187 protein-coding genes, 13 tRNA genes and 9 pseudogenes (1 of these 209 running past the window's edge) are annotated in these 230,686 nt (G+C 59.6%); 133 read left to right on the top strand and 76 right to left on the bottom strand.

Features of this window, described 5'->3' with window-relative positions; genetic code table 11:
* Nucleotides 1–694 precede the first annotated feature (694 nt).
* From ihfB to QCL51_RS18485, 22 genes and pseudogenes are all read left to right on the top strand, one after another.
* Nucleotides 695–991 carry an integration host factor subunit beta gene (ihfB, locus tag QCL51_RS18590; protein WP_003252675.1) on the top strand — a complete coding sequence of 99 codons (297 nt, stop codon included), beginning with the start codon at nucleotides 695–697 and terminating at the stop codon, nucleotides 989–991.
* Between the two features lie 19 nt (nucleotides 992–1,010).
* Nucleotides 1,011–1,274, top strand: coding sequence for a lipopolysaccharide assembly protein LapA domain-containing protein (locus tag QCL51_RS18585; protein WP_028697046.1), 264 nt, complete (start codon nucleotides 1,011–1,013; stop codon nucleotides 1,272–1,274).
* Nucleotides 1,275–1,376: 102 nt separating this feature from the next.
* On the top strand, nucleotides 1,377–2,804 hold the full coding sequence (locus tag QCL51_RS18580; protein WP_338443976.1) for an MBL fold metallo-hydrolase: 1,428 nt from the start codon (nucleotides 1,377–1,379) through the stop codon (nucleotides 2,802–2,804).
* 223 nt (nucleotides 2,805–3,027) lie between these two features.
* On the top strand, nucleotides 3,028–4,074 hold the full coding sequence (locus QCL51_RS18575; RefSeq protein WP_274119197.1) for a Wzz/FepE/Etk N-terminal domain-containing protein: 1,047 nt from the start codon (nucleotides 3,028–3,030) through the stop codon (nucleotides 4,072–4,074).
* A gap of 127 nt (nucleotides 4,075–4,201) precedes the next feature.
* Nucleotides 4,202–4,732: pseudogene (gene rfbC, locus QCL51_RS18570) on the top strand (dTDP-4-dehydrorhamnose 3,5-epimerase); the annotation flags it as partial.
* 66 nt (nucleotides 4,733–4,798) lie between these two features.
* A complete protein-coding gene (locus tag QCL51_RS18565; protein WP_274119206.1) occupies nucleotides 4,799–5,173 on the top strand; it encodes an FdtA/QdtA family cupin domain-containing protein in 375 nt (124 codons plus the stop codon).
* 174 nt (nucleotides 5,174–5,347) lie between these two features.
* A complete protein-coding gene (locus tag QCL51_RS18560; RefSeq protein WP_274119196.1) occupies nucleotides 5,348–6,454 on the top strand; it encodes a DegT/DnrJ/EryC1/StrS family aminotransferase in 1,107 nt (368 codons plus the stop codon).
* 9 nt (nucleotides 6,455–6,463) lie between these two features.
* The gene (locus QCL51_RS18555) at nucleotides 6,464–7,735 is read left to right on the top strand and encodes an O-antigen translocase (RefSeq protein ID WP_274119195.1); all 1,272 of its coding nucleotides are present in this window, start codon (nucleotides 6,464–6,466) and stop codon (nucleotides 7,733–7,735) included.
* 3 nt (nucleotides 7,736–7,738) lie between these two features.
* On the top strand, nucleotides 7,739–9,178 hold the full coding sequence (locus QCL51_RS18550; RefSeq protein ID WP_274119194.1) for a hypothetical protein: 1,440 nt from the start codon (nucleotides 7,739–7,741) through the stop codon (nucleotides 9,176–9,178).
* Nucleotides 9,175–10,440, top strand: a complete 1,266-nt coding sequence (locus QCL51_RS18545; RefSeq protein WP_274119192.1) for a hypothetical protein — start codon at nucleotides 9,175–9,177, stop codon at nucleotides 10,438–10,440. Before QCL51_RS18550 ends, QCL51_RS18545 begins: the two co-directional genes overlap by 4 nt.
* Nucleotides 10,400–11,248 (top strand): hypothetical protein, encoded by an 849-nt coding sequence (locus QCL51_RS18540; RefSeq protein WP_274119191.1) that lies wholly within the window; start codon nucleotides 10,400–10,402, stop codon nucleotides 11,246–11,248. The genes QCL51_RS18545 and QCL51_RS18540 overlap by 41 nt, the downstream gene beginning before the upstream one ends.
* On the top strand, nucleotides 11,245–11,952 hold the full coding sequence (locus QCL51_RS18535) for an acyltransferase (protein ID WP_274119190.1): 708 nt from the start codon (nucleotides 11,245–11,247) through the stop codon (nucleotides 11,950–11,952). Before QCL51_RS18540 ends, QCL51_RS18535 begins: the two co-directional genes overlap by 4 nt.
* On the top strand, nucleotides 11,949–13,040 hold the full coding sequence (locus tag QCL51_RS18530) for a glycosyltransferase family 4 protein (RefSeq protein ID WP_274119189.1): 1,092 nt from the start codon (nucleotides 11,949–11,951) through the stop codon (nucleotides 13,038–13,040). Before QCL51_RS18535 ends, QCL51_RS18530 begins: the two co-directional genes overlap by 4 nt.
* Entirely contained in the window at nucleotides 13,030–14,130 is a 1,101-nt protein-coding gene (locus tag QCL51_RS18525; RefSeq protein ID WP_338443968.1) for a DUF1972 domain-containing protein, read from the top strand. The genes QCL51_RS18530 and QCL51_RS18525 overlap by 11 nt, the downstream gene beginning before the upstream one ends.
* Entirely contained in the window at nucleotides 14,130–15,101 is a 972-nt protein-coding gene (locus tag QCL51_RS18520) for an SDR family oxidoreductase (protein ID WP_274119186.1), read from the top strand. The genes QCL51_RS18525 and QCL51_RS18520 overlap by 1 nt, the downstream gene beginning before the upstream one ends.
* Nucleotides 15,098–16,111: a glycosyltransferase family 4 protein gene (locus QCL51_RS18515; RefSeq protein WP_274119185.1), complete on the top strand. Its 1,014-nt coding sequence runs from the start codon at nucleotides 15,098–15,100 to the stop codon at nucleotides 16,109–16,111. Before QCL51_RS18520 ends, QCL51_RS18515 begins: the two co-directional genes overlap by 4 nt.
* Before the next feature lie 58 nt (nucleotides 16,112–16,169).
* On the top strand, nucleotides 16,170–18,167 hold the full coding sequence (locus QCL51_RS18510) for a nucleoside-diphosphate sugar epimerase/dehydratase (RefSeq protein WP_274119184.1): 1,998 nt from the start codon (nucleotides 16,170–16,172) through the stop codon (nucleotides 18,165–18,167).
* 102 nt (nucleotides 18,168–18,269) lie between these two features.
* Nucleotides 18,270–19,340, top strand: coding sequence for a dTDP-glucose 4,6-dehydratase (gene rfbB, locus QCL51_RS18505; RefSeq protein ID WP_274119183.1), 1,071 nt, complete (start codon nucleotides 18,270–18,272; stop codon nucleotides 19,338–19,340).
* On the top strand, nucleotides 19,337–20,233 hold the full coding sequence (gene rfbD, locus QCL51_RS18500) for a dTDP-4-dehydrorhamnose reductase (protein ID WP_274119181.1): 897 nt from the start codon (nucleotides 19,337–19,339) through the stop codon (nucleotides 20,231–20,233). The genes rfbB and rfbD overlap by 4 nt, the downstream gene beginning before the upstream one ends.
* A 5-nt stretch (nucleotides 20,234–20,238) precedes the next feature.
* The gene (gene rfbA / locus QCL51_RS18495; RefSeq protein ID WP_274119205.1) at nucleotides 20,239–21,108 is read left to right on the top strand and encodes a glucose-1-phosphate thymidylyltransferase RfbA; all 870 of its coding nucleotides are present in this window, start codon (nucleotides 20,239–20,241) and stop codon (nucleotides 21,106–21,108) included.
* A gap of 125 nt (nucleotides 21,109–21,233) precedes the next feature.
* Nucleotides 21,234–21,755 carry a GNAT family N-acetyltransferase gene (locus QCL51_RS18490; protein ID WP_274119180.1) on the top strand — a complete coding sequence of 174 codons (522 nt, stop codon included), beginning with the start codon at nucleotides 21,234–21,236 and terminating at the stop codon, nucleotides 21,753–21,755.
* Between the two features lie 181 nt (nucleotides 21,756–21,936).
* A pseudogene (locus tag QCL51_RS18485) lies at nucleotides 21,937–22,095 on the top strand (transposase domain-containing protein); the annotation flags it as partial.
* Between the two features lie 135 nt (nucleotides 22,096–22,230).
* On the opposite strand, the gene QCL51_RS18480 reads toward QCL51_RS18485, so the two are convergent.
* The 9 genes from QCL51_RS18480 to wecB all read right to left on the bottom strand — a co-directional run bounded on the left by QCL51_RS18480 (nucleotide 22,231) and on the right by wecB (nucleotide 38,137).
* The gene (locus tag QCL51_RS18480) at nucleotides 22,231–23,436 is read right to left on the bottom strand and encodes an acyltransferase (RefSeq protein ID WP_325948652.1); all 1,206 of its coding nucleotides are present in this window, start codon (nucleotides 23,434–23,436) and stop codon (nucleotides 22,231–22,233) included.
* Between the two features lie 89 nt (nucleotides 23,437–23,525).
* On the bottom strand, nucleotides 23,526–24,806 hold the full coding sequence (locus QCL51_RS18475; RefSeq protein WP_338443964.1) for a glycosyltransferase family 4 protein: 1,281 nt from the start codon (nucleotides 24,804–24,806) through the stop codon (nucleotides 23,526–23,528).
* Nucleotides 24,803–26,041 carry a glycosyltransferase family 4 protein gene (locus tag QCL51_RS18470; RefSeq protein WP_338443962.1) on the bottom strand — a complete coding sequence of 413 codons (1,239 nt, stop codon included), beginning with the start codon at nucleotides 26,039–26,041 and terminating at the stop codon, nucleotides 24,803–24,805. Before QCL51_RS18470 ends, QCL51_RS18475 begins: the two co-directional genes overlap by 4 nt.
* Nucleotides 26,038–27,777, bottom strand: a complete 1,740-nt coding sequence (locus QCL51_RS18465) for a hypothetical protein (protein ID WP_325948648.1) — start codon at nucleotides 27,775–27,777, stop codon at nucleotides 26,038–26,040. The genes QCL51_RS18470 and QCL51_RS18465 overlap by 4 nt, the downstream gene beginning before the upstream one ends.
* A 43-nt stretch (nucleotides 27,778–27,820) precedes the next feature.
* Nucleotides 27,821–28,264 carry a hypothetical protein gene (locus QCL51_RS18460; protein ID WP_338443960.1) on the bottom strand — a complete coding sequence of 148 codons (444 nt, stop codon included), beginning with the start codon at nucleotides 28,262–28,264 and terminating at the stop codon, nucleotides 27,821–27,823.
* A 20-nt stretch (nucleotides 28,265–28,284) separates the two neighbouring features.
* Nucleotides 28,285–29,982 (bottom strand): DUF6270 domain-containing protein, encoded by a 1,698-nt coding sequence (locus QCL51_RS18455; protein WP_325948645.1) that lies wholly within the window; start codon nucleotides 29,980–29,982, stop codon nucleotides 28,285–28,287.
* Nucleotides 29,983–29,989: 7 nt separating this feature from the next.
* Nucleotides 29,990–35,722 carry a methyltransferase domain-containing protein gene (locus tag QCL51_RS18450; RefSeq protein WP_338443959.1) on the bottom strand — a complete coding sequence of 1,911 codons (5,733 nt, stop codon included), beginning with the start codon at nucleotides 35,720–35,722 and terminating at the stop codon, nucleotides 29,990–29,992.
* Nucleotides 35,723–35,735: 13 nt separating this feature from the next.
* Nucleotides 35,736–36,998, bottom strand: a complete 1,263-nt coding sequence (wecC, locus tag QCL51_RS18445; protein WP_338443957.1) for a UDP-N-acetyl-D-mannosamine dehydrogenase — start codon at nucleotides 36,996–36,998, stop codon at nucleotides 35,736–35,738.
* Nucleotides 36,995–38,137 (bottom strand): UDP-N-acetylglucosamine 2-epimerase (non-hydrolyzing), encoded by a 1,143-nt coding sequence (gene wecB, locus QCL51_RS18440; RefSeq protein ID WP_338443956.1) that lies wholly within the window; start codon nucleotides 38,135–38,137, stop codon nucleotides 36,995–36,997. Before wecB ends, wecC begins: the two co-directional genes overlap by 4 nt.
* Nucleotides 38,138–38,822: 685 nt before the next feature.
* On the opposite strand from wecB, the gene QCL51_RS18435 reads away from it, so the two are divergent.
* The gene (locus QCL51_RS18435; protein ID WP_028697093.1) at nucleotides 38,823–39,158 is read left to right on the top strand and encodes a helix-hairpin-helix domain-containing protein; all 336 of its coding nucleotides are present in this window, start codon (nucleotides 38,823–38,825) and stop codon (nucleotides 39,156–39,158) included.
* A 469-nt stretch (nucleotides 39,159–39,627) separates the two neighbouring features.
* Here QCL51_RS18435 and QCL51_RS18430 read toward each other — a convergent pair whose 3' ends face one another.
* Entirely contained in the window at nucleotides 39,628–39,795 is a 168-nt protein-coding gene (locus QCL51_RS18430) for a DUF2897 family protein (RefSeq protein ID WP_003252762.1), read from the bottom strand.
* 181 nt (nucleotides 39,796–39,976) lie between these two features.
* Here QCL51_RS18430 and pyrF point away from each other — a divergent pair, with 181 nt between their 5' ends.
* A complete protein-coding gene (pyrF, locus tag QCL51_RS18425) occupies nucleotides 39,977–40,678 on the top strand; it encodes an orotidine-5'-phosphate decarboxylase (protein WP_021783074.1) in 702 nt (233 codons plus the stop codon).
* Nucleotides 40,679–40,732: 54 nt separating this feature from the next.
* On the opposite strand, the gene QCL51_RS18420 is transcribed toward pyrF, so the two are convergent.
* Both QCL51_RS18420 and QCL51_RS18415 read right to left on the bottom strand, forming a co-directional pair.
* Nucleotides 40,733–41,563, bottom strand: a complete 831-nt coding sequence (locus QCL51_RS18420; protein WP_338443953.1) for an undecaprenyl-diphosphate phosphatase — start codon at nucleotides 41,561–41,563, stop codon at nucleotides 40,733–40,735.
* A gap of 1,135 nt (nucleotides 41,564–42,698) precedes the next feature.
* The gene (locus tag QCL51_RS18415) at nucleotides 42,699–43,700 is read right to left on the bottom strand and encodes an NADP-dependent oxidoreductase (protein ID WP_338443951.1); all 1,002 of its coding nucleotides are present in this window, start codon (nucleotides 43,698–43,700) and stop codon (nucleotides 42,699–42,701) included.
* Nucleotides 43,701–43,876: 176 nt separating this feature from the next.
* Between QCL51_RS18415 and QCL51_RS18410 the strand changes: the two genes are divergently transcribed.
* A complete protein-coding gene (locus QCL51_RS18410) occupies nucleotides 43,877–44,638 on the top strand; it encodes an SDR family oxidoreductase (RefSeq protein WP_021783077.1) in 762 nt (253 codons plus the stop codon).
* A gap of 241 nt (nucleotides 44,639–44,879) precedes the next feature.
* Entirely contained in the window at nucleotides 44,880–46,820 is a 1,941-nt protein-coding gene (locus tag QCL51_RS18405; RefSeq protein ID WP_338443950.1) for a methyl-accepting chemotaxis protein, read from the top strand.
* Between the two features lie 579 nt (nucleotides 46,821–47,399).
* Here the strand turns inward: QCL51_RS18405 and QCL51_RS18400 are convergent.
* Nucleotides 47,400–48,590: a benzoate/H(+) symporter BenE family transporter gene (locus tag QCL51_RS18400; protein WP_021783079.1), complete on the bottom strand. Its 1,191-nt coding sequence runs from the start codon at nucleotides 48,588–48,590 to the stop codon at nucleotides 47,400–47,402.
* Between the two features lie 144 nt (nucleotides 48,591–48,734).
* On the opposite strand from QCL51_RS18400, the gene QCL51_RS18395 reads away from it, so the two are divergent.
* Nucleotides 48,735–49,337 (top strand): glutathione S-transferase family protein, encoded by a 603-nt coding sequence (locus QCL51_RS18395; protein WP_021783080.1) that lies wholly within the window; start codon nucleotides 48,735–48,737, stop codon nucleotides 49,335–49,337.
* A gap of 130 nt (nucleotides 49,338–49,467) precedes the next feature.
* Here the strand turns inward: QCL51_RS18395 and QCL51_RS18390 are convergent, their stop codons facing one another.
* The 5 genes from QCL51_RS18390 to QCL51_RS18370 all read right to left on the bottom strand — a co-directional run bounded on the left by QCL51_RS18390 (nucleotide 49,468) and on the right by QCL51_RS18370 (nucleotide 52,246).
* Nucleotides 49,468–49,839: a glutaredoxin gene (locus tag QCL51_RS18390; RefSeq protein ID WP_252461582.1), complete on the bottom strand. Its 372-nt coding sequence runs from the start codon at nucleotides 49,837–49,839 to the stop codon at nucleotides 49,468–49,470.
* Between the two features lie 59 nt (nucleotides 49,840–49,898).
* On the bottom strand, nucleotides 49,899–50,444 hold the full coding sequence (gene folE, locus QCL51_RS18385) for a GTP cyclohydrolase I FolE (RefSeq protein ID WP_003252789.1): 546 nt from the start codon (nucleotides 50,442–50,444) through the stop codon (nucleotides 49,899–49,901).
* A gap of 70 nt (nucleotides 50,445–50,514) precedes the next feature.
* Nucleotides 50,515–51,075 carry a Smr/MutS family protein gene (locus QCL51_RS18380; RefSeq protein WP_021783082.1) on the bottom strand — a complete coding sequence of 187 codons (561 nt, stop codon included), beginning with the start codon at nucleotides 51,073–51,075 and terminating at the stop codon, nucleotides 50,515–50,517.
* A gap of 174 nt (nucleotides 51,076–51,249) precedes the next feature.
* Entirely contained in the window at nucleotides 51,250–51,570 is a 321-nt protein-coding gene (locus tag QCL51_RS18375; RefSeq protein ID WP_021783083.1) for a hypothetical protein, read from the bottom strand.
* Between the two features lie 85 nt (nucleotides 51,571–51,655).
* On the bottom strand, nucleotides 51,656–52,246 hold the full coding sequence (locus QCL51_RS18370; RefSeq protein WP_021783084.1) for a cysteine hydrolase family protein: 591 nt from the start codon (nucleotides 52,244–52,246) through the stop codon (nucleotides 51,656–51,658).
* Nucleotides 52,247–52,427: 181 nt separating this feature from the next.
* Here QCL51_RS18370 and prmB point away from each other — a divergent pair, with 181 nt between their 5' ends.
* Nucleotides 52,428–53,336 (top strand): 50S ribosomal protein L3 N(5)-glutamine methyltransferase, encoded by a 909-nt coding sequence (gene prmB, locus QCL51_RS18365; RefSeq protein WP_021783085.1) that lies wholly within the window; start codon nucleotides 52,428–52,430, stop codon nucleotides 53,334–53,336.
* A 234-nt stretch (nucleotides 53,337–53,570) separates the two neighbouring features.
* Here prmB and QCL51_RS18360 read toward each other — a convergent pair whose 3' ends face one another.
* Nucleotides 53,571–54,353 (bottom strand): hypothetical protein, encoded by a 783-nt coding sequence (locus QCL51_RS18360; RefSeq protein WP_021783086.1) that lies wholly within the window; start codon nucleotides 54,351–54,353, stop codon nucleotides 53,571–53,573.
* Between the two features lie 65 nt (nucleotides 54,354–54,418).
* Entirely contained in the window at nucleotides 54,419–55,381 is a 963-nt protein-coding gene (locus QCL51_RS18355; protein WP_053870500.1) for an alpha/beta fold hydrolase, read from the bottom strand.
* Between the two features lie 235 nt (nucleotides 55,382–55,616).
* On the opposite strand from QCL51_RS18355, the gene aroC reads away from it, so the two are divergent.
* The 3 genes from aroC (at nucleotide 55,617) to QCL51_RS18340 (ending at nucleotide 58,468) form a co-directional block, all read left to right on the top strand.
* Complete coding sequence (aroC, locus tag QCL51_RS18350) at nucleotides 55,617–56,708, top strand: chorismate synthase (RefSeq protein WP_021783088.1); 1,092 nt, start codon at nucleotides 55,617–55,619, stop codon at nucleotides 56,706–56,708.
* Between the two features lie 69 nt (nucleotides 56,709–56,777).
* Nucleotides 56,778–57,932, top strand: coding sequence for an MFS transporter (locus QCL51_RS18345; RefSeq protein WP_021783089.1), 1,155 nt, complete (start codon nucleotides 56,778–56,780; stop codon nucleotides 57,930–57,932).
* Nucleotides 57,932–58,468: an oxidase gene (locus tag QCL51_RS18340; protein ID WP_084852266.1), complete on the top strand. Its 537-nt coding sequence runs from the start codon at nucleotides 57,932–57,934 to the stop codon at nucleotides 58,466–58,468. Before QCL51_RS18345 ends, QCL51_RS18340 begins: the two co-directional genes overlap by 1 nt.
* Before the next feature lie 123 nt (nucleotides 58,469–58,591).
* On the opposite strand, the gene QCL51_RS18335 is transcribed toward QCL51_RS18340, so the two are convergent.
* Nucleotides 58,592–58,864, bottom strand: a complete 273-nt coding sequence (locus QCL51_RS18335; RefSeq protein ID WP_021783091.1) for a DUF3509 domain-containing protein — start codon at nucleotides 58,862–58,864, stop codon at nucleotides 58,592–58,594.
* A gap of 266 nt (nucleotides 58,865–59,130) precedes the next feature.
* Here QCL51_RS18335 and QCL51_RS18330 point away from each other — a divergent pair, with 266 nt between their 5' ends.
* Together QCL51_RS18330 and QCL51_RS18325 are read left to right on the top strand one after the other, a co-directional pair.
* Nucleotides 59,131–59,655, top strand: a complete 525-nt coding sequence (locus tag QCL51_RS18330; RefSeq protein WP_021783092.1) for an ankyrin repeat domain-containing protein — start codon at nucleotides 59,131–59,133, stop codon at nucleotides 59,653–59,655.
* Nucleotides 59,656–59,715: 60 nt separating this feature from the next.
* The gene (locus QCL51_RS18325) at nucleotides 59,716–60,246 is read left to right on the top strand and encodes a hypothetical protein (RefSeq protein WP_021783093.1); all 531 of its coding nucleotides are present in this window, start codon (nucleotides 59,716–59,718) and stop codon (nucleotides 60,244–60,246) included.
* Between the two features lie 123 nt (nucleotides 60,247–60,369).
* Here QCL51_RS18325 and QCL51_RS18320 read toward each other — a convergent pair whose 3' ends face one another.
* Nucleotides 60,370–61,308, bottom strand: a complete 939-nt coding sequence (locus QCL51_RS18320) for a ZIP family metal transporter (protein WP_021783094.1) — start codon at nucleotides 61,306–61,308, stop codon at nucleotides 60,370–60,372.
* A gap of 125 nt (nucleotides 61,309–61,433) precedes the next feature.
* On the opposite strand from QCL51_RS18320, the gene QCL51_RS18315 reads away from it, so the two are divergent.
* From QCL51_RS18315 to QCL51_RS18300, 4 genes are all read left to right on the top strand, one after another.
* Nucleotides 61,434–61,625 carry a PLD nuclease N-terminal domain-containing protein gene (locus QCL51_RS18315; protein WP_003252818.1) on the top strand — a complete coding sequence of 64 codons (192 nt, stop codon included), beginning with the start codon at nucleotides 61,434–61,436 and terminating at the stop codon, nucleotides 61,623–61,625.
* Between the two features lie 139 nt (nucleotides 61,626–61,764).
* Nucleotides 61,765–63,822: an LTA synthase family protein gene (locus QCL51_RS18310; protein ID WP_028698248.1), complete on the top strand. Its 2,058-nt coding sequence runs from the start codon at nucleotides 61,765–61,767 to the stop codon at nucleotides 63,820–63,822.
* A gap of 206 nt (nucleotides 63,823–64,028) precedes the next feature.
* Nucleotides 64,029–64,265, top strand: a complete 237-nt coding sequence (locus QCL51_RS18305; protein WP_021783096.1) for a hypothetical protein — start codon at nucleotides 64,029–64,031, stop codon at nucleotides 64,263–64,265.
* 177 nt (nucleotides 64,266–64,442) lie between these two features.
* Nucleotides 64,443–64,775, top strand: a complete 333-nt coding sequence (locus tag QCL51_RS18300; RefSeq protein ID WP_003252824.1) for a ribonuclease E inhibitor RraB — start codon at nucleotides 64,443–64,445, stop codon at nucleotides 64,773–64,775.
* Nucleotides 64,776–64,820: 45 nt separating this feature from the next.
* On the opposite strand, the gene QCL51_RS18295 is transcribed toward QCL51_RS18300, so the two are convergent.
* Nucleotides 64,821–65,621, bottom strand: a complete 801-nt coding sequence (locus QCL51_RS18295) for a cytochrome c (RefSeq protein WP_028698249.1) — start codon at nucleotides 65,619–65,621, stop codon at nucleotides 64,821–64,823.
* Between the two features lie 527 nt (nucleotides 65,622–66,148).
* Here QCL51_RS18295 and QCL51_RS18290 point away from each other — a divergent pair.
* Nucleotides 66,149–66,883: an amidotransferase gene (locus QCL51_RS18290; protein ID WP_010952873.1), complete on the top strand. Its 735-nt coding sequence runs from the start codon at nucleotides 66,149–66,151 to the stop codon at nucleotides 66,881–66,883.
* Between the two features lie 101 nt (nucleotides 66,884–66,984).
* Here the strand turns inward: QCL51_RS18290 and QCL51_RS18285 are convergent, their stop codons facing one another.
* From QCL51_RS18285 to QCL51_RS18275, 3 genes are all read right to left on the bottom strand, one after another.
* Nucleotides 66,985–67,956 (bottom strand): magnesium and cobalt transport protein CorA, encoded by a 972-nt coding sequence (locus tag QCL51_RS18285; protein WP_021783098.1) that lies wholly within the window; start codon nucleotides 67,954–67,956, stop codon nucleotides 66,985–66,987.
* Between the two features lie 67 nt (nucleotides 67,957–68,023).
* Nucleotides 68,024–68,737 carry a 1-acylglycerol-3-phosphate O-acyltransferase gene (locus QCL51_RS18280; RefSeq protein WP_021783099.1) on the bottom strand — a complete coding sequence of 238 codons (714 nt, stop codon included), beginning with the start codon at nucleotides 68,735–68,737 and terminating at the stop codon, nucleotides 68,024–68,026.
* A gap of 199 nt (nucleotides 68,738–68,936) precedes the next feature.
* Nucleotides 68,937–69,626 carry a crotonase/enoyl-CoA hydratase family protein gene (locus tag QCL51_RS18275; protein WP_028698250.1) on the bottom strand — a complete coding sequence of 230 codons (690 nt, stop codon included), beginning with the start codon at nucleotides 69,624–69,626 and terminating at the stop codon, nucleotides 68,937–68,939.
* A gap of 198 nt (nucleotides 69,627–69,824) precedes the next feature.
* Between QCL51_RS18275 and QCL51_RS18270 the strand changes: the two genes are divergently transcribed.
* Nucleotides 69,825–69,914, top strand: a tRNA-Ser gene (locus tag QCL51_RS18270).
* 139 nt (nucleotides 69,915–70,053) lie between these two features.
* On the opposite strand, the gene QCL51_RS18265 is transcribed toward QCL51_RS18270, so the two are convergent.
* From QCL51_RS18265 to QCL51_RS18255, 3 genes are all read right to left on the bottom strand, one after another.
* A complete protein-coding gene (locus tag QCL51_RS18265; protein WP_331245286.1) occupies nucleotides 70,054–72,186 on the bottom strand; it encodes a TonB-dependent siderophore receptor in 2,133 nt (710 codons plus the stop codon).
* A 200-nt stretch (nucleotides 72,187–72,386) separates the two neighbouring features.
* On the bottom strand, nucleotides 72,387–72,767 hold the full coding sequence (locus QCL51_RS18260) for a hypothetical protein (protein WP_012053335.1): 381 nt from the start codon (nucleotides 72,765–72,767) through the stop codon (nucleotides 72,387–72,389).
* A gap of 214 nt (nucleotides 72,768–72,981) precedes the next feature.
* The gene (locus QCL51_RS18255; protein ID WP_338443937.1) at nucleotides 72,982–74,169 is read right to left on the bottom strand and encodes an MFS transporter; all 1,188 of its coding nucleotides are present in this window, start codon (nucleotides 74,167–74,169) and stop codon (nucleotides 72,982–72,984) included.
* A gap of 106 nt (nucleotides 74,170–74,275) precedes the next feature.
* Here QCL51_RS18255 and QCL51_RS18250 point away from each other — a divergent pair, with 106 nt between their 5' ends.
* Nucleotides 74,276–75,160: a LysR family transcriptional regulator gene (locus QCL51_RS18250; protein ID WP_021783103.1), complete on the top strand. Its 885-nt coding sequence runs from the start codon at nucleotides 74,276–74,278 to the stop codon at nucleotides 75,158–75,160.
* A 39-nt stretch (nucleotides 75,161–75,199) separates the two neighbouring features.
* Here the strand turns inward: QCL51_RS18250 and QCL51_RS18245 are convergent, their stop codons facing one another.
* Nucleotides 75,200–75,949 carry a 3-oxoacyl-ACP reductase family protein gene (locus QCL51_RS18245; RefSeq protein ID WP_028698253.1) on the bottom strand — a complete coding sequence of 250 codons (750 nt, stop codon included), beginning with the start codon at nucleotides 75,947–75,949 and terminating at the stop codon, nucleotides 75,200–75,202.
* 119 nt (nucleotides 75,950–76,068) lie between these two features.
* Between QCL51_RS18245 and QCL51_RS18240 the strand changes: the two genes are divergently transcribed.
* Entirely contained in the window at nucleotides 76,069–77,007 is a 939-nt protein-coding gene (locus tag QCL51_RS18240; RefSeq protein WP_021783105.1) for a LysR family transcriptional regulator, read from the top strand.
* Nucleotides 77,008–77,121: 114 nt separating this feature from the next.
* On the opposite strand, the gene QCL51_RS18235 is transcribed toward QCL51_RS18240, so the two are convergent.
* Together QCL51_RS18235 and QCL51_RS18230 are read right to left on the bottom strand one after the other, a co-directional pair.
* Nucleotides 77,122–77,592, bottom strand: a complete 471-nt coding sequence (locus QCL51_RS18235) for a GreA/GreB family elongation factor (RefSeq protein WP_021783106.1) — start codon at nucleotides 77,590–77,592, stop codon at nucleotides 77,122–77,124.
* Between the two features lie 2 nt (nucleotides 77,593–77,594).
* Nucleotides 77,595–77,993: a hypothetical protein gene (locus tag QCL51_RS18230; protein WP_021783107.1), complete on the bottom strand. Its 399-nt coding sequence runs from the start codon at nucleotides 77,991–77,993 to the stop codon at nucleotides 77,595–77,597.
* 129 nt (nucleotides 77,994–78,122) lie between these two features.
* Here QCL51_RS18230 and earP point away from each other — a divergent pair, with 129 nt between their 5' ends.
* Complete coding sequence (earP, locus tag QCL51_RS18225; RefSeq protein ID WP_021783108.1) at nucleotides 78,123–79,256, top strand: elongation factor P maturation arginine rhamnosyltransferase EarP; 1,134 nt, start codon at nucleotides 78,123–78,125, stop codon at nucleotides 79,254–79,256.
* Nucleotides 79,257–79,304: 48 nt separating this feature from the next.
* Nucleotides 79,305–79,874 (top strand): elongation factor P, encoded by a 570-nt coding sequence (gene efp, locus QCL51_RS18220; protein ID WP_003252871.1) that lies wholly within the window; start codon nucleotides 79,305–79,307, stop codon nucleotides 79,872–79,874.
* A 224-nt stretch (nucleotides 79,875–80,098) separates the two neighbouring features.
* Here the strand turns inward: efp and QCL51_RS18215 are convergent, their stop codons facing one another.
* The 3 genes from QCL51_RS18215 to QCL51_RS18205 form a co-directional block, all read right to left on the bottom strand.
* Nucleotides 80,099–80,527, bottom strand: coding sequence for an organic hydroperoxide resistance protein (locus QCL51_RS18215; protein ID WP_021783109.1), 429 nt, complete (start codon nucleotides 80,525–80,527; stop codon nucleotides 80,099–80,101).
* A 140-nt stretch (nucleotides 80,528–80,667) separates the two neighbouring features.
* A complete protein-coding gene (locus QCL51_RS18210; protein ID WP_010952890.1) occupies nucleotides 80,668–81,123 on the bottom strand; it encodes a MarR family transcriptional regulator in 456 nt (151 codons plus the stop codon).
* Nucleotides 81,124–81,181: 58 nt separating this feature from the next.
* Entirely contained in the window at nucleotides 81,182–82,135 is a 954-nt protein-coding gene (locus tag QCL51_RS18205; RefSeq protein ID WP_338443933.1) for a LysR family transcriptional regulator, read from the bottom strand.
* Between the two features lie 113 nt (nucleotides 82,136–82,248).
* Between QCL51_RS18205 and QCL51_RS18200 the strand changes: the two genes are divergently transcribed.
* Nucleotides 82,249–82,998 carry a sulfite exporter TauE/SafE family protein gene (locus QCL51_RS18200; protein WP_033730015.1) on the top strand — a complete coding sequence of 250 codons (750 nt, stop codon included), beginning with the start codon at nucleotides 82,249–82,251 and terminating at the stop codon, nucleotides 82,996–82,998.
* A gap of 28 nt (nucleotides 82,999–83,026) precedes the next feature.
* On the opposite strand, the gene QCL51_RS18195 is transcribed toward QCL51_RS18200, so the two are convergent.
* Nucleotides 83,027–83,878, bottom strand: a complete 852-nt coding sequence (locus tag QCL51_RS18195) for a LysR substrate-binding domain-containing protein (protein WP_031322250.1) — start codon at nucleotides 83,876–83,878, stop codon at nucleotides 83,027–83,029.
* Between the two features lie 96 nt (nucleotides 83,879–83,974).
* On the opposite strand from QCL51_RS18195, the gene QCL51_RS18190 reads away from it, so the two are divergent.
* Nucleotides 83,975–84,193 carry a DUF1127 domain-containing protein gene (locus tag QCL51_RS18190; protein ID WP_021783113.1) on the top strand — a complete coding sequence of 73 codons (219 nt, stop codon included), beginning with the start codon at nucleotides 83,975–83,977 and terminating at the stop codon, nucleotides 84,191–84,193.
* A gap of 304 nt (nucleotides 84,194–84,497) precedes the next feature.
* On the opposite strand, the gene QCL51_RS18185 is transcribed toward QCL51_RS18190, so the two are convergent.
* Nucleotides 84,498–85,844, bottom strand: coding sequence for a 3-deoxy-7-phosphoheptulonate synthase class II (locus QCL51_RS18185; RefSeq protein ID WP_021783114.1), 1,347 nt, complete (start codon nucleotides 85,842–85,844; stop codon nucleotides 84,498–84,500).
* A 116-nt stretch (nucleotides 85,845–85,960) separates the two neighbouring features.
* Here QCL51_RS18185 and QCL51_RS18180 point away from each other — a divergent pair, with 116 nt between their 5' ends.
* Both QCL51_RS18180 and QCL51_RS18175 read left to right on the top strand, forming a co-directional pair.
* Nucleotides 85,961–86,716, top strand: a complete 756-nt coding sequence (locus tag QCL51_RS18180; RefSeq protein ID WP_021783115.1) for a spermidine synthase — start codon at nucleotides 85,961–85,963, stop codon at nucleotides 86,714–86,716.
* 317 nt (nucleotides 86,717–87,033) lie between these two features.
* A pseudogene (locus QCL51_RS18175) lies at nucleotides 87,034–88,747 on the top strand (DEAD/DEAH box helicase).
* A gap of 144 nt (nucleotides 88,748–88,891) precedes the next feature.
* On the opposite strand, the gene QCL51_RS18170 reads toward QCL51_RS18175, so the two are convergent.
* Nucleotides 88,892–89,659, bottom strand: coding sequence for a class III extradiol ring-cleavage dioxygenase (locus QCL51_RS18170; protein WP_021783116.1), 768 nt, complete (start codon nucleotides 89,657–89,659; stop codon nucleotides 88,892–88,894).
* A gap of 101 nt (nucleotides 89,660–89,760) precedes the next feature.
* Here QCL51_RS18170 and QCL51_RS18165 point away from each other — a divergent pair, with 101 nt between their 5' ends.
* Nucleotides 89,761–90,411: a thiopurine S-methyltransferase gene (locus QCL51_RS18165; protein WP_021783117.1), complete on the top strand. Its 651-nt coding sequence runs from the start codon at nucleotides 89,761–89,763 to the stop codon at nucleotides 90,409–90,411.
* Between the two features lie 177 nt (nucleotides 90,412–90,588).
* Here QCL51_RS18165 and htpX read toward each other — a convergent pair whose 3' ends face one another.
* Both htpX and QCL51_RS18155 read right to left on the bottom strand, forming a co-directional pair.
* Nucleotides 90,589–91,476, bottom strand: coding sequence for a protease HtpX (gene htpX / locus QCL51_RS18160; RefSeq protein ID WP_010952899.1), 888 nt, complete (start codon nucleotides 91,474–91,476; stop codon nucleotides 90,589–90,591).
* A gap of 543 nt (nucleotides 91,477–92,019) precedes the next feature.
* Nucleotides 92,020–93,231, bottom strand: a complete 1,212-nt coding sequence (locus QCL51_RS18155) for a pyridoxal phosphate-dependent aminotransferase (protein ID WP_003247100.1) — start codon at nucleotides 93,229–93,231, stop codon at nucleotides 92,020–92,022.
* Nucleotides 93,232–93,398: 167 nt separating this feature from the next.
* On the opposite strand from QCL51_RS18155, the gene msrB reads away from it, so the two are divergent.
* On the top strand, nucleotides 93,399–93,794 hold the full coding sequence (gene msrB / locus QCL51_RS18150) for a peptide-methionine (R)-S-oxide reductase MsrB (RefSeq protein ID WP_016715103.1): 396 nt from the start codon (nucleotides 93,399–93,401) through the stop codon (nucleotides 93,792–93,794).
* 13 nt (nucleotides 93,795–93,807) lie between these two features.
* Complete coding sequence (locus tag QCL51_RS18145; RefSeq protein ID WP_021784792.1) at nucleotides 93,808–94,296, top strand: glutathione peroxidase; 489 nt, start codon at nucleotides 93,808–93,810, stop codon at nucleotides 94,294–94,296.
* Here the strand turns inward: QCL51_RS18145 and QCL51_RS18140 are convergent.
* On the bottom strand, nucleotides 94,286–96,643 hold the full coding sequence (locus QCL51_RS18140) for an ATP-binding protein (protein ID WP_028696976.1): 2,358 nt from the start codon (nucleotides 96,641–96,643) through the stop codon (nucleotides 94,286–94,288). The two genes, QCL51_RS18145 and QCL51_RS18140, sit on opposite strands and share 11 nt — an antisense overlap.
* Nucleotides 96,644–96,847: 204 nt before the next feature.
* Between QCL51_RS18140 and QCL51_RS18135 the strand changes: the two genes are divergently transcribed.
* Nucleotides 96,848–97,735 (top strand): ATP-binding protein, encoded by an 888-nt coding sequence (locus QCL51_RS18135; protein ID WP_084851602.1) that lies wholly within the window; start codon nucleotides 96,848–96,850, stop codon nucleotides 97,733–97,735.
* Nucleotides 97,736–98,218, top strand: coding sequence for a GAF domain-containing protein (locus QCL51_RS18130; RefSeq protein WP_003247105.1), 483 nt, complete (start codon nucleotides 97,736–97,738; stop codon nucleotides 98,216–98,218). It abuts the gene before it with no gap.
* Nucleotides 98,219–98,293: 75 nt separating this feature from the next.
* Here the strand turns inward: QCL51_RS18130 and QCL51_RS18125 are convergent, their stop codons facing one another.
* A complete protein-coding gene (locus QCL51_RS18125; RefSeq protein WP_021784794.1) occupies nucleotides 98,294–99,061 on the bottom strand; it encodes a hypothetical protein in 768 nt (255 codons plus the stop codon).
* Nucleotides 99,062–99,393: 332 nt separating this feature from the next.
* Between QCL51_RS18125 and QCL51_RS18120 the strand changes: the two genes are divergently transcribed.
* The 5 genes from QCL51_RS18120 to QCL51_RS18100 all read left to right on the top strand — a co-directional run bounded on the left by QCL51_RS18120 (nucleotide 99,394) and on the right by QCL51_RS18100 (nucleotide 99,955).
* A tRNA-Glu gene (locus tag QCL51_RS18120) sits at nucleotides 99,394–99,469 on the top strand.
* 2 nt (nucleotides 99,470–99,471) lie between these two features.
* A tRNA-Gly gene (locus QCL51_RS18115) sits at nucleotides 99,472–99,547 on the top strand.
* Nucleotides 99,548–99,639: 92 nt separating this feature from the next.
* Nucleotides 99,640–99,715, top strand: a tRNA-Glu gene (locus QCL51_RS18110).
* 3 nt (nucleotides 99,716–99,718) lie between these two features.
* Nucleotides 99,719–99,794 (top strand) — tRNA-Gly (locus QCL51_RS18105).
* A gap of 85 nt (nucleotides 99,795–99,879) precedes the next feature.
* Nucleotides 99,880–99,955, top strand: a tRNA-Gly gene (locus QCL51_RS18100).
* Nucleotides 99,956–100,056: 101 nt separating this feature from the next.
* Here the strand turns inward: QCL51_RS18100 and QCL51_RS18095 are convergent.
* From QCL51_RS18095 to QCL51_RS18080, 4 genes are all read right to left on the bottom strand, one after another.
* Nucleotides 100,057–101,145, bottom strand: a complete 1,089-nt coding sequence (locus QCL51_RS18095) for a fimbrial protein (protein WP_028696975.1) — start codon at nucleotides 101,143–101,145, stop codon at nucleotides 100,057–100,059.
* Nucleotides 101,145–103,718 (bottom strand): fimbria/pilus outer membrane usher protein, encoded by a 2,574-nt coding sequence (locus tag QCL51_RS18090; protein WP_021784796.1) that lies wholly within the window; start codon nucleotides 103,716–103,718, stop codon nucleotides 101,145–101,147. Before QCL51_RS18090 ends, QCL51_RS18095 begins: the two co-directional genes overlap by 1 nt.
* Nucleotides 103,719–103,976: 258 nt before the next feature.
* Nucleotides 103,977–109,151 (bottom strand): RHS repeat-associated core domain-containing protein, encoded by a 5,175-nt coding sequence (locus QCL51_RS18085; protein WP_274102759.1) that lies wholly within the window; start codon nucleotides 109,149–109,151, stop codon nucleotides 103,977–103,979.
* 4 nt (nucleotides 109,152–109,155) lie between these two features.
* On the bottom strand, nucleotides 109,156–109,563 hold the full coding sequence (locus QCL51_RS18080) for a hypothetical protein (protein WP_028696973.1): 408 nt from the start codon (nucleotides 109,561–109,563) through the stop codon (nucleotides 109,156–109,158).
* A 357-nt stretch (nucleotides 109,564–109,920) separates the two neighbouring features.
* On the opposite strand from QCL51_RS18080, the gene QCL51_RS18075 reads away from it, so the two are divergent.
* From QCL51_RS18075 to QCL51_RS18045, 7 genes are all read left to right on the top strand, one after another.
* On the top strand, nucleotides 109,921–111,729 hold the full coding sequence (locus QCL51_RS18075; RefSeq protein WP_028696972.1) for a hypothetical protein: 1,809 nt from the start codon (nucleotides 109,921–109,923) through the stop codon (nucleotides 111,727–111,729).
* A gap of 275 nt (nucleotides 111,730–112,004) precedes the next feature.
* A complete protein-coding gene (locus QCL51_RS18070; RefSeq protein ID WP_223271148.1) occupies nucleotides 112,005–114,347 on the top strand; it encodes a hypothetical protein in 2,343 nt (780 codons plus the stop codon).
* 2 nt (nucleotides 114,348–114,349) lie between these two features.
* Nucleotides 114,350–117,181, top strand: coding sequence for a hypothetical protein (locus tag QCL51_RS18065; RefSeq protein WP_028696970.1), 2,832 nt, complete (start codon nucleotides 114,350–114,352; stop codon nucleotides 117,179–117,181).
* Between the two features lie 54 nt (nucleotides 117,182–117,235).
* Complete coding sequence (locus QCL51_RS18060; RefSeq protein ID WP_338443921.1) at nucleotides 117,236–121,081, top strand: sugar-binding protein; 3,846 nt, start codon at nucleotides 117,236–117,238, stop codon at nucleotides 121,079–121,081.
* Nucleotides 121,082–121,382: 301 nt separating this feature from the next.
* Nucleotides 121,383–123,392 (top strand): hypothetical protein, encoded by a 2,010-nt coding sequence (locus QCL51_RS18055; protein ID WP_338443919.1) that lies wholly within the window; start codon nucleotides 121,383–121,385, stop codon nucleotides 123,390–123,392.
* A 160-nt stretch (nucleotides 123,393–123,552) separates the two neighbouring features.
* Nucleotides 123,553–125,748, top strand: a complete 2,196-nt coding sequence (locus QCL51_RS18050; protein ID WP_028696967.1) for an autotransporter outer membrane beta-barrel domain-containing protein — start codon at nucleotides 123,553–123,555, stop codon at nucleotides 125,746–125,748.
* Between the two features lie 71 nt (nucleotides 125,749–125,819).
* Nucleotides 125,820–127,277 (top strand): hypothetical protein, encoded by a 1,458-nt coding sequence (locus tag QCL51_RS18045; protein WP_223271151.1) that lies wholly within the window; start codon nucleotides 125,820–125,822, stop codon nucleotides 127,275–127,277.
* 14 nt (nucleotides 127,278–127,291) lie between these two features.
* On the opposite strand, the gene QCL51_RS18040 is transcribed toward QCL51_RS18045, so the two are convergent.
* The 4 genes from QCL51_RS18040 to QCL51_RS18025 all read right to left on the bottom strand — a co-directional run bounded on the left by QCL51_RS18040 (nucleotide 127,292) and on the right by QCL51_RS18025 (nucleotide 131,721).
* Nucleotides 127,292–128,029 (bottom strand): molecular chaperone, encoded by a 738-nt coding sequence (locus QCL51_RS18040; protein ID WP_021784799.1) that lies wholly within the window; start codon nucleotides 128,027–128,029, stop codon nucleotides 127,292–127,294.
* A 55-nt stretch (nucleotides 128,030–128,084) separates the two neighbouring features.
* A complete protein-coding gene (locus QCL51_RS18035) occupies nucleotides 128,085–128,627 on the bottom strand; it encodes a fimbrial protein (protein WP_021784800.1) in 543 nt (180 codons plus the stop codon).
* A gap of 162 nt (nucleotides 128,628–128,789) precedes the next feature.
* On the bottom strand, nucleotides 128,790–129,194 hold the full coding sequence (locus QCL51_RS18030; RefSeq protein WP_021784801.1) for a PA2817 family protein: 405 nt from the start codon (nucleotides 129,192–129,194) through the stop codon (nucleotides 128,790–128,792).
* Between the two features lie 79 nt (nucleotides 129,195–129,273).
* Entirely contained in the window at nucleotides 129,274–131,721 is a 2,448-nt protein-coding gene (locus QCL51_RS18025) for an acyl-CoA dehydrogenase (RefSeq protein ID WP_021784802.1), read from the bottom strand.
* Nucleotides 131,722–132,100: 379 nt separating this feature from the next.
* On the opposite strand from QCL51_RS18025, the gene QCL51_RS18020 reads away from it, so the two are divergent.
* The 3 genes from QCL51_RS18020 (at nucleotide 132,101) to QCL51_RS18010 (ending at nucleotide 134,566) form a co-directional block, all read left to right on the top strand.
* The gene (locus QCL51_RS18020) at nucleotides 132,101–132,724 is read left to right on the top strand and encodes a glutathione S-transferase (RefSeq protein ID WP_021784803.1); all 624 of its coding nucleotides are present in this window, start codon (nucleotides 132,101–132,103) and stop codon (nucleotides 132,722–132,724) included.
* Nucleotides 132,725–132,857: 133 nt separating this feature from the next.
* Nucleotides 132,858–133,790 (top strand): ABC transporter ATP-binding protein, encoded by a 933-nt coding sequence (locus tag QCL51_RS18015; protein ID WP_019752231.1) that lies wholly within the window; start codon nucleotides 132,858–132,860, stop codon nucleotides 133,788–133,790.
* Nucleotides 133,787–134,566, top strand: a complete 780-nt coding sequence (locus QCL51_RS18010) for an ABC transporter permease (RefSeq protein WP_003247128.1) — start codon at nucleotides 133,787–133,789, stop codon at nucleotides 134,564–134,566. Before QCL51_RS18015 ends, QCL51_RS18010 begins: the two co-directional genes overlap by 4 nt.
* Before the next feature lie 9 nt (nucleotides 134,567–134,575).
* On the opposite strand, the pseudogene QCL51_RS18005 reads toward QCL51_RS18010, so the two are convergent.
* Nucleotides 134,576–135,082 (bottom strand): annotated as a pseudogene (locus tag QCL51_RS18005) (DUF2062 domain-containing protein); the annotation flags it as partial.
* A gap of 142 nt (nucleotides 135,083–135,224) precedes the next feature.
* Here QCL51_RS18005 and QCL51_RS18000 point away from each other — a divergent pair.
* The 8 genes from QCL51_RS18000 (at nucleotide 135,225) to murB (ending at nucleotide 144,099) form a co-directional block, all read left to right on the top strand.
* The gene (locus tag QCL51_RS18000; protein WP_021784804.1) at nucleotides 135,225–137,438 is read left to right on the top strand and encodes a DNA internalization-related competence protein ComEC/Rec2; all 2,214 of its coding nucleotides are present in this window, start codon (nucleotides 135,225–135,227) and stop codon (nucleotides 137,436–137,438) included.
* Nucleotides 137,439–139,560: 2,122 nt separating this feature from the next.
* Nucleotides 139,561–140,196: a MotA/TolQ/ExbB proton channel family protein gene (locus QCL51_RS17995; RefSeq protein ID WP_031322710.1), complete on the top strand. Its 636-nt coding sequence runs from the start codon at nucleotides 139,561–139,563 to the stop codon at nucleotides 140,194–140,196.
* Entirely contained in the window at nucleotides 140,193–140,627 is a 435-nt protein-coding gene (locus tag QCL51_RS17990; RefSeq protein WP_021784971.1) for a biopolymer transporter ExbD, read from the top strand. The genes QCL51_RS17995 and QCL51_RS17990 overlap by 4 nt, the downstream gene beginning before the upstream one ends.
* Nucleotides 140,627–141,628, top strand: coding sequence for a tetraacyldisaccharide 4'-kinase (lpxK, locus tag QCL51_RS17985; RefSeq protein ID WP_021784972.1), 1,002 nt, complete (start codon nucleotides 140,627–140,629; stop codon nucleotides 141,626–141,628). The genes QCL51_RS17990 and lpxK overlap by 1 nt, the downstream gene beginning before the upstream one ends.
* A 44-nt stretch (nucleotides 141,629–141,672) precedes the next feature.
* Nucleotides 141,673–141,858: a Trm112 family protein gene (locus QCL51_RS17980; protein WP_003247142.1), complete on the top strand. Its 186-nt coding sequence runs from the start codon at nucleotides 141,673–141,675 to the stop codon at nucleotides 141,856–141,858.
* Nucleotides 141,855–142,619: a 3-deoxy-manno-octulosonate cytidylyltransferase gene (gene kdsB / locus QCL51_RS17975; protein ID WP_021784973.1), complete on the top strand. Its 765-nt coding sequence runs from the start codon at nucleotides 141,855–141,857 to the stop codon at nucleotides 142,617–142,619. Before QCL51_RS17980 ends, kdsB begins: the two co-directional genes overlap by 4 nt.
* Nucleotides 142,619–143,083 carry a low molecular weight protein-tyrosine-phosphatase gene (locus QCL51_RS17970; protein WP_019752229.1) on the top strand — a complete coding sequence of 155 codons (465 nt, stop codon included), beginning with the start codon at nucleotides 142,619–142,621 and terminating at the stop codon, nucleotides 143,081–143,083. Before kdsB ends, QCL51_RS17970 begins: the two co-directional genes overlap by 1 nt.
* Nucleotides 143,080–144,099, top strand: a complete 1,020-nt coding sequence (murB, locus tag QCL51_RS17965) for a UDP-N-acetylmuramate dehydrogenase (protein ID WP_021784974.1) — start codon at nucleotides 143,080–143,082, stop codon at nucleotides 144,097–144,099. Before QCL51_RS17970 ends, murB begins: the two co-directional genes overlap by 4 nt.
* 117 nt (nucleotides 144,100–144,216) lie before the next feature.
* On the opposite strand, the gene rne is transcribed toward murB, so the two are convergent.
* Entirely contained in the window at nucleotides 144,217–147,489 is a 3,273-nt protein-coding gene (gene rne, locus QCL51_RS17960) for a ribonuclease E (RefSeq protein WP_338443903.1), read from the bottom strand.
* A gap of 797 nt (nucleotides 147,490–148,286) precedes the next feature.
* Here rne and rluC point away from each other — a divergent pair.
* Genes rluC through QCL51_RS17945 form a run of 3 tightly spaced genes read left to right on the top strand, consistent with a single transcriptional unit; the run spans nucleotide 148,287 to nucleotide 150,917 of the window.
* Complete coding sequence (rluC, locus tag QCL51_RS17955) at nucleotides 148,287–149,243, top strand: 23S rRNA pseudouridine(955/2504/2580) synthase RluC (RefSeq protein ID WP_031322712.1); 957 nt, start codon at nucleotides 148,287–148,289, stop codon at nucleotides 149,241–149,243.
* Between the two features lie 3 nt (nucleotides 149,244–149,246).
* Nucleotides 149,247–149,921, top strand: coding sequence for an HAD family hydrolase (locus QCL51_RS17950; RefSeq protein WP_021784977.1), 675 nt, complete (start codon nucleotides 149,247–149,249; stop codon nucleotides 149,919–149,921).
* 6 nt (nucleotides 149,922–149,927) lie between these two features.
* Nucleotides 149,928–150,917: a S49 family peptidase gene (locus QCL51_RS17945; protein ID WP_021784978.1), complete on the top strand. Its 990-nt coding sequence runs from the start codon at nucleotides 149,928–149,930 to the stop codon at nucleotides 150,915–150,917.
* 711 nt (nucleotides 150,918–151,628) lie between these two features.
* Here the strand turns inward: QCL51_RS17945 and QCL51_RS17940 are convergent.
* Complete coding sequence (locus QCL51_RS17940; protein ID WP_021784979.1) at nucleotides 151,629–152,207, bottom strand: nucleoside triphosphate pyrophosphatase; 579 nt, start codon at nucleotides 152,205–152,207, stop codon at nucleotides 151,629–151,631.
* A gap of 96 nt (nucleotides 152,208–152,303) precedes the next feature.
* Here QCL51_RS17940 and QCL51_RS17935 point away from each other — a divergent pair, with 96 nt between their 5' ends.
* The 11 genes and pseudogenes from QCL51_RS17935 (at nucleotide 152,304) to QCL51_RS17885 (ending at nucleotide 161,103) form a co-directional block, all read left to right on the top strand.
* Nucleotides 152,304–152,831, top strand: a complete 528-nt coding sequence (locus tag QCL51_RS17935) for a YceD family protein (protein ID WP_010952934.1) — start codon at nucleotides 152,304–152,306, stop codon at nucleotides 152,829–152,831.
* A 13-nt stretch (nucleotides 152,832–152,844) separates the two neighbouring features.
* Nucleotides 152,845–153,027 carry a 50S ribosomal protein L32 gene (gene rpmF, locus QCL51_RS17930; RefSeq protein WP_003247154.1) on the top strand — a complete coding sequence of 61 codons (183 nt, stop codon included), beginning with the start codon at nucleotides 152,845–152,847 and terminating at the stop codon, nucleotides 153,025–153,027.
* 3 nt (nucleotides 153,028–153,030) lie between these two features.
* Nucleotides 153,031–154,041, top strand: a complete 1,011-nt coding sequence (gene plsX / locus QCL51_RS17925; protein ID WP_021784981.1) for a phosphate acyltransferase PlsX — start codon at nucleotides 153,031–153,033, stop codon at nucleotides 154,039–154,041.
* Nucleotides 154,042–154,168: 127 nt separating this feature from the next.
* The gene (gene fabD, locus QCL51_RS17920) at nucleotides 154,169–155,107 is read left to right on the top strand and encodes an ACP S-malonyltransferase (protein ID WP_021784982.1); all 939 of its coding nucleotides are present in this window, start codon (nucleotides 154,169–154,171) and stop codon (nucleotides 155,105–155,107) included.
* Nucleotides 155,108–155,122: 15 nt separating this feature from the next.
* Nucleotides 155,123–155,863 (top strand): 3-oxoacyl-ACP reductase FabG, encoded by a 741-nt coding sequence (gene fabG, locus QCL51_RS17915; protein WP_003247160.1) that lies wholly within the window; start codon nucleotides 155,123–155,125, stop codon nucleotides 155,861–155,863.
* Between the two features lie 203 nt (nucleotides 155,864–156,066).
* On the top strand, nucleotides 156,067–156,303 hold the full coding sequence (acpP, locus tag QCL51_RS17910) for an acyl carrier protein (RefSeq protein WP_021784983.1): 237 nt from the start codon (nucleotides 156,067–156,069) through the stop codon (nucleotides 156,301–156,303).
* A 186-nt stretch (nucleotides 156,304–156,489) separates the two neighbouring features.
* Entirely contained in the window at nucleotides 156,490–157,734 is a 1,245-nt protein-coding gene (gene fabF, locus QCL51_RS17905; protein WP_101195964.1) for a beta-ketoacyl-ACP synthase II, read from the top strand.
* Nucleotides 157,734–158,549, top strand: a complete 816-nt coding sequence (pabC, locus tag QCL51_RS17900; RefSeq protein ID WP_021784985.1) for an aminodeoxychorismate lyase — start codon at nucleotides 157,734–157,736, stop codon at nucleotides 158,547–158,549. Before fabF ends, pabC begins: the two co-directional genes overlap by 1 nt.
* 4 nt (nucleotides 158,550–158,553) lie before the next feature.
* Entirely contained in the window at nucleotides 158,554–159,774 is a 1,221-nt protein-coding gene (gene mltG / locus QCL51_RS17895) for an endolytic transglycosylase MltG (RefSeq protein ID WP_274118690.1), read from the top strand.
* Nucleotides 159,775–159,783: 9 nt separating this feature from the next.
* Nucleotides 159,784–160,083, top strand: a pseudogene (gene tmk / locus QCL51_RS17890) (dTMP kinase); the annotation flags it as partial.
* Nucleotides 160,084–160,671: 588 nt separating this feature from the next.
* Nucleotides 160,672–161,103 carry a hypothetical protein gene (locus QCL51_RS17885; RefSeq protein WP_338443900.1) on the top strand — a complete coding sequence of 144 codons (432 nt, stop codon included), beginning with the start codon at nucleotides 160,672–160,674 and terminating at the stop codon, nucleotides 161,101–161,103.
* 7 nt (nucleotides 161,104–161,110) lie between these two features.
* On the opposite strand, the gene QCL51_RS17880 is transcribed toward QCL51_RS17885, so the two are convergent.
* Nucleotides 161,111–161,269 (bottom strand): hypothetical protein, encoded by a 159-nt coding sequence (locus QCL51_RS17880; RefSeq protein ID WP_338443898.1) that lies wholly within the window; start codon nucleotides 161,267–161,269, stop codon nucleotides 161,111–161,113.
* 893 nt (nucleotides 161,270–162,162) lie between these two features.
* Here QCL51_RS17880 and QCL51_RS17875 point away from each other — a divergent pair.
* The 4 genes from QCL51_RS17875 (at nucleotide 162,163) to QCL51_RS17860 (ending at nucleotide 165,792) form a co-directional block, all read left to right on the top strand.
* Nucleotides 162,163–162,375, top strand: coding sequence for a hypothetical protein (locus QCL51_RS17875; RefSeq protein WP_209871603.1), 213 nt, complete (start codon nucleotides 162,163–162,165; stop codon nucleotides 162,373–162,375).
* Complete coding sequence (locus QCL51_RS17870; RefSeq protein ID WP_338443896.1) at nucleotides 162,368–162,889, top strand: hypothetical protein; 522 nt, start codon at nucleotides 162,368–162,370, stop codon at nucleotides 162,887–162,889. Before QCL51_RS17875 ends, QCL51_RS17870 begins: the two co-directional genes overlap by 8 nt.
* Nucleotides 162,890–163,435: 546 nt before the next feature.
* Nucleotides 163,436–164,428 (top strand): hypothetical protein, encoded by a 993-nt coding sequence (locus tag QCL51_RS17865; protein ID WP_338443895.1) that lies wholly within the window; start codon nucleotides 163,436–163,438, stop codon nucleotides 164,426–164,428.
* A gap of 11 nt (nucleotides 164,429–164,439) precedes the next feature.
* Nucleotides 164,440–165,792, top strand: a complete 1,353-nt coding sequence (locus QCL51_RS17860; protein WP_338443893.1) for a hypothetical protein — start codon at nucleotides 164,440–164,442, stop codon at nucleotides 165,790–165,792.
* Nucleotides 165,793–165,914: 122 nt separating this feature from the next.
* Here QCL51_RS17860 and QCL51_RS17855 read toward each other — a convergent pair whose 3' ends face one another.
* The gene (locus QCL51_RS17855; protein WP_338443892.1) at nucleotides 165,915–166,547 is read right to left on the bottom strand and encodes a hypothetical protein; all 633 of its coding nucleotides are present in this window, start codon (nucleotides 166,545–166,547) and stop codon (nucleotides 165,915–165,917) included.
* The gene (locus QCL51_RS17850) at nucleotides 166,537–167,457 is read right to left on the bottom strand and encodes a hypothetical protein (protein ID WP_338443891.1); all 921 of its coding nucleotides are present in this window, start codon (nucleotides 167,455–167,457) and stop codon (nucleotides 166,537–166,539) included. The genes QCL51_RS17855 and QCL51_RS17850 overlap by 11 nt, the downstream gene beginning before the upstream one ends.
* Before the next feature lie 72 nt (nucleotides 167,458–167,529).
* Between QCL51_RS17850 and QCL51_RS17845 the strand changes: the two genes are divergently transcribed.
* The 4 genes from QCL51_RS17845 (at nucleotide 167,530) to QCL51_RS17830 (ending at nucleotide 170,942) form a co-directional block, all read left to right on the top strand.
* Nucleotides 167,530–167,865 carry a hypothetical protein gene (locus QCL51_RS17845; protein WP_338443890.1) on the top strand — a complete coding sequence of 112 codons (336 nt, stop codon included), beginning with the start codon at nucleotides 167,530–167,532 and terminating at the stop codon, nucleotides 167,863–167,865.
* 105 nt (nucleotides 167,866–167,970) lie between these two features.
* The gene (locus QCL51_RS17840) at nucleotides 167,971–168,588 is read left to right on the top strand and encodes a hypothetical protein (protein WP_338443889.1); all 618 of its coding nucleotides are present in this window, start codon (nucleotides 167,971–167,973) and stop codon (nucleotides 168,586–168,588) included.
* Entirely contained in the window at nucleotides 168,581–169,681 is a 1,101-nt protein-coding gene (locus tag QCL51_RS17835; protein WP_338443888.1) for an XRE family transcriptional regulator, read from the top strand. The genes QCL51_RS17840 and QCL51_RS17835 overlap by 8 nt, the downstream gene beginning before the upstream one ends.
* A gap of 118 nt (nucleotides 169,682–169,799) precedes the next feature.
* Nucleotides 169,800–170,942, top strand: a complete 1,143-nt coding sequence (locus QCL51_RS17830; RefSeq protein WP_338443887.1) for a hypothetical protein — start codon at nucleotides 169,800–169,802, stop codon at nucleotides 170,940–170,942.
* Between the two features lie 228 nt (nucleotides 170,943–171,170).
* Here QCL51_RS17830 and QCL51_RS17825 read toward each other — a convergent pair whose 3' ends face one another.
* Nucleotides 171,171–171,620 (bottom strand): hypothetical protein, encoded by a 450-nt coding sequence (locus tag QCL51_RS17825; protein WP_338443885.1) that lies wholly within the window; start codon nucleotides 171,618–171,620, stop codon nucleotides 171,171–171,173.
* Nucleotides 171,621–171,923: 303 nt separating this feature from the next.
* Between QCL51_RS17825 and QCL51_RS17820 the strand changes: the two genes are divergently transcribed.
* From QCL51_RS17820 to QCL51_RS17810, 3 genes are all read left to right on the top strand, one after another.
* Complete coding sequence (locus tag QCL51_RS17820) at nucleotides 171,924–172,259, top strand: hypothetical protein (protein WP_338443883.1); 336 nt, start codon at nucleotides 171,924–171,926, stop codon at nucleotides 172,257–172,259.
* 431 nt (nucleotides 172,260–172,690) lie between these two features.
* A complete protein-coding gene (locus QCL51_RS17815; RefSeq protein WP_338443881.1) occupies nucleotides 172,691–173,128 on the top strand; it encodes a hypothetical protein in 438 nt (145 codons plus the stop codon).
* A gap of 14 nt (nucleotides 173,129–173,142) precedes the next feature.
* Nucleotides 173,143–173,871, top strand: coding sequence for a metallophosphoesterase family protein (locus QCL51_RS17810; RefSeq protein WP_338443880.1), 729 nt, complete (start codon nucleotides 173,143–173,145; stop codon nucleotides 173,869–173,871).
* Between the two features lie 291 nt (nucleotides 173,872–174,162).
* Here QCL51_RS17810 and QCL51_RS17805 read toward each other — a convergent pair whose 3' ends face one another.
* A complete protein-coding gene (locus QCL51_RS17805) occupies nucleotides 174,163–174,486 on the bottom strand; it encodes a helix-turn-helix domain-containing protein (RefSeq protein ID WP_338443878.1) in 324 nt (107 codons plus the stop codon).
* Nucleotides 174,487–175,171: 685 nt separating this feature from the next.
* On the opposite strand from QCL51_RS17805, the gene QCL51_RS17800 reads away from it, so the two are divergent.
* The 4 genes from QCL51_RS17800 to QCL51_RS17785 all read left to right on the top strand — a co-directional run bounded on the left by QCL51_RS17800 (nucleotide 175,172) and on the right by QCL51_RS17785 (nucleotide 179,374).
* Nucleotides 175,172–175,453, top strand: a complete 282-nt coding sequence (locus tag QCL51_RS17800) for a hypothetical protein (protein WP_338443876.1) — start codon at nucleotides 175,172–175,174, stop codon at nucleotides 175,451–175,453.
* Nucleotides 175,454–175,467: 14 nt separating this feature from the next.
* On the top strand, nucleotides 175,468–176,799 hold the full coding sequence (locus QCL51_RS17795; RefSeq protein WP_338443874.1) for a hypothetical protein: 1,332 nt from the start codon (nucleotides 175,468–175,470) through the stop codon (nucleotides 176,797–176,799).
* Between the two features lie 40 nt (nucleotides 176,800–176,839).
* On the top strand, nucleotides 176,840–177,469 hold the full coding sequence (locus QCL51_RS17790; RefSeq protein ID WP_338443872.1) for a hypothetical protein: 630 nt from the start codon (nucleotides 176,840–176,842) through the stop codon (nucleotides 177,467–177,469).
* Nucleotides 177,470–178,114: 645 nt separating this feature from the next.
* Complete coding sequence (locus QCL51_RS17785) at nucleotides 178,115–179,374, top strand: RES family NAD+ phosphorylase (protein ID WP_338443870.1); 1,260 nt, start codon at nucleotides 178,115–178,117, stop codon at nucleotides 179,372–179,374.
* A 69-nt stretch (nucleotides 179,375–179,443) separates the two neighbouring features.
* On the opposite strand, the gene QCL51_RS17780 is transcribed toward QCL51_RS17785, so the two are convergent.
* Nucleotides 179,444–183,043, bottom strand: a complete 3,600-nt coding sequence (locus tag QCL51_RS17780; protein ID WP_338443867.1) for a P-loop NTPase fold protein — start codon at nucleotides 183,041–183,043, stop codon at nucleotides 179,444–179,446.
* Between the two features lie 58 nt (nucleotides 183,044–183,101).
* Between QCL51_RS17780 and QCL51_RS17775 the strand changes: the two genes are divergently transcribed.
* The gene (locus QCL51_RS17775) at nucleotides 183,102–184,298 is read left to right on the top strand and encodes an IS256 family transposase (protein WP_004575957.1); all 1,197 of its coding nucleotides are present in this window, start codon (nucleotides 183,102–183,104) and stop codon (nucleotides 184,296–184,298) included.
* 32 nt (nucleotides 184,299–184,330) lie between these two features.
* On the opposite strand, the gene QCL51_RS17770 is transcribed toward QCL51_RS17775, so the two are convergent.
* The 6 genes from QCL51_RS17770 to QCL51_RS17745 form a co-directional block, all read right to left on the bottom strand.
* Nucleotides 184,331–184,909, bottom strand: a complete 579-nt coding sequence (locus QCL51_RS17770; RefSeq protein WP_338443865.1) for a P-loop NTPase fold protein — start codon at nucleotides 184,907–184,909, stop codon at nucleotides 184,331–184,333.
* 841 nt (nucleotides 184,910–185,750) lie between these two features.
* Nucleotides 185,751–187,088 (bottom strand): site-specific integrase, encoded by a 1,338-nt coding sequence (locus tag QCL51_RS17765; protein ID WP_338443864.1) that lies wholly within the window; start codon nucleotides 187,086–187,088, stop codon nucleotides 185,751–185,753.
* Nucleotides 187,089–187,115: 27 nt separating this feature from the next.
* Nucleotides 187,116–188,171 carry a hypothetical protein gene (locus tag QCL51_RS17760; RefSeq protein WP_338443863.1) on the bottom strand — a complete coding sequence of 352 codons (1,056 nt, stop codon included), beginning with the start codon at nucleotides 188,169–188,171 and terminating at the stop codon, nucleotides 187,116–187,118.
* Nucleotides 188,164–190,377 carry a tyrosine-type recombinase/integrase gene (locus QCL51_RS17755; RefSeq protein WP_338443861.1) on the bottom strand — a complete coding sequence of 738 codons (2,214 nt, stop codon included), beginning with the start codon at nucleotides 190,375–190,377 and terminating at the stop codon, nucleotides 188,164–188,166. The genes QCL51_RS17760 and QCL51_RS17755 overlap by 8 nt, the downstream gene beginning before the upstream one ends.
* Nucleotides 190,370–192,643, bottom strand: a complete 2,274-nt coding sequence (locus QCL51_RS17750; protein ID WP_338443857.1) for a hypothetical protein — start codon at nucleotides 192,641–192,643, stop codon at nucleotides 190,370–190,372. The genes QCL51_RS17755 and QCL51_RS17750 overlap by 8 nt, the downstream gene beginning before the upstream one ends.
* Before the next feature lie 18 nt (nucleotides 192,644–192,661).
* A complete protein-coding gene (locus QCL51_RS17745) occupies nucleotides 192,662–193,507 on the bottom strand; it encodes a deoxynucleotide monophosphate kinase (RefSeq protein ID WP_338443855.1) in 846 nt (281 codons plus the stop codon).
* Nucleotides 193,508–193,623: 116 nt separating this feature from the next.
* Here QCL51_RS17745 and QCL51_RS17740 point away from each other — a divergent pair.
* The 7 genes and pseudogenes from QCL51_RS17740 to QCL51_RS17710 all read left to right on the top strand — a co-directional run.
* Nucleotides 193,624–193,962, top strand: a pseudogene (locus QCL51_RS17740) (dTMP kinase); the annotation flags it as partial.
* Entirely contained in the window at nucleotides 193,955–194,941 is a 987-nt protein-coding gene (locus QCL51_RS17735; protein ID WP_021784988.1) for a DNA polymerase III subunit delta', read from the top strand. The pseudogene QCL51_RS17740 and the gene QCL51_RS17735, both read left to right, overlap by 8 nt.
* Before the next feature lie 30 nt (nucleotides 194,942–194,971).
* Nucleotides 194,972–195,754 carry a TatD family hydrolase gene (locus QCL51_RS17730; protein WP_021784989.1) on the top strand — a complete coding sequence of 261 codons (783 nt, stop codon included), beginning with the start codon at nucleotides 194,972–194,974 and terminating at the stop codon, nucleotides 195,752–195,754.
* A gap of 673 nt (nucleotides 195,755–196,427) precedes the next feature.
* Entirely contained in the window at nucleotides 196,428–197,063 is a 636-nt protein-coding gene (locus QCL51_RS17725; RefSeq protein ID WP_021784990.1) for a TetR/AcrR family transcriptional regulator, read from the top strand.
* Nucleotides 197,064–197,320: 257 nt separating this feature from the next.
* Nucleotides 197,321–198,289 (top strand): radical SAM protein, encoded by a 969-nt coding sequence (locus QCL51_RS17720; RefSeq protein WP_021784991.1) that lies wholly within the window; start codon nucleotides 197,321–197,323, stop codon nucleotides 198,287–198,289.
* 66 nt (nucleotides 198,290–198,355) lie between these two features.
* Complete coding sequence (locus tag QCL51_RS17715; protein WP_021784992.1) at nucleotides 198,356–198,961, top strand: DUF4823 domain-containing protein; 606 nt, start codon at nucleotides 198,356–198,358, stop codon at nucleotides 198,959–198,961.
* Between the two features lie 10 nt (nucleotides 198,962–198,971).
* Complete coding sequence (locus QCL51_RS17710) at nucleotides 198,972–199,532, top strand: DUF1285 domain-containing protein (RefSeq protein WP_103443900.1); 561 nt, start codon at nucleotides 198,972–198,974, stop codon at nucleotides 199,530–199,532.
* Between the two features lie 350 nt (nucleotides 199,533–199,882).
* Here the strand turns inward: QCL51_RS17710 and QCL51_RS17705 are convergent.
* Nucleotides 199,883–199,958, bottom strand: a tRNA-Asn gene (locus tag QCL51_RS17705).
* 62 nt (nucleotides 199,959–200,020) lie between these two features.
* Nucleotides 200,021–201,217 carry an amino acid aminotransferase gene (locus QCL51_RS17700; protein WP_021784994.1) on the bottom strand — a complete coding sequence of 399 codons (1,197 nt, stop codon included), beginning with the start codon at nucleotides 201,215–201,217 and terminating at the stop codon, nucleotides 200,021–200,023.
* A 284-nt stretch (nucleotides 201,218–201,501) separates the two neighbouring features.
* On the opposite strand from QCL51_RS17700, the gene uvrB reads away from it, so the two are divergent.
* Nucleotides 201,502–203,517, top strand: a complete 2,016-nt coding sequence (gene uvrB, locus QCL51_RS17695; protein ID WP_103462824.1) for an excinuclease ABC subunit UvrB — start codon at nucleotides 201,502–201,504, stop codon at nucleotides 203,515–203,517.
* Between the two features lie 128 nt (nucleotides 203,518–203,645).
* Here the strand turns inward: uvrB and QCL51_RS17690 are convergent, their stop codons facing one another.
* Nucleotides 203,646–205,136: an MDR family MFS transporter gene (locus QCL51_RS17690; protein ID WP_172402858.1), complete on the bottom strand. Its 1,491-nt coding sequence runs from the start codon at nucleotides 205,134–205,136 to the stop codon at nucleotides 203,646–203,648.
* 49 nt (nucleotides 205,137–205,185) lie between these two features.
* Nucleotides 205,186–206,241, bottom strand: coding sequence for an HlyD family secretion protein (locus QCL51_RS17685; protein WP_021784996.1), 1,056 nt, complete (start codon nucleotides 206,239–206,241; stop codon nucleotides 205,186–205,188).
* Between the two features lie 143 nt (nucleotides 206,242–206,384).
* Between QCL51_RS17685 and gltX the strand changes: the two genes are divergently transcribed.
* The 8 genes and pseudogenes from gltX to QCL51_RS17645 all read left to right on the top strand — a co-directional run.
* Nucleotides 206,385–207,866: a glutamate--tRNA ligase gene (gltX, locus tag QCL51_RS17680; protein ID WP_010952995.1), complete on the top strand. Its 1,482-nt coding sequence runs from the start codon at nucleotides 206,385–206,387 to the stop codon at nucleotides 207,864–207,866.
* Between the two features lie 280 nt (nucleotides 207,867–208,146).
* Nucleotides 208,147–208,222, top strand: a tRNA-Ala gene (locus tag QCL51_RS17675).
* Nucleotides 208,223–208,294: 72 nt separating this feature from the next.
* Nucleotides 208,295–208,370, top strand: a tRNA-Glu gene (locus QCL51_RS17670).
* A gap of 51 nt (nucleotides 208,371–208,421) precedes the next feature.
* Nucleotides 208,422–208,497, top strand: a tRNA-Ala gene (locus QCL51_RS17665).
* A 42-nt stretch (nucleotides 208,498–208,539) separates the two neighbouring features.
* A tRNA-Glu gene (locus tag QCL51_RS17660) sits at nucleotides 208,540–208,615 on the top strand.
* A 61-nt stretch (nucleotides 208,616–208,676) separates the two neighbouring features.
* Nucleotides 208,677–208,752: transfer RNA gene (locus QCL51_RS17655), tRNA-Ala, on the top strand.
* 42 nt (nucleotides 208,753–208,794) lie between these two features.
* Nucleotides 208,795–208,870 (top strand) — tRNA-Glu (locus tag QCL51_RS17650).
* A 92-nt stretch (nucleotides 208,871–208,962) separates the two neighbouring features.
* A pseudogene (locus tag QCL51_RS17645) lies at nucleotides 208,963–209,175 on the top strand (transposase domain-containing protein); the annotation flags it as partial.
* A gap of 23 nt (nucleotides 209,176–209,198) precedes the next feature.
* On the opposite strand, the gene QCL51_RS17640 reads toward QCL51_RS17645, so the two are convergent.
* From QCL51_RS17640 to QCL51_RS17620, 5 genes and pseudogenes are all read right to left on the bottom strand, one after another.
* On the bottom strand, nucleotides 209,199–209,807 hold the full coding sequence (locus QCL51_RS17640) for a GAD-like domain-containing protein (RefSeq protein ID WP_021784999.1): 609 nt from the start codon (nucleotides 209,805–209,807) through the stop codon (nucleotides 209,199–209,201).
* 11 nt (nucleotides 209,808–209,818) lie between these two features.
* A pseudogene (locus tag QCL51_RS17635) lies at nucleotides 209,819–210,463 on the bottom strand (polymorphic toxin type 15 domain-containing protein); the annotation flags it as partial.
* A gap of 21 nt (nucleotides 210,464–210,484) precedes the next feature.
* Nucleotides 210,485–212,041, bottom strand: coding sequence for an IS66 family transposase (locus tag QCL51_RS17630; protein ID WP_338443851.1), 1,557 nt, complete (start codon nucleotides 212,039–212,041; stop codon nucleotides 210,485–210,487).
* A gap of 18 nt (nucleotides 212,042–212,059) precedes the next feature.
* Nucleotides 212,060–212,419: an IS66 family insertion sequence element accessory protein TnpB gene (tnpB, locus tag QCL51_RS17625; protein ID WP_019437365.1), complete on the bottom strand. Its 360-nt coding sequence runs from the start codon at nucleotides 212,417–212,419 to the stop codon at nucleotides 212,060–212,062.
* Nucleotides 212,420–212,503: 84 nt separating this feature from the next.
* Nucleotides 212,504–213,232, bottom strand: a pseudogene (locus tag QCL51_RS17620) (DUF6861 domain-containing protein); the annotation flags it as partial.
* Between the two features lie 288 nt (nucleotides 213,233–213,520).
* Here QCL51_RS17620 and QCL51_RS17615 point away from each other — a divergent pair.
* From QCL51_RS17615 to QCL51_RS17595, 5 genes are all read left to right on the top strand, one after another.
* Nucleotides 213,521–214,060 (top strand): TetR/AcrR family transcriptional regulator, encoded by a 540-nt coding sequence (locus QCL51_RS17615; protein WP_021784933.1) that lies wholly within the window; start codon nucleotides 213,521–213,523, stop codon nucleotides 214,058–214,060.
* A gap of 15 nt (nucleotides 214,061–214,075) precedes the next feature.
* A complete protein-coding gene (locus QCL51_RS17610; RefSeq protein ID WP_135192514.1) occupies nucleotides 214,076–214,954 on the top strand; it encodes an alpha/beta fold hydrolase in 879 nt (292 codons plus the stop codon).
* Nucleotides 214,955–215,056: 102 nt separating this feature from the next.
* Nucleotides 215,057–215,491 (top strand): thioesterase family protein, encoded by a 435-nt coding sequence (locus QCL51_RS17605; RefSeq protein WP_003247186.1) that lies wholly within the window; start codon nucleotides 215,057–215,059, stop codon nucleotides 215,489–215,491.
* Between the two features lie 51 nt (nucleotides 215,492–215,542).
* The gene (locus tag QCL51_RS17600; RefSeq protein ID WP_021784931.1) at nucleotides 215,543–216,514 is read left to right on the top strand and encodes a tRNA-dihydrouridine synthase; all 972 of its coding nucleotides are present in this window, start codon (nucleotides 215,543–215,545) and stop codon (nucleotides 216,512–216,514) included.
* Nucleotides 216,515–217,003: 489 nt separating this feature from the next.
* A complete protein-coding gene (locus tag QCL51_RS17595) occupies nucleotides 217,004–217,447 on the top strand; it encodes an Hsp20 family protein (RefSeq protein WP_019437397.1) in 444 nt (147 codons plus the stop codon).
* Nucleotides 217,448–217,536: 89 nt separating this feature from the next.
* Here the strand turns inward: QCL51_RS17595 and QCL51_RS17590 are convergent, their stop codons facing one another.
* Nucleotides 217,537–220,833, bottom strand: coding sequence for a bifunctional diguanylate cyclase/phosphodiesterase (locus tag QCL51_RS17590; RefSeq protein ID WP_021784930.1), 3,297 nt, complete (start codon nucleotides 220,831–220,833; stop codon nucleotides 217,537–217,539).
* 61 nt (nucleotides 220,834–220,894) lie between these two features.
* Complete coding sequence (locus QCL51_RS17585; RefSeq protein ID WP_021784929.1) at nucleotides 220,895–221,773, bottom strand: LysR family transcriptional regulator; 879 nt, start codon at nucleotides 221,771–221,773, stop codon at nucleotides 220,895–220,897.
* A 131-nt stretch (nucleotides 221,774–221,904) separates the two neighbouring features.
* Here QCL51_RS17585 and leuC point away from each other — a divergent pair, with 131 nt between their 5' ends.
* From leuC to QCL51_RS17550, 7 genes are all read left to right on the top strand, one after another.
* Nucleotides 221,905–223,338, top strand: a complete 1,434-nt coding sequence (gene leuC, locus QCL51_RS17580; protein ID WP_003247191.1) for a 3-isopropylmalate dehydratase large subunit — start codon at nucleotides 221,905–221,907, stop codon at nucleotides 223,336–223,338.
* Nucleotides 223,335–223,979 (top strand): 3-isopropylmalate dehydratase small subunit, encoded by a 645-nt coding sequence (gene leuD, locus QCL51_RS17575; protein WP_003247192.1) that lies wholly within the window; start codon nucleotides 223,335–223,337, stop codon nucleotides 223,977–223,979. Before leuC ends, leuD begins: the two co-directional genes overlap by 4 nt.
* A gap of 147 nt (nucleotides 223,980–224,126) precedes the next feature.
* On the top strand, nucleotides 224,127–224,891 hold the full coding sequence (locus tag QCL51_RS17570) for a class I SAM-dependent methyltransferase (RefSeq protein ID WP_021784928.1): 765 nt from the start codon (nucleotides 224,127–224,129) through the stop codon (nucleotides 224,889–224,891).
* A gap of 54 nt (nucleotides 224,892–224,945) precedes the next feature.
* Nucleotides 224,946–226,028, top strand: coding sequence for a 3-isopropylmalate dehydrogenase (leuB, locus tag QCL51_RS17565; RefSeq protein WP_003247194.1), 1,083 nt, complete (start codon nucleotides 224,946–224,948; stop codon nucleotides 226,026–226,028).
* A 63-nt stretch (nucleotides 226,029–226,091) separates the two neighbouring features.
* Entirely contained in the window at nucleotides 226,092–227,204 is a 1,113-nt protein-coding gene (gene asd / locus QCL51_RS17560) for an aspartate-semialdehyde dehydrogenase (protein WP_021784927.1), read from the top strand.
* 580 nt (nucleotides 227,205–227,784) lie between these two features.
* Nucleotides 227,785–228,789, top strand: a complete 1,005-nt coding sequence (locus QCL51_RS17555) for an aspartate-semialdehyde dehydrogenase (RefSeq protein ID WP_021784485.1) — start codon at nucleotides 227,785–227,787, stop codon at nucleotides 228,787–228,789.
* A gap of 71 nt (nucleotides 228,790–228,860) precedes the next feature.
* Nucleotides 228,861–230,686 carry the 5' portion of a FimV/HubP family polar landmark protein gene (locus tag QCL51_RS17550; protein WP_338443844.1) on the top strand. 895 nt of this gene lie beyond the right edge of the window, so only the first 1,826 of its 2,721 coding nucleotides appear in the window; the start codon lies at nucleotides 228,861–228,863; its stop codon lies off the right edge, out of view.

Here is a 230,686-nt window from a genome sequence, read left to right as displayed (position 1 = left end):
TTTATGGTGTTGCGCAATGGCCGGAGGTGTTTGCCGTGGGTTTTATGGTGTTGCAGATACCGAGCGCCGCCCGCGCGGCGCATCGCGAGCTGCGCTCGCTCCTACGTTTGTTTCTGGCCAGTAACGCCTGTGACAGGCGCGCGCGACCGCCTTGTTTGCACGACGCGATATCGAGCCATGCGCCAAGGCGTTCGCGCACAAATCTCACAGGAATGATTGGCCCGAAACAAACGTAGGAGCGAGCGCAGCTCGCGATGCGCCGCGCGGGCGGCGCTCGATCTCCCAGGCGACGCCCCTCTACCGCCGTACAGGCGGCGCTCGATCTCCCAGGCGACGCCCATCTACCGCCATACAGGCGGCGCTCGATCTCCCAGGCGACGCCCCTCTACCGCCATACAGGCGGCGCTCGATCTCCCAGGCGACGCCCATCTACCGTCATACAGGCGGCGCTCGATCTCCCAGGCGACGCCCCTCTACCGCCATACAGGCGACGCCCCCTACCGCCATCCCCTCAGGCCCTCCGTGGTTGCCGCCCCGCCACCAATCATGCCAACCCCCGCCAGCTAGACCATTCCTGTAAAACTTCAATCTTGAATTTTTTTATTAAGTCAAGAACCACCCTGTTCAAATCCCTCCCAGCGTGCTACAAACTGGTTAAGCAATGATCTAGCTGCTTGATAACGAAGGGAAAAATATGACGAAGTCGGAGCTGATCGAACGTATTGTCACCCATCAGGGGCTGCTCTCGTCCAAGGACGTGGAGCTGGCCATCAAGACCATGCTTGAACAGATGTCACAATGCCTGGCTACCGGCGATCGCATCGAGATCCGCGGTTTTGGCAGCTTCTCGCTGCACTATCGCGCTCCACGCGTAGGCCGTAACCCCAAGACCGGCCAGTCGGTCAGCCTCGAAGGCAAGTTCGTGCCGCACTTCAAACCCGGCAAGGAACTGCGCGACCGCGTCAATGAAGAAGACGAGGCCGAAGCCTGATCAATCAAGGAGCAATCTGATGCGTAACCTCAAGCGCGCCCTGGTGGCGGTATTCGTGCTGCTGTTGGCGGCTGTGGTGCTGTTCTTCGTGCTGGAGAACCAGCAAGCCGTGTCGCTGGTCCTGTTTGGCTGGGTCGCGCCAGAGGTGCCAGTAGCCGTGCTGGTGCTGGCCGCCTTGGTCATCGGCTTGGCCGTCGGGCCATTGCTGGGTGCCTACGGCGTGCAGCGCAGCAAGCGCAAGATCAGGGCTTCAGCCCGTGAGGCTGCACTGAGCGGTAACTAAGGTAATTTCCTACGCCCATTTGGGAAAGTCTCACCTATGCCTGCAATGGCCGTCATGGAGTAATAACGCACTTCATTTTCGGCCCAGGCGAGTGTGCGCAGCATGGAATATCCCGTCCTTTCCCATCACGGTGGCACTCGCGGCGTCACCGGCTCCTGCCATCAACTGCACCTCGATCCGTCCACCAGCCTGCTGATCGACTGCGGCCTGGAGCAGGGCATCGATGCCGCGCCGGGTGCAGCATCGGCGCCGCTCGGCTTCGACGTGCAGGGCATTCAGGCCCTGGTTATCACTCATGTGCATCTCGACCACGTCGGCCGCATCCCGGCACTGCTGGCTGCCGGCTATCGTGGCCCTATCCTGTGCAGCGAGCCGTCTGCCCGGCTACTGCCATTGGTGCTGGAAGACGCCTACAAGTTGACTGTCAGCAGCGAGCCCGCCCATGTGGCGAGGTATCTGGAGTTCATCCGCGACCTGATCGTGCCCTTGCCTTTCGAGCAGTGGCATACCCTGGTCGAGCCCCCCGGTCTCAATTGCCGCATTCGCCTGCAGCGGGCCGGGCATCTGCTGGGTTCGGCCTATGTCGAATGCGATGTGGTGCGCGCACAAGCCGGCCTCCGCTACGTGTTCTCCGGTGACCTGGGCGCTTGTGGCAACCCCTTGCTACGCCCCGTGCAGCCCCCGGAACGGGCCGATGTACTGGTACTGGAAAGCACCTATGGCGACCGCCTGCACCCGCCTGCGGGCGACCGTCAGCAGCGGCTGGAAGCAGCTATCGACCGCGCACTGGCCGACCAGGGCACGCTGCTGATTCCGGCCTTCAGCCTCGGTCGCACCCAGGAATTACTGTACGAGCTCGAAGGCATTCTTCACCGCAAGGCCTTGCTGAACAAAGCCGGCCCGGCCCCCGATGGCGACCCGCTCGACTGGTCGCAACTGCCCATCATCCTCGATTCGCCCCTGGCCCAGCGCATTACCGGTGTATACCGGGAGCTGCACGACTACTGGAATGCCGAAGCACGGGCGCGCCTTGCCGAAGGGCGCGACCCGCTCGGTTTCAGCCAGCTTATAAGTGTGGACACCCACGCCCGCCACCAGCAGGTGGTCAATTACCTGAAGAGCACCGGGCGGCCGGCAATTGTCATTGCCGGCAATGGCATGTGCTCGGGTGGGCGCATCGTCAATTATCTCAAGGCCATGCTGGCGGATCCGCGGCACGAGGTGATGTTTGTCGGTTACCAGGCCAAGGGGACCCCGGGCGCGGTGATACAGGCGAGTGAAGGGGCGGAAGGGTTTGTGCAGATTGATCTGGATGGGCAAGTGTACGAAGTGCGGGCAAAGGTCATGACGTTGCCTGGCTATTCCGCACATGCCGACCAACAGGGCTTGCTGCGCTTTGCTTTGGGCGGCCATCCGGCTGGCAAGGTGGTGCTGGTGCACGGCGAAATGGCTGCCAAGCAAGTGCTTAAAGGGGCTTTGCGTCAGCATGCTGAAATGCTAGGGAGAGATCTGCAAGTCTCTATTGCTTGAACCCTTGGTCTGATGGCGGCGGTTTCGGCGACGTAAGGCGGGAACTAATCGAGGTGTGGTTCATCTACTGCGGCTAACCCCAGGTTCTGGACAGGTTAAATGTTGGCATAATGCCGCTACACTGGGGAGGGCGTGCGCCTTAACCGGTCCCATGCAGTAGCTCGCATAGTTTTGGTATGCCAGAAACCGTGTACACGATCAGACCCAAGGAAAAAGATAAGAAATGCGCAATGATCTTGAGCGCCGCAGTAGCAATAGTGAGGAAGTTGACCTGCTTGAGTTTCTGGAGGGGGTGTGGCAGCAAAAGCTTCTCATCTTGCTGGTAACGCTCGCAGTCACCACACTAGCACTGGCTTATGTGCTTCTAACCAAGCCGGTTTATGAGGCCAAGGTTTTTCTGGCAGCGCCTTCTGCCAGTGATATTGCTGACCTTAACTACGGCCGTACCAGTCAGAGCGGGCTTGAACCTTTCACTTCGCGCAAGGTATTTGATATCTTTATCGAGCATTTGAATGGCGAGACGCTACGTCGTCAGTTCTTCAAGGAAGTGTACTTGCCTTCGGCTTCTGCAGGGCAAGGGGCGCAAGGCGCGCTGTATGCAGCGTTCAATGGCTCATTCGACGTGGTACACCTGGCAGGTGAACCGGCGCGGGCGTATGTTGCATTCCGTGGGCGTGACCCTGCAGTTGCGTCCGAGTGGGCTGCCGCGTATGTCGACAAAGCTAGTGCAGCGGCCAAGGCTGAGCTGTTGCACGATGCGACCAAAGAAGCCGAAGTTCGCGCTAGCGCGCTGGAGTTAGAACTGGAAAGTTTGCGTGCAAACGGCTATCAGCAAAGAGAAGACAAGATCATTCGTTTGCAAGAGGCGCTACGTATTGCGACTGCCATTGGTCTGGAAAACCCGCCACTTGTTAACGGTGAGGTTTCCAAAGCATTGTCGTCGAAAATGGATGGTGAGCTGACTTACATGCGGGGTAGCAAGGCGCTGGCCGCAGAGATTAGCAACTTGCAACAGCGTAAAAGTGAAGACCCGTTTATCGCTGACCTGAGGAAAGTACAAACCAAACAGCAGTTTTATCAAGGTCTGGTAGCGGTAAGGCGCGATATTAATGTCTATCAGCTGGATGGCACGATAGAGCTACCGGACGTGCCGGTTAAACCCAAACGCAACTTGATCATCGCCTTGGGTGTGGTTATGGGGCTTGGCCTTGGCTGCCTGATTGCCACCCTGCGATATGCCTTGCAAAATTTGCAGCGACGTCGGGCCTGAGCGCAAACGAACAGCAACGTGTACGCCACATTTAGCGCGAGACATTTGCCGTGCAAACGGTGAAACTGCAGTAATTAAGGGGGCCACCGCGACTGGCCCGACAAAAATTCATGGCAAAGGTTTACCGATGAAGCTTGTTCAAACGAACATTCCCGATGTAGTCATAGTGGAACCCGCCGTGTACGAGGATGATCGCGGGTGGTTCACGGAAACCTTCAATGAAACCCGCTTTCATGGCGCATTGCTCGAACTAGGCCTGAGCAAGCCCCGTGCGTTTGTTCAGGACAACCATTCGATGTCCCATCGTGGAGTGCTGCGCGGGCTGCATTTCCAGCGTGCACCGCATGCGCAGGGCAAGCTGGTTCGGGTGGTGCGTGGCGCAGCCTACGACGTGGCCGTCGATATTCGCCCGGGCTCCCCGACCTTCGGCCAGTGGGTAGGGGTAGAACTTACCGAGCGCAATAACCGTATGCTATGGATTCCGGAAGGTTTCGCACACGGGTTCATCGCCCTTGAGGACGAAACCCATTTCCTCTACAAAACCACGGATGTGTACAACAAGGCTGCGGAAGGTAGCATTCATTGGGATGACCCGGACCTGGCCATTGACTGGCCGATGCGGGACAACCTAATTGTCAGCGAAAAGGACGACCAGGCGCCATCGTTCCGCCACCACCTCAGCACTGTCGAGGAAGACGCCCTGGCTCAAGTCGAGCTGTTCAAGGTGCTAGGTGATCACCGTGGCCAGCTGGTGGCACTGCAAGCCCTTGACAACGTGCCGTTCGCCATCCAGCGGGTGTACTACCTGACGGAGACATTGCCAGGGGTTTCCCGCGGCTTCCATGCCCACAAGGCACTCAATCAGCTGGCCGTCTGTGTGTCCGGACGCTGTCGGATGCTTATGGATGATGGCACCACTCGCATTGATCATTGGCTCGACGCCTTCAACAAGGGCATCCTGATTCCACCTATGGTCTGGCATGAAATGCACGACTTCAGCCCGGACTGCGTCCTGTTAGTCCTGGCGGACGCTCATTATGATGAGGCTGATTACATTCGTGACTACAACACCTTCACGGAATTGAAGGGCAATGCCTAGTTTGGGCTGACTGGCCGAATGTGAGAAGTGCGGCCAACGGTGAAAGCACCCAGACGTTGCAGTTCTTGGTGATCATGAGCGCTATCGCGTGAGCGGGGACATTAGCAAGCAAGGACGTCCCGCCATCTCGCTTTGTTGTAGTGAATTCGGACAAATTTCAGGTGATATAACGCAATGGTTAAGTTTCTCGATCTGCAGGGCATAAATGCGCGATACCGTCAGGCATTGATCGATGCCTGCACCGAGGTCATCGACTCCGGCTGGTACATCATGGGCGAGAAGCTCAAACAATTTGAGGCACAGTTCGCCAGCTACTGTGGGGTAAAACACTGCATTGGCGTCGCCAATGGCCTGGATGCGTTGATCCTCACCCTTCGCTCCTGGAAGCAACTGGGCCGTATTACCGACGGCGACGAGGTACTGGTACCGGCCAACACCTACATCGCTACCATTCTCGCGATTACCGAGAACAACCTGGTGCCGGTGTTGGTGGAGCCCGATGAAGGCAGCTTCAACCTGGGGGCGCACAACCTGGAGCAAGCACTGACCCCGCGCACCCGCGTGATCATGCCGGTGCACCTATACGGCAGGCTAGCCGACATGCCGGCAATCAACGCATTCGCTCAAGCCCATGGTCTGCTGGTGCTGGAAGACTCCGCCCAATCTCACGGTGCCCAGCTTGAAGGGCGCCGGGCCGGTGCCTGGGGCGATGCCTCGGGCTTCAGTTTCTACCCGGGTAAGAACCTGGGCGCGCTGGGCGACGCCGGTGCTGTCACCACCAACGACGATGCTCTGGCCGACACGCTGAAATCGCTGCGCAACTACGGCTCGCACGTGAAATACATGAACATGTACCAAGGGGTGAACAGCCGCTTGGACGAGCTGCAGGCCGCGCTGCTGAGTGTGAAGCTGCCGCACCTGGACAGCGAAACCCGCCTGCGCCAGCAGGTTGCGCAGCAGTACCTGGCTGGTATCGACAACTCGACCATTCAGTTGCCCGAGCCTGGCGCTGCCGGCCAGCATGCCTGGCACCTGTTCGTGGTGCGCTGCGAGTGCCGTGAACAGTTGCAGCAGCATCTGGCGCAACAGGGTGTGCAGACCCTTGTGCACTACCCGATTCCGCCGCACCGCCAGCAGGCCTATCCGCAATTGGCCGACCTGTCACTGCCGTTGACCGAGCGGTTGCATGAACAGGTGCTGAGCCTACCCATGGACCCGACCCTGACTAAGGAGTCCATCCAGCACGTCATTGACGCCTGCAACAGTTTTTCGCGTCCTTGAGTGCCAGGTATGACCCTGATCAGAACTAGCCTGCTAAATGCCATAGCGGTTGCAGTGAAAATGGCCACCTTGCTTGGCCTGAACAAGGTGCTGGCCCTGTACGTAGGGCCGACCGGTTACGCGGCCATTGGCCAGTTGCAGAATGCCGTGACCATGTTTACCACGCTGGCCAGCGGAGCAGTCAGCACTGGCGTGACCAAGTACACAGCCGAGTTCGCTGAACAGCCCGACGAGCAACGCAAGGTATGGAGAACCGCCGGCACACTGTCGGTAGTGATTTCGCTGCTGCTGGCAGTGTTGATCATCGTGCTGCGCGGACCCTTGGCCAACTGGTTCTTCAATGATGAATCCCTGGCCACGGTACTCCTGTGGTTCGCCGCCACTCTGGTGTTCTTTGCCTTCAATTCGTTGTTGCTGGGGGTGCTGAACGGCAAGAAGGATGTGCCGCGCTACGTGCTGGCCAACATCCTCGGCAGCCTGATCTCGCTGGTGGTCACTTGCGCCTTGACCATTCAGCTGGGGTTGTACGGCGCGCTGGTGGCGCTGGCGGTGTACCAGTCGTTGAGCTTCGTTGCGACTTTGCTGATCTGTATGCGTACGCCCTGGTTCCGCCTTGGCGACTTTTTTGGCGGTATGGACCGCCAGGCCCTGGGTCGGCTGTCGAAATTCGCGCTAATGGCCGTCGTTACGGCTTGTTCGCTGCCGGTTTGCCATGTGTTCCTGCGCGACTACTTGGGCAATACCTTTGGCTGGGAACAAGCCGGTTACTGGGAGGCCATGTGGCGCCTAAGCTCGGCGTACCTGATGTTGATCACCACCACCCTGGCGGTGTACTACCTGCCACGGTTGTCAGAATTGAAGGACGCGGGCGAATTGCGTCGGGAGATGCTGCAGGGCTACAAGTTAATACTGCCGTTGACCATCTTGGCCGGGGTGGTGATCTACCTACTCCGCGACTTTATCATTCAGGTGCTTTTCTCTGAATCGTTCCTGCCGATGCGGGAACTGTTCGCCTGGCAGATGGTGGGCGATAGCCTGAAAATTGCCAGTTGGCTGATGGCCTACCTGATGCTAGGCAAGGCCATGACGCGGCTGTATCTGGTGACGGAAATCCTCTCCACCCTGTCGCTTTACGGGTTGACGGTGTACCTCACGCAGCTCTGGGGTTATGACAAGGTCACACTTGCCTACGCCGTCAATTACCTTTTGTACGCGATTGTCATGTATTTCGCGATTTTCCGGCGCTTGCCGATGATTGTCGCTGATTCGGCACGGAACTGAGCAATGAAGGAAGTGGTAGAGCAGCTGCAGGCCAGGATACTAAAGGCTGCACCAGGGCCGGCATTGGTCCAGGCGCAAGTCTATGGTGCGCTGCTCTGGGCCGTGGACCTGGACATTTACGAGGCATCCAGCCTTGAGCGCTATCTGGTCGCTCAGTGTACTGGGCAGGTCACGGTGCCGGCCGCCAATGCTGAATCCCGAGGTTGCCTGCACGTGGTCAGCGAACCTTACATGCAAGGTGGCCACACCCGGCTGATGGAGCGCTTGGCAAAAATGCACGAGGACCCGGTGGACCTGCTGGTGGCGCGCGGTGCCGAGCCCGCGGTACTCGAACGTCTAGCCGGCTATTTCGCCCATGTTGAAGTAGCACATGGTGATGACCCGTGCACCCGCATACAGTCAATCGTTGACACCCTTGCACAATACGACAAGTTGGTATTGCACATTCACCCCGATGACATCATCACTACTGTTGCCTGCGGCATACTCAAGCAGCAGCGTGGCGCAGCATTAAAGGTGTATTTCGTCAACCACGCCGACCATGTATTCAGCTTTGGTGCTTCGGTTGCCGATGTGTATTTTGAGATTAGCGCCTACGGGCACTATCTGGACAGGAAAAAAAACCTCGCATGTCAGAAGAGCTTTTTAGCGATCCCGATCGACACCAGCGGCGCCAAAGTGCCAGGTGCGTTGCTCGCGCGCGACCGGATCAAGGTGTTCAGCGCAGCTTCGGCAGCTAAATTCAAACCCCATCGGGGCTTAGACATGCGCCCATCAATCACGGCCATTCTGAAACGTTTCCGAAATGCCGAGTGCTGGATCATCGGTGCCAATCCGCTAACCAACACATGGTGGTGGACGGTGAAGCTGCGTTACCCCACGCGTTTTTTCATCCGGCGCCATCTGCCGTACAAGGATTACCTGGAGCTTGCGGGGAAGGCCGACTTCTACTTGGACAGCTACCCGATGCCCGGTGGCACGGCTTTCGCGGAGCAACTGCTCAATGGCCGGCGTTGCGTGGGGCTGGTGGCGCCTTTTCAGGGATATTCGCCCGCAGAAGGCCTGAAAGTGGCCAGCATCGACCAGTTACTGGCCAGCATCGAGCAGCCGCAACCCAGTGCCCCGGTTGTAGAAGCGGTGCAGCGGGTAAACTCGCTGGAAGCGGTAAAGGCACGCTACCTGGCTTGCATTGATCGTGGCGAGTACAGCGAGAACGAACTGGCGGCCATGCTGCCATGGACGGGCAACCTGGACTTCATGAAACCGACAGGTAAGGTCACTAGCATGATCCCTGCGGATGTCTTCGACGCCCTGTGCCGCATTGACACGAACCTGGCGCTGCGAGCTCTGCTTTCCTACGCTTGGGTACCGCGAATCAAGATCATCACAAAGGTCACGTTGCTGCGGCTGGCCAGGCTTGCTAGAGCACGAGGGAGAGTGTGATCAAAATCTTTATCGGCGTGTTGTTCGGCCTGCTTTTCCTCAGCGACTACATCGTACTGACGCTCAGGTTGGGCGGTGCCTTTGCCGGCTGGCGCGAAATGATCAGCCTGCTGGTGATCATGTGGTTGGTGCTGCGGGCCTTGGCCAGCGTCACCGCGCGTGGCATGGTCAACCTCGAAGTAGGACGTTCGTTATTGATCGTGCTGTTCTTCGCCTTCCTTTACCTGCTGTTCGGGGACCTCAGCTCCTCGTCTGTGCGCATGTTCCGCGCGCTGGCGGTGCCGGTGTTTGTCGGCATGGCGGTAGCCATCTGGGCGCAGACAGTGTCGACCGAGAAAAAGCTGCGCCATGTGTACTGGTCGGTGCTGGCTATGAGCATGCTTACCGGCGTGTATGCCATGTACCAGTACCTGACCATCGCCTCGGCCGAGCAGTTCTGGTACTGGCCATTGCTGAGCGCCAAAGGCTACGAGCTGCAGCCCTACAACTCGATGCGCGACGGGCTGCCGCGGATTTCGGGTTTTTTCACCGGCACCCTGGAGTTTTCTGCAGTCATCCTCAACAGCGCCGCCATGACCCTGGCGGTGCTACTCAGCGGGCGTAACTGGTCGCTGACCCGGCGCCTGCTACTGGGCGCTGCATTCGTGCTGTTGTGCGGGCTGATCGCGATCGGATCGGTGCGTACTGCCATGATCGGCCTGGTGTGCATCTGCTCGATGCTGGTGGTGGCGCGGGTGCTGCGTACAGCCTGGCTGATTTCGCTGCTGGGCTACCTGCAGTTCGCAGTCCTGACCGTAGCAATTTTCGCCTACCTGTCGATGGGCTACACCCAGGACTTGTCGGCGCTGGACCGTGAGCGGCAGTGGCTGCATATGTACCAGGTGCTCAGTGCACACCCCATGGGTTATGGGTTTGGCTCGGTTGGGCCGGGGCAACCGTACTGGTTCGACTCGTTCTGGCTGAACCTGCTTGCCACTTGTGGCTGGGTCGGCGCGCTGATTATGGCGGGGTTGATTCTCTGGTATTACAAACTGGTGACAATCATAGTCCGGGGCAGGGCGCATGCCAGCTCGTGGAGAAACGGCTTGGGCAATTTCGTGATTGCCAGTTACCCGTTCTTCCTCAGCTCGTTCTTTTTCCAGTCGTATACGAACAGCGTTGTCCTTTACATTTTTGCGATCGTGGTAATGGTGATCATTTGTGAAAACAGAAGAACAAAAGTTGAGCTTGGCAGTTCTGATCGTTCTGTATCGGAAAACTAGCCAGGACTCGATCGCCCTGCAGTCGCTGCTCGCGCAAAAGGCATTGCTGCATGACGAGGGTATCGACCTGCAATTGTATGTCTGGAACAACTCACCTGGCGTTGCGCAGCCTCCCCCCGGTGTGCGTTGGCATGAAGCGCACAATCAACGCCTGTCGGTCATCTACAACCAGATAGCGACTGAGGCATTCGCCGCCGGGGGCGAGCTGTTGATGATTTCGGACGACGACACCAACTACTCGAACATTCGCCTGTCCAGTTGCCTGTCGCAGATTAGCCAGGTGCGCAGTGCGCCGGGGGGCGATCAGGTGGGTGTGTTCATGCCGCGGCTGGTCAGCCATGGGCAACTGGTAAGCCCAGGCCAGCGCCGGTTGTTCATGGGGCGCCTGACCCCCGATGTGGCCCCGGGGTTGGTGGACTCGAAAAACCTGCTAGGCATCAACAGCGGGCTGATCTTCACGCGCGAATGCTTCCAGCGCATGAAACCATTCTATGATGAGCGGCTGCGCTTCTATGCCACCGATACTGACTTTTTCATCCGCTATGAAGGCTACTTCCCTAAGGCCTGCGTGCTGGATGTTGAGATTGCACATGACCTCTCCGAGCATAGCGCCGATACCCCTGAGCGCGCCTTGTTCCGCTTTGAAGAAATGATCCACGGCCTGCGCATCAGTTTCGAGTCCCATAGCGTGTTGCAACGTGGTCTGCTCGACGTGTACCTGGTTTACGCCGCGCTACGCAAAGCCGTTTCTTACCGCAGCACGGCCTTCGTCAGGGCATTGTTTACCCAGGTGAGGGCTGCCAAATGATGCATGCGTTGCTCGAAAAATTGGTGTTGCTGGTTAAAAAACGGCCAATGGCCATCGATCGGCGGATCTCGTCGGGCTACCTGCTGGGGTTGATCGTGAGCAAGCTGCTGATGGCTTTCCGTGGCGTGATTCGCCTGCGGCGGCTGCGGCTGGCATTCATCGGCGCGGGCGTGACGTTGAAGGAAGTGGGCAAGATCGATTATGGCCCGGGGCTCGTGATTGATCAGGGCTGCTTCGTCGATGCCTTGTCCAATGACGGCATCCGTTTCGGCACAGCAGTCTCGTTGAATAAGCGCATCATCATCGAGTGCACCGGTAGCCTTGCTAACATTGGCAAGGGCTTGGTGATTGGTGACAACGTCGGCTTGGGCGCCGGCTGCTTCTTGGGCTGTGCCGGCGGGATCGAGATTGGTAGCGACACCATCATCGGCAACTTCGTGAGCTTCCACTCGGAGAACCACAACTTCGAGGACCCGCTGCAACCCATCCGCCTGCAGGGCGTTACCCGCCAGGGCATAAAGGTTGGCCGCAACTGCTGGATCGGTGCCAAGGTGACCGTGCTTGACGGTGCGGTAATCGAAGATGGCTGCATCTTCGCCGCAGGGGCGGTGGTCGCGGCCGGTGTGTACCGCAAGAACTCGATTTATGGCGGTGTGCCGGCCAAGTTCATCAAGGCGCGCGTGGCGGAAGAAGGGGCGGTATGAAAACGTTGCACTTTGTTCATCTGTTGAATGATTACAGCGGTAGCCCCCGGGTACTGAACCAGACCATCACCGCGCTGCAGCAAAGCGGTGCAGATTGCACCCTGCATGTGGGCAGCAGCGGCCATGGTGTACTCGATGAGCTGCAGGTACGGACCTGCAGGTTTGCCTACAAGCGCTTCGACAACCGTTGGCTGACCTTGCTGGCCTACGCCGGTTCGCAGGTGGTGCTGTTCTTCAGCCTGCTGTGCCAGGTTCGACGGGGGCAGGTTGTGCTGATCAACACCATGCTGCCGTTTGGTGCCGCCATGGCTGCCCGCTTGCGCGGAGCGAAGGTGGTTTATCACGTGCATGAAACCTCGATTCGGCCTGCAGCGCTTAAGGCGTTTCTGCGCCGGGTGATTGCCGGCTGTGCTAGCAAGGTAGTCTACGTTTCCGGGTACCTGCAGAAGCAGGAGGGCGTGGCCGGGGTGCCAGGGGTGACCGTTTACAACGGCCTGGCCGAAGGTTTTCAGCGGCAGGCGATGGCCGCGCCGTACCAGCACACCCGCGCTGGGCGCTTCAATGTGCTGATGTTGGCCTCGTTGAAAGGCTACAAAGGGGTGGACGAGTTTATTGCCCTGGCCAGCGCGCTGGCTGGCGATCCGCAGTTGAACTTCACTCTTGTGCTCAACGCCAGCCCCAAGGAAGTGGACGACTATTTTGCCGGCAAGGCACTGCCGAAAAACCTCGTGCTCAGTCCGGCCAGTTCAGATGTGACGAAGTTTTACCACAAGGCCAGCCTGGTGCTGAATCTTTCACATGTAGACGGCTGGGTCGAAACCTTTGGTCTGACCATTCTCGAGGCGATGGCTTTCGGCATCCCGACGATCGTGCCGCCGGTGGGTGGCCCGGTCGAACTGGTGAGCGACGGAGTAGAGGGCTACCAGATCGATTCGAGAAACCACCAACAGCTGGTGCGCACGGTTGCGCGCCTGTCGCAGGACCCACAGGCGTGTCAGGCACTGTCTGAACGCGCACGCATGAAAGCGAGTGAGTTTTCCACCGCCAATTTCCAGAAGAATATCGTGATGGTGTTTGATGACCTATAAGATTGCAGTGATTGGTACGGTAGGATTGCCCGCCCAATACGGTGGTTGGGAAACATTGACCGAACAATTGGTCCGCAACCTGCCGGGTGACTGCGAGCTCACCGTGTATTGCAGCGCACCGCATTACCCCGAGCGCCCAGCGTTCTTCGAGCGTGCTCGCCTGGTTTACCTGAACCTCAAAGCCAATGGCGTGCAGAGCATTCCGTATGACGTGCTGAGCATGCTGCACGCTTACCGCAAGCACGACCTGATGCTGATCCTGGGCGTTTCAGGCTGCATCGCCCTGCCATTCATGCGTTTGCTGACTCGAAAACCGATCGTGGTCAACATCGATGGCTACGAATGGAAGCGCGCCAAGTGGTCCAACTTCGCCCGCTGGTTTCTGAAATTGTCCGAGTCCGTGGCGGTGCGTTTTGCACACGCGGTCATTACCGACAACAAGGTGCTGCAGGAGTATGTAACCGCTGAATACAAAAAGCCCAGTGAGCTGATTGCCTACGGCGGCGACCAGGCGCAGGCCGGCGAGCCAAGCGAGCAAGTCCGCCAAGCCTATTCGTTTCTCAACGCGCCGTATGCCTTCACCGTATGCCGCATTGAGCCGGAGAACAACATACATGTCATTCTCGAGGCCTTTGCCGGTTCGGACATGCTATTGGCAATCATCGGCAACTGGAACCACAGCGAATACGGTGTGCAACTGCGCAAGCAATATGACGGGGTGGCCAACATCCACCTGCTAGATCCGATCTACGACGTCGAGCAACTGAGCCCGCTACGCAGCAATGCCACGGTGTACCTGCATGGCCACAGCGCCGGCGGTACCAACCCGTCGCTGGTCGAAGCCATGTGGCTGGGTTTGCCGGTGGTGGCCTTCGATGTGTCGTTCAACCGCGCCACTACCGAGGATCAGGCCTTGTACTTTGCCGACAGCGCCTCGCTGCGCAACCATGTACAAGCACTGATGGGCAATGCTGATGCACGTTCCCAACTCTCGACGCGCCTGCATGAAATAGCCAACCGTCGTTACCGCTGGCCGGTGGTGGCCGAACAGTACCGCAGCGTATTCACCCGACTGCTGGGGAGGCGTTGATGATCGGGCAAGGCATCCTGGCCACAGGTGGCACAGGCTTCGTCGGCAAGGTGCTGCTGCAGCGGCTTGCCAGCGATGCACGCTGGGCACCGCGGGCGCTGGTGCGCAAGCTGCCTGGCAAGCGCCTGGTCGGTGTCGACTACAGGCCCTTCAGCGAACTGACGGCGGTGGATGTGGCATCCGGCCACTTTACGCAAGTGGACACTGTGATCCACTTGGCCTCTCGCGTTCATGTGATGCAGGAAACTGCAGTAGACCCATTGGCCGAGTTCCGACGGGTGAACGTGGTAGGCACCCTGAGCCTGGCCCGGGCCGCCGCCCAGGCTGGCGTGCGCCGTTTCATTTTTGTAAGTTCGGTAAAGGTCAACGGCGAAACTACTGATGGCCGTCAGCCCTTCAACGCCGATGAGGCGCCTGCGCCATCAGACCCGTACGGCATTTCCAAGCGTGAAGCCGAAGACGGCCTGCGCCAACTGGCGGCTGAAACTGGGCTGGAAGTTGTGATCGTGCGCCCGGTGCTGGTGTATGGCCCGGGTGTGAAAGCCAACTTCCGCAGCATGATGAGCTGGCTGGATAAAGGGGTGCCGCTGCCATTCGGGGCCATTTACAACAAGCGCAGCCTGGTGGCGCTGGACAATCTGGTGGACTTGCTGCTGACCTGCATCGACCACCCGGCTGCCGCCAACCAGACCTTCATGGCCAGCGATGGCCATGACCTGTCCACCACGCAGCTGTTGCAACGCCTGGGCAATGCATTGGGCAAACCGGCTAGGTTACTGCCGGTTCCCGCCGCGTGGTTGAAAGCTGCAGCCATGCTGGCCGGCAGGGGCGGCCAGGCGCAGCGCTTGTGTGGCTCACTGCAGGTTGACATTGGCAAGAACCGTGAACTGTTGGGATGGCAGCCGCCACTGGATGTGGACCAGGCTTTGCGGGCCACGGCAATCAACTTTCTGAAAGAGCAAGACAAATGACGGCATGGTGGCTTATCCCCTTGGTCGCGGTGGCATCCCTGCTGCTGACTGCAGCGCTGCGGCGCTACGCCCTGAACAAGCAGATCATCGATGTGCCCAATGCGCGCAGTTCGCATACCATGCCCACCCCACGGGGTGGCGGTGTGGCCATTGTGCTGAGCTTCCTAGTCTGCCTGCCACTGTTGGGCGTGACCGGTGGAGTGCCGTTGACGGAAGTGGTCGCCATCGGCGGAGCAGGGGCGTTAATTGCGATCATCGGCTTCATGGATGACCATGGCCACATTGCCGCCCGTTGGCGCCTGCTTGGCCATTTCGCCGCAGCTGCGTGGATGCTCTATTGGCTGGGTGGCCTGGCACCGTTACAGGTGTTCGGTTTCACCTTCGACCTGCAGTGGTTTGGCTTCATCCTAGCGGTGTTCTATAGCGTATGGATGCTCAACCTGTATAACTTCATGGACGGTATCGACGGCATCGCCAGTGTCGAAGCGGTTACTGCTTGCCTGGGTATGGTGCTGCTGTCGGCCTTGGCCGGTGAGCCACAACTCATGGCACTGCCGCTGTTGCTCGCGGCGGCAACGCTGGGCTTTTTGTTCTGGAATTTCCCGCCAGCGAAGATCTTCATGGGCGACGCCGGAAGCGGCTTTCTTGGCATCGTGCTGGCGGGCCTGTCGCTGCAGGCCGCCTGGGCTTCGCCGCAGTTGTTCTGGTGCTGGCTGATCCTGCTGGGCGTGTTCGTGGTGGATGCCACCTTCACCCTGATCCGTCGCCTGTTGCGTGGTGACAAGGTGTACGAAGCCCACCGCAGCCATGCTTACCAGTTTGCCTCGCGCCACTACGGTAAGCATATGCCGGTAACGCTGGTGGTAGCAGCGATCAACCTGTTCTGGCTGCTGCCGGTAGCCCTGTGTGTGATGTTGCTGGGCCTGGACGGCGTGTTGGGCTTGATCATTGCTTACCTGCCCTTGGCATATCTGGCCGTGCGCTGGCGCGCCGGTGAACTTGAACACTAGCTAAAGTGATAGGAACAAGGCTGTAGACATGTCACTTTGCAGAGCCCTCAGAGGTTTTATGGATATGCTGCGCTCAAGACTGCTTGGACTACCTCGACGCCACAAAAGGCTGATTCAGGTAGCGACTGATGTGATTCTGGTCTGGTTCGCGCTGTGGTTGGCGTTTGTCGTGCGTTTAGGCATCGATGACCTAGCCAACCCTGTCCTCGACCATACCTGGTTGTTCATCATAGCGCCGATCATCTCGATCCCATTGTTTATCAGGTTTGGCCTGTACCGGGCGGTGATGCGCTATTTCGGTAACGACGCGCTGATCGCCATCATCAAGGCCGTAACCCTCTCGGCGTTGATCCTGGGCTTCATCATTTACTGGGCCAGTAACCACCAGAACGTGGTGCCGCGCTCGATCACCTTCAACTACTGGTGGTTGAGCCTGATCATGGTCGGCGGCCTGCGCCTGGCCATGCGTCAGTACTTCCTCGGTGACTGGTTCGCCACCGCCGTGCAACATGTGCCCTTCGCCAACCGCGACGACGGTTTGCCACGGGTGGCCATCTACGGTGCCGGGTCGGCCGGCAACCAGCTTGTCGCGGCGCTGCGCATGGGCAAGGCCATGCGCCCGGTGGCGTTCATCGATGACGACGCCAGCATCACCGACAGGGTAATTGCTGGCCTGCAGGTGTACCAGCCAGAACAGCTGCAACGCATGATCGATGACACCAATGCCGCCGAAATCCTACTGGCGCTACCCTCGGTCAGCCGCAGCCGGCGCCGCGAGATCCTCAACCTGCTGGAGGGCTACCCGCTGCATGTACGCAGTGTGCCCGGCTTCATGGACCTGGCCAGCGGTCGTGTGAAAGTGGACGATATCCAGGAAGTGGACATTGCCGACCTGCTGGGCCGAGATGCGGTGCCGGCGCAAGGTGACCTGCTGCAGCACTGTATCATCGACCAGACGGTCATGGTGACTGGGGCTGGAGGCTCGATCGGCTCGGAACTGTGCCGGCAGATTCTGGGCCAGACGCCGCGCACTTTGCTGTTGTTCGAGCACAGCGAATTCAACCTGTACACCATTGCTGGCGAGTTGGAGCAGCGCATCTTGCGCGAAGGCCTGGCGGTGCAGTTGATCCCCATCCTCGGCTCGGTCCGCGACCAGGCCAAGATGCTCGACGTGATGCGCGCATGGCAGGTAGACACGGTCTATCATGCCGCCGCCTACAAGCACGTGCCCATCGTCGAGCACAACATTGCTGAAGGCCTGTCGAACAACGTGTTCGGCACCCTATATACCGCCCAGGCCGCACTGCAGGCCGGGGTGTCCAACTTTGTGCTGATTTCCACCGACAAGGCCGTTCGCCCGACCAATGTGATGGGAAGTACCAAGCGCCTTGCTGAAATGGTGCTGCAGGCCCTTAGCCGCGAGATGGCGCCCGTGTTGATGGGCGACACCGGCAACGTGTCTCAGGTGAACAAGACCCGTTTCACCATGGTGCGCTTCGGCAACGTGCTGGGTTCGTCGGGCTCGGTTATCCCACTTTTCCACAAGCAAATCCAGGCGGGTGGGCCGCTGACCGTCACCCATCCGAAAATCACCCGTTACTTCATGACCATTCCCGAGGCTGCGCAGTTGGTGATACAGGCCGGCTCCATGGGGCAGGGCGGTGACGTGTTCGTGCTGGACATGGGCGAGCCGGTGAAGATCGTGGAACTGGCGGAAAAGATGATCCACCTGTCCGGTTTCAGCATCCGCTCCGAGCGCAACCCGCTGGGTGACATTGCCATCAATTTCACTGGCCTGCGCCCGGGCGAGAAGTTGTATGAAGAGCTGCTGATCGGCGACAACGTAATTGCAACGCGACACCCCATGATCATGAGTGCCAATGAAGACTACCTGGCCTGGGACGTGTTGAAGCAGCGCCTGGATGCATTGCGTGCGGCCACCGCAGAGGATGACTTTGCCACTGTGCGCCAGTTGCTACGGGACACCGTGAGCGGTTATGTGCCAGGCGGGGAGATTGTCGACTGGCTGTACCAGCGCCGACGGCTGGAGCCCTGAGTGCTGTATTTTCAAACAGAACAGGCGTTGCCGGCGAAGGCGCGCCAATATGAATTTCAAACGCTACGAAGTTTGAACGCGGGAATTGGGAAGAACTGAACGATGACTATTCTGGTAACTGGTGGTGCGGGCTTCATTGGCGCGAACTTCGTGCTGGACTGGCTGGCTGGCTCGGATGAGCCCGTGGTCAACCTCGATAAACTCACCTACGCAGGCAACCTGCAAACGTTGAGTAGCCTGCAGGGCGACAAGCGCCACATCTTCGCGCATGGCGACATCGGTGATTCCGAACTGGTCACCCGCCTGCTCAAGGAGCACCAGCCGCGCGCGATCGTGAACTTTGCCGCCGAGTCCCATGTCGACCGCTCGATTCACGGTCCGGAAGACTTCATCGAAACCAATATCGTCGGTACCTTCCGCCTGCTGGAAGCCGTACGCGCCTACTGGGGCGGCCTAGCCGAGCCGGCACGGCAGGCGTTCCGCTTCCTGCACGTGTCCACTGACGAAGTGTACGGTTCGCTTGCAGCTGATGAGCCTGCCTTTACCGAAACCCATCAGTACCAACCCAACAGCCCGTACTCCGCCAGCAAGGCCGCCAGCGACCACTTGGTCCGCTCGTACCACCATACCTACGGCTTGCCAGTGCTGACCACCAACTGCTCGAACAACTACGGCCCGTTCCACTTCCCGGAAAAGCTCATCCCGCTGATGATCGTCAACGCCCTGGCCGGCAAACCGCTGCCGGTGTACGGCGACGGACAGCAGATTCGCGACTGGCTGTACGTCAAGGACCACTGCAGCGCCATCCGCCGCGTGCTGGAAGCCGGTACCCTGGGTGAGGTGTACAACGTGGGAGGCTGGAACGAAAAGCCCAACCTAGAAATCGTCAACCGCGTGTGCGCGCTGCTGGACGAGCTGCGCCCGCGCCACGACGGCAAGCACTACGCCGAGCAGATCACCTACGTGACCGACCGCCCTGGCCATGACCGCCGCTACGCCATCGACGCCCGCAAGCTGGAGCGCGAGCTGGGCTGGAAGCCAGCCGAAACCTTCGAGACCGGCATTCGTAAGACCGTCGCCTGGTACCTCGACAATCAGGAGTGGGTGCAGAACGTGCAGTCCGGCAGCTACCGCGACTGGGTAGAGAAGAACTACGCAGGGCGCTCGGCATGAAAATTCTGCTACTGGGCAAGGATGGCCAGGTAGGCTGGGAGCTGCAGCGCAGCCTGGCCCCGCTGGGCCAGCTGCTGGCGCTGAACTCACGTAGTCAGGAACATTGCGGCGATCTGGCCAGCCTGGCAGGCCTGGCCGAAACTGTACGCGCCTACGCCCCCGACGTGATCGTCAATGCCGCTGCTTATACCGCCGTGGACAAGGCCGAAAGCGACCGCGATCAAGCATTCAGGGTTAACGCCGAAGCCGTCGGCGTGCTCGCCCGCGCCGCCGCCGACTGCGGCGCGCTGCTGGTGCATTACTCCACCGATTACGTATTCCCGGGGCAGGGCAGCCAGCCTTGGCGCGAAGACGACACTGTCGGGCCGCTGAACACCTATGGCGAAAGCAAGCTGGCTGGCGAACAAGCCATCCAGGCCGCCGACTGCCAGCACCTGATCTTCCGCACCTGCTGGGTGTATGCCGCACGCGGCAACAACTTTGCCAAGACCATGCTGCGCCTTGCAGGCGAGCGCGAAAGCCTGGGCGTGATCGACGACCAGCACGGCGCCCCGACTGGCGCGGAGTTGATCGCCGACATCACCGCCCACGCCATTACCGCCACCCGCGCCAATCCGGCTTTGGCCGGCCTTTACCACCTGGCGGCTGGCGGCGAAACCACCTGGTGCGGCTACGCCCGGTTCGTGCTCGAGCAGGCAGCGGCGCAGGGAGTAGTGTTGAAAGCCCACGCCGAACAGGTCAACCCGTTGACCACCGATGCCTACCCGACCCCGGCCAAGCGACCGGCCAACTCACGTCTTGATACCAACAAACTGCAGAAGGCTTTTGCCCTGACCTTGCCAGACTGGCGCCAGGGAGTGGCCCGCATGCTCACGGAAATACACGAGAAATGACCACTATGAACCGTAAAGGCATCATTCTGGCGGGCGGGTCGGGTACCCGCCTGCACCCCGCGACCCTGGCGATTTCCAAGCAGCTGCTGCCGGTCTACGACAAACCGATGATCTACTACCCGCTGACCACGCTGATGCTGGCGGGCATCCAGGACATCCTGATCATCTCCACCCCGCAGGATACCCCACGCTTCGAGCAACTGCTGGGCGACGGCCACCAGTGGGGGATCAATATAACCTACGCTGTTCAAGCTTCGCCGGATGGTCTGGCCCAAGCCTTCATAATTGGCGAGTCGTTCATAGCAGGCCACCCTAGTGCGCTGGTGCTGGGTGACAATATTTATTACGGTCACAATTTCCATGAGTTGCTGGCCAGTGCAATGGTAAGGCCGGATGGTGCCAGCGTGTTCGCCTACCATGTGCATGACCCTGAGCGTTACGGCGTTGTTGAGTTCGACCACACCGGCACCGCCGTTAGCCTGGAAGAAAAGCCCAAGGTGCCGAAGTCTAACTACGCGGTTACCGGTCTGTATTTCTACGACAAACAGGTTGTTGACATTGCAAAAGGTATCAAGCCTTCGGCACGTGGTGAGCTAGAAATTACCGACGTCAACCGCACCTATCTCTCTCAAGGCAACTTGTCGGTAGAAATTATGGGGCGTGGTTACGCCTGGCTGGATACTGGCACTCATGAGTCGCTATTGGAAGCGAGCCAGTTCATCGCAACCATCGAACATCGTCAGGGCCTCAAGGTCGCTTGTCCTGAGGAGCTTGCCTATCGCATGAAATGGATTGGTGCAGAGCAGCTTGAAGCGTTGGCCAAGCCACTTACCAAGAATGCCTACGGCCAGTACTTGATGGGCTTGCTCAAGTAGAAAGCCGGTTGCGGTGGCAGCTAACTGCTGCCGCTATGCCCTTGTGTATCTTGGCTTTGCTGAAGAGTTATGTCGGTAGATTGTTGGGGCCGGCAACGAAATCAACACCCATGATGGGGACCGTGATGAAGCTAACCAGTAAAACTATTTGCCTGCGTTTGATCGAGGAAGAGGATGCCGCCTTTGTCGTCCAGCTGCGTACTGATGGAAAGTACAACAAATACCTTTCCACGGTCGGCGACGACGTAGAAGCGCAGCGCCAGTGGATTAAACGTTACAAAGAAGATGAGAAGGCGGGTGACCAGTTTTACTTCATCATTGAGCAGCAGAACGGGACACGGTGCGGCACTGTGCGGATTTACGACCTGCGACCCACATCGTTCTCATGGGGTAGCTGGATATTGAATGAGGATAAAACCAAATATGCCGCTATCGAGAGCGCACTGCTGGTGTATGAGTTCGGCTTTGGTCATTTGGGTTTTGGTCAAGCGCATTTTGAAGTGATGAAAGGCAATGACAAGGTAGTTTCCTTTCACAAAAAGATGGGGGCAGTCGAGGTAGGCGAGGATGAGGTCCACACGTATTTTGAAATTAGCAAGGCCGCTGTAGAGCAAGCGAGGCAGCGGTTGGCCAGGATTGTTGGATGACGGTTGCAGCGCCTTTCACTACGCAATTAAAGGTGCCCTTGATGCCCACGGAGCGCTTCAAGTCAGGTTTGATCGATTGGCGTTTGAAAGCGAGCCAGGTCCGGGTTTCTGCGTAAGCGCCTCGGCTGTCGATTGTATCGAACGTGTCCCGGGAAGTGGTGTAACTGAACCAGCCGAGGGCGCCCTGCGGATGAAAGGTTTGGTCGAAACCGCCAAAGCCAACGGTCAAGAGCCCTATGCGTGACTGCGCCACGCTCTGGAATACCTACCGTATGCGTCCTCGGTGGAAGAGTACGAAGCGCTGCTACCGTGGAATTGCATGCCTCAAATACATAGCTAAGTACTTTGCCCATCTTTGGCTAGGTAGGGTTCATGGAGTGCTTACAGTTTATTGAAGGTTGACGGTGTGAGCTATCTAAACGGCTCAAAAATAGACGATGAAGACCGAGCATAAAGCTCGTCTTCACCATAGGCTTTATGCTTGAGCTGGTTGCTGCTGTACTGTTTCAGTTTTCATTGTATTAGTATTTGAGCCCAGCAAGAGCGAGGAGAATTTATTTGCTAGCGTGATGGCTGGTAAGTCCACCTTCTGGTGGAAGAAGTGAGCGGCAACCAGAGTAAGAAATATGGTTGTGCTCAATGCCATGAGCATGGAAGAAAAGTTCATCCCGAGATGTTTAGTAAAAAATTGAGCAACGACAACAAGAATGAACGTATGCAGCAGGTATAGTGAGAAAGAAACCTTGCCTAGCCACTTCATCGGCGCGCTATCCAAAACAGCAAATGTTCGTTGAGCGTTCAGTACACTGAGGAGAATGATGAGGCCACCAAACGCCGGCATGATTAATAGCCACGACGGTTGATAGCCTGTCAGAGCAGACAATGAGCCGCTCAGGTTACTGAGCATTGTGTACGAAGCACTGGCAGAGTGGAAGCCGGCCAAATACAGCCCAATGAGCAGGCCAATCAAGCAGACCCCAGACTTCAAGGTGCTGGTTCTCTCCTCGTTGAATCGGAACGTAATCAGCATGGAGCCTAGAAAGAACAGCGATGTGTACATAGCTGTTTTGTTTGTTGAAGCTGATAGCACCAGAAATGCAGCAACGCAGAAAACGCGGTAGACGTATGGACTACCACCAAAAAGCGCGAAGGCGGCGAATATCGCAAACGACCCTACCAGTTCTATCTGGATCGTCCAAAGTACATAATTGTAGCGGCTATTGCCCAGCGCAAGAGCCCCGTACAAAGCGTCCCGCATAGCACCATCCCATGTTGCGTTGAAAAGATACGGGGTTGAGAGCACCGGAACGGGGCTAACATCCGGTGCATCATAGACGCCAAACTTCATCAGCGCACACCCAATGAGCACTGAGGTGGCTACAGGTACACCTAATCGGATGTAGCGTTTAACTGCTGCCTTGCGAATTGCGTCAAGCACTCCGGTATGTCTTGAGATGCTATAGGTGAGTACCAGACCGCTCAAGATGAAAAACATTGATACCGAGAAGCCGCCACGGTAAAAGAAGGAGAACGGGCTGTCGAACCACTCGATTCCATCCAATGGACGGCCTTTGGTGCGTCCTCCTAGATGCATCGCTGGATAGTACCAGAACAGCGCATGGGAGAAAATCACGATCACTGCAGCAATACCGCGAATCCCATCCAGCTTGGACAGACTCATTTTATGAAGTCCGCTTGTCATTTTCTTAGATCATTCCTGTAGTTGTGCTCGGGTGGCGACCGGCATAAAGGTCCAGAGGGTTCGCTTACTTATGATGTGTTTACGGGCTTATCGGTATCAGTGATGAGTGGATCATGCTCAGATGGAGTACTCAGGCTGGCGCGTGGCGAGCGCCCAATGTAGTTCGGAGAGATCTGCAGCACGTCCAGCGCCATTTTTCTTTTTATTAATCGGCGTGAGTATTGCTGCACAAACTCCAGGCGCGATGTTTTCTGGATCTCAAGGTGCTGCAAAGCGAGAATTGCTGCTTCAATATCGCAAGGCGGGAACAATGCAGAGTTTTTTATCCGCTTCTTCGCAAATCGGCAAGCATATCCTGATAGTCCACCCCATATGGGTTTGTCAGTGGCCGCGTACTCAAAAAGTTTCGACGGGAGTACGCGCCGGAAAGCTTTCAGGTTATTCAGATGTAAAAATAAAACATCAGCATGCTGATAAACTTGCAACAGCTGATCGCGTTTCATTGGCGGCGATATACGCACGTTCTCGACCTCTACGCGTGCCAGTTCCTTTTTCAAGGTGTCTAACGCACCTCCAGCGCCTATCAGATGGAAGTCGACTTTGTCCGCGAGACGCTTGGCCAGTTCGGGAATGATTTGGTGCAGCCCTTGGCCCGTTCCAATATTGCCGGCGTATACAACCTGCAAGCGGTCGGAGCGGATCGAAGGATTCGACGGCTGAAGCGACAGCCTAGGTTCGATGAAGAGGTCATCTACACCATTGGTATAAAGCGTGAACGTTCGACCGGGATAACGTGTATTAAAGTAAGGCAAGAAGCCCGGTGAAATCAAGTTTACTTTCGTGGCTTGCTTGACGGTCCATCGTTCCATTGTCGAAAAGATCGAAGCTGCCAATTGGCCAAGGCGCGATGGTAGTAGCTCACGTACGGTATCGACCAATATATCGCGAATATCGAGATAAAGTGCGGAGCCATTACGCTTGGCTATCAGGGCACCAAGAGATGCTGTCATCAGTCTAGATGAGGTCGCAAAGACCAAGTCGTACTTTCTCTTGCGGGTGATCTTCAGTGCATTAAAGGCAAAGCTGGCGAATGCTTGCGCTTGATCCCTGATGCCACTGCGATGTGCAGGTACGTCAATACGCCTGATTGTCAGAAGTGGCAATCTTTCAATGCTCACGGCACTGGCGGTGAAGGAGTGATATCGATTCGGCTGGGTGGTAACAACCTCGATTTCTATCTGGTCGCCAAGTTCGGCACGTAGTGCATCCACAAGCGCCTCGGCCCGGAACGAGCCAGCAGAAAGGTCCGGTGGGTAGTAGAAACTCAGCAGCAGAATCCGCGTGGTCATATTCTCGCCTGCGGAGTTGGACAAAGAACCCTTTGATACAACTCAATCAGGCGCGACTCCTGTTCCTCCCAGTTTAAGCTTGAAGCAGCCGAGCGTGAGTTTTGTGCATACGTTTTACGCAAGGTTACATCATTAACTAATACGCTCAGTGCCTGTGCAAGGTTCGTTGGATCATTGGCTGGAACGAGTATCCCAACATCATGCTTTCGCACGATTCGGCGGATTTCTGGGAGGTCGGTCGCCACAACGGGCAACCCTGCAATCAGGTACTCAAACAACTTGTTCGAGTCTGTTGTATAGTGGTTGAGGCAGGTATTCTCGATAGGTTGGACACCGATGTCAGCAGATGCCGTATAGCTTGGTAATTCTGCCAGTGGGACAGTAGGTATTATGCGCACTCGGTCTTGCAGTTCAAGTTCTTCAATAAGCCGACTCAGGAGGTACGCCAGACGCCCCCCGCCGATGAGCACGAAGTAGGCTTCTGGCACGCTGGCTGCGGTACGAATTAGCTTCTCGAGACCACGGCCTTGCTGCAAGCCACCCTGATAAACAATGATCGGCCATTGCTCAGTAAGGCCAAGCTCTTCGCGGATCCGATTTGTCGAGCCGCAGTGTGTCAGCCTTGGCCGGTTTTGCAGCACGGTCGGGCGTACGATTTGATAGGCCCGAGCAAAATACTTAGCACGAGCATCTGTGGTTGTGATTGTGCCATCTGCCGTGGGCATAAGCCGCTTTTCGACCATGCCCACCAACCGGCGAAAGCCGTCATAACCTTCACGGCTGGTACTTATCTCATGTGCATCGTACACCAGGCGAGCGCGACTCAAACGGGCGGCCAGCCATGCAGTTGGCAGGGTGTTTACGTCGTGTGAATGCACCACATGAGCGCCATAACGAACCATGTGGACGAGCAGTGCAGCATGAGTCCACGCTCGGACAACGAGACGTAAAAGCTGATGCTTGAAACCTAGGTTGCCGCTAGGACCCTGGCTCTTATCGGCTTGGAGGGGCGAAGCAGATGGCGCTTTACGGTTGCGTAATTTCCATAGCGGACTGCGCGCCACACGGACGACTTCGATTCCGTCGTTCAAGCGATCTCGTTGTCGAGTGACGCCGGGCGTGTGCAAGGCAAAGACACAAACTTGATAACCTGCGTTTCTTAATGTCTGGGCTTCCTTGAGCACTCGCGCGTCGTTGAGAAATTCGTTCCAGACGATCATTGCGATTTTTTTCATTGGATGGATTCCTGCCTGAGTTCTACGGGGGAGGGGGATTCAGTGGCAGCAAGAATGTCATCCAGCAACCTCAATGCCGCTGGATAATCTTTCCTAAGCAGGAACCTTTCTAAGCTATACATGAATGCAGACAGTATTACATCGTTGGTGGTCGTGTTCGCCAAGCTTGGGCGCTCGCAGCGTGCTGTTTCAATCGCCTTGCGAAGGCGGTCTTTTTCCACAACCGGCCAGTTGCTGCCAACTGCCTCAATGCGCCAACTGCTCCAGTGGCTAAGTTGGTACTGCTGTGAGGCCGAAACCAGAAGTGCTTCTGAAGTTATGTCCAGCGATATGATCTGCCGCGGTAACCCGCTGAGTTTATTTATAATACACTCCCAAGAGCCGAGTAGACGCTCTACCTTTTCTGCCTCCTCCGGTGTCGAGCATACGAAACGCAGCGTTTCCAGCATGCTTCGTTCCAGACGTTGCTCGAGATATGGGCGGGTGCGGCTAAATCGTAAAATCAATTCGCTCGCCGGCTCGCAGCGCATGAGCTGTTCGTTGATGGCTACGACGCCATCGCCTATCTGTCGGCGGACCAGCTTTTTATGGCCATTCAGTCGGAACAGGTGGCAGTCGACGCCTTGAAGAAGGTAATGGCCCAGCCATTCAAGCGATGGGAGATTCGGTTGGCTTCCCAACAGCAGACGCTCCTGCTCAGCCAAATTGGCAATGTTATTGCCGAACAACTTTGCCAGGTATTCTTCAGGCTCGATATTGCTTTGCACGGTGATGTGAAATGCATAGACATCAACAGCATCTATCTGATGCCAGCTGATTTGGAGGCCATTGCGCGTATCAACACCCGCTTGGTGCAGGAGCTTTTCTACCCAGTCCTCGCGACTGGTTGGGCTAAGTAGGCGTTCGAGTTGATGGTTGTTCTGGCGTTGCTCAAGCAAGGGCTGGGATTGGAAAAACATGGCATTGATCTGACGGTGCTGCATACGCAGACTGACGATGTCTTGCACCATGCTGGTCATGCGTTGTAAGGCTTGACGCATGACCAGGACTGCGATGACAGCATGAAAAATACGTTGGTGCGGGAAGTACAGAAAGTCCGCGACCAAGCAGAAAAAACTGAGAAGAAAGCCAGTAGCGGACAGCGCATTGAGGATATTGCCGTGATTTTGCTGGAATTGCACTTGAATAGCAGGGCTGAGGTTATACGTAGTCACGCACAGGAGCGATGCCAGAGTCATATATGTTAGTACGATGACAAGCAGCTTCGGATAAATCATCAGGAGAACGAGAGCGCTTAGGGTGAAAAATAGCGCGGCAGCCATGGCTCGAGTGAATTTCGAGTATGCATAGGCTGCAATCTTTTCCTGGTTCTCAAATATGTTGAGTTTGGCGCTGCGCATTAACAGTGTTCTGGCACCTTGGCGGCAGCAATAGGCGATTAATAATTCGCTGAGCAGATAGAATATATAGCATACCGCTGCGGCTATACTAAGTGACACAATGAGATGGCTTTTCTTTACAGCCTGTAGGGCTGTGGGGAAGTAGTTCGGTATTTTTTCTGAGCCTAGTAGAATAATAACCTTAAGAGGCAGGAAAAAGGCGAGCAGCAGAAAAATCTGGCTCGCCAAGGTTGTGATTTGCACGGTGATAGTTGTAAGTGGCACAACTCGTAAGAGCTTCATGCCTAACGACAGGCACCAGCCCAGCGTCGATTTTATATGATGCTGAAGCTTCATCGGCGGATGATTCTTTCAATAAAGTTAATCGACGCTGTCTGGATCATTTTTCTTGCCAATAAATGGTTGCGATTGTTGCTGGCTTTTTGCCGCTGTTGACAGTAGTGTAGATGCCGCCAATTACAGGTAGGTCCTTTTTGTAGTACTGGACTTTGAATTGGCTGCTATCGTTGCTGATGACCTTGCGGGTGAAGCCAGCATTTTGCAACTGCATGTACACATCGTTCTCGGCCAGCTTGTCGGCAGCCGTGTAATTGTACTCGTGCATGTTCAGTTTTCCCGCGCTGTTAGGCTTGGCGTAGGATTTCATGTGTGCCGCATTAAGCTGCAGGACAGTGCCATCAGCAAGGTTTAGTTCAGCTTTTGCTTGTGGTTGTGCTACTTCTGCTGCCTGATTGTCCGCGTTGGTAGAGTCAGCGGATTGCTGATCGCAACCGGAAAGTGCAAGGGCAAGGAGGGAGAGCAGAGCGGCAGTTTTGAATTTCATCTTTCTATTATTCCTTTGGATCAACTCATGATTCTTGCAAGTAGTTGCTTAGCAACAGTCTTGTAATAGGTGCTGTCATAGTGGTAGGGGCAGAAAGCCCACTTATGATCGCCACCGGCAACCAGTCCCGCCTCGAGCCCCCCAATCTGTTCAACCGCGGTTGCCGAGTCTTCGAGGGTTGCGAGCATTGGGTCGATGACCGCGTTGTTAAGCTCGATCAGCTTTTCGAATTCACCACCTTTGAAGCTTTCAAGGCCGGAGTCCTTCTTATACTGATGTGCCCAGACCGCTCGGTGGACGAAGATATTCGGGCAAATATTAGCTACCCTTTCAAGGAATGCGGGCAGCGCCCACTCACGCAGTTGTTTTATCTCCGGGCTCCACGGCCGCTTGATCTCATGAGGAATGCTCTTCCGTTCCAGTGCTTTTAGCAATGGTCCGCTGGCAGACATCAGAGAACTCTGGTGTTGGACAATCCCAATTCGTTCATCAATGAAATCGATGATTACGATATCCGGACGGGACTGTTCGAGTAGTTGCCAGTGCAGCTTGTGCTGATCCCAATGGGAGCGCTTACCCTCAAAAGAACTGGCATCTATCCCCAATTTTGGGTCGAAGCAGGGCGGTGCCATCCAGGAGACAACTGACGAGCGGGCCATGTAAAAGCAAATTTCGAACGCCTCAAGTGCACTCTTCTGGAACTCAAACAGATCACGGGTGACGCATGAACCAAGAATAGCAACTCGAATTTTTTTCTTGAGTGGGCCAGCCGGGTTTGGACGAACAGCGGTTCGTTCGAGCTTTGCTTTGCGCGCCATCAGGGCGTCGAGGTTTTCACTGGGCACTTCCGTGCCCTTATTAAGTTCAACTTTGATCTGATTGCGCACGTTGCCCAGCTTTTCAAGGTACTTGTGCGGCATGCCGATAGGCGATTGTTTTAGGAGGGCGGACAGGAAATCTAGGCGTTGTTGGCTCAAACCGAAAGCACGCAGTTGAGACTCCTTCAATCCTTTGATTTTGCTCGTATCGCCGAGAATCCTCGCGCGCGCCCCAAAGAAATACGAGTCGCTCAGAGGATGCTTTGTGTAGGTATACAGCGGATGCTTGGATTTCAGCAATATATGCTTGGCGTTGATTTCCTGCTTTTTCAAGGTCTCTACGACCAGATGGTGTGCGTATTGAGTGATGCTCCGGCTCTTCGTGCCGCGAGTTTTATCAACGAGCGTTAATGCCAAGGCCAGGGTGTCATAGGTGACAGCTCGGTAGCAGTCATCGGATGGTAAGAACTCTAAGCCATTGTGCAGCGAGATCAACAGCATCTCTTCGTCATGTTCATTAGAGTGCGCGTGTTGCTGAATTGTATCGATTACATCTTCGTGAATGCAGTCGTCATCATCGATTCTCGATGTGAGCACAATGTCTTCGCGCGCCTGCGCCAGAAGCCTGGTCACCTCTCTGTTGGTCAGCGAATAATCGCTGACCTTCAACGTCTTGGCATTCAGGCCTGAGGAACTGATCGCTGCTTCCAGTCGTGCCTGGTGCAATACAGGAAGAGCTTCATCAATGAAGATCGTCCACTCAAAGTCTCGGTTGCTTTGATTGGATAGAGACGGGAACACCGTATTGGTGAAGATCTCCAGTCGATATGACAACCAAAGCTCATCCTTGATTCCGATGCCAAAGTTGGTGAAAACGTAATGCTTCAAAGACTTGCTCATATCTACTTCAAACGTCTCGGAATGTGTTCAGTTCAAGGGCAGCCATCTTCTTCCAGTCACTTTGCCCACGTACACGCTGTGCAGCCTGATGGGACAATGCGGAGAACAGCGCTTGGTCCATGTAGATTCGCTCAAGAGCCTCGGCCAGTTGTACGGCGCTTTCCGGTTCGACGACAAAGCCGCTTTCCTGGTCCACGAATTCCGGAATTGCTGCCACGCCGGTTGTGACAGGTACAAGCCCTGATGCCATGGCTTCGTCTCGCGATACACCTTGGGTATCCATACGGCTTGGGCACAGGAACACGCCGTGCTCCTTGTGCAGTGCGGCGATTTCCCCATGGTTCAGGAACCCGCGCTCAATGCGCACGTTTGAGTACGTACGCAGTGGTGCAAGCGTTTCATCAAAAAGTGGTCCGTCGCCGACAAGGTGGAAGCTCATGTCCTTGAACCACGGCTTTTCTGCCAGTAGTTCGATGGCCTTGACCGTTAGATCGTTGGCGTATGTCCGCGAGGTGTATGGGCGGATAGATAACACCTTCTTCCGCTGTTCTACTGATTTTTGAATGAAACTGAAGTTATCTGTATTAATTGGATTATGAATGATTTCATAGTGGCGGTCAGGTAGGCGGAAGCCAAGGTCCTCCATGACTTCCTCTGCAAAGTATCTGGAAACGAAAACCAGCTTCAGGTTCTTGTGCATCGGCTGCAAAATAGCGCGCCAGAAACTCATGCGCTTGTCACTGGCAAGCTTGCCTAGGCGCAATTCCTCCTCCGTACTGAAGTTGTATTCACGACGCCACCATGGCTGTATCTCAGCGCCATGGACCCACACCGTGATCTGAGTGGTGTTCAGATACGGGCGCAGCACGTTCCACATGTTCTCGTCCAAGAAATGAACAAGAATCGATTTATAACGGTTCCTCTCAAGCATCTTCGCCAAGGTAGAGCGGCAACCTGTGACCACGTCGATATTCTCGAACTCGTGGTAGCTGACGGTTTCATTGTCGCGCAGGCGGAAAACATCTACTTCCACGCCTTGCTGCTTATAGGCAGATACTCGGCTATGCACAAACTTGTTGCGATAGAGGTCTGCGTATGCAGGGTAGTGGTTGGTGAGCAGCAGATGCTCGCCACGCCCCATCATTTCCGATGGCTGCAAGTTGCGATGGCCAAGTACCAAGGCTTTCAGCTCTGTGCTACCGGCTGCATACGCACGCAGACCGAAGCGAATGTAAGCTGTTTCTGGTGGTACATCGGCGGTCTGGTTGCGGTTGGCATATTGCATGATGTGGCTGATTCGTTGCTTTTCGGCATCGAGGAACAGCACGACCAGTTGCAGGTTCAGGCCTGGGGTGCAATCAAGGAACAGTTTGAGTTTACCATTTTCGCACCCGAGTTCTTCCAGGCTGGATTCCTGTTTCGCGTAGATATACTCATGCTTGCCGTCTGCAAGTTTGGAGTGAACGCGCCAGTTGTCGCCATCCACCGAGAGATCGAGGAACTTGTTGCGAGCGACCCCGAACATGTCAGCTAAGCCCCGGCCAGTTATCTCAGGCGCATCATGGCTAACTTCCAGTGGCGCAACAGACTGTGCGCGAGTTTGCAACTGGTCGATAGTCATACCCAAGTTCAGTTCAATATCATTGACCCTGGTACTGATGATTGCTTGCTGTGCGGCGCCGCTGTCGCAATAGTTGAATGGGTCCACAGCCACACCTTGAGGGTGTTTGTACTGCAGGGATGGCAGGTTCTTCAGCCAGCTCAGCAGTGGCTGGGCGGCAACGATTTCAGTTGCCACCAGCGCTCGGCGAGCACTGAGTTGATGAGCGGGACGGTAAGCCTGTTCAGTCGACAGTAGATCAAGGTTCTGGCCTTTCCACGCAAAGTGCGCTGCCTTGCCCACAACCTGTGCATTGCTGTAGCGAGTTGCCAGTGCCAGATCGAGCAGATAGTTCGGGCCATAGTAGTCGCCAGGCACAAAGGCGGCGACCCAAGGCGTATTGCCAACCAGTTCACCAAGCGAGGTTTTTTTCAACTGGGTCGGCTTCATCACCAGGATGCGTGGGTCGTCGCTGACGATACTACTTTGGTAGGCATCGCTGACGATGACCATGCGCACTTGGGTATAGGTCTGGCGGTCCAGATGGCCACGCAGCATGTCGAACTGCTGGCGGTCCTGTGCTTCGGCAATAACTACGATTTCCGGCAGGCGCTGGGCCTTGACGGTGCCGGTCACCTTGCTCACTACGTATTCCAGGCGCTGGGTATAGGTGTGTTCCTGCATTACTTTGCGCAGCGCAGCCAGACGCAGCTTGTCGCTGTTCAGTGGGTCTTCGGCCAGCAGTTGCAGGCGACGCAGCATCTCTTCGCCGTTGTCGGTGGTTACCACCAGATCGCCGAACAGCAGACGTACGCCGCGGGAGAAGTTGCTCACCGTCAGGGTGTTGCAGCCGAGCAGTTCGAACACGCGACGGGCGAACATTGATTGCGATTGTTTGATCGAGTTCAGATTGATCGCGTAGCGGTAGCCTTTGTATGCCGTGTCGATTTTCTCGAAGGGCAGGGTGCCAACAATGTACGGCTGGTATTCCTCGGGGAACTGATAGTTGACGTCGTTCTTGCCGAAATTGCGGTCGAAGATTTCCAGCGGGCGGAACTTTGGCAGCTCACAGACGAAGTTACCCAGGTCGCGGGTACGCTCCGGGTAACGGGCGTAATAGGCGCCGGCGAAGCAGAAGGCGTCTTTGCGCTCGTACAGTTCGATCGGATTATGCAGCGCAGGCTGGCAGGCGAACGGCAGCAGGTAGACGCGGTCGTGACCGAGCGCACCCTTGTAGCGGTGGATGCAGTCGATATCGGTGGTGAACACGTGGTCGAACTGTTTGGCAGTGGTCAGGAAGGTCTCGAAGTGAACCGGGTCTTCCTTGTTCCAGAATACGGTCGGCACTTTGTTCTGGCGGCACCAGGCAAGAATGTCCTGCAGCTCTTGGCCGTTGTGGCCAACCTTGCTGCCCCACAGGTCATCCTTGCCCCGCCAGGCAGATTCGATGAACAGCAGTTCCGGACCAAAGCCTTCGATCTCGGCTTTCCAGTTGGAAGGCGTCAGCGGCATCAAGTCGCATTCGTAACGATAAGAGCCGAAGGTGAACTCGTCCATTACGCACGCCACTTTCAGGCGGGTGACTAGCTGGTCGGCCTGGCGCAGCAGGGTGTCGCGGGTCGCCTCGCTGGATGGCAGGGCAGCAGGCAGTTTGAGGTAGTTCTCGTCATGCACCACAGGTGCCGGTGGTAGCAGCGCTTTTAACGGTTCGTTTGAAATGAGCTTTTGCTCATTCTGGTGACGTTGTTGGCTAGCCTTGCGGTATAGGCGAAGCAGGCGTACAGGCAGCTTGACCAGGCCGCCCAGTGAACTTGCGCTGTTCTTGATCTGGTAGCCCAATTGGTAAGTCATGCTTGCGCGGGTCTTGATCAAGCGTTGTTCAGCTAGGTGCCGTTGAGTATTGGCGCGTTCCAGATTTGCGTTCAGCTCGTCGATCTTGCGCTGCTGCGCCGCGCTGCGCTCAAGCAATTGATTCAGATTGGCCTTAAGATGAGGAATCTGCTCGCCTGTCACTGCGCGGTACTTCATGTTGGCCGCACCCAGACCCGCCTTGGATGAGTTGAGCTCGTCTTCCAGTTGCAGGCGCAATGCTTGCCATTGCTCATTGGTGGCAGCCAGGCTCGCTTCGGCAGCCTGGCGGCTGGCAGTTTCAAGTGCCAGTTGTTCTTCCAGGGCATTCTTGGCTTGGTTGAGAGACGCGATGGCTTCTGCTTGACCGATGCTTGTCTCTTCTGCCTGGGCATTGGCCGCAGTCAGTGCCTGAAGCTGTGCTTCAAGAACGCCGCGATGTTCAACCAGCGAATTGATCGTATTGACCTGTGCGGCGTGTTCGCGTTCGCTGCGTGCGTGGGCTTCACCGATTGCTTGTAACTGGTTTTCCAGCTCGGATTGGCGGTTCTTCAGCACGGCGATGGTGTCAGTTTGTGCTTTCAGGTTCTGCAGGCTCTGAGTCTGCAGTTCGTTCATGGCATGCCGATGGTCTTTCAACTCACCCTCAAGTTCAGCCTGCCGTGATTTCAACAGCGCGATGATTTCAGCCTGAGCGGCGTTCGCCCGCTGGCTTTGAGCCTGCAATTCCTTCATATACTCTAATTCGCTTTCCATTTCGGCTTCGAGTTCAGCCTGGCGCGTGCGCAGCGCCGCATTGATATTGGTCTGGTCGTCAATCTTTTGCTGGCTCTGGGCCAGCAAATTGCTTGAGTGCTGCGCCTGGCTTTCCAGCTGAGCTTCAAGTTCTACCTGACGTCCGCGGAGGGCAGTGATATTTTCAACATGTGTGTCGTTGGTTTTCTGTGCTAGCACGTGGGCGTTGGAAAGCTTCTGCATCTCGCTCTCCAGCGCATGATGCTGAGCTTGCAGTGCGGCAAAACTCGCTGCTTCTTTGGCAGCCTGTCCTTCTGCGGCTGCAAGCTGTTTTGTGATCGCACGCAATTGTTCTTCAGTGGAGTGATATTGCTGTTGCAGCGCCTGCAGCTCGTCGCTACGTGTGCTCAATGTGGAGCTCAGTTGGTCGATTCGGTTCGCCTGCGCCTCACAGTTTTGTTGGGCGTGTTGCAATTCATTTTGGGTCGTTGACAACTGCGTTTCGAGTTCCAGTTGAAGCTGTTTAACCTGAAGTGCAAGGGCATCAGCCTTCTGTGCTTCAGGTTTCAGTAACGCAATCTGTTCAGTTGCTGCACGGTACTTCTTGTTGGCCTCATCCAGTCGCTGGCGGATTTCCTCAAGTTCCTGAATACGCTGTGTCTTGGCTTCAAGAACCTCTCTATTGGACTTCTGCAGGTTCGCAATATCCACATCGCGTGTTTGCAACTGCTTGGAAAGTGCCTCAGCCTTCTGAGCCTCGGGCTTGAGTTTGGCGATTTGCTCGGTGGCGGTACGATACTTCTTGTTCGCTTCGTCCAAGCGCTTGCTGATAGCGCCAAGGTTTCCACGCAAAGTTCGCTCGATCGACTCAAACGCCTTTTCCAGCTCACGGACACGCTCAACGGTGAGCGAGTCGAGAGTGCCCGGGTTATGCGCCTCACTCTTGATGGCAACAATACCCAGCCACTTGCCAAGCATCTTCACTTCGATGATATGCAAATGCTCGGCCAGCAGCCGGAATGGTTCCATCAGGTAGAACGTGTGCTTGTGGTCAATGAAGTCGTTGACCCCGAACGGTACGGTGATCACCAGGCGCCCGCCCGGCTTGAGCAGGTCGTAGGCCTTTTCGACAAAGAGCTCCGGGCGTACCAGGTGTTCGAGTACTTCGCTGATGACAACGGTGTCGGGTTCAACCTCAAGCGTGTCCAGCGCGAGGAAGTCTGAATTGATGTACGTAACGTTTTGCTGGATGTGGGCAGGTTCGGCAGCTAGGTAGCCCTTAGCTTCTTCGATGGCCTGCGGGCTGGTGTCCACACCCGTAACCTGGCAGCCCTCACGTGCCAGCAGCAGGGGCACGATACCCTGCGAGCAGCCGACATCCAGGATTCGGCGCCCTTTGACCTGGGCGCAAATCCAGTGGATGCGGGACTGCGTTTCCCGCATGAACTGATCCCCGAGCTTGCCGTAATAGGCTTCCATCACGCGGTCATGAATATCGGCCAAAGGTGAAGGTAGCTCTGTGTTCACGGTAGGTTTCTCAAGCGTGGGGTTGTTCATGCGGTTGGGTCCATCAGGCCTGGGTGACGCCAGCGGCGTCGATCACAAAGGCCGCGTCGCGTACGTTGAAAGTGCCGCGGAATTCGCGGTGCTTCACCAGCAGCACGTGGATGTCGGCGCTGTCCTGGGCGTAGTCGAAGTCCACGTGTTCGTGGCGCGCCAGGCGCTGTGGCAGGGCTTCGATGTTCGGCTCGACCAATTGCAGGGAGGCTTCCAGCTCGTTGCCCAGGCGCTCGGCAATGCTGAGGGCCGGGCTTTCGCGCAGGTCGTCGATGTCGGCCTTGAAGGCCAGGCCGTAGCAGGCGATTTTCACTTGCTGGGCCGACTTGCCCGGGTTCTTTATCAGGAAGTTGGCCAGGGCCATCTTTACCTTGTCGATCACCCACTCAGGCTTGCTGTCGTTGACCACACGGGCGGTACGGATCAGGCGCGCCAGCTCTGGGGTCTGGCTGACGATGAACCATGGGTCCACGGCGATGCAGTGGCCACCTACGCCTGGGCCAGGCTGCAGGATGTTCACGCGTGGGTGGTGGTTGGCCAGGCGAATCAGCTCCCACACGTCAATGTTCAGCTTGTCGCAGATGATCGACAGTTCGTTGGCGAAGGCAATGTTAACGTCGCGGAAGCTGTTTTCGGTCAGCTTGCACATTTCGGCAGTGCGGGCGTTGGTGATGATGCACTCGCCTTCGACGAAGGTGCGGTAGAGGCGCACGGCCGCTTCGGAGCACTTCTTGGTCATGCCGCCGATGATGCGGTCGTTTTCCACTAGCTCGCGCAGCACGTGGCCTGGCAGTACGCGTTCAGGGCAGTGGGCGATGCGTACGTCGGAGTCTTCACCGTGAGCTTGCGGGAAGCTCAGGTCTGGGCGGGCTTGTGCCAGCCAGAAAGCCATTTGCTCGGTGGCACCGACAGGGGAGGTGGATTCCAGGATGACCAAGTCACCCTTTTTCAGCACGGGTGCAATGGCCTTGCTGGCGGACTCGATGTAGCTCAGGTCCGGCTGATGGTCGTCCATGAACGGGGTCGGCACGGCGATCAGGAAGGCGTCGGCGGCTTCGGGTACGGTGGAGGCGCGCAGGAAACCTTCGGTTACGGCAGCGTGCACCACCATGTCCAGCTCAGGCTCGACGATGTGGATTTCGCCACGGTTGATGGTGTCGACCGCGTGCTGGTTAACATCGATGCCGATCACGTGCTTCTTGCGGGCGGCGAATACGGCAGCAGTTGGCAGGCCGATATAGCCCAGGCCTACGACGGAAATCTTGTTGAAGCTCATGCTGCGTCCTTGGAGTTAGAGAGTGCGGAGAGTGCGTCGAGGATTCGCGCGCACGCTTTTCCATCGCCGTAGGGGTTGTGGGCAAAGCTCATCTCGCGGTAGGTGACGTCGTCGGTGAGCAGCTTTGCCAGGTTTTTGGTGATCGAATCCACGTCGGTGCCGACCAGTTTGACGGTGCCGGCGGCCACGGCTTCCGGGCGCTCGGTGGTATCACGCATGACCAGTACCGGCTTGCCGAGGGCCGGGGCTTCTTCCTGGATGCCCCCGGAGTCGGTGAGGATCAGGTACGAGCGGGTCATCAGGTAGACGAACGGCAAGTAGTCCAGCGGCTCGATCAGGTGAATGTTGTTCACTTCGGCCAGCAAGCGGTTTACCGGTTCGCGCACGTTCGGGTTCAAGTGCACCGGGTAGACGATGTCCACGTCGGGGAACTGACGGGCGGTTTGCGCCAGCGCTTGGCAGATGCGTTCGAAGCCGCCACCGAAGTTCTCGCGGCGGTGGCCAGTCACCAGCAGCATGCGGCGCTCAGGGCTCAGGAAGTTGAACTGGGCTTCAAACTGGTTTTTCAATGCTGGGCTTTCCAGCTTGCGAACAACTTCCAGCAGCGCATCGATCACCGTGTTGCCGGTGGTGTAGATGGTCGCGGCATCTGTGCCTTCACGCAGCAGGTTGTCCTGCGAGGTGGAGGTTGGCGCGAAGTGCAGGGCGGCCAGGGCGCCGGTCAGGCGGCGGTTGCCTTCTTCCGGCCACGGCGAATACAGGTTGCCGGTGCGCAGGCCAGCTTCCACGTGAGCGATCGGAATCTGCTGATAGTAGGCGGCCAGGCTAGTTGCCAGGGTTGTTGCGGTGTCACCGTGCACCAGCACCACGTCGGGTTTGAACTCGGCCAGCACAGGCTTCAGATCCTGCAAGATGGCAGTGGTGACGTCGGTCAGGTCCTGCCCCGGTTTCATGATATTCAGGTCGTAATCGGGCTTGATCTCGAACAGCTCCAGTACCTGGTCAAGCATCTGGCGGTGCTGGCCAGTTACGCAGACGCGCGACTCGAAACGGTCGTCCTGGGCAAGGTTGAGGGCCAGCGGTGCCATTTTGATGGCTTCTGGGCGGGTGCCAAATACGATGAGGGTCTTGAGGGGCACGGCGACGGTCTTCTGTGTATGGAGTGAAGGCTGTGGTAACGGGTGCTGAACGCGGGGGGTCGAGGGTGTTGCTCAAGTGGCCGGGGGGGCCTGACTGGCGCAGCGCGAGTGGAATCGGGCGGTACCAGTGGGGGGAGGTGAAAAAAAATTCATTCGGCTCGGATCCTTCAAGCGAAGTGGTTGTCCTATCGCCGCGAATTTATCATTTTGTCATCAATATGGCATCCCATCTGGCACGTATTTTTCCCAGAAACCTACAAGTCCGCCACCTATAATCGGAAGGTTGGATTCGATAAAGCATATATATATCGGATAAAACGATCGTTTGATTTCTGGCAGGCATCATGCCAAGGATGTCAATGTGTCTATCGTGCGCGACGAACGGGCAGGTGCCTTGTGCGCCAGGGGGTGTGGGAAAAACAACAGCTTTCGGTCGGAATGAAATTCAGGTTAAACGGAATTTTACCTGGCAGCGATTTACTATCACTTTTTTTTCATGAAGTTAACTCGAATTATGGCTGAACGCCATCATTTTTAGGTGGTCGAAGTTGGTTTTTTTAAGTTGGATCTGGTTACGTTTAAACCGGGCAAGTGGCTGTGTGGATAACCGCAGAACCGCTAGGGTTGATTACGCAGCCAAAGGAAAACGGCTGCTGGAAAATGACCAACACTAGGAGTGTTCACCATGCGTAACAACGTTCTGTCGTACTTGCTGCTGCCGCTGTTCGCCAGCCTGTCCTTTTCCCTCAGCGCTGCTCCGGCCAGCGCCCCGGCGATGCCCGAGCCAGTGCCGGTGGTGAGCCAGCAGCAGGCCCAGCAGCCGCAGCGGCTGGACCTAAACAAGGCTGATGCGGTCACCTTGCAGAAGGAGCTGAACGGGATAGGCAAGGCCAAGGCTGAAGCCATCGTGGCCTATCGGGAGGCCAATGGGCCGTTTGCTTCGGTGGATGAACTGCTGGAGATCAAGGGCATTGGCAATGCGTTGCTGGAGCGTAACCGGGACAAGGTGATGGTGGAGTAAGTGGGGGAGTAGGGCGAGCCTGTGGTTTGGGGTTGCCCTTCGGAACCGGGGCTGCAAAGCAGCCCTGTTTTTTGTCTGAAATGAGGCGGTTCAACACGAAAGGGGGCATGGGTGACCGGCGATGGGTTCGCCGGGAGATGGAGTTAAGGCTATCAGGTGTCCGTCTTGAGGTTTGAGGTGATGCGTATATCGAGCGCCGCCCGCGCGGCGCATCGCGAGCTGCGCTCGCTCCTACGTTTGTTTCGGGCCAATCATTCCTGTGCCATTTGCGCGCGAACGCCTCGGCACATGGCGCAATATCACGTCGTACAAACAAGGCGGTCGCGCGCGCCTGTCACAGGCGTTACTGGCCTGAAACAAACGTAGGAGCGAGCGCAGCTCGCGATGCGCCGCGCGGGCGGCGCTCGATCTCACCGGCACCACATAACCCACGCCAAGCAAAATGAGGCATTCAACCCCTTCTTAACCCCTAACGGTCCTGTGCATCCTTGGCATCCGCTTCGGCATTGCGCTCATGCACCTTGCGCAGTTGCTCTTCGGTCAGTGGCAGTTTTTTTGCCGTGTCGCGCAGCATCATCAAACCTCCGACGATGGAGCCGAGGGCTATGATGAGGATCAGCCAGGCATACCAGGGCATTGTCGTTCTCCTTTACAGAGTGATGTGCAGCGCTTGTACGATTTTTGAGCAATTGCACTTTCCAATAGTTCAATTATAGGAGCCAGCCCATGCTGGACCAATTCCGTGACCTGCTGGCCCCAAAGCCTGCGTCACTTCGTTTACAATGCGCGCCGTTTTCGACTTGCAAAGAGACCCTGCCATGTCCGCCTGCCAGACGCCCCTGATCGTCGCCCTGGATTTCCCTACCCGTGAGGCCGCTCTGAAGCTGGCTGACCAGCTTGACCCTGCGCTGTGCCGGGTAAAGGTTGGCAAGGAGCTGTTCACCAGCAGCGCTTCGGGTATTGTCGAAACCCTGTGCGACAAGGGTTTCGAAGTGTTCCTGGACCTCAAGTTCCACGACATCCCCAACACCACCGCCATGGCAGTGAAGGCTGCAGCCGAGATGGGTGTGTGGATGGTCAACGTGCATTGCTCCGGCGGCCTGCGCATGATGGCGGCCTGCCGTGAAGAGTTGGCCAAGCGCAGCGGCCCGCAGCCATTGCTGATTGGCGTGACTGTGCTGACCAGCATGGAGCGTGAAGACCTGGCTGGTATCGGCCTGGATGTCGACCCGCAAGAGCAGGTGCTGCGCCTGGCCGCGCTGGCCGAGAAGGCTGGCATGGACGGTTTGGTGTGTTCGGCGCTGGAGGCCCCGGCACTGAAGGCGGCGCACCCGTCGTTGCAACTGGTGACCCCGGGCATTCGCCCTGCGGGCAGCGCGCAGGATGACCAGCGCCGTATCCTCACCCCGCGCCAGGCACTGGATGCCGGTTCGGACTACCTGGTAATCGGCCGCCCGATCAGCCAGGCTGCCAACCCGGCGCAAGCGCTGGCTGCGGTAGTCGCTGAAATTCGCGGCTGATCCTGACCAATGAAAAGGGCTGCTTATGCAGCCCTTTTTCATTTTTGTGTCCCGTTAGCCCTGAGCTGTCGACCAGTCGATCCAGCCGAACTGCCAGGTAGCCAGAATCAATAAACCGAAGGCGATGCGATACCAGGCGAACGTCGCGTAGCTGTGGTTGGCGATGAACTTGAGCAGCGCACGCACGGCGATCATGGCGAAGATGAACGAGGTCACGAAGCCGATAGCGAACACCGGCAGGTCGCCGGGTTGGAACAGGTCACGGTATTTGTAACCCGAATACACGGCTGCGCCGACCATGGTCGGCATCGCCAGGAAGAACGAGAACTCGGTGGCCGCTTTGCGCGACAGGCCGAACAGCAGGCCGCCGATGATGGTGGACCCGGAACGCGATGTGCCTGGGATCATCGCCAGGCACTGGATGAAGCCGATCCTGAGGGCGTGGCTCCAGCGCATTTCGTCCACGTGGTCCACCTCTACGCGGTGCTCGCGACGCTCGGCCCAGAGCATGATCACCCCGCCCACAACCAACGCCGCTGCCACAGTAATCGGGTTGAACAGGTAATGGTGGATCAGGTCGGCGAACAGCACGCCCAGCACTACTGCCGGCAGGAACGCCAGCAGCAGATTGCCGGTGAAACGCCGTGCCGTGGGCTGGCTGGTCAGGCCGAACACCACTTCCAGGATCTTGCCGCGAAATTCCCACACTACCGCCAGGATCGCCGCCAGCTGGATGATGATGTTGAACGCTATCGCGCGTTCACCGCCAAAATCGATCAGATCGGCAACGATGATCTGGTGCCCGGTACTGGAAACTGGCAGAAACTCCGTGAGCCCTTCAACCACTCCCAGGATGATTGCCTGGAAGGCAGTCCATAAGTCCATTAATCCCCCGTTAGGGGCCGTGCGGCTTGCAAGGCCCATGCTCTTGATTTTTCTATGATTGTCGGTTCAGACAGCGAAGATTTTGGTGCGGGCCGGATGCTACCAGAGCAACGGTTCGATGTGTGCGCCGGGACATCGGATCAAGGCTACCAGGTGCCGCCTTGGGTTTTGAGGTGGTGCGTAAATTGAGCGCCGCCTGTATGGCGGTAGAGGTGCGTCGCCTGGGAGATCGAGCGCCGCCCGCGCGGCGCATCGCGAGCTGCGCTCGCTCCTACGTTTGTTTCGGGCCAGTTATTCCTGGGGGATTTGCGCGCGAACGCTTTGGCGCTTGGCGCGATATTGCGTCGTACAAACAAAACGGTCGCGCGCGTCTGCCACAGGCGTTATTGGCCAGAAACAAACGTAGGAGCGAGCGTAGCTCGCGATGCGCCGCGCGGGCGGCGCTCGATTTCTGCAACACCATAAAACCCAAGGCAAACACACCCGGCCATTGCGCAACGTCATGCCAGGCGGTGTGACCTTGAGGGTATGGCGGTAGAGGTGCGTCGCCTGTGAGACCGAGCGCCGCCGGTATGGCGGTAGAGGTGCGTCGCCTGTGAGACCGAGCGCCGCCGGTATGGCGGTAGAGGTGCGTCGCCTGTGAGACCGAGCGCCGCCTGTATGGCGGTAGAGGTGCGTCGCCTGTGAGATCGAGCGCCGCCTGTATGGCGGTAGAGGTGCGTCGCCTATGAGATCGAGCGCCGCCCGCGCGGCGCATCGCGAGCTGCGCTCGCTCCTACGTTTGTTTCGGGCCAATCATTCCTGTGGGATTTGCGCGCGAACGCTTTGGCGCTTGGCGCGATATTGCGTCGTACAAACAAAACGGTCGCGCGCGCCTGTCACAGGCGTTACTGGCCAGAAACAAACGTAGGAGCGAGCGTAGCTCGCGATGCGCCGCGCGGGCGGCGCTCGATCTCCCAGGCGACGCACCTCTACCGCCATACAGACGGCGCTCGATCTCCCAGGCGACGCACCTCTACCGCCATACAGACGGCGCTCGATCTCCCAGGCGACGCACCTCTACCGCCATACAGGCGGCGCTCGATCTCCCAGGCGCTAAACCTCACAAGGCATGCACCCTAAACCCACCCCCCAATCAAACCTTCAACACCAACTTCCCAAAATTCTCCCCGCTAAACAGCTTCAGCAAGGTCTCAGGGAACGTCTCCAGCCCCTCCACCACATCTTCCTTGCTCTTCACCTGACCACTGGCCAGCCAGCCGGCAATCTCCAGCGCAGCCTTGCCATAGTCCTTGGTGTAATCCATCACCACAAAACCTTCCATGCGCGCGCGGTTCACCAGCAGCGACAGGTAGTTGGCCGGGCCTTTCACCGCTTCCTTGTTGTTGTACTGACTGATCGCGCCGCAAATCACAATGCGTGCCTTGAAGTTGATGCGCGTCAGCACGGCATCAAGGATGTCGCCGCCCACGTTGTCAAAGTACACGTCCACACCCTTGGGGCATTCGCGCTTCAGGCCGGCCAGCAAGTCTTCGGCCTTGTAGTCGATCACGCCGTCAAAGCCCAGCTCATCCTTCAGGTACTGGCACTTCTCGGCACCGCCGGCAATGCCGACCACGCGGCAACCTTTGATCTTGGCAATCTGCCCGACAATGCTGCCCACCGCACCGGCCGCGCCGGAAATGACCACGGTGTCGCCAGCTTTGGGTTGGCCGACCTCCAGCAGGGCGAAGTAGGCGGTCATGCCGGTCATGCCCAAGGCTGACAGGTAACGAGGCAGGGGGGCCAGATTGGGGTCTATCTTGTGCAGGCCCTGGGGCTCGCCGGTGAAGTAGTCCTGCACGCCGAGGGCGCCGCTTACGTAATCGCCCGGCTGGTAGCCGGGGTGATTGGAGGCAACCACCTCACCGACGCCCAGCGCACGCATTACCTGGCCCAAGGCCACGGGCGGGATGTAGGACTTGCCTTCGTTCATCCAGCCGCGCATGGCCGGGTCCAGCGACAGGTACAGGTTGCGCACCAGTACCTGGCCTTCGCCGGGTTGTTCGGCCGGTACGGTCTCGAAGCTGAAGTCGTCACGGCGCACGGCGCCGACCGGGCGTTTGGCAAGCAGGAAGCGGCGGTTGGTCTGGGTCATGGCGGGTCCTTGTGGGCTGTGGAGGAAGTAAGGCGTTCAATCTACCTTGTTGATGAAGGCGGTTCCTTAAAATCACTGACAAGCATGGTAGCCCAACCGTTGGTGTGATGATGCTGCCCGGCCGAGCGGTGGCTGACTATGCTCTGAACCCCACCAATCCCTCACAGGAGCACGCGATGAGCATGACCTTTTCTGGCCAGGTAGCCCTGGTTACCGGCGCGGGTGCCGGTATCGGCCGGGCAACCGCCCTGGCGTTCGCCCACGAGGGCATGAAAGTGGTGGTGGCCGACCTCGACCCGGTTGGCGGCGAGGCCACCGTGGCGCTGATCCAGGCGGCGGGCGGCGAAGCGCTGTTCATTGCCTGCGACGTTACCCGCGACGCCGAGGTGCGCCAGTTGCATGAGCGCCTGATTGCCGCGTACGGCCGGCTGGACTACGCCTTCAACAACGCCGGGATCGAGATCGAGCACCACCGCCTGGCCGAAGGCAGCGAAGCTGAGTTCGATGCCATCATGGGTGTGAACGTGAAGGGCGTGTGGTTGTGCATGAAGTATCAGTTGCCCTTGTTGCTGGCCCAGGGCGGTGGGGCCATCGTCAATACCGCGTCGGTGGCGGGGCTTGGGGCGGCGCCGAAGATGAGCATCTACAGCGCCAGCAAGCATGCGGTAATCGGCCTGACCAAGTCGGCGGCCATCGAGTACGCCAAGAAGGGCATCCGCGTGAACGCCGTGTGCCCGGCCGTGATCGACACCGACATGTTCCGCCGCGCCTACGAGGCCGACCCACGCAAGGCCGAGTTCGCTGCAGCCATGCACCCGGTGGGCCGCATTGGCAAGGTCGAGGAAATTGCCAGTGCCGTGCTGTACCTGTGCAGCGACGGTGCGGCGTTTACCACCGGGCATTGCCTGACGGTGGATGGTGGGGCGACGGCAATCTGAGGCGAAACACGCCGCCGGCTTCGCGGGTATACCCACCCCGGACGCAGGCGGCACTGTCGCCTATGGGCAGGATTCCCCCGCTCAGGCCTTCCTCCGATACGCAGGGCGACCTCGGCCAGCCTGATAGCGACACGTTCATAGCTATTTGACACTATTCTGGCGCCACCCTCTTGTTCATTGGCAGGCAACGTTGCCACCCTTAGCCTTCGGGATAACCTCACTGGCTGAAAGGGGATCGGCGATGGGCGCGAGCAAGCACGGTGTGCTGGCCAACCTGGGCATGGCCCGCAAACTTGGCCTGGGCTTTGCCCTGGTGCTGCTGCTGACGCTGGCGGTGGCGGCCATCGGCATCGTGGCGCTGCAAAGCGTTGGTCAGCGCTTCGACAGCTTGCGTCAGCTGGCCCAGTTCAATACCGACTTGCTGCGCTTGCGCGAGCATGAGCAGGCGTTTGCCCTGCGGTCCGACATGAAGGAGGCCGACGCTTTGCGTGTCGGCCTGCAGGGTTTGGTCGAACGCGCCCAAGGCCTGCCGGCGCTGGCGGCGGCGCAAACCGATCTCGCCGCCTATGGCCAGGCATTCGAAGCCTTTGTCGAGGCCGTGCAGGCCAAGGAGCTGGCGCTGGACATGGCCAGTTGGTCGGTGTCCAACGTGTCCAATAACCTTGATGTGCTGCAGGCCGGCCTGGCCGATGACGGCGCGTACACTCTCAAGCAGTCCCAGGGCCAGCAGGGTGGCGAGTTTCTTGAGCAAGCCGCGCAGGTGGCCCAGGTGTCGCGGCTGATGCTGCAGGCCATGGACGAAGCGCGGGTGCGTCTGGATAAAAGCCGCAAGGGCGAGGAGGATGTGAGCCAGGAGCGTATTGCCCAGACAGTGGAGGCCGCCGGCCTGGTCAGCCAGTTGCAAGGCGCGGTTGGCGATGCCGGTTACCAGAGCGTGCTGGGCGAAGTGGCTGGGCACATTGGCAGTTTCTCGGAAAAACTCAACGAATACACCGACCAGCTGGTCCGCGAGCAGGGGCTCAAGGCGCAGTTGCAGGCCAGCGCCGAGCGGGTTACCGGGCGTGTCGACCAAGCCTATCTTGGGCAGGAGCAGGCCCTGCAAGGGGGGCTGCAGCGTAATACCCTCGCCATCGGCCTGGCCACGGCGCTGGCGCTGCTTGTAGGCGTGTTGGCGGCCTGGCTGATTACCCGGGCTGTGGTCGGCCCGTTGAAGCATGTGATTGCCCGCGCCCAGCGCATTGCGGCGGGTGAGCTGGGCTTCGACGCCCAGGCGCCGCGCCGGGATGAGGTGGGGCAACTGATGCAGGCCATGCAGCAGATGGCGGCGGGGCTCTCGGGCATTGTCAGCGGCTTGCAGCAAGGCATCGAACAATTGGCCGGCAGTGCCCAGGCGTTGTCGACGGTGACCGAGCAGACCAACCGCGAGGTGGGCAGCCAGAAAGAGGAAACCGAACAGGTGGCTACCGCCATGCAGCAGATGACGGCCACCGTGCACGATGTGGCGCGCAATGCCGAAGAGGCGGCGCAGGCGGCCCAGGCAGCGGACGAGAAGGTCGACTCCGGTCAGCAGGTGGTGCGCCAGAGCATGCAGCGCATCGAGCAACTGGCGTCGGCGGCAGAAGCCGCCAGCGCCGGCATCGACAGCCTCAGTGCCGAAATCCACACCATTGGCGACGTGCTGGAAGTGATCAAGAGCGTGGCCGAGCAAACCAACCTGCTGGCGCTCAATGCCGCCATTGAGGCTGCCCGCGCCGGCGAGCAGGGGCGTGGCTTTGCCGTGGTGGCCGATGAAGTGCGTGCGCTGGCGCGGCGTACCCGGCAATCCACCGAGCAGATCGAGACCTTGGTGGCCAGCCTGCGCGGCAATGCCCAGCAGTCAGTGGCGCAGATCCGTGGGAGTACCGAGCTGGTGCGGCTGGCCGTGGCCGATGCACTGCAGACCGAAAGTGCGCTGGGCAGCATTGCCGCAGCGGTGTCATTGATTCAGCAGATGAACCAGCAGATTGCCGCAGCCGCCGAGCAGCAGAGTTCGGTGGCGGAAGAGATCAGCCGCAGTGTCACGCAGATTCGCGGCAGTGCGGACCAAGCGGCGTTGGCGATGCAGGACAATGCCCGGTCCAGTGTCGAGTTGGCGCAGTTGGGTACTGACCTGAAGGGGATGGTGGGGCATTTCAGGATTTAGGTGGCCTGGCGGGGGATGGTTGTTGGGTTTGAGGCCTGGCGGGGGATGGTTGTTGGGTTTGAGGCCTGGCGGGGGATGGTTGTTGGGTTTGAGGCCTGGCGGGGGATGGTTGTTGGGTTTGAGGCCTGGCGGGGGATGGTTGTTGGGATTGAGGCCTGGCGGGGGATGGTTGTTGGGTTTGAGGCCTGGCGGGGGATGGTTGTTGGATTCGAGGCCTGGCGGGGGATGGTTGTTGGGTTTGAGATCGAGCGCCGCCCGCGCGGCGCATCGCGAGCTGCGCTCGCTCCTACGTTTGTTTCGGGCCAGTCATTCCTGTGGGATTTGCGCGCGTACGCCTTGGCGCATGGCTCGATATCGCGTCGTACGAGCAAGGCGGTCGCGCGCGCCTGCAACAGGTGTTACTGGCCAAAAACAAACGTAGGAGCGAGCGCAGCTCGCGATGCGCCGCGCGGGCGGCGCTCGATCTCACCATCAACACCGCTCTACCGCCATACCCTACCTCTACCATCAACACCACTCTACCGCCATACCCTACCTCTACCATCAACACCACTCTACCGTCATACCCTACCTCTACCGTCATACCCTACGCGGCCCAAGAATCATCAAGGCCAACACCCCCGCCACAATCCCCCAGAACGCCGAACCAATCGAGAACAAGGTCAGCCCCGAAGCAGTCACCATGAAGGTGATCACCGCTGCCTCCCGCTCGCGCGCTTCGCTCATGGCCACGGTCAAACCGTTCATGATCGAACCAAACAGCGCCAGTGCCGCAATCGACAGCACCAGCTCTTTCGGCAATGCCGCGAACAGTGCCGCCAAGGTGGCTCCGAACACCCCGGCAATGCCGTAGAAAATCCCGCACCACACTGCTGCGGTGTAACGTTTGTTCGGGTCTTCATGGGCATGCGGTCCGGTGCAGATCGCCGCGCTGATCGCAGCCAGGTTGACCCCATGCGAGCCGAACGGCGCCAGCACCAGCGAGGCAAAGCCGGTGGCCGAGATCAGCGGCGAGGCCGGCACCTGGTAGCCGTCGGCACGCAGGACGGCCACGCCGGGCATGTTCTGTGAGGTCATGGCCACCACGAACAGCGGAATGCCGATGCTGATGGTTGCTGCCAGCGAGAAGCTTGGCGTGGTCCACACCGGCTTGGCCACTTCCAGGTGGAAGCCGCTGAAGTCCAGCAGGCCCAGTGCACCAGACAACGCAGTGCCCACCAGCAGTGCCGCCAGCACGCAATAACGCGGCGACAGGCGCTTGACCAGCAGGTAGCTGAAGAACATGCCCAGCACCAGCAGCGTGCGATGCTGCGCGGCCACGAAGATTTCGCTGCCAATCTTGAACAGGATGCCCGCCAGCAAGGCCGAGGCCAGCGAGGCCGGGATGCGTTTGACCAGGCGCTCGAAGCTGCCGGTCAGGCCGCACACCAGCACCAGCAAGGCGCAGGTAATGTAGGCACCAATGGCCTCGCCATAGCTGACCCCGCCCAGGCTGGTGATCAGCAGCGCCGCGCCAGGGGTGGACCAGGCGATGGTGATCGGTGTGCGGTAGCGTAGCGACAGGCCGATGCTGCACACCGCCATGCCAATCGACAGCGCCCAGATCCATGACGAAATCTGCGCGGTGGTCAGCCCGGCCGCCTGACCGGCCTGAAACATCAGCACCAGTGAACTGGTATAACCGGTAAGCATGGCAATGAAGCCGGCGACCACCGCCGACGGGGAGGTGTCTGCCAGGGGCCGCAGGCGTGCGGAAGTGGCATCGGTCATGAACAAAATCCTTGTAAAGGTGTAAGCAGTTTTTTCAGACTACAGCGAGCAAGGTTGATCCTTGCCATACAGCGGCCATTGCTTTTAGCCGTACAGTCGCCAAATATTGGGCGCAATTGCGAAACTGCTTTGTAGGGAGGGTCGATGTACAAGGTCTATGGCGACTACCAGTCGGGTAACTGTTACAAGGTCAAGCTGATGTTGAGCCTGCTGGGCCGGCCATATGAATGGCACCCGGTGGACATTCTCAAGGGCGAGACCGAAACGCCCGAGTTTCTGGCGATGAACCCCAACGGCAAGGTACCGGTGCTGGAACTGGAAGACGGTAGCTACCTGTGGGAGTCCAACGCCATTCTCAACTACCTGGCCGATGGCAGCGAGTTCCTGCCCAGCGAGCCGCGTCTGCGTACCCAGGTGCTGCAGTGGCAGTTTTTCGAACAGTACAGCCATGAGCCGTACATTGCCGTGGCGCGGTTCATCCAGTTCTACCTGGGGCTGCCGGACGAGCGCCTGGACGAGTACCGCAAGTTGCACAAGGGCGGCTACAAGGCGCTGAGGGTGATGGAGCGACAGTTGCAGATGACGCCTTACCTGGTGGGTGAGCAGTACTCGATTGCCGATGTGGCGTTGTATGCCTACACCCATGTGGCGCAGCAGGGCGGGTTCGACCTGGCAGAGTACCCGGCGGTAAGGGCCTGGCTGGAGCGGGTCAGCAGTCACCCTCGGCATGTGCCGATGGTGGGGTGATCTTCATCCTGTAACGGCCCCTTCGCGGGCAAGCCCGCTCCCACAGGGATCGCGTATCGCAGGGACCGCGCGCACCGTTGTAGGAGCGGGTTTACCCGCGAAAGGGCCAGAACAGGATGCCTACAAACCGTCAGGCCGACGCAAACCGCTCATCCAGGTAAGCAATGATTGCCTTGGACTCATACATCCAGGTCACCTTACCGGCTTCTTCAATGCGCAGGCATGGCACTTTCACCCGGCCGCCACCTTCTTGCAGGGCCTGGCGGTGCAGCGGGTCGTTCTTGGCATCGCGCAGCGCCACCGGCACGTTCAAGCGGTGCAGGGTGCGGCGGGTTTTGACGCAGAATGGGCAGGCGTGGAACTGGTACAGCGCCAGCCCCTTGGCTGCTTGCTCGATGCGGGCCTGGGCGGCGGCGTCGCGCTTGCGCTTGGCCGGGCGGCTGATCCAGTCACCGAACACGATGAGCTGGCCGAGGCCAACCCGCAGGGCTTTGACGATCATGGACAACTCCTGAAATGCAAAAGCCGACCCTGAGGGGTCGGCTTGGGGCCAGCAACCAATCACTTGATCAGGCTGAGAAACTCGCTACGGGTGGCGGCGTTATCGCGGAACTCACCCAGCATCACCGAGGTGATCATGGTGGAATTCTGCTTCTCGACACCGCGCATCATCATGCACATGTGCTTGGCTTCGACCACCACGGCCACGCCTGCGGCACCGGTTACCTGCTGCACGGCTTCGGCGATCTGGCGGCTGAGGTTTTCCTGGATCTGCAGGCGGCGGGCGTACATGTCGACGATACGTGCCACCTTCGACAGGCCCAGTACCTTGCCCTTTGGCAGGTAGGCAACGTGTGCCTTGCCAATGAACGGCAGCATGTGGTGTTCGCACATCGAATACAGTTCGATGTCCCGGACCAGCACCATTTCGCTGTTGTCAGAGCTGAACAAAGCGTTATTGGTGACTTCTTCCAGTGTTTGCTCATAACCGCGGCAAAGGTACTTCATCGCCTTTGCAGCCCGCTTGGGCGTGTCGAGCAGGCCCTCACGGGAGACGTCCTCGCCAATCTGGCTGAGGATCTCGGTGTAGTTCTGTTCCAGGGACATGGATCTACCTGTGGGAAAAAATCGCAAAAACGAAGGGTACGGCGGTGAGGGCGGCGCTGCAAGCGCGGCGTTACTCGTCGCGCCCTTCGAGCATGGTTCGCTTCAGCATCACATACACAGCGCCAGTGCCGCCGTGGCGGGCACTGCACGAGGCAAAACCGAGCACTTGCGGGTGCTGGCGCAGCCAGGTGTTGACGTGGCTCTTGATCATCGGGCGCTTGCCGTCCAGGCGCGCGGCCTTGCCGTGGGTCACCCGCACGCAGCGCACCTCCAGTTTGGTGGCTTCGGCGATGAAGTCCCACAAGGTTTCGCGGGCCTTTTCCACCGTCATGCCGTGCAGGTCGAGGCTGCCCTCGAATGGAATCTGCCCCAGCTTCAGCTTGCGCAGCTGGCCTTCCTGCACGCCATCGCGGCGCCACATCAGCTCGTCTTCGGCGCCGACGTCGATGACGAACTGGTCGGACATGCCATCGATGACCAAAGCCTTGTCACTGCGCACGGTCGCTGCCTGGCGCAGGCCGGCCAGCTTCTGGCGGTCGGCCTTGGGCTTGCCGACGTCGGCACGGTCGTGGCTGATCGGCCTTACGCCGCGCACTTCGGCCTTGAACAGGGAAAAATCGTCGTCTTGCATGATGCCTCCACGTAGGCGACGTAGTTTACGCGACTGTGGGGCCGTGTGCAGCCTGTGCGGGCCTCTTCGCGGGTGAACCCGCTCCTGCATGGATATCACATAGCCTGAAGGCGGCCGGGCACCTGTAGGAGCGGGTTTACCCGCGATGAGGCCCGCACAGGTTACGCAAAACCATCAATCGTGCTTCTTCATCAGGTGCGGCGACAGGTTCAGCTCCCGCCCGCGGCGCAAGCGGATACGGCTGCGCCGCCAGAAACGCACGCCCAGCCACAGCAGCAGCAAGCCAGCCACGGTGAGGATGCTGGACAACGGCTTGTTGGTGTTGAGTTCCTGCAGGGCAGGGTAGTTGCCCAGCAGGCCGGCGGCGCCGGCCATGGCCAGCAACACGCCCAGCGTCGCCAGCAGGGCCGACAGGCCGGCCGCCAGGCGGGCGCCCCAGTTACGCGGTTCGCGCGGGCGCAGGCGCTTGGCGTCGAAACTGCCTTTAAGCTTCATTCCGCTCTCCTCGGTGGATATCCGGAATTCGACCTGCTGCTGCCCATCGGGTTCCGCCCGGCTGCCGGGCGGTCCTGCAAGCCGCTCAGATGAGGCTGGCGGTGGGTGCCACGCAAGCGAAGTTGTCAGCCATCACGGCCATTTCGCACTGGTGAATCTGTGCGGCCGGAATGACGCCGTCCTTGAATGCCAGGTCGCGGGTTGCCGACGCGTCTTCTACCAGGGTGCACCGATAACCATAGTCCTTGGCGCGGCGAACGGTGGTGCTGACGCTGGAGTGGCTCATGAAACCACAGACGATCAGGTCAAGGTGGCCCAGCTCCTGCAATGTTTCATGCAGCTTGGTGTTCTTGAACGCGTTGGGCATGCGCTTTTCGATGACGATTTCACCTTCCAGCGGCTCCAGCCCCGGAATGAACTCGCCAGCCGGCCCCTGGGGGTCGAAGCGGCCCCCGACAGTGCCCAGGTGGCGAACATGGATGATCGGACGGCCGCTTTTACGTGCGGCGTCGAGCAACCTGGCGATGTTGGCCACGGCCTCGTCCATGCCCGACAGCTTCAGGGGACCACTGAGGTACTCCTTTTGTGCATCGATGATGATCAGGCTGGCGTGGCTCAGCTTGGCCGGCGGATAGTCGCGGCCAGTGAGGCGAAACATCGTGGTTGGAACGGACATCAAGGGCTCCTTGGATAGGGCTTTTGTATACCTATTCTCCCCTGCCTTGGCGCCAATGGGAATGGTTGACAACGCAAGCGGCATGGTTACTGGCCTGTGGCTAGCCTTTGGGCAAGGCAAAGGAACAAATGTGCGGGTGGGGCTGTTAGACTTTTGTCCGGTCTGAAAATAGGAGTACCCCGTGATCACATCCCGTCTGCGCACGCTGCGCGACTACATCCGCTGGGCGGTCAGCCGCTTCCACGAGCATGACCTGTTCTTCGGTCACGGTGCCGACAACGCCTGGGACGAGGCCCGCATGCTGGTGCTCGGTGCCGTGCACTTGCCATGGGAGGTGGCCGACAGCTACCTGGACTGCATGCTCGAGGACGACGAGCGGGTACGCCTGCAGCACCTGCTCAAACGCCGTATCGAAGAGCGTGTGCCGGCCGCCTACCTGCTGGGCGAGGCCTGGTTCTGCGGCATGTCGTTCATCGTCGACGAACGGGTGTTGGTGCCGCGTTCGCCCATTGGCGAGCTGATCGAAAAACGTTTCGAGCCGTGGCTGGCCAGCGACCCGGCGCGCATTCTGGACCTGTGCACGGGGTCGGGCTGCATCGGCATCGTCGCCGCCGACGTGTTCCCCGAGGCCGAGGTGGTGTTGGCCGACCTGTCGTTCCAGGCCCTTGAAGTGGCCAACCAGAACATCGAGCGCCATGGCCTGGACGGTCGTGTGTACACCGTGCAGGGCGACGGCTTTGGCGGTTTGCCGGGGCAACGTTTCGACCTGATCCTGTCCAACCCGCCGTATGTCGATGCCGAAGACTTCGACGACATGCCGGCCGAGTACCACCATGAGCCCGAACTGGGCCTGGCCTGCGGCAGCGACGGCCTGGACCTGGTACGGCGGATGCTGGCCGAAGCGGCTGACCACCTGACCGAGAAGGGGTTGCTGATTGTCGAAGTGGGCAACAGCCAGGTGCATGTCGAGGCGTTGTACCCCGAGGTGGACTTTGCCTGGCTGGAATTCGAGCGTGGCGGGCACGGGGTGTTCATGCTCACGGCCGAGCAGTGCCGCCAGCATCAGGAATTGTTCAAGGCCCGCGTTTAGGCTATTTGCGGCTGCTGTGCAGCCCATCGCGACACAAGCGTGATCCCGTGTGGGAGCGGGTTTACCCGCTAAGAAGACACCGCGGTGGATGGCACGGGCTTTGCCCGTGCTCGCGGGCAAGCCCGCTTCCACAGGGATCGCGCCAGCTTTGGAAATTGAGCAATACCTCGTGGGAGCGGCCTTGTGTCGCGATGGGCCGCCAAGCGGCCCCAAACTCCACCGGCTGATGCGGTCTTAGCGGGTTGCAATCCAGATCAACAGCCCTGCCTGGAACACGGCAAACGCCACCAGGCAGGTAATGGTGAAACGCAATCCGCCGTCTTCGCGCTGGTATTTGGCCACGCGCTCATCGCGCTCGCGCAGTTGCCCTTCCTTTTCCTGCAGTTGCTGGTCCGCCTGCTGCAGCAGGTTGGCGGCATCCAGAATCTCTACCCGCTGCAGGCGCTCGCTGTTCCAGACAGCCTTGAGCTGGGCCACCGTCATGTCCGCGGTACGGCCTTTCAGATGCTGGTTTTCCTCGTACTCCACCTCGATACCGACCCCGCGCAAGCAGTGGTCACGGCGCAGGCGTGAGTCCTCGTTCAGGGCGTCCTTGCTAGGCAGCGCCATACCTTCCACCCGGTAGTGCGACCACTTGCGCTGCAACCACTGGGCGGCCTGGGCCAGCATGAAACGGCCGATACCGCGGTTCACGGGCTCCACTTGCAAGCCATGTTCATTGCCAATACGCACCAGACGCTCGGCATGGTCGACGCGGATGTCCAGGCGGTTCTGCTCTTTGTGCACCTTCTGGCCGGGCAACTGGATTTCCATGCGCAGCAGGCTGTGTGCCTTGTCATGGCGCTCGGCATAGCCGAACTGCACAAAACGCAGCGGCCGCGCGCCGGTGCTGCGGTCGGTCGGCAGTGCTGCCAGGCGTAGCAGCTGGAAATGTTCGGCGGTCAGCTCGGCCCAAGGCAGGGCGGGGATTTCCTGGGGTTCTTCGGCCGGCTCGACGGCGGTGGGGGCGGTGGTCATCAGGGCTTGTCCTCAGCTATGCCTGCTGTATCGGCAGGCATGCCCGAGACCTGAGCCTGTTTGACTTACGCCGCAGGCAAATGCTGGATGAATGTCACAATTCGCTCACCCAGTTCGCGCGCCAGCGGTAGCTCGGGGTTGAGGTAGCTGTCGCGCTGCTGGCTCATGCCCTTGGGGCTGATGCGCAGCATGTGGTTCATGCCATCGATCAGGACCAGTTGCGCATCTGGCTTGGCCGCTTTCAGCCGCTGGGCGTCGGCCACGTCCACCTGCACGTCATTGCGCCCCTGCACGATCAGTGCCGGCATGGGCAGGCGGGCAAAGGCGGCTGCCGGGTTTTGCTGGAACAGCGAAATCAGGTATGGCTGCACGCTGGGGCGAAACACCTGGCGCAGCGGCGCTGGCACATCCAGGCTGGTCTGCCCGGCCTGCAGGCGGTCGAGCAGGGCACTGCCACCGGCCAGTTGCGCCGGCGGCAGGCGCTTGGCCAGTTGTTCGCGCAGTACCTCGGCCAGCGGCCGGCCGCTGCCGGCCAGGGTGATGACTGCGCTGGCCCCTGCCTGCTCGGCGGCCAGGCTGGCAATCAGCGCGCCTTCGCTGTGGCCAATCAGGATCAGCGGGCCGAAGCGCGGGTCGGCTTTGAGCTTGCGGCTCCAGGCGACCACATCGGCCACATAGCGCTCCACGCTGAGGTCACGCTCGTCAGGCGTGGCCGGCTGGCTGGCGGCCACGCCGCGTTTGTCGTAACGCACGCTGGCAATGTGCTCGTTGGCCAGCAACAGGGCCAGGCGTTTGAGGTTGTCGACCTTGCCGGAGGCCGGGTTGTTGCCGTCGCGGTCGGTGGGGCCGGAGCCGGCGATGATCAGCACCACTGGCGGCGGGGTGGCCTGTTGCGGCAGCAGCAGGCTGCCATGCAGCACGCCCTGGCCGGTGTCCAGGTCGATCGGGCGTTGCAGCACAGTGGGGGCGGCGGCCTGGGCCAGGCCGGTGCACAGCAGGAAGAGCAAGGCGACGAGGCGCGACATCATGCGGTACTACTTGGGGAGATATGGGTTTGACCCAATGTTTGCAGGAAGGTTCTGGGGGGCGAATTGCTGGTTCGGCCCTTTCGCGGGCACGCCCGCTCCCACAGGTATTTCACAGCATTTGGATCTGTGGTGATCCTGTGGGAGCCGGCGTGCCCGCGAAGAGGCCCGCACAGGCGATCAAACCATCTGTATACTGCTGCTTTCGTCCATTTCAGGCAGAACTCGCGGAGCGTCCATGTCCGGCAATACCTACGGCAAGCTGTTCACTGTCACCACCGCTGGCGAGAGCCATGGCCCGGCGTTGGTCGCCATTGTCGATGGATGCCCACCGGGCCTGGAAATCTCCCTCGCCGACCTGCAGCACGACCTTGACCGGCGCAAGCCCGGCACCAGCCGGCACACCACCCAGCGCCAGGAAGCCGACGAGGTAGAAATCCTTTCCGGCGTGTTCGAAGGCCGCACCACCGGCTGCTCGATCGGCCTGCTGATCCGCAACACCGACCAGAAGTCCAAGGACTACTCGGCCATCAAGGACCTGTTCCGCCCGGCCCACGCCGACTACACCTACCACCACAAGTACGGTATCCGCGACTACCGCGGCGGCGGTCGCAGCTCGGCCCGTGAAACTGCCATGCGCGTGGCCGCCGGTGCTATCGCCAAGAAGTTCCTGGCCACCCAGGGCATCACCGTGCGTGGCTACATGAGCCAGTTGGGCCCGATCGAGATCCCGTTCAAGTCTTGGGAGTCGGTGGAGCAGAACGCCTTCTTCAGCCCCGACCCGGACAAAGTACCTGAGCTGGAGGCCTACATGGACCAGCTGCGCCGCGACCAGGACTCGGTGGGCGCCAAGATCACCGTGGTTGCGGAAGGCGTGATGCCCGGCCTGGGCGAGCCGATCTTCGACCGCCTGGATGCAGAGCTGGCTCATGCGCTGATGAGCATCAACGCGGTCAAGGGCGTGGAGATCGGCGCCGGCTTCGCCAGTGTGGCCCAGCGCGGCACCGAGCACCGGGACGAACTGACCCCGGACGGCTTCCTCAGCAACAATGCAGGCGGCATTCTGGGTGGTATTTCCTCGGGCCAGCCGATCGTTGCCCACCTGGCACTGAAGCCTACTTCCAGCATCACCACCCCGGGCCGCTCGATTGATGTCGATGGCAACCCGGTGGACGTCATCACCAAAGGCCGCCACGACCCGTGCGTGGGCATCCGCGCCACACCGATTGCCGAGGCGATGATGGCCATCGCGTTGATGGACCACCTGCTGCGCCACCGCGCGCAGAATGCCGAGGTGAAGGTCGCTACCCCGGTGCTGGGCCAGCTCTGATTTGCTTGCGCCGGCCACTTCGCGGCTAAACCCGCGAAGCGGCCGGCACAGGTCCCACAAGGCCATCCCATGCAACCCATTCCCTACTGGCGCCTGTCCAGCTTCTACCTGTTCTACTTCGCCCTGCTGGGCTCCACCGCACCTTTCCTGGCGCTGTACTTCGACCACCTGGGCTTCTCCCCGGCGCGCATCGGCGAGCTGGTGGCCATTCCCATGCTGATGCGCTGCGTGGCCCCCAACCTGTGGGGCTGGCTGGGTGACCGCACGGGCCAGCGCCTGTTGATCGTACGCCTTGGCGCCCTATGCACCCTGGCCACCTTCGCCCTGATCTTCTTCGGCAAAAGCTACGCCTGGCTGGCGCTGGTGATGGCCCTGCACGCGTTCTTCTGGCATGCGGTGCTGCCGCAGTTCGAGGTCATTACCCTGGCCCACCTGCACGGGCAGACGTCGCGCTACAGCCAGGTACGTCTGTGGGGTTCGATCGGTTTCATCCTCACCGTGGTCGGCCTGGGCCGCTTGTTCGAGTGGTTGAGCCTGGACATCTACCCGGTGGCACTGGTCACGATCATGGCCGGCATCGTCGCCGCCAGCCTGTGGGTGCCCAATGCGCAGCCGGTGGAACAGGGCGGGCGCAGCGGCGCGGGGGGCTTCCTGCAGCAGTTGCGCGCCCCGGGGGTGATCGCGTTCTATGTGTGCGTGGCACTGATGCAGCTCAGCCACGGGCCGTACTACACCTTCCTTACCTTGCACCTGGAGCACTTGGGCTACACGCGCGGTGCCATCGGCCTGCTCTGGGCGCTTGGGGTGGTGGCCGAGGTGCTGATGTTCATGGTCATGAGCCGCCTGTTCGCCCGTTTCAGCGTGCAGCGTGTACTGTTGGCCAGCTTCCTGCTGGCAACATTGCGCTGGCTGCTGCTGGGCAACCTGGCCCAGGAGCCGACAGTACTGATCTTCGCCCAGCTGCTGCATGCGGCCACCTTCGGCTGCTTCCATGCCGCCAGCATCGCATTCGTCCAGGCCAGCTTCGGCGCCCGCCAGCAGGGCCAGGGCCAGGCGCTTTACGCAGCGCTGTCGGGTACCGGCGGTGCGCTGGGGGCGCTGTACTCAGGCTACAGCTGGAAGCTGCTGGGCCCCACCTTCACCTTTGGTATGGCCAGTGCCGCAGCCCTGGCCGCAGCCGTTATCATTGCCCTTTGTTCGCAACCGACCAGGACCCGCCCCTGATGAGCATTCTCAGCGTTTTTCACCCCGCCAGCCCGGAACTGCCGAACAAGGTGCTGACTCACCACGACGATATCGCTGCCACCTTGGCTGAACAGGGCGTGCGCTTTGTCCACGCCGAACCTGGCCTGCGGGTGCGCCCGGGCACGGCCCAGGACGAGGTGCTGGATGCTTGCCGCGTGTATCTGGATGAGTTGATGACGGCGCATGGCAGCAAGGCCTTCGCGTTGCTCAACCGCGACGGTGAAGACCCGGCACAGGTCGATGTGCGTGATGAACATGTGCATGAGGCCGACGAGCTGTTCGCCGTGGTCAGCGGGCGGGCGCAGGTTGGCCTGCGGTTGGGCGACTGGGTGTATTCGGTGCTGTGCGAGAAAGGTGACCAGCTGCTGGTGCCGGCCGGGACGCGGCGCTGGGTTGAGCTGGGGGATGCACCGTTTTGCCTGGCGTTTCGCTTGTACGGCAGCGAGCAGGGCATGCAGGCGCGGTTTACCGGGGATGTAACGGCGCGGGCGTTTCTGGGGATCGACGAGTTGTAATGGCATTGCCGGCCTCTTCGCGGGTGAACCCGCTCCTACAGCGGTCGCGCCGCCCTTAGGCATCGCGCAGTCAATGTAGGAGCGGGTTTACCCGCGAAGAGGCCAGGTCAGGCGACACAAATCTCAACGATAGGTCGGCAAGGCAAACCGCTGCTGGCTCTGCAGCATCGAGATGACCGGCAACTCACTGGCCTCTTCAGCCAGGTCACGACGGATGGCACTGATCGCCCAGGACAGCTGTTCGGCACTGTGCAATTGCCCATAGGTCAGCACCCGGCGGGTAACCTTGCCATCCGCTGCGCGCAGGGTAAGCAGTACACCGCCATCGGGCCGGGCTTGGGTATTTACCTGATAGGCCGAAAATACCGAGGCGAACTTTTGCTGGATGAGGTCCATATCAACTCCTGGCTGGTGTGTGGCAGACATGAGTTGATGGTTGCAGTGACCGTGCCAGAATCCTGTTTGGCGAAAAATCCAGTAAATACAGGCTGTTACGGAGAATTTGCAGAAGCGGTATCGTGCAAGCTGCATGGTCGTGCATTTTGCACAGTGCATTTTGCACGGGTCAGCCAGTGCCTATCGGCCCGATAGAATCTGAACCTTTGACCGCCCTGGCATGCCTGACGAACACTTGGTCCATCAATTATGCCAGGAGGTTCCCTATGCCCAGCCAGACCGCACCCGCTACCATGACCGATGACGAAACCGCCGCGTTCGCCGAGCAGGTGTTCGAGCGTGCCCGCCAGGGCGATGCCGACATGCTCGGGCGCCTGCTTGCCAGCGGCCTGCCGGCCAACCTGCGTAACCACAAGGGCGATACCTTGCTGATGCTGGCCAGCTACCACGGCCACCACGAGGCGGTGCGCGTGCTGCTGGCGCAAGGTGCCGACCCGCTGATTGCCAACGACAATGGCCAGTTGCCGATTGCCGGTGCCGCATTCAAAGGGGACCTGGCGATGATTCGCCTGTTGGTGGAGCATGGCGTGCCGGTGGATGCCGCCGCGCAGGACGGTCGCACCGCGCTGATGTTGGCGGCCATGTTCAATCGCAGCGAAATCCTCGACTACCTGCTGGCACAAGGGGCCAACCCGGCGCACCAGGATGCCCGCGGCATCACCGCCCTGATGGCGGCGCAAACCATGGGTGCAGCAGACACCGCCGCGCGCCTGCAAACGCTGGCCGGCTAACCGCCAGGGGGCATTTGCGGCTATCCTTGGCGACTTTTCACCCGTCGCAGGCCCCCATTCATGAAAACTCAGTTGCTCGAATTCATCAGCCTCATTGGCGCCGGCTGCATGCGTGAGGCAGACATCGAGCGTATTGCCGACGAGGCCGCCCAGGCCTACGCCGACCCTGTCGCCTTCCTGGCCGCCAACCCCGACATCAACTACGACGACACTTTCCCGATTCCCTTGGGCGAATGGGTGGTGCTCGGCAGCCTGCCGGATACCGTGGTGTTCCAGGCCGACAGCTACCAAGACCTGTTCCAGCAGATCAGCGACTCGTTCGACAACAGCGTGCCGTTTACCCTCAAGCCCAAGCAGTTGGTCCGTACCGAACCACTGACTGCGCTCAACCGCATTCAGGTGCAGATGGGCGCGCTGAACAAGGAGGCGGGTGGTTATGTGCTGCTCAACTTCAGCCAGTTGCTGGATGACGAACTGCAGATGGTCATGGTGGGGCAGCAGGACCTGGCGCGGGTGATGGAGCTGGGCGCAGAGCTGGGCATCAAGGTTGAGCCGGCGCTGGAGGCTTTGAAAGTCGCCGTCCACATCTGATACCAGTAATTGCTTGTTCGCGGGCATGCCCGCTCCCACAGGTACTCCACCGCATCAGGCCCTGTGATAACCCTGTGGGAGCGGGCGAGCCCGCGAAGAGGCCGGCTCACGAAACATCAATCTTCAGCCCAGCGCAGTGTCGAGAAACATCATCACCGCAAACCCGCCCATCAACCCCAGGGTCGCCGCTGTCTGGTGCCCATTGCGGTGGGTTTCGGGGATCACCTCGTGGCTGACCACAAAGATCATCGCCCCTGCCGCCAGCCCCATGCTGATCGGGTAGGCGAGGGCAAAGCCGGTAGAAATCCCCAGCCCGATCACCGCCCCTAGCGGCTCCATCAGGCCCGACCCAATCGCCACCAACGCCGCCTTCAGGTTCGAAAGCCCCGTGGCGCGCAAGGCCAGCGCCACGGCCAGCCCTTCGGGGATGTCCTGAATGGCGATGGCACTGGTCAGCGGCAGGCCGATGTTCATGTCGCCATTGGCAAAGCTCACGCCAATCGCCATGCCTTCAGGCAGGTTGTGCAGGGTTATCGCCAGCACGAACAACCACACCCGGCTGATGCGCTCGGCTTCGGGCCCGCACGGGCCGGTGCTTTCGTGTTCATGCGGGGTGAAGCGGTCCAGGCCCAGCATCAGCAGCACACCCAGGCCCATGCCCAGCACCACGGTAAACGCGGCGGCCGGGCCGTTGCCCGTGATCTCGCGGGCAGCCTCCAGGCCCGGCAGAATCAGCGAAAACGAGCTGGCGGCCAGCATCATGCCGGCCGCAAAGCCCAGCATCACGTCCTGGGTGCGCGCGTTGACATCGCGCAGCACCACTGCCAGCACCGCGCCCAGCGCAGTGGCGCCAAAGCCGGACAATCCGCCCAGCATGGCAAGGTGCAGGTTGTCGGCATGGTCGCCGTTCACCGCGTTCCAGAAACTGGCGGCCAGCAGCACGCACACCGCCAGCAGGCTCAGCCCCAGGCCGGCGCTGAGCCAGGGGGTATCGGTGACCTGCTGGCGCCAGGCCTGCAGCAGTGAGGATGGGGCGGCGCTTTGGCTGTGGGCAGGGGGCATGCGAACCTCGAATCAATGAATGCAGTCAGTCTAACGAGGGACCCGCGACTTCCGCCAAGGATTCCCTTCTATTGGCGCGATAGCTGACTATGCTGTGCAGCAAAGCCTCTGACAGGAATTCAGACATGGGATCTACCTTCAACAGCCTGGTCGGGCTGATCATTCTGGCACTGGATATCTGGGCCATTCTCAACGTGATCAAGAGTGGCAGCGAGGTGGGCATCAAGGTGTTGTGGATCTTGTTGATCGCACTGCTGCCGGTGGTGGGGCTGGTGATCTGGGCGATTGCCGGGCCGCGGGGGAATGTGCGGCTCTAGGCGCGTTACTGACATAGCCAGAAATAGGGCCGTGACAAAATTTTCACATGGGTTTAAACAGAATCCGCACCCGCATAATGCTGCGTTGGTCTAGCGCCATCGCCTCTTCGCAAACCGCAATCCTAGGACCTTCCCATTCATGGCTAACACGGACGCCTTGAAGCAACAGGGCGCGCGAACGTCGTTTTCGCCGACCCTGAAATCCCACCTGGCCTACACGCTGCTCAGCGGCCTGGTGATCATGCTGATGCTCAGCCTCGTGCGCCTGGCGCTGCTGGCCTACAACAACGACATGGTCGGCGATACCCCTTATGCGACTGTCGCCGAAGGCTTCCTCAACGGCTTGCGCTTCGACCTGCGGGTGGTGGTGTACATCAGCATCCCACTGCTGCTGGCCATGCTCAGCCCTTGGGCCATGGCCCGGCGTGGTGTGTTCCGTTTCTGGCTGACCCTCGCTTCGAGCGTGGTGATGTTCCTCGGCCTGATGGAAATGGACTTTTACCGCGAGTTCCACCAGCGCCTCAATGGCCTGGTGTTCCAGTACATCCAGGAAGACCCTAAAACCGTCATGAGCATGCTCTGGTACGGTTTCCCGGTGGTGCGCTACCTGCTGGCCTGGGCCCTCGGTACCTGGCTGCTGAGCCTGCTGTTCAAAGGTATCGATCGCGCTACCCGAGCCGAAGGCCTGTACCGCGTTGCCCCGTGGTACAAGCGCCTGGCGGTATTCATGGTGATCTTGCTGGTGGCCGTGGTCGCTGCCCGTGGCACCCTGCGCCAGGGCCCGCCGATGCGCTGGGGTGATGCCTTTACCACTGACTCCAACTTCGTCAACCAGCTGGGCCTGAACGGTACCCTGACCCTGATCGACGCCGCCAAGAGCCGCTTCAGCGAGGACCGTGCCAACATCTGGAAGCCGGTGCTGGAGCAGGACGTGGCCACGCAAAGTGTGCGTGAGCAACTGCTGACGGCCAACGACACACTGGTCGACGCCGACGAAGCCGCTATCCGTCGCGACTTTGTGCCGCCGGCTGACCGGACCCTGCCGATCAAGAACGTGGTGGTGATCCTGATGGAAAGCTTCGCCGGCCACTCGGTAGGTGCGCTGGGCAGCCCCAACAACATCACCCCGTACTTCGACAAGCTGGCCAAAGAAGGCCTGCTGTTCGACCGCTTCTTCTCCAACGGCACCCATACCCACCAGGGCATGTTCGCCACCATGGCCTGCTTCCCCAACCTGCCAGGTTTCGAATACCTGATGCAGACCCCGGAAGGCGGCCATAAGCTGTCGGGCCTGCCAGCCCTGCTCGGCGCCCGTGACTACGACGACGTGTATGTCTACAACGGCGACTTTGCCTGGGATAACCAGTCCGGGTTCTTTGGCAACCAGGGGATGACCACCTTCATCGGCCGTAATGACTTCGTCAACCCGGTGTTCTCCGACCCGACCTGGGGTGTGTCCGACCAGGACATGTTCGACCGCGGCAACGAAGAGCTGGCCAAGCATGATGGCAAGAAGCCGATCTACGCGCTGCTGCAGACGCTGTCCAACCACACGCCATATGCGCTGCCGAAGGACTTGCCGGTAGAGAAGGTTACCGGCCAGGGCCGTCTGGACGAGCACCTGACCGCCATGCGTTATTCGGACTGGGCGCTGGGCCAGTTCTTCGAGAAGGCGCGTAAAGAGCCTTACTTCAAGGACACCCTGTTCGTCATCGTCGGTGACCATGGCTTTGGCAACCACCAGCAGGTTACCGAGCTGGACCTGGGCCGTTTCAACGTGCCGTTGCTGCTGATTGCCCCGGGCATTCAGGAGAAGTTCGGGGCGGTGAACCACACCGTGGGTACCCAGGTTGACATCGTGCCGACCATCATGGGGCGCCTGGGCGGCAAGACGCGCCATCAGTGCTGGGGGCGCGACCTGCTCAACCTGCCTGAGGGTGACCAGGGCGTGGGCATGATCAAGCCGTCGGGCAGCGAGCAGATCGTCGGGCTGGTGCAGGGTGACCGTATCCTGATCGAGTCCAAGGACATGAGCCCGCGGATGTACCGCTACCAGCTGGGCAGCGAGTTCAAGGCCGAGCTGATCGAAAGCCCGGACCAGCCGGAAATGCTCAAGAGGCTGGAAGCGTATATCCAGACTGCGACCAAGAGCCTGCTGGATAATACCGCTGGCGCAGTGCACAGCACGCAGAAGTAAACCGGGGCCGCGTTGCGGCCCATTCGCAGGCTTGCCCGCTCTCACAGGCATTGCTCAGGGTTCGAACCTTGTGCTGGCCCTGTGGGAGTGGGCAAGCCCGTGAAGGGGCCCCGCACAACTTTCCCGGACTGAACATTCTCCCCGCCCCAAGGTCAGTTATTCAGGCATCACACACCTGGTGTTCGTTGACTGAGAGGGTCCGTTCAATGAAAGAGTGGGAAGTCATCTTTGCCGACCAGAAGGGCGAACCGTCCGCATTGCTGTTGCATGCCGAGCATTGCCCCAGCGAGGAAGACGCTGCGCGGGCCATTCGCTCACACTTGTTTCCGGTGATGGACGAGCTGGACCTCAACGACTTCCAGGACCGTATCATCTCCCCGACTGCTCGCTGGCTCAAAGAGCACAGTGGTGTGACCATCACCAGCATTCACGAAGCACCCTGAACCACACGTTTGCGTGCTGCCTTGGCAGGCGCTACGCTGGTGGAGGGCCTGCCTGTTCTGCGGGTTGGCGCCGCCTCAATAATTCGCGTCTTGCATCAGCTCGAACTGCCCGGCCAATGCCGGCAGGTGCGTAGTGCACGGAAAGTCTATCCATTGCTTTATTCAGGAGGACGATTCATGAGCAGCCAGAACGACGATATCAGCAGCAACGTCCTGCGCCAGATGAAAGCAGGCGGTTTCGACTTCACCCAGATCCACCCCATCGAGTTCTATGCCGTATTCCCGGACGAAGCAGGGGCCCGTCGTGCCGCCGGGCAGTTTCGCGGGGAATCGCTCAATGCCCAGGTGAAGGAGCTGGGCGACGGTGCCTGGCACCTGGAACTGAGCAAGGTCATGTACGCCACCCATGGGGGGATTGGCGACTTTGAAGAGGCCTTCGAGCAGTTGGTGACACCGTATGGGGGTGAGGTGGAAGGGTGGGGCGTCAAGCACGAACGGCTCACGGCCTGACAGTTTTGTGTAGGCCCCTTCGCGGGTTTACCCGCGAAGAGGCCGTCAAGGCTTACGCGTTGCCATGTGCCCCAAATAGGCCAGCAGCGCATCCAGTTCCTGCTCATTCAACACACTTTCGGCAAACCCCGGCATCTTCGCCTGCGGCCACTGCCGCAGGCTCTGCGGGTCCCGTATCAACTTGCGCAAATAAACCGGCTGAAAATACTCGGTCGGGTTATGCGGCACATTCAAGTCCGGCCCCACCTGCCCATCTCCCGCACCGTTCAACCGGTGGCACACCAGGCAGTTCTGCTGGAACAGGGCAAAGCCCTGGCGCACCGGGCTGTCGGCCGGCAGCTTCGGGTCGGGCAGCAGTGCGGGAAACCGCTGGTGCACCGGGGCCAGCTTGCGAAGGGTGGCGATCTGGAAGGGCCACTGTTCAGGGCGGATGCCGCTGGCCTGCGGTGCAGTCCACACCAGGTAGAACGGCCCGGCACTTGGCTTGCCTTTAGCCAGTGGCGGCCACGGTTTGCCTGGGTCTTCCACGGCCAACCAGGCCCTTGCCGGCCCTGGCTGCAGCAATGCCGCGGCGGGCATTTCGGCGGCAAAGCCATCCAGCGCCACGGCCTGCAGGTGATCGCTCGCGCTCACACCTTCCAGCAGCGTGGCCAGCGGCACCGCCCGATAGCGCATGGGGCGTTTGTAGGAAACGTCCTGTTCGATGCTGATATCCTGGGCCTCAGGATGGCCAAGCAGTTCGGCGCTGCTCCACTGGCGCGGTGTAGCCCCCAGTTCAAGGTGCAGTTGCGCCGCCGACAATGGCAGGCTCAGGAGCAACGCTAGGAAGGCAAGGCAGTGGCGCATAGGCAATCTCCGACCATCAAGGCCAGCAGGTTACCTGTGCGTTGCCCCTTGGCGCCACTGCCGCCGTCAGCCAAACAAACGTGTAAGGTTCGGCAAGATCAATAGCAATGTAGTGGCGAATAGAATGAGCCCAGCTTGGCGAATTTTCGATTGTCTGAACATGGCGGACCGCCTTCTTGTTGTTATTCCTGAATACCCGTTGGCTTCCTTGTCGCGTTTCGGGTCGATCACAGTGGCGTTGCGTGGCGCCTGACTGCTTGCCTCTTGAAAGTGGATATACATCCAACAGTAGGGTGTGCGTTATCCATGCTTGAGAACCCTTTGTTCTAAATGCTTGGTAAAAAAATTTCTTTTGGCTATGAGGCCAAGTGCCAGCCAGCTGGCATGCTCTATCTAGACACTGGCGCAAGTGCCAGGCACGCACCGACGAAATGTGACCGTTCGTCAGCGCAGCCTACTTGCTTGTACGTGCCTTTCGCGGCAGTCTCTACAGCAGATTCCCACCCATGTCGTTCAGGACTACCCCTATGTCGTTACGCATCTGCATCCTTGAAACCGATGTCCTGCGACCGGAGTTGACGGCGCAATATCAGGGCTACGGCAGGATGTTCGAGCAGCTCTTCTCGCGTCAGCCGATTGCCGCCGAATTTTGTGTGTACAACGTGATGCACGGCGACTATCCCGCCGACAGTGAAAAGTTCGATGCCTACCTTGTGACGGGCAGCAAGGCCGATTCGTTCGGTACCGATCCGTGGATCCAGACCCTCAAGGCCTACCTGCTCAAGTTGTACGAGCGTGGTGAGAAGCTGCTGGGCGTGTGTTTTGGCCACCAGTTGCTGGCCTTGACCCTGGGTGGCAAGGCCGAGCGGGCCGAGCAAGGCTGGGGCGTGGGTATCCATCGCTACTCGTTGGCGGCGCATGCGCCGTGGATGGACCCGGAGGTGTCGGAGCTGACCTTGCTGATCAGTCACCAGGACCAGGTGACCGAGCTGCCGGAAGGCGCTACGGTGATCGCCTCCAGCGATTTCTGCCCGAATGCGGCGTACCACATTCGCGACCAGGTGCTGTGCTTCCAGGGCCACCCGGAGTTCGTGCACGACTACTCCCGCGCACTGCTCGATGCGCGCCAGGAATACCTGGGTGACGAGGTGTACCACAAGGCCGTCGCCAGCCTGGCCACCGAGCACCAGGGCGATCTGGTAGGGGAGTGGATGTTGCGCTTTATCCAGCAGCCGTCAAAGGCCGGCGACAGCGCCGCATAATCGGTTGCAACCCTTCGCGGGCACCCCCGCTCCCACAGGTTGCGCACAATGCTGAAAATTGTGAGCAACCTGTGGGAGCGGGCGCGCCCGCGAAGAGGCCATCAAAGCCAACCCGATTTCTTGAAGCTGGCATACAACCCGGCACACCCCGTCGCAATCACCCCCAGTACCGCGAAGTAACCGTAGTGCCAGCTCAGCTCTGGCATGTTCTGGAAGTTCATGCCGTACACCCCGGCAATCGCCGTAGGGAACGCCAGAATCGCCGCCCAGGCCGCGAATTTGCGCTGCACGATGCTTTGCCGTGACGACTCCAGCAGCATGCCGATCTCGATGGTCTGGCTGGCAATGTCGCGGATGCCGGCCAGGTCTTCCATCTGCCGTGTCACGTGAATCTGCACATCACGAAAGTACGGGCGCATGTTCTTGTCGATGAACGGGAAGTTCAGGCGCTGCAGTTCTTCGCTCACTTCAACCATGGGCGCCACGTAGCGGCGCAGGCGCAGGATGTCGCGGCGCAGGCTGTGCAGGCGGCGGATGTCGTCTTCCTGCAGCGAGCCGCCCAGTACGCTTTCCTCCAGCTCTTCGATCTCGCCATGTATGGCCTCGCTGACCGGCTGGTAGTTCTCGGTGACGAAGTCGAGCAGGGCGTACAGCACGAAGTCTTCGCCATGTTCCAGCAGCAGGGGCCGAGCCTCGCAGCGCTGGCGGACCATGGCGTAGGATTTGGAGTGGCCGTTGCGGCAGGTGATGATGTAGCCGTTGCCCGCGAAGATATGGGTTTCGATGAATTCCAGCTTGCCTTCGTGGCGCACTGGCGAGTAGGTGACGATGAACAACGCGTCACCGAAGGTTTCCAGCTTGGGCCGGCTGTGTTTTTCCAGGGCATCTTCGATGGCCAGTTCGTGCAGGTTGAACTGGGACTGCAGGTTGGCCAGTTCCTCGGCATTGGGCTCTTCCAGGCCGATCCACACGAAATGCCCCGGCTTGCGCGCCCACTCGCTGCCTTCGTCGATGCTGATGTTGGTGACCTTTCTGCCGGCGCTGTACACCGCCGATGCCACGACTCGACCCATGGTTGTCCGCTTATTCGGTTGAACACGGATACAGCTTGGGCTGTACCCGGCGCCAGAGCAACCCGGATCAGGCCAGTTCTTTTTCCATGCGGTCAATGCACTGCTGCATTTGCCCCCGGCACTGCTCGATCAGCGCTGGCAGATCCTGCGGCGTCATGCCCGTCGTGGCAATGGGCGGCAGCGAGCGCACTATCACCGTGCGCTGACGCCAGCTGTTCAGGCTCAGGCGCCTGGCATAGCGGCTGACGCAGACCGGCACGATCGGCACACCGGCTTCGATCGCCATATGAAATGCGCCTTTCTTGAACGCCAGCAAATGCTCGCCGGCATTGCGGGTGCCTTCGGGGAAAATCCAGATCGAGGTGTCGTCCTGCAGAACCCGGGTGGTCTTCTGTATGGCCTTGCGCGCCTGATAGGCATTCTTGCGGTCGACCAGCACGTTGCCCCCCAGCCAGAACAATTGGCCGAACAGCGGGATCCAGCCCAGGCTCTTCTTGCCGATGGCGACGGTGCGTTGTGGCACCACTTGGCCCAGCACGAACAGGTCGAAGTTGGACTGGTGGTTGGCCACGATCACACAGCCGGGCGGGTGGTCCCACAATGGGCCGACTTCGGCCTTGACCTTGATGCGCATCAGCCAGGTGGCCGGCAAGCTGTAGAGCCGGGCGAAAACGCGGCTGTTGTCAGGGTTGAAGGGGCGGCACAGGCCAATGATCAGGCCCACGACGCCAACGGCAAGAAAATGCAGCCCCAGCAGGAACATACGCAATGAATAAAGCATGGTACGACTCACACCAGACAGTCGCCGGGCAGTGTACGGGTGTGCACTGGTTGGGGCAAACCTTGGTGCAGGCCTGTTCCGGCCCTTTCGCGGGCAAGCCCGCTCCTGCACAGGTTGCGTATGCCCGTTGAATTGCGGATTTCCCCGCGTAGAGGGCGGATGTGCAGGCGCGGGCTTGCCCGCGAAAGGGGCCGTGCCGCTAGCCCATATGCTGCTGGTCCAGCTCGATCGCCTTGTCCAGCGCCTCCAGCAGCCCTTTGCGCACTTTCAGCTTGGTGTTCTTGTGCGCCAGCATGTTCAGCTTCTTCAGCTCCCGCGCCGCAGTCATTGCCGCTTCCTGCAACTGCTCGGCCGGCACCACCTTGTCGAGGAAGCCGGCATCCACTGCACCCTGCGGGTCAAACACTTCGGCGTTGATCACCGAGCGGTGGAAGGCCGAGCGTCGCAGGCGGTCGCGGGCCAGTTCAATACCGGCGTGGTGCATGGTCATGCCGATTTGCACTTCGTTCAGGCATACCTTGTACGGCCCTTCGACGCCAATGCGGTAGTCGGCCGACAGCAGCAGGAAAGCGCCCTTGGCCACGGCATTGCCGGGGCAGGCGACCACCACCGGGAACGGGTGCGACAGCAGCCGGCGGGCGAGGGTGGAACCGGCGGTGACTAGGCTGATGGCCTCTTTGGGGCCGCTGGTCATCACCTTGAGGTCGTAACCGCCCGACAGAATGCCCGGCTGCCCGGTGATGATCACTACTGCACGCTCCTCGGTAGCGCGGTCCAGCGCTGCATTGAAGGCAGTGATGACGTCCGGCGAGATGGCATTGACCTTGCCGTTGTTCAGGGTAAGGGTGGCGATGCCGTCTTCGGCGTGGTAGGTAATCAGCTCGCTCATGGCAGAGTCCTTTTGTTGGCGTGGCGACGACGTTACCCAGCGCCAGGGGCGAGGTAAAGCAGCAAGGCTGACTGGTCGGTCAGCGCTCACGGCAGCCCAAGTGCAAATACATGAAAAAATTGAAAAAAATGCTTGCCAAAGGGAAAGTCTTTCACTAAATTAGCGCACCTCGACGGGCCGCAAGGCTTGAAGAGAAACGGTGAAGTGTCCGAGTGGTCGAAGGAGCACGCCTGGAAAGTGTGTATACGAGAAATCGTATCAAGGGTTCAAATCCCTTCTTCACCGCCACATTCTACGAAAAGCCTCCGCGCTGAAAAGCACGGGGGCTTTTTGTTTTGAAGGCCATTGGGGCTGCTGCGCAGCCCATCGCGACACAAGGCCGCTCCCACAGGCGTACCCGATTTCCTGTGGGGGCGGCCCCGGTAATCTAGAAGCTGATCGAAGCCGAAAGCCGAGCGGTACGCGGTGCCCCCTGGAACAGGTAGTTGTCCCCCAGGTAATCGCCCACATCGCGCCAGTAACGCTTGTCGAACACATTATCCACCGTCAGCCGCAGCACCGTGTCATACCCGCCGACCCGCGTACGGTAACGGCTACCCAGATCGAACACGGTGTACCCGCCAACCTCCACATTGCCCGCCTGGCTCGCATACTTGCTGGCGCTGTAGCGCGCCCCACCCAGCAGCGCCAGGCCCGTTACTGGCAGGTTGTATTCGGCATGCAACGCCGCGCGGAACCGGGGAACGTTGATTGCCTGGTGGCCTTCATAGTCATCGGTACCGCTGTTCTGCACCCGCGCCCGGATGGCTGCCGCACTGGCCTGTACCTGCAGCTTCGGGGTCACCCAGCCGCTGGCGCCCAGTTCCAGGCCGGTATTTTTCTGCTGGCCTTGCTGCACGTAGGTGAAGTTACCGGTGCCGTCCGGGCGTGCGTACTGGTAAGCCTGGCGGATCTGGAACAATGCGGCACTCAGGCTCAGGCCTTGCCAGTCCTGCTTGAGGCCCAGTTCCAGCTGGCGGGAGGTGGTGGGCGCAAGGATTTCAGCCGCATTGCTGGCGAACCAGGGGGCCGTACCTCCGGCGGACAGGCCCTTGGCGTAGCTGGCGTATACCGTGGTGTTCGGCTGCGGCTTGTAGATAAGCGCAGCGTTGGGCAGCAGCTCGTATTGGCGGGTATGGCGCCCGGCTACGCCGTTCTCGTCCCAGGTCTTTTCATCCAGGCGTACTTCACGGGCGCCCAGCACGGCCTGCCATTGCTCGTTGAAGCTGATGCGGTCGCTGATGAAAAAGCCGTACTGGCGGCTGTCCAGTCGACGTTCGCTGGCGCCTACGGGTTTGTCGGACGGGGCGAATGCAGGGGAGCCGGTGTTGATGTTGCCGGTACCAAGCCACTCGTTGTAGTACGGGCGCTGATCCAGCGTACGCCGTTGCGCACTGGTACCCACGATCAGCTCATGCCCCACGCCCAGGGCATCGAAGTGCCCGTTGAGCGTGGCCTGTGCCTCGTCGGTACGACGGGTATCGTCGGGGCTGCGAAAGTCATAGATGTCGTAGTCACCATTGCTGCCGAAAAACGCCCCCTCGCTCGAACCCCAGGCAAACGCACTGTAGTCGTCGATCACCACTTTGCTGCGGGAGGCGCTCAAGGTGCCGGTCCAGGTATCGTTGAAGCGGTATTCGAAGCGCCCGCCCAGGTTCAGCGAGTCGTTCTGCACGGGCTTTGCCCAATGCTGGTAGGCCAGGCGGTCTTTCGGGTCGATGCCGTGGGGCACTTCAGTGCCTCCGAGCAGTTGGTAACCCGGCACCGACGCCTGTTCGCGGTGCTGGTATTCGGCATCCAGCTGCAGGGTGGCATCCGGGTTGATCTGCCAGTCGAACGCCAGCGAGGCGAAGTCGCGCTTGCCGTCAGCGTGGTCGACGTAGGCGCGGATGTCTTCATGGGCCAGGTTGGCGCGCAGGCCGAACTGCTTTTCGCTGCCGAACCAGCCGCCAAGGTCGGTGGCCAGATAGCGTTCGCCCTGTTCGTTGGTCGAAACCGTGACGCTGCGTATGTCTTCGGCGCGCTTGGTCACATAGTTGATCAAGCCGCCCGGCTCCGACATACCGCTCTGCAGCCCGGACAGGCCCTTGAGCAATTCCACCTGCTGCTTGTTCTCCAGGGCTACGTTCTGCTCTCCGGCAATGGTCTGGCCATTGATGCGATAGCTACTGGCGGCGTTCAGCTCGAAGCCGCGCACATTGAAGTTTTCGTAGTAGCCGATGGGCGCATAGCTTTCGCCGACTGACGCATCGCTTTGCAACACTTCGCTAAGCGTGCGGACCTGGCGGTCTTCCAGTAGCTGCTGGCTGAACACGCTGACAGAGGCGGGGGTGTCGAGCAGCGGCGCGGGCTGGAAACCGCCCACAGCCGCCTGGCGTGCCTGGTAGCCATCACTGGCGAAGGTGTCGGAGACCTGCAAGGGGGCAAGCACCACGCTGTCTTCGGCAAGCACAGGCGGGCACTGCAGGGCCAGGCCCAGGCTGAGCAGGCTCAGGGGCAGGCGGGGGTGATGCGGGGGCATGCGGTGGGGCTCCTGGATGCGCGATACCTGTACTGGCCCTTTCGCGGGTAAACCCGCTCCTACACCAGGTGGTGATACACCGGTTGGTGATATCCCTGTAGGAGCGGGTTTACCCGCGAAGAGGCCGGTAGAGGCCATGAAAAAGGCGGCATCTTACCAGCCGCCTTCTCCATAAAACGATCCAGACCCGGCGTATTCAGTCAGCCTGTCCTGATCGGCCGCTTGTGCTGCCGCCAGTTATCGTCGATCTTCGACCAGGTCTTGCCATCGGTAATGGCCATCAGCTTGCGTCCATCCTTGAATGTGGCCAGGAAGGTGGCTTCTTCTTCCTTGCCGCCCAGCCACAGCCCGGCCAGCAGCCCCACTGGCCCTGCCACCAGGGCGCCGGCCACGCCCCAGCCCAAGGCGCTGCCCAGGCTGCGGTTGGTTTCCAGGCTGGCCAGCCGCAAGTCGCTGATGCGTGCCAGGGAAATCCGTTCACCGGGTGAGGGGCTGCGCGCGGTCTTGAGTGTGAGCGATCCATTGCGATACTCGCCTTCACCTTGCAAGAAGTCGCCGGATTGCACCGTGAGTCTTGTCATAAAGTCATCCTGTCAGGGAAAGGGCATTTTCCAGCGCTTACTGAGCGCTGCCCCGGCAAGCAAGTCAACGGCATTGCGACGGAGGGTAGTGCGGTACTTTGTCGCCGTGGCCAATGGCCTCTTCGCGGGCACGCCCGCAGGTGTATCACTGCCCTGAGGTTTGTGAGGCACCTGTGGGAGCGGGCGTGCCCGCGAAGAATCCAGTGGTCATTTATCAGGCCACCTGCAAGGTGTTCTTGCGCTTACGCTCGGCCAGGCCCCACACCAGCAATCCCAGCCCGCCAATCACCAGCCCAGCCACCACAATCCCCATCCAGCCCTGGCGCTGGAACAGCTGTGTGCCCAGCAACGACCCAAGCGCCCCGCCAATGAAATAGCAGGTGATATAACCAGCATTCAGCCGCGTACGTGCCTCCGGCCGCAGGGCGATCACCGCGTTCTGGTTGCTCACATGCACCAGCTGTACCGCCAGGTCGAGCATCAGCACGCCCAGCAGCAAGGCGAGCAGCGACTGTTCGGCAAACCCCAGCGGCACCCACGACAGCAGCAACACCACCAGGCCCACGGTGGTGCCCAGCGACCCCTTGCCACGGTCCGCCAGGCGTCCGGCCCAGTTGGCCGACAACGCACCCGCCGCACCGGCCAGGCCGAACAGGCCGATCACCGCATCCGAATAGTGATAGGGGCCTTTCGCCAGCAGAAACGCCAGGGGTGTCCAGAACAGGGCGAACAGGCTGAATGCCAACAGACCGAGCAGCGAGCGCAGGCGCAGCACGGGTTCTTCGATGAACAGGCGGAACACGGAGCCGATCAGTGCAGGGTATTTCAGCCCGGCGTGGCTGTGGTGCTGCGGCAGGCTGAGGTATAGCGCCAGCGCGGTAAGTGCCATCAGCACGGCGGCCAGCACGTAGATACTGCGCCAGCCACCCAGCTCGGCCATGAAGCCGGCAGCAGTACGCGCCAGCAGGATGCCCAGCAGCAGGCCGCTCATCAGCGTGCCGATCGCGCGCCCGCGCTGATGCGGCTCGCTCAGGGTCGCTGCCATCGGCACGAGGATCTGTGCCACCACCGAGAACAGCCCGGTCAGCGCCGTGCCGAGCAGCAGCCAGGGCAGGCTGGGTGCACAGGCGCTGATGACCAGGCCCAGGGTGGAGGCAACGGTCATCACGGTAATCAGCCGGCGCTGCTCGAACAGGTCGCCCAGCGGTGCCAGCAGCAACAGGCCGGCGCCATAGCTGAGCTGCGCGGCAATCACGATGCTGCCGGCACTGGCGGTGCTCAAGCCAAATTGCTGGGCGATGCTGTGCAACAGCGGTTGGGCGTAGTAGTTGCTGGCCACGGCCAGGCCTGTGGCGGTAGCCATCAGCAGGATCAGGGCGCGGCTGAGATTGGGGGTGTGCATGCAATTCTCGTGGGGGCAGTCGTGTGTGGTGATGATTATCAGCAAGTGTCTGGCATGACACCAATGTATAGTTTTCAACCTATTCATCTTGAAAGCAGATAGATCGATGAACCTCAAGCAGCTCGAATATGCCCTTGCCGTGGCCGACACCGGCAGTTTTACCCGTGCGGCGGAGCGCTGCCATGTGGTGCAGTCGGCCCTTAGCCATCAGGTGGCGCGGCTGGAGGCGCAGCTGGGGGTGAGCCTGTTCGAGCGTAGTTCGCGACGGGTGCGCCTGACACCTGCGGGGGAAGCTTTTGTGCTCAGTGCACGGCCAGCGGTGGAGGCGGCCCGGCGCATTGCCGATGACGTTGCGGCGGCCTGCGGCCAAGTGCGCGGGCGGCTGGCGATTGGTGAAATCAGTTCGCTCACCGCGCTGGACCTGGTCGACCTGTTGGCGGTATTCCACGGTCGTTATCCGGATGTGGATGTGCGCTGGCTCACGGCCAAGAGCGAATTGCTGATCGCTGACGTACTCGAGCGGCGCCTGGACGTGGGCTTTATCGGGCTGTGGCAGGGCGAGGTGGTGCAGGGGGTGCAGCATCGGTTGCTGGCGAGGGAAGAACTGGTGGCTGTGTTGCCGTTGGCGCACCGCCTGGCGGGCAGGGCACAGCTGGCGCTGGCTGACCTGGCAGGCGAAGTGTTGGTGGATTTCCCCGAAGGCACCGGGGCGCGACGACAGACCGACGAGGCGTTTCAGGCGGTGGGGTTGCAGCGTCGGGTGCAGTTCGAGATAGGGCATGTTCGTCTGGTGGAGAAATTCGTGCAGCGGGGCATGGCCGTTGGCCTGGTGCCTGAGCGGGTAGCTCAGGGCATCGAAGGGGTGGCAGTGGCGCGGTTGGTGGATGCGCCGGTGCGGCACTTGTATGCGGTGTGGTCGTCCAGCCCCACACCGGCTGCCCGGGCTTTTCTGGACGTGATGGAACAGTGCCTGGGGGCAAAGAAAGGCTAAGCCTGTGCCGGCGCTGTCGCGGCACAGGCAACCTTTCAATCAGGCTGCAAACCCACCGTCCACCGTCAGGCTGGCCCCGGTGATATACCCGGCTTCAGGCCCTGCCAGGTAAGCCACGAAGCTGGCAATCTCCTCCGGTTCGCCATACCGCCCAATGGCCATTAGCGGAATCAGGCTCTCGGCGAACTCGCCACTGGCCGGGTTCATGTCGGTATCCACCGGCCCGGGCTGCACGTTGTTCACGGTAATGCCCTGCGGCCCAAGGTCGCGTGCCATGCCGCGGGTCAGGCCAACCAGTGCCGACTTGCTCATGGCGTACGGTGCACCGCCGGCAAACGGCATGCGCTCGGCGTTGGTGCTGCCAATGTTGATGATACGACCCCCCTGGCCCATGTAGCGTGCCGCGGCCTGGCTGGCGACGAATACGCTGCGTACGTTTACGGCCAGCATGTGATCGAAGTCGGCCAGGTCGAACTCGGTCACCGGGGCCACTGCCAACACACCGGCGTTGTTGACCAGGATATCCAGCTGGCCGAAGGCCTTCACGGTGTCATCCACCGCCAGTTGCACAGCTGCCGCATCAGCGCTGTCAGCCCGCAGGGCCAAGGCTTTGCCGCCGTTCTCGGTAATTTCCCGAGCCAGTTCTTCAGCCGGGCCGGCAGAGCTGACATAGGTGAAGGCCACTTGCGCGCCTTCGCGGGCCAGGCGCCGCACGATGGCTGCGCCAATGCCTCGGGAGCCGCCCTGAACCAGGGCTACCTTGCCTTCGAGTGTAAGTTGCTTGGACATGCTGTTCTCCTGCTGGAAGCCAGGCCGAAATGCCTTGGATGGGGCACAGTATCGGCGCTCGATTACCTACTGATAAGATGGCAATCACTATCAGCAGAGTAAACCTTTGGTTGTTAATCATGGCCATGGAATCGTTCAGCGCGTTGGAATGCTTTATCCGCAGTGCCGAGGTTGGCAGTTTTGCCGAAGCCGCCAGGCGCCTGAGCCTTACCCCGGCTGCTGTGGGCAAGCACGTTGCGCAGCTGGAAGCGCGCCTGGGTGTGCGGTTGTTCCAGCGTAGTACCCGCAAGCTGACCTTGACCGAAGCGGGGCAGCGTTTTCTCGGCGAGGTCAGTGACAGCTTTCGCACCATTCAGTACGCCGTGGCCAACCTGGCCAGTGCCGAAGGCCAGCCAGCCGGGTCGTTACGGGTGAGCATGGGCACGGTGTTCGGGCGTTTGTATGTGCTGCCGTTGCTGGGGGAGTTCTTGCGCCGCTACCCGGCGATTACCCCGGATTGGCATTTCGACAACCGCCAGGTCGACCTGATCGGCCAGGGCTTCGATGCTGCGATTGGCGGTGGCTTCGAACTGCCGCCGGGGGTGGTGGCGCGCAAGCTGACCCCGGCGCACCGGGTGTTGGTGGCGGCGCCGGCCTATCTGCAGCAGCACGCGCCGATAGAAGACCCGCAGGTGCTGCAACGCCATGAAGGTATCCTGGTCCGGTCACCGCAGACCGGTCGGGTGCGCTCGTGGCCGCTGACCAGCCGTTGGCAGGTGCAGCAGCCACTGCAATTGCGCCAGGCGATGACCATGAGCGATTCGGACGCGGCATGCGCGGTGGCCGAGCAGGGGCTGGGCATTGCCCTGGTGAGCCTGCCGTTTGCCGTGCCCTACCTGCTGGCCGGGCGGCTGCTGCGGGTGTTGCCGGACTGGTATGTGGACGATGGGCATATCAGCCTGTATTTCGCCGAGCACAAGCTGTTGCCGGGCAAGACCCGGGCGTTCGTCGATTTTGTGGTGGAGCAGTTTGCCGAGCAGGGGCTGGCGGGGCGGTTCGATGCCTTGCAGGCCCTTTAGAGAATTATTGCCTGTGCCGGCCCTTTCGCAGGCCCGCCCGCTCCCACAGGGATATCACAGCCCTGAAGACAGTGGGCCCCTTGTGGGAGCGGGCGGGCCCGCGAAGAGGCCGGTTCAGACAACATCGACAATGAACGATACCTGCGCCCCCAGGCTCACCTCGTCATCCACCCGCTTGCCCAGCAACAGCTGCCCCAGCGGCGAACGCGGAGTAATCACCGTCACCAGCCCGTCCCCCTCGCCAATCTTCAGCCCCGCTGCCTCAGGCCCCAGAAACAGCCGACGGTGCCCGCCCTCTTCATCTTCCAGGGTCACCAGGTTGCTTACCTGCACACCGCGCGCCGTGTCGTAGTCACGCAGCAGCAACTGCTGGTAGATCACCAGCGCCTGGCGGATCTCGGCACTGCGGCGGGCCTGGCCGGTGGCCAGGTACGAGGCCTCCAGGCCCAGCGTGTCATACTTGTTCTCGGCAATGTTCTCTTCGGCGGTGGCGGCCTCGTAGGCGGTTTGCGCCGCGCGGGTCAGCACGTCCAGGTCATGCTCGAGGGTGGCGACAATCAGCGCCAGCAGGTGGGGCTTGTCCATGGTCAGTAACAGAACTCCAGCACGTTGGCCTGGCTTTTTTCGGTGGGCGCGGTACGGTTTTGCTGTAGCCAGAACTGGCACTTGGGGCTGTTGAGGTTGCGCGGATTGCCCTGTGCGGCATCGGCGGCCTGTTGCAGCTCCTGTTTGTGCAGGATGTCCTTGTAGCGTTCGAACATCTCGGCCTGGCCATCCTGGGCAGTGGTCGGCGCGGGTGTTGCAGCGGGTCGGTAGGCGTGGGGGGCCACAACCTGGGCCAGAGGTTGCACCTGCTGTGGCCACAACTGCTGGGCCAGCCACAGGCTCACGGCAATGGCCATGGCGCCCAGCCATAGGCCCAAGGCTACGCACATGATCAACGGCAACGGCTTGAGGGTGATCTTCAGTTCACGGTGGCGCGGCATGTCAGCCTCCTGGCAGCGTGGTAGGGGGGCATTGTCGCATGCGCTTGGGCATTTTTCTGCGCAGGTGCTTTTGTCAGCGCCAATTTATGCGCAGAATTCGCGGTTTTTGCACCAGCACGGGAGGGGCGCATGAAAGCCACCTGGGACATCTTCTGCAGCGTCGTCGACAACTACGGCGATATCGGCGTGACCTGGCGCCTGGCCCGGCAGTTGGTGGCCGAGCACGGCCTGGCGGTGCGCCTGTGGGTGGATGACCTCAACGCTTTCACGCCTATGTGCCCTGGCGCCGATGCCACGGCGGCGCAACAGTGGCAGCACGGTGTGGATGTGCGTCACTGGCCGGCAGCGTGGTTGCCGGTGGCCCCCGCCGATGTGGTGATCGGCGCGTTCGCCTGCCAGTTGCCGGCGGCGTATGTCGAGGCCATGCGTGCCCGTCCGCAGCCGCCGCTCTGGCTCAACCTCGAGTACCTGAGTGCCGAGGACTGGGTAGAGGGTTGCCATGGGTTGCCTTCGCCGCAGCCCAACGGTTTGCGCAAGGTTTTTTTCTTCCCGGGCTTTACCGACAAAACGGGCGGTTTGCTGCGCGAGGGTTCGCTGCTGGCCCGGCGTGATGCGTTCCAGCAGTCGGCGGATGCGCGCCGTGCCTTCTTGCTGGGGCTTGGTGTAGACCCTGTGCCGGGTGCGCTGCTGATCTCGCTGTTCGCCTATGAAAACCCACAGCTGGGCAACTGGCTTGATGCCTTGGCCACGGCTGACCAGGCCTGCCACCTGTTGGTCCCGCAGGGGCGCATCGTCGCGGGGCTCAGCCAGTGGCTGGGCGAGGGGCCGCTGCACGTGGGTGATGTGCGCACGCGTGGGGCGCTGACCGTTCAGGTGCTGCCATTCGTCAGCCAGGACGACTTCGACCGGCTGTTATGGAGCTGCGATTTCAATGCCGTGCGTGGCGAAGACTCGTTCGTGCGTGCGCAGTGGGCGGGGCAGCCGATGCTGTGGCACATCTATGTGCAGGACGAGAATGCCCATTGGGAAAAACTCGAAGCGTTCCTCGCGCATTATCGCTGCGGCCTGTCAGACGAAGCCGATGCAGCCCTGCTGGGCCTGTGGCGTGCCTGGAACATGGATTTCGACATGGGCCAGGCCTGGCGGGCGGCCCGCCAGCATTGGCCGGAACTGCAGCAGCATGCCCGCCGTTGGGGGGCGCGACAGGCCGCTCAGCCGGACCTTGCCGAAGCGCTAGTACACTTTTACCGAAATTCGCTATGATACGCGGCCTCGATTTTTATAAATCCATCCAGATTCGGATACTTCGTAATGAAAACTGGTAAAGAACTGAAACCCGGTACCGTACTGCGGATCGACAACGACCCGTGGCTGGTTCAAAAAGCTGAGTTCACCAAGTCGGGCCGTAACAGCGCGATCATGAAGACCAAGCTGAAGAACCTGCTGACCGGCTACAAGACCGAAACCGTATACGGTGCGGACGACAAGCTGGACGACGTGATCCTGGATCGCAAAGAAGCGACCCTGTCGTTCATCAATGGTGACGAGTACACCTTCATGGACACCACCGACTACACCATGTACGAGCTGAACGCCGAAGACATCGAAGCCGTTCTGCCGTACATCGAAGAAGGCATGGAAGACGTCTGCGAAGCCGTGTTCTTCGAAGGCCGTCTGGTGTCGGTTGAACTGCCGACCACCATCAGCCGTAAAGTTGTCTACACCGAGAACGCTGCTCGCGGTGACACCTCCGGCAAAGTCATGAAGCCTGCCAAGCTGGCGAACGGTACCGAGATCTCGGTTGCCGACTTCATCCAGATCGACGAGTGGATCGACATCGACACTCGCGACAACAGCTTCAAAGGCCGTTCCAAGAAGTAATGCTTCTTGCGAGACGCAAAAAACCCGGCGCAAGCCGGGTTTTTTTATGCCTGTGTGCTCGTGCTTTTGTGGGGGCAACTGTCGTGCTCAATTTCTAAAAGCTGGCGCAGATCCGTGTGGGAGCGGGCTTGCCCGCGAACACGGGCGAAGCCTGTGCCATCCACCGCGGTGTTTTCTTCACGGGTAAACCCGCTCCTACAGGGCATTGCGCAAGCCTTTGCGCCTTAGACGGTTACGTGCAGGCGCACATCCACATTACCGCGGGTGGCATTGGAGTACGGGCACACCTGATGCGCCTTTTCCACCAGCCCTTCGGCATCGGCCTGGGCCAGGCCCGGCAGGTTGATGTGCAGGTCGATGTCCAGGCCGAAACCGCCCGGGATCTGGCCGATGCCCACCTTGGCGGTGATCGAGGTATCTGCCGGCAGGGCTTTCTTCTCTTGCCCGGCCACGAATTTCAAGGCGCCGATGAAGCAGGCCGAGTAACCGGCGGCGAACATCTGCTCGGGGTTGGTGCCGTCACCGCCCGCGCCGCCCAGTTCCTTGGGGGTGCTCAGGCTGACGACGAGCTTGCCGTCGCTGGAGCGGGATTTGCCGTCGCGCCCACCGGTGGAGGTAGCTTCTGCGATGTACAGCGGAGTGACCTTTTGCATCTTGAGCCTCGCTAATGTGCTGTGCACTCCCGTTTGCAGGAGGGCGGGGGTTGGTGTGGGATTTAAATTAGCGCGCAATTAGTTAGCGCGCAAGATAAATCATCGCCGTTCATCGGAACGGCCATTTCACAGCATAGCGCTCAGAGGTTTTTCTGCAGGTTTTCGCGCAGGTTCAGCAGGTCGGCTTGCAGTTGCTGCAGCTGCTCCAGGCTGCGCCCGCTGGCCTTGAGAATGCACGGCGGCACCTCTTTGGCCTGCTGTTGCAGGGCGCGGCCCTTGTCGGTCAGTTGCACCATCACTACCCGTTCATCTTCGCGGCTGCGGTTGCGCTGCAACAGGCCTTCGCTTTCCAGGCGTTTGAGCAGCGGGGTCAGCGAGCCTGGGTCGGTCAGCAGGTGCTGGCTGATTTCGCCCACGGTCAGTCCGTCACGCTCCCAGAGCACCAGCATGGCAAGGTATTGCGGGTAGGTCAGGCCCAGCGCCTGCAGCAGCGGCTTGTAGACCTTGGTCATCAGCAACGAGGTGGAGTGCAGGGCAAAACAGACCTGGTTGTCCAGCAGCAGCTCGTCACAGGAGGCTTGGGTGTCGGCGTTCATGCAGGTCCTTGAAAGTGATCAATGGAAAATTCTGGCACGCTGATCATCAGTGCGCGAGTTAATCGCGCAGTTCACTGCGCAAGGCCAGGTCCCAGGGTGGTATCGGGCTGAATCGGCTCTTGAGGAATTCGAGCAGCAAACGGCTGCGAGAGTTCGTTTCATGTGCCAGGCGTAGCGCGTAAATGCCGCTGGTCTCGGCTTCAGGCAAGCCGCCGTCGCAGAACAACGGGATAAGCTCGCCGCGCAGCAGGTATTCACTGATCAGCCAGGTGGGAAGGTGGGCTATCCCCAGGCCGGCGAGGGCGCCGAACAGCAGGGTTTCGGCATTGTTGGCGGCCATGCGCATGCGCGCGGGGCGGTACAGGCGGGTGTGCCCGGCCACACTGAAGCGCCAGGCGAACGGCGGCGCCAGGCCATCCCAGTCCAGCCCGTCATGCCCGGGCAGTTCGCTGGGGCAGGTGGGGATGCCGCGGCTGGCCAGGTAGGTGGGGCTGGCGCAGGCGATGCGCACCATGTAGGCGAGCGGCGTGGCGACCAGACGGGTGTCGGCCAAAGGGCCGGCGCGCAACACCAGGTCGACCTCGCCCAGGTGGCTGCCATGCAGGTCGACGAAGCTGTCGATCAACCGCAGTTGCACGTCCAGGCCCGGGTAGGCCACCAGGAAGTCGGCAATGGCCGGGGCCAGGTGGCGGCGGCCAAACGCGGCAGGTGCGTCGATGCGGATCAGGCCTTCCGGGGCATTGCTCAGTGACACCGCTTCAGCCCGGGCCAGGCGCAACTCCTCGATGATGCGCTTGGCCCGCTCGGCAAAGGCGTTGCCTGCAGGTGTGGCCCGCACCGCGTGGGTGCTGCGGGTGAACAGGCGGCTGCCGACGGCGCTTTCCAGGTTGTCGATGCGCCGTGCTACCGCAGACGGGGTCAGCGGGTGGCGACGGGCGGCGGCAGAAAAGCTGCCGGTTTCCAGCACATCAAGGAACAGGCTCAATTGGTCGGTCAGGGTATCGGGGCTCATGGCTGCCTTGCTTTTGCGAAAAACGCACAGCCATTGTGCGCTGCTGTGCGTTTCCCCGCCAGCGCACACTCGTTAGCATGCTCGCATTATTGGTACAGGCGGACGAGGCACTGATGATCGAGTGGTTGTTGTATATCGTGCTGGGCGCTGCCCTGGGCACCATGGGGGGCTTGTTTGGCATTGGTGGCGGGCTGATCGCGATTCCGGCGTTGGGTGTGCTGTTTGGCCTGGACCAGCAGTTGGCGCAGGGGACCGCGTTGGTGATGGTGGTGCCGAACGTGCTGCTGGCGTTGTGGCGTTATCACCAGCGCAACCGTATTGCGTTGCGCCATGCGTTGCCGCTGTCGGTATGCAGCTTCTTGTTCGCCTGGCTGGGGTCGATCTGGGCGGTGGGGCTTGATGCGCACTCCATGCGCCTGGGTTTTGTCGGCTTTTTGGTAGCCTTGGCAGTGTGGAACGTGGTGCGGATGTTCATGAAGGTGTCGTCGCCGAGTGCCGAGCTGCGTCATGCCTGGCCGTGGCTGGGTGTGCTGGGCAGCTTTGCCGGCACCATGGGCGGCTTGTTCGGCGTGGGTGGGGCCGTGGTGGCCACGCCGATCCTGACCAGTGTGTTTGGCGCTACTCAGGTGGTGGCGCAGGGGTTGTCACTGGCGCTGGCGGCGCCGAGTACCTTGGTCACGCTGGTGACCTATGGCGTGCACCATAGCGTTGACTGGGGGGTTGGGATTCCCTTGGCGGTGGGTGGCTTGCTGAGCATCAGCTGGGGCGTGAAGCTGGCCCACGCGTTGCCGGAGAAGGTACTGCGGGCGATGTTCTGTGTGTTCCTGGTGGTCTGTGCGGTGATGCTGGGGTTTGAGCTTTGAGATTGTGGGGCCGTTTTTCGGCCCCCGATCACTTGAAACCCTCAACGATGTAGTCGGCCATGCAGTCGGTGATTGGCGAGGGGGATTGCGTACTGCGCACCAGCATCACATTGGCCATCGGCAACTGCGGTAGCCCTTCGCTTTCACCCAGTATGCGGATGTTGCCCCCGATCAGGCTCTGCAGCTGCGCGGTCACTGCCAGCCCGGCGGTGACGATGGCAAAGATCGCTGCCAGGCTCGGGCTGGTGTAGGCAATACGGTAATCGATGCCCTGTGCCTCCAGCGCATTGCAGGTCCAGGCGCGACAGAAGCAGTCGGTGTTGAACAGCGCCACCGGCATCGGCCGCTGTTCGTGCGGGCAAAAGCCTTCTGCCGCGGCCCACACCAGGCGTTCCTGGCGCAGCAACTGGCCAATCTCGTTGCCGGGCTCGCGGGTGACGATGGTCAGGTCCAGATCCTGGCGCAGCATCAAGTGCTTGGACGAATCGCAATGCACTTCCACCTGCACCAGCGGGTAGGCCTGGGCAAAGCTCGACAGGATGGTCGGCAGGAAGCGCATGGCGTAGTCGTCCGGTGTGCCGATGCGCACCAGGCCAACCATGTGCGGCATGCGCAGGGTGTTGAACACTTCGCCATGCAACTTGAGAATGCGTCGGGCATACCCCAGCAGGACCTGACCTTCGGCGGTCAGCCGCACCTGACGGCCATCACGTTCGAAGAGCTGGCGCTGCAGAACGTCTTCTTCCAGGCGTTTCATCTGCATACTGACTGCTGACTGGGTGCGGTTGACCACTTCGCCTGCTCGGGTAAAGCCGCCTTGCTCGGCAATGGCTACGAAGGTGCGCAGGACGTCCGCGTCGAGGCTTTGGTACTGGGACATTGCATCAATCTCCGAGATGCATCGCATCAGAAACATTCGTTGGATTGATCTTATGCCTGGCGTGAGACTGAGGCCATCAACACGGAGGGCTTCACGATGAAAGGTCATGTCAGCAGCATCCAGCAACCAGCCTTTTCCCTGAGCTACCTGTGGCACGCGGCTCTGCAGCGCCCGGCGCGTTGGCTGGAGCTGTACCGTCAGCGTCAGGAGTTGGCCAGTCTCAGTGATGCAACCTTGCACGATCTGGGGTTGAGTCGGGCGGATATCCATCAAGAGGCCGAGCGGCATTTCTGGGATGATCCACTGAGGAAGTGAGTTGGGTCCAAGCGCCTGGCTTCAGCTTTTCAGCGTCCGGGAGATCGAGCGCCGCCCGCGCGGCGCATCGCGAGCAAAGCTCGCTCCTACATCTGTTTCGGGCCAATTTTTCCTGTGGCATTTGTGCGCGAACGCCTTGGGCGCATGGCGCGACATCACGTCGAACTAACAAGGCGGTCGCGCGCGCCTGTCACAGGCGTAACTGGCCCGAAACAAATGTAGGAGCGAGCTTTGCTCGCGATGCGCCGCGCGGGCGGCGCTCGATCTCCCAGGCGCTACAAAACTCAAGGCATGCGCCCCAGCCTCACCGCCGCACCTGCTTGAGGGTTTCGGCAATCAGGAACGCCAACTCCAGCGACTGATCGGCATTCATCCGCGGATCACAATGGGTGTGATACCGGTCCGACAACGCATCCTCGGTGATCGGCCGGGCACCGCCAATGCATTCGGTGACGTTCTGCCCGGTCATCTCGATATGGATACCGCCAGCATGGCTGCCCTCGGCCTGATGTACCTGGAAGAACTGCTTAACCTCATCCAGAATCTGCGCAAAATCGCGGGTCTTGTAACCGCTGCTGGCCTTGATGGTGTTGCCGTGCATCGGGTCGGAGCTCCACAACACCTTGCGCCCCTCGCGCTCGACAGTGCGGATCAGCCCCGGCAAGTGGTCGCCAACCTTGCTCGCGCCCATGCGCACGATCAAGTTCAGACGCCCCGGGTCGTTGGACGGATTGAGCGTGTCGATCAGGCGGATCAGCTCTTCGGGGTTCATGCTCGGGCCAACCTTGACCCCGATGGGGTTGTGCACGCCACGCAGGAACTCGACATGGGCGCCATCGAGCTGGCGGGTGCGGTCGCCGATCCACAGCATGTGCGCCGAGCAGTCGTAGTAGTCGCCGGTCAGGCTGTCCTGGCGCACGAAGGCTTCTTCATAGTTCAACAGCAGCGCCTCGTGGGCCGTGAAGAAGCTGGTTTCGCGCAGTTGCGGCGCACTGTCCAGGCCACAGGCACGCATGAACGCCAGGGTTTCATCGATGCGATTGGCCAACTGGTGGTACTTGTCGGCCAGCGCCGAGTTGGCGATGAAGTCCAGGTTCCACTTGTGCACCTGGTGCAGGTCGGCAAACCCGCCCTGGGCGAACGCGCGCAGCAGGTTGAGGCTGGCGGTGGCCTGGTGGTAGGCCTGCAGCAGGCGCTCCGGGTCCGGAATACGGCTTTTGGCGTCGAAACTGATGCCGTTGACGATGTCGCCGCGGTAGGCGGGGAGGGTGACGTCGCCGATGGTTTCATCGCCAGATGAGCGCGGTTTGGCGAACTGCCCGGCCATACGCCCCACTTTCACCACCGGGCAGCCGGCGGCAAAGGTCATGACAATCGCCATTTGCAGCAACACCTTGAAGGTGTCGCGGATTTTTGCAGCCGAGAACTCGGCGAAGCTCTCGGCACAATCGCCGCCCTGAAGCAGGAAGGCACGGCCTTCAGTGACTTCGGCAAACTGCCGACGCAGCTCGCGCGCCTCACCCGCGAACACCAGCGGCGGGTAGCTGGCCAGGGTCTGTTCAACCTTCAGCAGGTGCGCGGCATCGGGGTAGGTCGGTTGCTGCTGGATCGGCAGGGCGCGCCAGCTGTCGGGGCTCCACGGTTGGTTCATCTTGGGCTCGGTCTTGTCGGTTGTAGGCTATGGGCCATGGTAACAGTTGGCGCTGCGCTTGTTGCATCCAGGGTGTTGGCGGACAATGCGCGTTTTTGCGCAGGCGGGTGGTGGACATGACGGCGGAACGGCAAGAGCGGCTGCTGGCACGGGTGGAAGATGCGTTTGGCGTCATCAGCGTGTACGAAGTAGACGACTACCGCTTTCTGGAATTCGGCGATGCGATCGAGCAAAGCTGCGTGTTCACCGCCGACCCCAGCTGGCTGGAGTACGACTACACCCGCGCCATGCTGGTGGGGGCGCTGTGCCACGAACTGCCTGAGAGTGCACTGTTTCTGGGCCTGGGCGCCGGCACGCTGACCCAGGCCTGCATGAAGTTCCTGCCGCTGGAAGACATCGAGGCCATCGAGCTGCGCCCGGATGTGCCGCGCCTGGCCATGGATTACCTGGGCCTGGACGACGACCCGCGGCTGTATGTGCGCATCGGCGATGCCCTGGAGCTGCTGCCCACGGCAGAGAAGGCCGACCTGCTGTTCGTTGACTTGTACACCGATCATGGCCCTGGGGTCGGGCACCTGGCGTGGAACTTTCTGGAGAACTGCCAGCAACACCTGAACCCAGGCGGCTGGTTGGTGATCAACCAGTGGGCCACCGATGATGGCAGGCCGCTGGGCGCGGCGTTGTTGCGCGGGTTGTACCATCGGCATTACTGGGAGCTGCCTGTGAAGGAGGGCAATGTGATTCTGCTGGTGCCGGCAGACCTTGAGCAGTCGCTGGACCTGGACGGTTTGAGAGCCCGGGCCGAGGCGCTGGCGCCGCGTTTGGGGTACAGCCTCGATGGGCTGATCCGCGAGATTCGGCCGGCTACCTGAATGGCTGACGCGCGCCGACACCGAGCAAGTAAGGCTTCAGGGGATTATCGATTCAGCCTGTCGTGCGCGATGGCCCGATACTGGCCCTGCCTCCATGAAAATTTTCCTCACGTACGCGACTATTTCAGGTATAGTACGCGCCGGTCTTTTAGCGGACCTCAAAATCAGGTGGTGCAAATCCTCCGAGTCCAGCTTCGGCTGCGCGTCCGCTAGGCGGACCTTCCCAAGTTTTCTTTTTCAATCGTTTTCGCAAATCCCCGCCGCCAAAGCTGCCTGGGTGACCTTACGGTCTTTCAAGGCATGTGCAGCTTTGGAGCATGGGTCTTTGCGGATGCACCTAGAGGCAGACCCATGACCCAGGAAACCGGCGGCTTCGCCGCTCTCGATCTTAATCCGAACATTGTTGCTGCCGTTGTGGCTACCGGCTACGAAGAGCCGTCCGCCATTCAGCAACAATCGATCCCGATCATCCTCGCCGGTCACGACATGATCGGCCAGGCGCAGACTGGCACCGGCAAAACCGCTGCCTTCGCCCTGCCGATCCTGAACAAGATCGATGTGAGCAAGCGCGAACCGCAAGCCCTGATCCTGGCGCCAACCCGTGAGTTGGCGCTGCAAGTTGCTACCGCTTTCGAAACCTACGCCAAGCAGATGCCGGGCGTGAACGTTGTCGCCGTCTACGGTGGTGCCCCGATGGGCCCACAGCTGCGTGCGATCCGCAACGGCGCGCAAATCGTCGTGGCCACCCCGGGCCGTCTGTGCGACCACCTGCGTCGTGACGAAAAAGTCTTGTCGACCGTACAGTACCTGGTACTGGACGAAGCCGACGAGATGCTGAAGCTGGGCTTCATGGACGACCTCGAAGTGATCTTCGACGCAATCCCGGCTACCCGTCAGACCGTACTGTTCTCCGCAACCCTGCCGTCGTCGATCCGTTCGATCGCCGAGCGCCACCTGCGCGAACCCAAGCACGTCAAGATCCAGACCAAGACCCAGACCGTTACCGCGATCGAGCAGGCCCACCTGATGGTCCACGCGGACCAGAAGATCCCGGCTGTGCTGCGTCTGCTGGAAGTGGAAGAGTTCGACGCGCTGATCGCCTTCGTGCGTACCAAGCAAGCCACCCTGGACCTGGCCGCCGCGCTGGAAGCCAAGGGCTACAAGGCTGCTGCGCTGAACGGCGACATCGCCCAGAACCAGCGTGAGCGCGTGATCGACTCGCTCAAGGATGGCCGCCTGGACATCGTCGTCGCCACCGACGTCGCTGCCCGTGGCCTGGACGTACCGCGCATCACTCACGTATTCAACGTTGACATGCCGTACGACCCGGAGTCCTACGTACACCGAATCGGCCGTACTGGCCGTGCCGGTCGCGATGGCCGTGCACTGTTGCTGGTTACCCCGCGTGAGCGCCGCATGCTGCAGGTGATCGAGCGTGTTACCGGGCAGAAGGTTGCCGAAGCGCGCCTGCCGAATGCCCAGGCCGTGCTGGATGCCCGCATCAAGAAGCTGACCTCGAGCCTGGCGCCGCTGGTAGCCGAAGCAGAAGCCACCCACGGCGAACTGTTCGACCGCCTGACCACCGACCTGGGTTGCAGCGCGCGTGCCCTGGCTTCGGCCCTGCTGCGCAAGGCCACCAATGGCCAGGCGCTGGACCTGGCGGCGGTAGAGCGCGAGCAGCCGCTGGTGCCGAGCTTCGCCCCGCGTGGTGAGCGTACCGAGCGCGGTGAGCGTGGCGAGCGCCCTGACCGTGGTGATCGTGAGCGCCGTGCGCCGCTGCCGTTGGCCGAAGGCCGCGTGCGTTGCCGTACCGCCCTGGGTGCCCGTGATGGCATCGCTGCCAAGAACCTGCTGGGGGCGATCCTCAACGAAGGTGGCCTGGCGCGTGACGCTATCGGCCGCATCCAGGTGCGCGACAGCTTCAGCCTGGTCGAGCTGCCGGAAGACGGCCTCGAGAAGCTGCTGTCCAAGCTCAAGGACACCCGCGTGGCTGGCAAGCAGTTGAAGCTGCGTCGCTACCGCGAGGATTGATCCTGGCGTAACGAAAAAATCCCCGGCTTAGGTCGGGGATTTTTTTTGCCTTTACCGGCCCTTTCGCGGGCAAGCCCGCTCCCACAGGTACCCCACAGATTTCAGTACCTGTACCTGGAGCGGGTTTGCCCGCGAAGAGGCCGTTCAGTCGAACCGATAGATGTCCATCCCCAGCGCGCCCAGGGTAAACCCCTGATGCACCACGCCGAACTTGCTCCCGGCTCCGAGGGCAAAGAACAGCGGTAGCAAATGCTCATCACTGGGATGGTTGCGCACCGCAAACGGCGCCTGCTGCCGGTAATCCAGCAACGCCGCCTGGTCATCCTCCTGCAGCCGGTCTACCACCCAATCCCTGAACGCCAGGGCCCATGGCTCAATCACATCCGGCCCTGCATGCCAGTCCAGCTCACCCAGGTTGTGGGTAATGCTGCCCGAACCCATCAGCAGTACATCCTCGGCACGCAACCCTGCCAGTGCCTGGCCCACCTTCAGCTGCAGTGCAGGCCCCATGTGGCTGGGCAGTGAAACCTGCACCACGGGAATGCTGGCATCCGGGTACATCAGCGACAGCGGCACCCAGGCGCCATGGTCGAATGGGCGTTGCATGTCCAGGTGCGCGGGTAACCCCGCAGCCTTTAACCGCTCACTGACCTGCCCGGCAAGCCCGGGCTCGCCCGGCGCCGGGTACTGCACCGCATACAGGGCCGGTGGGAAGCCGTAGAAGTCATGCCAGGTTTCCGGCTGTGCGTTGCCGGTGACCAGCAGCTCGCGGCTTTCCCAGTGCGCCGACACCACCACGATCGCTTTCGGCCGGGGCAGGGCGTTGGCCAACCCGGACAGCGCCGGCCCGCTGGCGCCGGGTTGCAGGGCAAGCATGGGGGAACCATGGGAAATGAACAGGCTGGGCAGCATGGCGGGGTCCTGAAGGTTAAGATGCAACCATCTTCGATTAACTACAGATCGAAATCCAAACCAAGTTTTACCGACAAATCATCTAAAAATCGGGAGTGATCATGGAACCAGCGTTCTGGCAGCAGCGGTGGGCTGACAATCAGATCGGCTTTCACCAGACGCAGGTGAACCCCTATCTGCAGACGTACTGGCCCCAGTTGCAGTTGGCACCGGGCAGCCGCGTGCTGGTGCCCCTGTGCGGCAAGAGTCTGGACCTGGCCTGGCTGGCCGGGCAGGGCCATTGCGTATTGGGTGTGGAGCTGTCGCGGCGGGCGGTGGAGGATTTTTTCCGTGAGCACGGTCTTGAGGCCGAGGTGCGGCAGCAGGGTGCATTCGAAGTTTGGCGCAGTGGAGATGTGCAGCTGTGGTGTGGCGACTTCTTTGCCTTGCGGGCAGAGGATGTGGCTGACTGCGTGGGGCTGTATGACCGGGCGGCAGTGATTGCGCTGCCGGTGCAGATGCGTGCGCGGTATATGCAGCTGTTGTCGGGTTTGCTGCCGGCGAATTGCCGTGGGTTGGTGGTGACGTTGGAGTATGACCAGTCGTTGTTGGCCGGGCCGCCGTTTTCGGTAGGGGATGGAGAGCTGAGGCAGGGGTTTGCGGGGTGGCAGGTGGAGCAGTTGGAGGCTGTGGAGGTGATTGAGGAGAGCCCGAAGTTTGTGCAGGCCGGGGCGTCGAGTTTGTTGGAGCGGGTGTACCGGCTCAGCCGGTAAGCAGGTAGGGCAGGCTGCCCCGGCCCATGTGGGAGCGGGCGCGCCCGCGAACCAGGCGACGCGGTAGATGGCACCGGCTTTGCCGGTGTTCGCGGACGCGCCCGCTCCCACAGAAGCTGCGTAAGGCCGGGAATAAAAAAGGGCGACCGAAGTCGCCCTTTGTTTTTATCAGGTGGATCAGCCGCGCTGACGCAGGGCCTCGATGCGGTCTTCCAGCGGTGGGTGGCTCATCAGCAACCCGGCCAGCCCGTGCTTGAGGCCGCCATTGATGCCGAAGGCCTTCATGGTGTCGGGCATGTGCACCGGCAGGCCTTGTTCCACGCGCAGGCGCTGCAGGGCGCCGATCATTGCCGCGGTACCGGCCAGTTGCGCACCGGCTTCGTCGGCGCGGAATTCGCGGCGGCGCGAGAACCACATCACGATCATGCTGGCCAGGATGCCAAGGATCAGCTCGGCAACGATGGTCGCCACATAGTAGGCAATGCCTTGGCCCTCTTCGTTCTTGAAGATGACCTTGTCGACAAAGTTGCCGATGATGCGTGCAAAGAACATCACGAAGGTGTTCACCACGCCCTGTACCAGCGCCAGGGTGACCATGTCGCCGTTGGCAACGTGGCCGATTTCGTGGGCCAGTACCGCACGCACTTCATCGGGCGAGAAGCGCTCCAGCAGGCCCTGGGACACTGCGACCAGCGCGTCGTTGCGGTTCCAGCCGGTGGCGAAGGCGTTGGCCTCGTAAGCCGGGAAGATACCCACCTCAGGCATTTTGATGCCCGCTTCGCGGGACAGCTCCTCGACCGTTTGCAGCAGCCACTGTTCGTGGCGGGTGCGCGGCTGGCTGATGATCTGGGTGCCGGTGGTCATCTTCGCCATCCACTTGGAGATGAACAGCGAGACGAGGGAGCCGGCAAAGCCGAACACGGCGCAGAACACCAGCAGGCTGCTGAGGTTAAGGTCGACCCCGTTGGCGGCCATGAACCCGTTGAAACCGAACAGGCTCAGGGTAATGCTTGCAACCAGCACCACCGCGAGGTTGGTGGCTACAAACAACAGAATGCGCATCATGGTTGTTACGTTCTCCTGACGGATGAGTTGTCGCTTACTGCGGGGTATATAAGGGGCCTGCCGCGCCGATTCAATCGGGGGACTATTTCAAACTGTGTACGGCGGAGTATGGCAGAGGATGGCTCGGGGGCTGTGGGATAGAGCGTTGCAGGATGTAAGAAACCTTCGGCTTGGGGGCTGCGTCAAGGGCGCTGGGTGTTTGCCGCAAGTGGGGTGGCGCCTGTGAGATCGAGCGCCGCCCGCGCGGCGCATCGCGAGCTGCGCTCGCTCCTACGTTTGTTTCGGGCCAATCATTCCTGTGGGATTTGCGCGCGAACGCCTTGGTGCATGACGCGATATCGTGTGGTACGGGCCCGGCGGTCGCGCGCGCCTGTCGCAGGCGTAACTGGCCCGAAACAAATGTAGGAGCGAGCTTGCTCGCGATGCGCCGCGCGGGCGGCGCTCGATCTACGCCCCACCATCAATCTTTCGTCGAACCCCTCGTCGCCCCCTCCCGGCGCCCCCCCTCCCGGCGCCCCCCCCTCCCGGCGCCCCCATCGAACCCTACTGCGAATACCCCTTCAGGAAATTGCCGATCCGGCCAATTGCCGCTTCCAGGTCATCCACCCGCGGCAAGGTCACCACGCGGAAGTGGTCCGGCCACGGCCAGTTGAACGCCGTCCCCTGTACGATCAGCAGTTTCTCCGACAGCAGCAGGTCAAGGGCGAACTTCTCGTCGTTGAGAATCGGGCAAACCTTCGGGTCGATCCGCGGGAACGCATACAGCGCCCCCATCGGCTTCACGCAGCTGACCCCGGGGATATCGTTGAGCAGTTCGTAGGTGCGGTTGCGCTGCTCCAGCAGGCGCCCCGGTGGCAGCACCAGGTCGTTGATGCTCTGGTATCCGCCCAGCGCGGTCTGGATGGCATGCTGGGCCGGCACGTTGGCGCACAGGCGCATGTTGGCCAGCATGTCGATGCCTTCGATGTAGCTGTGTGCGTGGTGCTTGGGCCCGGAGATGATCAGCCAGCCAGAGCGGAAGCCCGCCACCCGGTACGACTTGGACAAGCCGTTGAAGGTCAGGCACAGCAGGTCCGGGGCCAGCGAGGCGGTGCTGATGTGCACAGCTTCATCGTACAGGATCTTGTCGTAGATCTCGTCTGAGAACACCACCAGGTTGTGCTGGCGGGCCAGCTCCAGCATGCCCAGCAGCAGCTCTTTGGAATAGACGGCGCCGGTCGGGTTGTTCGGGTTGATGATCACCAGCGCCTTGGTGTTCGGGGTGATCTTCGCCTTGATGTCCTCAAGGTCGGGGAACCAGTCGGCCTGCTCGTCGCACAGGTAGTGCACCGGCTTGCCGCCGGCCAGGCTCACGGCGGCTGTCCACAGCGGGTAGTCGGGGGCCGGGATCAGAACTTCGTCGCCGTTGTTGAGCAGTGCCTGCATCGACATGACGATCAGCTCGGACACACCATTACCCAGGTAGATGTCCTCGATGGTGACGCCTTCGATTTCTTTCTGCTGGCAGTACTGCATCACCGCCTTGCGCGCGCTGAACAGGCCTTTGGAGTCGCTGTAGCCCTGTGCGGTGGGCAGGTTGCGGATCACATCCTGAAGGATTTCATCAGGCGCCTCGAAGCCAAACGGCGCCGGGTTGCCGATGTTCAGCTTGAGGATGCGGTGGCCTTCCTCCTCCAGGCGTTTGGCGTGCTTGAGCACTGGGCCGCGAATGTCGTAGCAGACATTGGCGAGCTTGTTCGATTTGCTGAACTGCATGATGGGATCCCGATTGAGAAAACGCGCTACGCCCCGCCGAAAGGTTTGAAAGGGCAGGAAGCGGGTGCCAGACTGAACGCCTGGCACACGAAGCCAACTAATATACGTGCCACCCGCGCCCCGGAAAAGACGGTGTGGGGTGAAATTCAGCCTGCCGAGGTTTCTACATGAAAAAGATCGAAAAAACCCTGGACGAATGGCGGTCGATGCTCGACCCCGAGCAGTACCAGGTATGCCGCCTCAAGGGCACCGAACGGCCATTTAGCGGCAAGTACAACAGCGAGCGCCGCGACGGTATCTATCACTGCATCTGCTGCGGCCTGGCGCTGTTCGATGCGCAGACCAAGTTCGACTCTGGCTGCGGTTGGCCAAGCTTCTACGCCCCGATCGAGGACAGCGCGATGATCGAGATCCGCGACACGTCCCACGGCATGATCCGCACCGAGGTCACCTGCGCCCGTTGCGACGCGCACCTGGGGCATGTGTTCCCTGACGGCCCGCCACCGACCGGCCTGCGCTACTGCATCAACTCGGTGTGCATCGACCTGCGCCCGCGCGACTGACCGGAGCCCGACAATGGCTGCATCGATACTGGACATCCCCTGCGTGACCCTGGGCGGCGAGCACAAAAAGCTCGGCGACTTCCCGGGCAAAGTACTGTTGGTGGTCAATACCGCCAGCCAGTGCGGTTTTACCCCGCAGTACAAGGGCCTGGAACAACTGTGGCAGGCCTACCGTGACCGTGGCCTGGTGGTACTGGGCTTTCCGTGCAACCAGTTCGGCAAGCAGGAACCTGGCGATGCGCGGGAAATTGCGCAGTTCTGCGAGCGTAATTTCGGCGTGACTTTCCCGCTGTTTCGCAAGGTCGAGGTCAACGGCCCGGGCGCTCACCCTCTGTTCGTTGAGCTCAAGCGGCGCGGCCCGGGCATTCTGGGTAGCCAGAAGATCAAGTGGAACTTCACCAAGTTTCTGGTCGACCCGGCCAGTGGCCAGGTCAAGCGCTATGCCCCCACCACCAAGCCACAGGCCCTGGAGGGAGACATCGAGCGTTTGCTCAGCCGCTGAAGGGCACCCAATGGTCGACCAAGGCCAGTAGCTCTTCGCGGCGGAATGGCTTGGCCAGGTAGTCGTTCATGCCCGCCGCCCGGCAGCGTTCGCGTTCTTCGGGCATGGCGTTGGCGGTGAGGGCGACGATGGGCAACTCGGGCCAGCGGCCGCTTTGGCGGATACGCCGGCTGGCCTCGTAGCCGTCCATCACCGGCATGTTGCAGTCCATCAGCACCAGGTCGAATTCCTCGCGCGCCAGCAGCTCAAGGGCCTCCGCGCCCTGGGTGGCCAGTTGCACCTGGCAGCCGAGCTTGGCCAGCATGCCCTTGGCCACCAGCTGGTTCACCGGGTTGTCCTCTACCAGCAGAATCCTCGCACGGCCTTGCTCCTGGGTAATGGCCGGGATGGCCAGCGGGTGTTCGGGCTCATGGCCTTGCAAGGTGCGGCGCAGGGTCTGGTACAAGGCGTTGCGTGCCAATGGCCGGGCTAGCTGGTGCAGCGGGGCCAAAGCCAAGGACTGCTCGTTGGGCAGGAAGTTGCCGTAGGCAGTCACCAGCAGAATCGGGGTTTTCAATGCCGGGCGCAGCTCGAACAGGTGCTCGACGTCGTCGGTGATCAACAGGTCGATCGCTTCGGCATCCAGCGTGGCGCATCTGTCATGGCGCTGGTAGGTCAGGCCCCAGGCGGGCAGCAAGTGCTGCAACAGTTCACTGAGCCCGCTGCCGGCTGCACTCAATGCTGCCACGCGGCCATGCAAGGGCGCTGGCGGGATGGCTTCGGTGTGCACGGTCAGCGGCAATTCGGCGGTAAAACAACTGCCAAAGCCCGGCTCGGAGCGAATGTGCAGGTGACCCTGCATGGCCTTGCACAGGTTGCGCGTCAGCGCCAGGCCCAGGCCGGTGCCGCCGTACTGGCGGGTGATGCCGGCACCGGCCTGGGTGAAAGGCTGGAAGATGCGCGCCTGGGCGTCTTCGGGGATGCCGATGCCGGTATCCCGTACCTCCAGACGCACACCGCCGACAATGGCCGCCAAGCGCACATCGACGCGGCCGAAGCGGGTGAACTTCAGCGCGTTGGACAGCAGGTTGCTGACGATCTGCCGCACACGCGTGGGGTCGCCAAGCACGCTGCTGGGGAAGTCGCTGGCGATCAGGCAGGTCAGCTCCACGCTTTGCGCGGTGTTCTGCGACAGCAGGTTGGCGGTGTCTTCCACCATTGAGCCCATGTCGAACGCAATGCGTTCCAGTTCCAGTTGGCCGGCATCGAACTTGGACAAGTCGAGAATATCGTTCAGCAGCTCTACCAGCACCTTGCCCGAGTCATGGGCGATAGCCAGTTGCTGGCGTTGCTCGCTGGGCAGCGGGTTGTCCAGTGCCAGGGCGATCATGCCGAGCATGCCGTTGAGCGGGGTGCGGATTTCGTGGCTCATGTTGGCCAGGAAGGCGGCGCGTGCCTGGGCCATGTCCAGCGCTCGGCTGCGGGCTTGTTCCAGCTCCTGGTTGGACAGGCTCAGGCTGCTGTTGCTGGCCTTGAGCTCGTTGGTGCGTGCCGACACAATGTCTTCCAGCTCGTTCAGGTACTGGGTCAGACGGTTTTCCGCGGTGCGCCGCTGTTCAATCTCGGTGGCCATGCTGACGAACTGCTGGTTGGCGACCTTCACCAGCACGCCGATTTCGTCATGCTCGTGTCCGTGGGGGCATTCCAGGCGCGTTTGCCGGGGGTTGCGCGGGTCGCGGCCGCTGAGTGCGCCGATCACCGTCACCAGCGGCTTGGTCAGCATCATGTAGAACAGCGCCAGCAAGATGCCGGTGAGCACCAGGCTGCGGGCGAAACCATTGAGCAGGGTAATGCCGGCACGGTCGAGAAAGCGGCTGCCGAAGGCGAAGGTGTCGATGTCCAGATACAGGGTGCCCAGGTATTGCTCTGGCATGTGGGTCAGGTACAGGCGCTCCTTGAACTGCCGCTGCTCGCCGAACAGGAAGTCGCTGAGTGGCCGGTAGCGGTCTTGCAGCTTGGGCCGCTCGACATCGGCCAGTACCGTTTCGTTGTTGTCGATCAGCCGTGCGCGGATGACGGCCGGCGACTGCAGCAGGCCGCGTGTCAGCTCCAGCGCCAGTTCCGAGTCGATGTTGTAAGCGATGCGCGAGGCCGGGTTGTGGCTGATTTGCAGCAGCGCGTTCACTTCACGGTTGATGGACGCGTCTTCGCTGGCATAATCGATGCCGATCTGGATGAGACTGAGCAATGTTCCCAGGATGAAGCCGACCAGGACTGTCAACCGGGCTTGCTTGTATGACAGGCGATTGGTGAACTTGATATCCATGAGTCCCGAGCCGGTTTCCCGTTCCTTGCGCTGCGCAAGCATAGCCGAATAGCCCCGGCTGCTGGTGGGTCTGTCTGTTCATTTCAGTTGATCGCCAGGCGGGGGCCGCTTGGCGCCCCTTCGCGGGCTTGTCCGCTCCCACAGGTACAGCTTAGCCCCAGGCTGAAGGCAAGCCCTGTGGGAGCGGGCAAGCCCGCGAAGGGGCGCGCAGCGGCCCCCACAAAACTGAGATTGTTAGGAGTCGTCATGGACGCTCGCTTGATCGCTTTTCTGGACCGCGCCGAATCGGTACTGGCGCGCCTTGAACCCCTGTTGCCGGCACAACGCCCGCACATCGACTGGGGCACCACACTGGCCGCGCGCTGGCAGCGTGATGGCCGCAGCGGCTACCTGCTGCCGCTGGACGTCAGCCTGGACATTCGCCTGACCGACCTGATCGGCGTCGACAAACAGTGCGACCAGCTGGGCCGCAACACCCACCAGTTCATCAACGGCCTGCCGGCCAACCACGCGCTGCTGTGGGGCTCGCGCGGTACCGGCAAGTCGTCGCTGGTACGTGCCTTGCTGGCTGAGCACGCCAGCGCCGGCCTGCGCCTGATCGAAATCGAACGTGACCACCTGGCCGACCTGCCACGGGTGGTCGAGCAACTGCAGAAGCTGCCGCAACGCTTCATCCTGTTCTGCGACGACCTGTCGTTCGAAGCCGGGGAGGGCGACTACCGGGTGCTCAAGAGCGTGCTCGACGGCTCGCTGGAGCAAGCCCCGGACAATGTGCTGCTGTACGCCACCTCCAACCGCCGCCACCTGGTGCCCGAGAAGGAAAGCGACAACGAGAACTGGAAGCGTGTCGACGGCGAACTGCACCCCAGTGAAGCAGTGGAGGACAAGATTGCCCTGTCTGACCGTTTTGGCCTGTGGCTGTCGTTCTACCCGTTCACCCAGGACCATTTCCTGAATGTTGTGGAGCACTGGATTGGCCAGTTGGCACAACCTGCGGGCCTTGTGTGGCAGCGCACCGAAGAACTCGACATCCTCGCCGTGCGCTGGGCCACCGGCCGCGGCAACCGTAATGGCCGTTGTGCCTATCAGTTCGCCCGCTACTGGGTCGGGCTGCAATTGCTGGAGCAAAAATAAATGATCGACCTCAATGCCAGTGGCGCCGGCCTCGACGGCTACAACCTGCTGGCGGCGCAAGTGCAGGCGCTGTTCGCCGACGAGCGTGACTTCATCGCCAACGCCGCGCAGTTTTCGGCGTTTCTGTATAACCAGGTGGACGACCTGAACTGGGCGGGGTTCTACCTCAACCGCAACGAAGAGCTGGTGCTGGGCCCGTTCCAGGGCCAGGTGGCGTGTGTGCGCATTCCGTTCAGTAAAGGTGTGTGCGGGGCCGCGGCGGCAACGCGGCAAACCCAGCGGGTCGAGGATGTACATGCATTCCCGGGCCACATTGCCTGTGACAGTGCCTCCAACAGCGAGCTGGTGATCCCGTTGGTGAAGGACGGCAGGTTGATTGGCGTGCTGGACCTGGACAGCCCGACGGTCGGGCGGTTCAGCGAGGCGGACCAGGTGGGGCTGGAGCGGTTGGCGGCGATCTTTCTGGCGTTGACTGACTGCTGATCGATGTTGCCTGTGCCGGCCTCTTCGCTTGTAGGAGCGGGTTTACCCGCGAAGAGGTCGGTACAGGTTAACCAATCAGTCGTAGATCACCTTCTTCTTCCAGGTCTCTTCCTCATCGGTCTTGAGCCCATCAGTCAATTCGTTGTGCTCGTCCTCCGCCGGTGCCATGCGGTCCATTACCTGGGCATTGGCCCGGGCCAACAGTTTCTCAAGATACGTCAGCTGCTCTTCATACACCTTCGGCTCCGGCTGCTTGCGCAAATACTGCACGCCGCGCTCGAAGGCCAGGCGCGCCTGGCCGGGCTGGCCTTTCTGCAAAGCCTGCTGGCCCAGGTTGTTGAAGAACTCGATATGCAACAACACCAGAATATGGCGGATCTCCTTGACCCAGTGCTTGGCCTCGGTCGTTGGCAAGAAGCCTTCCTGGGCTGCGCGGGTCACCTGATTGTGCAGCGCCTCCAGCAAGAAGCGTACGTCCTTGGCCTTGATCTCGGTGTGGATCGGGTTAGGAGGGTTGCAGACCGGGAGCTTGTCGCCCAGGGCAATCAGCCCTTCCAGTTCGGCGATGCGCGCCTTGAATTCGGCATTGTGCTTGTCCACCGCCAGCAGGCGCTGGTTGAGGTTCAGCTCCAGGCGGGTCAGCAGCAATTTGAGAGCCGGGGTCATGAACTGGCCGGGGAACGTCTCGGTGATTTCGCCACAGCGACGCAGGCGGTCGGCGAGCTCGATCTTCGTCCGGGCGCGCTCAAGCTTGCCATTCTCGACCACATTGTTGAGGTAGCCGATCACGATCAGCAACGCGATGCCCGCCACGATGAGCAGGGTGATCAGAAGTGGTGTCACCGTTAATGCCTCATGAATAGGTTTGCATATTGAGTGTAGGAGCGAGCTTGCTCGCGAGAGGCCCTGACAGCCATTCTCTTTTTCTATCGGCAAACTGTGCCATGACTGGATGCTGGCACATTAATGCTGACTTGACGCCAGAAAATCAACGCCAAACCCCGGCAGGCTTGCCAAAACAGCGCTGGGTGTACCCGGAAGTCATTGATTTAAATAAATTTCTACAAAGGGGTTGACGCCTTCCCGAACCATCCATAGAATGCGCGCCACTTGCAGCGTAAAGCACACAGCGAAACGCAGCAGGGAGTGAAAGCAGGCAGTAATGCCAGCAGCGTGTCCCCTTCGTCTAGTGGCCTAGGACACCGCCCTTTCACGGCGGTAACAGGGGTTCGAGTCCCCTAGGGGACGCCAATGCGGGAATAGCTCAGTTGGTAGAGCACGACCTTGCCAAGGTCGGGGTCGCGAGTTCGAGTCTCGTTTCCCGCTCCAGTTTCTCCGGCACTGCTTAACGGCGGGGCAGGAAAAGAAAATCCAGGCTGAATCGTGAGGTTCATGTTCTGGTGCACTGAAAAGTGTTGTGTGTCCCCTTCGTCTAGTGGCCTAGGACACCGCCCTTTCACGGCGGTAACAGGGGTTCGAGTCCCCTAGGGGACGCCAAATGCGGGAATAGCTCAGTTGGTAGAGCACGACCTTGCCAAGGTCGGGGTCGCGAGTTCGAGTCTCGTTTCCCGCTCCAGTTTAAATACTGTGGCGTCTATGCGGTGCAGTGGTGGTGAAGGTCGTCAAGGCGCTTCACGCCAAAAGCGGTAAAGTTTCACAATGCGGGAATAGCTCAGTTGGTAGAGCACGACCTTGCCAAGGTCGGGGTCGCGAGTTCGAGTCTCGTTTCCCGCTCCAAACGTAAGATAAAAAAGGGACCTCAGGTCCCTTTTTTTTCGTCTCGATTTCACCCCGATACAACCCTGTGCTAAAGCCCCTTGTTCAGGGGCTTGCACTGTTCAACGGTAGTGAACGGTGAAGTTCAGCGCGCCAGCGGCCACGCCAGGTGTCACCCGGGCCTCGGTCTGCACGTAGCGGGCATTGAAATGCAGCACGGTTTGGCCAATATCCAGTTCCTTGATCAACTGCTCGGACTGCAGGGGCATCGGTGTAGTGTTGTCGCTGTGCAGTATCTGGATGCCGACGCCGTCGGCGCTGCCTGATCCCGGGAGTATGCTGAACACGCCTTCGGTGGGGTCGATGGGGACTGAGCCTTGGCTGGTATCCAGCATCAGATGGATATCCGCACGCTTGGTACCCGGGGCACTGCTGTCCACGCAGTTGTTGAGGGTGATCTGGAATGGAACGGAATTTAGGGGCGTGCCGACCCCCTTGAAGTCATCGATGCTGTATTCCCCCATGTTCACAAGGCCGGGATTCACCTGGTTTCCTGCCAGGGAGCACTGCGCGCGGGTGATGGTGGCCTGGACCTTGTAATCCATGACTTTGCCTAAGTCATGGATGAAACCATGAAACACCTCCACGTCGACCTCTTGCGGCCCAGGGTCGATATCGCCAATCTTGATGAAGCTGGCCTTGCCGCGGATTGCGTCCAGTGGCAGGCTAAACGAGGTCGGCTTGGTCATGGTCCCTGTGTAGGGGATGCCAGTGCCTGCGTCGGGCGTGAAGGTGTTGTCGGCACTGCCATTGAAGGGGAAGCCAAGATCGATGGCAACGCCCACGCCCTTGATGTTGGTCTGCATCACCATGCCATCCACGTTCTTGTTGCCCATGAGGGGCAGGCTGCCGACGAACGGTGGTGCGCTGTTGGGCAGCCTGGCAGTGACTGGGGTGGCAGCGTTATAGAAGCAGGTCAAGGTCGCCCCTTGGTCATTTTTAGCGTATAGACTGGCCTCGCCGATGAGCGTCCCGACGGGTGCATCGCGCGGGATCGAAAAACTGACCTTCTGGTTTTTGAAGGTCATGTAGGTTGCGCTGCCGGCGCCCCAGCTGCAGTTGGCCTGCGCGCTGGTCGCCGCCAGCCAGGGCATGAGGTTGCAGAGGGTTAAGGCAAGCAGGCGCAGGCGGCGGGTGTGGGGCGGGGTCATTAGGCGTGTTCCTGTGAGTCGTCGGCAGATGCCGGTTTGGTGTCGTCAACCGATACGGGCAGGCATTGCAGCGTTTGCATGCGGAAGCCATCGAGCAGTGGCAGGTTCTGCGGGTTCACCGCAACCTGGCAGTGTTGATTACCGTCGTCCTGCCAGCGTACCGTCAGGTGTTGCGGACCTTGCTGGGTGCTTGCCAGCAGGGTTTGCCCAGCCTGGCCGACCACGGCCAGTGACTTGCCTTGCTCATCGCTGACGTCGGCGCCGAACGGCAGTGGGCGGCCGTCGGGGTGTTGCAGCGTGAGCACCATGCGCACCACCCGGCGTGCGTCGAAGCGGGCCTTGACCACTGCACCTCGGCGTGGAACCACTTGCTGGCTGCCATTTTCGATGACCACTTCGGGGGGCAGTTGGTCGGTGTCGAGTACCAGTGAATTGACCCGATAGGGGCGCAGGTATGGGACCAGCAGGTATCCATCGGCATCTGTCCGTGTCGAAGTGGCATTCTGCATGCCGAGATCGGCGACGTCGGGTACGTGTACAAGCGCCGTGGTCTCCCCCATGTAGCTGCCGAAGGTGATGCCGTCGGCATGGGCCAGCATCGAGCCACTGGCGTTCAGCGACAGGGTGCGATAGTTGCTGCCCTCGCTGTAACCTACGCCATAACTGGCCTTGCTGCCCTGGTAGGCAAGCGATAGGTTGCCGCTCTTGCGGTTGTTCTGGTCGTTGGCCAGCGCCGCATAGTAACTGAGGCGGTCATCCAGCAAACCGCCTTGCAGGCTGGCGCGCTCGCTATACTGGCCGTTGACGCGTTGCAGGTCGAAACGGGTGGTCTGCCGGCGGCCGAAGTCCAGTGGCAGGCTCAGGCTCAGCCCGAACATCCTGCTGTCGGTATTGCGTTCGCTCAGTGATTGCGAAGCGAAGAGATTGACCCCGAGGTCACCCAGGCGTGTGTTGTACTGCAGCTGGAACTGACGACGCTGGTAGTCGCTGCGCCAGTAGTCTTCTTGCGACAGGGTCAGGCTCAGCGAGCTGCTTTGGCCCATGGTCTGGTATGCCGAGGCTTCCAGGCGGCTGCGCCGGCTACCGGCAAACCGCGAAGCGCTATTGCGTTGCAGGACGGCTTCGTCAAAGTCGCGGTAGCCCTCGGTGGAGTAGCGGTAGCCGGCAAAGCGCAGGCTGGTGCGGGTCTGGAAACTTTTGCCATAGCGCAGGGCAACGCTGTGCCCCTGCACTTGCCCCAGCGAACCACCCAGGTCGGTGCTCGCCTGGGTGACGTCCAGCGACAACGCACCCAGGTCAGCGAAGTCGCGGGCCGCCCCCAGTGCGTAGGCGCGATAGTAGTCACTGGCCAGCAGGCCGCCATAAAGCGTGCTGTTCCAGGTGCCGCCGCGGGCCAGGGTGGTTTGCCAGAACCCTGGCTTGTCGAGGTGTTCGGCACCGTTGTAGCGGCCAGCGGTGCCCGTATAGCGCCACACCCCTTCGCGTAGCAGGCTCCCCAGCGATGAATAGGGCTGGATGAAGCGGCTGACCTGCCCATCGCTTTCGGTCACCACCACCTCCAGCTCACCGTGACCGGCACCGACGCTGAGGTCGTCGATGGCATACGGTCCCGGGGCTACATAGCTGGAATAGATCGGGAAGCCGTTGCGCAGCACTTCGATCTTCGCCCGAGTTTGTGCAACACCGCGGATGACCGGAGCATATTGCTGCAGGGTATCGGAGAGCATCTCCTGGTCGGAGGCCAGGCGCACGCCAGAAAAAGCAAAGCTGCGAAACACATCGCTGCCGGTAAAGGTTTCGCCCAGGGTGAGGTTCGCGCGCAGGCCGGGCAGGTCACGCTGGGCGTAGGTGTCGCTGCGGCTCCATTGCCGTGTACCGTCATCGCCCTGGCGCAGTGCCTGTTGGCTGCGCAGGCGCCAGGCACCCAGGTTGATCCCACTGTTCAGGTAGAGGTCTTGGCTGCTTGTGTTGCGCCCTTCGCGCAGGCTGCTGTGCTGGGCCGATACCTGATAGTTGACGAACGCTGCATTGATGCCCGCGTCCCAGCGCTCTTGCGGCACGTTGCCCGAGCGGTCCTGGCGCAGGGCAACCTGTGGGATCGACAACGACAGGCGCAGCTGCGCCGGGTCGAAGTCGACACTGGCCTGCGGGATCAGGGTTGCCAGGTCGACACAGCTATCATCCTCGGGCAGGGCTGTCTCAAGCGCTTGCTCGCGCAGGTCCAGGGCACGCAACACGTCGCCGGTCAGGCAGGGTTGCAGGCCACTACCATTGGCAGCGGCATGGAACTCCAGCTCCCGCTCTTCGATGGGGGCAAGGTTTACCAGCAGGGCAACGCGATAGCGCCCTGCTGGTAGCGGGGTATGTGCAGCCAGGCTCTGCAGCGCCACTGCCCCGGCATCCGTCGCCTGGCCGGGGGGCTGGCGCATGAAGCCTGCCTGGAACGTGACAGGTGAGGTTTCGGCAAGCGTGGAGGTGGCGGGTGCCAAGGTCACAAAGGCACCCAGCAGTGGCGAAAGCGGGGCAAGGCGTAGGCGTGATGGCAGGTGCCTGCGCCGATCGAGTCGAGGCATTGGGGGGTCCTGAGCTGCGCTACCGGTCAGTGCCAAGGCAGTACCGGTGGGGTGGCTGTGTTGTGAAGCGAGCAGCGGCGCAGGGGTGCTTCAAAAGACGGTGTACGCCGAGTTCGAGGGCGCTAGGTTAGGCGGGGCGGGGGTGAGGTAATGTAGGAAGAGTCTTCAGTGTCTGGCGGAGTAATCAGCGTGAGCGAGGGGTACTGCATTGTGGGAAGGTTCCCGCTGCGTTGCGCAGCGGGAACCTGGTTGGGGTCACTAGTAGCTGTTTACTTTCACTACATACCCTAGCCCCAAACCGTTGCTCTTCTTCAATACGAGTTCGTCGCCAACACCCAATATCGTGAAGTCTGGGTATGCGATAGGGGGCGGAGATGTCGCCCCATTACCGTTTTGAAGCACTTGAGACTCCTGAGAGAGGTTTTCTGAGGACGCGTAGGTCGAGGGAGGGCTCGAGGTGGGGTTATTACGGGGGAGCGTAGGTGAATTCGGAGGAGTTTCCGAAGGGTTAACCACCGACCTGTTAGAATTTGTTCTGGTTAAGATCCTTGGGCTGTTACTTCCTCTGGTAGCCATTGTCGAGGCTCGGGAGAGCGAACCCCCACCGGCAGAAGATGGGTTTGCCACTGGTGAGAGCTTGCCCCCATGTTTGATGATACCTGCGTTCATCTCGCCAATGTTTTTGAGCGCTGCGCTTATTCCACTCGTTCTGGCGGCAGCCGCTTTGGCCGCGTGGAGCGCCGCTCTGCTAGCCTTGATCCCGACCCCCGAAGCGAAACCGCCCGCAAAGGAGAGTCCAAAGAGTATGTATTGCAGGTTCTGGTCCTCTTCATTGTTGACGGCGATATAGATCTGTCCAAAGAACGCGATGCCGTTGGCGGTGACACCCGCGACCCCCAAGGCGAATTTAGGGGCTAAACTAAGACTCAATGGCGCTGACCACGGCATTAAGTATACTGAAGCGGCGAATATCACCCCGGCTATGGCCACGCCTATCCAAGCGCCCCAAGGCGCTTTGGGCTTCTCGGGCGGGTCGATATACGATGGTGGTACACGGTCAGGAGGGATGCCTTGGACACGGTGCCCGGTAGGGTCGCGCCAGTTCACCGGGTTGCCTAGGGCGTACAGGTAGGGATTGATGCCTGCTTCCTCCTGGCTTAGCGAGTCTGGGCTGTGGAAGCGCATCAGTCCTGGGTTGTACGCACGATAGCCGCTGCCGAGCAGATACCAGCCAAGCGCTTCTTCGCGGGCTTCGCCGTTGAACGCCAGCAGGGTGCGCATGCCGTTGTCGGCAGGGCGCTCGCCATAGACGCTGTAGTTGGCGTGGCGGGTACCCTGGGCATCGGTTTCGCTGACCACGCTACCGGCGATATCGCTGTGCAGCAGCCGTGTGGCCTCGGGGGCGGCCGGGTATTGCTGAACGCCCAGGGGCTGGATGCCGCTGTACAGGTATTGAGTCAGGACATCGTTTTCCAGCGTGCTGTCCAGCTGATGGCCCAGGAAACGGCGATGTACCTGGCGGCCGTCGGCATGCCGCGATGCCAGCAATTGATCATGCCCGTCGTACTGGTACTCCACCAGCGTGGTTTTGCCGTCGACATCGATGACCCGTTGCAAACGGCCAAGGGTGTCGTACTCAAGCTTGCGGCCAAGTTCGTCATTGAGCATGTTGCCTTGCTCGTCATAGGTGAACGTCTGCTCTTCGTCGAATGTCTGCTCCTCTTCGAATGCCTGCCATTCATCGTCGAAGGCCTGTTGGGCGGTGTAGCCCTCGAGCAGGCGATAGGCAACCTTTTCCAATTGGAAACTGCCATCCTCTTTGTAGGTAAAGTCGGCTCTCTCGCTGTTGCCATCGGCAAACTCGGTGGCGCGACGGGTTAGCCGGTCCAAATCGTCGAGGCGGAACAGCTGGACACTGATCTGGCGCCCTTTGGTGTCGCTGGGCAGGTCCTCGCCAGTGCAGGTGTACTGGACCAAGCGATCGAGTTCATCGTACTCGAAGGTTTCCTTGCGCACCTCCTTTGCGTCCCGAACCAGCGTACGGCTATAGAGCAAGTCATTGTCGTACCATTCCAGGCTCAACACTTGTTCTGCAGCGCCATTTACGGTCAGCGTGCGTGTTTTCTCACGGCCCAGGGCATCGTATGTCTGGGTGCACAGCACGCAGCGATCGGCATTCCCGCCGTCACGGGTTTCGGTGCTGCACAGCAAACCCTGGCTGTTGTACTTGAGAACACTGTGCAGCGCCCCTTGGCTGATGCTGTTTACGCGGCCCTCGGCGTCATAACCGTATTCGCACTCGTGGCCATCGGAGTGCTTGCGAGTGCGTATCCTGCCTTGAAGGGAGTGTTTGTAGTCACTGTGGTGTTGCTCTTTGCCCCCGACCATCCAGGTGTCTTTAGCCAGGTAGCCCTCCTGGGTGTATTCATACCCGTGTCGGCCATTGCCGTTGTCGGCGCTCGATATCTGCGCGGTGGTCTTGTCGTAGCCGAAGATGGCCTGCGTAGTGGAATGCCGTTGCCCTGGCACTTCGATACTGGCATCCAGCATGGTGGGTTGTTCAGTCAGCTGCGGCAGGTAATTGTATTGGATGACGCGCTTGCGGTTCTTGTCTTGTGCGTAAGCCGTACGCTTGTCGATCAGCAAGGTCTGCGTCACGTAGTCGTAGTCCTCGATCCGTGGGCCGATCTTCACCTGTTTCAGCCTGCCCAGGCCATCGTAGCTGCGGCTGAATACCGTTTCGGCGGTGTCGCTGCCCGCTTTTTGCACTTCCAGCCTGGTGGTGAGTTCCTCCACGCTGTACCCGACGAAGCTACGCAGCAGCGCGCTACCGTTCGGGCGCACGGTTTTGTACATGCGTCCCCAGACGTCATAGCTGAATTTGCGGATGCGGGGTACTGCCTTGCTGCCCGGTGTGGTGGAGCTGAAAGTGTCCTGGGTGCAGCGGCCAAACCCATCGTAGACGTAGTCCGTGCGGCCGACTTGCACCGGTGGTTGACCTGGCTCTTCGATCTGGCGGTACTCGTAGGATGGTTTGTTGAAGGCATTCAGCTGGCTGACCCGCACATTCTGCCTGACGCCCGGTTGGTCCCGGGTTTCAATCCACTCGGTGACCAGATCGCCGCCTACGCCGAACGGTGTGGAGTCCGTGAACTCCGTGACGCCATCCGAGCGGAATACCTGGCTGCGTGCACCCCAGCCGTCGTAGCCATAGTCATAGGTCGTGGTGACGTCGGGCTGTTGCGGGGCCTGCGCACCTGCATCGACAGGTGGGTAGTCGTAGAGCGTCTCGCGGATGAGGCGGCCTGCCGAGTCATAGCGTGACGTCGATAGCGTGCGCGTCAGGCGCGTTGCTGGGTCGCCAGCAACGATGACCTCGCGCTCTTCCCTGATCGGCCGGTTCAGGCCGTCGTAGACCACCCGTGTGATCACCCCTTTGGCGTCAGTGACTTGGTCATAGGAGCGTTTTCGTCCCTCATCGATGAAGAATCGGTAGGCGTAGCTACGGGTGGCCTGGTAAACGCTGTCGGGCGCCGTAGTGTGCTCTATCAGGCGGTTCAGCATGTCGTAGCGGAAGCGGCTCACCACGCCATTGAGATCTTCATCTTCGACCAACTGGCCACTAATGATCGACTGCGCGGCGCGGGTCGTCGTTTCGAGCGTGCCGCCGGGTGCTTTGTAGGTTTCTTTGGTCTGCAGCCAGGTAGGATTACCGTCGAGATCATTGGTGATCTCATAGCGCCAGGCGGTACTGGCCGAGAAACCGTTCATGCTGAACTCATGCTTGTCGGTGCGGCCATGCAAGAGTGGATTTTCAGGCATGTTCAGGTAGTAGCGGTGATTACTGTGCAGCAGGTGTTCTGTTTCTGCTTTCTGCCCGCCAGCGCGTGCCTCGATCTTGACCTCGAAGGTGTCCTCGTTCTCCAGTGCCAGCCAGTGGTTGGGCAGTTGCTGGGATGTGGCCTGGGCCAGAGCGGGTAGTTTGACGTACCGATAGCGGTTGCGCTTGATCGGAGCAGCATCCAGTGAGCTGTCGGCCACGGGCGCCGGGTAGACCGTTTCACATTTCAGGTTGCGCACAAAGCCTTCTGGGTCTTCCGGGCAGCCTTCGCATCCATTGGAGTAGTACTCGCGTACCGTGCGTATGCCGTTGGCCTGGATCTCCTCGGTCAGGTTGCCAAAGGTGTCGTACAGGGTCACCAGGGTTTCATCGCGGCGCTTGTTGGAGTTGCCGTCCAGCGTCCAGGACTTGGTCACTTGGTGGGGCAACTGGAAATGGTTGGGCTGAGCCTTGAAGTTCAGATTGTCTACTTCGTGGTACTTGGTCGTGACGGTTTCGATGCAACCCTGTTGTTGGGTGACCTGTTCGGTCAGGAGATGAAAGCGGTTGAAGGTGCGTGTGACCGTTCGCAGCACTTGGTCGCCCAGGTAGTGGTGTGATGTGGACTGGTAGCGGAAGGTGGGATCAGAGGAGTCGTAGAGAATGTCTAGACCCGTGTCGGACCAGCTGACACCGGCACCATTGCCCAGGAAGTTGTTGTTGCTGAACTCGTAGGTGTTTTTCAGGTAAGTGGTATCGTCCAGTGGGTCGGGCTGAAGGATGTGTTCGGTGGCGTAGGGCAGGTATTTGTCTTTCACACCTGGAAACGCATGGCCGTCCACCTTGTACTTAACCGTTTCGATGCCACCGACGGGGCTTTCCAGGCGGGTCAGGTAGTACAGGCTATCGTTATCATAGGGGACGTAGTCAAACTGCCAGGCTGCTTTGTCCGGGCCCGGCAGGGACACACTTGTCAGGTGACCACCTTGCAGCCCCAAGGTAAACCGGGCATGAGCCTCGGTGCCCGGGTTTATATCTATAAGTACCTCGGCGTTGCCGGTGTAATCAATGCGCAGTAACACGCGCTTGCTGTCATCGCTGATCGATGTCAGGTGCGGCGTGGTCTTGTCTGGTGCGTAGTGCAGGTTGATGCCATGCCCTGACGGCGCCAGTACCCGTACCGGCACTGCCCAATCATAGTTGGCGTCGCGTGGTTCGAGGATTTCGGTCAGGCCCGACTTGTGCGCAATGCGAAAGCGTTTCTGTTCGCCCTCGCTGATATCGCTGAAGTGAAAACTTTCCAGCTTACGCTCCGCGATGACGGCAGCCTCCCCAGGACCATTGTTGTCGACCTTGAATCTTTCACCGCTGTGCAGGTTGAGCATGCCGCTGGAGACGGTAAAGCGTGTCAGTTTCAGGCTCCAGCCAGTACCGAACCCCGTCTTCTCGTTGTTCATCGGGTTGAAATTAAGCTGCAACGGCAGGTCGGGACCGCACAGGTTATTGGCGTTAAGTGTTGGCAGGTCGATGCTTAACGCATATTGGCCGGTGCGCGGGTCGACACTGCCTTGAACGAAACTTGAAAAGTTGAAGGCGTTGGAATGCACGGACATGACATTATTCTCGCGAAGTGGATGGGAGGCCAGGTTTTTTCGAAAGGGTGACCTCAATTTTTTTTAGTGTGTCGTTGCTCGCTGTACCGGTTTTTCCCATGACAACCACGCCCATCCCTTCCTTGATGAAGGCGTTGTTATCGTAAGTTCTCGCGTAATAGTAAATATCGTTCGGCTCCAGGCCGGCCGGGTGGTGAGTGGTCTTGAGTTTTAGTGACCAGTCATTGCCAGTCAATGTAATGACCGAGGCGGAAGGTATATCGGCGAATTGGATTTTGCGTGGCTTGGAAAGCGTTATGTTGAGTGTGAATGTTTCGCCATACTTTTCTGGGATGATTAATTCGTTAAAGGCTTGGTCCGGGTCGGTAACCATTATAACGCCCGACTGGAGGGGGGCACTTTCAGTGTTCATGCTGGTCGTCTCATGTCAGCGTGTGGATCGGGTGTGCCGCAGCTGGAGTGCCCGCGACATCCATGAGCGAAAGTGATGCGCATAGGCCTCACGTATTCGCATACAGGCTAGGGGGGCTTTCTCTGGCGCGCACCTAGCAGTTTTACCAGTTGTTCGACCGATCCGAGCAGGGCTATAACTTTGCTGAAATATGTTGCTGGCAGACGAGGCCCAAGTGTTCCAGGGCGTAGCGTTCAGCTGGCACTCCTACAGTCGCCCATGCGATGGCGTCGACGTATTCGTCCTGTTCAAATTGGCAGGTTGATCAGCGATTGCGACGTTTCAGCGTAAAGGGTAATTAACCTGAGGTCGCTTGACATGAGTGGGCTGAAAGCTGCACCCGAGAAGCCGCATATCCCTGATTTGAATGAACGTGATGAGATAGATCTGGATAAATTGGGTGCCGATGCATTGGTCGTGCGTATTAAGTACACGGGTATGGATGACGCAGATACTGTAAGCCCACGCTGGATAGGGGCTAACCCGGGCGGTGATGCCTTCGATGATACAGGCGCGGGGTACCCGGTCGACCCGATAGATGGGGTCGAGGTAAAGATCGATAACGCAACTATCCGAGGCGCCGCTGGCGGATGGGCATTTCTGTCCTACACCGTATTCCCATCCGGCGGCAACCCGCTGGAGTCACTTCGGCAGTTTTGCTATGTGGGGGTGCGCCCGCAAGAGGGAGGCGAGACGCTAGCGGTGCTACAGGCGCTGCCCTCGCACGGCTTGGTCATTCAGCCCCGCAAGCTCCCCGTCGGTGGTGTGGTGACCGTGCTTGTCGCTCCCTACCAGGCCATGCAGCCGGGAGACAAAGTCCATCTCAAGGTGGTCGGCTACGACGAAGATGGGGATAAAGATGATGATTGGTCCAGGACGCTGGTAGTCGATGAAGACCATTTCGGCAAGAAAGCCCTCTCGGCCACCGTTCCCAAAAACTTTTTCAGCTTACTGGAAAAGGGCCATGCAGAGGGCTCTTACAGCATTGAATTGGTGAACGGCAGCAAGCTCGATTCGCCTGTCCAACGCTGGGAAATCGACTCGGGCGCGACTTTGCCCCAGCCCCTCGAAAAACCTGCCATCGATGGGCATGCGGAGGGCGAACCGCTGGAGCCGGCGAAGCTCCGCTCGGGCGTGACGATCCGGGTTCCGGTGTACCCTTCGATGGCGCCGTCTGACCGCGTTGTCATGCATTGGCGCAGCCCGGTGGGGGACCTGATCCAGTCGGTGCGTGTCGATCCCAGCACCATGGAGGCGGCCTCGATCCCTTTTCAGGTTTCTGGCGAAACCTTGGCGTCCAATGGGGGCACGACGGTGTGGTTGAGCTACCAATATGGCCGACCGGGCGAGAGCCTGAGTTCGAGCGAGTTGCAGGTAGAGATACTGCCAATGCGAGAGGCGCTGGTGGCGCCTGATATCAGGGGTGCCAACCCGGATGCAACGCCAGATTGGGGAACGATGGAGGCGCTGTCTGGTATTGACGGCGTATATGTTGTAGTGCCCACCGGCGTTGTCGCGCCTGGAGAACGCGTGCAGGTGCATTGGATGGGGCATTCCGAATGGGGCCAATACGTGGCCAAGGAGCCGGCGAGCACAGCCGACCCGCTGCGTTTTCTCATCCCGGCGCAGTATGTTGTGGCGAATATGGCGCGGGGTAACAAGGACGAATCCAGGCGTTTCAAGGTGTTTTACCGGGTGATCAACGAAGCCGATGAAGCTGATTATTTCGACTCGGTGGCCTACCACCTGCGAGTAGCGCCACTGCCACATGAACAGTTGCCGCAGATTATCTGCAAGGGTGTCGTTGGTAAAGAGCTGCCGCTCTCGAAAGTGCCTGAAGACGGTGCCGAGCTAGAGCTGGGAACTTGGCACTTCATTGCTGAAAAGCAACTACTGACCTTGTCGATCGTCGGCGTGACGGCAGAGGGCGAGCAGGAATACGTGTTTCACGATGCTATCGAAGTCTCCTCAGGGGAAGTCGAGGCCGGGGTGAAGGCGAAGTTACCCAAGGACATATTGAAGCGGCTCATCGTGGATCAGGGATTCACGTTGTATCCACGGCTCAGCTATGACGGTGGAATTTACTATACGCCCTTTCGTGTTAATAGCTTGACGTTAGTCGACTAGTTCCAGGTTGTCGCGCATCAAGTGCTGGCGTTTTGTTTCCAGCGATGACGGGCGCTGAGTGATTTTAAGTGAAGTGCTGTCAGCAGGTTGTTTTGTTGTAACGCTGTGCGGGCACACTGCTGTGCAGTCTGTGATGCACCTTTCTTGTTTCTAGAGTTCAGAGGGTTAAATAAATGCCTAGGCCTACACTTGCTCAATATTTGAAATTCCTTGGAGAAAAGCCCCAGACGAAAGATTGGGGGGCTATACTGGTTTATGATCGTTTTAAGACCAACATGCTGTTGACCCAGGAGCACATTGAACGTTTCGACGGTAGCCATTGGCTAAAACCTATCAACCTGCGTGATCTAACTGAGACGGGTAGTTATATTGATCTGGCGGAGCTTACCTTCAGCAAACCCAGCTTGACCTTCGTCAACTCGAGCATTAGTAGCTCTGATGCGCGGTTGAGCATGCGTATGGTTGGCGGCACCATCAAGCATCTGCGCGAAAAGTCAGGCAGTGATACCTTGGAAGTGGTAAGCATCGCTCGGGTCGACCCACTGACCGCCCCGTCCGTGCGTATGAACATCTCTCTCAAAGAGAGCAACGGGGGCAACATTAATGACAAGGGCCGGGTAACACTGAACCTGGCCGAGGGTACAGCCTATACGTTCGAAGTTTCTGCATGGAAGGACTTGAACGATAAGGTGGGTAGCGCTATTCGGAAAGAGTTTCAAGGGAGGGAGGTGGAAGAGCAAGTATGGGAACTGAACACGCTCGCGCCAGTGGAAGGTGAATTGAAGCCGACTTCTTTCTCGGTTCGAACGCACTCACTGGCCAAGGCCGGCCAGGCGCTCGCGAGTACTGATCCGGCCGAACTTGAAGAGGGCGCGGTACTGGTTGGCGTGGCCTTCCATGGTGAGGCGGTCGGTGATTGGCCTGCGGGCGATGAAGGTTTTCCGTATTTACTGCCATTGCCAGCGCCGGGCAGTGAACACGACTCTTACACGTTAAACTTGATCATAAGTAATGACAGCTGGGTCAAGCATGTGCTCTCCAAGCTGTGGAGAAGTGTGCCCGAGATCACGGACCCGGAACCGGTGTTCGTACAAGAGGGTGCTTTCTGTGTAGGAATTGACTTTAGTTCCACGGTCAATTTCAGTTACCCAGGTGATCGCGAGGATTTTGACGAAGATAGCTGGGTGCGCTGGCAGCGTTATGACGCATTTGCTTTGACAGAGAATGACAAAAGTTTAAGGTTTCGCTTGGTCGCAAACAACAAAATTATTTTTCAGTGGGCTCCGGTTGCAGACGTTACATTCGAGGCTTATTTCCTTTGGACCGAGGTTTGGTGGACCGCTGAGCGGCGTGCGCGGTACAAGCTTTTGTGCACGAAAGAGTTTGATATTGACCTTGCAAATGATGGTAGAGTGATTTTCAAAGCCGGTTCTGAGACGTCGAAGGTCGTTGATATCGAGAATCTGGATGGTTATAACTGGGGGATCGGTCCATTTGAAAAATATATCATACAGGACACCGCCCCAGTCGTGTTGGAAAGCGTAGTTGCGAGTTTCAAGACGATCTGGACGGCTGTGAATAACGCATCGGTTTCGCTGGACGTTTTGCGTTTGAATGGGTTGTTGTTCCGTAGCAATCAGGTCGCTGAACCCCAGCTTGTGCGAACCCCGGGCGACCTGTCGTTGCTGGGTACCCTGGCACCGAAGTTCACCGCCTTTGCCATTGAACCTCTAGAGGCATCGATTGGGGCCGGTACAAGTCAGGACTTCGCCCTGACGACACCACCCAACGGCCCAGTTACCTGGACTGTCAAGCCCGTGCCAGGCTCAGAGGGTGAAATAGGCTCTATCAAGGATGGCACCTATACCGCGCCGACGCGGGACAAGATCACAGGTGCCTCGAAGCAGGTCATCGTCGAGGCCCAATCAGGCGACAGTATCAGTCGGGCATTGGTGACAGTCGTCGCTAGAAAAGTCTCGGCCTATCCGCTTCTACAGGTCGCCCATTATTCGCCGGAGCCTCCGACGAAACCCCGCACTTACCTGCTGATAGGTGGCAGCTTGGATGAACAGTTGCAGTGGAGCATGGGGGGCGGTGCCAAAGGCGCCTTGCGTGAGCCAAACGCCGACGACGATAACCTTGAGATTCCCCCGGGTGCGAACGCGCGCATTTATGAGGCACCGACCCATCAACCGGGTGCTGCGAACACGATTGGGCGCGTGTTGCAACTGGACACTGTGCGGGTATCCGCTGGGGGGGAGACGGACGTCTTCGATATCCTCATAGCGTGGTTCCCTGTCACTGGCGTGCTCAAGGCTACGCAGCCGGAAGAAGGAAAGCTGGCGCTGGAGCTTTGGACTCCAGGGGGAATGATGGACCCTGAGCTAATCCCGCCTGATGCGGTCGATTGGTACACGGTAAGGGGGGCGGGCAATATTGATGAAAAAACGGGTGTTTATACAATCAACGAAAAGGACAGCGATTACGTCATTCTTGCAGCGATTGAAAAGACTAGGCCCAATACCTGGGATTACGTCGTGCTTCCATTACCCTACGACCCGGATTACATCGAGAAGCTGAAGCAAGTCAAGCAAAACACCGGTGCGAAGGGGGCTTGATCATGGCTAGCAATTCAAAGGATGACCTGCTCGCAGAACTGAGCAAGGGTGACGCCATGCACGGCTGGGGTGCGATGCTCTCGATCGGCCGCGACCGTTTCAACCAACTGTTGCAGGATCGCTTTGTCGAGGCATTCGCGACCCAGGACTTTATCGTGCCGTTCAGCGGCGAATATTACGCGGATAACAACACCGAGAAGGTTGTTTTCGCGAACATCATGTTCGGCCCGCCCCAGGTGTCGTTCAGAGCGGCCAGTGGTCGGTCGGCACGGGTCAAGCTGAGCATGGAACTGATCGCCGGCAGGTGTAGCATGATTGCCGAGTACCCAGGCGAGCCTGGCTTCTTGAGGCGCAGCCATGTGCTGCAGCCGGGCATGGGCTTTCGATTCGAAGTGACCGTCGATTTGCAGGTAGTGCGGTCACGTAATGCCGACAAGGGCCAATTGGTCATCGATTGGAGTACGGTCTCCGACCCGGTCTGTAACCTGGCGCCAACCCCAAACGCCGAAAGCACCATGGGCGCATATTTGCTGCGGCAGCTGGGGCCGCAGTTGCGCAACTGGGCATTGCCGGTGGTAACGATCGAATTCCACTTTGGCTATAACGCAATGTCCGTGGTGGATTTCACTGTCGTGGCGCAAAAGGCCCCTGAAGGGGGGGGCAGCGGCTCATCGCCTGCGGACGATGGGGCCGTGGTGTTGCTCATGCAGTTAAGGGGTGCGCTGAAGTGGGGCTATGCGCCTGCCGGGTGGCTCTACCTACTGCCGGCGAGCGGTGCCGGCAAGGACAACTACGGTGCTTCGCTGCTGGTAAGCAAGGCTTGGGCCCCCCTGATGGCCAAGTTCGCCACCGACGTGTTGTCGCAGGTGGTCTTGCCGCAGAAACATGAGATTGCGATGTCCGAAGAGTACAAGAAGCATGACACCATCCTGTTTGGCGATATTACGCCTAGCAAGGACGCGCGTATTCTGCAGCCGGCGCTAAGTAGTCTAGGGGCTTCCAGGGACAAGCAATTCACCCTGACGGGCACGGCGCCCAGTGAATGGTCGGTGCGTAATCTCACTTATCCGCGTGCGTGCGGTGACATGGTGGCCGGGCGTTATACCGCTTCGGCCATCGACAAATTTGCCAGTGACTCGCAAGTTGTCGTAGTGACGGCCAAGCTGACCAACTCGCCCGACAGTGAAGTACGTACGGCATTAGTGGTCGAGTCCAGCGAGGCCTTGGCGATTTCACCCAAGGTAGTGCTCTGGAACAAAGGCGATCCTGCGCTCACGCTGACGGCGTCACATGGCGAGGGCATATCCTGGGCGCTCGAGGATGGCACCACTGACGGCTTTGAAGCGATTCCGGGAGACCCCCGCAGTGTCAGGTATACGCCGAGCGCCAAAGACGAAAAGGAGCCAGTGGAGCTGTTGCGTATAAAGGTGTCGCGCGGCGCCGACAGCGGCTATGCAACGGTGGTGATGATCAAATACTCCATGATGCTCCAGCTCGAGCCGTTCCATGTCACCCAAATGCCACCCAGCGGGACCCAGGACTTCGCTCTTCTCGATTATAAGGCGGACTCATGGTTGCTCTTCGGTAAAGGTACGCTTAAGGACGGTGTCTACACCGCGCCGGGGGCTGAGCCAGGCGGGCCGGGTGAAGTCAGCGTCGTTGTCGGCGTTGCCTACGGGCTTGGGGGGCTTGCCGTGATCGAGCACGGGCGTAACAGTGTGCAACAAATGGCCACACAGCAGGAGCGTTGGAAAGCGCTCAACAGATTTGAAGTTTTGCGTAATAACAGCAATCGTAACAAGGTCTGGGCCAATGGTTTGCAGCAGGTTGGCATCGACGTCGTTATCGAAACCAAAAGTTTCGAGGGGGCTGACGGGACTGTATGGGACCCGGTGAGCGATCAGGAATTATCGACGCTGGAGCTGCTATACGAGGACGGCAGCCCAGTCTACGTCTTGCCGGCTGGTGCTGATGGGTTGGACCCTGATGAGCTGCCTGAGGAGGCAGCTGACCAGAAATGGGCAGTTACCAAGCGTCGCAATGTTCGCTACGACTACTTTCCAGTTAGCGCGGTTCAGGCTGAGCAAGACTCATTGCTAGCGCCTATCGACGCACGGCGTACCGTGACCTTCTTTGTGAACGCCCTGGAGGCTGAGGTCAGGAAGTTCAAGGCCAAATTCCAGGATCATAACAACGGCTGGCATTACTCTGACCTCGTGGAGGAGGGCCCGGGGGTGCTCGAGCTGCAAGGGGTGCAAGTTTCCCCGCCCAATATTGATGATTACAAATTTGAGCCAAAGCGGGTGTATACCCACGATGGTAGTAATCACTCAAACGGCGACTTCTTCAACTATTGGCATTACACCACCGATTACTGGGTACTCAGAGCTCCCGGGCTCGAGTTTGTCAGGGCCCGTCTGGCGCATGCTTCGATGATGAAGTGGGAAAGCGAACTGATCGACGAAACCTACTGCAGCTACACAGGGTTTGCGTTCATTCCCCGTCGTGATACGGATTCCGTATCGCCACTGAGCGGCATCACGTATGGGGCTGAACTCGAGTTGCTGGTGCATGAGGAAAAGGTGAAGTTTGAGGGCCTGGATTATGAGTTCAAAGGCCATGAATCCGTCAGTGCTGGCACCCTGCTGTTGAGCCTGGACCGGGTACCGAACTTGAAATACTGGGTTGACACCGAACATACCGAGTATCGCAAGGTATTGGACAGACCACTGGTCGTAACGCTCACCGACAACTACGGCAATGCCCACCGCTTGAGAATTACCTTCAAGGGCGGTGTGGACAGCCGCAATCAGTTTGTCCTTGAGGGGCAGTAAAGCCAAGTCGCCCGTTCGCGGGCGACGCACCCCATTATCGAGTGAGTATTTACCATGACGACCCAATCCATCGTCCATTCCAATGCTTTCAACTTCCTCAGCTTCGTGCAGGGTGGCGTTGACCCGCGAACCGGGCAATACACACTGGCGATCCAGTTACCCGAACTGCCCGCCAACGACCTTAACGGCCCCAGCCTGCCGCTGCGGCTGTCCTACAACCCGATGAGCAAAGGGGATCCGGGGTTCGGAGGCGGTTGGAGCTTGAACCTGAGCCAATTCACGAACCGTGGGATGCTCAACCTGCATTCCGGTGAAAGCTTCAAAGTGGACGACAACGGTCCGGGTGAGCAGGCCGTGGTGCTAGAGCGCAAAATCGACAGCTTTCATTTTGAAAATGTCAGCGAAGGCGAGCAAAAGCGCTATCGCGTGGCGCACAAGACCGGTTTGATCGAGCTGCTTGAGCCACAGGCTCCCGATTACACCGTGTCCTTGCCCGTGCGGGTGCTGGCAGAGACAGGTCACGGCATCACCCTGGGCTACACGCCTGTGGACGGTGCGCCCTGCCTGGAATGGATCGTTGACGACACCAACAGGACCTTGCTGAAAATCGACTATTCCACCAGCGATGTGCTGATCGACTTGAACCCCGGGACCAAAGCCTTCGCACGTTACACCTTGGTACGCGACGGCGATGAACTGAAACAAGTCGTGTTACCCACCCCGGACAAGGCACGCTGGGAATTCGACTATCATCCGTTGCAAACTGAGTCGTGGGGCATTTTGCGTTTGTTGACCCATGTGCGGACCCCGCTCGGTGGCAGCGAAGCCATCGAATACAAGTACGATGGTCATGACTTGCCTGGCGGGAGGACGCTACCGTACGTAACGCGCCATGTCGTGAGCCCAGGCTTTGAACAGGACGATGTCGAAACACGCTATGCCTTCAGCAGCAACAATTATCTAGGTAATGGCGCCGGCGTCAGTTGGGAGGACAATGGCTTCGACAACTTGTACAAGTTCACCGGGAACGATTTTCTCTATACCTCGACGACAAGCCACTATATGAACAAGGTTGCGGTGCGCGTGGTCGAGCGCAGTTTCAACCGCTTCCATTTAATAACCAAACAGGTCACTACCCAGGAAGCCTGTGTCAATACCGTTACCACCACCTATCATGAGCTCGATAATTTAGAGTTCTCGGCACAACCGAATAATTTCCAGTTACCCAAGACCGTGACAACCGCCTGGCGGCTGGCAGGAAACTCAAACGCTTACCGGGAGCAGACAGTCACCACTGGCTATGACCCATACGGCAACCTGATACTGGAGCAGCAACCCAATGGTGTGACAACGCACAGCACCTATTACCCAGCGGCCGCCGAGGAAGGCTACCCCGGTGATCCAGAAGGCTTTGTCCGGTGGCTGAGATCGCGCACGGTGGAGCCCGCCGCCGAAGGCGATGCCGGAGCAGAAACACTGCGTAGCGACTATACCTACGTCAAATTGTCCGCCCTCGACGCTGATGCCAGGGGCAAGTTGCTTCAGCATACTGAAGCACTGGTGCGAGTGCAGGGCGCCAAGCTGTTGCGCCATACCCAGACTGAATATGCAGACAGCGTCGGCGGTACGTGGCATCGTGGCCTGGTGCGGGGGCGCCAGATCAAGGCATTGCGTCATGGCCAGTCCAGCCTCGCGACCCCACGCGACGATAAGTTGCAACATGGCCGGCCTGTCAGTGAAACGCTGAAGCTGAACGGCAAGGTTACCCATACAACCTATAACTACACCCGGGTTGAGGTGGACCAGCATCCCGCTGTGCAAACCGTGGCGACTCTGAGCGGCTTCGACCATGGGCATTATCTGCCAGGTACGGGCAAGCGTCACGCTCAAAAAGTCACCACTCTGCAGCATTCGGTGTTGATCGGTGAACCGCTGCTCCATTATGACGACAACTATGAGAGCAACGATGTACAGATCGCTTATACCTATGACGAGCTGCGACGCGTAACAAGCGAAACCGTTGCGCCGGATACCGAGTACACGGCGAAACGCGAGTACAGCTACCACCTGTCGTCCAATGGCAGCCAGGCTCTGCAGGTCATGGTAGACGTCAAGGGTGTTACCACCTGGAGCTATGTCGATGGCCTGAACCGTGAAGTTCGGCGGATGCGCCAAGACCCCGACTATGCGCTTACGCCAGCAGCCCAGGAAGCGCAGCGGCAGACCTATAGTGCAACGTACGATGCCCTGGGCAACCTGATTGAAGAGGTTGAACATGAGTGGCTGGCGCTGGAAGACCTGCAGCTGATCACCCGTTATGAGTACGACGCCTGGGGGCAGCGTTGCTGTGAGGTTGGGCCGGATGGTGTGCGCAACCATGAACAAACCGACCCGATCGGCACGCAAGACTCAGCAGGGCCGATCATCACGCAGTGGCGTGAATCGGGGGATGGTAAGGTGCGCACTGGCAAGACCGTGACATGGCAGAATCTGTTCGACAAACCAGTGCGTGTCGAGCGCTTGCGCCTTGATGGCAAACGGGAAAGCCTGCACCAGTATTTTTATGACGGCCTGGGCCGGACCTCTCGGGAAATCGATGGCCGCCAAGCGCAAACTGCTTTTGCCTACGATGAGTTCGATCGATTGCTCGTGCATACCTTGGCCGATAACTCGCAGGTGGTGCGTGAGTATGCGCCGCATAGCCACGAAGACCTGCCGGTGCTGATCAAAGTGTTGGAAACCGTTAGTGGGGTAGTGGAGGAGCATGTATTGGGCGAACAGGCCTTTGACGGCCTGAACCGTATGGTGGCGTCTGTCACCGGTGGTCGTCGGCGCTTGATGGAATATGCCCCGGGCATGCGCCAGCCGGAGTCAGTGATTTCCCCCCGTGGCGAGCATATTGTTTACAAGTATGTGCCACAGGTAGGTGAAGAGCCTTGGCAAAGGACCCTGGTTAACACCGAGGTGAATGCGGAATACGACTACGACACAAAAAATGCTCGGCTGCTCGGTTGCAAGGAAAATGGTGATGAGCTTTCGCGAGACTATTACAGTACCGGTCACCTGCGTTCGGAAACGCGTAGCCAGGGGGGGGGGGAACCGCTTCGCATGCAGTACGTCCACAGCCTTGGCGGTCGCCTGTTGAGTTACACGGATGTATTAGGAGGTGTTCAATCACACCGTTACAACGCATTGGGCCAGCTCGAGGAAACCAGCCTGGGTACACTGGTCAGCCGCTTCTACTATGACGCACTGGGCCGTATCGAGTCCTACATGACGGAAACGAAGGAACCCGACGGTACTGTGCGTAGCCTGACAACTACCTTGGGCTACGATGAGTTCGAGCGCGAGACATCCCGCATTTTTGATTTTGGCGACACGCAGCAGACGTTGACCCAAACCTACGATGCAGTGGATGCAATCGTGACTAAAACGCTTAGTGAGGGCGAGGGCACGCCGGTGCTGCGCGAAGAAAGCTACGTCTATGACGAGCGAGGCCGGTTGACCGACTACGAGTGTCAGGGTGAAGACGCCTATGTACCCGTAGACCCATATGGCAACAAGATCCAGCTGCAGCGCTTCGATATGGACGCACTGGATAACATCACCCGAGTGCGCACCCTGTTCGAGGAAGGCATGATCGATGCCCGTTATCATTTCGACAACCCTTGGGACCCCGCGCAACTGACGGGCATCACCATCAATGGGCTTGAAGATGAGCCGCGAATCATTGAGTTGGAATACGATGCCGATGGCAACCTGATACTGGATGAGGAGGGGCGTCAACTTGAATATGATGGGTTAGGGCGTTTGCAGCGTGTCAAGCTGGCGTCCGGTTCGGGTGGGGCTACCTATGGTTACGATGCGCTGGATCGGTTGGCGATGCAGGATGTACTGTGACCCTTTATCGAGGGGCTACCTGGCTTTGCAGGGGTAATGTCAAGTGGGCCCACCCCGTGGGTGAAAGGTCTTGCGCCTGCGCATAATGCTGCTTGCTTAAGCAGTTGAACCCAATCTGGGCTTTATGGAAAATCCGATACCAGCCCTCTGGTATCGGATTTTCACGTTTGAAAAAAGCATCTTTATAGAGGCGTCAACTGACATTTTTGTCAGTTGCCGATGGGGGATTTACGCTTTTTAATGGGTTCACCTGAGTTTGGTTGGTTTGTCGTTTTTCAACTTCTATCCAGCGGGTGAGGCTATGAACAAGCAAGTAAGCAAGTGGGCGGCGGCAGAACAAGCCCGTCAAAGCGTTCGCGGGGCCAGGGCCCGGGCAGTCGAGGTCGCGCCGCTCGATCCGCCAACTATCAAGGAATCGCTGTTGGCGGACCCAGCAGATAATACTGTGAAGAACAGCGTCTTGCTGAATCCAGCTGAAAACCTGATTATCGATCTGCAAGCTTGGGATACGTTTGCGCCGCCGGATTCTGGCCTGTTTGACACATTATATGTTTATCATACTGCGGCTACGGGTGGGCCAGAGGAAATGTTCAACCGGGAATTCAATGCCGATGATAAGCCTGGTTTTCCTTTTGCATTCACAGTTCCCAAAGCGAAGATAGAGTTGTGGGGGGAGGGTGAACACAAATTCAGTTGTGAAGTTCAGCCGTACAATGGTGGAGACAGGATAAAATCTGATGGTGAACTCAGCCTGATATTTGACCGTGTGCCTCCCTATGGCCAGGCACTGCCAGCACCCTTTACGCCAATTGCGGATGTGACGGATGCCAATATCGATAGCGTGGATTTGGCCTTCCCAGAATATGACGATTATAAGGCAGGCGATACCGTACATGTGTATTGGCTGAAAAGCGTGCCTGACGATCCATCCGAATTTAAACCTGTTGTGAGTGTGCCTGTGCAAGCGCCACCACAAGCGTTGCGAGTGCCTAAGAAGGCCATCGAAGACATGGGTGACGGCGGCGTCTATGCACTCTACCTGTTGGTGGACAAGGCAGGGAACATCAGCAAGCTCTCGCAGTATCTCCCGGTAGGGGTGGCTATCGGGCCCTTGCCCACCGGGTTGCAGGACCCTGTAGTGCCGTTAGCGCCTTCTGGTGATGGTTTGATTGACCAAGAGGATGTTTTCACCGGTGTTAGCGTGCAGATCCCTGAATTTTCAAACTTCAAGCCCACGGATGAGCTTGAAGTGACATGGGGGACGCTCAAGCTCGGCTGGCAACCGATCGGCAACGCTCCCCGCTTCCCCTTGGTCGTCAACCTGACGTCGCTGCAAGTGTGGGAGCAGTATGGTAGTTCAAGCAGCGGCGATGTGCAGACGCCCGTCAGCTATGAGCTGCGACGAGGGGCGGTCTCGGCAGGTAGCAAATCCATTGATGTGAACGTCAACCTCGAACGCATTGGGCCGGTTGACCCAAATCCGGACCCAGAATGGCCAGGGCCCGTCAACCCGAAGCTGGGGCCGGTCACGGTAACTGGTGCAATCTCAGGTAAAGCCAACGAACTGACCCCGGCCGATGAAACGCATCCTGCATCGTTGACGTTTTTGCTTGATGCTGCATTCAAAGAGGGTGACAACATTACCTTCTATTGGGGGGCGCAGCATATTGCTGATGCGGATTATCCTGTAGAAAGTGGAGACCCCGGCTCGAATATTACGTGTGAAATTCCCTGGGAATATATCGAGGCAGGCAAGAACGGAACCGTACCGGTTCATTATGAGATCACGCGCACTGGCATTCCTAATAAAACGGCTTCACCCTCTACGGATGTGTTAGTCAATGCCATCGTTTTGCGCCCCGAAGCACCTGCTTTCTTAGGCGGAAATACCGAAGCGCCAGTAGGCTGGCTGGGGTGTAAGTCGTTGTTCGATCCAAACGACCCCACTGACACCGTCCCATCTATTCGGGTTCAAGTGCCTGATCTTGCTCAGTATGGCTTGACAGAGAGTGATACGGTGACAATGCACTGGACGGCGGTGCATGGGTACTCTGGCGACACAAAAATCCCGGGTATCGACAAGACAGAAGATATAGCCCTGACTGGCGGTAAGTTGAATGGATTCGTATGGCGGATCGAGCCATATGATAAGCACATTTTACCCATTCCTAACTACAGCACAACCATCAGGGAAGGGCGTGGTCGTGTAACGTATAGCTTCACCTTGGAGGGTAAGCCGTACACCTCACTTACCTTGGAACAAATTGTCTCCATGCACCAGCTTGGGGCTGCCTGCCCACTTAGGCAATGAGCAGTGAAAGGGCGGCGATAGAGCGCGCCATCGCCGTCCTTTCTGAAGTTGACGAAAGGGTTGTAGGGTTTTCCTACAGAATTTTCGGACTGTGTTTAGTAACTTTTCTGCCATAGCCGTTTGGCAGAAACATTAACTGACACAACTGAGGTCATTGCTGATGGGGATTGTGCAAAAACAACGCGGGGGGCCGTTGGTGCCGGCCAAGGTGGTCATGTCTGCGCTTATGATGCTAAGCCCAATTGCCCAAGCGTTGACGACCGTGGATGGCGACCTGACCATCGATGCGAATACACCACTCGATAACTATCAACTAAACCCAGGGGCCAGGCTTGACGCCAACGGTGCATCCACCCAGCACATCGATATTTTTGGCGGTGCGCACCTGGAGATGAGCGGCAGCACGGTGGATGCGCAACTGGACGATGGCATCGCCCTGCGGGGCGGTTCGAGCGCAAACGTAACTGCCAATTCGCGGGTGGTCAGCGCCCGCTACGGCCTGCGCTTGCAGCGCGACAACAGCCTGGGTGGCTCAACGGCCACCGTCAGTGACAGTTATGTCGAAGGCGCCAGGGGGGGGGCGCTGATATCGGCCGAGTCGACCCTTGTACTGCACAACAGCACACTGGTCGGTACCGGTACGGCCGCAGCTGCGGACATGTTTGACAACGCAACGCTCAGCGCGGAAGGCAGCCGTTTGCAGGGTGCACGGAATGGCTTGCGGATATTGTCTGCGCAGGCACAGCCTGGCACTGCGACGGTGAGCCTGGTGGGGTCGCACGTAGAGGGGCAGGACGGCTCTGCGATTGTGGTCGGCAACCCCGCGCTTGGCCCGGCTGAGGCCGATATCCTCGTAGCCGGAGGAAGCACCTTGCAAGGCAGCAACGGCGCGCTGCTGGAAGTTACGGGCAGTTCCACGGCACGCATGACGGTGGACAACAGCCAACTGGTGGGTGACGTGCGTGTCGAAGAGGGCTCCAGTGCCTCGCTGACGCTGGACAACCACGCCAGCCTGACAGGCCGACTGGAGAACGTCGCAGGCCTGACCCTGAGCAACCAGGCGCGCTGGAACATGGTCGAGGACAGCAAGGTCGGCAGCTTGGCCCTTGAGGGTGGCAGTGTCAGGTTTGGTGAGCCGGGCCAGTATCAGCGCTTGAGCGTGGGGACGCTGGCTGGCAGTGGCAACTTCATCATGGACGCCGACTTCAGTACCGGCGATAGCGATTACCTTGAAATCACCGGTACCGCCACCGGCAGCCATACCTTGCTGGTTGGCAGCAGTGGTGCCGACCCTGTGTCTGAGAACCAACTGCACCTGGTGCATGCCGCTGCAGGCGATGCGCAGTTTTCCTTGCTCAACGGCCCAGTCGACGTGGGCACGTTCTCCTACGAACTGGTGCAGCGTGGCAACGACTGGTTCCTCGACGGTGCGAGCAAGGTCATCAGCCCCGGTACCGCTTCGGTGCTGGCCCTGTTCAACACCGCGCCGACCGTATGGTATGGCGAGCTCACCACCTTGCGGAGCCGCATGGGCGAACTGCGCCTGGACCAAGGCAAGGCGGGTGGCTGGGTCAGGGCATATGGCAACAAGTACAACGTTTCCGATGCAGCGGGCAGTGCATACCAGCAGGTACAGCAGGGCTTCTCGTTAGGTGCTGATATGCCGCTGCCGCTTGGGGATGGCCAGTGGCTTCTGGGTGTGATGGCAGGGCACAGCAATTCGGACTTGAACCTGACGCGTGGCGCGTCTGCCGACGTCAAGAGTTATTACCTGGGGCTGTATGCCACCTGGCTCGATGCCCAGAGCGGTTACTATCTGGATGGGGTGGTCAAGCTCAACCGCTTTGACAACTCGTCGGATATCACATTGAGCGATGGCAAGCGCAGCAAAGGTGATTACGACAACTTCGGTGTGGGTGCATCCCTGGAGTTCGGTCGCCATCTGGAGCTGGGCAATGACTACTTCATCGAGCCCTATACGCAATGGTCAATGGTCACCATCCAAGGCAAGCACTATGACCTGGATAACGGAATGCAGGCGCGCGGCGACGTCACCCGCTCGCTGCTCGGCAAGGCCGGGGCCACCGTTGGGCGTACCTTCGACCTAGGTGCCGGGCGCAAGGTGCAACCCTACCTGCGCGCTGCCTACGCACATGAGTTCGTCGACGACAACCAGGTCAACGTCAACGACAACCGGTTTGACAATGATCTGTCGGGCTCGCGCGGCGAGCTGGGGCTGGGGGTTGCCGTTAGCATGACCGATCGCCTGCAACTGCACGCCGACTTCGATTACGCCAACGGTGAAAAGATCGAGCAGCCCTGGGGTGCCAACGTCGGGCTTCACTACAGCTGGTAGGGCTATTGCAACCGGGGAGGTATCGAACCTCCCCTTTTTGTGCCCGCCTGCACTGGATGGAGATGCAGAGTATGCAACGGTCTACACAGGGTACTTACGTTCCGGTTCCGGTCCCGCTCGATCCGCCGACGGCGCCGGATGCGCTACCCGACATTCCCGGCGGGCAGCACAATTTGCTGCCGGTTGCGGTGTTGGGTCGCCCACTGCGCATCGACATCCCGATGTGGGAATACTCGCGTCCAACTCCCGAACGCCCGGAATGGATCATCCTGTACTGGAACGGTTCAGAGGTCGAGAAAAAGACCTGGTACGACGACATACCGCCAGATGAGCTCTATGTGGATGTCCCGGTGCAGTTCCTCGAGCACGGGGTGGCGGCCGTCACCTATTTGGCCCACGGCTTCAATGGGGAGGAGGTCGGATCCATGCCTCTGTCTCTGACCATCGACGAGGTGGCGCCAGTGCTGGGTGACAACCAAGGGAGCCTGGTGTTCGATGAGGAAGTGCTCAGGGACGGCGTGACCGCGCGCTACCTCGAGAACAACGTCCTGCAGGCGCTGGTGCCGAGATATCAAACCCCCGCAGTGGCTGACACGCTGATCGTTTACTGGGATCGTGAGCCGTTTGCCAATGAAGAGGTCGATCGGTATGAACTGATGGACCCTAGCCGGCCGATAAGCATCGTATTTTCCAAGGAAATGATACTGGCGCGCGGTGATGGCAAGCGCTATGTCCATTACAAGGTCTGTGACCGTGCCGGTAACCTGAGCGCTGGTTCACAGCCAGTCACGCTGGAGGTGGCTGCCACGCCGATACCGCGAAGTTTGCCGCCGGTGTTGATCGACCAGGCAGAGGGCTGGGGGGCACAACAGACGCTGACGCTCAATGACTTTTACCCGCCGTTACTGGTTGAGGTCCCGGCGAGTGCGGTTATCTACCCGGATGAAACCCTCACGGTGGTGTGGGGAGCGCCGGGCACAGCGGGGTACTTTACGACCAGCACGCCGTACAACGGGCAAGAGCGTTTCTTCGAAATACCCACCCAGTACGTTTTGGCGCAAAGCACGCATACCGTTACGGTGCTATACCGCGTGAGTGACAACGCCAATGCGCTTGATTCCGACGCACTTGCTCTGGACGTGAAAGCGCGCTCGGAGCGGTTGCCCCAACCCGAGTTGGATGGGGCCAATGCCGATGGGTTCAGCCTGGGCAAGGCGCCAGCCAATGTGCCGATCCGGCTGGGCACTTGGCCTTTGATTGCCGAGGGGCAGCAGGTCAGCATTCAGCTGACCGGGGTCTTGCCTGGTGGCAGCGACGCGCCAGCGTATGACGTGCTGTTTGCGCATGCGTTATCTGCTACCGAGGCCGACGAGGGAATTGGCATGCGCGATGATGTGACGGTACCTAAAACCCACCTGGCCACCCTATGGATCGGTCATAATTTTACTATCACGGCGTCCGTAAGCTTCGATGAGGGCGCGACTTGGGTAGCGTTTCGTCCCGTGCTCAACCTGCCACTGCGCGATTGATGGAAAGTGTTGGATCACGGCCTTGCAACCGGGCTGGAGACCTCTGCAGTTATGCCACTGTAGTCACTGATCGTGGTGAACTTCACCTGTAGCCCATCGGTGACTGTCATGGTGTTCAGCGCATAGGCCTGCGTGCCCAGGGGCAAGGCCATGGCCTTGGCGTTGATGGTTTCACTCGCGCCATTGCCACTTACCACCAGGCGGCTGAAGGTGAAGTGATAAGGCGACGGGTTATCGACGACCAGATGCGGTTTTCCATCTATTTGTTGCACCGACCAGGCCAGGTCTTTCAACCGGTCTTGCGGGCGGCCTTTGAGCTCACTGGGACGATAGAACAGCTTGATGCGCGTGCGCAGGGCGATGTTGAGGATGTTCTCTCCGTCATTGGTCGCTGCCTGCGGTATTTCCTGCAGGTTGAAATAGAACACGGACTCACGATCACGGGGGAGATCGTTAGGCAGGGCATTGATTTGCACCGTCTGTTCGCCACCGGGGTCGAGGCGGAACAGGTTAGGGGCAGCGATCAGGGGGACGGCAGTGGTTGCGTCGTCGGCTTGGGTGTTTACCCAGGCCTGCGCCGCGTACGGCCTGTTGGAGGGGTTGGCGACGATGACCGAGGAGCTGCGTTTGGCGCTGTCGTGCACCACTCGCGTGTGGCTGATGGTGAGTGCCGCTTGTGCGCCGGGGAGAATGGCTGTGAGCAGCGCCAGGCAGCTGCATGAGGTGATCAGAAGTCGAGAAAGGGGTGACATGGTGTTTGACCGGGCAGGAATGGTGGACTCCAGGTGCGGGCACCTGGAGTAGGTATCAAGGCATGTCTACCGTGAAGGCGACTTCAGCTTGTGCTACGCCGTCGGTGATAACTGCTGCATCCGCGTAAGACTCGTACGAGGCGTAGAACACCATCTCCGTTGGGCGATCTACGTATAGATCGTATTCGATGGAATCACTGTCGGGTGCAATTTTGGCTTTCAGCCTGTCTTTGATCGCGACGCCCACGCCCGTGGCACCGTTGACGCCATAAAGGTCGGTGCCGACTATGCCGTGCAAGGGGGTATATTTCACGGTTGCGGTCTCGGATGGTGGAATTATGCAGGCCGAAGTCGGTGTTATCTTCAGCGCGAATGCCTTGTCAGGCGTGGAGGTGCCAGGGGTGTGGAAGTAGCCTTTCGTGAAGTTACCCAGCGATACCTCGGGGATAACGCTGGCGCCTGGGGCGACGACTTCAATCGGGCAGGTACCGCCGCCGTAGATGGTACCGTAGAAGCTGATCTGGCCTGTTTCATCGTCGAGAGCGAATGCGCTGCTGCTGGCCATCGCCATGGCGAGCATGAGCAAAGTTTTTTTCATTGGCAGTTCCTTGATGTTGTCGTGTTGACTAGGGGACGCTCCCTTGCGTCGGCTTCGAGCCGAAGGGGGAGCGGCCAACAGCATAGGGGGGGAGGCCAATGGTTGAATGTAGGATTAAGTGGCAGCTGGGTACGGATTTTTAGGGCGGCAGCGCACGTGTGTTCAGGACTTTTTTACGGCTTCCAGCAGAGCCTGCTTTTGTGCATGCCAGTCAAACCGCAGGCCGTCCCGTTCCGCTTCATAGCGCAGATCTTCCAGGTTCTGGTAGAGCTGCAGCTCTTCGTCCGGCATGAAGTGCAGGCAGTCGCCACCGAAGAACCACAGCAGGTCGCGCGGCACCAGGTGGGCGATTTGCGGATAGCGCTGAATCACCTGGCATATCAGGTCTTGGCCCAGATATTGGCTTTCCAGCGGGTTTTGCGGCAACAGGGTCAGCAGCTCGTCGAAGCGGTCGAGGAACAGGGTGTGGCTTTCCTCCGGTACCTGCTCGGCTTCACCCAGGGCCACCAATATGGTGCGCAGGTGGTTCAGCAGTTGCAGGTGGTATTCCACGTGGGGGGTGGCCATTGGGGTGGTCCTCGGAATGGTTGAAACGGGGCGCGGAGTATACGCCGGTTGGGGAAGGGGCCGCAAAACGGCCCCTGTCTCAGCGTACCTTGCCTTGCTCCGGCAGCAGCTGTGCCTTGTCGAAGGCATCCACGTCGATCACGGCACGGCGCGCTTGTTCGGCCGCGTGCAGGCGTTGCGCCTGATCAGGCTGAAGTACACCACTGTCGACTGCCGCATCGATCACCGACTGCCCGGGCGCCGGTCGTACCTTGCCTTCCTTGATTGCCTGATGCAGCGCGTTGTGCAGCGGCGTCGACGCCTCCAGCAGGTCGCAGGCTCGTTGCAGGGCTGCCACCGGGTCGCCGTTGGCTTGCGGCCTGAAGCAACCGGCAAGCAGCTCTTCCAGCGCAGGGTCGCCTTTGCTGCGCCCTATCAGCGCTGCCACCTCGGCGTCCAGTTCATCGCTCGGCCCGGTGTGACGGCGGCCAAAGGGGAACACCAGCACCCGTAGCGCGCAGCCGACGAAGCGGTTGGGGAAGTTGTCGAGCAACCGGTCCAGGGCGTGCTCCGCCTGGCCCAGGCTTTCTTCCATGGCCCAGCGCAGCAGGGGCTGCATGTGCTCGGGCGAACCGAGATCGTGGTAGCGCTTGAGTGCGGCACTGGACAGGTACAGGTAGCTGAGTACATCGCCCAGCCGCGCACTCAGGCGCTCCCGGCGCTTGAGCGCCCCGCCCAGCAGCATCATCGACAGGTCGGCCAGCAGGGCAAAGGCGGCGGCCTGGCGGTTGAGGGCTCGGAAATACCCCTGACTCAGCGTGTCCCCCGGTACTTTCTCGAAAACCCCCAACCCCAGGTTGAACACCAGAGTGCTGGCCGCGTTGCCGGCGGCGAACAGGATGTGTTTCATCAGCAGGTCATCGAATTCCTGAAGTGCCTGATCGTGGTCTTCACGCCCGGCCAACGCCATCTCCTTGAGCACGAACGGGTGGCAGCGAATGGCGCCCTGGCCGAAGATCATCAGGTTGCGCGAAAGGATGTTGGCGCCTTCAACCGTGATGAAGATCGGCGCCCCTTGCCAGTTGCGGCCCAGGTAGTTGTTCGGGCCCATGATGATGCCCTTGCCACCGTGCACGTCCATGGCGTGCTGGATGCATTCGCGGCCACGCTCGGTGAGGTGGTACTTGAGGATCGCCGACAGCACCGAGGGTTTCTCGCCAAGATCCACGGCCTTCGCGGTCAGCAGGCGGGCACTGTCCATCAGCCAGGCGTTGCCGCCAATGCGTGCCAGCGATTCCTGGATACCTTCGAAGGCCGCCAGTGGCACGTTGAATTGCTCGCGGATATTGGCGTACTGGCCGGTCACCAGGCTGGTGTACTTGGCAGCCCCTGTACCCACGGCAGGCAGTGAGATGGAACGACCTACCGACAGGCAGTTCATCAGCATCATCCAGCCTTTGCCAAGCATCGCTTGGCCGCCAATGAGGAAGTCCAGCGGGACGAACACGTCCTTGCCGCTGTTGGGGCCATTCATGAACGCGGCGCCCAGTGGCAGGTGGCGTTTACCGATTTCCACCCCGGGGGTATCGGTGGGGATCAGTGCCAGGCTGATGCCCAGTTCTTCCTCATCGCCCAGCAGGTGGTCCGGGTCGTAGGCCTTGAATGCCAGGCCCAGCAGGGTGGCGACCGGGCCGAGGGTGATGTAGCGCTTTTCCCAGTTCAGGCGCAGGCCGATCACTTCTTCGCCTTGCCACTGGCCTTTGCAGATGATGCCGGTGTCGGGCATGGCGCCAGCGTCGGAGCCGGCCAGTGGCCCGGTGAGGGCGAAGCAGGGGATTTCCTCGCCTCGGGCCAGGCGGGGCAGGTAGTGGTTGCGTTGTTCGTCGGTGCCGTAGTGCAGCAGCAGTTCGGCAGGGCCGAGGGAGTTGGGCACCATCACCGTGGAGGCCAGATCACCGCTGCGGGTGGCCAGTTTCATCGCCACCTGGGAGTGGGCGTAGGCGGAGAAGCCCTTGCCGCCGTATTCCTTGGGGATGATCAGGGCGAAAAAGCCATGCTGCTTGATATGTGCCCAGGCTTCGGGCGGCAAGTCCAGGTCCTGGCCGATCTGCCAGTCGCTGACCATGGCGCACAGTGCTTCGGTCGGGCCATCGATGAAGGCCTGTTCTTCATCGGTCAGTTTCGGTGCCGGGTAGGCCAGCAAGGTGCGCCAGTCGGGGCGGCCACTGAACAGTTCGCCGTCCCACCACACGGTGCCGGCGTCGATGGCCTCGCGCTCAGTCTGCGACATGGGCGGCAGGGTGCGCTGGAACCAGCGAAATACCGGGGCGGTAAACACCTTGCGCCGCCACTGCGGGAGTGCAACCAGGGCGATCTTCAGGGCAAGCACCACCCAGATCAGGGCCAGCAGCCAGCCGGGGGCACTGCTGAAAATGCCCATCAACAGCACATAGGCCGCCAGGATGCCGAGAATCTGCAAAGGCGCCAGGCGCCGGTGCGTGAGGTACGCCGCGCCGATTACCAGCACCACCAACCACAACAGCAACATAATCGGTCCTCCTTGGAACCTAGGGCTTGAGCCGTCCCAGACAGCTTAGACGCAATGCTGTGAACGGCATGTTCAGAACAGTGACAGGGTGTGGCGGTGGGAGTTTCAGTTCATTTGTTCGCCTGTACCGGCCTGTTCGCGGGTGAACCCGCTCCTACAGCGGAACGTGGCGATGCCAGCGATTGAAGAATGCGGTGGCGGCCGCGACGGTGAATGACCGGCAGGCTCGGCCTATGTGCGGGTAAAACCCACGCAGGAATACCAGTGATATGAAGACGGTGGTGATCCTGTGGGAGCGGGCTTGCCCGCGAAGAGGCCAGTACAGGCGACGAAGGTCTGGAGTAGACTGTGCCACCTCCGCATTCAAAAGGATGTTGCCATGCTGAAGATCTGGGGCCGCAAGAATTCGAGCAATGTGCGCAAGGCACTGTGGATCGCCCACGAACTGGGCCTGGACTTCGAGTCCATCGACGCCGGTGGCGCCTTCGGCGTGGTCAACGAGCCGCACTACCGTGCCCGAAACCCCAACGGTCTGGTGCCGATGCTCGAAGACGGCGACCTGACCTTGTGGGAGTCCAACACCATCGTCCGCTACCTGTGCGCGGAGTACGGCACTGAGCAGGGCTGGTATCAGGCAGACCCACGCCAACGCGCCCTGGCCGACAAATGGATGGACTGGACCACATCGTCCTTCGCTACCCCATTCCGGCCCCTGTTCTGGGGCCTGCTGCGCACGCCGGAAGACCAGCGCGACTGGGTGGCGATCAACGCCGCGCACAAGCAGTGCGCGCAATTACTGGCCATTGCCGACGAAACCCTGGCCAATCAGCCGTACCTGTCCGGTGACCAGATCGGCATGGGCGACATCCCACTGGGTAGCTTCATCTATGCCTGGTTCGAAATGCCCATCGAGCGCCCCGACATGTACCACCTTCAGACCTGGTATGAGCGCCTGAAGCAACGCCCGGCCTACCAGGCCGCAGTGATGACTGCGCTCACTTGAACCCGCTTCGATAGTCATTATCAATAGATGTGACTGTACTTGTGCAGCCTGGCCTTGCACCATGGCTGCACGCACTGCGCCAGTGACTTTACCTGGCGTGTCCTGCACCTTTTTCTTCGGTAAGTGACCCGCTATGAGTTCTGCCCTGTCCATCCGACAGCTGACCAAGACCTACGGCAATGGCTTTCAGGCCCTCAAAGGCATCGACCTCGATGTTGCCGAAGGCGACTTCTTCGCCTTGCTCGGCCCCAACGGTGCCGGCAAATCCACCACCATTGGCATTCTCTCGACCCTGGTGAACAAGACCAGCGGCACAGTGAGCGTGTTCGGTCACGACCTGGACCGCGAGCCCTCCGCGCTCAAGCGTTGCCTGGGCGTGGTGCCGCAAGAGTTCAACTTCAACCAGTTCGAGAAGACCTTCGACATCGTCGTGACCCAGGCCGGGTATTACGGCATCCCGCCCAAGCTGGCCAAGGAGCGTGCCGAGCAGTACCTGACCCAGCTGGGCCTGTGGGACAAACGTGATGTGCAGTCGCGTTCGTTGTCTGGCGGCATGAAGCGGCGCCTGATGATTGCCCGCGCATTGATCCACGAACCGCGTCTGCTGATCCTGGACGAACCCACCGCCGGGGTGGATATCGAGCTGCGCCGCTCGATGTGGAGCTTCCTCACCGAGCTGAACCAGAAGGGCATCACCATCATCCTCACCACGCACTACCTGGAAGAGGCTGAACAGCTGTGCCGTAACATCGGCATCATCGACCATGGCACCATCGTCGAGAACACCAGCATGCGCCAGTTGCTGGGCAAGCTGCATGTCGAAACCTTCGTGCTCGACCTCAAGCAGGACCTGGCCGCGGCGCCGGTACTGCAGGGCTACCCGTGCCGGCTGCTGACCCCGCATACCCTGGAAGTGCAGGTGGACAAGGACATCGGCATCACCGCGCTGTTCGGCCAGCTGGCGCTGCAGAACATCGAGGTGCAGAGCCTGCGCAACAAGACCAACCGACTTGAGGAGCTGTTCGTGTCCCTGGTGGAAAAAAACCTGTCGAAGGTGGCCGTATGAGTGTGGAACTGCGCACCAACTGGGTCGCCCTGAACACCATCGTCTACCGCGAAGTGCGGCGCTTCCTGCGCATCTGGCCGCAAACGTTGCTGCCGCCAGCGATCACCATGGTGCTGTACTTCGTCATCTTCGGTAACCTGATTGGCCGGCAGATCGGCGATATGGGTGGCTTCACCTACATGCAGTACATCGTGCCGGGGCTGATCATGATGTCGGTGATCACCAACTCCTATGGCAACGTGGTGTCGAGCTTTTTCGGCAGCAAGTTCCAGCGCTCGATCGAAGAACTGATGGTGTCGCCGGTGTCGCCGCACACCATTCTCGTCGGCTATGTGCTGGGTGGGGTGCTGCGTGGTTTGGCGGTGGGTGTGATCGTGACCATTTTGTCGATGTTCTTCACCGACCTGCAGGTGCACCACCTGGGCGTGACCGTGGTGGTTGTGCTGCTGACGGCCACCATCTTTTCGCTGCTTGGCTTCGTCAACGCCGTGTTTGCGCGTAACTTCGACGATATTTCGATCATCCCGACCTTCGTGCTGACGCCGTTGACCTACCTGGGCGGAGTGTTCTACTCGATCAACCTGCTGCCGCCGTTCTGGCAGACCGTGTCGTTGGCCAACCCGGTGCTGCACATGGTCAACTCGTTCCGCTACGGCATTCTAGGGGTGTCGGATATCAGCATTGGCACGGCGATCACCTTCATGCTGGTGGCCACTGCGGTGCTCTACGTTGTTTGCGTTCGCTTGCTGGTCAGCGGCCGTGGCATGCGGGCCTGAAGCCTTGCACCGGCATTGGCGACGACGCCACTGCCGGCCCACCCACCAGCGCCAGTAGAACATGGTGGTGAAGTAGGCGAGGATGCCCAGCACCACGCCGCACACCACCGAGCCGAGCAGGAAGGGTTGCCACAGCGTCGACAGCTGGTCGGTGATCCACTGGAAGGTCAGCTCGTCGGGCAGGGTGCGCGGCGGTACCTGCATCAGCCAGGCACCGGTCATGTAGGTGACGAAGAACACCGGCGGCATGGTCAACGGGTTGGTCAGCCACACCAGGCTGACGGCGACCGGCAGGTTGCCGCGCACCGGGATCGCCAGGGCCGCCGCCAGCAGCATCTGCATCGGTATGGGAATAAGCGCCGCGAACAGGCCCACACCCATGGCTCTGGCCACCGAATGGCGGTTCAGGTGCCAGAGGTTGGGGTCGTGCAGCAATTTGCCGAAAAAGCGTAAGGACTTGTGTTCCCGAATGCTGGTCGGGTCCGGCATGTAGCGTTTGAAAAGTCGGCGCGGCATGTAGGCTCCCGGAGCGTTGACCCTGGCAGTATGCCCTTAATCCTGCTCCGCCTCGTTTAGAGTTTGTGACAATTGTTGAGCAAGCGATGCCGGCAATTGAGCTATGCCTCAGGAGGTGACTCGCCTTCTGGAGCTCTACCTCATGCGCACAGGGATGTTTGCGCTCGCGCTCGGGCTGTTGTGCCTGGGCTTTCTGCCCGCATTGCCATCGGTCGGATGGTTGATAACCCTGGCGGCCTGCGCTGTCGGCAGCCTGTTTACCCGCGTCTGGCCGTTGGGTTGGTTTCTGCTGGGCCTGTGTTGGGCGTGCGGGTCTGCTCAGCAGGCCCTTGATGATCGTCTGGCTGCCGGCCTGGAGGGGCGCACCTTGTGGCTGGAGGGGCGGGTGGCGGGTTTGCCGGCCCGCACTGCACAAGGCGTGCGTTTCGAGCTGGAAGCGCCACGCTCGCGGCGGGCCGAACTGCCTCAGCGTTTGCAACTGAGCTGGTTCGATGGGCCGCCGCTGCGGGCGGGCGAGCAGTGGCGGCTGGCGGTGACCTTGCAGCGCCCGGCCGGGCTGCTGAACCCGCACGGGCCTGACCGGGAAGCGCAGTTGCTGGCGCGACGGGTGGGGGCTACGGGTACGGTCAAGGCCGGGCAGTTGCTGGCGCCAGTCGCCGGTGGTTGGCGCGATGCGCTGCGTCAACGCTTGCTGATGGTCGAAGCCAATGGCCGGCAGGCCGCGCTGGTGGCACTGGTGCTTGGCGATGGTGCGGGCCTGGCCCGGGAGGACTGGCAGACGTTGCAGGCCACCGGCACGGTGCACCTGCTGGTGATTTCCGGCCAGCACATCGGCCTGGTCGCCGGTTTGCTCTATGGCCTGGTCGCCGGGCTGGCGCGTTGGGGGCTATGGCCGGCAAGGCTACCGTGGTTACCCTGGGCCTGTGGCCTGGCCATGGCCGCAGCGCTGGCCTACGGCTGGCTGGCGGGTGGTGGGGTGCCAGTGCAGCGGGCCTGTCTGATGCTGGCCGTGGTGCTGCTCTGGCGTCTGCGCTTTCGCCACCTTGGCGCTTTTTTTCCGTTGCTGCTTGCACTGGTCGCTGTGCTGGTCTTCGAGCCACTGGCGGCGTTGCTGCCTGGGTTCTGGCTGTCGTTCGCCGCCGTGGCCACGCTCATCTACTGCTTCAGTGCCCGGTTGGGGGGTTGGCGGCCCTGGCAGGCCTGGACGCGTGCGCAATGGGTGATCGCCATTGGTTTGCTGCCGGTGTTGCTGGCCACGGGGTTGCCGGTGAGCCTGAGTGCGCCGCTGGCCAATCTTGTCGCGGTGCCATGGGTCAGCCTGGCGGTGTTGCCGTTGGCGTTGCTGGGTACAGTGCTGCTGCCGCTGGGTGGGGTAGGGGACGCGCTGCTGTGGATGGCGGGTGGCCTGCTGGAATGGCTGTTCCGGTTGCTGGCGTTGGTGGCGCAGCAGCATCCGGCGTGGGTGCCCCCGGTGCTGCCAGGGTGGGCCTGGCTACTGGTGGTGCTGGGTGCGCTGCTGGTGCTGCTGCCCCGTGGCGTGCCTTTGCGTGGGTTGGGTGGGGTCATGTTGCTGGCACTGTGGGTGCCCAGGGAGCCAGTGCCGTTCGGCCAGGTCGAGGTCTGGCAATTGGATGTCGGTCAGGGGCTGGCGGTGCTGCTGCAGACTAGGCATCACACCCTGCTCTACGATGCCGGTCCGGCCCGGGGAGAGAGCGACCTGGGGGAGCGGGTGGTGCTGCCGACTCTGCGCAAGCTGGGGGTGGGTAGCCTCGACCTGATGGTGATCAGTCATGCACATGCTGACCATGCTGGCGGTGCTGCGGCAATACAACGTGGTCTGCCGGTCAGGCGGGCAATTGGTGGGGAAGCGCTGGATGACGTGCAATTGCAGCCTTGCGTCAGTGGCGAGCAATGGGACTGGGATGGCGTGCGTTTTTCGCTGTGGCGCTGGGCGGACGGGCAGAGCAGCAATGACCGTTCTTGTGTGTTGTTGATAGAGGCGCAGGGCGAGCGTCTGCTGCTGGCGGGGGATATGGAAGCTGCGGCCGAACGGGCCTGGTTGGCAGAGACTGAAGCGCCGCGTATCGACTGGCTGCAGGCGCCGCATCATGGCAGCCGCAGCTCGTCCACCGAGGCGTTCATTCGGGCAACCGCAGCGCGGGGGGTATTGATTTCGCGAGGGCGCAACAACAGCTTCGGGCACCCGCATGTGCAGGTGATGGAGCGTTATCAGCGGCATGGGTTGGCGGTGCATGACACGGCGGTGGAGGGCGCGTTGCGGTTGGTGTTGGGGCGGCAGGGAGAAGTTGAGTTCGTTCGGGGGCAGCGGCGGTTTTGGCGGGCTCAACTGGATTAGGGGGTTAGGTGTTAGGTGTACGTCGTTACAGGTTTAGCGGCCATGAGATCGAGCGCCGCCCGCGCGGCGCATCGCGAGCTGCGCTCGCTCCTACGTTTGTTTCGGGCCAGTAACGCCTGCGGCAGACGCGCGCGACCGTTTTGTTTGTACGACGCAATATCGCGCCAAGCGCCAAGGCGTTCGCGCGCAAATCCCACAGGAATGATTGGCCCGAAACAAACGTAGGAGCGAGCGCAGCTCGCGATGCGCCGCGCGGGCGGCGCTCGGTCTCCCAGGCGACGCACCTCTACCGCCATACCCTCAAGGCCACACCGCCTGGCATGACGTTGCGCAATGGCCGGGTGTGTTTGCCGTGGGTTTTAGGGGTGGCAGAAATCGAGCGCCGCCCGCGCGGCGCATCGCGAGCTTTGCTCGCTCCTACGTTTGTTTCTGGCCAGTGACGCCTGTGGCAGGCGCGCGCGACCGCCTTGTTTGTACGGCGCGATATCGAGCCATGCGCCAAGGCGTACGCGCGCAAATCCCACAGGAATGATTGGCCCGAAACAAACGTAGGAGCGAGCGCAGCTCGCGATGCGCCGCGCGGGCGGCGCTCGGTCTCCCAGGCGACGCACCTCTACCGCCATACCCTCAAGGCCACACCGCCTGGCATGACGTTGCGCAATGGCCGGGTGTGTTTGCCGTCGGTTTTAGGGGGTGGCAGAAATCGAGCGCCGCCCGCGCGGCGCATCGCGAGCTGCGCTCGCTCCTACGTTTGTTTCGGGCCAGTAACGCCTGCGGCAGACGCGCGCGACCGTTTTGTTTGTTCGGCGCAATATCGCGCCAAGCGCCAAGGCGTTCGCGCGCAAATCCCACAGGAATGATTGGCCCGAAACAAACGTAGGAGCGAGCGCAGCTCGCGATGCGCCGCGCGGGCGGCGCTCGGTCTCCCAGGCGACGCACCTCTACCGCCATACCCTCAAGGCCACACCGCCTGGCATGACGTTGCGCAATGGCCGGGTGTGTTTGCCGTCGGTTTTAGGGGGTGGCAGAAATCGAGCGCCGCCCGCGCGGCGCATCGCGAGCTTTGCTCGCTCCTACGTTTGTTTCGGGCCAGTGACGCCTGTGGCAGGCGCGCGCGACCGCCTTGTTTGTACGGCGCGATATCGAGCCATGCGCCAAGGCGTTCGCGCGCAAATCCCACAGGAATGATTGGCCCGAAACAAACGTAGGAGCGAGCGCAGCTCGCGATGCGCCGCGCGGGCGGCGCTCGGTCTCCCAGGCGACGCCCCTCTACCGCCATACCCTCAAGGCCACACCGCCTGGCATGACGTTGCGCAATGGCCGGGTGTGTTTGCCGTCGGTTTTAGGGGGTGGCAGAAATCGAGCGCCGCCCGCGCGGCGCATCGCGAGCTGCGCTCGCTCCTACGTTTGTTTCGGGCCAGTAACGCCTGCGGCAGACGCGCGCGACCGTTTTGTTTGTACGACGCAATATCGCGCCAAGCGCCAAGGCGTTCGCGCGCAAATCCCACAGGAATGATTGGCCCGAAACAAACGTAGGAGCGAGCGCAGCTCGCGATGCGCCGCGCGGGCGGCGCTCGGTCTCCCAGGCGACGCACCTCTACCGCCATACCCTCAAGGCCACACCGCCTGGCATGACGTTGCGCAATGGCCGGGTGTGTTTGCCGTCGGTTTTAGGGGGTGGCAGAAATCGAGCGCCGCCCGCGCGGCGCATCGCGAGCTGCGCTCGCTCCTACGTTTGTTTCTGGCCAGTGACGCCTGTGACAGGCGCGCGCGACCGCCTTGTTTGTACGACGCAATATCGTGCCAAGCGCCAAGGCGTTCGCGCGCAAATCCCACAGGAATGATTGGCCCGAAACAAACGTAGGAGCGAGCGCAGCTCGCGATGCGCCGCGCGGGCGGCGCTCGGTCTCCCAGGCGACGCACCTCTACTGCCATACAGGCGGCGCTCGATCTCCCAGGCGACGCACCTCTACCGCCATACAGGCGGCGCTCGATCTCACGGCCGCTGAACCTGTAACGGCAAGCACCCGTCAGCCCCACCCCCAATTCCCTGACCTCCGGCAGATGAGCCCCCGGCGCGCCTATGATAGAGTGGCGGCCTTTTTCCGAAGGGGCGTTTATTGTGTGGGAATTGGTCAAGTCCGGTGGTTGGATGATGCTGCCGATCATTCTAAGCTCCATCGCTGCCATGGCTATCGTCGTCGAACGGCTGTGGACCTTGCGCGCCAGTCGCGTCACCCCGCCGCACCTGCTGGGCCAGGTGTGGATTTGGATCAAGGACAAGCAACTGACCAGTGACAAGCTCAAGGCCCTGCGTGCCGATTCGCCACTGGGGGAAATCCTCGCGGCGGGCCTGGCCAATTCGCGTCACGGTCGGGAAATCATGAAAGAGTGCATCGAGGAGGCCGCCTCGCGCGTCATCCACGAACTGGAACGCTACATCAGTACCCTCGGCACCATCGCCGCCATGGCGCCTCTGCTGGGCCTGCTGGGCACCGTGCTGGGTATGATCGACATTTTCAGCGCCTTCATGGGCTCGCAGATGACCGCCAACGCCGCCGTACTGGCCAGTGGTATCTCCAAGGCCCTGGTCACCACTGCGGCTGGCCTGATGGTCGGTATCCCGGCGGTGTTCTTCCACCGCTTCCTGCTGCGTCGCATTGATGAACTGGTGATCGGCATGGAGCAGGAGGCGATCAAGCTGGTGGAAGTGATCCAGGGCGACCGTGAAGTGGAAGTGGCCGGAGGCAAGGGGTGAAGTTCCGGCGCAATCGCCAGCGGGAGAACGTCGACATCAACCTGGCGTCGCTGATCGACGTGGTGTTCGTCCTGCTGCTGTTCTTCGTGGTCACCACCACTTTCACGCGCGAGACCCAACTGCGCGTCGAGCTGCCCGAGGCCACCAGCGCCGAGCGGGCGCCGGCTGACCAGGGCAAGCTGGTGGAAATCACCATCAGCGCCGAAGGCGTGTACTCGGTGAACAACCACCTGCTACCCAAAAGCGACCTGGCCACCCTGAGCGAGGCCATAGAGCGCGAGTCGGGCGGCGACAACACGCTGCCGCTGGCCATCAGCGCCGACGGCAAGACCCCGCACCAGGCGGTGGTCACCGCAATGGATGCTGCCGGCAAGCTCGGTTTCAGCCAGTTGCGCATGACCACCGTCGAGGCGGCCCAGGGCACGCCTTGATGGCTTTCACCGACCGCTTGCTCGCCGCCTGGTACGCCGGGCATCCGTCGCTGGCGCTGCTGCGACCGCTGGAGGCCTTGTATCGCCGCGTGGTCACGCGCAAGCGCGCGCGTTTTCTAAGGGGTGACAGTGCCAGCTACCGGGCACCGGTACCGGTCATTGTGGTGGGCAATATCACCGTCGGTGGCACCGGCAAGACGCCAATGATCCTCTGGCTGATCGAGCACTGTCGCCAGCAAGGGCTGAAGGTGGGCGTGGTCAGCCGTGGCTATGGTGCCAAGCCTCCACGGCTGCCGTGGCGGGTGCAGGCCGATCAGCCGGCCGGTCAGGCGGGCGACGAGCCGCTGCTGATCGTGCAACGCACCGGCGTGCCACTGATGATCGACCCCGATCGTGCCCAGGCCGTGCAGGCATTGCTGGCCAGCGAACCCCTCGACTTGATCCTGTGCGACGACGGTATGCAGCATTACCGCCTGGCCCGTGACCTGGAACTGGTGCTGATCGACGCTGCCCGCGGCCTGGGCAATGGCCGCTGCCTGCCGGCGGGGCCGTTGCGTGAGCCGGCCGAGCGCTTGCGTGAGGCTGACGCGGTGCTGTTCAACGGCGCCAGCGAAGACCGCACCGATGGTTTCGGTTTCCGCCTGCAGCCGTCCGCCCTGGTCAACCTGCGCAGTGGCGAGCGCCGTCCGCTCGACTATTTCCCCGCCGGCCAGCGCTTGCATGCGGTAGCCGGTATCGGCAACCCGCAACGTTTCTTCAACACCCTGCTGGGGCTAAACTGGCAGCCGGTGCCGCATCCCTTTGCCGACCATGCGCAGTTCAGTGCCCGGAGCCTGGCTTTCAGCCCGCCACTGCCGCTGGTCATGACCGAGAAGGATGCGGTGAAATGCCGGGCCTTTGCCGCGGACGACTGGTGGTACCTGGCCGTCGAAGCGCAGCCTACGCCGGCTTTCAGCGCCTGGTTCGACAACCAGCTGCAACGCTTGTTGCGCCAACCCTGAGCCCGTTTTCAATTTCCGGCCACCTGGCCTAAAGGAAGCCTCCAATGGACACCAAACTGCTCGATATCCTCGCCTGCCCGATTACCAAGGGCCCGCTCAAGCTGAGCGCCGACAAGACCGAGCTGATCAGCAAAGGCGCTGGCCTGGCCTACCCGATTCGCGACGGTATCCCGGTCATGCTGGAAAGCGAGGCGCGCACCCTGACCGACGACGAGCGCCTTGACAAATGAGCCTGGATTTTACGGTAGTGATTCCCGCCCGGCTGCGCTCCACGCGCCTGCCAGGCAAACCGCTGCTGCTGATTGCTGGCAAGCCGATGGTGCAGCATGTGTGGGAGCAAGCCCGCAAGAGCGGTGCCAGCCGTGTAGTCATCGCCACCGACGACACCAGCATCCTCGAAGCCTGCCAGGCCTTCGGCGCCGAAGTGCTGATGACCCGTGCCGATCATGAGTCCGGCACCGACCGGCTGGCCGAAGTGGCTGCCCACCTTGGCTTGCCGGCTGATGCCATCGTGGTCAACGTGCAGGGTGATGAGCCGCTGATCCCGCCGGTGATCATCGACCAGGTGGCGGCCAACCTGGCTGCACATCCGGAAGCCGGCATCGCCACCCTGGCCGAGCCTATCCATGAGCCGGAAACCGTGTTCAACCCTAACGCGGTCAAGGTGGTGAGTGACAAGAACGGCCTGGCTCTGACGTTCAGCCGGGCGCCGCTGCCCTGGGCCCGCGATACCTTTGCCAAGGGCCGCGACGTGCTGCCGCATGGTGTGCCATATCGCCGCCATATTGGCATGTATGCCTACCGTGTCGGCTTCCTGCAGCACTTCGTCAGCTGGGGCCCATGCTGGCTTGAGCAGGCCGAAGCGCTGGAGCAGCTGCGTGCCCTGTGGCACGGCGTGCGCATTCACATCGAGGACGCCATCGAGGCGCCTGCCGTGGGTGTAGATACCCCTGAGGATCTGGAGCGCGTACGGCGCTTGCTGGAGGCCTGATGCGCGTCCTGTTTGTTTGCCTGGGCAACATCTGCCGCTCGCCCACTGCCGAAGGCGTGCTTCGCCATCAGTTGCACGCCGCGGGGCTCGCCGACAAGGTGCAGGTAGCTTCTGCGGGTACCGGTGACTGGCATGTCGGCAAAGCGCCAGACAGCCGCACCTGCAAGGCGGCTCTGGCACGCGGTTACGATTTGTCTCAACAACGCGCCCAGCAGGTCAAGGCATCGCACTTCGCCGAGTACGACCTGGTGTTGGCCATGGATGAGCACAACCTGCGCGATCTGCGCGCCCTGCGTCCGTCCACGGCGGTGGGCGAACTCGACCTGTTCTTGCGCCGTTACGGAGCAGCACTGGATGAGGTGCCAGACCCGTACTACGGTGGCGCCGACGGCTTCGAGCAGGTGCTGGATCTGGTGGAAGCGGCTTGCCAGTCGCTGGTGCTGGAAATCAAGGGGCGTCTATGACAGTGCAGTGGCAGGAGCAGGTATCGCTCAAGCCTTACAATACCTTCGGCATTGACGTGAAGGCGCGCTATTTCAGCCAGGTGCAGGACGACCAGCAGGTGCGTCAGGCACTGAGCCAGGCACACCAGAAGGGCCTGCCGGTATTTGTGATCGGTGGTGGCAGCAACCTGCTGCTGACCCGCGATATCGATGCTTTGGTGCTGCACATGGCCAGCCGCGGTCGGCGTGTGCTCAGTGACGATGGCGAGCGTATCGTGGTCGAGGCCGAGGCCGGTGAGCCATGGCACGCGTTTGTGCAGTGGACGCTGGCGCAGGGCTATTGCGGGCTGGAGAACCTCAGCCTGATCCCTGGCACCGTGGGTGCCGCGCCGATGCAGAACGTGGGCGCTTACGGGGTGGAAATCAAGGACGTATTCAACGGGCTGACAGCCCTGGATCGTGAGACTGGCGAGCTGCATGACTTCAGTTTGGCGGAATGTGCTTTCGGCTATCGCGACAGCCTTTTCAAGCGCAACCCCGGCCGCTGGTTGATCTTGCGTGTGCGCTTTGCCTTGACCCGCACCCTGCACGCTCAACTGGACTACGGTCCGGTGCGCCAACGCCTGTCTGAGCAGGGTGAGAGCGAGCTGACCGCGCAAGCGATCAGTGATGCAATCTGCAGCATTCGCCGCGAGAAGCTGCCAGACCCGGCAGAGCTTGGCAATGCCGGGAGCTTCTTCAAGAACCCGGTGGTGACGGCTGATCTGGTCGAGCGTATTCGTGCGCAGTATCCGGGGGTTGTGGCATATCCCCAGGCTGATGGTCAGGTGAAGCTGGCGGCGGGCTGGTTGATCGAGCAGGCGGGCTGGAAGGGCCATCGTGAGGGTGATGCTGGCGTGCATCGCTTGCAGTCGCTGGTGCTGGTCAACTATGGGCAGGCGAGCGGGGCGCAGATGCATGCGCTGGCGCGGCAGATCCAGGCGGATATCCTCGAGCGGTTTGGGGTTGAGCTGGAGATGGAGCCTAATCTTTACTGATTGGCTGCCTGTGAACCTCCCGTAGGAGCGGGTTTACCCGCGAAGAGGCCGGGACAGCAAGCCAAAAAAAGCCCCGCCAGTGCGAACTGGCGGGGCTTTTTCATTCAGCTTTGGCTATCAGCCGTGATGAGGTTTGTGCTCATCGGCGGATTCCAAGGCTGGTTCCTGGGAGGCTGCAGCAGCTTCCTGTGCGGCTTTGGCAGCAGCCTCGGCCTCACGCTTGCGGCGACGCACTTCACGTGGGTCGTTCGGTGCGCGGCCGTTGGCCAGCATGACAGTGGCAGGTTCGGCCGCTGCAGGTGCAGGTTCGGCCGCCACTTCTGGCTGGGCTTCGACAACCGGGGCAGGCTGCACGGCAACCGGGGTGACTTCGACCATGGCCGGGGCCTGTTCGCTCTCGCCGCCTTCCACCGCTGGGGCTTCTACTGGGGTTTGAGTGGCCACGGGTTCTGCAACCACGGCCGGCTCAACAGCAGGAGTATTTTCAGCAACAGGCTGCGGGGCAGTTTCGACCACAGGCTCGGCAGTTGCCTCGGCTACGGTCACTGGCTCGGTGACCGGCTGCTCTACCGCTGGGGCCACGGCTGCTTCTTCAGCTTTGGCGACTGCTTCGACGGGCTCAGCCGGCTGGGCGGCTTCGCTGCTGTCGGTTTCTGCAACAGCAGCGACTTCGGCGGTGGCACGTTCTGCCTGCTGGTTGGCCTGGGCTTCTGCGTCGGAGCTGATGTTGCTGCTGGCAACAGCGGCAGTCACGGCAAGGCCGGCGGCCAGTTCGGCACTCAGCTCGGTGGCCTGGTGCTGTTGTGGCTGCTCTTCGCTGCCTTCTTCTTCACTGCCGTCGATCAGCTCGCCATTGGCGTTGCGCTGACGCTCACGACGGTTGCTGCGACGACGCTGGCCACGGGAGCGGCGGCGCGGGCGCTCGCCATCGGTGCCTTCCTGCTCGTCTTGCAGCAGCTCTTCGCTTGGCAGTTGCTCTTCGGCCAGTTCGGCAGCCTGTTCGGTTGCTTCTTCGGCAGCGCGTGGTTGGCGCTCTTCGCGTGGTGGGCGCGGGGCACGTTCTTCGCGAGGGGCGCGCTCTTCACGTGGAGCACGTTCTTCACGAGGTGCGCGTTCTTCACGTGGAGCACGTTCTTCACGAGGTGCGCGCTCTTCGCGTGGAGCACGTTCTTCACGAGGGGCGCGCTCTTCGCGTGGAGCACGTTCTTCACGAGGGGCGCGCTCTTCGCGTGGAGCACGTTCTTCGCGAGGGGCACGCTCTTCACGAGGTGCGCGCTCTTCGCGTGGAGCACGCTCTTCACGCGGCTGGCGCTCTTCACGTTCGGCTGGCGGGGTAGCGTCCAGCGGCTCGCGCAGTTCGCGAACGCGCTCTTCGCCGCGGTTGCTACGGCGGTCTTCGCGTGGCTGGCGTGGAGCACGTTCTTCACGCGGTGCACGTTCTTCGCGTGGGGCGCGCTCCTCACGCGGTGCACGCTCTTCACGTGGGGCGCGTTCCTCGCGCGGTGCACGCTCGGCACGCTCTTCACGCGGCTTGCGTTCTTCGTCGCGGCGGCCGTTGCGGTTGCGGCTTTGCTGGCGGCCGTTGCGGCGCTCTTCGTTGCGCGGGCTGCGTTCGGCAGCCGGTTTTTCGGCGGCGGGAACCACTGGCGCGGCGGCAGGCTCGTCCTTGCCGGCGAACAGGCTGACCAGCGACTTCACCAGGCCCTTGAACAGGCTTGGCTCCGGAGCGCTCGGGGCAGGGGCGACCGGGGCGGCAGGCTGGGACTCTTCAGCGGTGGCCGGTACCGGTGCGTTGGCGCGGGCCGGGGCCGTCTTCACTGCGGCTTCCTGGCGTACCAGGGTGCGAGTGGCGGTCGGCTGCGGCGCTTCTTCGGCTTCGGCGGCGGCGATTTCGTAGCTGGACTGGTTGTTCAGCACTTCAGGGTTGTCGTCGCGCAGGCGCTGGACTTCGAAGTGCGGGGTCTCCAGGTGGTCGTTCGGCAGGATGATGATGCGCGCACGGGTGCGCAGCTCTATCTTGGTGATCGAATTGCGCTTTTCGTTCAGCAGGAAGGCGGCCACCGGGATCGGCACTTGGGCACGTACTTCGGCGGTGCGGTCCTTCAGGGCTTCTTCTTCGATCAGGCGCAGGATGGCCAGCGACAGCGACTCGACATCACGGATGATGCCGGTGCCGGAGCAGCGTGGGCAGACGATGCCGCTGCTTTCGCCCAGCGATGGGCGCAGACGCTGGCGGGACATTTCCAGCAGGCCGAAGCGTGAGATGCGGCCTACCTGCACGCGGGCGCGGTCGGCTTCCAGGCATTCGCGAACGCGCTCTTCAACGGCGCGCTGGTTCTTCGCCGGGGTCATGTCGATGAAGTCGATGACGATCAGGCCGCCGATGTCACGCAGGCGCAGCTGGCGGGCGATTTCCTCGGCCGCTTCCAGGTTGGTCTGCAGGGCGGTTTCTTCGATGTCGCTGCCTTTGGTGGCGCGCGCCGAGTTGATGTCGATGGACACCAGGGCTTCGGTCGGGTCGATCACGATCGAGCCACCGGACGGCAGGTCAACCACGCGCTGGAAGGCCGTCTCGATCTGGCTTTCGATCTGGAAGCGGTTGAACAGCGGCACGCTGTCTTCGTACAGCTTGACCTTGCTGGCGTACTGCGGCATCACCTGGCGGATGAAGGTCAGCGCTTCTTCCTGGGCTTCGATGCTGTCGATCAGCACTTCGCCGATGTCCTGGCGCAGGTAGTCGCGAATGGCGCGGATGATGACGTTGCTTTCCTGATAGATCAGGAATGGCGCGGCGCGGTCTAGCGACGCTTCCTTGATGGCGGTCCACAGTTGCAGCAGGTAGTCCAGGTCCCACTGCATTTCTTCGCTGCTGCGGCCAAGGCCGGCAGTGCGCACGATCAGGCCCATGTCGCCCGGCACGGTCAGGCCGTTCAGCGCTTCGCGCAGTTCGTTGCGCTCTTCGCCTTCGATGCGGCGGGAGATGCCACCGGCACGTGGGTTGTTGGGCATCAGCACCAGGTAGCGGCCGGCCAGGCTGATGAAGGTAGTGAGGGCGGCGCCTTTGTTGCCGCGCTCTTCCTTCTCGACCTGGACAATGACTTCCTGGCCTTCGCTGAGCACTTCCTTGATGTTGACCCGGCCTTCTGGGGCCTTCTTGAAGTACTCGCGGGAGATTTCTTTCAGCGGCAGGAAGCCGTGACGTTCGGAACCGAAGTCGACGAAGGCGGCTTCGAGGCTGGGTTCGATGCGGGTGATCTTGCCTTTGTAGATGTTGGCCTTTTTCTGCTCGCGCGCGCCGGACTCGATGTCCAGATCGTAGAGACGTTGGCCGTCCACCAGGGCTACACGCAACTCTTCGGGTTGAGTCGCGTTAATCAGCATTCTTTTCATGTTGTACCGTCGGTTTCCGGGCTGCCGGAAACGGCGTTCGGCACACACGACGTCTCATGGTCGGTGCCAAGGTGCGCAAAGGGTGGCCGGGCCACCCCCGTGTCGAGCGACGTTCGGCACCAGCCGGTTGCCCAGCCTGCCGTTGTCGCGACGACGCGTCCTGTTTGCTGCGGTGCCAACAAGGCCCCGGTGGCTTCGAATAGGTATCCGAATCAACCAAGCGGGCCTTGTGCACTCAGTCAGGAGGAGGAATCAACCGTCAGCCGTGGACGCCCGGTGGGCATCTGTTCAGGACCTTATCCGCTCACCAGCCGTCAGTGGGCTGGTGGCCGGACGCGGTGCTACACGGTCCGAGGGCTGTGCATCTCCACCCTGCACGTATCCCTGATAATTCGGGTGCTGCCGCGCGCTGAATCCGCAACGGGTTGCATTTTTCGCCAGCGCTGGTTCTGCGCTGGCGCCATTCATGTCCAAGGCAGGTATTTCCGAAGCATTCGCCGGGCGTTGCGTGGAAGCGACTCGCGGGCAGAGGTGCAGCGAAAAGAATCGGGTAAGCAGGTGAAACACCGCACTTGTCGTTTTTTTTCGGTCTTCTCTACACGGCGCTGGTGGCGATTCCAGGCATTTCGGTAAACTGGCGAAAACCCCGTAGGACGGCCTCGCGTCCTGGAGAATTGCGAAGGTCAGGGACCGGCAAAGAGCCTGGTGCCGCTGGCCTGCCGCTTTTGGCGGCGTTCGCGACTATAGCAGCAATGATTAAGTGCTTCAATTCCATAAAAAATTGTTATGATCCCGCAATGACGACCAATACCCCTCCGACTTCCGGCGTTCAGCTGATCGAAGTCGCGCCGGAGCTTGCCGGCCAACGCATCGATAATTTCCTCATCACGGCCCTCAAGGGCGTGCCCAAGACACTGGTCTACCGCATCCTGCGCAAGGGTGAGGTGAGGGTCAACAAGGGCCGCGTCAAGCCGGAGTACAAAATCCAGGCCGGCGACATCGTACGGGTGCCGCCCGTTCGCCTGCCGGAGCGAGACGAGCCGGCACCGGTGGCCCAAGGCCTGCTGCAGCGCCTGGAAGCCGCCATTGTCTACGAAGACAAGGCGCTTATCGTGATGAACAAGCCGGCCGGCATCGCCGTGCATGGCGGCAGTGGCCTGAGCTTCGGGGTGATCGAGGCGCTGCGCCAGTTGCGCCCCGACGCCAAGGAGCTGGAGCTGGTGCACCGCCTGGATCGCGACACGTCTGGCCTGTTGATGATTGCCAAGAAGCGCAGCATGCTGCGCCACCTGCATGCCGCCCTGCGCGGCGATGGTGTCGACAAGCGCTACATGGCGCTGGTGCGCGGCCACTGGCCAACCTCGAAAAAGCAGGTCAACGCGCCGTTGCTCAAGAGCAACCTGCGTTCTGGCGAGCGCATGGTCGAAGTGAACGAGGAAGGCAAGGAGGCGCTCACCCTGTTTCGCGTGCTGCGCCGCTTTGGTGACTTTGCCACCATTGTCGAGGCGCGCCCGATCACCGGTCGTACCCATCAGATCCGCGTGCATACCCTGCATGCCGGGCACATGATCGCTGGCGACAGCAAATACGGCGACGAAGATTTCAGTCGCGAAATTCGTGAGCTGGGTGGCAAGCGCCTGTTCCTGCATGCCTATGCGTTGACCGTGCCGCTACCAGACGGTGGCGAGTTGAAGCTTGAGGCGCCTGTGGATGAGGTTTGGGCGAAAACCATTGAACGGCTGAGTGCGTCCTGATCCATGAAAAAGGGCTATGAGCTACTGATCTTCGACTGGGATGGCACTCTGGCCGATTCCATTGGGCGTATCGTCCAGGCCATGAATGTTGCCGCCGAGCGTGCCGGCGAGGCGCAGAGCAGCGACGCTGCGGTCAAGGGTATCATCGGTCTGGCCTTGGACGAGGCGATCCATACCTTGTACCCGCACCTGTCGCCCGCAGGGGTTGCCAGCTTCCGCCAGCACTATGCCGATGTCTACGTTGCGCTGGATCAGCAGCCTTCGCCGCTGTTCGATGGCGTGGTCGAGTCGCTGGATGCCTTTCGTGCCGAGGGTTACCGCCTGGCGGTGGCCACCGGTAAGGCCCGTCGCGGGCTGGATCGGGTGCTCAAGGCCAATGGTTGGGAGCAGTTCTTCGATATCACCCGCGCCGCTGACGAGACCCGGGGCAAGCCGCACCCGCTGATGCTTGAGGAAATCCTCGGCCATTGTGGTGTCGAACCGGCGCGTGCGCTGATGGTCGGAGATTCGGCATTCGACCTGCAAATGGCCAGCAATGCCGGCATGCATTCGGTGGCGGTTGGCTATGGTGCCATGTCGCTGCAGGCGCTGGCCGAGTTTGGTCCGCAGGTATGCATCGATCACTTTTCCCAGTTGCGCGAGTGGCTGGGTGGTTCCGCAATTCCACTTCCAAGGTAGGTAAGCATGGCAGACGAATGGAAAGCCCCCGAGGCCGAGCGCGAGGAGCGCGAAGAGCGCAACAGCTGGAAGCTGCTGGAAAAGACCTTGCTGGCCAGCGTGCAGGAGCAGCGACGGTCACGGCGCTGGGGGATCTTCTTCAAACTGCTGACCTTCGTCTACTTGTTCGGCATTCTGGCGTTGTTCTCGCCGCTGATGGACATGGACAAGGCTGCTTCGCGCAGTGCCAGCCATACCGCGCTGGTCGAGGTGCGCGGGGTGATTGCCGATCAGGAGGCTGCCAGCGCCGACAACATCGTCAAGAGCTTGCGAGAGGCGTTCAGGGACGACAAGACCAAGGCTGTGGTGATGCGCATCAACAGCCCGGGTGGCAGCCCGGTGCAAGCGGGTTACGTGTATGACGAAATCCGTCGCCTGCGTGCTGAGTATCCCGCCATCAAGCTGTATGCGGTCATCACTGATCTTGGTGCTTCCGGTGCCTATTACATCGCCAGTGCGGCGGACGAGATCTATGCCGACAAGGCCAGCCTGGTGGGTTCCATTGGCGTGACGGCGGCCGGTTATGGCTTTGTCGGCACCATGGAGAAGCTGGGGGTCGAGCGGCGTGCCTACACTTCGGGTGAGCACAAGGCGTTCCTTGATCCTTTTTCGCCGGAAAAACCAGAAGAGACCCGGTTCTGGCAGGGTGTGCTGGATACCACGCACCAGCAGTTCATCGCCATGGTCAAGCAGGGGCGGGGTGAGCGCCTGAAGGATAAGGAGCACCCGGAGTTGTTCAGTGGCCTGATCTGGTCGGGTGAGCAGGCCAAGGCGTTGGGGCTTGTGGATGGCCTGGGCAGTGCCAGCTATGTGGCGCGTGAGATCGTGGGTGAGAAAGAGTTGGTGGACTTCACCGTTCAGGAGTCGCCGTTCGATCGCTTCTCCAAGCGCGTGGGGGCCAGCGTGGCTGAGCACCTGGCGATGTGGATGGGGTTCCAGGGGCCGCAGTTGCGCTGAGGGCTCGTCGCGCGGTGTTTGTCGCGCGATTCGCGGGGTTTGTGAGGTCGAGCGCCGCCCGCGCGGCGCATCGCGAGCTGCGCTCGCTCCTGCGTTTGTTTCAGGCCAATCATTCCTGTGCCATTTGCACGCGAACGCCTTGGCGCATGACGCAATATCACCTCGCGCAAACAAGGCGGTCGCGCGCGCCTGTAACAGGCGTTACTGGCCCGAAACAAACGTAGGAGCGAGCGTAGCTCGCGATGCGCCGCGCGGGCGGCGCTCGACCTCGCTGACAACAAAAAAACTCAAGCCAGGCTAAGGTATCTCCACCCCTTCCATTCCTGTGTCATTTGCGCGCGAACGCCTTGGCGCATGACGCAATATCGCGTCGCACAAACAAGGCGGTCGCGCGCGCCTGTAACAGGCGTTACTGGCCTGAAACAAACGTAGGAGCGAGCGCAGCTCGCGATGCGCCGCGCGGGCGGCGCTCGATCGCGCTGACAACAAAAAACTCAAGCCAGGCTAAGGTATCTCCACCCCTTCCATTCCTGTGCCATTTGCACGCGAACGCCTTGGCGCATGACGCAATATCGCGTCGCACAAACAAGGCGGTCGCGCGCGCCTTTAACAGGCGTTACTGGCCTGAAACAAACGTAGGGGCGAGCGTAGCTCGCGATGCGCCGCGCGGGCGGCGCTCGACCTCGCTGACAACAAAAAACTCAAGCCAGGCTAAGGTATCTCCACCCCTTCCTTCATCAGCATATCCACCAGCCGAATCAACGGCAGCCCGATCAGGCTGGTCGCATCGCACCCGTGCGTGCCCTGGAACAAGCTAACCCCCAGCCCCTCCGCCTTGAAGCTGCCAGCGCAATCCAGCGGTTGTTCCGCTGCCACATAACGCTCGACCCGCTCCCTGCTCAACTCGCGCAGCGTCACCGTAAACGGCACGCAATCCACCTGGCAGTGCCCGGTTGAGCTGTTGAGCAGCGCCAGCCCGGTCAGAAAGCTCACCTGTTGCCCGCTGCACTCCAGCAGTTGCTCGCAGGCGCGCTCGAACGTGTGCGGCTTGCCCAGCACCTGCTCACCCAATACTGCAACCTGGTCCGAGCCGATAATCAGGTGCCCAGGGTAGCTGCCTGCCAGTGCCTCGGCCTTTTGCCTGGCCAGCCGGCGTACCAGCTCCACGGGCGGCTCGCCATCCAGGCGTTGCTCGTCTATATCAGGGCTTGCCCAGGTGAAGGGCAGGTGCAGGCGTGCGAGCAGTTCGCGGCGATAGGCAGAGCTGGAAGCCAGTAACAAAGGAAGCATGGTAGACTCCGGGTTCGGTTGAACCAATTCTATCACGCACGATGCCGCCTAATTTCCTTTGACAGGGGCGGGGGGCATCCCTAGAATGCTGCGCCTATGTTGAATGACCCGATTCCACCTCACGTTGACCCGCGCAAATTAGCCGATCGTGGCGTAACCCTTAACGGTTCGCTGCAACTCGCTGATTTGGAAAGACTCTGCGACCCGCTTTCCGACAATGTCGGTACGGTGCAGGCGAAGTTCGATTTTGAACGAGATGAGCAGCACGTGGTGGTTATCCACAGCGAGCTGGACGTCGAAGTCAAGATGGTTTGCCAGCGTTGTCTTGAGCTGGTCACCCTGCCGATCCACAGCGAATGTACTTACGCAGTGGTGAAGGAGGGTGCGAATACCCAGTCGTTGCCGAAAGGCTATGACGTGCTGGAACTGGGCGAAGATCCTTTGGATCTGCAGGCATTGGTCGAGGAGGAGCTTTTGCTCGCCTTGCCAATCGTGCCTGCTCATCATCCGGAAGAATGCCAGCAGCCGGCGGGCGCAGACGAGCCCGAATCGAGCAAGGACGAGGTATCGCGGTCCAACCCGTTCAGTGTTTTGGCGCAGTTAAAGCGTGACCCAAACGTTTAGGAGTTAATCAATTATGGCTGTTCAGCAGAACAAAAAATCCCGCTCTGCCCGTGACATGCGCCGTTCGCACGACGCCCTGTCGGAAAACGCGCTGTCGGTAGAGAAAACCACCGGTGAAGTTCACCTGCGTCACCACGTTTCGCCAGAAGGCGTATACCGTGGTCGCAAAGTGGTCGACAAGGGCGCTGACGAGTAATCCTTGTCCGCTCAGGTCATCGCGATCGACGCAATGGGCGGGGACTTCGGTCCCCGCAGCATTGTCCAGGCTAGCATTGCCTGCCTTTCGGCTACCCCCTCGCTGCACCTGACCCTCGTCGGTCAACCCTCCCTCCTTGAAGATCTCGTCAGTGGCCTGCCAGCTGCGGATCGCGCGCGCCTGCAGATTGTCGCCGCCAGTGAGGTGGTCGGCATGGACGAGCGGCCATCCCAGGCGTTGCGCGGCAAGCCGGATTCGTCGATGCGCATCGCCCTCGAACTGGTACGCGACGGAAAAGCCCAGGCCTGCGTCAGTGCCGGCAATACCGGGGCGCTGATGGCGTTGTCGCGCTTTGTGCTCAAGACTCTGCCGGGTATCGACCGGCCGGCCATGGTGGCGGCGATCCCGACCCAGACGGGTTACTGCCAACTGCTCGATCTGGGCGCCAATGTCGACTGCAGTGCCGAAAACCTCTACCAGTTCGCTGTAATGGGCTCTGTGGCTGCCCAGGCTCTGGGTGTGCACCGGCCAAGGGTCGCGCTGTTGAATATCGGTACCGAGGACATCAAGGGTAACCAGCAGGTCAAGCTGGCTGCCACGCTGTTGCAGAATGCCCGCGGCCTCAACTATGTCGGTTTCGTCGAAGGGGATGGCCTGTACCGGGGTGAGGCAGACGTGGTGGTGTGCGACGGTTTTGTCGGCAACATACTGCTCAAGTCCAGCGAAGGCCTGGCGACGATGATCGGTGCGCGCATCGAAAAACTGTTCAAGGGCGGTGCTTTTGCCCGCGTTGCCGGAGCCGTTGCCATGCCGCTGCTCAAGCGTCTGCAAGCTGACCTGGCGCCGGCGCGGCACAATGGGGCGAGCTTCCTGGGGCTGCAGGGTATCGTTATCAAGAGCCATGGTTCGGCGGGCGTGCAGGGGTTTCAGAGTGCCATCCAGCGGGCGCTGATCGAAATTCAGGAAAACCTGCCGCAGCGGCTGCATGGCCGCCTTGAAGACCTGTTGCCTTAGGCATTTCGCCGATGAAGTGCTTAAATGTGACCGCTTGGTCTGTGTTTCCATCCAAGTTTTCAGATTCCGCGCCTGGCCTCGGGCCTGGCGCACACTATCCGACGACAAGATCATAAGGGCTTGTTCAATGTCTGCATCCCTCGCATTCGTCTTTCCCGGTCAAGGTTCCCAATCGCTGGGCATGCTCGCCGAGCTCGGCGCCGAGAAGCCAGTGATCATCGAAACCTTCAAGGAAGCGTCCGAAGCGCTCGGCTACGACCTGTGGAAGCTGGTCCAGGACGGCCCGGAAGAGCAACTTAACCAGACCGACAAGACCCAGCCGGCGATCCTCACCGCGTCCATCGCGTTGTGGCGCCTGTGGCTGGAAGAGGGCGGTGCCAAGCCTGCCTTCGTTTCCGGTCACAGCCTGGGCGAATACAGCGCTCTGGTCGCCGCCGGCAGCATCAGCCTGAAAGACGCCGTTCGCCTGGTCGAGCGCCGCGGTCAGCTGATGCAGGAAGCCGTACCGGCCGGTCACGGCGCCATGGCTGCCATTCTCGGCCTGGACGATGCTGTGGTCGTGGAAATCTGCGCCGAAGCCGCTGAGGATGAAGTGGTCAGTGCCGTGAACTTCAACTCGCCTGGTCAGGTGGTCATCGCCGGCAACAAGGCTGCGGTAGATCGCGCCATGGAACTGTGCAAGGCCAAAGGTGCCAAGCGCGCCCTGCCGCTGGCGGTCAGCGTCCCGTCGCACTGTGCCCTGATGAAGCCGGCCGCCGAGCGCTTTGCCGATTCGGTCAATGCCATTGACTGGAAGGCCCCGCAGATTCCGGTGGTGCAGAACGTCACTGCCGCCGTCGCCGCCGACCTCGATGCCCTCAAGCACGACCTGCTGGCACAGCTGTACCAGCCGGTACGCTGGGTCGAGTGTGTGCAGACCCTGGCCGCCAACGGTGCGGTCAACCTGGTCGAGTGTGGCCCGGGCAAGGTACTGGCTGGCCTTAACAAGCGTTGCGCCGACGGCGTGACCACCTACAACCTCAACACCCCTGACGCCGTTGCTGCCACCCGTGCGGCACTGGCCTGATTTGGAGAAGCTTGCATGAGCCTGCAAGGTAAAGTTGCACTGGTTACCGGCGCCAGCCGTGGCATTGGCCAGGCCATCGCCCTAGAGCTGGGCCGCCAGGGCGCGACCGTGATCGGTACCGCCACTTCGGCGTCCGGCGCCGAGCGTATCGCTGCCACCCTGAAAGAGCACGGCATCACCGGCACCGGCATGGAGCTGAACGTGACCAGCGCCGAATCGGTTGAAGCCGTACTGGCCGCCATTGGCGAGCAGTTCGGCGCGCCGGCCATCCTGGTCAACAACGCCGGTATCACCCGCGACAACCTCATGCTGCGCATGAAAGACGACGAGTGGTTCGATGTCATCGACACCAACCTGAACAGCCTCTACCGTCTGTCCAAGGGCGTGCTGCGTGGCATGACCAAGGCACGTTGGGGTCGTATCATCAGCATCGGCTCGGTCGTCGGTGCGATGGGTAACGCTGGGCAGGCCAACTACGCGGCTGCCAAGGCCGGCCTGGAAGGATTCAGTCGCGCCTTGGCGCGTGAAGTGGGTTCGCGTGGCATCACCGTCAACTCGGTGACCCCGGGCTTCATCGATACCGACATGACCCGCGAGCTGCCGGAAGCTCAGCGCGAAGCCCTGCAGACCCAGATTCCGCTGGGCCGCTTGGGCCAGGCTGACGAAATTGCCAAGGTGGTTTCGTTCCTGGCGTCCGACGGCGCAGCCTACGTGACTGGCGCTACCGTGCCGGTCAACGGCGGGATGTACATGTAATACTGCAACTCAATGTGACGGGTTTCGTAAAAAAAGAGTCATACTGCGAGCCTAAAATCCGTTATAAAGCTGCAACCAGATTCCAGGCAGCGGGTGGGGTGACTAGCCTGAAGGTGCGTTTCGCTTGAAAAGCGAACGTCTTTCTATAAAATTAGCCACCGGCCAGCTGCCTGACATATATCCATTAGGAGTGAAAACTAGGTATGAGCACCATCGAAGAACGCGTCAAGAAAATCGTCGCCGAGCAACTGGGCGTCAAGGAAGAAGAAGTGACTAACTCCAAGTCCTTCGTCGATGACCTGGGTGCCGATTCGCTTGACACCGTTGAACTGGTGATGGCTCTGGAAGAGGAATTCGAGACCGAAATCCCTGACGAAGAAGCCGAGAAGATCACTACCGTTCAAGCTGCTATCGACTACGTCCTGGCCCACCAGGCCTAAGACGCTACAGTCGACGCTACTTGTCGGGGAAAACCGCACTGCCTTCGCCGGCGTGCGGTTTTTTCTTTGCGAGCGCCTCGCGTTTTCAGGCTGCTTCGTTCACCGCGCACCAAGAGTCTGTTGCCATTGCATTCCAGTGCTTGAATGCAATGGCAAGAGACTCTGTTATTAGAAAAGGAGAGTACTGTGTCGCGTAGACGCGTCGTGGTCACCGGTATGGGTATGCTGTCGCCACTGGGTACCGATGTACCGAGCACCTGGCAGGGCATTCTGGCTGGCCGCAGTGGCATTGGTCCGATCGAACACACGGACCTGTCTGCCTACTCCACCCGTTTTGGCGGCTCGGTGAAAGGCTTCGAGGTTGAGCAGTACCTGTCGGCCAAAGAGGCCCGCAAACTCGATCTGTTCATCCAGTACGGCCTGGCGGCCGGTTTCCAGGCGGTGCGTAGTGCCGGCCTGGAGGTTACCGACGCCAACCGCGAGCGTATTGGCGTGGCCATGGGCTCGGGTATCGGTGGCCTGACCAACATCGAGGAAACCAGCCGCACCCTGCACGATTCGGGGCCGCGCCGCATTTCGCCGTTCTTCGTGCCGGGTTCGATCATCAACATGATCTCCGGTTTCCTGTCGATCCACCTGGGCCTGCAGGGGCCGAACTACGCTATCGCCACTGCTTGCACCACCGGCACCCATTGCATTGGCATGGCCGCACGCAATATCGCCTACGGTGAAGCTGACGTGATGATCGCCGGTGGCGCCGAGATGGCCGCTTGTGGTCTGGGCATGGGCGGTTTTGGTGCTTCGCGCGCGCTGTCTACTCGCAATGACGAGCCAAGCCGGGCCAGCCGCCCGTGGGACAAGGGCCGTGACGGCTTTGTGTTGTCCGACGGTGCTGGTGCCCTGGTGCTCGAGGAGCTGGAGCACGCCCAGGCCCGCGGTGCGACTATCTATGCCGAGCTGGTTGGCTTTGGCATGAGCGGTGACGCCTACCACATGACTTCGCCGCCTGACTCTGGCGAAGGCGCTGCCCGCTGCATGACCAACGCCTTGCGCGATGCCGGTATCCAGCCGGAAGAAGTCAGCTACATCAACGCCCACGGCACTTCTACCCCGGCGGGCGATGTGGCGGAAGTGGCGGCGATCAAGCGCGTGTTCGGAGAGCATGCCTACAAGCTGGCGGTCAGCTCGACCAAGTCGATGACGGGTCACTTGCTGGGCGCCGCGGGCGCGGTGGAGGCGATCTTCAGCGTGCTGGCAATCAATAGCCAGATGGCTCCGCCGACCATCAACCTGGACGAGCCGGACGAGGGTTGTGACCTGGACTTCGTTCCCCATCAGGCGCGCAGCATGCCGATCGACGTGGTGCTGTCCAACTCGTTCGGCTTTGGCGGCACCAACGGCTCGCTGGTATTCCGCCGGTTTGCCGGCTGATGCACAGCTGGATCGACGGCCAGCCTGCGACTGCACTCAACCTGCAGAACCGCGGCCTGGCCTACGGCGATGGCCTGTTCGAAACCATCGCTGTGCGAGGCGCCCGGCCCAGCTTGCTGGACGGCCACCTCGCACGCCTGGCGCTGGGCTGCCAGCGCCTGGCAATCAACGCCGACCTGGCGCTGGTGCGCGACGAGTTGCTGCGCTACGCCAGCCAGTTGGGCGAGGGTGTCGCCAAACTCATCCTTACTCGTGGCGACAGTCAGCGAGGCTATGCACCGGCGGTCGATGCTGCGCCGCGGCGTATCCTGCAAGGCAGCCCATTACCCCGCTATCCTGCCGAGCATGCCGAGCATGGCGTGCGGTTGTTCCCTTGCCAGACCCGGCTTGGGGAACAACCACTGCTGGCCGGCCTCAAACACCTCAACCGCCTGGAGCAGGTGCTGGCCCGTGCCGAATGGCAGGACAACGACCATGCCGAAGGCCTGATGCGTGACGCGCAGGGCAGGGTGATCGAAGGGGTATACAGCAATCTGTTTCTGGTGCGTGATGGTGTGCTGCTTACCGCCGACCTTAGCCGTTGTGGGGTGGCGGGCGTGATGCGTGCCGCACTGCTGGAACAGGCCCCACTGCTGGGTATTGCGGTACAAGTCTGCGACCTGTCGTTCGACGCGATGGAGCAAGCTGATGAAGTATTTGTTTGCAATAGCGTTTACGGCATTTGGCCTGTGCGTGGCGTAGCCGCGCTAAACTGGTCGCCGGGCCCGCTCACTCGTAAACTGCAGGCCGTTGCCCGTACGTTACTGGAAACCTGAATTCGTGAGACGTAAATTCCTGCTGTTGCTGGAAATGGGCTTGATCCTTGCCGGCCTGGCGTTTGGCTGGTCGGCCTGGAAGGTCAACTCGGTCCTGGAGCAGCCCTTGCACGTCACGCAGGAACGCCTGCTGGATGTGCCCAATGGCACTAACCCAAACCGCATGTTCTACAGCATGCAACGAGAAGGGTTGCTCGACGACGCCGTCTGGTTGCGTTTGTACTGGCGCTTCAACATGGCCGGCACCCCCCTGCACACCGGCGAGTATCGTCTTACCCCAGGCATGACCGTCGAGCAGTTGTTCGACGCCTGGCGCCGTGCCGACGTGGTGCAGTACAACCTCACCCTGGTCGAAGGCTGGACCTTCCGCCAGGTGCGCGCGGCCGTGGCCAAGCATGAAAAGATCAAGCATACACTCGATGGCTTGTCGGATGCCGAGGTCATGGACAAGCTCGGCCATACCGGCGTATTCCCCGAAGGCCGCTTCTTCCCCGACACTTACCGCTTCGTGCGGGGTATGACCGATGTCGAGTTGCTGCAGCAGGCCTACATGCGCCTGGACGAAGTGCTGGCCAAGGAGTGGGCTGAGCGTTCCACCGACCTGCCGTATCGTGACCCCTACCAGGCGCTGATCATGGCCTCCCTGGTAGAAAAGGAAACCGGCATTCCGCAGGAGCGCGGGCAGATCGCCGGTGTGTTCGTGCGGCGCATGCGTCTGGGTATGATGCTGCAGACCGACCCGACGGTTATCTATGGCATGGGTGAACGCTACAACGGCAAGATCACCCGCGCTGACCTGCGCGAGCCTACGCCCTACAACACCTATACCATGACCGGCCTGCCGCCGACACCGATCGCGATGGTCGGCCGCGAAGCGATTCATGCGGCGCTCAACCCGTCCAATGGCACCAGCCTTTACTTCGTCGCTCGTGGCGATGGCAGCCATGTGTTTTCCGACGACCTCGACGGCCACAACTCGGCGGTGCGCGAGTTCCAGCTCAAGCGCCGGTCGGACTACCGCTCCAGCCCCGCGCCGCAGCGAGAGGCAAAGCCAGCTGACGATGATGCTGAACAGGCGTCGGGCGCCGATGACGCGCAGCGCCCTGAGCCCCCGGCTGGGGACGAGCCTGCTGCGCAGCCAGCCCCCGATGAAGCGCCCGCGCAGGATGCCCCTGCCGGCGGTGCGCAAGCGGCCGAGCGGCCGACGCCTGACGAACAACATTAAGGACTGCCTGTGAGCGGCTTGTTTATTACTTTGGAAGGCCCCGAAGGTGCGGGCAAGAGCACCAACCGCGACTATCTGGCCGCGCGCCTGCGCGAGCACGGCCTGGACGTGGTGCTGACCCGTGAGCCAGGCGGCACGCCGCTGGCGGAAAGGGTGCGTGAACTGTTACTGGCCCCGAGCGACGAAGCCATGGCGGCCGACACCGAGCTGCTGCTGGTGTTCGCCGCTCGCGCCCAGCACCTGGCGCAGGTGATCCGCCCGGCGCTGGCCCGTGGGGCTGTGGTGCTGTGTGACCGTTTCACGGACGCTTTAGTTTCGGTTGGTAGTCAAGGTAAACACTAAAAATGCTCACCCCACCCACCTGCCAAAACCGTTCTTGCTGCCTAGAACCCAAGTAAATAAAGGGATCTGGAAAGAAGTGTCTTGTTCCGTGTCTCTAGTTTAACACCTGAAAAATCCAAAAAGTAAACCCCCTGGCGAAAAAAAAGCGCTTGAAGGGCAAACGTAAACCCTAAAAGCCCGTTTCACCCTCAAAACCCTTCTCTGCAGCTCATCCTCAAATACCGCGAATTCGCCTAAGCCCAGTAAACACGGGCCTTCTGTGGGTTTACGTTGTCCTAATCAGACCCTTCCCGAGCGCCTTCACAAAACGCCACCTCCTTGGCAAAAACCGCACCCCACACGACCAAACAGAACACCAAAACCGGATTCAAACAGATCATCCAATGGAGCAGCTTCACAGCAGCTTGAACGAGCTTGGTTGGACGCCGGCTGCTCTGATGATCGAATGAGAGCCCTGGGAGGCTACCGAAAGCCCAGAACCATCCTGAGGGGTATCTATCGCGCCCTGGAGGGGAGGTGAGGCCATCCGGTGAACTTCTCGCCTTGGTGAGGTAGATGATGTACTTCCAGCGCCGCCTGCTGCGCACGTACAGTGACACCGCCTGGTCGACGCTCGCTGACGGTTCATACACCGCACAGGTGGATGACTTCAGATTGACGTTGACGCCGAAATCTCGTGGACGCTGGGTAGTGGTCGTCAAGCATGCGGATGAATACAGCCCGCCTTTCCCGCGTTGGCAAGCCTCGGTTGAGGCGGCCAAGTGGATGGCCTATCTCACACTTGATGATGCTCAAGATTGGGTGCATGAATACGCACGCACCGCTGAAAACTCACCCTTGAATGCAAAAGAAACACCAGGAAAAGCAGGGAAAGCCTATGGAAAAGCACACCTTCATCGACCGGTATTTTCACAGTCAACGCGAATTGATGGATATCCGTTATTCCGAAGAGCGCGACATAAACACGCTATTTACTTATCTCAATAACCTGCATTCAACAGCGGATAAACTGCATGAGTTGTTTGACTGTAATATCAAGAATATCCCTGAATTCAAGCTCCTCAGAATCATCAGAAACTATTTTCACCACGTTGGCGATGTCGATGAGATCCGGCTGCACGTCAAGGTTCAAGAAAATGTATTTGTTAGCCATAGTCAACATCTTTTGATACCGCTGGAAGTGTTCGCGAAGAGTGTTAAGTCCTTTGTGGATAATAACGTCCAAAATTAAATTTGTATCAGGCGAGATGGCGGCTATAACTGAAGTGTTTGATTATACGGCTACATTAATGAGCGGGCTTCTGTTTTATTGCAAGAAGCCCAGTCTGAATCTGGATGGCAAAAACTACGAGTTAGGTTTTGATATGTACAAATTTGTTTTTAATATAACCAATGTTATCGCGGACAAGTGCAGGGAAATTCCCGAGTTGGAGAGTAAGAAGGTCATCGAGGATCTGGACTTGTCCTACAGTGCGGAGATGAATATTCCCAAGCACGATGTTTACTGCAGTCCGTTCAGCGTCCCAATCACCACCACTGAAGGGTTCATCTACGCAGAGGTTGTCACATCATCCCAGCCGCCAGCTGTCTTCCCATAGCACCAGTACGCTCCCGAGCAAGCCCGCATGACAGCATGACAGCCTCTGTCGGAAATGCGATTTTAAACCGGAGGATGGCCGTTAGCCATTACTCGGCCAGGTCACTCAATACGAGGCTTTAGCATTACAAATGCATGCACCGCTGGTCACCCTAAGCAGGCGCTAAGACCGGGAGCTCAGCCTGGGAAGGCACATGGCCATTACCGTGGCTTGGTGAACCTTCCGCCCATCCGGCAGTCGAAAAGAGTAGCTGTAACAGGGATTTAGGGTTTTTTCCCAGTAGGGGTATGGCAATATGCCAGTATCCATTGTAAGATTTAGATGGACTTCGTGCGCCTGTAGGAAGGTGTACGGTGCGGCGGGTGAGGACACCTACCGCTCAACTTCAGCTCTCAATGGATACGCGGCAGCTATGATTGGTAGGACAACGGACTGGAGGTACGCACACATGACTATCGACACGATTCTCAAAACCTTAGGGCTTCGCCACAAGTCGCTTGCGGAAAGAATCAACGACAAGGTCATGTCAGGCTACATTCCCAGCGACATGGCCAAGGCAATTGTCGGCAAGCTCTCCTCCAAAAAGATCAACGATTTCATGATCGAAGCGCGCGACAAGTACAATCGAGAGAATGAGAACAAGGTCTTCAAGGATGAGTAACAAGTACAACCAGATGCATGAGAAGCTGGTTAAGCACAAGAAAGACTTTGTTGGCATGATCGCCTACTCGATCTACAAGACGGAGAAGCGCGAGGCTGTGAAGCGGGGCATGGACATCGGTGCTTTTACCAGCATCAAGATCCAGCCGCACGAGATCAAGAAGTACCGTGACGAAGCCGACGGCCTTGCTACCCTGTTCCTCCAGACTGCTGCAGATGAGAAGCTGAAGGGGGTTCAGTCCCGCTTGGCCGACCAGATCAATAACCTGACCTTGGACTCGCTTCCCAAGAATGGCGTGTTCAAAAACCTTTGGAAGTGGCATGCCTCTGGCTCTGCGGGCATTGTCGGAAACTTCTGGACTGCGGTTTTTGTGGCGGTTTTTGTGTGGGCCTTCTCTGACCCATCGATATGGAGCGAGGCGAAGGACAGTGCGCTGAAGACAATTGCTTCGCGCGTCAACGGCCAGCCCCAAGCGACTTCAGCGCCAGAGACAGCTGCGCTTCCAGCTCAGTAACTGCTCCCAGATCATTTCATGTGCCGACACCCTCAGTGGCGTGGTCGGCGCATGCTCATCTTGATCTGTAATCACTAAAGGTTTCTCCAGGGTACGCCTCTCAAAGCCCAGCCTCCCAAGGCAAGCAACTCAATAGCAAACCACTCAAAAACACCCATCCCACATATACGCACATCCAGTCGAATACTGACTATCTCCGCCGACCTAGCGTGCGATCTCGAACAACGCGCGCTCAGATGGCGCAATCGTGAAAAATCCCACACTTTCCCCACCTGCCAGAGCAAAAACTCCTACACTCCCACAGCCTGGGAAAGCGAAAAGTCTTACACTTCACAGGCTAGGACGATGCATGGAGCGCACCGGAAATCATGAAAAGTCGCACACTAAGGTGAAAACTAAGGGCTCAAGGCTGCATGTAGCTATGAGGCTTGGTGGCACAATGATATTCTGGAGAGCATATCAGTCCCGCACTGTGTCGTAGGTGTGAGGGCCGCTCAGAATGAGTACTGAGCGTTACTAGGGATTTGGATCAGGAACGATTCTTCAATGCGTCAAGCCGATCACGTTGCACATCTTCCAGCAGAAAATGCGAAAGGAGAGAAGCTCCTATTGGGTGTCCATTTCGTGGATATGACACCGGAGCTCATCAACACCTGGAGGAAAACCGTTCAACCGCTGATCAACAAGCATTATTCCAAAGCCCCTAAGCCTACCAAGGGGGCTGCAGCCGCCCTGCAATCACAGAAGCAGGAGCCCAATTTTGCGGTGATTACTGATAAGGCCGAGCACAGCGTCGGACAGAGTCCTGTGCATGAGGAGATCCAGGAGGCAGTCGAGCAGATCGAAGCTATAGCCTCGGCGGGCTTGATCGAAAAGCTAGACTGCGCAGTTGGTACTGGGGTTGTGTCGGCCTCAACGTCACTAGCAGCAGAGCTTCATGCCGTCGGCAGCGCTAAACCGAAAGTTCGTACTCGTGCCGATGTTAAGTGGTCGTGGAGACAGAACTATTTCCTCCACTCCGCTTATAGCAAGTGGCGCCGGAAGTATTTCAAGGGTGGTGAATCGAAAGCAGTGTGCATGGTGGTTCACAAGGGTGGGCGTGTTATTCCTATAGGCATGCTGACAATGGTGCCTGACTTCACTTGCAAAATCTTAGATCGTACCAAGGAGCGAGCGTTCACTTGGTACCTTTCAGATGCTCCAAGAGAATTCTATAGCAAGGCGCTGGGATTGAAGAGAATCGAGCATATTGCTCACGCCCTTGTCGATTATACGGTTCAGGCTGGTATCGAAGTGAACCAAGAGACTAATCTGGTACTTCGCTCTGACCCAGATGGGGGCGACCGTCTGAGGGATTTCTATACCAGAATTGGCTTGTCACCGCTGCCTGATGACCATCCAGCCATATCGACTGCGCGGTTCTGGAATAAAGACGGCTATTTCAAGCTCATGTCTGAGAAATCAACGGAATTCTGTAGCGCCATGGATGTCTATCGAGCTTCACGCACCCGCAACCTTTCTCCAGTCGCAAACGCTTAAGGAGGTTCGTAATGAATTATTTTTCAGATGAAGACCTTGCGAGAGCATTGCGGGAGTCTCGTGGATTGCCACCTGAGCCAGATGAAACTCGCTCCATTCAAGCGAAAAAAGAGGACGATGAGCAACTCAGAGAAGAGTTGGCATCGTTGGCAGATAATCCTCTGGGTAAGTTTGGTAGAGCACTCTATCGTTTGATGGTGAAGAGGTGGCCCAAGGCTGAAGAAAGTTATGACTGGGTTTATGCGCCTGGGGAGCTTGATCTTATTCCAGCGCACGAGTCCATCGACTCAGCCTCGAACAAGGTTAAGCTAGCTCATGTGACATTAACGACTGTTGCTCCTGTGGCAGTATTGTCTGAACCTCGGGTCGCTAGCGCTGAAGCTGCAAATACAAACGCTGAGCTTGAGTCTGTAGCTAAAGAGCGTGAACACGTTCAATACTCTATTCATACTCAAGCAGACGTTCAGCTCAAGGAAGTTTCCCATCACATTTGGTTAGAGACTGTGAGGGGAAGTTACGTTAATGTGCCGAGATCACAGAAAGCTGCGTCAGGCTCGGATATAGTAGATCTCAACGATGTTGATGTGAAACTGTCACCGTCAGCTCAACAGTTTTTGAGCGGCATTGAATATTTCGGAAGTGAGACTCTGAAAGGAACCGCATGTGCCGTACAGTTGAGTGGGCCACTCACTTCACTGTCAAAGCTCTACAATCGAAAGAATACGTTGCCCCTCATTTCTCATGGTGAGACTGTCAAAGCTTCGCGGCGACCATTCATTAGAGTTGATATGCAGGCGTTTGATAAGTTTATCGAGTGTAAGACTTACTATCGAAATCTGTTCATAGATGAGGCGCACCGCACCAGTGAGGCGGCTGCTGATATAAAGTCAGCTTTGCAAAGCATTGATCATGCTCTGACGAAATACAAAAACAAAAAACATATGGCCTATACGGCAAGTCCGCGAAGTGCTTGGTTTGCTGCGGTGGATTATGTATGTAATATTTTTAGGCCTAAGCCTGAAAATGAGCTTTCCGACACCCATGGTCTACATAAAGAAGGAGTGGAAAGAGTTGAATGGAAGCTAGACAGAGATTCTTCCTCCGAACTTGCCTTGAGAGGCTCTGCGGGCCACTTGCGGGACTACTGGTTTAAACTTCACAATCATCAATTGTCGCTCAGGTGGCAGAACAAAGAAGAGCAAACGCCGCCGCAGACCATTTTTCAAGTAGGAAGCAGCGAGCCTGTGGCAGCTGGTGAAATGATGGTTACAGCATTAGAGAATGCTCATGTTGACTATGATCGGGCCGTGGAACTAATGGGTTCACTAAAAGAGTTTGTTGAGCGACAAACTCAAGTGCATTGATGAACTAAAAGGGGGGCTCTATCGGCCCCCCCTTTTTTTTCACAATTGCTACCAACCTTGGTTTCCGAAGCGTTTGGGCGGCCTCACCAAAGGCAGCTATACGACACAGTACGGTAGCTGCTTTACAAATATCGCAAGAACACATGCCCCTCATGTTCACTGCGCTCAAAGCTCAACTCGTCCGGATATCCATCCAAACCCACTACCTTGATCGAACCAGGCGCGGAGGAGTGCATGCAGACCAAAGTGCAAGTGGTGAGCCCTGGGGAAGGCACCGCTTCGTGATAGGTATGACGCTCGATCCGGTAGCTGTCGCCGGCCAGCATCAATGATTGCTCCTCAAGTGTTAGGTCGACCCGGACAGCGGTCTTGCGAAGCACGTTCCTGGTGTGTTGCTGATACCTGTCACCTTGGTAATGCGCTTCGTATAGCGGCGCGCCGCCGCTTTCGACTTCGTTCACGGTGTATTGCAGGTTGGACAGCGTGCCAATCAGGATGCGGCTGTCGACATGCTTGTCGTGGGTATGCACTCGGGCGGGCATGCCATACCCGTCACCTCGATCGCTCGGCCACAAATGCAGCCGCCATTCCTCACCATTTTCCCGCTTCAACAGCAGCACATAAAAGCCGTGTGGGTGCATCAGGCAGGTCGGGTTGCAAGCTGCAATCCACTGCTTCAGTGCCCGGAGCAGGTCACCGCGATCGCATGAGGTGAAACGTTCCCGGCAGAGCAGCTCTGAAAGATCAGCGGGCATACGGGGCAGGGGATTTCATGGCTTTCACGGCCTCCGCTCGGAGTTCGGATGACACCTGATCACCGAACATTGCCGTCAAGATTTCCGAGGGGGCAGCATCACCTGTTATAGGGACTGGAATTGGCTCTGCCTCGTTTTTGACCCAGTTGAACTCGGTCAATACCCCTGAAAAATCGCGATGCTTATGGTGGTAGCAGTAGGCGTAATCTTTGGGGTCTTCGCGAGTCACCATGAGCTCGTGGGCATTGCCTTCGATGCGGAACACGGACAGGCGGGAACTCAAACGCAAATCCAGCTCTATGAATGGCCGGTTGAGATTCACGGCCTGGGCGAGGGTGGCGATGGTTGCGAGAATTTCCTGCTCAACGTATTCCCTGTTCCAGACTTTGCCATCAAATGATCCCGACTTGCGAAACTCTGCATATCGCTGGCACACCTCAATATTCCTGAAATCCAGCAGAACGACCTCCAGGCGGATCGGCTGCCGGCTCTCGCGGGCATGGTTGACGAGGGTAGGTAGTGCCTTCGCGCGAAATTGACGACCTGTGCGGACATAGATCCGGTAGTCGTGCGCGCCACTGGCCAGACGATGCAGATTCTCGGTGACATCCTGCGGCAGGATCAGCGTTTCCAACCTAGCCACCCTGGGATCAGTGAAGTAGGAAAGGCAGAAGGTCGAGATGATCGCAAACGTGCCGCTGGCCACGATCGAGATGAAGAAATTGTTGAAGGCTTCCCACATCGGCTGATCATGCTTGAAGTACGCGATCAACATGATGATGGCACACGAAACCCCGATTGCGAGGAAGCTCGCGCCGAGGAATTGGCGACGCTGGTAGCGGGAGCTGAAAATGCCAGAGAGCGACACGGTCTGTTTGAGTCCGAGGAGATTTGCCGGGATTCTGCGCACCAATTGAACTCTGTGCAAGTCCGAGCAACCTACAGCTCAAAGCCCCGGTGGATCAGAATAGTGGAAACGGACATGTCCCCCCACACACCCGATGGTCGCTACTTTGTGGTTAAAGGCAGGCTGTGGCGCTGCAGCAATCCTGGGCTCGACCCGGATGTCAGGCAGCGGCTGGTTTCGGAGCTGATGAGCGCCCGGCGCGAGGTGAAACAGGCCAAGGCAGGGCAAGAAGTCTTGCGGCTCAAAAAGGCAAGGGCACGGGTTGATGCTGCCAAGGTGGCATTGGGTGAGCGGGGCCCGGTGTGGTGGATCGACGGCAGTCCTGATTACAACCGGCGGTTGGTTAAGAACACGCCTTATGCGCAATGGTACCGATTCTTGCCAGGCTGCGACGGCTCCGTGCAGCTGTAGCGTACCAGAATGTCCGCGCACCGGTTCGGTTGACATATCTGCAGATTTGCATAGAATTCGGGTTGACACTTTTTAATATTTGCAGACTTTTGGAGAGGCAGCCTGATGCATGTGACACAACATCCCAGTCATTTCGAGCCTAGGCTGCTGCCTGAGTATGTGGATCGGTTCTGCCAGGAGGTTACTGACGTAGCCTATAGCGCGTTGGAGGACTCCAGTAGCGCCTACGACACCAACTACACGCGCGGCACCCTGCTGTTTGGTCGACAGCAAGGCCTGTGCAAGGTGTTGGCGGCTGATAAGTCGATGCCTTGGCTGCAGCTGCGCAACGCCACCCTGGATTTTACGGTGGCCATTAACAATGTGCTGCTGCAGATCGTGACCGATAACCCGAATGAAATGAAGAAGGCTTATCGCATCAAGCCGAATCCGCTGGAGCAGCATCAGCTTTCGCTTTTTGAGAGGTCGCCTGAGATCTGCACCTGGCGAGTCTATGTTTCCAGCAACAATGATCTGGAGTTTCCCAAGGTCGAGGTTGCGATCGTAGGCTTCGATGCCAACCTCAACGTGATTTGCTTGTGGAAGCACGAGGAGCGGTCTCTGCTTTCCGTGAGAGCGACTGTGCAGCATGATGCTGTGGACGTACCGGAAGCTGAAGTGCAGCGTAAGCGTAAAGATGTTGATAGCAATGCCACAGACAATGATGAACCCGTAGATGGATGACAGAACACAACAGCTCGCTTTTGGGGCTGAATTTTCACCTGACAAGCTGAGGTTGGCTCGGTGTGCAGCCGGCTTGTCGCTTGCAGAGCTGGGCGATTTGCTGGGCGTAAGTCGGCAGTACGCGCACAAGCTCGAAATCAATGCGGTGCCAAACCCGTCGCAGATTCAATTGCTCACCAAGGCCTTAGGAGTGACGGAAGAGTTCTTGTCGAGCCCGCGTCGTGGCTCGGTGGAACTTGAACAGTGTCATTTCCGTAGCCTGCGATCGTCGACCCAGACTATCAAGAAGAGCATCGCGTCTCAGGTCGAGCTTTTTGAGTTGCTCGTCAACGAGTTGGAACACGAGGTGGATTTCCCACCGGTGGGGTTCGATCCCTTTGAAGTCCCGCTTGTCAGTGACGATGTAATCGAAAAGGCGGCAGAGGGCTTTCGGAGGGATCTGTCGATCGGCATCGGCCCCATTGCCAATGTCACCCGTCTGGCTGAGAAGGCCGGTGTGCTGGTGGTAAACCTGGCGGATGCGGATGACCGTATCGATGCATTTTCATTATTCAACAAGCGTCCTCTGATCGTTCGCAACACGGCCAAGGTCAATCCTTGCCGGCACCGGTTCGATATTGCCCATGAGCTTGGCCACCTGGTCATGCATCAGGGGATCGAGACGGGCTGTAGGACAACTGAGGCACAGGCTAACCAGTTTGCCAGTGCGCTATTGATGCCCAGGGCGAGCTTTGGTGGTGAATTTCCTACGATGCGTGGGCAATACCTGAACTGGACAGCATTGGGCGAGCTGAAGCTTCGTTGGAAGGTCAGTTTCAAGGCCATCATCTATCGCGCTCAGACGCTGAATCTGATCACGCAGGATCAGGCTCGCTCGGGCTTCACCTACCTGAGCCGCAACGGTTTCACGAAACGGGAAGAGCTGGACGAGCTTCTTGCGCAGGAGACCCCAACCCTTGTCCAGCGGGCTGTGGATCTTCTCGATCACGCCAGTTGGCGGAAGATTCTGAAGGCTTCGGGGCTGTCCGATGAGTTAGTCAGGGAACGGTTCATGTTGAAGGTTCCCACCTCGCCGCTGGCCCTGGTGAAATAGTCAGCTCAGGCATTGAGGGCGTACGTCAGATCATCCCGCTGACGTGCGCCAAAAGGCTTGAGTCCGAGGAGATTCTCCTTTAGAAGCGAGTGGGTACTGCTTCTTAAAGGAACCCCCTATGCCGTTGACCGCATACTCTGCTTCGCGTGAGATGGAGCTGGACGTCGATCAACTCCTGACACACCTGGCCCATCAGTCGCAGCATCCCCAGCTTCCGTCAAACGTTGCCATTCCTGATGCATGGAAGCTTGCGATCGCTCAGGACATCTCCTGTCCCTCGTGCTTCTGCCAAGGCGCTGAAGTGGTGAGGGGCACTGCAGCTGGAGCGAAGAACAAGCGACAAGCGTTCTTCCGCTTTACCACAGGCGGTGGTAATCCTGGCCATCATCCGTTCTGTGATTTCTCCGGCAACGTGCCGGCAGGCCATGTGCCCGAAAACCTGGTGCAGTTCTCCAATCCGAAAGATGGCCTTTCCAAGGCGGTGCGCGTCCTTGTTTGCAAGGGCATCAGCCTAGGCATTTTTCATCAAAGAGACATCCGCGCGATGCGGGAGTGGTTCTTTCACAAGAAGGTCGGGTCGCAGTTTGTCGTCAGCCTTGACCCACGGATCGTTAGGTGGATTGCCGTCCTTCAGAGGCAGCGACTGTGGATTCACGATGGGGGGGATGAGGCGCTGGATTTCACACCCGAGCTCATGGCTCTTCCAGTTTTCGATGCCAAGCATGCTGCTCGCGTGATCTTGACCAACCAGCACCGAGCGTTGCTCGACCTTCTCTTTGAGAATCGAATCCACGTTTTCCAAGACGTTGAACGGATCACGAAGTCAGTTGAGCAGTCTCAATCGCAGTCGGTGTTTGACCCCTCAATCCTGCAAACAGAATTTCGCAAAACTCTGCAGCTCGCGCGTTTCATCGGGACGAGCTACTTACCCATCTCCACACATGTGAAATCGCACAGCTGGGTGCATACCCCCAAAGGTGGCCGTTTCATGCTGGCATTTACGTCGCTGCTGCTCTTCGTTTCGGGTTGGGACATGAAGCGGGCATGGGAAGCGTTCGTGCGCATCGCGAAAGACGAGTCTGCCGTGGATGAAACCTTGGGTAACGCCATTGGACTGAATCCCTTTCATGACTTTGAAGTTTGGCCGGTCATCAAATTCCTTCAGGAACTGCCCAGCGACTTGTTGCCGACTGAAAAAGAAATGCTTGAGCAGCCGGCCACGCTCGATGGCTTGGTAGCGAAGCTGCGTCAAGGCGGGTAACCGGTCGATCATTTGGATGATACGGAAGGGGTAGCGGCGTTGTGGATCGCGTTGCGCTCGATGGACATCGCAGTCGATGTCCAGGTGGGCACCACGAACGCGATCACCAAGTTAGAGCCCTGAAGCTGATTCGGCCCAGGGGGGCAGGGCGGCAGGGTCTAATGGTTCGTTTGTACCCCGCTTTCGATCTGCTGATTGACCATGCGAACGAATGATCAGGCCGCTTGGCTATGGCTGCCCTTTCCAGTGCCGCTTCACGGTCGAAACGCTTATCTCCAGTCGCCTGCTTACCTCGGTCGGCGCAAGGCCTTGCGCTTTCAGCTCCAGTACTGACCTGCGCAATTGTGCAGCCCGCTGCGCGTTGGGATGCGGTATCAGGACACTCTCGTGAACGCGCGCATCGAGCAAATCCAAGGCTTGGATTTCCTTTTGAAGCGCTTCAAGAAGCTCGCGGGGCGTCTGGTGGTTTTCAGCAGCACATGTCAGAGCGAGCAGGGCTGCAGTGGAGACCTCAAGCTGATCTGCCACCAGCTGGGTGGTGTCCAATGTAGGGGAGGAATTACCCGACTCCAGGCTACTCACCTGTGATTGGCTCAAGTTGCTGAAGCCGAGCTGGGGCAGCGCGCGTAGCGATCTCAAGCGTTTTAATACCGTGGCAAAAGCCTGGCGCAGAGCCATCGACATCGTTCCTGATGCAAAGATGATGGTATGCCGGATTTGCGCAAGCTCACTCAAATCGATATATTGTTAATTATGAGCCTTATGGGATGTTTGACGGATGGATACATCCGTCAGCCCGAGCATACAGGTGCGCCCGACACCGCTCGCGATCAATTTAGATCTAAATCGAAAGCAGCGATCAATTCAGGCGCGAGATTCACGTGTGGCCCGACCTTGGCGCGTGGAGCGGTGCGGCGTGCTGCCGAATTCAAGTGTCAAGCGGAGGGGATCGATCTATGACGGTAGGGAAAGGAAGCAGTCGTGTCTGAATCAGATGACCAAGTGCTCTCGGCATCTAGCTTCCCAAGCGAAGTAGTCGAAGCTATGAAACTGGATTTCGGCTGCATGATCACAGGGTATCTCTGTGATGTGGTGTTCGACATCGATTGGATTTGCTTGAGGGGAAAAATCTACGCGGATGCAAAGTGCCGTTTTGACTATGGACAACTGGTGCGTACGTCAATGATCAGGGCAGCTGAAGAGCACAGCTGCGGCTCCTTTCTCCTGGTTCGCACCTATAGCGGAAGCCGCTATGTGATTTGTTCATGGCACAGCGATGAGGAGGTGCAGGCTTGCGCGACTCATCTGCATGAGTAGGTGGCGTTGGCTGCTTCCTTGGCGTGCTCGGCCACTCAGTTTTGAAGAGCAGGAGGTTACCGAGTCCCTGCGCAGACTCAAATCCCTGAGTTGTGTAGAGGGCCGCGTTTCTGTCTCGGTTGATGAGGTGTTGGCTCGGCCCGGATACATCGAAGCCAGGCGAGCAGCTGCCGAATGCCTGAGGACTGGCCATGGTGCAGCTGTTGATTGGGCTTCGTTCGACGAGATCGGCACTGTCGCGTTTTTAGCGCTTGCAGGACAAAGCTTGCAGGCATCCAGGCGCCAGGGGATCAGTTTGGTTGATGCAATCGAACGCCTCAAAACGCTAAAGCTTGGGGGCAGGGGTAGCTAAGTCAGTTCTCCTGCTCAGATTTCATTTTTTCATCTGTGGCTCTCATCGCTGCGGGTGGCCGCCACAAAGGTGTACCGCAATGCAATCTGCGTTTGATCAGCAATTGCTCTCTGACGTGCTGTATGGGGACGCAGTGCCAGTCGATGGTCTGATCGCTGACGATGAAGCCATCCTCGATGTCGTTCAGCGGATGAGCAACCCCTGTAAACCTGTGCGGCAATGGTTGGTTTTGGACGTTCTCTTACCGGCTGAACAAAGAGCTGTATTGGTGCAAGAGGGACTGCGCCCGAGAGTTGTTTTTGCATGCAATACGGTAGCGGCAGCGAAGGATTCATGCATGTCGCAGGTGATGCTCTCTGGGTACCAGCGGGCGTTTCAGAATTACCTGTTCCAAGCTGCTGACGATGAGCTCTATTTACTGGTTGGTCGGGGTGGCAGGAAGTGGATCTCGGTTGATGCGCTTGGCGCTGTGCAACGTTTCGTCGCGTCGGAGTCGATGGTCAAACAGTCCACCTAGAGCGTGAGAGAGCGATGAGGATTTTGATCTACTCAGATTTGCATCTGGAGTTCAGGGACTTTCAGCCACCTCAGGTGGAGGTCGATCTGGTGGTGCTTGCGGGTGACATTTCGGTGCGTGGCCAAGGGGTGACTTGGGCGAACCAGATCTTTCAATTTCCTGTCCTGTACGTGTGCGGTAATCATGAATTTTACCGAGGCCACATCGACCGGACATTGGTCAAGATGAAGGAGGCAGCGCAAGCGCATGTGCACGTCCTCGACAACCAGTGCATCGTCATTGGCAATACTCGCTTCCTGGTCGCAACGGCCTGGACGGATTTCACTTCGACCGGAAACTACAAGGTTGCCATGCCCATATGTTGGGAATGGATGAGCGACTTCAAGCGCATTCGGATTGGAGAGGGCTTCCGTAAGCTTCGTCCTGCCGACTTGATCGCGCGGAACATCGCAACGCGGGCGTTCCTGGTTGAAGCGCTTGCGAAGGACTTCCCAGGAAAAACAGTGGTCATCACTCACCATTGTCCAATTCAGGAGGTCGCAGGCAAAAGCCACGAAGGCCATCTTGGCGCGGCGTACTATAACCAGTGGGACGACTTGGTCGCCCAAGCTGACGTCTGGATTTTTGGCCACACACACCATGCAGTGGATACAGTCGTCTCAGGCTGCCGCATAGTCTCGAATGCCCGAGGTTACCCAGGGGAGCACACTGGCTTCTCAGCGGACTTCACCATCGATCTCTGAGCGGCGGCGTCTGCACCGCACTCCTTGCTGATTCGCCTCAGCCAGTCCAATGCTTTGACGGCCTTGCTACCCTCAGGAGGATCACCCGGTGCATTGGCGTAGAGGAAAAGGCTATCCAGGCTTGCATGGGTTTCGAGTGAGGATACAGCGTCGGCAATCGAAGACATCAGATATTGGGGGATCGAGTAATTTTGCATCTGCCTTCCTGACGTCCCAATTTAACGTTAAAGGAGTGTATCAGGGTTTCGTCGTCCAGCTAGCGGGAGGAAGAAAGGGAAAAATGGTGCTGGCTTAATAGGCTTGATAGGCTTTCTTCCAAATATTGCTCACGGTCGACCAGGGCATGTCGAGCTCGTCGGCGATTTGCTGCTTTGTCTTTCCAGCAGCTCTGGCATGGAGCACTGCCTCGACCTTCATAGGGTCGGTGCGCCGGCCTGGCTTATGCGTGATCAGCTTACCCTCTTTGTAGTGCTGATCGATCTGGTCATCAATGCCTAGCTCTGCGATTCGCAGCATCTCGCCCTTTAAGTATTCCAGATATTGATCGAGCGAATCTGCTCGCTCGATGCGCGAGGCGTAGGCGAGAAGCGCTACTCGGCATACAGTTCGTCCCATAACTCTGTTTTTTCGTCAGGGTACACGTCAATCCCATACTGCTGGTGAATCCACATCATGCACTGTTTTTCTTCCATCTGAAGAAAATAGTCCTTGCTAGCGCTCATAGGGAGTCCTGTCCGTTGTCGTAGGGATAGCCAGTTGAGGCGGGCGGCTAAGCTCTGCCAGGCACTGGATAAGCTGAGGAGTGGTATTGAACACGTCTAGCTGGCATGGGGGGAGCGGGCTCAGTCAGGGCCTTCATCGCTCTCCAGTACCTCTACATTCCAATCTCTCAATTTCTGCCCGGTAACCTTGGCGACCTCTCTTTTGTACCGAACCAAGAGTACTCTGACAGCATTGCTTTCGAAACTTATTAAACTTGCCGTCAGTCGTTTCAGTCGTACCGCTCACTTTTTTCTTGGGGCAGGGACTAGTGGATGATTTTTGACGTGAGGCGGCGACGCTTTGTGGTTGCGCTATTTCCATCCTGAGAAGAGCTCGAGGGCTGTGTATTTTCTGAGATGAATTTATTTCTTTTCGAAGTTAACAAATTATATTTATCGCTTTTTGCTATAAGCAAATTGTTGGTGCGCATTCTTTGTGGACGAATTTAGTTTGTGCGTCTAGCTTAAGATTTACTCTTGTCCTGACGGCGCTGTAGGAGGGCTAAACTTCATATTTGTTTGATAAAGGAGCACCCGATATGCAGCTAAAACTGTCGAGCATACAGGCGGATAGCATAGGCTCAATACTCTCCTTGGCAACCCGAGATGCGGCGTTTGCTGCGGAGCTAAAAAATGCAGCCCAGGCGGCCCAGCAAGCTGGGGTTGGTTCCAAGGAGTGGGATACACTTATGCAGAAATTTTTCTCTGATCCGAATGATTTGGCGTTGATCAGGTTAGTGCAAACTGGCGATGGGAGGATCCAGCCACAATTCACAATTACGACGATCACCACTTTGACAACATTTACTACTGCATTTTGATGTAGGGGGCGCCAATGGACGTGTCTCATGCTGAATCTAGGTGGTCTGAATTGGTCAATGGCATGTGCGGTAAGTGTGAGAAGGCAGACTTTTGGCGCCTCTATTCCCCCAAGCCTTTAAGATTGCCGACGCAGGGGTGGAAGCTGCATCTTTCGGCTACTCCAAGAAATATATATCAAATCTTTAAAATTTCAGTTCGCATTGCCCAAAAGTACAAGTTGCTGGTGAAATTTCCGAGGCGAATTTCTAGTTTGCTGTTGCTTAATGCGGGCATTGGTTCAGCATTTTCTCAAGCGGGTAAGGTTTTCACTTTTTATTGTGATAGCGAAAGCAGAATGCTTAAGGCTGCTGAAGAACTAGGAAAGAAAACTAATCGTTTTCGCTGCCCTTCGGTAGCTTTCGATGAGAAAGTAGTTTGGGGCCAAAATTTATTCTTTCGTTATGGTGTGATCAACGGTGATTCCGACAGTAAAATCATTAGTCCAGAGGGTATCCCAGTCGACGATGAACGAGGAAAAGGTAAAGCCATTCCGGATTGGTTGGAGAGCTCAGGCTTTGTGCGTAGAATAAAAAGTAACAATAAATCTCGTCATCTCGCGACTAAATTATTGCCAAGCGATCTATTGGTCTTTGAAGCCTTGTCCCAGCGTGCCAAAGGCGGGGTTTACAAAGCGCTAGATCTTTCAGTGATTCCTGGGAGATTGATAATTCTCAAGGAGGGCAGGCTTGATGGGGAAATTAATAGTGAAGGGTTAGACGGTTATAAGCTCGCAAAGCGAGAGGCAAGAAATTTAAAAAAATTGCATTGCTTAGGTTGCAATGTGCCTCAGGTATATAGGGTCATTGATCTCGGTACTCATATTTATGTGGCTACAGAATATTTGGAAGGTATGACTCTTGAGACATTTTATCACGTCGATATTGGGCATAAGTTGCTGATTTGCCGTAATCTCATGCGAGAGATCTCTACATTAAATCGTACGGGCTGGGTTTGGCGCGACTGTAAGTTTTCAAATATTATGGTCTGCGGAAGCTCTGTAAGATTAATTGATATGGAGGGCGCGTGTAAAGTTGAAGTGGCGGGCAAAAGTCGCTGGGGGTCTCCAGGTTATATACCTGATTTCAAGATTGTACCCAGGGATTTGCAGGATGAATACGCGGGCTTGATTACATGTGCTCAGTTGATTGCTTCGGATTTTTCTGGTGTTGCTGGAGAAAAAATATTGGGCGGAGTGAATGGTTCCAATATCGATGATGTGCTGAAAAATTACTTTGCAGAATTTTTACTATCTCCTTCTAGCTCCAATATTAAATGCCTGGTGAGTGCTTTGCTTGCATGGCCTTGAATGGTTAGTGCTCGCTAAAAAGACTTATGAGAGGTGTATTATGATTGTCGCTTTTAAGTGTGCATCGCTTTTGCCGCTTGCCTTGATGATGAGCGCCTGTTCTGGAAAAATTGTAAACATTACGGATGGCGAAACTGCCTGTAAAGAAGGTGTTTGTAATGGTGTTTTCTATTATCGGATGAAAATTGTTCCTGTGAAATATATTCAGGATAAGGTTTTGAATAAGGATGGAGGGGTAGTTAGATTTGCTGGAGGTCAAAATGGCGAAGCATGCATCCCTGTTCTTGTTGAGGAGTTGAAACAGGTGCCGGAGTTGACGCCAAGCTTAATATATTATAAGCCAGGTCTGTTCGAGGATTCTAAGTTTAGTGTTGAGTTTGGCGATTCTGGAAACATAATTTCGCTAGGGGTGGATGTAGCTTCGGGAGCAAAAAATGCAGTTGAAGCACTTTCAACTGTTGCTACGACACTGAAGGTTTTGAAGGCGGACGCTGACATTTTTTCTGGGGCGAAGCCAGTTGAGTGGGTGCCGCTTGAGCAGCAACCTTTTACTAGCGCCCCTTATTGTAACGCAGGGTCAATACCATATCGGCTTGGCGGCGCAATGGGAGTTGGTGGGGCGTCTGAAAGTTGTCATTTACAATTCGGTAAAAGGGGTTGCACGGAATAGTGTTGTCAATGTTGTTTTGTTGGTTTAACCATGGCCTTACCAAGCCGGGTCAGAGCGCCCGGTCAGATCCATATGGATCTCCGATAACTATTAGTTAAATACGAAGTTATGGTTATTGTAAGGACCTACTATGATTAGTGGTAGCGAGATATGTGGGTATACATATGTTGTGGAATACCACCTGGCTAACCAATATTTTGCGCGGGCCTATAATTCAGGGGCGAACTGAAGGTGTGATGCCAGGAAACTATCTGGCCAAGAGCTCAGAGCTGCTGTAATCGGCTTGGCCGAAATACCTTGAGTACTCAGATTTGTATACATGGCCTTTCGAGTCGGGCGCCTGTCTGACTATGAATAGCAAGATGGTTAAGCGAATGCCCTTGAAGCAGTGATAGAAGATTTCTTTCAAGGGTGGCCAAATGGCCAGAGGTGTCTAGCCATGTCAGCTGATTGCCCTTAAGGTTGTGCTACTGGATTCCGCCAAGTCCGGGGTCGGCAACCGGCGTAGCATGAGGGGCAGCCTTAAAACTCGTGATCCAGTAGTATCGCAGGCTTGGCGCCCCATGTGGGCTTACGGCCAAGGGAGGCTGTGTGTCGAAAGTTGTGTGCTTAGAATGCCTTACTGAACGCTATCTCCAGGACTGCTTGGATTTCGATGATGCCGACGAGTGCAGTTACTGTCATAAGGAAAGTGGTGTCGTGCCGCTTGAAAGGCTCGTCGACCTGTGTCGGGAGGCCGCGCTTTCTTCGTTTGAGTTCGTTGAACAGCCGCGTTCGGTTTATCTCTACAATCAGGCGCCGATCGGGGAGCACTGGACGGACGTTCTCCGCCGTGTTCTGGGCTGTTCAGATGATCTGATAAACGATCTTGGTGAAGTCCTTTGGGACGGCTGGAATGATGACGACCCGTACTTCAAAGAGGGCGCTTCAGCGAGCATCGACATGACCCATGACTGGAGGGAGATGGAGCGTAGCCTTAGGGATCAAGCACGGTTCGTGAATCCAGTCGTCACGCGTGTCTTGGAGCAGGTCTTTGGCAAGGTCGATCAGTTACGCCTTCGAGGCTCAGAGTCAGCCATCTTCATGATCGGGCCTGGTCAGCCCCTGCATACCTTTAAGCGGGCGAGAGTGTTCTCCTCTGATACCAGTGTTGAGGAAGCATTGCTCCATCCCGAGCGTTCTTTGGGCCCACCTCCGTCGGGGGTAGGGTCTGCAGGACGAATGAATGCTAAAGGCGTCTCCGTGTTTTATGGTGCTACAAACGACAGGACGGCCATTGCCGAGGTTCGACCACCCGTTGGAAGCTACGTGGTAACCGCTGCATTTCAGGTAACTCGCCCGCTGCGGTTGCTCAATCTGGGAGCTTTGAACGAAACCTGTCCTGATAGTCGCCTCAGTTACTTCGACCCCCAACGCGTCGAGCAGGCGAAGCGATCCGCGTTTCTAGCAAGCCTGCAAAACCAGTTGCTGAAGCCAGTAATGCCAGATATGGCGGATCACGGCTACTTGATCACGCAGGCGATAGCCGACTACCTGTCGATGCATCCCACCCTCAACTTGGACGGCATTTATTTCCCGTCAATCCAGCTGGGTAAGCGTGATGATGAGGCTCCTGGACACAACGTGATCCTCTTCAATAAAGCATCCGGTGTGCACCATACCGAGTCAACGCACAAAGCCGAGTACGCCTCTCTTTGGGTAACGGTCGATGACGGTGAGCACTACTTTCCGCAGATCTGGGCGGCCAGGAAGAAGGGCGAGGATCAGCCGAGCTGGTGGGATGAGCAACCTCCTGTGCCTCGATACGAACCTGCACTGATTTTAGACCGTGAGGAAATCCGAGTTCATCGTATCCATTGGATCGATTTCGGCACGGATGAGGAACGCGTTGGCTACAACCCATGAGGTCAAGGCAGGGCGCGAGTCATGGGTAAGGCGGGCAAGGTGCCCGCCTTCCTGGAACTGTCGACTTGTTCAGTTTCTGTTGAACCAGCGTTTCATCAGACCAGCCATAGGCTTGCTTGTGCCAAAAGCAGTGTTGATGATTTGCAGGTCGCCTTCTGATAACCGTTTGGGATCGAGCTCCTTGAGCAACGCTTCGGTTCCGAACGATTTTGCCCAGGCAGCCATATACCCCTTGGCTGTACCTGAAGCCGCTTGCGGAATCTCACGGAGTAGAAGGCGTGCATATTCCAAGCGCTGTTCATGGGTAGCCAGCTGATTCTTGATTTCAGCGCGCAGTTCATCGACAGCTGCCCAGGTGAGAGGGCTCTCCGGAATCTTCAATAGCTGAAGAGCCAGCGATGGCAGCTTTTTCGATTCCTTCTCATCCTTGTTTGCTCGCAAGATGTGGCCGTAGACCCGTTTGCGCTGCTCGTCAGTGATCTCGCTGTTCAACAGCATTGATTCGAGATTGTTGAACGCTTCGATTCCTAGAGCTCGGCACCAGACGGAGAAGGCCAGATCAGGGTCATTCACGTTGCCACGTGGGCCTTTGAGCAGCACTGCTTTGCCGGCGTCCACGTATTCGTTCCCTGGCAACTCAGGAATCAACGCCGTCCAGGCGCGTTCAAGCATCTCAACCTGTGCTTCGTCGTTGAAGTCGACGCCATCAGTCAGTGTCGTTAGCTGAGTGCTGCTCAGTCGTACATGTCCGGATGTCAGAGAGTCGATGGCTTGTGCGGAATTTTGTTGCCACACGGCACAGGCTGTCTCGACCAACTGGGCACCTTGTGCCGACGGTACGATACCGCTGGTGATCATGCTTTCCATGGACGCTAGCGTGTACTTGCCGACAGTCCCAGTTGATGAAAAAGCCTGTTGCCTTGCTTCGTTAAAGAGCGCTTGGGGTGAGTAGCCGTGGGGAAGCTGCTCGATCGTTGGCCAGCGTCCACAGAAGTGCTTATGCAGACTCTCGAAGGCATTCTTGTGCCCCTTGGCGGCGCTGAACAATTTCTGTAGCGCTGGCCCAAGCACTGTCGGAGTGGCCTGCATGAACACCAGTGAGATGCCCGGTACAAGCTGTCGCAGGAAATTGTCCCACGAGACCAATTTCGCTGGGGCGGCCAACATCAGTGCATCCACATGAGGGCGTAGCTGCTTGTCGCCCCAGTGTTGCAAGGGAATATGCGAGGCTGCGTCGGTGTAGAGCGCCCCTTGTTGGTCGTCCAGCTCCTGGCTGCTCACGAGCGCGGTCAGTTGGTTGGCCAGCGAGCTTTGGTCGTGCTCGTAGAGTGATCCGAATACTTCAAAGACCAGATTGCGGCACACGCTTGGGATGGCGCTGAGGGAGCGACTGATCCAGTGATCGAGCACTCTTGCAAGACTGCGCGGATGCTCCACCACAAACTCTCGAAGAACCTCTGCCGCATCTTCGGCATGCCCGGCGGTTGTGCTCAGTGCGATGGCAAAATCGGTGTAGCTTTCTCGCCACTCATCGTTGAAGTACGCCTTGCGCTCTGCGCCAAGATCGACAATCAAGCGATACGCGCGACGGTAATCAATCGGCTGGTTGTCGAGGTCGGCTACACGGATGCTGAACCTGGCCAGGCATTTCAGTAGCTGTTCTTCATCCGAATAAACGGCGTGTTTCTCCAGCGCCCGGATCACACAGCCGATTATCAGTGGTGAGGTCATGGTCGACAGGTTGGTGACCTGCTCCCAAAGCGCATCACGGCTCTCATCACCCTCGGTCGACATGCGATCCCAGACGCTGTTGATCCGGCCAACCGTCTGCTGCATATCCAAACCGTCAATCAGATCATCTTCATCGTGAGGGTCTTCATGGCCGTGCAGCGCCGTTGTCAATTGCTCCACATAGGCCATGCCTATCTCTGGCAAAAGCGAAGTCTCGAACGCGTCCATCCAGCCTTGCAGGCGGGCAAAGGGAAGCGTGACAGAACCTGAGGGGGTTTTGACCGTACGTGCTTTGAGCCATGCCATGAGATGGTCTTTGGAGAACGATGGAAGACCATGGTTGGCGAACACGGTGAGTGTAATTTGCGCTGCACGCTCAACCATGCTGATGGTTTCGCCCAGGTTGGGCATCTGCCCAGACTCAAGGCGCATGGTGCAGGCTTTGTCTGTCGTCAGCAGCGAGTCGATAAGCACCGACGCAATCTGCCTCTGATCCGCCGTATTAGATACCGCAGCGATGCGACCGATCTTCTCTATGCCTAGTAGTGAGCGCAGGGCGGGTGACGTCACGATGTCGTTGTTGAGGATGCCCAGGACTAAATCGCGGGTGCGCAGTGGCAAGCGATCAATGAGCTCGGCCACGACGCGCATCGCATTGAACTTGAGTGCATCTTCGGTTCGGTGCAGCTCGCTCAGCATGCCGTGTAGCAGCTGCATCTCTTGATCGCTCAAGCTTTCATTGGCACGAGGAGAAAGAGCTTCCAGAAAACCTTGCGTGTCACCAGAAACCAGATACCCATAAATCCGCGAAGCATGGGGGCCGTACTGTCGGGTCGCAAAATCCTCAGATAGCAACAGCAAGCTCTGAAGTGAGTCCGGCCACTGGATGCCTACCAAGCTGGCCAAAAACTGGCGCAGATCACGATGTTCATCAATGATGCTGGTTTTGTCCCCATCATCTATTTGAATCACATAGCGCTTTAGAACATGGCGCGTTTGAACGGGTTCATCCTTGAATGGTGTCTGCCTCACCATCAAATTTGTCAGGCGTTGCAGAAGCTGAGGGTCGCTTTGAAGATCCTGATAAAACCCGGGAAAGCTCACCCGCGCTGCGCTCAGTGCTCCAAGGGCAACAGGGTGGTTCGTGACGGCACCTTCATGCAGCCCACCGGGCCGCTGGCTGCCAATGGCATCAAGCTCACGAGCCTTGGCCAGCCACCAGGTCTGGGTGAACGCGTTCACGATCTGAAGGGCATTACGCGGATCGGTGACATTGATGTGAATCATCCGATCCACCACCTGTTCAACCGAGGCACCTTTATCCGAAATGTCTTTCACCAGATCGGGGAAGCTCTTGAGCTTGGAAAGCGCGAACTGACGCATGTCGCTTCGCGGCGGAGGTGGAATCTCCAGCCTGAATTGGAAGATGCGATCAAGGTAACGCCGGGCATCAGTGGGGTTGAACACCGAGCCTGGTTGCTCAGGGTTGCCACGTCGACGCGATAGCGCATCCGCGACTTTGCCCTCATCGCAAGAAATCACGAACACCAGGCCGAGGTTATCCGGAAGCTTGTTGACCGGAATCTCCATGAACGTACGTACGGCGTCCAGGCCTAGCACCATTTCCTCCGCCGACAGCCGATCGAGGTCGTCCACGAAGATGACGAGTCGCTCGTAGGGCACCACATTACTTTTCGACGCTTTGAATATGCGCAACTGCTGCAGCAGCATCTCTTCGTACTGCTCTGCGCTGGCGCTCGGCAGGTGGACGCGAGTGATGGTGTTGAATGGGCTGACCGCCGACGGTTTCATCACCTTGATCAGATACGCATAGATCCCAGTGACCGCTGCAACGAAGAGCGCCTGGACGATCGTGTCCCGGGAAGTGGTGTAACTGAACCAGCCGAAGGCGCCCTGCGGGCGAAAGAGGATGGTCATCGTGGTTCTTGGCTAACGTTGAGTTTGCGAAGACCAAACACTCACCAGAGAAACCACGATGACCAAGCCCACTATCGCATTGACCGAGTTGGTTGAGAAAGGGGCAGACGCTGATCTGCTCAAGCAAATGATCCAGTTCGTTGCCCAGCGCATGATGGAGTTCGACGTCGAAGGCCTGTGCGGCGCGGGCTTCGATGTCAAAAGCCCAGACCGGACAAATAGCCGTAATGGCTACCGCGATCGTCTTTGGCAAACCCGCGCAGGCGACGTCGACCTTAAGATTCCCAAGCTGCGCCAAGGCAGCTATTTCCCTGGTTTCCTTGAACCTCGACGCACCGCTGAGAAAGCCATGGCGGCAGTCATCCAGGAGGCCTACATCCAAGGCGTTTCAACACGCTCAGTGGACGAGCTGGTCAAAGCCATGGGCATGACCGGCATCTCCAAAAGCCAGGTCTCACGGCTAGCTGGTGAGATCGATGAGCGCGTTCACGCCTTCCTTGACCGCCCGCTTGAGGGCGACTGGCCCTATCTCTGGATCGATGCCACCTACGTCAAAGTGCGGGAGGCCGGACGCATCGTCTCGGTCGCCGTAATAATCGCCGTGGCCGTGAACACCGACGGTGGCCGCGAAGTCCTGGGCATGCGGGTTGGGCCGTCAGAGGCTGAGCCGTTCTGGACAGACTTCCTGCGCAGCCTCACGCGACGTGGCTTGCGGGGCGTGAAACTGGTCATCTCCGACGCCCACGAAGGGCTCAAGGCGGCTGTTTCCAAGGTCTTCAACGCGACCTGGCAGCGCTGCCGTGTGCATTTCATGCGTAATGCCATGGCCCACGTCGGCAAAGGTCAGCGCACCATGGTGGCGGCCCTACTGCGCACAGTCTTCGCCCAGGACAGCCGTGCCGAATGCCATCAGCAATGGCGTTTGGTCGCTGATCAGCTACGCGAAAAATACCCCAAGATCGCGACACTCATGGACGGCTGCGAGGATGAAGTGCTGGCTCACATGGCGTTTCCAAAAGCGCACCGACAGCAATTACACAGCACCAATCCACTGGAGCGGCTTAACGCGGAGATCAAACGCCGCACCGACGTCGTAGGCATCTTTCCCAACGATCCTGCAATCACACGGCTGGTAGGCGCGATGCTGCTGGAGCAGAACGACGAGTGGTGCCTGCAACGGCGTTACATGCAGTTGGAGGCCTTTGAGGCAGTCAGCGATAATCCACAGGCCAAGCTGTCGGCCGTGATCAACTAAACGGCGAACTCAGCGGCCAGAACCATGATGAGTTACACCACTTCCCGGGACACGATCGCCTGGACGACGGCATTTTCCAGCGGCAGCCATTTCAAGCCAGCAGCCACGAATAGCAGGTAGGTGACCACTGCGATAAGGAACGCCGGCACCGGGGCGACCCAGCTCATCAAGTGTTGCTTGGTAAGTTCACCTACACCCTTGTTGACTGTTTCTGTGTGGGTGACATTGCGATAGAGGTCATCATGAAGCTTGCTCTCATCACCACCTAATTCCAGGAACACGTGGCGCAGGAGTGCACGTTTGATATCTTGCTCCTTGCCGCCGAACCGCCAGGCGTTGAACGTGATGCTTTTGAAGCGCTGACTGCGCGGGCGGCGTCCTCCCGCTGTCGAGGTGTCATCAGCCAAGGCGTGCGTATACATCTCTTTGATGGAACTCTTGCCGGTTCCCCAACCGCCAAGCAATCCGATGCTGAATGGCGGCTGATGACCTTCATTTTCAATCAGGCTCCGGAGCGCCTGAGCATAGTGCCGGTGCCCGAATGCATCATCCTCTTCTTTCTCGATGTGGCGATCCAGCACAGCAGGCATGGAGCGGCGTGTATCTAGCATCCCGTCTTCCCTAGTGGCATATGGCATTTGGCTACCCTGGGGAAGCTTACTTGCCCTGCCAACCAGTCGCTAGCGCTACTCAACTACTCCTCTAAAGCGCGCAGGCCTGCTGATGTCAGGCGCAAGTGGACTGAAGAGGGGGCGGAGTGGGCAGCATTCAGGGTGAGGAGTACAGATGTATTCTTCACGTTTCTTGGCATCAGTCGCCTACAGAACAGCCTGCTGCCTGGCGGCTGATACGTATACCGTTCGGATAAGCAGGCCTTTACTGCGTGATATCAAAATGATATTTACTGATCCACACAATCAGGAAGTGGTGAGCACATGGCATTTGGTGACAAAGCAGCAGCGAGTTCGGCAATAGCTACTGGGGCAGCGGCAGGCGTAGCCAATGCCTCTTTGGTTTACGGTGGCGCGGTTGCAGTAGCCAACGCTGCCGGCCTGAGCGGTGCAGCGGCGACCAGTTCTGCGCTCGCAGCATTGGGCGGTGGTGCCGTTGCGGCGGGTGGCGGCGGGATGGCGGCTGGTGTCATGGCTGTAGCTACAGCGGCTGCATGGCCAGCCGCTGCAGTGGCTGTGGCTGGCTACGGTGGTTATCGCCTTTATAAGTGGCTTCGATAGCATCCACCCCTGCCAACCTGGTTGACCAGCAGAAGCAGTTAAGCCTGTAGCGAGGTAACGCTTGATGAGAAAGCTCATAGGTGCTGGGACGACAGCCCTATGAGCTTATCGCTCATACTGCAGAGGCGCTGTCTGGTATCCATGCCCACGCGCGCTCATTCCCAAGCGCCCCGTCGTCGAGGCGATGGGCTGGCCGTGTGGTTGGAGCCGTTTCTAAGCATCACGCGGCTTCTTCGGCTCCTTCATCAGAAGGCTCACCTACCGCAATGTCCTTCGGCAGGTCTAGGTCTTTGACAAAGCCTCGAATAGTCTGAACGGGCGACTCAATGAGGTCGAACGTTTTGCCTTTGTGCACCATCATGATCACCCGTGCCATATCGATGTAGTATTTGTAGGTCGTCTCAATGTCCTCATGTCCAAGCTGCTGGATGATGGCCTGTGAGGTGGCGGCGTAAAGCACTTCCATGGGCTCAGTGAGCAGTCGGTCGCCAAAGGTTGCGATAATGTGCTGTGTCGGCCACCAGTGTCTGTTCTGATAGAACGTGATGTGGTCTCGGAATGGTTTGCCTTGTTTAAGTAGTTTTGCTTTTGCGTCATTAGTACGTGAGGCAATCATTGATTCAGTGACAGGCTCGCCCTTTTTATTGAGGAAAAGGATGCCCGGTGGGCAATCATGTCTGTACTTCTTTTTATAGAGCTTTTTCCGAATGGAATAGTAAGGGATAATGTAGTTGTCTTCGAGAGCTTTCAGGTCGTCCATGTTGATGACGATCTCTCGGTCTTTATTCCCTTTGCTCCCAATGACCTCATATTTCATGCTTGGCCCCGTATGATCCATTTCAGAATACGGCATGATGTGGATATTTTTGCCGTTCCCATATAGCGGGAACTTTACAAGATCCATGGGGCGCATGGCTGTGCCTAGTCCCAAATTGAATAGAACCGCATAGACGGGGTCAGTGTACGCTTCGAGCAGTAACTCTATTTCTTGGTCGGTGATAAGAAAGTCGGATTGTCGTTGACGACTTTTCTTCTCCAGAACCCTAATGTTGTCACTGTCGATCTTCATGCGGCTGCGGGTCTGAATATAGTTGAGCATCCTTGTGCTGCGAAAATTCGCGCGCCAGGTCTTGAATACGACATCGACGTTGGTCAGAAAGCCTCTGGTGTTCAGCCAGTCAAAAAAATTCAAGAGAATCTTGGCGTCTTCAAATGTTGTTTCCAGAGTGGGGCTCAGCGATTGTTTTTGAAGTCGCTCCACCTGTCGCTGAACCTGCCAGCGCATGATGTCGCGATTGTCCGCAAGCATATGATATGCGCCAAGTTCCTGACCCTTGAATTTTGGCTGAGTTGAGAGAAATCGGTAAAACATCGAAATGATCGACGCGTACCGGTTTGAGGTTCTAAGCGAGTTGCGCGTTTTTTGATAAAGAAAAATGTTTGGGTGGCTAAGGAGGATTTTTTGACCACGCTGCTCGGCAATCAAGATGGTATGAGTAACCTGTTGGGAGGTTTCCAAGCTGTTGTAAGTGATATCTTTTGTGGTGATTTTCAGCATCTGCGAGCATCCTCTGTTAGGCGCAAGTCAATCGCCTTGCTTTATTTTAAAAAATACAACTTCATCGACGCCCCACTCGATGCTGGGATTAGTGGCCGTATCGGCCCCCTTGATCTCCATTAGGGGTGGCTGAATTTTTTGAAAAATAAAGGTGCGCTGAGCCTTTTTCTCACTTTCAGAGGCGGTGTAGGGGATGTGGATGCTTCGTTTGAACTCACTGGGTATTTGCTTTAAGAAGTTTTGAAATTCGCTTCGACCAAAAAGTGGAAGCCGAATGATGAGGCTCAGCTCGTTGCGCAGGCTTGTGTAGCTATCGGCAAAAGTACTAAATCGTGATATGTAGCGGTCGGCAAACATCACCACGTGCACGTCGCTTGTGCCTTGGTACTTTGCTAGCTTGTCGCGAATAATGCGAATTTCGCTGGACTTGGACGTTTCAAACTCTTCAAGCGTTGAGCCGCGCTGGTGTGACATGCTCAAGGTTTCGATATCTACGTTGAACACCAGTTTATTTTGGGCTGGCAGCGATTTTCCAGGGCTGGTCGCTCCCGCTGCCAGGCCATGCGACTGCATCAATTTGAGCTCCAGACGGCTGATCTGCTTCAGCAATTCGGCGTTGTGGAGCGTCTGCTTCTCTAGGGCGCTGCGCATCTTGTTGCTTTCAAGAAGCACGATATCGCCATTCATGAGCGAGGTGATATGCGAGCTCAAAGCCTTTTCCAAGGCCTTTTCGTGGGCGACCTGCAGCTTTTCCAGCTTTTTCTCGTACTTGGTTTCAATCTCGTTAATTGCCGTTTGCGTTTCCATTTGCTCGCGCAGTGGGGAGCCTTCAACCAGCTCCACCACATCACGCTTGCCAGTTATGTAGGGCTTGAGGTCGCCATAGTAACGATCTAGGGCCTGCCGGCTGATGCCGGCACCTTTGGCGAGCTCAACTAGCTTCAGCTTGGTTTTATTGCCCGCCAAGTGATGGTCAACGATCAGCTGGACGAGCAGGGCCCGCCGATCGGCGACCCCTGGTTCACCTGATGCGGCTGGGGTCGCTTCGTTTGATTGGAGCGGTGTGTCCTTGATGTTAGACATGCGTCACTCCGATCAACTGCGAGGACGAATGGCCGGTCGCTTTCAGGTTGGCCAGGTGCACTTGGATGGAAGCAATCCGGCGCTGCAGCTCGTATTCCACGTGGTGGGCGAGCTTGCCATTGCCGGCCTGGAGCACCTGGTTGTAGAAGGTCTCGTTGTCGACCAGCGCTTGCTTGGCCGTTTCGAGCACGATGATCTTCTTGCAGTCCAGTTGGCAGTTGCTCGGATCCGGCATGATCAAGTCACCCTCGATCTTGCGTCCGTGCAGGCAGGGCGGCAGCGTCTCATTGGTGAAATGCTCGCCCGTCAGGCAATAAGTCCCAACTGCTGTCCGTCGCACAAACAGCGGCTCGCCGCTGGCCAGGATGTGGGAGATGTAGCTCAGCAGTGACAGCTTGAACTGCTTACCGGCGAACTCGTCCGGGCGCTTGAAGATCTGGCTGTAGATGCGTTTGGCTGCGTCGCCTGAGTGCGCACCCAAGCGAATGCCGGCAACGATCTCGTGGAACTCCCGCGTATAGCTCTGCTCGATCGCGATCGCCACCGTGCGCACCATCAACGGGTTGCGGGCGATGTAGCGCAGCGTCATGGCGTAGCTGTGATGCCCGAACAGTGCGCGGATGATGTCGATGTTGCGTTCGTCCCGGTTGATCAGGATCTCGGCGATGGACTTGCGGAAGCGGTGGCAGTGCAGGCGCTCGATGGGCAACTCTTGCTTGAGTTGGAGAATGATGAAGTTGATGAGGCCAGGGGTCGCTTTTTTGACCTTGCGAACCGAGCGCTGAGCCTGGAACAGCCAGCCTTCTTTTTTGAATGGCTCGATGCTGCGGACGTCTTCGTACTGCTGGATCATATCACCCAGAAATTTTGGGATTGGGAGCTGATCTTCTTCCCCGTGCTTCGGATTCTTGGCGGTCTTGAAGCGCACGATGCGCATCCAGTAATCGCCGTTTGCGTCCTGGGTAAGGTCATCAAAGCGCATGATCGCAAGCTCTGATTTTCGGGCGCCAGTGATCAGCGCAGTCAAAATGAAGATGGCGTTCCGGATGCCGTCCAGCGCGCGGCTGTAGCCGTCAAACCAGGTGTACGAGAACTGCTGGATACCATCTTTGATGTGATTGCGGATCTGCGGTGACATCACGGTCTTATCGCCAGACTCGATTGTCATTAGCTCTTCTAGCCTTGTCTGACGCGTGGAACGCGTCAATACACGATCAGAAAGATAGGCCGTTTTGGTGTCAACCAGGTAATCCTTGAGCAGTTTGAGCTTGGGCATGACACCTTCGAGCCAGAACATCGAGTAATCCATCAGGATCTCAAGATCTTCTTCCGAGTAGCTGACCCAGCCGTCCATGGTGCCTTGGAAGCGGCTTTTGATCACTTCTTTCCGGCGTTCCGGGGTGTCGATTTCGTCGAGCTTGATGTCGAGGCGCAGTTCTTCAGGAATCAGCTTGTGTTGAGATAGGTTGATCCAGAGTCGGACTGTTTTGAAAAGCGCGAAGTAGTTGTGCTTAAACCCGCTATTCTTGGCCGCTTCGAACGCTTTCAGCACCATGGGGGTTGAAACTAGCCGGATGTGCTCGGGGCGTGCTGTGATCTTGTTCGGCTCGAACAGGTACTGTTCAAGGTTCTTGTACTCACCACCCCACTGTTTTGTGGTGACTGCTGAGCGAATGTAGCTGAATGGGGAAAACTCAGGAATGACGTGATAGATCAGCGCCCGCTTGAGATCGTTGGAGCCAGGCAACTTTCGGTCGAAACGAACGTTGTTAGGAAATGCATGCTTGCCGTGTGGAAAGCGCCAGATAGCGGCCTTATAGTCGGAGGCCTCGCAAACAGGGAAATTTCCATCCGTAAGCTCCAGCTTTTTGACCAGCGTGATGGATGGCTCTGCAACGGCAGTGTCGAGCTCCTCACTCAGCCCTTCAACTTCTTCGAGCTCCGATTCGGCAGAGTCCTCCTCAGCCTCTTGAAGCAGGCGCTCTTCCTCGCTTAGCTCCCCATCGTCTTCTGGTTCGTCATCTGGTTGGTCTTCGTTCCTGGCTTTTTGTTTGGCCTTGTTTTTCGTCTGCTTAGCTTCTTCCAAGTCAACGATGGCTTGGTTGACGTCAGGTTGTTGAGCGGTCGCTTGAGCTTCGCTGGCATCAGCAGGCTGGTGGCCATCTTCGGTGTAATGCAGGTCGAATTGCTCGGTGTTATTAGACATTTTCGGCCTCGCTCTCAAAGATGATTTCCAGCATTTTCAGGTCGCGTGGGAGCAGCGGGGAGTGGTAACGGCGATACCGCTCAGCGGCCTCAACATCGTCCTCGTCCCCCCATTCATCAATGATGTACTGGATGACCTCCCTTTCTTTGGCAAGGCGCGAGCGGAAGCCGTCTTCGCTTTCCTCGTTCAAGAGCTCTGACAGATGGGCCTCGCGTTCCATCAGGTACGGCAGCGAGTCAGCAAACAGGCGCAGTCGGCTGCAGAAGATGCACTCATGAATGGCGAAGCACTTGCGGCCCGTGCTAACAATGATCTCAGACCCCGCCCAATCGGGCCTCATCTGGTCGGCGCAGCTCCACAGCGGCTGGGTCTTGCCAGGAATGTGAAAGACCTTGAGGTTGGTCTTCGCGTCAGCCTGCGCCTGCTTACCCAGCAGACCTTTAAACTGCCGCGTTCGTAGCAGGTTGATCACTTCTTCCAGCTCTGAGCGAAGGCGCTTGAGTCGCTCCATGTGCGCTGCACTGGAGTTGTCGTAGAAGATGTCGGTGGTTTCCCGGTCGGCATGGCCCAGGGTCTGGGAGAGCAGGGCGACGGGGTTGTATTTCTTCTTATACAGCAGCCAGGTTGGCCGGAAGCGGCGGGTCAGCTCAGAGGCTGTTGTCAGCCTTTTACCACTGTCGATGACCTCGTACTGCCGCAAGAACTGCTGAACGCCGATCCTGAACGTCTTAGGGTGTGCTATCGAGGTGTGGCGACCGCCCTTGCGCCACTCACCCCAAGGTCTGATGCAAGCGAACATCGGGTTCATGTTGTCTTCGCTTGTTTTGGCTGAGATGACTTCCCATGGAATACCAGCGAACGGTGCCGAAAGCTCTTTAGCCATCTCGATGAGGGTATAGAAGCTAAGCGGATCACCCTTGCGCGTCGGCAAGCTCATGCGCTTTGGTGACTCGAACGGTTTACCTGCGCCCTGAGAACGATTTTTCTCAGACCACACGACTTTGATTGCTTCCTCAATGGTGCCAGTCAGAAGGTGTTCAAAATCGTCTTGGTCAATCGCCAGAGCTGTTTCCTTGTTCCAGCCGCTTTGGAACATCATGAACATGAGAATTGCAGCCATGTCGACGACGTTGGGGTAGTAAAGGTTCAGCATCTCATCCATGCTTAAAATTTGGATTGCCTTACCGTTAGTGCGGTTTGCCGTGGTTAGACGATGAATGATAATTTTGATTACATCGTCGCAGCCTTCCTCGATAACTGTCGTCTCAGCGTGGGCATATTTAGTGAAGAGTAATTCCCTGTCGTAGCTGAAGGGGAAGCCGTGGTTTATAAGCGTCCGCACCGCACGTGCATAATCCATTTGCCAATGAGCAAATCCACCAGTGTTGAGCGGGTCGGCCTCGCCACTGAGTGTATAGTTACCCCTGTCACGTTCATAAATGAGATGAAATTTTTCTCTGGCGTTCTCATCGGTGGCTAAAGATCGAATTTCAACATCGTCGCATCTGGCTAGACGAGATGTGAAGGCTGAAAGTCTTGTTCTTTGCTTATTTTTGAGCAAGTAGTAATGCCATTCAAATATTCTGCGCTTGGTGCACGCAGGCCGCACTGTCTCCAAGATTTCGGCAGCGGTATATGGTTGGGCAGCTTCGACCTCCTCTCGGAAACTGAATTTTGCTTTGAGCTTCAGCATGTGCATGCGGAAGGCCCTCTCAAATGTCTCAAAGCCTTCATCGGATAGGGGAGGGCTCCCTTTACCTTTAGTGATGGGAACGATTGGGAGTAGCAGCCTGGGAATCAGCCCCGTGTCGTCAGCTACTAGTTTGCAGGCCGTTTTGAATTTTTCGGCGTTAGCGATGGGGAGATTGTTGTCCAGTAGGTAGTCAATGTAGCCTTGGAACACCTCACCCGAAATATCTACAAACTTTTTGACGTGTAGCGGAACTGGATTTCGATCGTTGTGCTTCTTTACATAGTCGAGCATATGCTCAATGCTGGTGCGCAGAAGGTAGCCGTTAGAGCTCGCACGATCGGGCGCATAATTAATAAATACAAAGTGAAGCTTTTGACATAAGTCAGATTGCGGATTGTAATGCGGGCTGAGCATGTAGCGGCACGGAATCTCAGTGTCATCTAACGAGATTACTCGGATGATCGAATCGCCGTCATCAATAATGCTTTCCGGCGGGTTGATCGGGCCTAGGTCATCCTCTCTAGTTGCAAAGGCTTCGTCGTCTGCGACTGGCTTGTTTTCAATGGCTGTCATCGGTCTGTCTTCTTATTCTTATTGTTTTTTCTTGTTTTTATTGGTTGTGTTGCGGTGTTGGGTGGTGCTGCATTGTTGCCATGCGTTTTGAACAGCTGTCTGCAGATCGCCGAGGGAGCCGTCATTAGTAATCAGCAGGTCGTCTAGGGCTCTGGCGATGCCATGCTCGGATGAGTGTGCATTCACCTTCTGGAGATTTGGGCGAACGATGTGCCAGATCTGGCCATTGTGCGCACGGAGAAAGGCAGCTTCGTTTTCGAAGCGGATGTCCTTGAAAATCACCGTCGTGGCGTCCGCAGGGATCTTGCTTCTCGGCTTTAGAGGTTCAATAGGACGTTGGGCTCGCCGGGTGTCGTAGTCAGGGTACAGGGCATAAGCGTGGCTTTTGAGCAGGTCGATTGCTTCTCCGGGTGAGAGCCCCCAGGTGGTGTCGAGGGTACTCAGGAGTGCCGGGTTAGTCAGTTGCTCGTGCGTGAAATCAAAAATGGCACGGGCGGCTAGGGTGAACGGGGTGTCCTCTGCCTCTGAACCACTGGCCGTGGCCGCACCGGTCAACGAAGCTGCAGGTGGATTGATTTCGCGTTCTGCTCGGATCAACCAGTGGTCTGGGTTATGATTGCGCATCCATTCGGTACCCACCGTTTGGAAGAACTCTCTAGGCGAGCGGCCCCACAGCTCGATCGTTTGTTCCTTGATGTCGTCGCACCAGGTTTCGTCTTCGGTTAGGCCGAACAGAGCCTGACAGCCGAGCTTCAACGGATCAGCGAGAGCATAGGCGGCTACACCCGGGTAGCTCAGCAGCATCGACGCCACGGTGTCTTTTCCTGACCGCGCCAGGGCAGCTAGGCCGATGATCGTTCTCATTAGTACTCCTTGTTTTCGGCGCCTAGGCCCCGGATTTCATGGCTTGCAGGGCGTTTACGTTTCCAAAAAAGGATTATAACCCTACTGTGTTTACATTTGGTGAAAACCGAAAACAAGACGCTACCTATGCCTATCAGGGCGGCGGTCGTGGCTTGTCGGTCGAGCGTATCGCTACCCTGGAGCAATTCGTCCAGGGCGACCTGCGCCCGGACCTGACCCTGGTCTTCGACCTGCCGGTGGAAGTGGGCCTTGCCCGAGCCGCTGCCCGTGGCCGCCTGGACCGATTCGAGCAGGAAGGGCAGGCCTTCTTCGAAGCGGTGCGCCAGGCGTACCTGCAGCGCGCCCAGGGCGCGCCACAGCGCTACAGCTTGCTTGATGCGGCACAATCCCTGGAGGCTGTGCAGCGTGACATCGACGCACTGCTGCCAGGCATTTTGGGGCGTTGCCGTGGCTGAGGCCTACCCCTGGCAGCAGGCGCTGTGGCAGCAACTGGCCGGGCGTAGCCGGCACGCCCACGCCTATCTGCTGCATGGGCCGCAGGGTATTGGCAAGCGGGCCCTGGCCGAGCGCCTGATGGCGCGCCTGTTGTGCCAGCAGCCGCAGGGTCTGGACGCTTGTGGGGCGTGTAAGTCGTGCCTGTTGCTCAAGGCCGGCAGCCACCCGGACAACTTCGTCCTCGAACCGGAAGAGGCTGACAAGCCGATCAAGGTCGACCAGGTGCGTGAGCTGGTGGCTTTTGTGGTGCAGACCGCGCAGTTGGGCGGGCGCAAGGTGGTGTTGATCGAGCCGGTGGAGGCGATGAATGTCAATGCCTCCAACGCCCTGCTTAAAAGCCTTGAAGAACCTTCCGGTGATACCGTGTTGTTGCTGGTTACGCACCAGCCCAGCCGTCTGTTGCCGACGATCAAGAGCCGCTGCCAGCAGGTCGCCTGTCCGCAGCCCAGCCTGGCCCAGAGCCAGGCATGGCTGGCCGGCGCGTTACCCGACTGCGACGAGGTCGAGCGCGATGAACTGCTGACGCTGGCCGCGGGTTCGCCATTGATGGCGGTCAGCTTGCAGGCGCAGGGTGTGCGCGAGCAACGTGCGCTGGTTACCGACGGGGTGAAGAAGTTGCTCAAGCAGCAGCAATCGCCCAGTCAGCTGGCCGATGCCTGGAGCAGTGTGCCGTTGTTACTGCTGTTCGACTGGTTTTGCGATTGGTCGCACCTGATCCTGCGCTACCAGTTGACCCAGGACGAGGAAGGGTTAGGCTTGGCCGATATGCGCAAGGTCGTGCAGTACCTGGCCCAGAAGAGCCGACAGGCCAAGGTGCTGGAGGTGCAGGCATGGATCCTCGAGCAGCGCCAGAAGGTGCTGGGCAAGGCCAACCTCAACCGTGCCTTGCTGCTTGAATCGCTGCTGGCTCACTGGCTGCAACTGCCGGGTGCCCGCTGATCTCCCATTTTTCATGTGTGCCGTTATCCCATGCTCGTAGACTCCCATTGCCACCTCGACCGTCTTGACCTCAGTGCCCACCAGGGCTCCCTGGATGCTGCCCTGCAGGCGGCGCGTGAGCGTGGGGTCGGGCATTTCCTGTGCATTGGCGTCAGTGCCGAGAATGCGGGGGCAGTGAAGGCGCTGAGCGAGCAGTACGCTGACGTCGACTGCTCGGTGGGCGTGCACCCGCTGGACCTGGCCCCTGGTGAAACCCCGGCGTTGGAATGGTTATTGCGCGAATTGGCCCACCCGCATGTGGTGGCGATTGGTGAAACCGGGCTGGATTACCACTACGAGCCGGAGGCTGCCGAGTTGCAGCAGGCTTCGTTCCGCCTGCACCTGGAGGCCTCGAGGCAGACCGGCAAGCCGGTGATCGTGCATACCCGGGCGGCGCGCGCCGATACCCTGGCGCTGCTGCGTGAGGCCAACCTGCCGCAGGCTGGTGTGCTGCACTGCTTTACCGAAGACTGGGACATGGCCAAGGCGGCGCTGGACCTGGGTTATTACATTTCGCTGTCTGGAATCGTGACCTTCCGCAATGCCGAGGCGTTGCGTGAGGTGGCGCGGCAGGTGCCTGTCGATCGCTTGCTGGTGGAGACCGATTCACCCTATCTGGCACCGATTCCGCACCGGGGCAAGCCGAACTTGCCGCAGTATGTGCGGGAGGTGGCGGAGTATGTGGCTTCCCTGCGTGGGGCCAGTTATGAGCAGTTGGCCGAGCAGACTACCGCCAACTTCAAGCGTCTGTTTCCGTTGGCGCGTGTGGATTGATTCACCGGGGTTAGAGATTGCGTGAGGGTTACAAGGTGCCTGCCACAGCCCTTGCAGCGCCTATGAGATCGAGCGCCGCCCGCGCGGCGCTTCGCGGGTAAACCCGCTCCTACGTTTGTTTCGGGCCAGTCCGTCCTGTGCCAGGCGCGCGCGACCGCCTTGTTTGTACGACGCGATATCGAGGCGTGCGCCAAGGCGTTCGCGCGCAAATCCCACAGGCCTAATTGGCCCGAAACAAACGTAGGAGCGGGTTTACCCGCGAAGCGCCGCGCGGGCGGCGCTCGATCTCACGGGCGCTGAAACTCTTGCGGCACGCACCTGACAGCCGTCACACCATCCTCCCCACAAAAACACAAAAAAAACCCGGGTTCTGGGGGAGGAATCCGGGTTAAGACCATTAGGAGTAAAACAAAGGTACGCGGTCCCTGAGCACCTTTATCGGCGCGCCACTGGGGGGGATGCGCCGCGCCAACACTTCAAGTATTGGTCAGGTTTGGCGCAGTGCCAGTGCATATTGGACGTTTTTTAAACAGATTTGGAATACGCCAACGTTTCATTCCTCCCGCAGCGCATGGCTGTATGTATCGTGAAACACAGACATGTGTGGATGATCCGTGCAATTTCCCGCAAGTTAGGCATAATAAACCGCTTCGATTGTCATCCAGTCCTTCCCATGCAGAAAGAACCTCGTAAGGTCCGTGAGTTTCGCCGTCGCGAACAGGAAATCCTCGATACCGCGCTCAAGCTGTTTCTCGAGCAAGGTGAAGACAGCGTCACTGTCGAGATGATCGCCGACGCCGTGGGCATCGGCAAAGGCACGATCTACAAGCACTTCAAGTCCAAGGCGGAGATCTACCTTCGCCTGATGCTCGACTACGAGCGTGACCTGAACGAGCTGTTGCACTCGGCCGACGTCGACCGTGACAAGGAAGCGCTGTCGCGCGCCTACTTCGAGTTCCGCATGCGCGACCCGCAACGCTACCGGCTGTTCGACCGCCTTGAGGAAAAGGTGGTCAAGGGCAATCAGGTGCCGGAAATGGTCGAGCAGTTGCACAGCATCCGTGCCTCCAACTTCGACCGCCTAACCCTGCTGATCAAGGGCCGAATCAGCGAAGGCAAGCTCGAAGACGTGCCGCCGTATTTCCACTACTGCGCTGCCTGGGCGCTGGTGCACGGCGCTGTGGCGCTGTACCACTCGCCGTTCTGGAGCAATGTGCTGGAGGACCAGGAAGGTTTCTTCCAGTTCCTGATGGATATTGGTGTGCGGATGGGCAACAAGCGCAAGCGCGACCCGGAACCCTCGAACTGAGCATTGCACAAAACTGCGTGGGCCCTGTGGCAGCGGGCACGCCCGCGAACACCGGCGCAGCCGGTGCCAGCCACCGCGTTTGATTCTTCGCGGGTACGCCCGCTGCCACAAGTACTGCATCGTGGGTGCTCTGCGCGGCAGCGCAGCCTGCAGCGTTCGGCTATCGCTTGAACATTCGGCATTGTTCATTGGGGGTTGCAAAAACCTGATTTATGAGTCAGGTTTTGCCAGCCCCTTCATCCATGCCGGAGTCACTCATGATCGTCGATCGTCAAGGCAGGCGCTTTCGCAACCTGCGCGTCAGCCTGACGGCTGCCTGCAACTACGCCTGTACCTACTGCGTACCTGACGGCAAGCGGCTGGTGGCGGCGCAGGACGAGCTGTCGGCGGATGCCCTGGCCCGTGGCGTGGCCTATCTGATCGAAGCTGCCGGCATCGAGCGCCTGCGCATAACTGGCGGTGAGCCATTGGTTAGCCCGCGTCTGGATGCCTTTCTGGCTACCGTGGCCAAACTCGACCTTGACGACATCTCGCTGACCACCAATGGCCAGTTGCTGGCGCGCAAGTTGCCGCAACTGCAGGCGGCCGGGATTCGTCGGCTGAACGTTTCCCTCGATACCCTCGACCCGCTGGCTTTCCGCCAGATTGCTCGTGGCGGCGACCTGGGCGCTGTGCTGGACGGAATGGAGCGGGCGAGCGCCCTGGGCATGCGAATCAAGGTCAACATGGTGCCGATGCGAGGGAAAAACCTCGATCAGGTACTGCCGCTGCTGGATTACTGCCTCGCGCGCGGCTTCGAGCTGCGCTTTATCGAACTGATGCGCATGGGCCATCTTGCCCATGATCGCAACGCCTTCCTCCAACAGTTTGTCGGCCTCGACCAACTGCTTGCGCTGATCGGCGGCCAGCATACCTACGCCCAGGTGGATGCGCCGCTGGACGCCACTGCCATGCGTTACCACATCCCTGGCAGGGGCCACTTCGGCGTCATTGCCAACGAAAGCGTGCCGTTTTGCCGTACCTGCTCGCGGCTGCGCCTGTCTTCCACGGGCTGGCTGCATGGCTGCCTGTCATCTGGTAATCGGCACTTCGTCGGCGACCTGCTGGAAAAGCCGCGTCATCAGGCGTTGCCGGCCTTGCAGCGGTTGTTGGTCAAGGCATTGGCAGACAAGCAGGACCTGGCCTTTTCCGGCGGCGTGACGGTCATGAAAGTGATCGGTGGCTGAAGCTGGCGCAAAAGCTGCATCCGCCGGCTATTCGCCGGTTTTTCGTCGCCGGCCACTGGAGGAAAGATGCGTAGCCTGGTCTTGCTGCTGGCGCTGATGGCGCTGGGCGGCTGCATGAATGTCAGTGATATGGGCGAGGGCGTCCGCTATCACATGAGCGATGCCGGTTTGCTGGACCACAGCGAAACCCGTCGCACCTTGTCGATCCGCCTGCAGCCTGATTCATTCATCTTCATCGGCCAAGGTGCGTTCGTGCCGCCGGGCAAGGGGCCGGCGCCTCGGCAGAATGCAGTGGCTCAGCAGGCGTTCAAGAGTTTCGTCGAATACTTCCCGATGGTGCGTCGCGCCCAGGGGCCGCTGGGCCTGGAAGAGGCCATTGCCCAGGCGCGCTCGGTAGGCGCCGACTACCTGCTGTACACCCGCTTCGCTCGTACCGACGATCGCATCGGCAATGGTGACGAGTGGTATGACGAGCAGGCCGTCGACCGTCTGGGCTGGGACACTGGCGTGGTGCAGATGATGCTGATCGAAACCAATACCCGCTACCTGATCGACACCGCACGCATCAAGAGCCGTGGCGGTTTGTTGACGTTCCACGACAACACCCCGGAGGATTTGCTTGGCGCGCCGATGCGCGAGTACGCTCGTAGCCTCTTGGGCATGAGTGAATGAGGCAAGCGTGATGAGTGACTCCGGCAAGGCCAATGACCTTCTGGCGCAGATCCCCAAGGCCAAGGGGCTGCCGCCGGTGCACCTGTGGAACCCGGATTTCTGTGGTGACATCGACATGCGCATCGCCCGCGACGGCACCTGGTATTACCTGGGCACGCCGATCGGGCGAAAGCCGATGGTGCGGCTGTTCTCGACCATCATTCGCCGCGATGGCGATGACTATTTCCTGATCACCCCGGTAGAGAAGGTCGGCATTCGTGTCGACGATGCGCCGTTCGTGGCCGTGCTGCTGGAAGTGCAGGGGGAAGGCGAACAACAGGTGCTGCGCTTTACCAGCAATGTCGAGGACCAGGTCGAGGCCGGTCCGGATAACCCTCTGCGGGTGGTGATCGACCCGGTGACGCAGGAGCCATCACCGTATGTGCTGATGCGCAGCAACCTGGAGGCGCTGATACATCGCAATGTATTTTACCAACTGGTGGAGCTGGCGGTGCCGCGTGTGATCGAGGGGGAGGAATGGTTGGGCGTCTGGAGCCAGGGTCAGTTTTACCCGATTGGGCGTAGTGGTTGAGGGCTCTGGGGCTGGATGGTGCATGTCTTGGGTTTTGTGCTGCCCGGCAGATCGAGCGCCGCCCGCGCGGCGCATCGCGAGCTGTGCTCGCTCCTACGTTTGTTTCGGGCCAGTAACGTCTGTTACAGGCGCGCGCGACCGCCTTGTTTGTACGACGTGATATTGCGCCATGCGCCAAGGCGTCCGCGCGCAAATGGCACAGGAATGATTGGCCAGAAACAAACGTAGGAGCGAGCACAGCTCGCGATGCGCCGCGCGGGCGGCGCTCGATCTACCAGGCGCCGACATACTTCCGGTGAACAACGAAAAAGCCCCCGGTTGCTTACGCAACACGGGGGCTTTTCAATGTTTGGCTCCGCGACCTGGACTCGAACCAGGGACCCAATGATTAACAGTCATTTGCTCTACCGACTGAGCTATCGCGGAATCTGCGCGTATCTTACTGATTGCCCGGGAGAAGTCAACCCACCCCCAGGCAAAACAATGAGTTACAGCACTTCCACGATAGCTTTGGTCACCACGTGGATGTTGCTCTGGTTCAGCGCGGCCACCGCGATACGGCCGGTGTCCAGGGCATAGATGCCGAAGTCGTTCTTCAGGCGGGCAACCTGTTCAACGGTCAGGCCCGAGTAGGAGAACATGCCGACCTGGCGGCCAACGAAGCTGAAGTCGCGGTTGGCACCGTATTCGGCCAGCAGCGATACCATCTGCTTGCGCATGCCGTGGATACGCTCGCGCATTTCGGCCAGTTCGGTTTCCCACATCTGGCGCAGTTCTGCGCTGTTCAGCACGGTGGCAACAATGGTTGCGCCGTGGGTTGGCGGGTTGGAGTAGGTGGTGCGGATCACGCGCTTGACCTGCGACAGCACGCGGGTGCTCTCGTCCTTGGAGGCGGTCACGATCGACAGTGCGCCGACGCGCTCGCCGTACAGCGAGAACGATTTGGAGAACGAGCTGGAAACAAAGAACTCCAGGCCCGACTCTGCGAACAGGCGCACGGCGAAGGCGTCTTCGGCGATACCGTCACCAAAGCCCTGGTAGGCCATGTCGAGGAACGGCACGTGGCCCTTGGCCTTGACTACTTCCAGAACGTTCTTCCAGTCGTCCAGGTTCAGGTCGACGCCCGTCGGGTTGTGGCAGCAGGCGTGCAGCACCACGATCGAGCCGGACGGCAGGGCGTTGAGGTCTTCGAGCATGCCAGCGCGGTTGACGTCGTTGGTCGGCGCATCGTAGTAGCGGTAGTTCTGCACCGGGAAGCCGGCCGATTCGAACAGCGCACGGTGGTTTTCCCAGCTCGGGTCGCTGATGGCAACCACGGCGTCTGGCGAGATGCGCTTGAGAAAGTCGGCGCCGATCTTCAGCGCGCCGGTACCACCGACGGCCTGCACGGTGACCACGCGGCCAGCGGCCAGCAGTGGCGACTCGGCGCCGAACAGCAGCTTCTGCACAGCCTGGTCGTAGGTGGCGATGCCGTCGATCGGCAGGTAGCCGCGCGAAGCGTGCTGGGCGGCACGCTGGGTTTCGGCTTCGATCACGGCGCGCAGCAGCGGAATGCGGCCTTCCTCATTGCAATACACGCCTACGCCCAGGTTGACCTTGTCGGTACGTGGGTCGGCGTTGAATGCTTCGTTGAGGCCCAGAATAGGGTCGCGGGGTGCCAGCTCGACAGCGGAAAACAGGCTCATTGTTACCTTGGCTCTGATTGGAGTGTGATAGGGCGTACACGCTCCAGCCGAATGCACTGAAGCGGTGCACAAACGGGGAGTCAGTATAGTGATACCGACCGGTCACCGCGACACTCTGGCACAGCTTTTAGGGCTATTTGCGCAAATATTTTTCGACCATTGGTCCAATTGCCGTGTCCACCGTTGCACAGGCCCACACCTGTGCCTTGAAAGCGCCCCCGAACGGGCGCATTTGGGTATAGACTACTGGCTAAATTTACAGCTGCTGCACCGTGAGGTCCTTCATGTCCGAGTTCCAGCTCGTCACACGTTTCCAGCCGGCCGGCGACCAGCCCGAGGCTATCCGCCAGTTGGTTGAAGGCATCGAGGCGGGGCTGTCGCACCAGACGCTGCTCGGGGTGACTGGCTCGGGCAAGACCTTCAGCATTGCCAACGTCATCCAGCAGGTGCAGCGCCCGACGCTGGTGCTGGCGCCCAACAAGACGCTGGCCGCCCAGTTGTACGGGGAGTTCAAGGCATTCTTCCCCAACAATGCGGTGGAGTACTTCGTTTCCTATTACGACTACTACCAGCCGGAAGCCTATGTGCCGTCGTCAGACACCTTCATCGAGAAGGACGCCTCGATCAACGACCACATCGAGCAGATGCGTCTGTCGGCGACCAAGGCGCTGCTGGAACGGCGTGACGCGATCATCGTGACCACTGTGTCGTGCATCTACGGCCTGGGCAGCCCCGAGACCTACCTGAAAATGGTCCTGCACGTGGACCGTGGCGACAAGCTCGACCAGCGCGCGCTGCTGCGCCGCCTGGCCGACCTGCAGTACACCCGCAACGAAATGGACTTTGCCCGCGCCACCTTCCGGGTACGCGGCGACGTAATCGACATCTTCCCGGCGGAATCGGATCTGGAAGCCATCCGCATCGAGCTGTTCGACGATGAAGTGGAGAACATCGCCGCTTTCGATCCGTTGACCGGTGAGGTTTTCCGCAAGCTGCCACGTTTCACCTTCTACCCCAAGAGCCACTACGTCACCCCGCGGGAAACCCTGCTGGAAGCAGTGGAGGGCATCAAGGAAGAGCTGAAAGATCGCCTGGAATACCTGCACAAGGCCAACAAGCTGGTCGAAGCGCAGCGTTTGGAGCAACGCACCCGCTTCGATCTGGAGATGATCCTCGAGCTGGGCTATTGCAACGGCATCGAAAACTACTCGCGTTACCTGTCCGGGCGCCCGGCCGGGGCGCCGCCGCCCACCCTGTACGATTACCTGCCGCCCGATGCGCTGCTGGTGATCGACGAATCCCACGTCAGCGTCCCGCAGGTGGGCGCCATGTACAAGGGCGACCGTTCACGCAAGGAAACCCTGGTCGAGTACGGCTTCCGCATGCCTTCGGCGCTGGACAATCGGCCGATGCGTTTCGACGAGTGGGAGGATGTCAGCCCGCAGACCATTTTTGTTTCGGCCACCCCAGGCCCCTACGAGGCCGAGCATGCCGGGCGCGTGGTGGAGCAGGTGGTGCGCCCGACCGGGCTGGTCGACCCGCAGGTAGAGGTACGCCCTGCGCTGACCCAGGTCGACGACCTGCTGTCCGAGATCCGCAAGCGTGTTGCGGCAGGCGAGCGTGTGCTGGCGACAACGCTGACCAAGCGCATGGCCGAGGACCTCAGCGATTACCTGGCCGACCACGACGTACGGGTACGCTACCTGCACTCGGACATTGATACGGTGGAGCGGGTAGAGATTATCCGCGACCTGCGCCTGGGCACCTTCGACGTACTGGTGGGCATCAACCTGCTGCGCGAGGGCCTGGACATGCCCGAGGTGTCGCTGGTGGCCATCCTCGATGCCGACAAGGAAGGTTTTCTGCGTTCCGAGCGTTCCCTGATCCAGACCATTGGCCGCGCTGCACGTAACCTCAATGGCCGAGCCATCCTGTATGCCGATAACGTCACCGGCTCCATGCAGCGGGCCATCGATGAAACCGAGCGCCGCCGCGAGAAGCAGATCGCCTTCAACGAAGCCAACGGCATCGTGCCCAAGGGCGTGGTCAAGGACATCGCCGACATCATGGAAGGCGCCACCGTGCCCGGTGCGCGCAGCAAGAAGCGCAAGGGCATGGCCAAGGCGGCAGAGGAGAGCGCCCGTTACGAGGCCGAATTACGTACGCCGGGCGAGATCACCAAGCGCATCAAGCAGCTGGAAGAGAAAATGATGCAGTTCGCCCGCGACCTGGAGTTCGAGGCGGCGGCGCAGTTGCGTGACGAGATTACCCAGTTGCGTGAGCGGTTGATCAGCAGCTGAAGCCGGGCGCGGGCCCTGTGGGAGCGGGCGTGCCCGCGAAGAATTCAATGCGGTGGCTGGCACCGGCTGCGCCGGTGTTCGCGGGCTCGCCCGCTCCCACAGGCACCGCGCATCATCTGAAATTGTGCTCAGTGGGCCTCCCCAGCCTTCAGCCCCTCCGGCAACTTGCGGGTCAGCAACACCGCCACCATGCTCACCGCCAACCCGATCCCGACAAAGTGGAAGGCATCGTTGTAAGCCATGATCAGCGCCTGCTGGTGGGTAATCTCGCTAAGTTTGCCCAGCGCCGCATTGTCATTGCCCAAGCGCTCCGCCAGTTGCGCCAGCCGCTCAGCCACCTGTGGGTTGCTCGGCACCACCGATTCGCGCAGGTAGTCGAAGTACACCTTGGTGCGCGCATCCAGCAGGGTGGCCAGCAAGGCAATACCAATCGCGCCACCGAGGTTACGCAGAATATTGAACAGGCTCGACGCGGATCCTGCATCCTGTTGTTGGATATACGCGGTGGCAATCAGCGAGATGGTCACCATGATCATCGGTTGGCCCAGGGCGCGGATGATCTGGATATGGTTGAACTGCGGCCCGGCAAAGTCCGGGTTGAGCACCCCCGAGCCGAAACTGGCAGCGCCGAACAGGCAAAACCCCAGCGCGCATAGTACCTTGGGCGATATCACCTTCATCAGTTGTGGCACCAGCGGGATCAGGAACAGTTGCGGAATACCCATCCACATGATCACCTCGCCAATCTGCAAGGCGTTGTAACCCTGTACCTGCGCCAGGTACAGCGGTAGCAGATAGATCGACCCGTAAAGGCCCACGCCCATGCCCAGGCTGGCGATGCTCGACAGGCCAAAGTTGCGGTTGCCGAGGATGCGCAGGTTGATCAGTGGATGTGGCTTGGAAAACTGCAGGATGACGAAGGTGATCAGGCTGACCAGGGCAACGCTGCCCAGGCCGACGATCAGGTGCGACTCCAGCCAGTCCTTGCGGTGCCCTTCTTCAAGAAACACCTGCAGGCAGCCCAACCCAAGGCCGAGCGTGACGATCCCGGCGTAATCGGTACTTTTCAGCAGCTCCCAGTGCGCCTCCTTCTTCTCAAGCCCGTATAACAAGCCGGCGATCATTAGCAGGCCCGGCGGGATATTGATGTAGAAGATGTACTCCCAGCCCCAGTTCTCGGTCAGCCAGCCGCCCAGGGTGGGGCCGATAGAGGGGGCGAAAGTGGCGGTCATGGCGAACATCGCCATGCCTTTGGCGCGGTGGTGCTCGGGCAGCTTGATCAGGGTCAGGGTAAAGGCCAGCGGTATCAGCGCGCCGCCGGTGAAGCCCTGCAAGGCACGGAACAGGATCATGCTCTCCAGGTTCCAGGCCATCGAGCATAGCAGCGACGACAGCAGGAAGCCGCCGGATACCCACACTGCCAGGCGCCGCGCCGACAGCAGCTGCACCAGCCAGGCTGTTAGCGGGATCATGATGATTTCCGCTACCAGGTACGAGGTGGAAATCCATGAGCCTTCTTCCAGCGTCGCCGACAGTGCGCCCTGGATGTCCTTCAACGAGGAGTTGGTGATCTGGATGTCCAGCACTGCCATGAAGGCACCGAGCATCACGCTCATCACCGCGATCCAGTCGCGCCGGGTTGGCTCCGCCGTGGGGCGCAGCAGTTGGTCACCGGCCATTGTGGTCTTGGTCTTCACTGCGCAGGTCGACAGTGGCGGTCACCGACATGCCGGGGCGAATACGCCCATGCAACGGGTTGTCGGCGCGGAACGTGAGTTTTACCGGGATGCGCTGCACAACTTTGGTGAAGTTGCCGGTGGCGTTGTCCGGTGGCAGCAGGCTGAACTGCGCACCGGACGCGGCGAACAGGCTGTCCACCCGGCCTTCGATCGGTGTGTCGGGGTAACTGTCGAACACCAGCTCCGCGCGCTGGCCGGGGTGCATGCGGCCGATCTGGGTTTCCTTGAAGTTGGCCTGCACCCAGATGTCTTCATCCGGCACGATCGACAGCAGGTAGGCGCCAGCCTGCACCACCTGGCCATCGCGCGCACTGCGCTGGCCGATGGTGCCGCTGATCGGTGCATGGATTTCGCAGCGGGTCAGGTTCAGCTCGGCCTGGGCCAGGTCGGTGCGGGCATTGGCGATTTGCGCATCGAGGCGCTTGAGTTCGGCGTTCAGGGTCGTGACCTGCTGGCGCTGGCTTTGCAGGTCGGCGCGTGCCTTGTCGACCTGGGAACCGGCGACATGGCTGTCCGCCGACAGGGAAGTGACCCGCTCCTCAGAGACAAAACCCGGCTTGCGCAGTTTCTCGGCGCGGCTCAGGTCCAGCCGTGAACGGTCGAAAGTGGCCTGGGTAGCCGCCAGCTGGGCCTGGCCGGCGGCAATCAGGCTGCCTTGCTGGGTGAGGCGGCTTTGCGCTTGCGCGTACTCGGCTTCGCGGGTGGCCAGGGCGGCGCGGGCGCGTTCGACCGCCAGCTCGAAGTCGGCGGGCTCCAGGCGCACCAGCAGGTCGCCCTTGTTGACGTGCTGGTTGTCCGCGACCGGGACTGTTTCGATGCGTGCACCGAGCTGGCTGGAGATACGGGTGATCTCGCCCTGCACGTAAGCGTTGTCGGTGCTTTCGTAGAAGCGGCCCTTGAAGTACCAGTGGGCCAGGAAGGCAAGGGCAATGATGGCCACCAGGGTGAAGAAGATCGTCAGGCGGCGTTTGAGTTGGGCAGGCATGGGGACTATCGTTCCAGAAATGTAAACAAATTTAACAGCGGCACAGGGCCTGTCGACAAGTGACGTTCGCGCCATTGCTGGAGCCCGGTGCCCGCCTCCTGCTAACATCCCGCCTTTGTTTCATCTTTCGTTCGAGACTCTCCATGACCACCGTACGCACGCGTATCGCGCCATCGCCTACCGGCGACCCCCATGTCGGCACTGCCTACATCGCCCTGTTCAACTACTGCTTTGCCAAGCAGCACGGCGGTGAGTTCATCTTGCGCATTGAAGACACCGACCAGCTGCGCTCCACGCGTGAGTCGGAGCAACAGATCTTCGACGCCCTGCGCTGGCTTGGCATCGAATGGAACGAAGGCCCGGATGTCGGCGGCCCGCATGGCCCTTACCGGCAGAGCGAGCGTGGCGAAATCTACGCCAAGTACGCCAAGGAACTGGTAGACGCCGGCCACGCCTTCTACTGCTTCTGCACCGCCGAAGAGCTGGAGCAGATGCGTGCCGAGCAGCAGGCCCGCGGCGAAACCCCGCGTTACGATGGCCGTGCGTTGCTGATGAGCGCCGAAGAAGTACAGCGCCGCCTGGACGCTGGCGAGCCGCACGTGATCCGCATGAAGGTGCCGAGCGAAGGTATCTGCGTGGTGCCGGACATGCTGCGTGGCGATGTCGAGATCCCGTGGGACCGCATGGACATGCAGGTGCTGATGAAGAACGACGGCCTGCCGACGTACTTCCTGGCCAACGTGGTCGACGACCACCTGATGGGCATCACCCACGTGCTGCGTGGTGAAGAGTGGCTGCCATCGGCGCCCAAGCTGATCAAGCTGTACGAGTACTTCGGTTGGGAGCAGCCCAAGCTGTGCTACATGCCGCTGCTGCGCAACCCGGACAAATCCAAACTGTCCAAGCGCAAGAACCCGACCTCGGTCACCTTCTATGAGCGCATGGGCTTCATGCCTGAAGCGATGCTCAACTATCTTGGCCGCATGGGCTGGTCGATGCCTGACGAGCGCGAGAAGTTCTCGCTGGCCGAAATGGTCGAGCACTTCGACCTGTCGCGTATCTCGCTGGGCGGCCCGATCTTTGACATCGAGAAGCTGTCCTGGCTCAACGGCCAGTGGCTGCGCGAGCTGCCGGTAGAGGAATTCGCCGCACGCCTGCAGAAATGGGCGTTCAACAGCGACTACATGATGAAGATTGCCCCGCACGTGCAGGGCCGGGTAGAAACCTTCAGCCAGGTTGCCCCGTTGGGCGGGTTCTTCTTCGAAGGCGCGCTCAAGCTGGACGCCAAGCTGTTCGAAAGCAAGAAACTGTCGGCCGACCAGGTACGCCAGGTGATCCAGCTGATCCTGTGGAAGCTTGAAAGCCTGCGCCAGTGGGAAAAAGAGCGCATCACCGGTTGCATCCAGGCCGTGGTCGAGGCGCTGGAGCTGAAGCTGCGTGACGCCATGCCGCTGATGTTCGCCGCCATCACCGGCCAGGCCAGCTCGGTTTCGGTGCTGGACGCCATGGAAATCCTCGGTCCCGACCTGACCCGCTACCGCCTGCGCCAGGCCCTGGACCTGCTGGGTGGGGTGTCGAAGAAAGAAAACAAAGAGTGGGAAAAGCTGTTGGCTTCCATTGCCTGATTCAGCTTTGCACCTAACCTGTGGGAGCGGGCGTGCCCGCGAATGCAATGGTAAATTCAATACCGCATTTGCGGGCACGCCCGCTCCCACAGGCCAACTAAGCCCCAAAAAACCGGGGCAGGGCGGTAAGTGATTGTTATCTGTGAAAAAATTTTTGAATATTTTTGAAAATTAGTTTGACAGTCCTGCAATCCGATCTTAATATGCGCCCCGTCCACAGCGATGAACGAAAACGAAACGCCAGGCACCCAGCCAGCGATTCAGTTCAAAGCGACATTGTGGGGCTATAGCTCAGCTGGGAGAGCGCCTGCATGGCATGCAGGAGGTCAGCGGTTCGATCCCGCTTAGCTCCACCAAATTCCGCTTAGCAGCCAAGGCTGATAAGCAAGACCGGGTCCAGCAACCGGGTCTTGAAGGTAAGAAGGTTCGTCCCCTTCGTCTAGTGGCCTAGGACACCGCCCTTTCACGGCGGTAACAGGGGTTCGAGTCCCCTAGGGGACGCCAGTTTTACACAAGCGATGTTGGTATGTCGCTGGGCCGCGAGGCTAGAAATCCGGGGCTATAGCTCAGCTGGGAGAGCGCCTGCATGGCATGCAGGAGGTCAGCGGTTCGATCCCGCTTAGCTCCACCAATTTTGCCGCGGTTCGCGTTAGCGGATCGGCACGAAGGTTACGTCCCCTTCGTCTAGTGGCCTAGGACACCGCCCTTTCACGGCGGTAACAGGGGTTCGAGTCCCCTAGGGGACGCCACTTTTCCTGCGTTTTGCAGGGCTTTAAAAGGCTCGTCGATTATTGATGAGCCTTTTGTTTCGGGGCTATAGCTCAGCTGGGAGAGCGCCTGCATGGCATGCAGGAGGTCAGCGGTTCGATCCCGCTTAGCTCCACCATTTCTGCCAGGGTTCACGCAAGTGGATCTTCGCGAAGGTTACGTCCCCTTCGTCTAGTGGCCTAGGACACCGCCCTTTCACGGCGGTAACAGGGGTTCGAGTCCCCTAGGGGACGCCACGTTTACCCGCGTTTTGCGGGACTTTAAAGGCTCATTCGCTTATTGAATGGGCCTTTTGTTTTTCCCTTCCAGTAATTTTTCCCCGACAAGCGTACGGCCGTGGGCACTCGGACGCTCGAACTGGCTGTTTGCCGGGTCGCTGCGCAGCGGCAAGCGGGCGGCTGCAATCATGAGCCTGATCCAGTCAGCGCGCATGAATGGGCACGATCCGTACGCCTATCTCAAAGACGTTCTGATGCGGCTGCCGACGCAGCGGGCCAGTGAAATCGATCAATTGCTGCCGCATAAGCGGCAACTAGCTTAGATACTTCAGGCGGCAAGCATGCCTTAAAAACTATATGGCTCAAGCTCTGCGAGCTGAGACAGCAGAATTAAATGCTCCACTGCTTTTAGTTTCTCAACATGATCAAGGGATGCCGACCCACCAAGCATTAACGCTGGAACAAAACCATACATCTCATCATGGCGAAGAGTGCCGAGCTTTTTTCTTGCCGCCTTGAACAAATCTTCCACATCGTTAGAGTCCACTTTTCTGGACACGATAAAGTCTTGAAGCTTACGATCCATTTGCTCGGGGGTGGGTTCAAAGTCATGAATTACGCATCGCGAAAAGACGCTGGTTATCTTCAGTGAAAATCCCGTTTTCTCGCCCCATAGATAGAGATCGCCGAACGCTCCACGGGCAATTAGGTGGTAAGTGTCGCGTTTTTCAAATTCTGTTCCCTCAAGCCACGAAGCCACCACTCCTTCGTATTCTTGCGGGTTCACTATCCAAAAAATTCCATCACCGTATCCGCACCAGCCGTGCTCAGCCCAATATTCCAGAAGCTGATTGGGTAGTTTACCCCTATAACGCTCGATACTCGAAGCTGGCACTTCCTGACGATCAACCGGGCTACCAAACTTTTCTAGGAATCTAGCAAATACCTTGTCCACGGATGCCTCCTTCAGCACTTGTGTAATTTCACGTTGAGGAAAGTTGAATCCCGCAAGGATTCAGGTACCTTCTCAGCAGCTGCTTTAAGGTTTTGAATTTTTGGTCTCCACTGAGGCCCAATGCTGGAGTTAACCTGTCGGTCACCGAAGTCGCCAATGATATCCTTGCCACCAGCACTCAGATCGGGGTTGTGCAGCCCAGCAAGGTTTGCCATCGTTTCCTTGGCTTTTTTTATTGCAGCTTCCTCCGCTTCGAGTACATCCAAGTCTGGAAAATCATTCAGAAAACGCTCTTCCAATTGATCTTGTAGATCCTTGCGTGCCTTTTTGGCAGCCGCAGGGCTTCGTTTCACCGGATTAGCAATATTCTTCAAATACTCATCAACAGTAAGCCGATTCAACCCGTTCTCTTGCCCCTGCAACTGCCGCTCGAACTCGCCAATTTTGGAGGCAGGCATTTTATCTGCCTTGAAGCATTCAACCTCATGCAGCGGCATGGTGTTCGACTTACCCTTGGCGGGCTCTTTGTCTCTTCTCTCTGAGTGGATTGGAGGTGACTTCTGGCTCGCCAGCGGCCCTCTGAGCGGCTCCGCCTTTTGCAGGTCAGGTCTGCGCTTCAACGCATCTTCATGGAGTGCGATCCATGAACCCCACCTTCTAAAAGATAGGGCCTCAGCTTACTGTGGTATCTCTGGCGAGCAGTTCCATGGCAGCAAGGCTTCGTAGTCTGAGACCGACGACGCATACGGCAGGCGCTCAAGTACGTGGCGCAGCCACGTATAGGGCTCCTGGCCGTTGACCTTGGCGGTCTCGACCAAGCTGTATATCTGCGCACTTGCCGTGGCGCCCTTGGGCGTGTCACTGAACAGCCAAGCCTTGCGCCCAATGACAAACGGTTTTATCGCACGCTCTGCCAGGTTGTTGTCGATTGGCAAATGGCCCGCTTCGACATACCGTTCCAGGCGGCTCCAGTTGTTTGCCAGGTAATGCACCGCCTTGCCCAATACGCTTTGCGGCGTCACCTGGGCGTACGTCTTGTCCAGCCAGCTTTTCAGCTGACCGAGGATCGGTAAGCTTCTTTCCTGGCGACCGATGAACCGCTGTTCGTCGCTGACCTCCTTGAGGTCGCGCTCGATGTCATACAGCTTATTGATCATCGTCAGCGCCACATCGGCTCGTCCGGTCTTACCCTTGGGCTGCACCTTTTGTGCTTCGACGAACTTGCGGCGCGCGTGAACCATGCATGCCAGTCGCTCGATACCGGGCTGCAACGCCAAAGCGTTGTAACCCGCATAATCGTCGGTCATCACATAGCCGCGATAGCCTTGCAGCAGACGCAATGGTACTTCCTGCGCACGGCTGGTGGTGTAGTCGAACAGCACAACTTGTCGATCAGGCGGGCCACTGGCTTGCACCCACATCCAGGATTGGCTGGTCGGGTCTCGATCCGGTTCTTTCAACACCTGGACGCGGGTCTCATCGCAATGAATCACCGGACTTTCCAGCAGCCGATCACGCATCAGGTTCAACAGCGGCTGGAAGTATTTACTGCACTGGATCACCCAACGCGCCAGGGTTTGTCGTGGAATCTCGATGCCGTGGCGGGACAGCACACTTTCAAACCTGTGTAGCGGCAAGCCATCGACGTACTTGGTCGTCAGCAGCATGGCCAGCACGCTTGGGCTGGCCATGCTTTTTTCGATTAACTGGGCGGGCTTGTCAGCAGTGACAGGAGCAGTCTCGCAACCACGGCAGCCATAGATCTTGCGCACGTGTTTGAGTACGCGGATCTGCATCGGCACGATATCGAGCTGCTCGCTGGTTTCTTCGCCGATGACATGCTTGCGGCAACCGCAGGTGCAGGTCAGTTCGTGTTCGGGCAACTCATGGATAACTTCGATACGTGGCAGATTAGCCGCCAGTGGCTTGCGCTTGCCACGGCGCTTGACCGGGACAACGACTTCTTCATCGGCATCATCGACTACAGCCAGCAGAGGGTCATTTTCCGCTTCATCGAACATGGCCAGTTGCGGCGTTTTGGGATCGACGGTTTGCTCGGACTTGCGGCCAAAGAAACGGTCACGCCATAACTTGATTTGTTCTTTCAGATCGTCAATTTGGACGATGTGGGCCTGATTGACTTCCTGCTCGCGCAAACGGGCAGCATAGCTCTCAAGCAATAATTGCTTGAGCAGGGCAGGATCGTCTGGGAGATTGTCGGGCACGGAAATCATGCCGCGGATTATACCGGGTCAGGCGACGTAGCGCGGAGTCAAAACCTGATGAGGACGGTTGCGCCAAAGGTCGAAACCGTCGAGCAGCCAATTGAGTTCTTGGACGGTCAGGACAATCGCTTCGTCGCTGGGCTCAGGCGACATTTTGAAGCGCTCGGCTTCCAGGCGCTTGAGCCAGAGGCAGAAGCCGTTGCGCTCCCAGTACAACACTTTGATCCGATTACGCGCCTTGTTGAGGAAGACGAAGAGCACGGGGTCGAACACGGCGACTTTGATATCCAGTTCTACCAAGGCAGTAAGGCCGTCGATGGACTTTCGAAAGTCCACAGGCTTGGGGTAGAGGTAGACTTTTTCGACTTTGCTGTCGGGGCGCATCATGCAGGGCTGGCTCCAGAAGGAAATCGGGAGCACAGCATCGGGCATCAGGTAAGCGCTTTGAATGTGGGGTTCATGGAGCACTTACTCTTCATGCTCGACCATCCACTGGCCAATTCTTGCCCCTTTTGGACTGGCACGCATCTCTAATGCTAGCCTGCCAGCGTTACCTCGACCACGAGTCAAGTATTCGACAATGGCGCCCAGTAACAGAATGACGACTTCAACGTGGCCTAGCGCCATGTTATGGGCAGCGCTTCGAATTGCTAGGGGATCATCCTGGCTGAAGGGAGTTAAACCATCATCACCTCGTGTTCCTTCCCATGCAGTTTTAATTCCTGTCAGATAATAACTGCCAATGCGCGGCAAGCCTTCGACGAAAAATTCTGCAATAGACTGCAGGCCAAGTATCGCCAGTATCCAGCTGCTAGCCTGCAAACCCATTGCAGCCCCCGCAGCCCCCATCGGAACAGCGCCAGCACCTCCAAAGAATGCACCCACACCGGCGCCGATAGCACCTCCGGTCAAGGTGCTACCAGCGACGATCATTGCCATCTGCGTGACAACATCAATGAGGTCTTTGAGGATGCTGGAAATGTCGAGATCGGCGAAACGTTGGCGAAGTAGCTCACTCGCTTGCCACTCAGCCTGATGAAGCGCAGAGCGGACGCTTGCAACGCGGCGGATATTGAGGCTCAGGGAAGGGACAGGTTCACCCCAGTGGTTTCGATATCGGGCACCATTTTGATAGCCCATTTCCCGCCTTATCCGATCTTCAATCTGCTGCCACGACGGCACAATATGCGATAAAAACACCCGATGTCTCCCTGACAATTTGAGTGCTTGAGGGGGCAACAGCCCGCTTTTTGGTCTGGATAGGATACTGGCAAACGGTATAGCGACATCGCCTAGAAGAGTACCTTAAGGATGTGCTGACGCAAAAGGCCGATGAGATCGTAAACTTTTCCGCATCGGGAGGTGGATGGCAAATCTACGCAAGATGTGTTCTACGTACGGTTACCGACAAGCGTCGCAGATTCTGCTTGCAAAAAAATATGATGAGGATAATATTTCGATCATCATATTTTGTTTGGTGCGTGCCAGATGAGCGACAAGAAGAGCAGAACCCGCGAACGCATTCTGGAAGCTGCGCGCAGTGCGCTGATCCAGCACGGCCCGGCCGAGCCCAGCGTCAGCCAGGTAATGGGTGCGGCAGGCCTGACTGTCGGTGGCTTCTATGCGCACTTCGACAGCAAGGACGAGCTGATGCTCGAAGCGTTCCGCCAGTTGTTGGGTGAGCGCCGAGCCTTGCTCGCCCAGATCGACCCCAATCTCGATGGCGCCGGTCGGCGAGCGCTGGCTGGCGCCTTCTACCTCTCGCGCAAGCACCGGGACTGCGAAGTGCATGCATGCCCGCTGCCTAATGCGTTGGGCGAAATGCAGCGCCTGCCGGAGGTTTTCCGCGAGGTGCTGGCCGAGCACATCGAGTTGATGACTGCAGCGATGGTCGACCGCCCTGAGGATGCCGACAAAGCGCTGGCCGACCTGGCCCTGATGGTGGGAGGGCTGGCGCTGGCCCGGGCCCTGGGGGCCAGTGATCTGTCTGACCGTATTTTACGCGCCGCCAAATCGGCGGTGCTTTAACCCTGGAGCATGGCGATGACCACCCTGAACTGGATTCGCGGTGTCAATGGCACCCTGGGCCGCCTGGCCCCCGAGCATGTCGCGGGCAAGATGCGCCGAGCCTTCATGACCCCGCGCAACCTGCCGCCGCGGGATTGGGAGCTGCCTGTGTTGGCCAGCGCCGAGCGAATTGCACTGCGCTTCGGCCTGTCTGCCTTGCGCTGGGGTCAAGGGCCGACCGTGCTGCTGATGCACGGTTGGGAGGGGCGCCCGACGCAGTTTGCCGCCCTGATCGAAACCTTGGTTCAGGCGGGGCATACGGTGGTGTCGCTGGAAGGGCCTGGGCATGGCCGTTCGCCAGGCGAGCAAGCGAACGTGGTGCTGTTTGCCCGGGCGTTGCTGGAAGCTGCTGCTGAGTTGCCGCCGTTGCGTGCAGTCATTGGCCATTCCATGGGTGGGGCGAGCGTGCTGCTGGCTTTACAGATGGGCCTGCGCGCAGAGGCGGCTGTCAGCATTGCGGCCCCGGCGCAATTGTTGGGTGTATTACGTGGTTTCGCCCATCGTCTGGGGCTGCCAGCACGGGCGCGGGCAGCGTTCATTCGCCAGGTTGAGCGCGATGTGGGCATGCAGATTGCGCGGTTGGATGTCGCTGGTTACCAGCTGGAGCTGCCGGGGCTCGTGGTGCATGCCACCGATGATGCTCTCGTGCCCCCAGATGAGGCACATGTCATCCACAAGGCCTGGTTCGACAGCCGTCTGATGCTGCTGGAAGAGGGGGGGCACCAGCGGGTGCTGGCCGATCCGCGGCTGAGTGAAGCCGTGCTCGAACTGCTGGCCCGGGTTGATGCGGTCAGTGCAGGAGCCGCTTCAGCCGTGAACATCGGCATCGCCGGTGCCATTCGCCGCGCTGTCTGATTCGCGGGCAAGCCCCTCCATAACAGCCGCGTCAGGCTCACAGGGGCTGGACATTGTCCTGCAGATCGCTGCTAAATCGCTTTTTGCGCCAAGGAAGCGAAAATGAGCTGGGACCTGGCAACACCCTTCGTCATCGACCTGCGCGTGGGCAGCGAGGACATCGACGGCCTTGGCCACGCCAACAATGCGGTCTACGTTACCTGGCTTGAGCGTTGCGCCTGGCGCCATTCCCAGCGCCTGGGGCTGGACCTGGCCGAATACCGGCGCCTTGACCGGGCGATGGCCGTGGTGCGCCACGAAATCGACTACCTGGCCGCTGCCTATGAGGACGACGAGCTGCAACTGGCCACCTGGATCATTGACTGGGACCAGCGCCTGCGCATGACCCGGCGTTTTCAGCTCAAGCGCCCGCGCGATGGTGTGACACTGCTGCGCGCGCAAACCACATTTGCCTGCATCGAGCTGTCCAGCGGCAAGCCCAGGCGCATGCCGGCGGAATTCGTCGAGGGTTACGGCCCGGCGCTGATCGGTGCCTGAGCCGCCGGCAATTTTTGTTAAACTGCCGGCTTTTTCCGCTGAGACACCGACATGCAAATTGCCCTGGCCCCCATGGAGGGGCTGGTCGACAACATCCTGCGCGACGTATTGACCCGCGTGGGCGGTATCGACTGGTGCGTCACCGAGTTCATTCGCGTGTGCGACCGTCTGTTGCCGGCGTCCTCGTTCCACAAGTTGGCGCCTGAGTTGCGCCAAGGCGCGCGCACGGCTGCCGGTGTGCCCATGCGTGTGCAATTGCTGGGTTCGGACCCGGTATGCCTGGCGGAAAACGCCGCACTGGCTTGCGAGCTTGGGGCGCCGGTGATCGACCTGAACTTCGGTTGCCCGGCAAAGACGGTGAACAAGTCGCGCGGTGGTGCGGTACTGCTCAAAGAGCCGGAGTTGCTGCACGCCATTGTGCGTGAAGTGCGGCGTGCAGTACCGGCGAATATCCCGGTGACCTCGAAGATGCGCCTGGGCTTCGACAGCCCCGACGGTGCACTGGAGTGCGCCACGGCGTTGGCCGAAGGTGGTTCGGCACACCTGGTGGTGCACGCACGGACCAAGGTTGAGGGTTACAAGCCGCCAGCGCATTGGGAGTGGGTGGCGCGGGTACAGGATGTGGTCAAGGTGCCGGTGTTTGCCAATGGCGAAATCTGGACGGTCGATGACTGGCGGCGTTGCCGCGAGGTCAGTGGTGCCGAAGACATCATGCTCGGCCGCGGGCTGGTATCGCGCCCGGACCTGGGCCTGCAGATTGCAGCGGCGCGGGACGGGCGCGACTATCAGCCGATGAGCTGGGATGACTTGCTGCCACTGTTGCGTGAGTTCTGGCGCCAGGCCCAGGCTAAATTGTCGCCGCGTTATGCACCGGGGCGAATGAAACAGTGGCTGGCGATGCTGACTCGCAGTTACCCCGAAGCGGTGGTGTTGTTTGCCGAGTTGCGCCGGGAAGATGACTGCGCGCGGATCAGCCGGTTGCTGGGGGTTGAGACTCATACCTTTGAGGCTTGCGTCGCCTGAGCAGGCCTCTTCGCGGGTACTGCACCTGTACGGTTCACCCGCGAAAGGGGCGGGCCTGCTGGCCAATCTCCACCTGCCATTCACCGTTGCCGCCGTTGCCGTATTCGCGGGTAAACCCGCTCCTACACCTGATCGGGGGTGGGCACATGTCGGTGGCTGGGCACAGGCCGTCGTAGGAGCGGGTTCACCCGCGAAAGGGGCGGGCCTGCTGGCCAATCTCCACCCGCCATTCACCGTTGCCGCCGCTGCCGTATTCGCGGGTAAACCCGCTCCTACACCTGATCGGGCGTGGGCGCATGTCGGTGGCTGGGCACAGGCCGTCGTAGGAGCGGGTTCACCCGCGAAGGGGCCGTCAGGCCCCATGCAAAAAAATCAGATTTTTTCTATTTGCCCCTTGAAAGCATTTCCCTCGGCCATATCTTTTGAGTACGCGATGCCGAAGCCGGGTCGCGTAATGACTTACTTGCTGAATCTCAGGAGTTTATGACCATGACTACTGCTTTCTCTCTTGCTCCACTGTTCCGTCATTCCGTTGGTTTCGACCGTTTCAACGACCTGTTCGAATCAGCGGCACGTAACGAGGCCGGTAGCAGCTACCCGCCCTATAACGTGGAAAAGCATGGCGATGACCACTACCGCATCGTGGTTGCTGCAGCCGGTTTCCAGGAAGAGGACCTCGACCTGCAGGTCGAAAAAGGTGTCCTGACCGTGACCGGTGGCAAGCGCGACAATAGCGCCGCTGAAGTGACCTACCTGCACCAGGGTATCGCACAACGCGCCTTCAAGCTGTCGTTCCGCCTGGCTGATCATATCGAAGTGAAGGCCGCCGGACTGGCCAATGGCCTGCTCAGCATCGACCTGCTGCGCATCGTGCCAGAAGAAGCCAAGGCCAAACGCATCCCGATCAATGGCGAGAAACCAGCGCTGAACTGATCGCGCTGCAATGAAGAAGGGCACCCCCCCAGGGGTGCCCTTTTTCGTGCGTCCTCATGCGGTCTCGTGCAGGGCGTACATTCAGGCCATCAGTAATCTGCCGGCGCCTCCAGCAATATCTGACGGAACTCGGACAGCGGCAATGGCCGGCTGTGCAGATAGCCCTGGTACAGATGGCATCCCAGTCGCTCAAGAAACGCCAGCTGTTCGGTCAGCTCTACCCCTTCGGCAATCACCGCCAGGTCCAGACTGCGGGCCATGGCGACAATGGCGCGGACAATTTCTGCGTCGTTGGGGTCGTCCGGTGCATCGCGTACGAAGCTCTGGTCGATTTTCAGCGCATCCACTGGCAGGCGTTTCAGGTAAGTCAGCGAGGAGTAGCCGGTGCCGAAGTCATCCATGGCGAAACTCACCCCGTAGCCCTTCAGCTCGCGCATCTTGCTGATGGTGTCTTCCAGGTTCTGGATGACAATGCCTTCTGTGATTTCCAGCGTCAGCATCTGCCGCGGCAGGCGGTAATCGTCCAGGCTGCGCAGCACCCGCCCGACAAAGTCGTTCTGGCGGAACTGTCGCGGGCTTATGTTCACGCACAGGCTGAAATCATCAGCGTCGATCAACCCGTCGGTGAGCATGCGGGCGCAGGCGTCGCAGGCTTCGTCGAGAATCCAGCTGCCAACTTCAAGGATCAAGCCGCTTTCTTCCAGTACCTGGATGAACTGCGAGGGCGGTTGCTGGCCCAGTTGCGGGTGGTGCCAGCGCAGCAGTACTTCGGCACCGACGATGCGGTTGTCGCGGGCATCCACCTGTGGCTGGAAGTGCAGCGCCAGTTCGCCACGGGCCAAGGCCAGGCGCAGGTCGTTTTCCATGCGCAGGCGCTCACTGGCGGCCTTCTGCATGGTGGTGTGGAACAGCTGGGTGGTGTTGCGGCCGGAGTCCTTGGCCCGGTACAGGGCGATATCGGCACGCTTGAGCAGGTCGGCCGGTGTGGTGCCGTGGTCGGGGATCAGCGCCACGCCGATGCTGGGCGTTACCTGCAGGCGCTGGCCATCCAGTGACATTGGCTCGGCCAGCAGTTCGCGCAGGGTGTCGGCCAGCTCGCGTACTTTCTCTTCCACGTGTTCGCGGCTCCCTTCCAGGCCGCTGAGCAGCACGACGAATTCGTCGCCCCCCAGACGTGCCACGGTGTCCTCCAGGCGCACGCTGGCTTCCAGACGGGCAGTGATGATCTTCAGCACGGTGTCGCCCACTGGGTGGCCCAGCGAGTCGTTGATGTGCTTGAAGTGGTCAAGGTCGAGGAACAGCAGGGCGCCGCGCAGGTTATGGCGCTTGAGCAGGGCGATCTGCTGGCTCAGGCGGTCCATCAGCAAGGCGCGGTTGGGCAGGTTGGTCAGCGGGTCGTGATAGGCCAGGTGGCGTATCTGCGCCTGGGCGTTCTTCAACTGGCTCACGTCACGGGCGGTCAGCAGCAGGCAGTCCACTTCGTTGAGGGTGATCGGTTCCACCGAAACCTCGACCGTGAGGATATCGCCACGCTTGTTGCGCCCGAGCATCTCGCGGTGGTGTACCCGGCCGCGCTCGCGCAGTTCGGCAAGTAATGCACTACGTTGCTTGTCGTCGGCCCAGATGCCGATCTCGTACACCGTGTGGCCGACCACTTCGGCAGTGCTGTAGCCGGTCAGGCGGCAGAAGCCGTCGTTGACTTCCAGGTAGCGGCCGCTGTGGCGTTCGGTGATGGTGATGGCGTCGGGGCTGGAGTGAAAGGCCTTGGCGAACTTCTCCTCGCTGGACTTCAGCGCTGCTTCGGCGCGTTGTTGCTGGGTGATGTCGCGCAGGGTGGTAACGCTGCAGGGCTGGTCGTCGACGGTGATCAGGCGGCTGGAAATCACGCAGGTCAGGGGCACGCCATTGCGGTGGTTGAGTACCACGGCGACGTTGCTCAAGGCCTGTTCGCGGATCACCTGCTCGATGCGCCGCGCGCGCTCGATGGACTCGGCCCACAGGCCGATCTCCTCTGCGGTACGCCCAAGCACCTGCTCGCTGCTCCAGCCGAAGGTCTGGGTGAACGCTGGATTGATCTCGATGAACTGGCCGGTGTCCTGGCGGGTGACGCAGATCGGGTCGGGGCTGACCTGGAACAGGCTGGCAAACTTCTCTTCCGAGGCGCTCAGGCGCTGTTCGCGTTCCACCTGGTCGGTGATGTCGAGCAAGGTTCCCGCCATGCGCAAGGGGATGCCCTGGTCGTCGCGGTACAGCCGCGCGCGGCTTTCTATGTAGCGTGAAGCGCCGTTTTCCAGCTGCACCCTGTAGGTGATCTGATAGTTGCCGGCAGGCCCTTCGCGCAGGCTACGGTAGGCCTGTCGCATCGAGTTGCGCTCTTGCTCCGGCACACCCTCGAAGAATGCATCGAACGATTCATGAAAGGGGATGGGCGGCAAGCCATGCAGCTGCGCGGCGCGGGCCGAGCCGTAGAGCATGCCGCTTGGGATGTGCCAGTCCCAGGTGCCCAGTTGCGCTGAGTCCAGGGCCAGGTCCAGGCGCTCCTGGCTGTCCTTCAGGGCCTGCTCGGCGCGCTTGCGTTCGGTGGTGTCGACGAATGTACTGATCAGGAAGGTCACGCCTTCCAGTTCGATGCCCTGGGTGCACAGGATGCCGTCATGCACCTTGCCGCTGGATGCGCGGAATTGCACCTCCATGATCAGCGGGCCGCCGTTGGCGCGGGTCGAATCGATTATCTGGTGGCGCTGTTCGGGGTTGACCCACAGGCCCAGTTCCAGGCTGGTCTTGCCGATCACCTGGCTGCCGGGCCAGCCGAACATGTCTTCGAAGTGCTGGTTGACCTCGAAGATCATGCCATCGTGGCGGCGGGTCAGCAAAATGGCGTTGGGGCTCAGGTGGAACAGCGTGGCGAAGCGCTTTTCCGAATTGATCAGCGCCGTTTCCCGCTCGCGCTGGCGGGTTATCTCGCGGATCACACCGATCATCTGCGGCCGGCCGTGCAGGTCGTGGGTCAGGCTACCGTTGATCTCCAGCCAGTGCAGGCTGCCATCCGGCCAGCGGATACGGTGGCGCATGGCCTGCTCCACCGGCTCGCCGTTGACCACCGCCTGGAACACCTGGCGCGTACGGGCGCGGTCTTCCTCGGGCAGCAGGTCGAGGTAATCGATGTCGGCAGGCAGTGGCTGCTGTGGGTCGAAACCGAACAGGGCCTGGGTGCCCCGCGACCAACTGACCCTGCCGCTTTCGATATCCCATAGCCAGGCGCCCAGGCGTGCGCCGTTGAGCGCTGCCAGCAGTTGCGGGGCGTTCTGCCAGGCCTGCTCGGACTCTTGGGGATCAGCTGCAGGTATGCGCGGCAGGCGCAAAAAGCGGTTTGCTGATTTGGGCATCGGTACCAGACCTGTGGCGTATGACGTGTCCTTGGAATCGAAATGGCTGGCTGACAGCCGGTCAGGTGGGCTCTGAGTGGCTGTCGAGCAGGGCCATGAATGCCCTGGCCGCATTCGATAGCGTACGCTCCGTGTGCAGAATGTAGCCTAGCTGGCGCGAAAGCTGTATGCCGGGCAAAGCGATGGGTGCAACCTGTTCGTCGAGCATGGTACGTGGCAGCACGCTCCAGGCCAGGCCGATCGACACCATCATCTTGATGGTTTCCAGGTAGTTGGTGCTCATGGCGATGTTCGGCATCAGCCCCTGGCTTTCGAACAGGCGCTGGACAATATGGTGGGTAAAGGTATTGCCGCCGGGGAATACCGCCGGGTGGCGGGCGACGTCAGCCAGGCTGACCGCCTGGTTGCTGGCCAGCGGGTGCTCGGGGGCGGCGACGAAGTCCAGGGCGTCGTCCCACACTGGCACGGCCTTGATCAAGTGGTGTGGCTCGGGCGCCAGGGTGATCACGGCGATTTCGGCTCGGCCATGCAAAATCTCGTCGTAGGCCTGTTCCGAATCCATGAACTGAATATCCAGTGCCACTGCCGGGTACTGGCGGGTGAAAACCCGTAGTAGCGGGGGCAGGCGGTGCAGGCCGATGTGGTGGCTGGTGGCCAGGGTCAGACGACCGCTCACGGCCCCGGTCAGATTGGTCAGCGCCCGTCGGGTATCATCAAGGACGTTGAGGATCTGGTAGGCCCGCGGCAGCAGGGCGCGCCCGGCTTCGGTGAGGGTTACCTCGCGGCCCAGGCGGTCGAACAGGCGCACGTCCAGTTGCTGCTCCAGGCCGGCGATGCGTTTGCTGATGGCCGGTTGGGTCAGGAACAGGCGCTCGGCTGCGCCGGAAAAGCTACCGGTTTCGGCAATGGCGATGAAGGCGCTGAGGTTGGCCAGGTCCATGGTGTGGTATTCCTTTGGGTTATCCAAAGCATAAAAATTATGAATTTGAGTTATTCAATCTAACCCCATAGCATCGTCCGTACAAGCCAAGGGGTCTTTGGCATAGAAAGACGCTGATGAGGAACAGTCTGATGGCTGGCAAAACGCTCTACGACAAACTCTGGGAAGCCCATGAGGTCAAGCGCCGTGATGACGGCTCGTCCTTGATCTACATCGACCGCCACATCATCCACGAAGTGACGTCGCCCCAGGCCTTCGAAGGCCTGCGCCTGGCCAACCGCAAACCGTGGCGTATCGACGCCAACATCGCCACGCCGGACCACAACGTGCCGACCACGCCAGAGCGCAAGGGTGGTATCGAGGCGATCGTCGACCAGGTGTCGCGCCTGCAAGTGCAAACCCTCGACGAGAACTGTGACGAATACGGCATCGTCGAATTCAAGATGAACGACGAGCGCCAGGGCATCGTCCACGTCATCAGCCCGGAGCAGGGCGCCACCTTGCCAGGCATGACCGTGGTCTGCGGTGACTCGCACACTTCCACCCACGGAGCCTTCGGTGCCCTGGCCCACGGCATCGGCACCTCTGAGGTCGAGCACGTGCTCGCCACTCAGTGCCTGGTCGCCAAGAAGATGAAAAACATGCTTGTGCGCGTGGAAGGCCAGTTGCCGGCCGGCGTTACCGCCAAGGATATCGTGCTGGCCGTGATCGGCAAGATCGGCACCGCCGGTGGCAACGGTCACGCCATGGAATTCGCCGGCAGTGCCATTCGCGAATTGTCGATGGAAGGCCGCATGACCATCTGCAACATGTCCATCGAAGCCGGTGCCCGCGTGGGCCTGGTGGCGACCGATGCCACCACCGTTGCCTACGTCGAAGGCCGCCCGTACGCGCCGAAGGGCGAGCAGTGGAAGCAAGCGGTCGAATCGTGGAAAGACCTGGTGTCGGATGACGACGCCGTATTCGACACCGTGGTGGAACTGGATGCCAGCCAGATCAAGCCGCAAGTCAGCTGGGGCACTTCGCCCGAAATGGTTCTGGCTGTCGACCAGCGTGTGCCAGACCCGGCTGCCGAAGCCGACCTGGTCAAGCGTGGTTCGATCGAGCGTGCCTTGAAGTACATGGGGCTGACCGCCAACCAGGCGATCACCGATATCAAGCTCGACCGTGTGTTCATCGGCTCGTGCACCAACTCGCGAATCGAGGACCTGCGCGCAGCGGCGGAAATCGCCAAGGGCCGCAAGGTGGCTGCCAGTGTCAAGCAAGCCATCGTCGTACCGGGTTCGGGGCTGGTCAAGGCTCAGGCCGAGCGTGAAGGCCTGGACAAGATCTTCCTCGAAGCCGGTTTCGAATGGCGTGAACCAGGCTGCTCGATGTGCCTGGCGATGAACCCGGACCGCCTGGAAAGCGGCGAGCACTGCGCGTCCACCTCCAACCGCAACTTCGAAGGCCGTCAGGGCGCCGGTGGTCGAACCCATCTGGTCAGTCCGGCCATGGCCGCCGCTGCTGCTGTAGCTGGCCACTTCATCGATGTCCGCGAGTTGATCCAAGGGAGCGCAGCATGAAAGCCTTTACCCAGCACACTGGCCTTGTCGCACCGTTGGACCGTGCCAACGTCGACACCGACCAGATCATCCCCAAGCAGTTCTTGAAGTCGATCAAGCGCACCGGCTTTGGCCCGAACCTGTTCGACGAGTGGCGTTACCTGGACGTGGGTCAGCCCTACCAGGACAATAGCAAGCGACCGGTCAACGAAGAGTTCGTGCTCAACCATGCGCGCTACCAGGGTGCCAGCGTGTTGCTGGCGCGGGAAAACTTTGGTTGTGGCTCCAGCCGTGAGCATGCCCCTTGGGCGCTGGACGAGTACGGCTTCCGCAGCATCATTGCGCCGAGCTTTGCCGACATTTTCTTCAACAACAGCTTCAAGAACGGCTTGCTGCCGATCATTCTGAGCGATGAGGAAGTCGACGAGCTGTTCAAGCAGGTCGAAGCCAACCCGGGCTACCAGCTGACCATCGACCTGCAGGCGCAGGCGGTGACCCGCCCGGATGGCAAGGTGTTGCACTTCGAGATCGATGCTTTCCGCAAGCACTGCCTGCTCAACGGCCTGGACGATATCGGCCTGACCCTGCAGGACAGCGATGCGATCAAGGCCTTCGAAGCCAAGCACCGTGCCAGCCAGCCTTGGCTGTTCCGCGATGCCTGAAGTTCGTAGGTGAAAGTGCCGGCCTCTTCGCGGGTAAACCCGCTCCCACAGGGATATCACCAGCCCTGAGGGCCATGAAGGTCCTGTGGGAGCGGGCGTGCCCGCGAGAGGGCCGGCACAGGCAACAAAAATCTATAGGAACGAGACATGACCAGCACCCAGCACATCGATGTGGTCCAACGCCAGTTCGGCGAACAGGCCAGCGCCTACCTCAGCAGCGCCGTGCACGCCCAAGGCAGTGAATTCGCCCTGCTGCAGGCTGAGCTGGCAGGGCAGGCCCATGCCCGCGTGCTGGACCTGGGCTGCGGTGCCGGTCATGTCAGCTTCCACGTCGCCCCGCTGGTTAACGAAGTGGTCGCCTACGACCTCTCTCAATCCATGCTCGACGTGGTCGCCAGCGCCGCCGCCGAACGCGGCCTGGGCAATATCATTACCGAACGCGGCGCTGCCGAACGCCTGCCGTTCGCCGATGCATCGTTCGACTTCGTCTTCAGCCGTTATTCGGCCCACCACTGGAGCGACCTGGGCCTGGCTCTGCGCGAAGTGCGCCGGGTCCTCAAGCCAGGGGGTGTGGCGGCGTTCATCGACGTGATGTCGCCGGGCAGCCCGCTGCTCGACACTTACCTGCAAACGGTCGAAGTGCTGCGCGACACCAGCCATGTGCGCGACTATTCCGCCGCCGAGTGGCAGCGGCAGGTCAGCGAGGCCGGCCTGCGCGTGCGCAGCCACACCCGCCAACCGCTGCGCCTGGAGTGGAGCACCTGGGTTGAGCGCATGCGCACCCCCGAGCCGATGCGCGCGGCCATCCGCCAGTTGCAGCAAGCCATGGGCGAAGAAGTACGGCAGTATTACCAGATCGAGGCCGACGGCTCATTCAGCACGGATGTGCTGGTGTTGTGGGCCGAGCGTTAAGCACTTTTCGGTGGGGCCCGCTTGGCCGCACCGCGTGAATGGATAGAGGAAAGCATGAGCAAGCAGATTCTGATTCTCCCAGGTGACGGTATCGGCCCGGAAATCATGGCCGAAGCGGTCAAGGTACTGGAGCTGGCCAACGACAAGTTCCAGCTCGGCTTCAGCCTGGCGCACGACGTGATTGGTGGCGCGGCCATCGACAAGCACGGTGTGCCGCTGGCCGACGAAACCCTGGAGCGTGCGCGCAAGGCCGATGCGGTGCTGCTGGGGGCTGTGGGCGGGCCGAAGTGGGACAAGATCGAGCGAGACATTCGCCCGGAGCGCGGCCTGCTGAAGATCCGTTCGCAACTGGGCCTGTTCGCCAACCTGCGCCCGGCCATTCTTTACCCGCAACTGGCCGACGCCTCGTCGCTGAAGCCGGAAATCGTGTCGGGCCTGGACATTCTCATCGTCCGTGAGCTGACCGGCGGCATCTACTTCGGTGCCCCGCGCGGCCAGCGCGAGCTGGAGGGCGGCGAACGCCAGGCCTACGACACCCTGCCGTACAGCGAAAGCGAAGTGCGCCGCATTGCCCGTGTCGGCTTCGACATGGCCCGCGTGCGCGGCAAGAAACTGTGCTCGGTGGACAAGGCCAACGTTCTGGCCTCCAGCCAGCTGTGGCGTGAAGTGGTCGAAGACGTGGCCAAGGACTACCCGGACGTGGAACTGAGCCACATGTACGTCGACAACGCTGCCATGCAGCTGGTGCGTGCACCCAAGCAGTTCGACGTGATGGTGACCGACAACATGTTCGGTGACATTCTGTCGGATGAAGCTTCCATGTTGACCGGTTCCATCGGCATGCTGCCTTCGGCGTCTCTGGATGCCGACAACAAGGGCATGTACGAGCCGTGCCACGGCTCGGCACCGGACATCGCAGGCCTTGGCATCGCCAACCCATTGGCGACCATCCTGTCGGTCTCGATGATGTTGCGTTACAGCTTCAATCAGTCGGCTGCCGCCGAGGCGATCGAGAAGGCCGTGAGCCTGGTTCTGGACCAGGGTCTGCGCACTGGCGACATCTTCTCGGAAGGCTGCCGCAAAGTTGGTACGCAGGAAATGGGCGACGCAGTAGTCGCAGCGCTGCGGAATCTGTAATCTCTCTGGCCCGCCCCCAAAAATTCCCGGTGGCGGCCCACTTTTAGCAAAGGTGTAGTTGCGATGAAACGTGTAGGTCTGATCGGTTGGCGCGGTATGGTCGGTTCCGTGCTCATGCAGCGGATGCTGGAGGAGCAGGATTTCGACCTTATCGAGCCGGTGTTCTTCACTACCTCCAATGTTGGTGGCCAGGGTCCGAACGTGGGCAAGGATACAGCGCCCCTCAAGGACGCTTATTCGATTGAAGAACTCAAGACCCTCGACGTGATCCTGACCTGCCAGGGCGGCGACTACACCAACGAGGTCTTCCCCAAGCTGCGTGAAGCTGGCTGGCAGGGTTACTGGATCGACGCTGCTTCGTCCCTGCGCATGCAGGATGACGCGGTGATCATCCTTGACCCGGTCAACCGCAAGGTCATCGACCAGCAACTGGACGCCGGCACCAAGAACTACATCGGTGGCAACTGCACCGTCAGCCTGATGCTGATGGGCCTGGGTGGTCTGTTCGAGGCCGGTCTGGTCGAGTGGATGAGCGCCATGACCTACCAGGCGGCTTCGGGTGCCGGTGCGCAGAACATGCGCGAGCTGATCAAGCAGATGGGCGCTACCCACGCGGCAGTGGCCGATGACCTGGCCAACCCGGCCAGCGCCATCCTCGATATCGACCGCAAGGTTGCCGAGACCATGCGCAGTGAAGCGTTCCCGACCGAGAACTTCGGCGTGCCGCTGGCGGGCAGCCTGATCCCGTGGATCGACAAGGAACTGCCGAACGGTCAGAGCCGCGAAGAGTGGAAGGCCCAGGCCGAAACCAACAAGATCCTCGGCCGCTTCAAGAGCCCGATCCCGGTCGACGGCATCTGCGTGCGCATCGGCGCCATGCGCTGCCACAGCCAGGCGCTGACCATCAAGCTGAACAAGGACGTGCCGATCGCCGACATCGAAGGCATGATCAGCCAGCACAACCCTTGGGTGAAGCTGGTGCCGAACCAGCGTGAAATCAGCATGCAGGAGCTGAGCCCGACCAAGGTCACCGGCACCCTGAACATCCCGGTTGGCCGCCTGCGCAAGCTGAACATGGGTTCGCAGTACCTGGGCGCGTTCACCGTGGGTGACCAGCTGCTGTGGGGCGCCGCCGAACCGCTGCGCCGTATGTTGCGGATTCTGCTGGAGCGTTGATCGTTCTGTTTTGACCAAAAACCCGCGCTGGCAACGGCGCGGGTTTTTTGTATCCGGGGGTAAGGTTTGCAGCGCGTGCGAGATCGAGCGCCGCCCGCGCGGCGCATCGCGAGCTGCGCTCGCTCCTACGTTTGTTTCTGGCCAATCATTCCTGTGCCATTTGCGCGCGAACGCCTTGGCGCATGGCGCATTATCACGTCGTACAAACAAGGCGGTCGCGCGCGCCTGTAACAGGCGTGACTGGCCCGAAACAAACGTAGGAGCGAGCGCAGCTCGCGATGCGCCGCGCGGGCGGCGCTCGATCTCACAAACACTGCAAATGCCACGTCATCCCCCCGTCATCCCCCGTCATCCCCCGTCATCCCCGTCATCCCCCGTCATCCCCCCGTCATCCCCCCGTCATCCCCCCGTCATCCCCCCGTCATCCCCCGTCATCCCCCGTCATCCCCGTCATCCCTCACGCCCCCCGCACGCCCCTCATAGCGGACCCTTGCCCGACGAAGATGCGGCCAGCACAGACAAAACCCTACAATCCGAGTAAAGTGCCGCCCCCGCCGTTTTCAGCAAAAGGATCCCTTCCATGACACACCCTTTGGATATCGCCGTCGTCGGCGCCACCGGCAGCGTCGGTGAAGCCTTGGTACAGATCCTCGAAGAGCTGGCATTCCCGGTTGCTACCTTGCATCTGCTGGCCAGCATGGAATCGGCGGGCAGCAGCGTGATGTTCGCTGGCAAGAAACTGAAGGTGCGCGAAGTCGACAGCTTCGACTTCGCCCAGGTCAAGCTGGCCTTCTTCGCCACCGGGGCCGCCGTCAGCCGCAGCTTTGCCGGCAAGGCGCTGCAGGCGGGCTGCACGGTGATCGATCTGTCCGGCGGCCTGGACGATGCCCTGGCCCTGGTGCCGGAAGCCAACGCCGAACGCCTGGCCAGCCTGTCGTTGCCAGCGCGCATCGTCAGCCCATGCTCGGCCGCAGTAGCCCTGGCCGTCGCGCTGGCGCCGCTCAAGGGCCTGCTGGACATCGAGCGGGTACAGGTGATGGCCGCGCTGGCGGTATCTGCGCAAGGCCGTGAAGCGGTCAGCGAGCTGGCCCGGCAAACCGCCGAACTGCTCAATGCCCGCCCGCTGGAGCCGCGCTTCTTCGACCGCCAGGTGGCGTTCAACCTGCTGGCCCAGGTCGGTGCTGCCGACGAGCAGGGCCATACCGCGTTGGAGCGCCGCCTGGTCAGCGAACTGCGCGTGCTGCTGGGCCTGCCTGACCTGAAGATTTCCGTGAGCTGTGTTCAAGTCCCGGTGTTTTTCGGCGATAGCTTCAGTGTGGCCGTGCAGAGCCGTCGTCCGGTCGATCTGGAAGCGGTCAACCAGGCTCTGGACGCGGCTGACAGCGTGGAACGGGTGGAAAACGATGATTATCCGACCCCGGTCGGTGACGCAGTGGGCCAAGACGTGGTCTATGTTGGACGTGTACGTCACGGTGTTGATGAAGACCAGCAACTCAACCTTTGGCTGACCACCGACAACGTGCGCAAAGGCGCCGCGCTCAATGCCGTGCAAGTGGCGCAATTGTTGATTAAACACATGCCGTAAAAGATACTGGTGAGCACTTTTGTCCTGCTCCGCATGCAGGTTTCGGGACGATTCATACAAGGGAAGAGGTCATGCTTCGAATTCGCAAACTGGTTCTGGCCATGGCTGCAGCATCCGCGCTGTCGTCTGGCATGGCGAATGCGCTGGGCCTGGGGGAGCTGACCCTGAAGTCGGCACAGAATCAGCCGCTGGACGCCGAGATCGAATTGCTCGACGTGCGCGACCTCAAAGCCACCGAAGTGGCGCCGAGCCTGGCGCCACCGGAAGAGTTCAGCAAGGCCGGGGTGGCGTTTCCGACCTACCTCGAAGACCTGACCTTCACTCCGGTGATCAACCCAAACGGCAAAAGTGTGCTGCGCGTGACGTCAAGTCAGCCGCTGCCAGGGCCGGTGGTCAAGTTCCTGGTGCAGGTGATGTGGCCGCAGGGTCGCTTGCTGCGTGACTATAGCGTGCTGCTCGACCAGGCCAAGGCACAGGGCGAGAAACCTGCAGCGGGCAATGTCACACCGGCCATGACCGGTGCCAGCAGCTACACCACCCAGCGTCGCGACACCTTGTGGCAGATTGCCGCGCGTAATACCCAGGGTGGTTCGATCCAGCAAACCATGATCGCTATCCAGGCTTTGAACCCGGACGCCTTCATCGGCAACAACATCAACCAGTTGAAGGTTGGCCAGGTACTGCGCCTGCCCGATCAGCAGCAGATCCAGAGTATCGCCCAGGGCGAGGCGAACCGCGAGGTGGCCGAGCAGTATGCCGCCTGGCGTGAAGGCCGTCGCCTGGGCCCGCGTGCCCGCCAGCTGGATGCCACCCGTCGTGGCGCCGCCGAGGCTGCACCGTCGCGTATCGCCCAGGGCGACAACCTGCGCCTGGTCAGCCCGGGCAATCAGGCCGATGCCGGCCAGGCCAAGGCATTGAGTGACAAACTGGCCATGGCCCAGGAAAGCCTGGACACCAGCCGTCGCGACAACGAAGAACTGAAAAGCCGCATGGCGGACCTGCAGAGCCAGCTGGACAAGCTGCAGCGCCTGATCGAGTTGAAGAACAGCCAGCTGGCACGTCTGGAAGGCCAGGGCGCAGCCGCGTCGACAGCGGCTGCCGCTACCCCGGACCAGCCAGCGGTCCAGCCGGCGCCTGCTGCTGCCGATGCCGCATCCAAGCCTGTGCCGGCCGCTCAGCCTGTACCCGCCAGCCAGCCGAAAGGTGCGCTCGACGCGGTCCTGGGCAACCCGTGGCTTTTGGGGATAATTGCCGGTTCCAGCATCCTGGTGCTGGCACTGCTGCTGTGGCTGCTGGCGCGCAAGCGCAAAGCCCAGCAAGAAGCTGAGAAGCACCTGCGCATGGCGCGGGCGCTGGAAGAAGAGCAGGGCACAGGTTTCGACAGCGATACCGAGAGCTTCGACGGCGTCGAAGCCACGGAGCCTGGCGTAACCCTGTCGCCGGCTGTGGTCGCCGCTTCGGCTGCTGCTGCCGTCGCTGCGGAAAAAGTGGCGGAGCCGGCCGCCGAGGCAGAGCCCGAGCCTGAACCGCAAGCAGACCCGCACGCCGCACTGCTGGCACAAGTCGACCAATGCCTGTCCGAAGGCCGCCTGAATCGTGCCGCCGACCTGCTGGAGCCCGCCGTGGCCGCCGCACCGGAGCGTGACGACCTGCGTCTTAAACTGATGGACGTGTACGCCCGTCAGGGTGACCAGAGCGCGTTTGCCGAACAGGAGCGCCAGTTGCCGGCCAGCGAGCAGAACGTTGCCGAAGTCGCCGGGCTGAAAGAGCGTTATCCAGCCATGCTTGGCCTGGGCGCGGCGGCGCTGGCTGCCGAAATGGATGAGCAATACGTGCAAGAGTTGTTGCACGATGAGCCCGAGGCGCCGGTGGTTGCTGATGTGGTGCCTGACGAGGT

This window comes from Pseudomonas sp. LTR0 (genome assembly GCF_036630035.1).
Classification (GTDB): Bacteria; Pseudomonadota; Gammaproteobacteria; order Pseudomonadales; family Pseudomonadaceae; genus Aquipseudomonas; species Aquipseudomonas putida_Y.
This window is presented reverse-complemented; position numbering and strand designations above follow the sequence as displayed.

Coding starts and splice junctions, on each gene's coding strand:
- QCL51_RS17800 (WP_338443876.1), top strand. CDS start 175,172: ATGCAGCTAAAACTGTCGAGCATACAGGCGGATAGCATAGGCTCAATA.
- murB (WP_021784974.1), top strand. CDS start 143,080: ATGACAGTGCAGTGGCAGGAGCAGGTATCGCTCAAGCCTTACAATACC.
- QCL51_RS18140 (WP_028696976.1), bottom strand. CDS start 96,643: ATGCTTGCGCAGCGCAAGGAACGGGAAACCGGCTCGGGACTCATGGAT.
- QCL51_RS18185 (WP_021783114.1), bottom strand. CDS start 85,844: ATGAACCAACCGTGGAGCCCCGACAGCTGGCGCGCCCTGCCGATCCAG.
- QCL51_RS17945 (WP_021784978.1), top strand. CDS start 149,928: ATGGCAGACGAATGGAAAGCCCCCGAGGCCGAGCGCGAGGAGCGCGAA.
- QCL51_RS18070 (WP_223271148.1), top strand. CDS start 112,005: ATGCTGTTGACCCAGGAGCACATTGAACGTTTCGACGGTAGCCATTGG.
- QCL51_RS17615 (WP_021784933.1), top strand. CDS start 213,521: ATGAGCGACAAGAAGAGCAGAACCCGCGAACGCATTCTGGAAGCTGCG.
- QCL51_RS17775 (WP_004575957.1), top strand. CDS start 183,102: ATGACCAAGCCCACTATCGCATTGACCGAGTTGGTTGAGAAAGGGGCA.
- QCL51_RS18395 (WP_021783080.1), top strand. CDS start 48,735: ATGTACAAGGTCTATGGCGACTACCAGTCGGGTAACTGTTACAAGGTC.
- QCL51_RS18085 (WP_274102759.1), bottom strand. CDS start 109,151: ATGTCCGTGCATTCCAACGCCTTCAACTTTTCAAGTTTCGTTCAAGGC.
- acpP (WP_021784983.1), top strand. CDS start 156,067: ATGAGCACCATCGAAGAACGCGTCAAGAAAATCGTCGCCGAGCAACTG.
- QCL51_RS17840 (WP_338443889.1), top strand. CDS start 167,971: ATGCATGTGACACAACATCCCAGTCATTTCGAGCCTAGGCTGCTGCCT.
- QCL51_RS18090 (WP_021784796.1), bottom strand. CDS start 103,718: ATGCCTCGACTCGATCGGCGCAGGCACCTGCCATCACGCCTACGCCTT.
- QCL51_RS18045 (WP_223271151.1), top strand. CDS start 125,820: ATGCAACGGTCTACACAGGGTACTTACGTTCCGGTTCCGGTCCCGCTC.
- QCL51_RS18255 (WP_338443937.1), bottom strand. CDS start 74,169: ATGCACACCCCCAATCTCAGCCGCGCCCTGATCCTGCTGATGGCTACC.
- rfbD (WP_274119181.1), top strand. CDS start 19,337: ATGAAAATTCTGCTACTGGGCAAGGATGGCCAGGTAGGCTGGGAGCTG.
- QCL51_RS18420 (WP_338443953.1), bottom strand. CDS start 41,563: ATGGACTTATGGACTGCCTTCCAGGCAATCATCCTGGGAGTGGTTGAA.
- leuD (WP_003247192.1), top strand. CDS start 223,335: ATGAAAGCCTTTACCCAGCACACTGGCCTTGTCGCACCGTTGGACCGT.
- QCL51_RS18200 (WP_033730015.1), top strand. CDS start 82,249: ATGATCGAGTGGTTGTTGTATATCGTGCTGGGCGCTGCCCTGGGCACC.
- QCL51_RS17585 (WP_021784929.1), bottom strand. CDS start 221,773: ATGGACCTGGCCAACCTCAGCGCCTTCATCGCCATTGCCGAAACCGGT.
- QCL51_RS18435 (WP_028697093.1), top strand. CDS start 38,823: ATGCGTAACAACGTTCTGTCGTACTTGCTGCTGCCGCTGTTCGCCAGC.
- asd (WP_021784927.1), top strand. CDS start 226,092: ATGAAACGTGTAGGTCTGATCGGTTGGCGCGGTATGGTCGGTTCCGTG.
- QCL51_RS17855 (WP_338443892.1), bottom strand. CDS start 166,547: ATGCCCGCTGATCTTTCAGAGCTGCTCTGCCGGGAACGTTTCACCTCA.
- QCL51_RS18360 (WP_021783086.1), bottom strand. CDS start 54,353: ATGACCACCGCCCCCACCGCCGTCGAGCCGGCCGAAGAACCCCAGGAA.
- pyrF (WP_021783074.1), top strand. CDS start 39,977: ATGTCCGCCTGCCAGACGCCCCTGATCGTCGCCCTGGATTTCCCTACC.
- QCL51_RS17790 (WP_338443872.1), top strand. CDS start 176,840: ATGATTGTCGCTTTTAAGTGTGCATCGCTTTTGCCGCTTGCCTTGATG.
- QCL51_RS17730 (WP_021784989.1), top strand. CDS start 194,972: ATGCTCGTAGACTCCCATTGCCACCTCGACCGTCTTGACCTCAGTGCC.
- QCL51_RS18280 (WP_021783099.1), bottom strand. CDS start 68,737: ATGCTTTATTCATTGCGTATGTTCCTGCTGGGGCTGCATTTTCTTGCC.
- uvrB (WP_103462824.1), top strand. CDS start 201,502: ATGTCCGAGTTCCAGCTCGTCACACGTTTCCAGCCGGCCGGCGACCAG.
- QCL51_RS18170 (WP_021783116.1), bottom strand. CDS start 89,659: ATGCTGCCCAGCCTGTTCATTTCCCATGGTTCCCCCATGCTTGCCCTG.
- QCL51_RS17805 (WP_338443878.1), bottom strand. CDS start 174,486: ATGGGACGAACTGTATGCCGAGTAGCGCTTCTCGCCTACGCCTCGCGC.
- aroC (WP_021783088.1), top strand. CDS start 55,617: ATGTCCGGCAATACCTACGGCAAGCTGTTCACTGTCACCACCGCTGGC.
- rne (WP_338443903.1), bottom strand. CDS start 147,489: ATGAAAAGAATGCTGATTAACGCGACTCAACCCGAAGAGTTGCGTGTA.
- rfbA (WP_274119205.1), top strand. CDS start 20,239: ATGAACCGTAAAGGCATCATTCTGGCGGGCGGGTCGGGTACCCGCCTG.
- QCL51_RS18080 (WP_028696973.1), bottom strand. CDS start 109,563: ATGAACACTGAAAGTGCCCCCCTCCAGTCGGGCGTTATAATGGTTACC.
- QCL51_RS18250 (WP_021783103.1), top strand. CDS start 74,276: ATGAACCTCAAGCAGCTCGAATATGCCCTTGCCGTGGCCGACACCGGC.
- QCL51_RS18305 (WP_021783096.1), top strand. CDS start 64,029: ATGAAAGAGTGGGAAGTCATCTTTGCCGACCAGAAGGGCGAACCGTCC.
- QCL51_RS18585 (WP_028697046.1), top strand. CDS start 1,011: ATGCGTAACCTCAAGCGCGCCCTGGTGGCGGTATTCGTGCTGCTGTTG.
- QCL51_RS17745 (WP_338443855.1), bottom strand. CDS start 193,507: ATGAGAACGATCATCGGCCTAGCTGCCCTGGCGCGGTCAGGAAAAGAC.
- QCL51_RS17710 (WP_103443900.1), top strand. CDS start 198,972: ATGAGTGACTCCGGCAAGGCCAATGACCTTCTGGCGCAGATCCCCAAG.
- QCL51_RS17570 (WP_021784928.1), top strand. CDS start 224,127: ATGACCAGCACCCAGCACATCGATGTGGTCCAACGCCAGTTCGGCGAA.
- kdsB (WP_021784973.1), top strand. CDS start 141,855: ATGAGCCTGGATTTTACGGTAGTGATTCCCGCCCGGCTGCGCTCCACG.
- QCL51_RS17935 (WP_010952934.1), top strand. CDS start 152,304: ATGTTGAATGACCCGATTCCACCTCACGTTGACCCGCGCAAATTAGCC.
- QCL51_RS17765 (WP_338443864.1), bottom strand. CDS start 187,088: ATGCTGAAAATCACCACAAAAGATATCACTTACAACAGCTTGGAAACC.
- QCL51_RS18285 (WP_021783098.1), bottom strand. CDS start 67,956: ATGGGTCGAGTCGTGGCATCGGCGGTGTACAGCGCCGGCAGAAAGGTC.
- QCL51_RS18215 (WP_021783109.1), bottom strand. CDS start 80,527: ATGCAAAAGGTCACTCCGCTGTACATCGCAGAAGCTACCTCCACCGGT.
- QCL51_RS18325 (WP_021783093.1), top strand. CDS start 59,716: ATGAAAACTCAGTTGCTCGAATTCATCAGCCTCATTGGCGCCGGCTGC.
- QCL51_RS18390 (WP_252461582.1), bottom strand. CDS start 49,839: ATGATCGTCAAAGCCCTGCGGGTTGGCCTCGGCCAGCTCATCGTGTTC.
- QCL51_RS17860 (WP_338443893.1), top strand. CDS start 164,440: ATGAATTATTTTTCAGATGAAGACCTTGCGAGAGCATTGCGGGAGTCT.
- QCL51_RS18075 (WP_028696972.1), top strand. CDS start 109,921: ATGAGTGGGCTGAAAGCTGCACCCGAGAAGCCGCATATCCCTGATTTG.
- QCL51_RS18340 (WP_084852266.1), top strand. CDS start 57,932: ATGAGCATTCTCAGCGTTTTTCACCCCGCCAGCCCGGAACTGCCGAAC.
- QCL51_RS17815 (WP_338443881.1), top strand. CDS start 172,691: ATGCAATCTGCGTTTGATCAGCAATTGCTCTCTGACGTGCTGTATGGG.
- QCL51_RS18010 (WP_003247128.1), top strand. CDS start 133,787: ATGAGTGTGGAACTGCGCACCAACTGGGTCGCCCTGAACACCATCGTC.
- rluC (WP_031322712.1), top strand. CDS start 148,287: ATGACGACCAATACCCCTCCGACTTCCGGCGTTCAGCTGATCGAAGTC.
- QCL51_RS18480 (WP_325948652.1), bottom strand. CDS start 23,436: ATGAGTCTGTCCAAGCTGGATGGGATTCGCGGTATTGCTGCAGTGATC.
- QCL51_RS18315 (WP_003252818.1), top strand. CDS start 61,434: ATGGGATCTACCTTCAACAGCCTGGTCGGGCTGATCATTCTGGCACTG.
- msrB (WP_016715103.1), top strand. CDS start 93,399: ATGAAAAAGATCGAAAAAACCCTGGACGAATGGCGGTCGATGCTCGAC.
- fabG (WP_003247160.1), top strand. CDS start 155,123: ATGAGCCTGCAAGGTAAAGTTGCACTGGTTACCGGCGCCAGCCGTGGC.
- wecC (WP_338443957.1), bottom strand. CDS start 36,998: ATGAGCTTCAACAAGATTTCCGTCGTAGGCCTGGGCTATATCGGCCTG.
- QCL51_RS18130 (WP_003247105.1), top strand. CDS start 97,736: ATGATCGACCTCAATGCCAGTGGCGCCGGCCTCGACGGCTACAACCTG.
- QCL51_RS17755 (WP_338443861.1), bottom strand. CDS start 190,377: ATGTCTAATAACACCGAGCAATTCGACCTGCATTACACCGAAGATGGC.
- QCL51_RS18205 (WP_338443933.1), bottom strand. CDS start 82,135: ATGAGCCCCGATACCCTGACCGACCAATTGAGCCTGTTCCTTGATGTG.
- leuB (WP_003247194.1), top strand. CDS start 224,946: ATGAGCAAGCAGATTCTGATTCTCCCAGGTGACGGTATCGGCCCGGAA.
- QCL51_RS17885 (WP_338443900.1), top strand. CDS start 160,672: ATGATGTACTTCCAGCGCCGCCTGCTGCGCACGTACAGTGACACCGCC.
- QCL51_RS17830 (WP_338443887.1), top strand. CDS start 169,800: ATGCCGTTGACCGCATACTCTGCTTCGCGTGAGATGGAGCTGGACGTC.
- QCL51_RS17725 (WP_021784990.1), top strand. CDS start 196,428: ATGCAGAAAGAACCTCGTAAGGTCCGTGAGTTTCGCCGTCGCGAACAG.
- QCL51_RS18535 (WP_274119190.1), top strand. CDS start 11,245: ATGATGCATGCGTTGCTCGAAAAATTGGTGTTGCTGGTTAAAAAACGG.
- QCL51_RS17870 (WP_338443896.1), top strand. CDS start 162,368: ATGAGTAACAAGTACAACCAGATGCATGAGAAGCTGGTTAAGCACAAG.
- QCL51_RS18555 (WP_274119195.1), top strand. CDS start 6,464: ATGACCCTGATCAGAACTAGCCTGCTAAATGCCATAGCGGTTGCAGTG.
- QCL51_RS18345 (WP_021783089.1), top strand. CDS start 56,778: ATGCAACCCATTCCCTACTGGCGCCTGTCCAGCTTCTACCTGTTCTAC.
- QCL51_RS18095 (WP_028696975.1), bottom strand. CDS start 101,145: ATGACCCCGCCCCACACCCGCCGCCTGCGCCTGCTTGCCTTAACCCTC.
- QCL51_RS17835 (WP_338443888.1), top strand. CDS start 168,581: ATGGATGACAGAACACAACAGCTCGCTTTTGGGGCTGAATTTTCACCT.
- rfbB (WP_274119183.1), top strand. CDS start 18,270: ATGACTATTCTGGTAACTGGTGGTGCGGGCTTCATTGGCGCGAACTTC.
- QCL51_RS17750 (WP_338443857.1), bottom strand. CDS start 192,643: ATGACAGCCATTGAAAACAAGCCAGTCGCAGACGACGAAGCCTTTGCA.
- QCL51_RS17595 (WP_019437397.1), top strand. CDS start 217,004: ATGACTACTGCTTTCTCTCTTGCTCCACTGTTCCGTCATTCCGTTGGT.
- QCL51_RS18330 (WP_021783092.1), top strand. CDS start 59,131: ATGCCCAGCCAGACCGCACCCGCTACCATGACCGATGACGAAACCGCC.
- QCL51_RS18135 (WP_084851602.1), top strand. CDS start 96,848: ATGGACGCTCGCTTGATCGCTTTTCTGGACCGCGCCGAATCGGTACTG.
- QCL51_RS17700 (WP_021784994.1), bottom strand. CDS start 201,217: ATGAGCCTGTTTTCCGCTGTCGAGCTGGCACCCCGCGACCCTATTCTG.
- htpX (WP_010952899.1), bottom strand. CDS start 91,476: ATGATGCGCATTCTGTTGTTTGTAGCCACCAACCTCGCGGTGGTGCTG.
- QCL51_RS18430 (WP_003252762.1), bottom strand. CDS start 39,795: ATGCCCTGGTATGCCTGGCTGATCCTCATCATAGCCCTCGGCTCCATC.
- QCL51_RS18300 (WP_003252824.1), top strand. CDS start 64,443: ATGAGCAGCCAGAACGACGATATCAGCAGCAACGTCCTGCGCCAGATG.
- QCL51_RS17970 (WP_019752229.1), top strand. CDS start 142,619: ATGCGCGTCCTGTTTGTTTGCCTGGGCAACATCTGCCGCTCGCCCACT.
- QCL51_RS18580 (WP_338443976.1), top strand. CDS start 1,377: ATGGAATATCCCGTCCTTTCCCATCACGGTGGCACTCGCGGCGTCACC.
- QCL51_RS18245 (WP_028698253.1), bottom strand. CDS start 75,949: ATGTCCAAGCAACTTACACTCGAAGGCAAGGTAGCCCTGGTTCAGGGC.
- QCL51_RS18310 (WP_028698248.1), top strand. CDS start 61,765: ATGGCTAACACGGACGCCTTGAAGCAACAGGGCGCGCGAACGTCGTTT.
- QCL51_RS18035 (WP_021784800.1), bottom strand. CDS start 128,627: ATGAAAAAAACTTTGCTCATGCTCGCCATGGCGATGGCCAGCAGCAGC.
- QCL51_RS18290 (WP_010952873.1), top strand. CDS start 66,149: ATGTCGTTACGCATCTGCATCCTTGAAACCGATGTCCTGCGACCGGAG.
- QCL51_RS18055 (WP_338443919.1), top strand. CDS start 121,383: ATGAACAAGCAAGTAAGCAAGTGGGCGGCGGCAGAACAAGCCCGTCAA.
- QCL51_RS18515 (WP_274119185.1), top strand. CDS start 15,098: ATGACGGCATGGTGGCTTATCCCCTTGGTCGCGGTGGCATCCCTGCTG.
- QCL51_RS17880 (WP_338443898.1), bottom strand. CDS start 161,269: ATGGCTAACAAATACATTTTCTTGAACCTTGACGTGCAGCCGGATCTC.
- QCL51_RS18180 (WP_021783115.1), top strand. CDS start 85,961: ATGACGGCGGAACGGCAAGAGCGGCTGCTGGCACGGGTGGAAGATGCG.
- QCL51_RS17610 (WP_135192514.1), top strand. CDS start 214,076: ATGACCACCCTGAACTGGATTCGCGGTGTCAATGGCACCCTGGGCCGC.
- QCL51_RS17865 (WP_338443895.1), top strand. CDS start 163,436: ATGCGTCAAGCCGATCACGTTGCACATCTTCCAGCAGAAAATGCGAAA.
- QCL51_RS18265 (WP_331245286.1), bottom strand. CDS start 72,186: ATGCCCCCGCATCACCCCCGCCTGCCCCTGAGCCTGCTCAGCCTGGGC.
- QCL51_RS18000 (WP_021784804.1), top strand. CDS start 135,225: ATGCGCACAGGGATGTTTGCGCTCGCGCTCGGGCTGTTGTGCCTGGGC.
- QCL51_RS18530 (WP_274119189.1), top strand. CDS start 11,949: ATGAAAACGTTGCACTTTGTTCATCTGTTGAATGATTACAGCGGTAGC.
- QCL51_RS17940 (WP_021784979.1), bottom strand. CDS start 152,207: ATGCTTCCTTTGTTACTGGCTTCCAGCTCTGCCTATCGCCGCGAACTG.
- QCL51_RS18470 (WP_338443962.1), bottom strand. CDS start 26,041: ATGAAAAAAATCGCAATGATCGTCTGGAACGAATTTCTCAACGACGCG.
- QCL51_RS18210 (WP_010952890.1), bottom strand. CDS start 81,123: ATGAACGCCGACACCCAAGCCTCCTGTGACGAGCTGCTGCTGGACAAC.
- QCL51_RS18520 (WP_274119186.1), top strand. CDS start 14,130: ATGATCGGGCAAGGCATCCTGGCCACAGGTGGCACAGGCTTCGTCGGC.
- QCL51_RS18015 (WP_019752231.1), top strand. CDS start 132,858: ATGAGTTCTGCCCTGTCCATCCGACAGCTGACCAAGACCTACGGCAAT.
- rpmF (WP_003247154.1), top strand. CDS start 152,845: ATGGCTGTTCAGCAGAACAAAAAATCCCGCTCTGCCCGTGACATGCGC.
- pabC (WP_021784985.1), top strand. CDS start 157,734: ATGCACAGCTGGATCGACGGCCAGCCTGCGACTGCACTCAACCTGCAG.
- QCL51_RS17590 (WP_021784930.1), bottom strand. CDS start 220,833: ATGCCCAAATCAGCAAACCGCTTTTTGCGCCTGCCGCGCATACCTGCA.
- leuC (WP_003247191.1), top strand. CDS start 221,905: ATGGCTGGCAAAACGCTCTACGACAAACTCTGGGAAGCCCATGAGGTC.
- QCL51_RS18525 (WP_338443968.1), top strand. CDS start 13,030: ATGACCTATAAGATTGCAGTGATTGGTACGGTAGGATTGCCCGCCCAA.
- folE (WP_003252789.1), bottom strand. CDS start 50,444: ATGTCCCTGGAACAGAACTACACCGAGATCCTCAGCCAGATTGGCGAG.
- QCL51_RS17600 (WP_021784931.1), top strand. CDS start 215,543: ATGCAAATTGCCCTGGCCCCCATGGAGGGGCTGGTCGACAACATCCTG.
- QCL51_RS18380 (WP_021783082.1), bottom strand. CDS start 51,075: ATGCAAGACGACGATTTTTCCCTGTTCAAGGCCGAAGTGCGCGGCGTA.
- QCL51_RS18190 (WP_021783113.1), top strand. CDS start 83,975: ATGAAAGGTCATGTCAGCAGCATCCAGCAACCAGCCTTTTCCCTGAGC.
- QCL51_RS18370 (WP_021783084.1), bottom strand. CDS start 52,246: ATGTCCGTTCCAACCACGATGTTTCGCCTCACTGGCCGCGACTATCCG.
- QCL51_RS18450 (WP_338443959.1), bottom strand. CDS start 35,722: ATGAACAACCCCACGCTTGAGAAACCTACCGTGAACACAGAGCTACCT.
- QCL51_RS17950 (WP_021784977.1), top strand. CDS start 149,247: ATGAAAAAGGGCTATGAGCTACTGATCTTCGACTGGGATGGCACTCTG.
- QCL51_RS18030 (WP_021784801.1), bottom strand. CDS start 129,194: ATGGCCACCCCCCACGTGGAATACCACCTGCAACTGCTGAACCACCTG.
- QCL51_RS18355 (WP_053870500.1), bottom strand. CDS start 55,381: ATGATGTCGCGCCTCGTCGCCTTGCTCTTCCTGCTGTGCACCGGCCTG.
- QCL51_RS17715 (WP_021784992.1), top strand. CDS start 198,356: ATGCGTAGCCTGGTCTTGCTGCTGGCGCTGATGGCGCTGGGCGGCTGC.
- fabD (WP_021784982.1), top strand. CDS start 154,169: ATGTCTGCATCCCTCGCATTCGTCTTTCCCGGTCAAGGTTCCCAATCG.
- QCL51_RS18400 (WP_021783079.1), bottom strand. CDS start 48,590: ATGACCGATGCCACTTCCGCACGCCTGCGGCCCCTGGCAGACACCTCC.
- QCL51_RS18550 (WP_274119194.1), top strand. CDS start 7,739: ATGAAGGAAGTGGTAGAGCAGCTGCAGGCCAGGATACTAAAGGCTGCA.
- QCL51_RS18295 (WP_028698249.1), bottom strand. CDS start 65,621: ATGCGCCACTGCCTTGCCTTCCTAGCGTTGCTCCTGAGCCTGCCATTG.
- QCL51_RS18465 (WP_325948648.1), bottom strand. CDS start 27,777: ATGAAGCTTCAGCATCATATAAAATCGACGCTGGGCTGGTGCCTGTCG.
- QCL51_RS18575 (WP_274119197.1), top strand. CDS start 3,028: ATGCGCAATGATCTTGAGCGCCGCAGTAGCAATAGTGAGGAAGTTGAC.
- earP (WP_021783108.1), top strand. CDS start 78,123: ATGAAAGCCACCTGGGACATCTTCTGCAGCGTCGTCGACAACTACGGC.
- QCL51_RS18165 (WP_021783117.1), top strand. CDS start 89,761: ATGGAACCAGCGTTCTGGCAGCAGCGGTGGGCTGACAATCAGATCGGC.
- QCL51_RS17825 (WP_338443885.1), bottom strand. CDS start 171,620: ATGGCTCTGCGCCAGGCTTTTGCCACGGTATTAAAACGCTTGAGATCG.
- QCL51_RS18195 (WP_031322250.1), bottom strand. CDS start 83,878: ATGTCCCAGTACCAAAGCCTCGACGCGGACGTCCTGCGCACCTTCGTA.
- QCL51_RS18040 (WP_021784799.1), bottom strand. CDS start 128,029: ATGTCACCCCTTTCTCGACTTCTGATCACCTCATGCAGCTGCCTGGCG.
- QCL51_RS18320 (WP_021783094.1), bottom strand. CDS start 61,308: ATGCCCCCTGCCCACAGCCAAAGCGCCGCCCCATCCTCACTGCTGCAG.
- QCL51_RS18025 (WP_021784802.1), bottom strand. CDS start 131,721: ATGTTGCTGTTGTGGTTGGTGGTGCTGGTAATCGGCGCGGCGTACCTC.
- QCL51_RS18060 (WP_338443921.1), top strand. CDS start 117,236: ATGACGACCCAATCCATCGTCCATTCCAATGCTTTCAACTTCCTCAGC.
- QCL51_RS18415 (WP_338443951.1), bottom strand. CDS start 43,700: ATGACCCAGACCAACCGCCGCTTCCTGCTTGCCAAACGCCCGGTCGGC.
- QCL51_RS17875 (WP_209871603.1), top strand. CDS start 162,163: ATGACTATCGACACGATTCTCAAAACCTTAGGGCTTCGCCACAAGTCG.
- QCL51_RS18490 (WP_274119180.1), top strand. CDS start 21,234: ATGAAGCTAACCAGTAAAACTATTTGCCTGCGTTTGATCGAGGAAGAG.
- tnpB (WP_019437365.1), bottom strand. CDS start 212,419: ATGATGCGCCCCGACAGCAAAGTCGAAAAAGTCTACCTCTACCCCAAG.
- QCL51_RS17780 (WP_338443867.1), bottom strand. CDS start 183,043: ATGACCATCCTCTTTCGCCCGCAGGGCGCCTTCGGCTGGTTCAGTTAC.
- QCL51_RS18145 (WP_021784792.1), top strand. CDS start 93,808: ATGGCTGCATCGATACTGGACATCCCCTGCGTGACCCTGGGCGGCGAG.
- QCL51_RS18460 (WP_338443960.1), bottom strand. CDS start 28,264: ATGAAATTCAAAACTGCCGCTCTGCTCTCCCTCCTTGCCCTTGCACTT.
- ihfB (WP_003252675.1), top strand. CDS start 695: ATGACGAAGTCGGAGCTGATCGAACGTATTGTCACCCATCAGGGGCTG.
- QCL51_RS18050 (WP_028696967.1), top strand. CDS start 123,553: ATGGGGATTGTGCAAAAACAACGCGGGGGGCCGTTGGTGCCGGCCAAG.
- QCL51_RS18275 (WP_028698250.1), bottom strand. CDS start 69,626: ATGAGCGAGCTGATTACCTACCACGCCGAAGACGGCATCGCCACCCTT.
- QCL51_RS17795 (WP_338443874.1), top strand. CDS start 175,468: ATGGACGTGTCTCATGCTGAATCTAGGTGGTCTGAATTGGTCAATGGC.
- QCL51_RS18455 (WP_325948645.1), bottom strand. CDS start 29,982: ATGAGCAAGTCTTTGAAGCATTACGTTTTCACCAACTTTGGCATCGGA.
- QCL51_RS18260 (WP_012053335.1), bottom strand. CDS start 72,767: ATGACAAGACTCACGGTGCAATCCGGCGACTTCTTGCAAGGTGAAGGC.
- QCL51_RS18560 (WP_274119196.1), top strand. CDS start 5,348: ATGGTTAAGTTTCTCGATCTGCAGGGCATAAATGCGCGATACCGTCAG.
- QCL51_RS17810 (WP_338443880.1), top strand. CDS start 173,143: ATGAGGATTTTGATCTACTCAGATTTGCATCTGGAGTTCAGGGACTTT.
- QCL51_RS18020 (WP_021784803.1), top strand. CDS start 132,101: ATGCTGAAGATCTGGGGCCGCAAGAATTCGAGCAATGTGCGCAAGGCA.
- QCL51_RS17630 (WP_338443851.1), bottom strand. CDS start 212,041: ATGATTTCCGTGCCCGACAATCTCCCAGACGATCCTGCCCTGCTCAAG.
- QCL51_RS17685 (WP_021784996.1), bottom strand. CDS start 206,241: ATGCCTGCCCAACTCAAACGCCGCCTGACGATCTTCTTCACCCTGGTG.
- QCL51_RS18375 (WP_021783083.1), bottom strand. CDS start 51,570: ATGAAGCTTAAAGGCAGTTTCGACGCCAAGCGCCTGCGCCCGCGCGAA.
- QCL51_RS17605 (WP_003247186.1), top strand. CDS start 215,057: ATGAGCTGGGACCTGGCAACACCCTTCGTCATCGACCTGCGCGTGGGC.
- QCL51_RS18230 (WP_021783107.1), bottom strand. CDS start 77,993: ATGCCGCGCCACCGTGAACTGAAGATCACCCTCAAGCCGTTGCCGTTG.
- QCL51_RS18335 (WP_021783091.1), bottom strand. CDS start 58,864: ATGGACCTCATCCAGCAAAAGTTCGCCTCGGTATTTTCGGCCTATCAG.
- QCL51_RS18475 (WP_338443964.1), bottom strand. CDS start 24,806: ATGACCACGCGGATTCTGCTGCTGAGTTTCTACTACCCACCGGACCTT.
- QCL51_RS17555 (WP_021784485.1), top strand. CDS start 227,785: ATGACACACCCTTTGGATATCGCCGTCGTCGGCGCCACCGGCAGCGTC.
- QCL51_RS18410 (WP_021783077.1), top strand. CDS start 43,877: ATGAGCATGACCTTTTCTGGCCAGGTAGCCCTGGTTACCGGCGCGGGT.
- QCL51_RS17770 (WP_338443865.1), bottom strand. CDS start 184,909: ATGCTAGATACACGCCGCTCCATGCCTGCTGTGCTGGATCGCCACATC.
- QCL51_RS18510 (WP_274119184.1), top strand. CDS start 16,170: ATGGATATGCTGCGCTCAAGACTGCTTGGACTACCTCGACGCCACAAA.
- lpxK (WP_021784972.1), top strand. CDS start 140,627: ATGGCTTTCACCGACCGCTTGCTCGCCGCCTGGTACGCCGGGCATCCG.
- QCL51_RS17760 (WP_338443863.1), bottom strand. CDS start 188,171: ATGTCTAACATCAAGGACACACCGCTCCAATCAAACGAAGCGACCCCA.
- QCL51_RS18155 (WP_003247100.1), bottom strand. CDS start 93,231: ATGCAGTTCAGCAAATCGAACAAGCTCGCCAATGTCTGCTACGACATT.
- QCL51_RS17845 (WP_338443890.1), top strand. CDS start 167,530: ATGTCCCCCCACACACCCGATGGTCGCTACTTTGTGGTTAAAGGCAGG.
- QCL51_RS17980 (WP_003247142.1), top strand. CDS start 141,673: ATGGACACCAAACTGCTCGATATCCTCGCCTGCCCGATTACCAAGGGC.
- QCL51_RS17720 (WP_021784991.1), top strand. CDS start 197,321: ATGATCGTCGATCGTCAAGGCAGGCGCTTTCGCAACCTGCGCGTCAGC.
- QCL51_RS18240 (WP_021783105.1), top strand. CDS start 76,069: ATGGCCATGGAATCGTTCAGCGCGTTGGAATGCTTTATCCGCAGTGCC.
- QCL51_RS18235 (WP_021783106.1), bottom strand. CDS start 77,592: ATGGACAAGCCCCACCTGCTGGCGCTGATTGTCGCCACCCTCGAGCAT.
- QCL51_RS18065 (WP_028696970.1), top strand. CDS start 114,350: ATGGCTAGCAATTCAAAGGATGACCTGCTCGCAGAACTGAGCAAGGGT.
- gltX (WP_010952995.1), top strand. CDS start 206,385: ATGACCACCGTACGCACGCGTATCGCGCCATCGCCTACCGGCGACCCC.
- efp (WP_003252871.1), top strand. CDS start 79,305: ATGAAAACTGGTAAAGAACTGAAACCCGGTACCGTACTGCGGATCGAC.
- QCL51_RS18405 (WP_338443950.1), top strand. CDS start 44,880: ATGGGCGCGAGCAAGCACGGTGTGCTGGCCAACCTGGGCATGGCCCGC.